This window comes from Polyangium fumosum, assembly GCF_005144585.1.
GTDB lineage: Bacteria > Myxococcota_A > Polyangia > Polyangiales > Polyangiaceae > Polyangium > Polyangium fumosum.
Map to the genome: position 1 here is coordinate 1 of NZ_SSMQ01000010.1, position 224,077 is coordinate 224,077.

Below are 224,077 nucleotides of genomic sequence, written 5' to 3' on the forward strand. Positions count from 1 at the left end.
GGCCGTGCGCCCCGCCGCCGGCGCGCGCCCCGTGCAGCCCGCCGCGCCGGCCGCGGCCCCCAAGACCCCGATCGCGCCGCCGGTGAGCGGCATCTCCCGCGAGGCGGTCTTCGACGACGGCGACGACGACGAAGCCACCGTGATGCGCGAGGCGCCGCTCGAGCTGCTCATGCAGACGACGAGCGACGGCGGCGGGGAGGCCGATCGCGCGACGCCCGTGAACCCGATCTCGGCCGAGGTCGCCGCGGCCGCCGCGGGTTCGGTTCTGCGCGACGAACCCACGCCGCCCGCGCACCACGCCATCGACGACGAGGCGACGGTGATGCGCGACCTGCCGGAGCCGCCGCCGCGGGAGTCCGCGCCCATGCCGGTGCCCATGCCGGCGCCCGAGGTGCGCGCGCCCGAGCCGACGATGGTGCTGCCGGAGGAGAGCTCGTCGACGTCGCTGCCGGCGAACCTCGCGGATCTCGCGCCGCAGCCGCACGCGCAAGCGCCGTTCGCCATGGCGCGGGAGAGCGCGCCGTCGCCCCTCGCCCTCGCGCGAGAGAGCGCCCCTTCGCCTCTCGCCGTCGTGCGGGAAAGCGCCCCTTCGCCTCTCGCCGTCGTGCGGGAAAGCGCCCCTTCGCCTCTCGCCGTCGTGCGAGAAAGTGCCCCTTCGCCCCTCGCCATGGCGCGAGAGAGCGCCCCTTCGCCGCGCTTCACGCCGCCCCCGCCGATGGCGATGCAGCCGGCGCAGCCCGCGCCGCCGAGCGCCGCGAAGGGCTTGCTCCTCGGCATGCTGTTCGCGCTCGTGCTGCTCCTCGCGGGCGTCGGCGTTTACCTGGCGTTTCTGAAGAAGTGATCAGCGCCGGCCCGGAGCGCGGGGCCTTCCCCGGCGCTCCGGCGCGCGCGTGGGCTCGCGCGGCGCACTCGGGCCACGGTCGAAATCGCGCTCGTTTCGCCGTCGCCTGTTGATCAGGAGCTGAAGCTCCGCGTCGAAGCCGCCCATGTCGAGGCGCTGCACGAACGCACGTTCGAGCCCGAGCTCCCGCGCGGCGCGCGCGCTCTGCGCGGGCAGCGGCGAGATCCACGCGATGCGGCCACCCGGGACGAGGACCTCCGCGACGTGCGCGAGGAACCGATCGAAAAACTCGTGCAGGTCGATCCCGCGCAGCACGCGCCGTCCCATCGGTGGGTTCGTCAGGACGACCGTCGGCGGCGCGCCGCGCGGCACGAACGAGAGCGCGTCCCCCCGCGCGAGCACGGCGTCCTCGATGCCGACCGCCGCGAGGTTCTGGCGGGCCGCTTCGAGCGCGGCGGCGGACATGTCCGTGCCGAGCAGCCGCTCGTACGGGCCGGCGAGCACGCGCTCGCAGAGCTCGGTGCCCGAACCGACGAACGGATCCCACACGACGTCGTCGGCGTGGACGCCCGCGATCCGCACGAGCGCGGCGGCGATCGTCGGGTGCGAGGCCGCGGGCACGTCGCGCTCGCGGTAGGTGAAACGAGGGTCCTCGACGCGCGGGCAGAGCTCGACCTCGATCGCCGGACGATCGGGCAGCTCGTGCACGAGCGCCTCCCACGTGCTCTCGGTCGGGTCGTTGACGAGCTTCGGGTTCGCCGCGGCGATCGCCTCGGCCGCGCGCCAGATGCTCGCGCGGCGCTTGCCGCCGCCGGCCCAGGCGATCCGGAAGCGGATGGGGCCGGAGGTGAAAAACTCGAGCAAACGAAGGGCCTCGGGCGACGTGAGCGAACGCGCGACGGCCTCGGCGACGTCACCCGAGGGATCGAGCGGCACGGGCGGGAGCGGGAAGCCGAAGAAGAGCATGGTCCTCGCATCGAACAGGCGCTCGGGAGGGCCGACGAGCGTGGCGAGCACGCGATCTTCGCGGCCGTCCGGCGCGAGGCGAGGCGCGAGGCGGACATCGATCTCGTCGCGCAGGATCGGCCCGAGGCCGGCGCGGCAGTGGAGCACGACGGGCACAGGCGAGGCCGCGGGCTTGTGGACCTCGAAGGTCGAGGGGACCTCGCGGCCCGCCGTCCGCTGCGCCATGAGCGAGGCCTTCGCCGTCGCGCGCGCGAGCAGCTCGTCGCCGCCCGTGTCGAGCTGCCGGAGCGCGCGGGCAGCTTCGTCGCCGCCCGTCTTGCCGAGCGCCGCGGCCATCGCGCGCCGCGCGGGAGCGTCGTTCTCCGCGGCGAGCGCGGCCGCGAGCGCGCTCTCCACCTCGGCGCCACGGAGCTTGCCGAGCGCGTTCGCGGCGAAGCGACGCGCTCGCGGATCCGCGTCGCCGAGCGCGCCGATCAGGAACGCCGACAGCTCGGGCTCGGCATGCTCGGCCGCGACCTTCCCGACGAACGCGACGAGCCGCGCGCGTGGTTTCGTCTCGGCCGTGCGCGCGCGCTCCATCGCGACCCGCGCGGCCTCCAGGCCGAGGCGCAAGAGCGATCGTTCCGCGTCGTCCGTGTGCTCGCCTTCCTCCGCGACGAGCTCGACCAGCGCGGCCGCGTCGCTCCGGCGCGGCGAGAAGCCGGGGTCGCGGATCGCCTCTTCCAGACGGAAATCCGGGGCTCTGCGCGCCGTCATGTCCTGGCCTCGCTCGCCCTGCGCGCGCCGCGCGCCGCCTCGACTCGCCGTTCGTCCACGGCGCGAGGATACGGCGCGCGGGCTCTTTCGCCACTGCTTCGAGCGCGGGATGCCTTTCCCGACCCCGACTCCGCCGCTACACTCGGCGCATCCGGTGCTCGACGTATCCACGGTCATCCCTCGCACCGCGCCTCCCCCCGAGGTGCTGCGGGCCTCGCTCGATGCGCTCGAACGAGGCGAACGTGTCGTCGTCGCCACGGTGATCGCCCGGCAAGGCTCCGCGCCTTGTACGCCCGGACAAAAGCTCGTGCTCTTCCAAACCGGCGCGGCGATCGGGACCGTCGGGGGCGGCGCCGTCGAGCGCGCGGTCCTCGTTGCGATGGCCGCGTCGTTCGACGCGCCCGCGCCTGCCCCGCGCGTCGACACCTTCCGCCTCGGGCCCTCGCTCGGCATGTGTTGCGGCGGCTCGGCCGAGATCCTGATCGAGCCCCTCTCCCCCGACCTCTCGGTGCTCGTCGTCGGCGCCGGGCACGTCGGTGTCTACCTCGCGCCGCTGCTCGCCTCGCTCGGGTTTGGCGTGACGCTCTGCGATGCGCGCGAGATCGCGGCCGACCCCGCGCGTTTGCCGCGACCATCCGCCGGCCCCGACGGCGCGGGCGCGCCTCGCTTGCGCCTCCTCCAGGCCGATCACGACGACCCCGAGGTCCGCGCCTCGCTCCCTGCGGACCTCGGCCGCTCTGCCGCGCTCGTCATGACGCACGATCACCAGCTCGATCAGGCGGCGATCGAGTGGGCCCTCGGCGTCGGCTTCGGGTTCGTCGGCGGCGTCGGCAGCCGCGCGAAGGCGGCGCGGACGCGCGCGCGGCTCGAAACCAAGGGCGTCGCGGCGGCGGACATCACGCGCGTCCGCATGCCGCTCGGCGTGGACGTGGGCGCGCGCCTCCCGGCGGAGATCGGCGTCGCGATCGCGGCCGAGCTCGTGTCGTGGCGCGCGGGCCTCTCCGGCGCGCGCCGCGGCGCGCGGGGCCATGGACACGGCGAAGCCGAGAAGGAAAAGGAAGAAGACGCATGACGAACACCGTGTCGATCGTGCTCGCGGCCGGAAAAGGCATGCGCCTCGGCGGGCCGAAGGCGCTGCTCCTCTGGCCCGGACCGCCCGGACAAAAGCCGCGGCCGCTCGCGATCGCGCACGCCGAGGCCCGCCTCTCGGCCGAGTCGTCGCGGGTCGTCGTCGTCGCGCGCAAGCCCATCGTGCAGGCGCTCATCCCGTTCGTCCGCCCCGGCCTCGACCTGCTCGTCTCCGACGCGGACGACGAGCTCGGCCCCGCGGGCTCCATCGCCACGGCCGTCCAGCGCATCGCCGCGAACGATCGTGTGCTCGTCTGCCCCGTCGACACGTTGCCCGCGCGTGGGGCGACGACCGCGGCCTTGCTCGGGGCCCTCGGCGCAGACGGCGCGCCTCCGCTCGCGACGCGCCCGCGGCATGGCGGCCGCGCGGGGCACCCCGTCGCGCTGCAAGGCCACGCGCTCGATCGGTATCGCCAGCCGAACCCGCCTCCGCTGCGGGATCACGTCCACGCGCTCGGCGCCGACCTTCGTGACGTCGACGTCGACGATGCCGACGTGCTCGTGGACATCAACACGCCGGCCGAGGCGATGCGGTACCTGCGCGCGCCGCCCACGTTCCTCGGCGACGGCACCTAGACCGGAGAGGAGCTCCTCGTGGACGAGACACCGCTTGCATCTGGATCCCGGCGCGCGTGGGCGCGCGGCACGTTGCTCGGGCTCGCGGTGGGCGACGCGCTCGGCACCACGCTCGAGTTCCAGGCGCGCGAGGCCCCCCCGTTTCCCGAGCTCGCCAGGGGCCCGCACACCGACGTCACGGGCGACGGACCGTTCCGCGTCGCCCCTGGGCAGGTCACCGACGACACGCAGATGGCCACGTGCCTCGCGCTCAGCTTGAAGGAGCACGGCCGGTATCACGCGGCCGACGTGGCAGCGCGTTACGTCGCGTGGGTGGAGCACGCCTTCGACATCGGCAACCTCACGCACGCCTCGCTCTCCATGATCGCCCGCGGCGTCTCCCTCGGCGAAGCCTCGCGCCGCGCCTGGATCCACGCCGAGCGCAAGACCGCGGGCAACGGCTCGCTCATGCGGATCGCGCCGATCGGCGTCGCGCTCGCAAGCGCCCCCGAAGCGCGCCGCATGGCCGCGCTCGCCGACAGCGCGATCACCCACTACGACCCGCGTTGCCGCATCACGTGCGCCGCGCTCTGCGCCGCGATCGCCGCAGCCGGCGCGGGACAAACCTCCGCGACGGACCTGTTCGAGGTGATCCGCGCCGAGGTCGAAGCGGCCGCCGCCACGCTCATCGACATCGTCCCCAGCGACGGCCGTGACGTCGAAGCTGCGCGCGCCGAGCTGCGCTGGGATCTCGAGATCGCCGTTCGGGACGATCCCGAGCTCTACGGCCCCGAGATTCACTTGCATCGCCAGCAAGGGTTCGTCCGCGTGGCGTTCCGGCTCGCGCTCTGGGAGCTGTTGCATGCTCCGTCCTACGAGGCCGCGCTGATCGACGTCGTCAACCGCGGCGGCGACGCGGACACGAACGGCGCGATCACGGGCGCGCTCTTCGGCGCGCGTTTCGGCGAGGATGCGATCCCGGCGGCGTGGCGCGAGCGTGTCCTCGGCGCGCTCGCGGACCACCCTCCGAGCGCGCTGCGTGACCTCTACCATCCACGCCGCCTGGTCGAGCTCGCCGACAGCGTTTGAGTTGAGATGGTGTTCCGCGGGCGTCGCGCCGGGGCGCTGCCCCGGACCCCGCGAGGGCTACGCGCCCCTCGACCCGCGCCAGGGCAAGCCCTGGACTCGTGGTCGATGAACTGCGCGATGCGCAGTTCATCGAACGGGCCAAAGCAAGACTGGCAAGGTGGGGCTCCCATAGGGGCTGAACCGAACGCTCACCTCGGACCAGGAATGTCACCCCTCGAGATCTCTGATGGTTGACGTGGGCTCCCGTCGTCCGTGCACTGGCTTGCATGCGCTGGGCCAGCGTCTTCCTCTCATGCTTGCTCGTCCTCGTTGCCGTTGCGCAGGGCTGCACCTGCGAGAATGGCGCCGCGCTCCCTCCGCCTGCCGTGATTGCATGCAAACCCCAGCATTCATCGCTCCCGGGGGCGCGAGCCGTCGGGCCGGCAAGGACGGTCGCGGCCACGCTTTCGGCTTCTTTCTCGCTCACCGACACGGGCGAGGCCGCGATTTCGATTCCGCTCACGGCGCCCCGAGGTCGCGGCGGAATCGAGCCCGCGCTCTCCATCGCCTATCACAGCGCCGCGGGCGACAGCGTGATGGGCGTCGGCTTTTCCCTCGTGGGCACGTCCGCGATCACGCGTTGCGCGAAGACGACGGCCATCGACGGCGAGATCCGCGCGGTTCGATTCGACACGAGCGACACGGCGTTTTGTCTCGACGGCAGGCGCCTGGTGAAGGTCGCAGAGAAGGGAGCGACCGTCGAGTACCGGACCCTGCCCGACGCCCACATCAGGGTGCTGGGCCATTTCAAGGGTGAGGAGCCGGCCTCGTTCGAGGCGCACTTGCCTTCGGGTCACGTCGTCGCGTACGGCGAAGATGCCGGGAGCCGGCCACGCGCGCGGGGAGGCACGACGCGCGCGTGGCTCTCGTCGTCGAAGAGGGACTTGCGCGGCAATACGATGACGTACGGCTATTGCTTCGCCGAGGCGGACGGGTACACCGCCGAGTACGCGCTGGACGAGATTCGCTATACGAGCTTCGAAGGCGCGTCGACGCTCCCCGCGACGCGGGCGATAACGCTCGTCCATGGCACGCGGGACGCGAGCGACGTGCGGATCCATCACGCGGGCGGCATGAGACTGCAACGCTCGCTGCGGCTCGACGAAATCCAGATGCGTGGGCCGGGGGATACGTTGGTTCGGCGATATGCGTTCACCTACGACGCCAGCGAGACGACGGGGCGGACGCGGCTCGTTGAAATGAAGGAATGCGGCGCGGACGACGCGTGCACCGAGACGACGAGGTTCTTGTATCCCGCGCGGGAGCGGGGCTTCGAGGAGATCAACACGGGCATCGTGGCACCGATGTCCTTGCGCGCGAGCCCCTTGCTCCTCGACGCGGACGGCGACGGGCGCACCGACCTGCTCGTGCCGGACACGAGCGCGCTGAGCACGCCCCAGCACCCGATGACGACGTGGACGATCACGAGGAACGAAGCGGGGACACTCGGCGCGCCGAAGCTCGCGTATTCGCAAGAATGGCCGCTCGTACCCGATCCGCCGGAGCCGGCGGATCCCTCCCGCATTCAGCCCGAGCTGGGCACGCCCATCGATTACGATCAAGACGGCCGCGCGGACGTGCTGCTCCATGACGTGCGTGGCTGGAACGACAACCATATCGTCCTTCGATCGAAGGGGGACGGCACCTTCGAGGAGGTCGATACCGGAATTCCGAGGCCGTTCCCGCTCGGCGCAACGCCGCACGGCCTGCGATCGAGTGGTGGATCCGTGCATCTCGGGGACGTGGACGGAGACGGCGTGCCGGACTTGATCCAATGCGAGGATCACGGTGGCCTCCCGGATCCGACCCTGTCGTCGTGGAGACTGCATCTGTGGCGCCCGGGCGGCTTCGAGCCGACGTCCTCACCGATCACGCTCCTGGATGGGGTTGGGTGCGGCGTCGAGCTCCATCTCGTCGACATCGACGCGGACGACAAAGTCGAACTCGTAACGCCAGGTTTGCGCATCTTTGGCGGCGACGAGGCCGTACAGCTCGCGACCTATACCGCATTCGCGCGGGCGAGCAACGGGACGTGGACGAGCGTCGATACGAAGCTGCCGCTCGCGCCGGTGGGCGGTCGCGTGATGTTCCTGGACGTCAACGGGGATCGGCTCCCGGATGCCGTGATGGGTGGTTTCTCGGATACGCGGCTCTACACGAGGCTGAATACGGGGCGTGGCTTCGACGCGCCGCCTGTGCATAGCCTCGCATGGGATGGGGTCTTCCCGCAGGACAGCTATTTTCGTCTGGCGACGCCGCTCGATTTCGACGGGGATGGCCGGATGGATCTCCTCCTGCCGCTCCGCGCGGGAGCAGGCCTCTTGCCGAAGTGGACCGTGCTGCGCGCGGCGAGCGGCGAATTCACGTTCGAGTCCGTCGATTCGGGGATTCCATTCGAGGCCGAGCTTGGGGACGCCGTCACGCTCGCCGATCCTCGCGGGCCTCGTATCGGTGACGTGAACGGCGACGGGGCGAGTGATGTCTTGATCTTCCTCGGGAGCGAGCTGCGCGTATTTCGCAACGAGGCCGTGGACCCCGACAGGGTCGTGGGATTCTCGGACGGTGTGAACGTGGATCCCCCGAACGTGGAGTTCGTGTACGGCCACATGATCGCGGATCCGGATCATTATGATCCGCGGGCCGATCCGGCGAATGACTGTGCGTATCCGCGGGTGTGCGCCGTCGGCGCGCGCCGCGTGGTCACGAGCTACGCCACGATCGACGGAAACGGCGGGCAGCGACATTTCGACGTGCGCTACGAGGACGGCCGGTACGATCGCCGCGGGCATGGCTTCTTGGGCTTTTCCGCGCGTGTGGTCACGGAGCGGGAGACGGGCGCGGAGACGACGGACCTCTACGACAACCACACGTATCTCGAATCCGGCGAGGTCAAGGCGTACCCTTTCGCGGGCCAGGCCCTGGGGCGGCATCTGCGCTTCCCGTCGCTCGATCCTGCAAAGGACGAGGTCTCTCGCGTGGACGTGACGCCCACCCCTGCCCTCACGGAGAATGGCAAGAGCTACTTTACATTGCCCCTCACGCGGCGAACACAGCGGCGACAGGGCGCGACGCTCCTTCGCGATACGAAGACGGAGGTCCTCGATTTCGATGCCTTCGGCAACGTGCTCGAAGTGCGTCAATCGACCCTCGGCGTGGACCTCTCCCTGCACACGACGCGCGTCGTCGAGAACGACACCCAAAGGTGGGTGCTCGGGCAGGTCCAGAGCCAGAAGGAGTGCAGCGCGGCCGCGGGGATCTCGCAATGCCGTTCGCGATCGCAAACGACGAACACGTTCGGCGAGGTCGAGGCGGCCTCCCTCTCGACCGACGACGGCGGCCTCGATGCGAGTTTGACCGTGAAGTACGAGCGGGATGCACTCGGCCATGTCACGACCGTGACGGCGGATGACGCCTTCGGACACCATCGCGTCTGGCGCACGGCCTTCGATGCGGAGGGCATCTTTCCGGAGCAAACCACGAACCCGGCCGGGCACGTCACGCGCTCGACGTACGATAGCCGCTTCGGCGTGCCGATCCGGGAGACCGATCCGAATGGGCTCGTGACCGAGTGGTCCTACGACAGCCTGGGCCGGTGGCGGCACGAAAAGAGGCCCGACGGGTCCGAGACGTGGATGGAGCTGTCGCGCGGGCCGGACGGGCATTTCGTGAAGACATCGAGGACGACCGGGGGCGCCGAGGACGAGGTAATCCTGGACAGTCTGGGTCGACCGATTCGCCATTTCTGGTACGGACCGGAACCGATCGAGGGAGAGGGAAAGCCACCTCGGTTGATGCAGATCCTCGAATACGACGATCGCACGGGGAAGGTCCGGAGGCGCTCGGTGCCGACGAGCGAGGGCACGCCCGACGCCGAGCTTCTCTTCGACGAATACGAATTCGACCTGCTGGGGCGCGAAATCGGGCACACGGCGCCCTGGGGGGCCGTCACGAAGACGACCTATGCCGGCCACTTCGTCGAGGTGCTCAATGCGCTTTCGCACCTGACCGTCACCGAGCACGACGCGCTCGGCCGTCCCGTGGTCGTCACGGACGCGGGGAACGGGAAGACGGCGTCCACGTATGGACCCTTTGGCGTCTTATCGAGCGTCGAGGATCCTGGGGGCGCCGTGACGAGGATCAAGCGCGACGCCCTGGGGCGCCCGCGGGAGATCGACGATCCGGATCGAGGCAAGACGACGCTCGTGCAGGATGGGTTCGGCGATTTGTTATCGACGACGGACGCGCTCGGGCGCGTGACGACGTTCGAGGTGGACGCGCTCGGGCGCGTGACGTCGCGCGTCGACAAGGAAGGCGGAGCGACGTCGACGACGCTTTTTACGTGGGATACGGCGGCGCACGGCATCGGGCGATTGCGGGAGGTGACGAGCCCGGACGGCGTCAAGAGGTATAGCTATGACGATCGGGGGCGAACGGAGCGCATGACGCTCTTGGTGGGCGGGGAGGCGTTCGAGGTGCGTTCGTCGTACGATGCTCTCGGCCGCGTGGCGTCGATCTCGTATCCGGGCGTCGAGCCCTTCTCGGTGACGTATACGTACGACGATCACGGCCATCGGGTGGCCGTGCGTGACACCTTCACGGGCGCTGCTTATTGGCGCCTCACCGAGGTGGACGAGGCGGGGCGAGTTCAGGAGGAGGTCTTCGGGAACGAGGTCGTGACCACGCGGAGCTATTTTCAGGACAAGCAGGCGCTCCACCACGTGCGGACGACGTCCGGCGCGACGAAGATCCAGGACCTCTCGTATGAATTCGACGCGCGGCTGAACCTCACGAGCCGCACGGACGCGTTGCAAGCGCAGAACGAGACGGAGCGATTTCGCTACGATGCGCTCGAGCGATTGACGTGCGCCTCCTTCAGCGTGTCGCCGGATCCGGCCGCGCCCTGCGACAGCTCGTACGCGTATGCGCCGAACGGGAACCTCCTCTCCCGGTCCGGCGTGGGCGCGTATGTGTATGGTGATTCCCTGCACCCGCACGCGGTGACGAGCGCGGGCGGCGCTGGGTATTCCTATGACGCGGTCGGCAACCAGGTGGCCCGTCCTGGCGCGACGGTGACGTATACGCCCTTCGATTTGCCTCGCATGATCACGATGGGCGGGGCGACGACGACGTTCGGGTATGACGGCGACGAGGCGCGGATTCGCAAGACGACGCCGGCGAAGGAGACGATCTACGTCGGGGATCTCTACGAGCGGATCGAGGACAAGGCGACGGGGGTGGTGGAGCATCGGTATTTGGTGCATTCGTCGGAGCGGGTGGTCGCGGTCGTCACGCGGGGAGGCGCGGAGGCGGGGACGCATTATCTGCATGTGGATCACCTGGGCTCGATCGAGAGCGTGACGAACGAGGAAGGGGGCCTGGTCGAGAAACGCAGTTACGATCCATTCGGGCAGCGGCGAAACGTGATCTGGGGGTTGCCGCCGCCGGCCCCGCCCACGAGCAAGGCGACGACCCGGGGTTTTACGGGGCACGAGGGGGACGACGAACTCGGCCTCGTGAACATGAAGGGGCGGATGTTCGATCCGCGGCTCGGGAGGTTCTTGACGACGGATCCCGTGATCGCGGACGTCTTCGACGGGCAGAGCCACAATCGATATAGCTACGTCGTCAACAACCCGCTTTCGCTCGTCGATCCGACGGGGTTCTCGCCGGTGGGCGGGGTCGTGCATCAGCCGGGATATCCGGATGTGCCGTTGTCGGACGATCACATTCGGCCGAGCCCGTGGTTTCTGGCGGGGCAGGAGGTGCGGCGGCTGCTCGCGCATGAAATTGATCCGCCGGGCGTCGGCGCGGGGGCGCCTGCGACGGATGTGGAGACGACGGGCAGCACGAGCGCGGCGCGCGTGGATTTGCCGACGGTGGAGATCCCGCATCCGTCGGGGCCGGGGACGGATGATCCGTTTGGCGTGTTTCCGCCGGACGTGATGCTGGATGCGAGCGCGATTCCGGTCTTGGAGCAGCTCGTTGCGGGCAGCCCGAGCGCCGGGCGAACGGCGTTCGTCGTGCAGGAGGAGGACGGTTTCGCGCGGGATCTATCGATCCTGCTCGGGCCCGAGCGGGAGGTGATTCTGCTGCGGCCGCAGATCGGGGATCCGGTGCTGCGCGACCCGAAGGAGCAGGCCGCGGGGCGGGTCTTCTTCGAGGGGACGTTGATGCTGGGCGCGGTATTGACCCCGGGGCCGGAGGATGATATCGCGCTGCTTGGAAGCAGGGCCCTGCGGCGGGGGTCGAGTGCGGCAGGGGGCCTTGCTGACCTAGCACGGTTCCGCGGCGAGTTGGGAGTCGCGCAAGGAGAAGGCACCTTTGCTCGTCTGGACGTGGGTGGGCGTAGTTTCTATGGCATCAACGCGCATGGACAGCCTGTGAGTCTGCGGGTCAACGCGATAACGCGAACACACGCGGAGGCCGATGCGTTTCAGCAGGCGGCGAATGCCGGAGTGAGCGGCGGACGCGGAACGCTGTATGTCGATCGCGCGTTGTGCCCGGCGTGCGGGCCCAATGGCGGCGTCCGCGGGCTGATGCATCAACTTGGTCTTGAAGAACTGGAAGTCATCACCCCAAGGGGAAGACAGGTGCTCCGTCCATGAGTGCGATTTCGATTCACGGCGACAGTTGGCGTGGAATACAGAATGATGAGTGGCAGATTCACATGCCGTCTTGGGATGACGTGGATAATGCCATTCGGCGTCTGGATGCCAAAAGGTACACAATCTTGACTATCCAAGGCCCAGAAGAGCAGCACCTTGCAATCGGCGGTGGCGCTGGTCGCTATGTCGTATATGCGACGTTTGACAACTATCAATTCTGGAACCTGTTGGGTGACAGTGCCGATGGCGGCATGGTGTTGTTAAATGCGGGCGGTCAGGAAGGCGATTATCCCACAGTTCAGGTCGTCGGTCTGCAGCAGGCGCGTTCGGCCGCTCGGTCGTTCTTTGTGGATCTGAAACTTGAACCAAGTCTTCAATGGGAGAAGCAATGAGAAGCGGGCGCGATACGCGCGTAGCCCTGATGCTTGAGAGCAGGGACGATGTGCGCGCGATGGCGGCCGCGTTTCTCCTGCGGCACGTTCTTGAGGGACCTTGCGCAGGGCGAGGGCTTCGGGACGTGCGATAATACTTCGGGGGCAATCGGCGTGAGGCCCGCCAAGCCCACTCAAGCTCCGGGCAATCGACAGGACGAGGACAAGGCGACGGGGGTGGTGGAGCATCGGTATTCGGTGCATTCGCCGGAGCGGGTGGTCGCAGTCGTCACGCGCGGAGGCGTGGAGGCGGGGACGCATGATCTGCATGTGGATCACCTGGGCTCGATCGAGAGCGTGACGAACGAGGAAGGGAGCCAGGTCGAGAAACGCAGTTACGATCCCTTCGGGCAGCGGCGAAACGTGATCTGGGGCTTGCCGCCGCCGGCCTCGCCCACGAGCAAGGCGACGACCCGGGGTTTTACGGGGCACGAGGGCGACGACGATCTCGGCCTCGTGAACATGAGGGGCCGGATGTTCGACCCGCGGCTCGGGAGGTTCTTGACGACGGATCCCGTGATCGCGGACGTCTTTGACGGGCAGAGCCACAATCGGTACAGCTACGTCCGAAATGCTCCGCTCTCGTTCGTGGATCCGACGGGTCACGCCGGTGCCGGGGGGAGCGTCGGCCCGACGGGCGCTCATCGTAGACGCGCAGCCCGCGACCCCGCCGCGCCCGCCCCGGCCACTTCTCCCGCGTGGCGCGCGGCGCGCATCCTTGCGCGAGCGACGCCCACCTCCTGGCGGTCCCCCCAGAAACGTTTCGCGACGCACATCCACGCCGTGGCCGAGGGTGCGGAAACGTTTCGCGCGTGGCGTCCACGTCCTGGAAGTGCGCTCGGAAACGTTGCGCGACCGAGGCCCACCTCATGGCAGCGGGCTCGGAAACGTCACGCGAGCGGCGTCCACGTCGCGGCCGCGCCTCGCGCAACGACGCTGCACCCTCGTCCCTCCCGTGCGGCGCGCTCGCGCAACGTTACGCGCTCTCCTCCACGACAAAACCATCCCCTGCGCCACGCCCCGAACCTCTTGACGATCCCATGACCATGATGTTTGCTCCCACGCATTCCCCGAGCAAAGGATCTGCCTGATGTCCGTGCTCCCGAACGCAAAGACCCCCATCGACCGCTGCGAGCACAAGAGCTTGCACACACGGACGATGCTCGCGAAGTTCCAGGACGTCCCCGCCCTGAACGGCCTCGCCGCCAAGCTGGAGACCGCGACGAAGCTGCTCCTCGCGACGCAGGACGCCTACGACGCCAAGGTCAAGGCCCTCATCGTCCTCCGCGTGGAGGTAAAATTCACGGATCTGCTCGCAGACCGCGCCATTCGCATCGCGCTCAAGCGCGCGGAAATCGAGGACGGCAAGGCCGGCGGGAAGATCGTGTCGATGCTGTTCCCGAGCGGTTCGACGCCCATCATCAAGCCCGTGGGCGGCACGCAGGTCCAGGAAATGCGCGCGCTCGAAGGTCGATATGCAGAGGTCGGGGGGATCTATCCGGCCGCCGCCGACGAGGGGCAGAAAATCGAGGCGCTGCGTGTCCGGTACGAGCAAGCCCTCGACGCACGCCGAATGGGAATGGAAGCGGCCGCGCAGGCACGTGCGGCGCGCAACCTGGCGAAAGAGGAGTTTCTCGACGTCTTCGCCGAGATCGCGAATCGAATCAAGGCCGCCTTCCCGCGGGACAAAGCGACGCAGGATCTGTTCTTCCTGAAGGACAAGGTCGCCGCAGACGACGGTGATGCGGACGACGAGGCGAGCGGGAGCGATACGGACGGCGAGCCGTAGGCCCGCGGGGCACGTTCCCTCGCGCCTCGTTCCGCGGTAGTGTCCCGCCCGCGATGACGACCGCCGCGCAAAACGCTTCGTCTGCCCGCCCTCCCTTCATCGGGACCAACGTGCCGCGCACCGATGGCGCGTCCAAGGTGACGGGTCGCGCCGCGTACGTCGACGACCTCCCCCGCGAGCCCGGTGAGCTCTTCGGCGCCACCGTCCGCAGCCCCGTCCCGCGCGCCCGCCTCCGCGGCATCACCCTCGATCCCGCGTTCGACTGGAGCGACGTCACCGTCGTGCGCGCCTCGGATCTCGCGGTGAACGAGGTCCAGTGTATCTCGGCCGAACAGCCGATCCTCGCGGCCGATCAGATCCGCCACGCCTACGAACCCATCGTCCTCCTCGCGTGCGCGGACAAACGCAAGCTCGCGCAGGCCATGCGCGCCGTGAAGCTCGACCTCGAGCCGCTCACGCCCGTCCTCGATCCCGAGCAGTCGCTCGCCAAGGCCGACGTCATCTGGGGCGAGGACAACGTCCACAAGCGCTTCTCCATCACCAAGGGCCGCGCCGACCTCCCCGACGCGTCCGCCAGCGCCGCCGCGATCGACGCTGCGATCGAGGCCTGCGAGGTCGTCGTCCGCGGCCGCTACACCACGCACCACCAGGAGCAACTCTACATCGAGCCGCAGGGCGTGATCGCTCACTGGGACGAGAAGGGCGTCCACCTCATCGGCTCCCTCCAGTGCCCTTATTACGTGCACAAAGCGCTCGTCCACGGCTTCAAGCTCGCGGCCGATCACGTGCACGTCACGCAGGCCGTCACGGGCGGCGGGTTCGGGGGCAAGGAGGAGTATCCTTCGGTGATCGCCCTGCACGCCGCGCTCCTCGCGCAGAAGAGCGGCAAGCCCGTGCGCATGATCTACGACCGCAAGGAGGACATCGAGGCGACCACCAAGCGTCACCCGGCCATCTGCGAGATCGTCTCCGGCTGCGATCGCGACGGCACGCTCCGCGCGCTCTCCATCCGCATCCTCATGGACGGCGGCGCCTACATGACGCTCACGCCCGTCGTCCTCTCGCGCGGCGCCCTCCACGCGGCCGGCGTCTACCGCTGGGACGACGTGCGCATCGACGCCATCGCGGTCGCCACGAACACCCCGCCGAACGGCGCCTTCCGCGGCTTCGGCGCGCCCCAGACCATCTGGGCGATCGAGCGGCACCTCGACCGCGTCGCCGAGGAGCTCGGCCGCGACCCGATGGACCTCAAGGCGCAGAACATGCTGCGCGAGGGCGACACCACGGCGACGGGCCAAACCCTGCGCGGCTCCGTCGGCGTCGCCGAGTGCGTGGAAAAAGCCCTCGCGGCGAGCGGATACCACGACAAACGGAAGCGCCCTCCGGCCGTCCGCGGCCGCGTCGCGCGCGGCATCGGCGCGAGCGTCTTCATGCACGGCGCGGGCTTCACCGGCTCGGGCGAGAAGTACCTCAAGGGCCGCGTCGCCGTGGATCTGCTTCCTGGCGGCCGCCTGCGCATCCGCACCGCCTCCACCGACATCGGCCAGGGCACCGAGACCGTCTTCCGCCAGATCGTGGCCGACGCCGCGGGCGTTCGCCTCGAAGACGTCGACTTCGCCGTTCCTTCGACCTCGTACGTTCCCGACTCCGGCCCCACGGTCGCGTCGCGCACCGTCATGGTCGTCGGCGGCATCGTCGAGCGCGCCGCGCGTGAGGTCGCCGCGCGTGTCCGCGCCGAGCAAGAGGCCTCCGGCGGGGGTTTGGGGGCGGAGCTCGGCTCGACCGAGCAGAGCCCCCAAGCGAAGAATGACTTCGTCACGGCCGCCGATCGTTTGCTCACCAAGGAACGCGAGGTCACGGCGCTCGTGCAGTACGAGCATCCCGGCTGGGTCACCTGGGACGACAGCACGTACAAGGGCGACGCGTACCCCGTGTACGGCTATGCGTGTGACGTGGCCGAGGTCGAGGTCGACCTCGACACGCTCGAGGTCACGGTCACGGGCTTCTGGTCCGCGACGGACGTCGGCAAGGCGATCCACCCCGTCATGTGCAAAGGCCAGATCGAGGGCGGCAGCCTCCAGGCGATCGGCTGGGCGCTGTGGGAGGACGTCGTCTGGAAGAACGGCCTCATCCAGAACCCGCGCATGACGAACTACATCATCCCGACCGCGCTCGACGCGCCGCCCATGCACGTCGACCTCGTCGAAGCTCCGTACGCGTACGGCCCCGGCGGCGGCGCGAAGGGCGTCGGCGAGCTGCCCATGGACGGCGGCGCGCCGGCGATCGCCGCGGCCGTCGCGCACGCGACGGGAATTTTCGCGCGGGACCTTCCCCTCTTGCCGGAACGCCTGCTCGAGCTTCAGACCAGCCGCAAGAGCTGAGGCGGCTTTCCCCGCGCACCGACGGAGACACCACGACCATGCGAATCCTCCACACCATGCTCCGCGTCGGCGACCTCGACCGATCGCTCGCGTTCTACACGGACGTCCTCGGCATGAAGCTCATCCGCCGGCGCGACTATCCGGAGGGCCGGTTCACGCTCGCGTTCATCGGCTACGGCGACGAGGCGGAGACGGCGGTCCTCGAGCTCACGCACAACTGGGACACGAAGAGCTACGAGATCGGCACGGGCTACGGCCACATCGCGATCCAGGTCGACGACGCGTACAAGGCCTGCGACGAGGCCAAGAAGCGCGGCGGCAAGGTCACGCGCGAGGCGGGGCCGATGAAACACGGCACCACCGTGATCGCGTTCGTCGAGGATCCGGACGGCTACAAGATCGAGTTCATCCAGCGCAAGGTGGAGGAATAACCCTTGAAGATCACGCTCACCCTCAACGGCCTATCGCGTGAGGTCGACTTGCCGCCGCTCGTGCGGCTGCTCGACGCGCTCCGCGGTCCGCTTGGTCTCCCGGGGACCAAGGAGGGCTGCGGCGAGGGCGAGTGTGGCTCGTGCACGGTGCTGCTCGACGGCGAGCCCGTGAACGCCTGCCTCGTCTCGATCGGCCAGTGCGAAGGCCGCGCCGTCACCACCGTCGAGGGCCTCTCGGACGCGACGCACCTCGGCCCGCTCGCGCGTTGCTTCGTCGATCACGGCGGCGCGCAGTGCGGCATCTGCACCCCCGGCATGCTCATCTCGGCCGAGGCGCTCCTCGCGCGCAAGGCCGACCCGAACGACGAGGAGATCCGCGAGGCCATCGCGGGCAACCTCTGCCGCTGTACGGGCTACCAGCGCATCGTCGACAGCATCCGCGAGGCCGCGCGCGAGCGTCGGGAAGCGGGAGGGGCGTCGTGAGCCTCGCGGACCTTCCCCAGCACGACATGCAGCGGGCCGCCTCGCTCGACGCGCTTTGCGGCCTCCTCTCGGAGCGGCACACGCGCGGCGAAGCCACGGTCCTGCTCGCGGGCGGCACCGACTGGGTCGTCGAGCAGGAGCTCAAGCCCCCGCGCCGCGACGCCGATCCGCTCCCCCTCGTCGTCGACGTCTCTCGCCTTTCGGAGCTCCGCGGCATCACCGCCACGCGGGGCCTCCTGCGCATCGGCGCGGCCACGACGTACCTCGAAATTCGCCGCCACCCCGTGGTCATCGAGCGCGCCCCGATGCTCGTGCACATGGCCCGCGAGCTCGGCGCGATCCAGATCCAGGCCCGCGGCACGCTCGGCGGCAACCTCGCGACGGCCTCGCCCGCGGCCGACGGCGTCGCGGCGCTCGCGGCCTACGACGCGTCGATCGTCGTGAAGAGCGTCCGCGGCGAGCGCCGGATCCCCTTCTCCGCGCTGCAAACGGGGTACAAGCAGAGCACACGCGCGCCGGACGAGGTCATCGTCGCCGTGGAGATCGCGCTCCCGCCCGAGGGATCGCCCTGGATCTGGCGCAAGGTCGGCACGCGGCGCGCGCAGGCCATCTCCAAGGTCGCGCTCGCGGGCATCGCGGTGCGCTCGGAGGATCGGGTCGTACGTCTTGGCCTCGGCATGGCCTCCGTCGCGCCGGTCACCGCGACCCTCCTCCAGACGCGCGCCCTCGTCCTCGCGAATCCCCTCTCCGCGCTCACCGCGGACGCCGTCGACGCCGCCGTCCTCGCGGACATCGCGCCGATCGACGACGTCCGCTCGACGCGCGAATACCGCATCCACGCCGCGAAGGCCGTCGTGCGAGGGTTCCTCCGCGACCTCGGCGCGCCCGTGTAAAACTTCGATTGGCCCGCCAAACGAACTCCATCTCCCATGGCTGACCCCTTCACCTTTCGCCCCATCCGACCCGAGGACGATCCTGCGATCGCCGCGCTCATCCGCGCCGTGATGCCCGAGTTTGGCGCGGACGGGCCTGGGTTTGCCATTCACGACCCCGAGGTCTCGGCCATGAGCGCGGCGTATTCCGGACCCCGCTCCGCCTATTTCGTCGTCGAAATGGACGGCCGGGTCGTGGGCGGCGCGGGGATCGGGCCGCTCGAAGGCGGCGACGCGGACACGGCGGAGCTGCGCAAGATGTACTTTTTGCGCGAGGCGCGCGGCCAGGGAATGGGCGAGCGCCTGCTCCAGCACGTCCTCGGCGTCGCGCGGGAGCGGGGCTTTACGCGTGTCTACCTGGAGACGCTCACGGGCATGGACTCCGCGATACGCCTCTACGAGCGCCTCGGCTTTCGTCGCCTCGATCGGCAGCTCGGCGGCACCGGACACCACGGCTGCAATCGTTTCTACATGCGCGATCTGGTGCCCGCGGTGACCACCTGACCCGTGGGACAACGCTGCTCCTGACTTGATTTTTGGGGGCGCGGATGGCTTTACTGCGCCCATGAACGGTCTTCGAGCGTTTTCCCTCGTCTTCTTGCTCGCCACGAGCGCCGTCGCTTGCTCTGCCCCGAAGCCCGAGCCTGAAATCGCCTCCTCGGCGACGCAGCCCGGATACGCGCAGGACTATCCGACCGTCGTGCAGCAGATCGTCAAGGACTTCGGCCGCGACGACGACGATGCGCGGACGCTCACCTCGGGTTTTTCCGAGTACCCGAAGGGCCTCAAGGCGCCTGACTGGAGCGTCGTCGGCGACATTCACCGCACGGCGAACGACGCGGGCCGGAGCCATGCATACGTCGAGCGCCACCGCGAGGTCCAGGGCGCGGCGGCGTTTTTCCTCGCCGAGCAGGACGAGATCGTCAAGAAGGTCGGCGGCTCGGCCACGTATGCGGCCAAGCAAAAGGGCTGCGAGGTGGACCTCTCGGGGGTCGTCAACAAATCGCTCACCGATTCCGTCGGCAAGCAGCTCGAGAAGCGGCTCCGCGAGCGGAACGAGGCCCACTCCATCATCGACCGGCACCGGACCGAGCTCGGCAAGGAGGACGCGGCCACGCTCGAAGAGCAAGCCGATCAGCTCAGCCGCGCGAGTTACCTCGTGCACATCGCGATGGTCGAGGAGAAGGTGCGCCTGCGCGCGCTCATCGAAGAAGCCGAGCAGGTGAAGAAGACGCTCGACGATTACATCGCCCGGGAGCGCGCCTCGCAGGGCAAGGGCAAGGAGGCGGACCAGAAGGCGAGCGAGGCGCGGATCACGCGTGCCCAGGAGAGCAAGGCGCAGATCGACGGCTCGCTGACCCAGGCCCGGGAGATGGAAAAGAAGATGGAGGAGCGCGTCGCGGCCGCGCAGAAGCGGCACGCCGATGCGCTGAACGCGCTGCTCGCCGACGTGGACAAACGGGCGAAGGACGCCGGGCAGAAAAAATAACGCAACTGCCGGGGGCCTCCGGTCGATGGAGCGAGGTGAGGACAACCCCTCGCTCCCCTGGAGGTCTCCCATGCCCTCGTTTTTCCCCTTCCCCGCTTCACGACGAACGCTCCCTTCGGCTTCCCCGGCCGACATCCCTGCGCCGCGGCCGGCGCAGGCCGATCCCACGCTCGAATCCGTGCCGCCGCCGAAGGGCGGCGACATGGACCTCGCGTGGGACGACACGCAACCCATCCGCGTGATTTCGATGGAGCGCCCCCCGTGATTTCGCTCAATCCGCGGCGAAGCAGTAAACGCGCCCATTGCCGCCCTTCGGGGCGGTGTCGCCGCAGTTGCCGTTGACGTGCACCGAGTTCCACGGCCTGTACATCTCGGCATCACTCATGTTCGGACCGAGCCCATCGCTATGGCCCACCTGGGCGGTCATGGCGGGGTCTTCGGAGGTCCAGTCCGCGCAGGTTTGCCCGAGGACGACGGTGCCGTCCCGCGCCGTGCCGGTGAGGACATCGTGCTGGTTCGGCGTGGGGGAACCGGCCCACTGGCCCGGCACCATCTCGCCCTTTTCGTCGAGGAACACGGTGTGATCGCCGTACCGCTCGTGCAGCTCGGTCAGGTTCGCCGCCACGAGCGCGCCCTTCGCGTTGTACCAGGGGCCGGCGCCGATCCTGTCCTTGGCGTGCACGGGCTGGCCGTTCGGGCCATTTTCGACGCTGAGATAAGCGCGCCACGTCTTCGCCCCGGCGCCGACCGCGGCGGCCAGATCCTGGCACCTCTTGTCCGCCCCGGCGAGCCCGCCCAGGTTGGCCGTGGTGCTCCCGGTGCTGGAGACGAAGAAGCTGAGCCCCTTCGCCTCGCTCCCACCAGCGCCGCCGCCGCCGCCGATGCCGCCAGCACCACCGCCGCCGCCGATGCCGCCTGCGCCACCGCCGCCGCCGATTCCGCCGGTGCCGCCTGTGCCGCCGCCTGTGCCGCCGCCGCCCGTGCCGCTGCCGGTGCTATTCGTGCCGGAGCTGGTGCCCGAGTCCTCGCCGCAGGCCACGACGGCGAGCGTGAGCCCAAGACCGAGGAGGACGCCGAAGCTGCGAAGGGGATACGTGCCGGATCGTTTCATGGAAGCCTCCTGAGGAAGTATCGCGTCGAGGCCGCAGAATCGCGCGCACGCGGCGGCGCGTCCAGCGTGTCACCCGCGGCTGGACGACGCCGAGGCTCCCGTGAGATGCACGCGTGCGCTGGACGCCAGCTCGCGCTGACGATCCTCATGTCGGGCCGGACAAACGTCGACGATCCACGGCATCACGTGCGGTTCGATGTGTTCCGCGAAGCTCGCCTGGCAGGGCTCGCCGAGGCACGAGCCGATCGCGGCCGCGAGCAAGGCGCCATAAAAGAGCGCCGTCTCCTCCGTCGGCCCCTCGAAGGGCGGGCGCAGCTCGCAACGCGCGCGCTTTTGCTCGGACCACGTCGCCCCCTCGATGACCACACGACCGAGCCCGGCCTGCGCGAGCACCCCGTCGAGCACGCTCGGCGCGAGCACCGCCGCGGGCTCTCCCTCGCGCGCCTGCCCGTCGGCCTCGGACGCGACGACCAGGGCCATGGCGCGCCCCACGTGCTCGCCGAGCGCGATCGCGCCGCGCGGTCCGAGCCGCTCGAGCAACGCCGGCAGCGCGTCGAGCAGCACCGGCAAGAGCCCGCCCATCGTCCCCAGGCTCTTCTGCAAATCGTGGCCGGCCTGGCTCGCGCCCACCTCGACGACCGGGCGTCGCACCACGGTCATGAAGATCCGCGCCTCCGCGCCTTCCTGCGCGAGCGGCAATGTCACCACGGGCGGCGCCTTGACGAACTGCACGGCCACATCCTGCACGCCGTGCATGAAAGAGAAGCGAAAGCGAAAGCTCTCCGAAAGGCGCGCCTCGTCCTGCACGAGCGCCCGGAAACGCCCGTAAAACGCCTCCACCCGCGTGCAAGGCGCGACCTCCTTGAACCAGTTTTTCCCGACGACCCGCTCGGGCGGCAAGCGCGAAAGGGCGGATTCGTAGCGGTTGTACAGCAGGATCGTGCCGACCTCGTCGAGGACCACGAACCCGTAGGGCAGCTCGTCGACCTCCGCCTTCGACATGCCGGCGAGACGCTCAACAGCGTCGAGTGTGCCGTCCTCCGACACCATGGCGGCCTGCACGGCCTGGTAGTAGCCACTGCTCAACGAACACCTCCGTCTCGAATTCGGAACGCCTCACCCCATCCCCCCTTGTCGAGCAATCGCATCAGGCCCCCGAGCATCTCGGGGACGTAATACCGCTGAAAACGCGCCTCGTTGAACATCGAGGCGGCCTCGAAGACGGAAAACACCCACGTGGCGACCGCTTTCGGGATCGCCGACCGCGCCCGCTCCACGCCCGCCACCGTCACCAGGCCGTCCGCCGAGATCCGGAACGCCTCCATCGCCGGATGCGACGCGGCCGTGCGGGTCCAGGCCGTTTGCATGATCGACGACGCGAGCTTCGGCCCCAGCCATTTGCGCGTGTACACCGAGCACGCATTCATCACGGCCGCGGCCAGCGCCACCTCCGTCGCATGGCCTTCCAGCATCACCAGGCGCAACGACGCGGGCGGCGTCTCGGAGAGCGCCGGGCGCGGCGGCGGCGGCGACGAACCACGCTCGTCGAGCGCGATCACGTGGAACACCGCCTGGGAAAACCCTCGAATGGCGGCGAGCGTCGCCTCGACGTCGGCGTCCGGCGGCGCTCCATCGGCGTGGGCGCGCAGCACGCGCCCTCGCTCCAGGACGATTTCGCCCCACCGCTTGACGGACCGCACCTCCACGACGCACGTCCGCCCCCGAGAGCCCAGGGAGCCGAGCAGGTCGTCGAGCCCGACCTCGTCGAGTTGGCCTCGGAGGATGAGCCGACCCCGTGCGCGCTCCGAAGGGACGCCCGCCCGATCGCCCCGACCGGCGTCCGTGGCCGCCCCCCCGAACCACGCACCTCCCCCCTCTCCGAGGGCGGCGTTGTCGAACATGAGCACTCCCTTCCCTTGTTTGTACATGGTTCGTACAACGTTAGGGGAAAGGTGTCCAGCAGGTTTTTCAGGCTCTTCAGGCAGAAGGAGCCGTATGGATCGATCCGTTCGGGGCTCGCCGACGCCGGCATGGACGTAGAAGGTTCGTCCAACGTCGATGCGAGAAGGACGGGGAGGGCTACTCCTTCGTGTGTCCCGGCGTCGGGGCGAGGGCCTTTCGGATCTCCTCCTCGCGCGCGGCCCGCGCGTGCTTCCGGGCCTCCACGATCGACTCGATGGCGAGGTTCGCCTCGATGTCGTCCGCGAGATCGTCCGCGGCGATCCGCGCGATCGCTTCGAGCCGCGACCCGAGCCGCGCCCGCAGCCGCTCCTTGATGGCGTCCTTGAGAATCTCGCGCGCCGCCTCGCGTGTCAGCGCCGCGGCCTCGCTGGAGAGGACCTTCGAGATTTCGAGGTCGAGGAACTCCGTGCCCTTGGGCCCCTCGGACCGCCGCCCCTCGGGCCGCCGCCCCTCGGGCCGCCGCCCTTCACGGTGGCCCTCGTCTTGCCGCTCGCCCTGCCCTTCCGGCCCTTCCCTACGATGATCGTGCATGTCGCCTCCGATCGTAGCGGTGACGACGAGGCGTTGGAAGGGCCCCCGGGGCAGTTCGAACGGGGCGGATCAGAGCAGGTTCAGGTGCTTCTTCGCGCGGTGCTCGGCAGTCTCGACGATTTTCTTCGCCTCTTCCGGCTCGATCTCGAGCTTCACGCAGAGATCCTGCACGAACTGCTTCTCCGACACGTGCTGCTCGCCGTCGACGTACGTGAGGAGCACGGCATGCTGGAGGAGCACGCGGCGATCATTGAACGACATGTCCCACACGGGGATGTCGTCGAGGCTCTTCTTCTCGGCCGCGTACGCGCGGATCTCGGCGGCCTGCTCCTCGCTCGCCTCGAACGCGGAGATCAGCGCCTCGACCATCTCGCGCTCCTTCTCGTCGAAGTGGCCGTCGGCCCAGGCAACGCTGACAAGCGACTTGACGATCCCCATGTCCTCTTCGCGCATGGTCGAAGCTTTTGCCGTCACCCGCGAGAGACGTCAAGCCCCTCGTCGATCCGGCGGGCGTAATGCGCTCCTCCCGGGCCCGGCGATGCGATACCTTCCCCGCCCCGATGGAGCCCCCCCTCGCCGTCCACCACGTCGCCGTCGTCGTCGCCGATCTCGACCGGGCCGAGCGTTTTTACACGGGGGTGCTCGGCCTGCCCGTCCTTCGCCGCTGGGACGACGCGGCAGGGCAGCCCCGCTCGGTATGGCTCGCGCTCGGAAGCAGCGCGTTCCTCGCCGTCGAGCGTGCAGGCTCGCCCAATGCCCCGCACCGTGAGGACACGGCCCCCGGCCTGCATTGCCTCGCGCTCGGCATTCGCCCGGACGCGCGCGAGCGATGGCGCGTCACCCTCACCGCGGCGGGTTTTCCCGTCGAGCGCGAGAGCCCGTATACCCTCTACACGCGCGACCCCGACGGGAACCTCGTCGGCCTCAGCCACTTTCCCGACCCGGCCCCCTGACCCACGACCAACGCAATGACAGACCTGTCCCACCAGCGCTACCGCTTCGTCGCCCGCCCGGAGGACGCCGGGCAGAGGCTCGATCAGGTCCTCGCCGCGAATGTCCCCGGCCTCTCGCGCCGCAAGGCCCGCGTCGCCATCGACCTCGGCGGCGTCTTCGTCGACGGCGCGCGCGTCAAGGTCGCCGGCCGCGCCATTCGGCCCGGCCAAACCATCCTCGCCCACCTCGGCGGCGCGCTCGACCGGGCGACCAAGGAGGTCGGCGCCGCCGCGCGCGCCAAAGACGAGGCCACCCTTCCGCCCTTCCGCGTGGTCTACAAGGACGACGACCTCGTGGTCGTGGACAAACCCTCGGGCCTCGTCACGGCGCCGACCCCCGAAAGCGACCGCGGAAACCTCGCGGATCTGCTCGGCCGCGCCCTCGGCGGCACCATCTACGTCGTGCACCGGCTCGACCTCGACACGAGCGGGCTCGTGGTCTTCGCGCGGACCGAAGCGGCGAACCGCGCCCTCTCCGATCGCATTCGCGCCCATGATTTCGATCGTGTCTACCTCGCGGCGCTCCTCGGCCTCGTCGCCTGGGACGAGCGCACCATCGAGGAGCCCGTCGCCGGAAAACGCGCCGTCTCCCACGCCACGGTGCTCGAACGCCTCTCGCCGCCGGGCATGCCCGGCGCGACGCTGACGCGATTCCGCCTCACGACCGGCCGCACCCACCAGATTCGCCTGCACGCCCTCCACGAGGGCCACCCCGTGCTCGGCGATCGCAAGTACGGAAAGACGAGCCCCCTGGATCCGCCGCGCCTCGCGCTCCACGCGACCCGGCTCGGCTTCGTGCACCCGCGGACGGGCGAATCCCTCGCCTGGGAGAGCCCCTGGCCCGACGACCTCGCGCCCTGGCTCGAAGCGTTGCGGAAGAGCACGCCAGCTCGTTGACGCCCCCCGCGCGCCATTCTATCACGCGGAGGATGCTCCCCCGACGCGCCCTCCCCCTCGCCCTCGCGTCCCTCACCGGCCTGCTCGCGTCGTCCTGCACGAAATACGAGCTCGCCCTCCACGAAAACGCCCCGCCGAGCGCGTTCGCTCCGCTGCCCGCGGACGCCGCGCGGATCTGCGTCCTCCGCCCGCACGGGGTCGCCTCGCTCGTGCCCGCGGTCGTGCGTGACAATGGCCGGCTCGTCGGCATGACCAAGGGCCCGTCGTATTTCTGTTATCTCGCCGAGCCGGGGTTTCACACGGTCCTCACGCGGTATGGCGACGACATCGACGCCAAGCTCGGCTCCGACGCGCTCGTCGACGCGACCCTGACCGCCGAGCCAGGGGGACATTATTTCCTGCACCACGACGTCTCGGCCATCCTCACGCTCTCCGTCAAGTGGGTCGCGCCGACGAGGGCGAACGAGATGATCGCCGAATGCGACTACGCCGAGCTCGTCGAGGTCCCCTCGAACGAGTCCCTGCCTGCGCCCGGCGAGATCGTGCGGGCGGCGCGGCCTCAATAATCGACGCGCAGCCCGAAACGCACCTGCCGCGGCGCCTGCCAGGCCACGGGTTTTCCGTACCGAGGGTTCTCGACGATGTCCTCGGGAACGTCGTCCGGCGTGCCGTCCAGGATGGCGGTCACGTTGTTCGACGTGTACGTCTGCTCGACCGCCGTCTCCGTCTGGCTGCCCGCGAGGTTGTAGACCTCGACGCTCACGCCGAGCCGGAGGTCCTTCCGGAGCAGCGCCGACACGCCGAGCCGCGCGTCGATCCGGTTCACCCACGGCGTTCGCCCGGCCGCGCCGCGCGGCAGGATGTACACCTGATCTTCCCCGTACATCGCGTGCGCGCCGATCATGCTGTACGGCATCCCCGATCGCCCCGTGTATCCGGCGCCGGCCTCCAGGACCACCCCGGCCGGCAGGACGAACTCCTTGCCCGCGTACACCTTGATCGAATGCGTGTGATCCCCGGGCAAGAGCCCCGTCCGGTTCGGGTCGAGCGCGAGCGTATCGAAATCCGTCGTCACGTTCGGATCGAGCTGCCCCGTCTCCGGCACGAAAAACCCGTTGTAATTGCCGTAGAGCGAGGAGAACGTATAACTCGCGATTCCGACGAACCCGCCCGAGAACGGCCGCATCGCCGTCAGCGAGAGCCCGTTGTACACCCGCTCCGCCACGGTCCCAAAGGCCAAGGCCCCCGCGCCTGGATTGCCGATCAACGCCCCACCCGTCGACAAACGTACATCCTCGATCGCGCGGATGAGCTTGTCGTGTACGAACACGGCGCCGAGCCGCACGCCGAGCGGCGCCTCGATCTCCGCCCCCGCCGAGACCTGGTGCGACGCAGGCGCGGAGGCCTCGGGATCGACGGCATTCGGGCCGCCTTGTTTGGCGTACAGCGTGCTCGGCTGGGACGTCCCCAGGGCCACCACGGCCGAATCCGGCCCGCATCCGCCGTACATATCCTCCGGTTCGTGGACGCTGCAGATGCCCCTCCGGTGGAAACTGGCGAGCCGGGGTTCGTCTGCGATCCCTCGCAACGAGATGTTGAGCGGCACGGCCTGGTAGCGCATCCCGTACGTCGCGAAGATCCGCGCCCGCCCCTTCTTCGTCGGATCCCATACGACCCCCGCGCGCGGCGCGATCATGAACGGCAGGGCGAGCGTCCCGGCGCCAAACACCTGCGCGTCGTACCGCAGGCTCGCTTCGACCACGAGCCCCTCCAGGATACGCCACGTATCCGCGACGAACGCGCCCGCCGTGAACGTCGTCACCTGCGTCGTCATCGTATCGAACGTGAACGGCGCATCGGGGCCGCGGAGAGAGCCGTACCGTTCATTCTGCACGAGATCCGTGGCGAAGCTCTCGCGCATGAAGACGGCGCCGGAGTACCCTTGCACCCGCGTGACCGCCCCGACCTCGAAATCGAGACCGGCGCGGATCCGGTGCTCGCCGAGCCCACGCGCCCGCAGCGACACGACCGCGCGCCCCTCCACCCGGTCCGCGGTGACCCGGGACAGGCGCCCGGGGCCCCCCATCGAATACTGGCTCGCGGCGCAGTTCACCGCGAGATCGGCGTCATTTCCATTCGGGGAGCAGAGGGGAAACGCCTCCGTCGGCAGATCCTCGAAATCGGTGATCGGGTGGGACAAGTCCGGTGGACTGCGCCTCCACAACATACGCGGCGCGTGCGCGAGCGTCCCCGGCGTCCCGATGTCGTCGACGCCCGATCCATCCGCCGCCCCCGACTCGTTCTGGTTCCGCACCCAGCCGAGCGCCACGTCGAGCCGCGCGTCGCCTCCGAACAGGCTCGTCCCGCGCAGCACGACCGCATTCGTGAGCGTCGTCTCCCGCCGGCCGAGGGCCGTGAGCTCCCCGTCGAGGTTGTCCACGCCAATCGCCTCGCTCCGCGGATCGAACGCATACGCCGCGCCGCCCCCGGCCCGTGTATAGGTCCCGAACACGGACAACGAGAGCTCCTGCGCCTTCGAAGGCCGATACGTGAGCTTGCCAATCCATTGCCCGAGGTCCCCCTGGGCGAACTGCGTGCTCTCCGTCCCGGGGAGCCGCGTCTTTTTCTGCGCGCCCGTCTCCGGATCGAGGACCGGCACGAACGAAGACCCTCCGAAATCGTCCGGCGCGAGCGACCACGACATCGCGTTCAGGCTGCGATCCAGGCGATACCGCCGCCGGGCGAGGCTCCCTCCCGCGAAAAAGAAGAGCCGATCCTTCACGATCGGCCCGCCCACGGCCCCGCCGACATCCCGCACGCCGTCGAGGCGCGGATCGGTGTGAATGACCGTGTTCTCGAAGACCCGCGACGGCCTATCCCCTTCGAGTGCGCCCGGCGCGAGGCTTCCCCACGACGACGCCTGCCATTGGTTCCCCCCGCTCTTCGTCGTGACGTCGTATACCCCGCCCATGCCCCGGCCGAACGCAGGATCCGCCCCCGCGACCGTCATGTCGGCCCGCGCGACGAACTCCATCGAGAGCGGCATCTGAAGGAGGCCAAGCACAGGATTGCCGACACGAATCCCGTCCACGAAAAACGTATTCTCCGGCGAGCTCGCCCCGACAAACGACACGCCATAGAGGTCTTCCCGCGTCCCCGGCAAGAGGAGCGCGAGGTTCTCGAACGAGCGCGCCGGCCCGCCCCGCAGCTCCGGCGCCATGAGCGGCAGGAGACGCACGCCGGCCGGATCGATGGATTCGCCAAAGCGCGTCGGGCTCCCCTCCCCAAGGCCGCTCGGCAACACCTCCTCGGCGAAGACGGCGGGCGTGGCCAGAAAAACGCTCACGAGGGAAACAAGACCGGAAACCCGGAATGGGAAAACCACGTTTCGTTCTCCAGACGTTCGTTGTGCCGAACGGATCAAAGCGGATCCAGCGGGGAGCCCACGAGCACGCAGTGGAGCGTGGCCGCATCACAACGCGTCGGGATGCGCGGGTCGATCCCGGAGCCGATCAAGTTCCCCGTGCCCGGATCCGGCGCGGGCGAGCAATCCTCGTCGTCCGGCGTGGGGGACTCGAAGTCGAGGCCGCCGCAGCCGACCGACGGCGAGAGCGCCGAGACCTCGTACGTCACCTTGCACCCCTCCGTGAGGTTCTCCATCGTGAGCTCCGCGGCGAATCGCAGGCCCGGCATGCTGTGGGTGACGTGCATCCGGACGTCCCTCCAGGTCTCGCGCAGGTGCGCGCCCGGCACCTCGAAGGGCATGCCCAGGTCGTCGAAAAAAACCTGCGGGGGAAACGTGATCTCCGCCGGCGCGAGGTCCCCCGCGCGGCAGATCCCGTCCGCGTCCGCGACCTCCATGAAGGGCCCGATCGCATACGACCGCTGCCCCCCGAGGTCGCTCCCGAAGGACATCGCTTCCTGCCGCGCGCGGCCCAGGAAATCCGATTGCACGGCGATGGTCGGCAGGCTCGGCTCCGACCCCTTGTGGCTTCCCGCGGGATACACCTCGATCCCCACTTCCTCGCCGATGCGGGCGTTGCAGGCGCCGCTCTGCGAGAGCACCCTGTACCGCGCAAAGTAAGACACGGAGGAGACGTGGCACGGCGCAGGCGGCTCTTCACAAGCCGCCGTCGTCGCGAGCAAAAGCAAGGGCGTGATCCGGCGCAGAAGGATAAACATGTGGGACAGCACCCATGCTACAGGACGTGCGATCCCCCGACAATCGAGATGTTTCGCTCAGCCTCGGGGGCCCTTCACCGGCACCCCCGCTTCCCGCAGGAAAACCACCACGGGGCGGAGCGCGTGCGCCGGACCTTTGCCGAGCCGTAGCTCTTCGCCGTTTTTCATTGTAAGGACGAGCCAACGCGGCTCGAAGCCCGGCTCGGTCGATTCCCCTTCGACCCCTGCCACCACGGGCGTCGCCGCGTGGACGAGCTCCCGCGCGTCGAGCGTCCGGGAAAAACCACGGCCCTCCTGCACGATCTCGCCGCGCTCGAGGTCGATCCGGAAACGCCCGTGCTTGCGCGCGCTCCGCCGCGCGATGCGATTGCCGATCGCGGCGGCGGTCGTCCAGAGGATCGCGACGAACAGGATGGGGAAAGGCGCCGCGCGGAGCCCGACGATGACCGAGACGAGGATCGAGGCGACGAGCGCGAACGGCGCGTAGAGCTTCACCAGCGTATCGGCAAAACCCCCGGGGCAGTCACAGACGAGCACGAGCGGGCTCTCGGCCACGATCGTGCCCTCCTCGCTCCGCAGCAATGTCTCCCGCTCCTCCAACGAGGCCCTTGTTCCTCATCCCGCCCCACATGGCAAGATCGAAGCGGGCGCGCGGCTTCAGGCGTTCAGGCCGTCGGACGCTTCCGCGAGCGCCACTCGCGCAGGAGCCGGATCCCGAGCACCGCCACCGCGAGGCCCACGGCGAACGCAATTCCGATCGGCAAAGGCTCGAGCTCCCGCCGGAACCCCTCGCTCGCTCCGCGCGCGGCCGAGCGGCTCAGCGAGGCCACGACGTCGTTCACGCAAGGCTCACCCGCCTTCGACGGACACTGCGCGAGCTCGTCCTTCGCCGCGGCAAGGGCGCCGCGCACCGCCGCCCCGGCCGCGCGCTCGGCCGCCGCCGCCATCGCGTCCGCGAGCGGCCCCTCGGCATCCGGGCCGAACCAGCCCGCGATCTCGCCGCCCATGGCCCGCGTGAGCGACCGGCCCATCTCGCCCGAGACCTCGCCGACGAGCGACTTCGCCTCGTTTTCCCGTCTGTTCATGCCTCGCACGAGCCCCATCGCCGCCTGCTCGCCAGCCCTCGCGGCCGCCTGGTTGATGGGACCGCGCTCGTCCATCACGGTGTCGACCGCCGTGCGCAAGGACTCCGTGACGAGGTGGCGCACGATCCATCGCTGCTCGGGCACGGTCGCCGTGAGCCCTCGCATCGCACCTTGCATCACGTTCGCGGAGATCGCTTCGAGGCCCGGTGGTGGGCCGGCGGCGAGCGCATTCGTCAGGAAGCGATCGAGCAAGAGCCCCATCTTGCGGGCGAGCTCGGCATCCTCGGGCGGCGTCTCCAGGGCCGAAATCGCGCCCAGCGTCGCCTCCCGGGCCGGCTTTTGGACATTCGCGGCGCACCCGAGCATCACGAGCCCGAGCACGATCGCCAGCATGATCGCCTTCATATCGATCCCCCGTGGCGGGCGCATGCGTGCACCTCCCGCGCCGGGCGCACGCTGCACGCGAATACGTCGGCGGCGAAACGTGTTTGACAGGGAGAACGGGGGCACGCGACGCCGAGCGCGTCGGTGATGTCCGCTCAGGTCATGCCGTACCAGCGCTTCGTCTCAGGCTTCATCCAGACGACGAGCAGCGGGATCGTGATGGGCAAACAGCACGTGTTCCACAGCATGTTCAGCCCGATCAGGACGATCCCCAGCGTGTAGGCCCACCGCGCCCTGCCGGCGAAGAGCACGATCGCGTGCGGGATGATGACGAGGAACGAGAGGCCCGTCATGAAGAGCCCCATCACCCATTCCCCGGTCGCGGACGATCCGGACACACCCCGCATGAGCGGCCCGAGCATCAGGTAAAGCCCCGTCCCGAACATGCCGAAGAGCATGAGCATCATCAGCACCGCATAGATACGAAAGTAATACACCCCCTCCGGCGGACGCTCCTCCTCCATCAAAAGAGGCGTCCCGGGAGGAGCGCCGGAGGGGATGAAGTACGGGCCCTGATGGCTCATGACGTCCGGCCATCATCACCCGAGTTCGCCGGGCCCGGCAAGCCCGCGCTTGAAAGCCGCCCCCGCGCCCCTGCTCTTCGCGCCGCTCGGCGTGCGGGCCGACGACGACGAGCCCGCCTCGCCGCTCCTCCCCTGCACGCTTCCTCTGTTGGCGTGATCGTCGCAAGCGTCGGCCGGCGCGGGCCTGTCGTCGTCGGACCAGGGCCCCGGGAGGAATCCATGGATCAGTCGTTCGACGTCTCCACGCAGGGCATGACCTCCACCTTGAACAAGAACGAGGGCAAGACGACGCAGCTCATCGAGCGCCAGACCTCGCGCCTGCCCTCGATCGCGTACCTCGGCCTCGCGTTCGGGTCGATGTTGATCTCGGCCAGCCTCGCGGCCTCGGCGCGCCCGCAGCGCCGCTTCGGTTACTCGAAGCGCCTCGAGCTCGCGAACTTCGTCGGGCAGTGGGTGCCGTCGCTGCTCCTGATCGGCGTCTACAACAAGCTCGTCAAGGTCGAGCACGAGATGCTCTCCGCGCGCAGCGTGGTGCGCTGACGAGCACGGCGAAATCCGTCGACGCGTGATTTCCCACGAGCCCCCGCGGAAAACGCGCCTCCCGTAGACATGCGGAGAGGGCCTCGCGTATCGTGCTCGGCTCGGGAGGTCGCTCGGCTCGCGGCTTCCGTTCGGAGGTCGCCATGGCAGAGGCCAAGCGCGTCGATTTCAATGCATTGCCGAGGGAGGTGCGGGAGCGGCTCATCAGCTGCATGCAGCACCAGTCGTCCCCGTACCCCCTTTTGTCGAGCGTGCCCTCGCAAGGCGCGGCCATCGCGGGGTGGTTCATCCTCGCGCTCCTCGGCTTCATTCTGGTGGTCGGCACGCTGCTCTACGAGTTCGGCCGGACGCTCCAGTCCATGCCGCTCATGTTCGTTTACTTCCTCGGCACGGCGATCGTCTTCCTGTCGATCCTGTTCCTGGTTCGTCGCGTCCGCCTCGGCTCGGCGCTGCCGTACAAGCCCGGGCGTTTCCTCTTCCCGATGGACTTCATCAACGCCGAGGATCGTGTCCTGCGCATCGTGCCGATGAGCACGCTCGTGGATTTCCGCGGCGTCCATCAGCACACGAACGGCATTTACAACGGCACGACGCTCACCTTCACATTCGAGGGGGGGCTCACCGAGTCGTTCACGATTCACGGCAAGGAGCGCGCGGAGGAGGTCCTCCGGCAGCTCGGCGACTCGCAGCGCCAGGTCCGCGAGGCGGCGCAGGCGCGTGACTTCGACACGCTTCTCAAGCTCGATCCGCTCTTCGAGGTGCGCGTCAAGGACACCTGGGCCGTGCAAGCGCCGCGGGACGAGGACATGCAGCAGCCTGCTGCGCAATCGATCGGCGCGCTCTTCGCGAAGGGCACGATCCTCGGCGTCTCCGCGGCCATCGCGGCCTTGCTCGCCCTGCCGACGTGGCACTTGCGCAACGTCGCGAGCGACGAGGCGATGTTCGCGACCGCGATGCGGCTCGATGACGAGTACGAGTGGGAGCACTACGTCCGCAAGGGCAAGCGCCACCTCGACGAGGCGCGCGACGAGCACCTGCCGCGCGCGGCGCTGCGTGGGGCCAAGAAGAAGGGCTCGGTCACGGCGCTGCGCGAGTTCCTCAAGAAATACCCGAAGTCGGTGGTCGAACAGGAGGCGCGCGACGAGATCCACGCGCTCTTCACGAAGACGCTCGGCGAGTTCCGCGAGCAGGCTTCGATCGACGATCCGAAGCTCCTGCCGTTCATGGAGAAGCTGCTCGCGTACCTCGAGAAAAACGACACGGCCCGCGTCGAGGCGCGCTTCGAGGCGCCTTCGACGGAGAAGCTCGACAAGGTCGACGAGCTGCTCCGGAGCAAGCTCGGCGGCGAGATCGCAGGCGGCGGCAACATCGTCGCCGTGGCCCCGCACTTCGGCGAGAAGGTGGGCGTGCAGCGCGAGGCCGAGATCGTGCGGAGCCTGCAACAGGGCTTCGAGAAGGTCTTCCCGGCGGACGTGATGGCGCTGAAGCAAGGCCCGCGCATCGGCCCCGACGGCAAGCCCCTCGCGGTGCAGCCGAAGGACGTTCGCGACCCTTACGATCGGCTGCGTGACGCCGCCAGCAGCAAGAGCATCGCCGACATGCGCGCGGCGCTCGACTCGCTCGACGCGCGCGACGCCAAGATCGGGAAGGACCCCGAGGCGAGCACCGTCGAGGCGCCGACGATCGAGGTGCGTTACGAGGTTGGCTGGGCCGGTGATTTCTTCACGGAGGACAAGGGCGACCGCAAGTTCGTCGGCATCGTGGTCGACTTCCACGTCGTCATGAAGATCCCGGGCGAGGCGGACAAACTCGAGTTCGACCTGCCCGTACAGCCGCCGGACCACTTCACGGTCGACTACACGAACCCGATGTACGGCATCGGCGGCGGGCCGAGCGAGGGCCGCGTCTACGACGTCATGGCCGCGCGCGCGTTCGACCAGCTCAGCGACAAGATGCGCCGCGTCTTCTTCAAGATCGGCAGCAAGGCCTACGGCCCGCTCGACCCCGACGACCTGCAGGACATGGCCCCGACGCCGCCCGACAGCGTGCTCGGCGGCCCCGGCGGCAAGGCGCTGCCGTCGGGCAAGAGGCCTGGAACGAAGCTGTAGAGGCTAGATCTCCTTCGCCCGTCCCACCTTCGGATCCTCCGACGCGAGCACCGCGTGCGCGAGCGGATCCGATCTCCCGAGATCCTCCAGAAGCTGCACGAGCCCCCGGCGCGAACCGTAGTAGTTCGACGCGTCGTGGTCCGCGTCCGTGATGCACCCGCGGACGAGCGACCTCGAGATCGACGGGAATCGCAGGGCTTCGAGCGCCATGGACCAGAGGCCGTCGACGAAGTTCTGGTCGGCGGGGAACTCGAGCAACCCGGCCAGCATGAGCAGGACGGCGGCGCGCTTGCCCGCGGGCGTGTGCATGGGCGGGCCGTCGAGCAGGCCCGTGTCGAAGGCGCGCCACATCGCGTCGGCCGCGCAGAGCAAGCGCTTGATCTCCTTGCCCGCGTGGCTCAGGTGGGCGTGCATCATCACGTCCGCCTGCATGCCCGCAGGTCCTTCGGTGCCGCGCACGTACCGACAAACGGCCGGCAAGGCCCCGAGCCGCTCGCCGGGCAACCCGCCGGGCACGTCGGCCGGCGGCTCGCCGCGATCGTAAAAGCCGCCCGCGTGGAAGACGTAAAAGAGCTCGCTCTGTCCGGGCAAACCCGCCCAGAGATCCGAGTATTGGGTGACGCGGTTCATGCTGCCCGCGGCCCAGCCGAGCCCGGTGGCCGCCTCGCCGCCGATCTGCGAAGGCGCGACGCCCGGATCCCGGGGCGTGAGTGAGGCGCGCAGGTCCTCGGCGAGCTCGGCGATCGTGAGGTCGAGGAAGCCGTCGTAGAGATCGGCGCGGCCATCGCGGTTGACGTCCTGGAAACGCGCGACGACGAGGGGATTGCCGGGCCCGATGAACTGCGAGAAGCCGGGGAAGCTCGCCTGCGGGTGGCGCCATTGCGCGCGCCGCATGCGGGCCTCGATCTCGGCGTGGGTCTCCTTGGCGCACATGCCGCGGAGGAGCTCGACGAAACAATCGACGCCCTCGGACGCGTTCATCTTGCCGCCGGGCCCGCCGGTGCGGAAGTAGGTGCTGTCCCAGGACGAATAGATGTCGGCGTCGGGGAACGTGCGCGCGATGGCGAAACGGGTTGTCAACCCGGCACATTGCGCGTTCATCATGATCTTGTAGCCGGCCTGGCGTGCGGTCGCCGTGGCGGCGCGCATGTCGTAGGCGCCGAGCTGGGCGTGCCGGTTGATGAAGACCCCGACGAACGCCGCGTCGGCCATTTCGAGGTTCTCGTCGTCGGGCCGCGCGGCGCGGGCATAGAGCCAGACCGGATCACCACTCGGGGTACGGAACGGCGCTTCGAGGACACGATACGTCCCGTATTTGGGCGGCGCCGGTGACCCCTCGGGCGCTGCGATTTCGCGGAAGTCATAGCGGTCGATGAAGATGTCGACCTCGCCCTCGTGGAAATCGCGGGCCGAGCACATCGCGAACCGCCACGGGCCGGGGAGCGTGTCGTAGGGCGGCGCCTCGCGCACGAGGCTCCGGACGAGGCTCCGCGCGAGCTCCCGGTCGGCCGCCGTGAGCGCCGGCGCGCGCATCGAGAGGAGCTGAATCGCGTGCGCCCGGAGCGCCGGCACGGCCGCGGGCCCGGTCTCGCTGGCGACGAGCGCGAACATCAGGGCCGCGGCCTGGTCCGCCGCGGCGCGGAACTCCGGATCCCGGAGCGCCGTGGCCACGAGGTGCGAGAGCACGGTGAGCGCGGCCGATCGAATCTGCGCCGCCGCGGTTGGATCTTTTCGGGCATCATCGGTGGTCGCCCCTGCCGCGGCGAGCGCGCTCCGGGCCTGGGTGAGCAGCCCTTCGGCCTGCGCTGCGGTGAGCCGCTCGGGGCGCAAGGGTTCGTCGGGGTGAAACGCACTCGGCGGGAAGAGGCGCTCGAACGTCGTGGTGCGGCGGGACGAGGCCCAGCGCGCGGCGCGGACGAGCGCGGGGCCCGCGTCGAGGCCATGTGGCGGCGGCCCTGGCTCGACGGCGAACGCTCCGTCGGGCAAGAGCCATAACGACGGCGCGCCTTCGCGCCCGGCCGTCAAATCGAGGGCCGCCGCGAGGGCGACGGACGTGGCATCGGGCCCGATCGGCTTGGCCTGCCCCGCCGGCACGACGGCGACATCGGCGATCCTGCGCCGCACGGGCGATCGTCCGGGGAAGACGAGCCGCGCGCTCTTCTCCCGGTGCGCCACCACCATCTGAATCGTCGCCTCCGACACGGGAGGCGCGACGCTCACGACGTAATCACGATCCCCGGCGAGAAGGACGTGCACGCCCGGCGTGCGCCGCGCGTCCTCCCAGCTCTCGGCCGTCTCTTTTCCAGCGCCGGCGAGGACGACCGGCACGTCGACATTTTCACCCGGAGTCGCACGAAAGCGGAGGAGAATGGGGTCGGGCATGGGGAGCTGCTCCGAGGGGAAGCGTCCTCCGGTATGCGGGGGTGATCAACGGAAAACGGGTCGGGACCGAACGGAAAGTGGTACGCTCGGGCTGGAAATGGGCGGTGGAGGGGTCAACCTTGCCGACGCACCATTTCGTTGATCCAGATGGGGGCGAACGGAGAGGTGCAACCCTTGGAGACCGGATAATCGCGATAGATTCCCAGTTTTTCGCCGATGGCGATGGCGCGCTTGCGATGCTTGGGGAAGTGGATGCCGATCCCTGCAAGACAGGAGTTCATCGTCCATTGTACTTCCGAAACAGCGTTCCCCATTTCGGACTCGATACGGTCCAGAAGCGCAGGCAGATCGAGCCCATCCGGACGTTTGGCGATGCGCTCCGACGTCAGGCTCCAGCCGGCGCGGGCGGCCCAGGGGTCATCCTCTTGCATCCATGCTTGGCGAAGAGACTCCTTGTCGGGATGGTTCTTGACGACATAGGAATTCAGCCAGTCCGCGACTTGCACGAAGTCGACGGATCGCACCATCCGATCCATCTCGTCGCGAGACAGGTTTTTGGGCTTGAGCAGAAGGATTGCCAGGAGCCGGGCATCGATGTTCCCGGTGTCCCAGAGAGCGATGGCCAACGGGTGGTTGGTCTTGTCCTTCGCGGCAAGCGTCCGTATGTCACCAAGACGGACGCCGAACTGATGGTCCCCTGCGCCACGTTTTTTGTTTTGCGCACGGACCGTCTCATGACCGAGAGATTTCAACTGCGCGAGGGCATCCTGGAGAGTCATTGCCATGCTCGTGGCGCTCCTTGCGTCGGGGAATGCTGGGGAACGGTTTGATAAGGTAGCCGCATAACCATTTCACTGCGCCGGCTCGACCGCCGCGGGCGCCCCTCGATCGGTGACGATTGGCACCTTCTGTAGAAACGACCAGCGACGGCCGTGCGCGTCGATCAAGTGGCACTCGACCCAGCCGGGCTGCGCGTCGTCGGCATATCGAACGTTCTGCACCTGGACGCCCATCATGGGAGCGTCACCAATCCCGCGGCGCGATGGCCTCCTCGATGTCGAATTCGTAGCCGTAGGCGCCGAGGAGGAAGCCGATGTCCTCCGCGATGGCCTCGCGCGCCATCGTCTCGATCTCGCTCTCCGCCTCGAAAAACTCCTCCTGGAGATCGTTGAACGCCTCGGTCGTGGCGTGCGTGAGCGCGTAGACCGCGTTCCCCTTGGGCGCCTCCGTCTCGATTCGCTCCGCGAGCGCCACGAGGAGCCGCTGGCCCTTCTCGACGAGGAGCTTCGGGTAGTAGCTGTCGTCGATCATCGACTTCAGGAATTTTCACTGCTTCACAGTGTCATTCTTGATGGTCATCGATCGATTGTCCTTTACCAGCGCCCATCAGCGACGTGACGAGGGGCGGCAAGAGGGCGGAGTCTTCCAAGGGCCAGGTCCCTGCTGACCACATCGAGCGCCGCTTCGAGCTGCTCCAACGTTCGCTTTTCCACGCGTTTTTCCCTCGCCCGACGTCTCCCCGTAACATGCCACCCCTCCGCCGCTGGCACAAGCTCGGCCTGGAATCGGAGACCGTTTGCCCAGGGATGCCGCCCCAGCGTCCTCCCGCCGATATCGCCACTCTTCCTGTCCCGCGCCACGCGCCCTCCCTTCGCCCACCCACCGCACCCCCTCGAAATCCTGCTACCGTCCTCCCCCCATGGAACCCCGCACCATCGGCCCCCTCCGCGTCCACGTTCGTGGCGGCGACGACCACCGCGGCGGCGGCGACGGCCCCGCCATTCTCCTCTGCCACGGCTTCGGCGCGCCCGGGGAGGACCTCGTCAGCCTCTGCCGCGTCATCGACGCCGGCCGCGGCGTCCGCTGGTTCTTCCCCGAAGCCCCCCTCGAAGTCGAGGTCGGCCCCGGCATGCGCGGACGTGCCTGGTGGGACATCGGCATGGATCGGCTGATGACGCTCCTCATGCGCGGCGACATCGACGGCGCCATGAAGCGCCTCGACGAGGTGCCCGAGGGACTCACGCCCGCCCGGGATGCGCTCGCGGAGACCGTCGAGATCCTCGGCAAGGAGTACGGCGTGCGGCGGGATCAGCTCATCGTGGGCGGGTTTTCTCAGGGCGCCATGGTCACGACCGAGCTCGTGACCCACCTCCGCGAGCCTTTCGCCGGCCTCGCCGTGCTCTCCGGGACCCGCCTCGGCGGGGAGCGCTGGCAGGCGGGGCTCGATACGATCGGAGAGCGGCTCGCGGCGTTCATCTCGCACGGACGGCGTGATCCGCTCCTGCCTTTCGGGCGCGCCGAGATCCTCCGGGACATGATGACCGCCGCAAAAGCGCGGGTGACGTGGGTGCCGCACGGCGGGGCGCACGAGATCCCCCCGGTCGTCGTGAATGGGCTCGGGACGTTCGCGCAGGCCCGGCTCGGCGGGGTGTAGCGCCCAGGCTCCCCTTTTCGGGCTCACGGGCGTACACTCGTCTCCATGCTCCGACGCTTCCACATCGCCGAGCCTTGCAGCGAACGCTGGGAGTCGATGACGGGGTCGGAAGCGCGGCGGCATTGCGGTTCGTGCGACAAACAGGTCGTCGCGCTCGCCGAGCTCACCCCCGACGAGGCCGATCGCCTGATCACCTCGGCCCGGCCGCATTCGCTCTGCGTGCGGGTGGAGCACGATGAGGAGGGCAACGTCCTCTTCCGCCATCAAGCGCCGAGCCCCCCGCCTGCCCGGCGTTTGCCCCGGCTGCGCCTCGCCGTAGGCGCCTCGCTGCTCGTCGCCGCCTGCGGCAAGAGCGAGCCCGCGCCGACCGCGACGAACGAGCCCGTGAAGCCCGAAGCCGCCGAGGCGCAAGCGCCACCCACGCCGCCCACGCCGCCCGCCTCGCCCGAGGCCGAGGCGCTGCCGAAGACGACGCCGCCCGAGCCGCCGGCCGGCCTGAACCCGCACAAGCACAAACACGACACGGCCACGGTCCCGGGCAAACCGAACACGCGGGTCACGACGGGTTGCGCGTGCGCGCTCGACGATCCGCTCTGTAGCTGCCTCTGACCTACGAGGGTTCGCGCGCGGGCGTGGCGTCCGCGGGCCAGAGCCTGCGGAAGCCGAGGCCGACGATCGTGCCGTCGCCGCGCTCGACGAGCGCGCCGAAGCGGCACTTCTCGATGAGCGTGCCCTCGTCCACGCGGCCCTCGTCGAGGTAACGGATCCGCTGGCCCTCGCTCAACTTGGCGAAGACCCGCGCGTCGGCGGCGATCGCCACGAGGTCGCGTGGAAGCTCGGCGTCGAGCGGGGCCGCCACGGCGCGACGGGTCCGGCGGACCACGTTCTCGTCGACCCACACGTCGAGCTCGTCTCCCCGGACGAACAGGACCACGCCCGTGAGCCGAACGCCGCCCGGCGTGGTGAACGTGACCGCGTCGCCGGCCCCGGGCTCGGTCGAGGCGCGCCCGCCGAGGCGCTTGCGCATGGCGTCGACCGTCGGAGGCGGCGGCTTCGGCGTGAGGACGGGGAGCCCGAATTTCCGGACCATCGAGCCAAACATAACGCGCCCCGCCCGCCGCCGCGATCCCCGTCGCGTGCATCCCACCCACCGTGGCTTGCCCTACAGTTTTCCCACGGAGCACGATTTATTTTTCGTGGTCTCACTTTTTTTTCGGACGAAAGGGTCGTTCGAGACATGGAGCTTATTGAGGGACCTCTGTCGTCCGGTCCCGTAAAACCCCATGCTCGACACGTACGTCCTTCCCGTCTCCCCCGACGAACCCACGACGGTGGCCGAGAGCCTGGCGCTGCTGGAGCACGAGCTCGACGAGGTGCCGGACGCCGTTTTTCCCGGTCTGTCAGGACAGCCACCGGAGCTCGACCCATGGGAGGTGGTCAACATCCTTGAAGGCGAAATGTATGCCGGGCGGCTCAAAGGTTTTGCCGGGTACGTCGGGGGTTTTCCCGCGGCGCTCTGCCTGGTCGGCGCCCTCGCGGCCTTCGGGCCGAACGCGTCCGCGACGGCGGGGCGGGTGTCCACGGTGGCCTGCCTGCTCGTGGCCCCCCGTTACCAGCGGCTCGGGCTCGGCCGCGTGCTGCTCGCCGAGGCCGAGAACGCGCTGAGGGCCGAAGGCGTGACGTTCGTGGACGCGTACCCGCCGAAGGCGCGGCCCGGGAAGGAGGCGGGGCCGCTCGCGACGTTCCTGCAGGCAGGGTTCGTCCAGGTGGGGGAAGCCGGAGATCGGGTCCTCGTGCGGAAGACGCTGGGGACGACGCGGGCGCGGAAGGTGGGGTGAGCCGCGGGGGTTACCGTCGCCGCGGCGGACGCCCCCGCGGCGGGCCCGCGGGCGGACGTGCAGGCTGCGCCGCGGGCGCCGCGGGCGCGGGCGACGCGGGGGACGGGTTTTTCCCGAGCAGGTTCTCCCGGACAACCTCCGCCAGGAGCACGCTCGCCGCGATCGACACGTTGAGCGACCCGACCGTCCCGGCCCCCGGGATCGCCACGAGCGCGTCGCATTGCGCCTTGGCGCGCTCGGAAAGCCCCTCGCGCTCGTGGCCCAGCACCAGGACCACCGGGCGCTTGAAGGCGAAGCCAAACACGTTCGCCGCGGCGTCGCTCTCGCCGCCCACGATCGTGATGCCCCGGGCGCGCAGACGCGCGAGGGTGTCGGGCAGGTCCGTGGTCCGGGAGAAGTCGAGCTGCTCGGCGCCGCCCTCGGCCACGCGGACGGCGTCGGGCGGCAGACCCGGGTGCGGGGCGGGCGCGCCGAGGAGCGCGGCGTCGAGGCCAAAAAACGCCGCGCTCCGCACGATCGCGCCGATGTTGTAGGGGTTGCGCACGCGCTCGAGCGCGATGGCCGCCCCGCGCGTGCGGACCAGCATGTCCGCGAGCTCGTTCGTGCCGAGCCACGCCCGCGGCCGCGTATGGAGACAGAGGCCCTCGTGGTTTTTCGTGTGCGCGATCCGCTCGAGCTCGTCGTCGCGCAGCTCGTGGCAAGGAACACGGCGCGCCGCGGCCCAGCGCATCAGGGTCTCGAGGTCGCGCCGCGCCTCGCGACCGTAGGAGACGGCGAGGACATCGTCCGGGCGGCGGGCGAAGACGGCGAGGCCGGCGCGCAGGCCGTGGACGATCTCGGGGGCCTGGGCGCCGGGGGCTCGCGGGTCGGGCTTCTGCTTCATGAACGGGGTCGAACCTTCCGGATCAGTTCGGCGTGGGCTCCTGGCACCCGAGGACGATATCGAGGTCCTTGACCACGCCGTTCTTCAAGCTATCGCACGCCGGGCCGTGGAAGACGACCTGGTTCTTGCCCGCATCGTAGGTCCACCCGTCCGTCTTCGTGTCGTCGCGGCTCACTTCGGTCGTGTTGTCGAAGAAGACGTAGATCTCGTTCGGGTTCGGCGGCACCGTGTCGAGCGTGTACGCGCAGGAGAGCGTCTTCTTGGCGATGGTCGCGAGCGCCACGTCGAGGCTCGCCTGGTCGGAGGCGTCGTAATACTGGTTCGCCCCTGCGGCCGGGACGCCGCCGGCGATCGCGAATTTGTTCATCTGCGCCGGGTCGATGCCCGCCCCGAAGCCGATCACGAACGTCGGGATGCCGCGCATCTCGAAGAGGTTCTTGATCTCCATTTCGGTCGTCGCGTCCGAGCCACACGTCTCCTTGCCGTCCGTGATCAGCACCGCATACCTGTCGCGATTGGTGTCGTCGAACGCGGGCTCGGTCGTCGATTGCGTGACGGCCGTCTGGATGTTCGTGACGCAGGGCCCGTCCGGGAAGTATTTGTCCGCCTTCGCGAGCGCCGCCGTGAGCAGCTCTTGAATGGCCGTCTCGTTGTCGGGGCCGACCGGAATGGGGATCGCGGCCTGCTGGCAGTTCGGCGTCACGAGGTCGGGGAAAAGCGTGAGGCCGAAGCGAATCTTGCCGGTGTAATCGGTCGTCATCTTGTTGATGGCGGCGACGGCGATGTCCCACTTCGTCACGTTGCCGACGAGCGCCGTCATCGAGCACGATCGATCGAGCACGAGCAGCATGTTCGGCGGGACGGTCTCGACCTTCGCCTCCTGCGCGCCGCAGTCGCCGCCGGGGACACACGTCTTCGTCGCTTCGTCACACTGCATGCCCGCCGAGCAGTCGCTGGCGACGGCGCACGTGCCGGGATCGATACACGTGCCTGCCGCGCTGCACCTCTGCGGCGCGACGCAGCCCGGATTGCAGCCGAACGAGCCTGCGCCCGCGCCCGCGGAGCCTCCCCCCGCGCCGCCCATCCCGCCCGCGCCCGACGTGGCGCCGGCCGCGCCGCCCCCGGATGACGCGCTGGATCCGGCGTCCCCACACGCCGACGCGATCACGAGGCCCATCACGCCCAGGAGGGCCGCCCAAGTCGAAGAGGAAGAACGTTGCAGCATGGATCGAGATTACTCGATCCGTCGCCCCGACGATAGATGGCAGCACGCGCGAAGCCGCGATCAAGGCGCGCGCAAGGTCACGCGCACGAATCGCGGAAAATAGAGCGACGTGTCGGCGAGGAGCGTGGGAAAATCGAGGCTGTTCGAGGCATACGTGACGACGAGATCGGCGCCTTCGAGCTCGGGATGGCCCTTTCCGGCGTAGACGATGGTGTTCTCGCGGTCGGATTCGGGGGGATGGTAGAACGTTTCGAGGTCGGAAAAGGGGCCGCGGAGGTCGTTCGCTGTGCGGAGCGCAAGATCGGAAGCGCCGAAGCCCTCGGCCTGCACCTCGATCCACAGATCGCGCGCGCGGTCGTGGTGCACCGTCAGCTCGGTTTGCCCGTCCTCGAACGCGAGGCCGAGCGATTCAGGCTTCGTGAAATCGATAACGTCGCCCGACGCGGGCAGGGGAAACCGCGTCAAGTGGATGGCGTGCCCCTCGGACTCCTGCGCGCCGAAGGCGTAGAGGTGATCGTCGTGCACGAGCACGCTCGCGGAGCCGACGATGACGCCCGCATCGTTCGAGGGCATTTCGAGCTCCTTCATCACCCACGCGGGCGGGGCGTCGTCGGGGTTCTCGACGACGAAGACGTCGGCATCGAACACCTCGAAGCCGAGGCCGCCGCTCGCCGCGCGGACGGCCATCATGAACAGATAGAGTTTGTCGCCCACCCGCTCCCCATCGCCGGGCCAGTACCAGGTATCGTCTTTTTCGGGGAAAAAGGAGGCCGGCTCGGCCTCGGGGCCCTTCCAGAAAAACTCGATCGAGGCCTCGCTCGGGTCATAGCCATTCTGGATGGCGATGCTGTTTCGAACGAGGCGTGATTCGCTGCGCACGTGCGCATCACTCGTGGCAATGAAGCTGTCGCCGAAGAGCCAGAGCACGCGGCCGCCGCCGAGGTCGACCGAATAGGCATCGTCGGCGCCGAGCCAGCGGGGCTCGGCGTGGAACAGGGCGTCGGCCTCGGGCCAGGCCGTCGCCGTCGCCTCGATCGCCGGCGCTTCCCCACAACCGACGAAAAGCGCGCCAGCGAGGAAGATTGCGCCAAGACGGTTCCACATACCACCCATCCCATCCTTTTATCAGCGTTGTATGGGCCTTGCACAGGTGGTAGCGTGGCGTACCGTGGTTCTCTTCGATCGGCCGACACCGAGCTGGGACGTGGGCGCGAACTCGGTGCGGCTGGAGCGGCCGGACCTCATCCATGTCGTCTTCCGTGGGCCGAACGAGCTGCAGGACGTCCTGGAAATCCAGCAGATCCTGTTCGCAGTCGGCGACCGCTTCGGCCCCGTCGATTTGCTCCTCGGTCTCGGCGAGCTCGAATCGCTCGGCGCAGGCGCGCGCGGGGCCTGGGCGCGCGTGAGCCGGTCTTATCCCTTTCGGAATGGCTTCGCGTATGGCGCGAGCTTCGGCATTCGCACGCTCGTGCACACCACGCACCGGGCGGGGCGCATCATCTCGCCTGCGTTTTTCCAGTGGGACCTCTCGTTCTTCCCGACCGAGGCCGCCGCCCGCGCCCATATCGAGGCGAAACGCGCCCCGGCGGAGTGCGCCCCCTCGCCTGCGTGAGGAACCCCGGCCTCAACCCGAGGCGGGCGTGAATTCCAGCGTCTCGACGACGACGCGGCCGGGGGCGCGCAGGTCCATCGCGGTGACGGGTTGTTTCTGCGAGACGAGATCGCTGATCTGGCGCCCGATGGGGTCGGACTCGAGGGCGCGATCCGAGAAGACGACGAAGATCTTCACCTTGCCCTCGCGGGGCGGGATTCGAAAGACGTTGCCCGCGATGGGCTCGCCGGCCGGGCAATCGGGCGAGAGCTTGTCTTCGAGCATCGTGAGGTGGCGGATGGGCCCGCCCTCGGCGATGGTAAAGACGAGGCAATAAGGGGGCTGCCCCGCGGCCGGCAGGAGCTCGATCAGGGCCGGGCCTTTCTGGACGAGCGTCACGCGCTGGGACGGCGGCTGCTGCGGCGCCGCCTTCTCGCAACCGGCGAGGGCGAGGAGCGAGGCCAGGGCGAGGATGGATCCCCTCATGCGCGAGGGTCTACCCCGCCCCGGCCGCGGACGCAAAGATCAGAATGTGACGACAGTCCGGATCGACTTGCCCGAGTGCATGAGATCGAACGACTCGTTGATCTTGTCGATCGGGAGCACGTACGTGATCAGGTCGTCGATGTTGATCTTCTTGTCCATGTACCAGTCGACGATCTTCGGGACATCCGTGCGCCCGCGGGCGCCGCCGAACGCGCTGCCCTTCCAGACGCGGCCCGTGACGAGCTGGAACGGGCGCGTCGCGATCTCCTGGCCCGCGGCGGCCACGCCGATGATGACGCTGACGCCCCAGCCCTTGTGGCAACATTCGAGCGCCTGGCGCATCACCGACACGCTGCCGACGCATTCGAAGGAGTAATCGGCGCCGCCGTCCGTGAGGTTCACGAGGTACGGCACGAGGTCGCCCTGCACCTCGCTCGGATTGACGAAATGGGTCATCCCGAACTTCTCGCCCATCTCCTTGCGCGCCGGGTTCAGGTCGACGCCGACGATCATGTTCGCGCCGGCCATCTTCGCGCCCTGAATGACGTTCAGGCCGATGCCGCCGAGGCCGAACACCACGACGTTGTCGCCGGGCTGGACCTTCGCCGTGTAAATGACCGCGCCCAGGCCCGTGGTCACGCCGCAGCCGATGTAACAGACCTTGTCGAACGGCGCGTCCTCGCGGATCTTCGCGACGGAGATCTCGGGCAATACGGTGTAATTCGCGAACGTGGACGTCCCCATGTAATGGTACACGGGCTCTTTGCCAATCTTGAAGCGGCTCGTGCCGTCCGGCATGACGCCTTTGCCCTGCGTCGCGCGGATGGCCTGGCAGAGGTTCGTCTTGCGCGAGAGGCAGAATTTGCACTGGCGGCATTCCGGCGTGTAGAGCGGAATGACGTGATCGCCCTTCTTGACGCTCTTCACCCCCGGGCCGACGTCGACGACGACGCCCGCGCCCTCATGCCCCAGAATCGAGGGGAAGATGCCCTCGGAGTCCTTGCCCGAGAGCGTGTAATCGTCGGTATGGCAAACACCGGTCGCCTTGATCTCGACGAGGACCTCCCCTTCCTTGGGGCCCTCCAGATCAACTTCCTCGATGCTCAGCGGCGCGTTGGGTCGGTGCGCAACCGCGGCTTTGATCTTCATGGTCTCGTCCTCCGGCCTCGAACAACGCGGGGCTTCCGGGCGCCCGCGCGCGCATCGTAGCGACGGGGACTTTCGCCGTCACACGAAAAATTGTCGCGGATAACCCCGCTCACGCGCTCGTGTCGTCCTCGAGCGAAGCACTTTCGGCCACGCCCCACGCGCGCGCGAGCTCCACGGTGCGCGCGTTCTCCGGTACCGCTTCGAGAAACCACGCACGCCAGAGCGGATCCCGAATCTTCGCGGCGCGGCCTTCGAGGCGCTCGTACGCCGAGACGATCGCCTCACGCGCCTCGGCCTCGAGCCCGAGCGAAGCGAGCGCCTCGGCGCGCACGAGGCGCACGAGCGACTCGCCCTCCTCGATGCCGCCGAGCGATTCGAGCAGGCGCATGGCCTCGTCCGCAGGGCCGAGCGCCGCGCGCGCGTCGCCGCGGAAAATCGCGATCTGCCCGAGCACGGCGAGCGCATGCGCGCGGACCGGCGGGTGCGCGGCGAGGAGGTCGATCGCGGCGCGGACCTCCGCCTCGGCCGCGGCGAGATCCCGGCCGGCGAGGCGAATCATGCCGAGGTAGAGGCGCGCATAGCCCTCGACGCGGCGGTCGCCCTGGCGCGTGGACGTCGTGAGCGCCTCGCGCGCAAACACCTGGGCCGCGGCGAGCTGGCCCTGCCGCGCCAAGGCGAGCGCGAGGTTCAGCTTGGCGTGCGCGACGAGCGCGCCGAGGCCGAGGCGCTCGGCCTGCGCGAGCGCGTCCCGCAAGGACGCCTCGGCCCGCGCATAATCGCCGAGCTCGTTCGTCGCAGAGCCGACGTTCGCCCGCTGGACGCAGGCGTTGCGCAGGTCGCCGACCTCCTCGAAGCGCACGGCGGCGGCCTCGAACTCGCGCACGCTCGTGCCCGCGTCGCCCGCGAAGAGCGCCCGGAACGCGCGGGCGCGGTGCACGGAGGCGGCGACCTCGGGGTCGACAGCGACGACGCGCCGGTCGAGGGTGTGGGGGTTTGGGGGCGTAGCTCGGCTTGTCCGAGCGGAGCCCCCAAGCTCGGGGAGCGCTTGAAACATGGCCTCGGCGTGGTCGTGGTGGCCGGCCATGAGGAGCTGGAGCGCCGCGCGCGCGACGGCGATGACGTGCGGGGCGCCGGACTCGCCCTCGGCCCCGAGCGCCGAGAGCGCCTCGAAGACATCCACGAGCGCGGCGTCGTCGCCGAGGTTGCCCGCCGCGAGCACGACCTCGCCCGCGGCGCTGTACCAGAGCGGGCTGCCGACCGGAAGCAGGCCGAGCACGTCGTGCCCAGCTTCGAGCGCAGCCCGATGCTCGCCTTTCCATTTGCGGGCCTGCGATTCAAAGAGCCGGAGCGCGCCCCGAACCTCGCCCGCCGGGGCCGCCGCGAGGCCCCGCGACACCCACGCGAGCACCGCGTCGAAATCACTCGCCTCGAAGGCCGCCTCGGCCGCGAGGCCCGCCCACGGCACGGCCCGATCGAGCGCGCCCGCGCGGCTGAAATGCTCGGCGAGGACAGCCGGCTCGGCGTCCCCCGCGCGTTCAAGCCACGCGCCGACCGCGAGGTGCAGCCGCGCGCGCTCCGCGTCGTCGAGCGAGGCATACGCGACCTCGCGGACGATCACGTGCCGGAAGGCGTGCTCGTCGCCCCACGGTGTGCGCCCCCCGCGGCGCACGACGAGCTCGGCCGCGGTGAGCTCGGCGAGGGCCTTGCGCTCGGCTTGCCACGGCTCGGCGGCCGCGCGCGGGGAGGCGCCGGGCAAGACCGAGAGCAAAGCGCCGGACCAGAAGCGCATGCCGAAGACACTCGCAGCGCGGAGGAGGCGCTGCGCGTCGGGCGAAAGGGAGGCGATGGCGCGGCCGACGAGCTCGGGCGTCGGGCCGGAAGGGATGTCCGCGCCCGCGCGCACCCTACGCGTCAGGAGCTCCAGGCGAAGCGGGCTGCCAAGGCCCCGCTGCACGATCCGCGTGACGATCGCGGGCTCCGCGGCCTCGCCGAGGCCATGCCGGACGATGGCGTGCGCCGCGTCGGAGAGCAGGGGCGCGAGCGGCAAGGTGCGCGCGCGGCCGGCCGCGAAGGACGGGGGCGCGTCCGTGACGAGCAGGAAAAACGGGCGCGACGCGAGGCTCGCCAGCGCGCCTTCGAAGAGGCCGATGCTCGCCGCATCGGCGCGGGCGAGGTCTTCGAGCACGACGAGCACGGGCCGCGCGTCGCACTCGGCGGCGAGCCAGTCCTCGAACGCGCGGCGGACGTGATCGCCCATGAGCCGCGCGTCCTGCCGCGCCGCGCGGAGCGGCACGCTCGTGTCGTCGGGGAAAGGCACGTCCGTGAGCTCGCCGAGGAACTCGACGACGCGGCCCGCCGACGCGGGCGGGAGGTGCCGCGCGAGGCGATCGAGGAGTTTGTCGCGCCGGACGGAGAGCGCATCCCCGGGGCCGAGGCCGGCGGCGTTGCGGACGAGCTCGGCGGCGAGGGCGAAGGCGGCGCCCTCGGCGAGCGGCGCGGCCTCGGCGGTGAAGACGGAGACGGGGCGGACGATGCCCTCGGCGTCGAGCAGGCCGCCGCGCAGATCGAGGGCGCGGACGACCTCGGCGACGAGGCGGGATTTGCCGACGCCCGGCTCACCCGTGACCACGAGCGCCGCGGGGGGGCTCCGCCCCGCTGCGCGTGGCTGCGCCCCGAACCCCCCGACAACCGCGCCAAACGCGCGCAACACCTCGTCGATCTCGCGCTCGCGACCGACACACGGCGAGGGCCGGCCGAGGAGCGTATGCGGGACGAGCGCAGGGTCGTCCTCGGAGCCGGCGAGCGCGAGGGAAGCGCCGGGCAAGACCACCGTGTGCGGGGCCCCGGCCGAGGCGCTCTGGCGATACCAGGCATCGAGGGGCAACGTCGACGCGCCGTCGCCGGGCCGCCGGGCCGCGTCCACGGTGGGCACCTCGTCGGGGAGCCCGACGCCCGTGACCTCGAAGAGATCCTCGATCGGCGTCGCCGCGCCGAGGCGATGGAGGGGCACGCCGCCCTGGACCCAGGCCGTCTCGGCGTCGTCGAGCATGGCGATCTCGACGGCGACGGCCGCGCCGTCGGCGGGCCGGTGCGAGGGCTCGTGCGAGAGCATGCGCGCGATGACCTCGTCGAGCGCGGCGGGGGTGTCGGGACGAACGTCGGCCGGGCGCGGCGGCTCGGGCGCGAGCATCTTGGAGAGCAGCACCATGAGGTGCTCGGCCTCGAAGACCGGCCGCCCCGCGAGGCACTCATAGAGCACACACCCGAGCGCAAACACGTCGGCGCGAGGATCGACCGTGCGCGCGCCGAGGGCCTGCTCGGGGGCCATGTAGCCCGGGGTTCCGAGCAGGATGCCCGTACGCGTCGCGGGCCGCGTGGCCTGGGGGCGCGCGATGCCGAAGTCGAGGATCTTCACCCGGCCGATGTCGCGATCCGGGAGGAAGAGGTTGCTCGGCTTGATGTCGCGGTGGACGACGCCACGCGCATGGGCCGCGCCGAGGGCCTCGGCGACACGCACGCCGAGGGTGAGGGTCTCGGCGATGGAGAGGGGGCCCCGCTTCAAGCGCTGCGCGAGGTCCTCGCCTTCGAGCCACTCCATCGCCAGGAAGAGCTCCCCGGAGGGCGCGGCGCCATGCGCGACGTACCGGACGATCCCCGGGTGATCGAGTTCGGCGAGGACGTAGCTCTCCCGCGCGAAGTGGCCGGCAAACGGAGCCCCCGCGGCGTGCAAGACCTTGAGCGCGACCCGCGCGCCCGTCGCGTGATCGAGCGCGCGATACACCTCGGCCATGCCGCCCGCGCTGGCGAGCCGCTCGATGGCAAAACGGCCGCCGAAGAGCTCGGCCGGGGTCACGAGCGCAGCCTAACGCCTGGGTGTGGGGCCCGTAAAGAACGCGGTCGGTTTTGCGCGGCTCACTCGGGCGGCGGGCCCGGCGGAGGCTCCGGCGGCGGCGGGAACGGGCCGTGGGGCCTTCGCTTGCGCTTGTCGTTGAACTCCTGGAAGCGCACGCGCTGGGAGGCGTCGAGGACCTCGATGATTCGATCGTCGGTGCTCTTGCGCAGCGATTCGAATCCGTCGCGACAAGGCTTCATCGTGCGCTCGAGCTCGCCGTCGGTCTCGCGGAAGATGGCCTCGACCTTGGTCACTTGATCGGCCGTGAGGTCGAGGTGCCGGCGCATCGACTCGACACGCAGGTGCGTGCGGACCTCGCCCGGCGGGCCGCCGAAGCGCGAGCGGAGATCCTGGAGCATGTAGGCGCGCATCGCGCCCGCGCCGGCGACGCCGCCGAGCACGAACACACCCGCGAGCACGAAGGCGGGGAGCAGGCGGGACTTCATTCGTATACCTCGACGGAGGCCACGGACTCGAGGACGGCCGAGTCGTAGCCTGTCTCGGCCGTGCGCGACAGCCAGAGACCGAGGACCGCAGCCGCCGCGGCGCCGACCAGCGCGAACCGGCCAAAGCGAACGACGCCGGACGACCACGGCGGTTCGGCCGGACGCGCGCCGCGAGCGGCGCCGATCGCGCTCATCACGGACGGGACGAAATCATCGCTCGGAGCGAGATCCGAGGTGTCCCGTGTGATTCGCGCGAGGCGATCGTCCGGCGGGACGATCGCGCGGAGCACGGCGTCGGTGAGATCGTCCGTCGGACGCAGATCGTCCGTGGCGCGGGCGAGTGCTGCGAGATGCGAAAGCGGATCTTGTTCACGCTCGACCATCGGACACCTCCCCCGCCTCGGTCTTCGTGCGTAACGCGGCCCTCGCTCGCACGAGGCGCTGTTCGAGCGCCCCCTCGCTGCATCCGAGCGCCTCGGCGGCCTCCTTCGCCGAGAGCCCCTCCACGGTCACGAGCACGAGGGCCGCTCGATCTTGTGGCTGGAGGGCCTTGAGCATCACGTCGAGCTCGTTCAAGGCGACGCGCGCCTCGGCGCGGACGAGCCCGTCGAAGCGGGGCTCGCCCGTCTCCTCGGCGGGGCGCTCGCGCCGCTTGCGAAGGAGGTCGACGCACGCGTTCGTCACGATCCGGTAGAGCCAGGTCTCGATCTTGGCGCGGCCGTCGTAACGACCTTCCGAGAGGGCACGGAAGGCGCTGGAGTAAGCGTCCTGCAGCGCGTCCTCGGCGTCGGCGAGGTTGCCGACGAGGCGCGCCGCGAGCCGGTAGAGCGGCACGCGCGTGTGGTCGACGATGGGCCGGAAGGCGGCCACGTCCCCACCCGCCACACGCGCTGCGACGAGCCTCAGATCGACGGACATGCGTGCCGGACTCTACCGCGAGGACGGCGCCTGCGTCTCGCCGTGTTCGCGCCCGCCCCGCTTGCCGCGGAAATGCGGGGGCATCTGCGGGCCTTCCTCGATGCGCTGCGCGAGCGTGCTGCGCTGCTCGGCGTCGAGCACCGGCACGATGGCCCCGAGCGCCTTCACGAGGTGATCACCACCCATCGGCGGCCGCATGTCCTTCGAGGGCAGGAGCGCCTCGGCGTCGAACTTCTCGCCGCGGAACGAATCGAACCCTGCCTTCATGCGGGCGCGCATCTCCTCGTGCTTCTTCGCCCACGCCTCCCGATCCATCCCCTCGGGCTTGTCGGCCTTCTCGGGCCGCGAGGCCTCGAGCGCCGTCTTGATCGCCGCGCGTTGCTCGTCGCGGAGCTCGAGCCCGTGCAGGAAGAAGCCCATCGGCCCGTGCTCCCCGCGCGGCCCGTGCATCGCGCCCTCGGGTCCACGCGGCCCGCGCTCGCCGTCCTCCGGTCCACGCGGCCCGCGCCTCGCGCCCTCGGGGCCGCGCGGCCCGCGCTCGCCGTCCTCGGGACCTCCGCGCCGCGCGTGCTTCATGCCTTCGGGGCCGTGCTTCATGCCGTCCGGCCCGTGCTTCGCCATCCGCTCCTCGATGTTCGCCACGAGCGCCGCGCGCTGGGCCGGCGTGAGCGTCGCGTGCAGCGTGCCGAGGGCCTTCACGACGGCCGCGCGGCGCTCGCTCGCGATCTTGTCCACGTCGCCGAGCTTCGCCTTGACGGCGGCCTCGTCGATCTTGCCGGCGCGCACGCCGTCGGCGAGCGCCTTGTGGAACGCCTTCCGGTCGGCTTCGTGCGTGTCGCCGAGGGTGGAAAGCGCGCCCTCGATCGTCTTGCGCTGCTCGGCCGTGAGGTCGTCGAGCTCGTGGAGCGCCGTGACGAGCAGCTCGCCGCCGCCGTGGTGCCGACCGAACTTCCCGCCGTGCCCCTGCGGGCCGACCTGGGCCTCCTGCGAGGCCTCCGAGGCCGAAGCGACCTCTTCGTCCGGGCTCGCCGACGCGCAACCGCCCAGGGCGAGGGCAAGGGCGAAGGTAAGGGGCGCGAAGCTCTTCAGGGTACGGGTGAACATGATGGTCTCTCCTCGGCCTCGCTCGTGTTGCATCAGCGAGGTCTCGATCCAACTGACGGGGCGAGCCGGGCGATCCCTACGCGGGGACGATCTTTTTCGCTTGGGTGGCGAGGGCGGCGTCGTGTTCCGCAACGGCGGGGTCGTGTTCCGCAACGGCGGGGTCGTGTTCCGCAACGGCGGGGTCGTGTTCCGCAACGGCGGGGTCGTGTTCCGCAACGGCGGGGTCGTGTTCCGCAACGGCGGGGTCGCTCGCGCCAAGGGCACAGCCTCTCGCGCCAAGGGCGGGGTCGCTCGCGCCAAGGGCACAACCTCTCGCGCCAAGGGCACAGCCTCTCGCGCCAAGGGCGGGGTCGCTCGCGCCAAGGGCGGGGTCGCTCGCGCCAAGGGCACAACCTCTCGCGCCAAGGGCACAACCTCTCGCGCCAAGGGCACAGCCCCTCGCGCCAAGGGCGGGGTCGCTCGCGCCAAGGGCACAGCCCCTCGCGCCAAGGGCACAACCTCTCGCGCCAAGGGCACAGCCTCTCGCGCCAAGGGCACCCTGCCTCGCCGCAAGGACAACGTGGCTCGCAACAAAGGCACCATGGCTCGCAACAAAGGCACCATGGCTCGCGCCAAGGACACGACCTCTCGCGCCAAGGGCACCCTGCCTCGCTGCGAGGGCAAGGCGGCTTTCGTTCCGGCTATAGTCGGCGCAGCGATGCCTGCGCGTGCCCTCGTACGACCCATGCGGTCCCAGATCGTCGGTCCGATCTTGGCGCATCTCCGCAGCCTCGGCGTCGATCCGTCCCCGCTCATCGAGGCGTTCGGTCTCCCGCCCGGCGCCGAGACCGCGCCCGACGTCGTCCTGCCGCTCGCGAAGCTCTACGCGTTCCTCGACGAGGCCGGGCGCCTCTCGAACGATCCGTTCCTCGGCGTGCACGTCGCCGCGCAGCTCGAGCGCGGCACCTACGACCTCCTGGAGTTCAGTTGCCTGAGCGCGCCGACCGTGCGCGAGGCCCTCGTCCGCATCGCTCGGTACACGGCGCTGCTCAACGATCTCGTCGTGGTGACCTTCGAGGAGCGAGGCGGCGTGGGGCTCCTCCAGCAGCGCATCCCCGGCGCGCCCTTGTGCCTCGGTCGCCACGCGAACGAGTGCTTCGTGGTCCTCGTCCTGCTCCGAACCCGCGCGCTCTCGGGCGCCTCTGTCGTGCCGGAGCGCGCGTGGTTCGGCCACCCCGCCCCCCGGGATACCTCGGCGCTCGCCGACACGCTGGGGACGCAACGTCTCTCGTTCGACGCGGGCGCGACGGGGCTCGCGCTGCCCGGCGCGGCGCTCGATCTCCCGCTCGTGACATCGGATCCGCGGCTGCTCTCGGTCCTCGATCGCCACGCCGAGCGCTCCCGCGTGGCGCGCGAACGGCCGCACGACTTTGTCGGGGAGGTGCGGCAACGCGTGTTCGAGAAGCTGCGCGGCGGCGCGCCCGAGCTCGAGGAGGTGGCGCGTGCGCTCTCCATGAGCCCGCGCACGCTCCAGCGCCGGTTGACGGAGGAGGGCACGACGTTCCAGGAGCTCGTCGACGGGCTGCGGCGGGAACTCGGCGGCGCGTACGTCCGCGATACGGAGATGCCACTCGCGGAGATCGCGGAAGCGCTGGGGTACCAGGAGACGGGCGCGTTCCTGCGCGCCTTCAAGCGCTGGTACGGCGTCGCGGCGAGCCAGATGCGCGGCGCGCGCGCTCGCTCTGGCGCGCCCTGATCTCATTTCTGGCGTCCGCGGGTCTCGCGTGAATCGGAGGGGCAATGGGAGGATCCCCCCGTCATCCCCCCTTTTCACGAGGAGCCTCATGCAGAACCGCGTTGCAATCTTCCTTTTCACCGTCGCGAGCCTCGCGGGCGGCGCCGGATGTGACGGCGACGCGTCCACGCCGAGCGGGAGCGCCGGCAGTGGAACAGGCGGACAGGGCGGACAAGGCGGCATGGGCCCCGGCGGCATGGGTCCCGGTGGCGCTGGCGGCGAGGGCGGCATGGGCCCCGGCGGCATGGGCCCCGGCGGCATGGGACCCGGCGGCATGGGACCCGGCGGCGCTGGCGGCGAGGGCGGCATGGGCCCCGGCGGCATGGGCCCCGGCGGCATGGGCCCCGGCGGCGCTGGCGGCGAGGGCGGCGAGGGCGGCATGGGCGGCGCCGGCGGCGCCGGGGGGATGGCCGGCTCGGGCGGAAGCGGAGGCGCGGGCGGAAGCGGAGGCGCGGGCGGAAGCGGAGGCATGGGCGGCATGGGCGGCGCCGGTGGCTCGGGTGGCGCGGGCGGCGGCAACCCGATGTGCGTGACCGCGGCCGATTGCCCCTCGCCCGGCACCCCGTGCGCCGTGGCCACCTGCGAGGCCGGCGCGTGTGGCACTTCCTTCGTGGCCGCGGGGACACCCATCCCGACACAGCAGGCCGGCGATTGCCGCGTCGAGCAATGCGACGGCGCGGGCCACACCACGAGCGCGGTCGACGCCAGCGACACGCCGAACGACGGGAACGTCTGCACGAGCGACCAGTGCGACGCGGGCGTCCCCGCGCACCCGCCCCTGCCCGTGGACACGGCCTGCAACCAGAATGGCGGACAGCGCTGCGACGGCAGCGGGGCGTGCGTCGAATGCAACACCGGCGCGCAATGCACGAGCGGCGTGTGCATGGGTCACGTCTGCCAGCCGGCGAGCTGCGGCGACGGCGTGAAGAACGGAGCGGAGACGGACGTCGATTGCGGCGGCGCGACCTGTTTGCCCTGCGCCTCGGGGAAGGCCTGCCTCATGGCGGCCGATTGCCAGACCGCCGCGTGCATCGACGGCCTTTGCCTGGCGCCCTCGGTCGTGAGCACCACGCCGGCTGACGCCGCGACGGGCGTGGCCGCGGGCGCGACGGTGGCCGTGACGTTCAGCATGCCCATGAACCCGGCGACGCTCGGCGCGCAGACGGACATCGGCCCCTGCACGGGCGCGATCCAGCTCTCGACCGACGATTTCGCCACGTGCCTGAGCTTCGCCGCCCAGGCGCCCACGATGTCCGGCGGCGGCACGGTCGCGACGCTCGTCCCGGCGCCGGCGCTCTCGTACGGCACGACGTACAAGCTGCGCGTGACCACGGCGGCCCAGGACCCGTATGGGAATGCCCTCGGCGCGGCGTTCGCGCTGGTGGCGGGCTTCTCGACCGGCGCGCCGCCGCCTTCGTGCATCGGCTCCGTCGTGGTAAGCCAGGTCTATGGTTATGGGGGCGAGTTCGGTGCGACGTACTTGAACGATTTCATCGAGCTGCACAACCGTGGCAAGACGCCGGTGACCATGCCCGAGTGGTCGCTGCTCTTCGCGTCCGGAAACGGGCTCTTCAACTCGGGGTCGTACCTGACCAACAAGACGATTCCGCCCGGCGGTTATTTCTTGATCCAGGAAGGTTCGGGCATCGGAAGTTATGGCACCTGGCTCCCGGTGCCAGCGGACATCGTGAACTACGCCTCGGTCTACGGCGGCTCCGGCAAGGTGGCGCTCATGAGCAGCTACACGCAGGTGAGCGGCGATTGCCCCCTTGACAACACGTCGCTCATCGATTTCATCGGCTATGGGTCCCCGAGTTGCTACGAGTACGAGGACGAAGACGACTATACACCCGGGCCCTACACGCCCGATCCGAAAAAATCGCTCTTCCGCGTCGACGACGGTTGCACCGACACGAACAACAACGAGGCCGACTTCGTGGTCGGCAACGTCGCCCCGCGGAGCAGCTTCGGCGCGGCCCACATCTGCGAGTGCGGCGCCGAAGACGCGACCGTCAACGAGTCGGACCTGCCCGAAGAGATCGACTACTGCAACCTGCAATTCCCGCTGTCCGTCACCGTGGCCGCCGGCCAGACGACGCCGCTCGTCTACGGCCGCGTGTACGAGGCCGACATCACGAATCTGGCCGGCGCCAATGCCACGGTGAAGGCGGAGATCGGGTACGGGCCCGCCAACGTCAACCCGACGAGCCAGAGCGGCTGGCAGTGGTTCCCGGCCTCGTTCAACCAGCAATACGGCAATGACGACGAGTACAAGGGCTCGTTCACCGCCCCGGCCGCGGGCACCTACCGCTACACGTATCGCGTGAGCCTCGACGGCGGGCGCTGGACCTACTGCGACATGGACGGCGCGGGCTCCAATCCGGGCCTCCGATTCGACCCGGCCAAGCTCCCGGTCCTCACCGTCACGCCCTGAGACGGTTGACATCTCGAACGACTTGACCCTCCCCTCGGGCCCATGAGCCCCTTCTCCCACGTCATCGGCGTCGACGACGCGCCCTTCCCGCGCGCGCACCGCGGCGACGTGCCGATCGTGGGCGTGGCGTTCGCCGGGACCCGCCTCGAAGGCGTGCTCTCCTCCAAGGTCCGGCGCGACGGCGCGAACGCCACGGACGCCCTCGTCTCGATGATCAGCCGTTCGCGGTTCGCCGCGCATACACGGCTCGTGATGATGGAAGGCATCGCGCTCGCCGGCTTCAACGTGGTCGACCTGCACGCGCTCGCCGAGCGGCTCGGCATGGCCGTGCTGGTCGTGTCGAAGCGAGCGCCGAACGTCCCGGCCGTGCGGCACGCGCTGCTCGAAAAGGTCCCGGGCGGCGCTCGCAAATGGAAGCTCATCGAGAAAGCCGGGCCCATGGAGCCGTGCGCCGACCTCTTCATCCAGCGCGCGGGGCTCCGCATGGAAGAGGCCACCGCGGTGATCCGGCGGCTCGCCGTCCACGGGCGCCTCCCCGAGCCCGTCCGGGTCGCGCACCTCGTTGCGAGCGCGCTCGCGGTCCCGGGCTCGATTGACTAGGATGCGCCGCATGACGCAACAAGACGTGTACGTGGTCCTGTCCTGCCTGGGACCCGATCGGCCGGGCCTCGTCGCGGAGGTGACGGAGTACCTCACCAAGCACGGGGGCAACGTGGAGGACAGCCGCATGGCCATCCTCGGCGCCGAGTTCGGCATCCTGCTGCTCGCCTCGGGCGCCCCCGAGACCGTGGACGCCATCGAGAAGGACCTCGGCGACCTCCAGAAGAGCACCGGCCTCACCGTGGTCGCGCGCCGGACGAAGGCACCCGAGGAGCACCGCCGCGCGCCCACGATCCCCTGCGTCGTGACGGCCGAGGCGCTCGATCACGAGGGCATCGTACGCGCCGTCGCCCGGGCGCTCGCCCACGCAGGCGTGAACATCGTGTCGCTCGAGGCCACGGCGTACGCCGCGCCCGTCACCGGATCGCAGCTCTTCCGCATGGAAGCGCGCATCGACGTGCCCCAGTCGGTCGGCGTGAGCAAGGTACGCAAGGCGATGGACGTGGTCGCCGAGGAGCAAAACTTGGAGATCGAGGTGCGCTCGCTCATCAAGTCCTAGGTGGCTGGTGTTTTTCGCAGCGGACACGCTACCTGCAGCGCGGCCGCTGCGTGAACATGCGCTAGCTGTGGTGGTCGCGGCTCGAAAAACACCAGCCACCTAGAGCGCCGCTTGCCTTGTGCCCCGTTCGGGCCTGCACCCACGCCTCCGTCCGGTCCAGGTCCAGCGGTCGGTCCGCACATTCACGCACACCGACAGCTCCGGGATCTCTGCGCTCTCGGGGCCGATGACCCGACGCTCCTTCCTTTGCTCGGTCGCGCAACCGCTTGCAACTTCGGGGGCGCCGCGCAGCTCCCAATCCACGCAAATCGCTGAACTTCGCGAGGTCGCGCGTTGGTACGCGGCCTGCTCACGGCGTCCGTGGGTCGCGTGGAAGGGGCCCAACGCAAGGAGAAGAGCGTGCTCGCCAGATCTCCGCTGGAGCTGCGGTTCAGCGACGTATTCGTCGTCCTCTCGGATTTCCTGCCGCACACCGCGGTCAACCTGAAGATCGAGGGCTTCAACCTCGGGGGATCCATCAAGATGAAGCCAGCCCTTTCGATGATCGAATCGCTGGAGCAGCAAGGGCTCCTCGGCCCCGGTCGCCGCGTCATCGAGAGTTCGTCCGGGAATCTCGGGCTCGCGCTCGCCGTGGTCTGCGCCGTCAAGGGTCATCCCTTCACGTGCGTCAGCGATCCCAATATGTCGCCCCAGACCGAGCGGCTCATCCGCAGCTACGGGGCCGACGTCGTGATCGTTCGGCAGCGTGATCCCAATGGCGGCTTCCTCGCTTCGCGCATCGCGCTCATTCGCTCCATGGTGTCGAGCAACCCGGACCTCGTCTGGGTCAACCAATACGCGAACCTCGAGAACCCCGGCGCGCACCTGCGCTCCACGGGGCCGGAGATCCTCGCCCAGTTCCCCGCGCCCGACCTCGTCTTCGTCGGCGCCGGCACCACGGGCACCCTCGGCGGCGTGTCGTGGTATCTGCGCAAGCATTCGCCGAGGACGCGCATCATCGCCGTGGACAGCGCAGGATCCGTCACCTTCGGCGGCCCGCCCGGGAAGCGGCACATCCCCGGCCTCGGGACGAGCCGCAAGCCGGAGATCGCCTTGCTGGCCGATTTCGACGCCGTCGAGCTCGTGCCGGAGCCGGATACCGTCCTGATGTGCCGTAAGCTCGCGCGGCGCGGCCTGCTGCTCGGCGGCTCGACCGGCACCGTGCTGTCCGCGGTCCTGCGCTGGCGCGACAGGATCCCCGACGGCGCTTGCGTGGTCGCGATCTCGCCGGATCTCGGCGACCATTACACCGATACGATCTACGACGACGCCTGGGTCGCCGAGCGTTATCCCGGCCTGCTCGCGCGCCTGGTCGACAGCGAGCCGTCTCGGGCCATTTTCGACAGGAGCTTCGCAGCCCCGGAGAAGTGTCATGCTGGATGACCGGTTCTCCTTCTCCGTCGTCACCGGCGCCGTGGTCGACCGGGTGCTTCGCCGCGATCTCGGGGCGACCGTCCCGTGGGTCTCGGACGCCTATCTGGCCCACGCCGCCGGCGAATGCACCAATCCGCCGAGCCAGTTCCTGCGCTTCCCCGACCGACCGGAGGCCCGGATCATCGCCCTGCCAGCGGATGTGCAGGCGGACGTGCAGACGAGCGGCATCAAATGGATCGCCAGCTATCCGGGCAACCTCGCCCGAGGGCTCCCGCGCGCGTCGGCCGTGCTGGTCCTCAACCGCCGGGACACCGGCTACCCCTTCGCGGTGATGGAGGCATCCCTCATCAGCGCCGCGCGCACCGCGGCGTCGGCCACGATCGGCGCGGAGCAGCTCGGCCCACCCGGCAGGCGCGCGGCCGCAATTGGCTTCCTCGGGTGCGGCCTGATCGCGAGGTACATCCTCGATGTCATGTTCGCGCGCGGCTGGCAGTTCGGCTTCGTGGGCGCTCACGACGTGCGCGGCGAGCAAGCCGACGCGTTCCTGCGCCACGCCGCGGTCGGCCACGCCGGGGGCACGTGGAGGGCGTCCACGCCGGAGGAGCTGATCCGGAGGAGTGATCTCGTCGTCTTCGCGACGACCTCGAGCGAGCCGTACATCACCGACCCGCGAATCTTCGCGCACCGGCCACTCGTGCTGCACATCTCGCTCCGCGACCTAGCGCCCGAGATCATCCTCGGGGCGAACAACATCGTCGACGACGTCGAGCACTGCTTGAAGGCGGGCACGTCCGTCCACCTCACCGAGCAGCGCACGGGGCAGCGCTCCTTCATCCACGGGACCATCGCCCAGGTCCTTCGTGGTGAAATCGCCCTCGACCGCGACAACCCCACCATTTACTCGCCTTTCGGCATGGGCATGCTCGACGTCGTTGTGGGCAAACACGTCTACGACGAGGCGCAGGAGGCCGGGGAGCTCATCGAAATCGCCGACTTCTTCACGGCTGGCCGCGCGGGCGAGAGGAGGCTCGTATGATTCGCCTCGAGACCCTCGCCGCCGACGTGACCGAGCTCCAGGGCCACGACTGGCCGCCGGTCGCTCCCTTCGAAAAACTCGCCGCGCAGCTCGATATGTTTCTCGGGCTCGACATGCATCAACAAAAAGACCAACTCGCTGCGCTGCGCGGCAACGCGGACGCATACGGGGCGTTCCTGCACGGATCCCTCGGGACCCTGTACGCCTACGTCCTCGGCTACCGCGACAGTCCGCTCTTCCTCGCCACCGACGACGCGGTCGAGGCGAGGCTCCACGGAGCCAAGATCGTCCTGGAGCGCGAGATGCTGGAGCATTTCCTCGCCCCGCCGCCGCCGCCCGCGCTCCCCGGTCGGGCGGCGAAGCTCGATTACCTCGAGCACCTGGCCATGAACAACCCCGGCGTCCACGATCCGTTCTTCGATTTCGTGGCCGATCGCGCGACGCGCCCGGCCCTCCGCGAGTTTCTGCGCTGCGAGGTGACGCGCAACGAGGTCGTCGACGACGAGGTGGCCTTGCTCTCCGTCGGATTGCAGGGAACGCTCAAAAAGGTGACCGCCTCCAACCTGTGGGACGAATGCGGCAATGGCAACCTCGTCAACTTCCACACCTACTGGTTGCGCCGGCTCCTCGAGCGAACCACCGACTGGAATGGGATCCTGCGCTGGCGCGCGGAGGAGGGGCCCTGGTTTTCGCGTATCTCGTCGAACAGCTTCAACATGCTCCTGACCCGCCCCGGCTATACCTACCGCGCGTATGGCTCGTTCCTGATCACGGAAGCCTGGGTCGAGCCTCACTTCGAGCGGATCCTCGCCGGGCTCGCGCGGTGCGCCCTCGATCATCCGGACATCGCCGTATATTTCAGCCGGCACGTTCGCATCGATCCGCACCACACGGCCGAGATGATCGCGGCGCTGCGCGCGCAGCGGCCAGAACTCTCCGAGCGCGCCCTGGACGAGGTGATCCTCGGCGCCCATGTTGCAATCGCCGCGGGCACCCTCATGTACCGGAGGTTACACGAGCACCTTGCCTCGGATCGCGTGGCGGCCCACGGTGAAAGCGCACCGCACGACCCGCGGACGTGACGATGGAAGCGCTCCTCTCCCTGATCCCCATCGGCGTGACGCTAGGGCTCATGCTCAAGCTCAAGCGGTCGCCGGTCGTCAGTTGCGCCGCCGGCATGGCGGCGGCGCTGGTGCTGGCCCGATCCGTCGAGAGCTTCGGCCTCACCACGACCTCCGCCGCCACGGCGGCGGCGAGCACCGCCTACCTGGGCCTCAGCGTCGCCCTGGTCATCTTGCCCGGGCTCTACCTGATGCAGGTGATCCGCGCGCAGGGGGCCGTGGACGGTCTCGCCGCCTGGATCGAAGAGCTGCCGCTGGACCCCGCGGCGAAGGTGCTCCTGCTCCTGCTCGGGGTGGTGCCGGCGATCGAGTCGCTGACCGGGTTCGGGATCTCGCTGCTCCTCGCAGTGCCCGTGCTGTTTCGCCTCGCCGAACCACGCGCGGCGCACCGGCTGTCGCTGCTGGGCATGAACATCATGCCCTGGGGGACGCTCGCGCTGGCGACGCTGGTCGGCGCCACCCTCATCGCCGAGCCGGCCGCGAAGCTCGGGATGGCCAGCGCGCTCACCAGCGCTCCGGTCTTTCCCCTGCTGGGCCTCGTCAGCCTCCACGTGCTCGGCGGCCGCACCGCCATGGCCCGGTGGAGCTGGCTCGCGCTCTTCATGGGATGCGTGCTGCCGCTCTGCCTCTTCCTCGCGGCGCGTTACGCCACGGTGGAGATCGCCGGTGTGGCCGCGGGGCTCGTGACAGCGGCGCTTTCCGTGGCGCTCCTCCGCGCCACCGGGCGGCTCGGGCCGGCGAGCGGGCGCGGCGTGATGAGGTTCTTCGCCCCCTACCTGCTGGTGCTCGCCCTCATCGTGGCCAGGAGGAGCATCCCCGCGCTCTGGCACGAGCTGTCCACGACGTTCGTCCTGCGCAACACGCGGGTCACGCTGGCGCCGCTCACGAGTCCGGGCCTCTGCCTGCTCCTCGCCGCCGTGCTCCTCCGCCTGAAGAAGCCGGCGACGGTGGATCTCCGGGCGCTGCTCCGCCGCGCCCAGAAGCCGATCGCCGCCACACTCGCGTTCCTCGCGCTGGCGCAGGTCATGCGGGAGGCGGGCATGCTCGACGCCATCGCCCGCGCCGTCGCCCAGCTCGACGGCTGGATCCTGTGGTTGCTCGTCCCTGCGGTCGGCATGCTGAGTGGCTTCGCGACGGGCTCGAACGTCGGCGGCAACGTGCTGCTCATCAACCTCGAGCACGAGGTGGGCGCGAACCACGGCCAGGGACTCCTCTTTGCCGCCATGCATAGCAGCGCCGCCGGCCACGCCGTGTTCGCGTCGCTTCCCATCATCATGCTGCTCCTGGCGGTGGCCGGCGAGCTCGAGCGGCCCAAGGAGACGGACGTGACCCCGGATGCGCTGCTCCGGTTCGCGCTCCTCGTGGCGCTCCTCCTGCTCGGAGCCCTGTCGCTGGGCTTCGCGCTCCTCAGCCACTTCGATCTCGTCGATCGCCTCGTGTAAGGCGAGGCGTCCCCCTCGGGACGGTTGCTCTCGGGGGCGGGGGTGGAGTAAGGCACGAGGCATGGAGCCGCTCTCCGGACAGGACGACTCGCCGCAGCGCGTGGAGGCCTCGGGCGCACAGGCCGGGCATCGGCCCACGGAGATCAACGCCCTGCTCGGGCGTGGCACCCGCTTCGAGGGCAAGCTCTACTTCGAGGGCCGCGTGCGCCTCGACGGCGACTTCCAGGGCGAGATCCGCGGCGACGACGTGCTCGTCATCGGCGACGGCGCCCACGTCGCGGGCGACATCCTCGTCGGCGCCTGCATCGTCACGGGGGGCGAGGTCTCCGCGAGCATCCGCGCGCGGACCGCCATCGAGCTCTACGCTCCGTCCAAGGTCACGGGCGCGCTGCACGCGCCGGCGATCTTCATCGATCGCGGCGTCCAGTTCGACGGTACTTGCAAGATGGCCCCTCTCGACGAGGCCGACACGCGCACGAGCAAAGAAGCGGCGCCGCCCCCCTCGACGCCGGCACCGCCGACGCCCGCCTCCCCGGCACCGCCGGCAGGCCGGGAGTGAACGAACTGTCACGCCTCCGCAAGCTTCACACGGCCGCGCGCGGCGCGACCACCTGAGATCCTGCGGATTTGGCGGGTGTCCCCGATCCTCGGGGGCGGACGGCATGGCTCCTGCACTTCGGGATGTCGACGACGACAAGGAATCCCCCTTGTCGTTTTCCGGAGACACCCATGACGCTTCGCCTGCGCCCCCTCGCCTTCGCGCTGCTCACGACTCTGACCACCCTCAGCGCCGCGCCGAACGTCGCGCGCGCGGGCGACGAAGAAGCCACGCGGCTCGAGGCCCGCGGCAAGGCGCAGCGGTACTCGCAGAAGACGACGGACCCGGAGAGCTCGATCGACACGGGCGGCGCGGCGATCCTGGTGCACGCGCCGATCGACGAGGTGCGGCGGATCGTCACGGATTACCGGCACTACGAGAAGGTCATCAAGCCCTTCAAGCAGAGCAAGCTCCTCTCGCGCACGAAGGGCGTGAGCGAGGTGTACCTGGAGGTGCCGATCCTGCACGGCGCCGCGACGGTCTGGGTCGTCACGAAGATCGGGCAGCCCGTCAAAGTCGGGAACGAGGAGCGCATCACGGCGCGGATGGAGCGCGGAAACGTCGACGATTTCCGCGCCACGTGGAAGCTGCGCGCAGTGGACGGGGAGCGGACCATCGTCAAGCTGGAGATCCTCGTCGACCCGAAGATGCCCGTGCCCTCGTCGGTGGTGACGCCGGAGCTCTGCACGGCCGCGGACAAGGCCGTGACGGGGGTGCGTGACCAGGCCGAGAAGAACCACTCGACCGCCTCGGCCGCGCGCGCCGAGCCCCAAAACGTGCCCGCCGAGGGCTCCTGATCAGGAAGCGCGCGCCGCGCCGATCGCGGCGGCGAGCTTCGACATGAGGCGGGGGTCGTCGACCAACCGCTGCGTCCACACTCTCCCGAGCCGCACCTGATCCGAAGCCTCGAGCCCGAGCTCGGCGAGGACCTCCGCGGTCGTCCCGCGCTCGGCGGCGACCTGGAGCCGCGCATGCTCGACGAGCCCGACGCGCAAGCCGAGCCGCTCCTGCGTGGCGTGGTAGGCCGCGTCGTACACGAGCAGAAGCTGGCGTTGGCCCTGCGCGGCTTCCTGGGCCATCGCGTCGGCCCAGTGTCGCTCGACGGAGGCCCAGGACGTGGTGGAGAGCGCGTTCAGCGCGAGGAGCGTGTCGCGGCCGTCGGGGCGATGGCGCAGCTCGGCGGCGATCGTGGCGCACCGTTCTATGGGGATCGAGGCGGGCTCGAAGGGTTTTGGCGAGCTCGACGGCGGAGCGTCGGCAGGAGCGGAAGCGGAAGCCGAAGCGGGCGCGGGAGCGGGAGCGGGAGCGGGAGCGGGCGCGGGAGCGGCGGCGGGAACGGCGGCGGGCGCGAACACACGCGCGGGCACGGCGGCGGGTGCGGCGACCTTTGCCCCCTGCACCGGTCCCGGACGCGGCGGTGAGGGCCGCGGAGGGCCCGCGCTCGGGCCCGTGGGTTTGCCGAGGCGCGGGCCGAGGGGCGCAGGCGGCTTGATCGGCGGCTTGATCGCCGGCACGGCAGGCGTCCGCGTCGAAGGCGGGGGCGCGGGCGCGTTCGGCAGCGGTTCGACCCGACGGCCGATCTCGCGCGAAGACGGTGGCGCTTCGGCCTTCGGCAGGTCGAGCGTCGTGTCCTCGGTGAGCGGCTCCGCGATGAGCTTCGGCGACGGCGGCGACATGGGCGGCGGCGGGAGCGGCGGCGCCGCGATGGGATCCTCGGGGCGACGGAACGGCAAAGCGGCCGCCGGGTTCGACAGGCCCACCTCGTCGCGATCCGTGGGCAGCGGGAGCGTGCGCGTGCGTTGCCGCTGCGAGACGTCGGGCGGCGCAGGATCCACGAACATGATCGGGGGCGCCTCCACCCGCTCCGGCAGCACCATCGTGTCGCCGCTCTTCGGGGCGATGAGGACCGCGTCGTGCCGCATCTCCAGCAGGTTCAGGCCCGCCTCGACGTCCTCCTCCAGCGACTCGCCGAGGCGCAGGAACCGATCGATCCGCTCGGCGCGGATCCGCTTCCCTTCCGGATGCGCGGCGACCACGATCTTGCCCACGTCGGCCTCGGCGCCGCTCTTCAGATCGGCCACGCCGCGGAACGTGAGGACCATCGTCTTCGCCGCGGCGTCGATGCAGAGCGTGTCGCAACGGAGGACGATCTCGGTCACGCGTCCGCCCTTCGGATCGACGCGGAAGGCGTGGGGGCGGCGCTGCGGCAGGCGCGTCTCGATCCGGCCGGGCGCGGGCAGGACGCGGTCCATGCCGATGGAGGCGGCGCTGCGGAGCAGGTCGATCCGCTGCTCGCGCGGCGCGCACTGGAAAAACGCAAAGTCGAACCCCTCGGGCGGCGGGCCCGCAGAGCGCGCCTCGCCGCCGAGCACGCCCTGCGCCCAGGCGTACGCCTCGTCGCCGAGGAGCAACCGGCGCGACGGCGCTTGCGGGGACACGGGGCCGCCGGCAAGGAGGCTCGCGCCTTCGACGGCGACGCGCGCCTCGGGGTCGGCGGCGCCTTGGACCAGGACGTCCACGCGAGGCTTGAGCGGCGAGAGATCCTCGGCGCCGCCCTCGGCGAGCGTCGTCACGGGCACCTGCGTCTCGGCGATGGACGCCTCTCCGCCGGGCACGATGGTGAACGTCGCCTTGACGATCACCGTGAGCGAATAAGCGCCCGGCGCAGCCTGCCAGATCAAGGCCCCGGCGCGAAAGGGGCAGAGCGAAAGGACCTCCACGCGGCGCGCAGTGTACGAAGAGCGCGCGAAAGGGGCGAGCGCTTCTTCGTGGGTCCCGGTCAGGGGCGCTTGCGCCGGGTCTTTTGCCGCACGCCCGCCGGCCGGCGCCGGGTCGGGCGACGCAGCCCTTGCCAGATGCGCTCGGGCAGCTCCCGCGCCGCCTCGTCGAGGTCGATCTCGGGCGCGCCGGCGAGCCAGCGCCGAGCCGTCTCCGCGACCGGGCCGATGACCAGCATCTCGATCAAGGGCTCGGGCAGCGGCGTGATGCGCCCGGCTTTCACGTGCGGCCGAAGCCAGTCCAGGATGGCGGCGAGGCGGCTCTGCTTGGAGGCGAGGATCATCGCCGCATGGGCGGGCAGGAAGCTCGCATACGCCGAAGCATGCACGAAGCGCGCGGACGCCGGCTGCGCGGCGGTATGCCGCAGATAGGCCTGCACGAGGGCCGCGACGCCGGCGCGCGCCCCGCGGACGCCTTCGAGCGAGGCGACGAGGTCGTCGAGCAGCGCGCCCATGCAACGGGCATAGAGCGCGGCGGCGAGGCCGTCGGCATTGCCGAAATGGTGATACAAGCTCCCGAGGCTTACCCCGCTCGCGGCCACGACGGCGTGCACGGTGAAGGCCTCGTGCCCGCCTTTCGCGAAGACGTCGAGCGCCGCGTCGAGCAAGCGCTTCGTCGTGTCCTCGCCGCGCTTCTGCTTCGGCGCCATCAGCCTGCCTCGTCGAGGCCGGAGAGCCTTTGCGCCTGCGCCCAGAGCCCCGCCGCGAGCGCTTCGTTCTGCGCGACGGGATGGAGAGGCGTCTCCACGTCGAGGTGATGGTACTTGCCCGTCGCGCCTTCGAGCGCCGGATCGAGCGCGAGCTTCACGACGGGCTGCGCGCCCTCCGCGGGGGATTTCCAGAGCCGCTTCACCACGCGCAGCAATCGACCGAGCATCCCCTTCCGATCGCCGAGCCCCGTGCGAATGACGCCGGGATGCAGCGCGAGGATCGTCGGCCCGCGATCTCTCCACCGCGCGGCGAACCGCGGGACGAGGAGCAGGTTGCAGAGTTTCGTCGTGGGATAGGTCCCGAGCGGATGAAAGTCTTTTCCGGTGGGTGTTTTTTCGAGATCGGGGCGCCCCTTCACGTAAAGGCCGGCGCTCACCTGCACGACGCGGCTCCGTCCCTCGACGAGCCGCGCTTCGAGCAAATGATTCAGCAGGAAGGGCGCGAGGTGATTCACGACGAAGGCCATCTCGAGGCCATCCTCGTTCAGGATCCGCTCGCTCGGCCAGAGCCCCGCGTTGTGGATCAGGACGTCGATGCGCGGACACGCCGCGAGGATCGCGTCCGCCGTCGCGCGAATGCCACGTTTCGTGGAGAGGTCCCCCGCGACGAGCGAGACCTCCCCGGGCCCCACGCCCCGCAGCTCGTCGAGCGCACGCTCCCCGCGCGCCCGGTCCCGCGCGTGCAGCACCACGCGGCACCCGCGCAGGGCAAGCTCCCGCGCCACGGCGTGCCCGATGCCCCGGTTTCCCCCCGTGACGACGACGGTCTTCATGGACGGAAAGTAGCCGAGGACTGGAACAACGTTCTAGAACATTGTTCCAGTCTCCGGCGCGCCGCTCAGAGCAGGAGCCCGAGCACGCCAGCGAGGATCAGGGCCCCGGCCCAGACCCGGTCGAGGTCGAACCACGCGCGCCGGAGCATCGCGAGCCCGACCTTGTAGTAGACGACGAGCGCCACGAGCGCCGAGACCGCCAGCATCGCCAGGGTGTGCAGCGAGATCGCGGCCAGGTAGCCGCCGGGGCTCGACAGGGAGATCCCCGCGGCGTCGTGGCAGGAGGGTCCGTGGCAAGGCGCGGGGTTGTCCTCGCCGAGCACGAAGACGGGCAGGAGCATGAGCCCCGCGCCGTGCGCCGTGGCCATGAGGAACGACCACACCACGAGGTCGCGTGCATTCACGCGCATGCCCACCCAGCGCGGGTGGCGCGGGCGCACGAGCTTGAAGATGCCGAAGGCCACGAGCACCCCGCCGGTGATCCACGGCAGGATGCCCGTCGGAAAACTCGCCTTGCCCGCCGCGAGCAGCCCCACCGCGAGCCCGACGCTCGCGGCGTGGCCGACGGCGATGGGCAGGAGCGCGCGCAGCACCGCTTTGCCGCTCTTCTCTTGCAGCCCGAGCGCCACCGCGAAGAGCCAACCCATGCCGGGGCTCAAGCCGTGATAGGCGCCGAGCAGCGCGAGCGTGATCCAGGGCCAGGCGCTCGTCACGGGTAGCAGAACGAATCCGAGGACGCGTCGCCGCCTTCGAGCCGGACCTGGTGGGCCCGGCGCGGCCCGAAGTCCACGTAGAAGTCAGGATCCAGCGCGATCCCGCCGCCTTCCTTGACGTCGACCTTGACCATCCAGCCCTTGAGCCCGTCCGGATAGAACTGCTCGTCCCAGGTCGTGTAGAGCCCGCTCGTGAAATAGATACGCTTGCCGTCGCGGCTCACCTCGACCATCTGCGGCGCGCCCGTGAGCGGCCCGCCCGAGCGCGGGTGCGGCGTGCGCCGCGCGATGCCGCCGATGTGCACCGAGCCCACGTGCTTCGGCTCGTGCGGGTTCGACACGTCATACTGGCGCAGCTCGCCCGTGCCCCAGCAGGACACGTAGAGGTACTTGTCGTCGAGCGAGAGGTTGATGTCCGTCACGAGCGGCGGCACCGCGCCAAAACCCTTGAGCAGCGGCGGCAACTGGTCCGCGGACGCAGGCTCGGCCGGGATGGTGATCACCTTCTTGATCGCCCAGCGCTCGCCTTCGCGGTACCAGAGCCAGACCGAGGCCGAGAGGTCCGCGACGCTGATGACCACGCCCATGAAGCCCCAGGCCTTCGTGGGATCGTGCGCGGGGCGCAGCTCGAGGGCCATCTGGTGCTCGTCACCGATGTCGAGCGCCTGGACGTGCTTGCGGCGCCGCAGATCCCACACGTGCAGCCGGTGGCCGTACTTCTTGCCGAGGAGCAGCTCGGGGACGACGCCGTCCTCGATCATCTTTGGCGTGCCCCACTCGCTCGAAATGAGGGTGTCGTGGCCGAGGTGCCACCAGAAATCGTAGTGCAGGTACTGCGGGCCGCGGTCGATCTCCCAGCGGCCGAGCACGTCGAAGCTCTCGCAGTCGAGCATGAAGATGCCGCCGGGTCCTTCGCCCGCGGGGTTGCCGAGCGCCGAGACGTAGATGCCGTCCGGCCCGCAGTGCAGCGTGTGCGGGCGCGAGTAGCCGGTGCGCGAGGCGATCTCGTCGGCCTCGATCGTGCGGACGAGCTTGGGCCTGCGCGGATCGATCTTCGTGTCGAAGATGTAGATACGCGATGAGCGCAGGGCCGGCAGCATCAGGTAACGGCGCTCGACGTGGGGGTGCGGCGCGTACGGGCAGAGCGCGGCGCTGCACGCATTCCAGCCGGAGTGGTGCAGCTCGTCGCCGAAGTTCGGCACCTCGGCGAGCGCGATGATCTGGCTGTAGGTGGGCGACCGCGGATCGAGGTCGACCGTGGCGAGGCCGTCGCGGAGCGGGTTCGGGCGTCCGAGCACGGCGTTCGCGTCCGGGGCGGCGACGTAGGCGAACCGCTCGCGCGGCGCGTCCATGGCCATACGCGGCGACGGATAAAACGTAGGATCGGGTCGGAAGGGCATGGCTTCTCCGGGGAGACGGCCCGAGGATAAGGCCATGTCGTACTTCCTTGAAAGACAAATGATCCGCGAATCCCTGCTTGTCATATCGCTGATTGGCGCGACGGGCTGCGGCCCGAGCGTCGCCGTCGATTCATCCGCGCACGTCACGCCGCCGATCGAGCACATTCCAGATCCGGCCGAGGAGGACACCTGCGCGCCGGGCGAGGCGGTCACGATCGCTACGATTCCCGACCCCGCGGGCCTCGCGCTGGGCGACGGAAACCTCTTTTTCACGGATGGGGGCGATCTCTACGGTTGCGACGGGGCCGTGGTTGCGGTCTCGCTCGCTGGCGGCGAGCCCGTGGCCCTCGCCAGCGAGCTCTGCGCGCCGAATCGAATCGTGTATGCGGATCGGTCGCTCTACTGGGCCAGCCATTCGGGGTACGGCCGCGTCACGCGTTTCTCGCTCGAAGACGGGACGATGGAGGACCTGCTCGTGGGGCTCGCCTCCCCGAACGCGATCGCCGTCGACGGAAAATACGTCTATGTAGGCGAGCTCGTCACGTACGAAAAACTCCAGAGCCCGGGGCAGGTGCTCCGACTCGATCTCACGACCCGCGAGACCGTCGTGCTCGGTGAATCCCCCGGCGGCGTGGCTGACATCACCTTCGACGAAAAATATGTGTACTGGACCGGATCCGTCGGATTCTTGAACGGCAAGGAAAACCACGACAGCGGCGTGTGGCGGGTCCCGAAGGAGGGCGGCGAGGCGGTCCAGCTCCTGGGCGGTTTGGCGTGGCCGTTTGGTTTGTCACGGGTAGGCACGCGCGTGGTCTTCGCCCATAGCCACGACGGGGAGATCGTCTCGATGGACGCCCATGGCGGCGAGCCGCAGGTGCTCGCCGACGGCCTCGCGTATCCGAACGACGTGGCCGTGGATGCCAAAGGCGAGGTTTTTTTTGGCTCCGGGGACGCCGTCGACGAGGGCCCCCAAGGCCTGTTCGCCGTTCCACTCGACGGTAGCGCCCCGCCGCGGCTCGTCGAGGGCGCCCTCGGATCCCCCGACCAGGTCGCCCTCGGAGCGACCTGCGTCTACTGGACTGAGAAGTACGTCGACGATGATTTCAAGGGTGTCGTCCGAAAAACCCGGCGCTGAAGCTCATCGCTCCGCCGCGCGGATCACCATCGCGCCACCCACCCCGCGCGCGGCCACCAGGGTCATCCCCTCCCCCGCCACCGGCGCGTGAAGCTCACCGCCCTGCATGCCCGTCACCACCGTCGCATCCGCCGCGAGATCGGCGGACTGTCGATGCAGCGTGGCGGGTCCGCCGCTGGGCCATTGCACCCATTCGATCCACGCCCCCCGCGCCGTCGGCCGCACGTAGGGCTGCGCGGTCTCGATGTCCACGACCGCGACGTCCGTCTCGCCGTCCTCGTGCACGCCCCCCACGATGAGCGTGTACGCGCTGAACTTTGGCTCCGGGTGCAGCGGCCCCCATTCGAGGTAGACCACACGCCCGTCCGCGCCGAGCAACGGAAAGGCCTGTTTTCCCGGCCGCGTACGGCGCGTCATCTTCCCCGTCCCGCGCTCCATCACCACCACGTCCGCCGCGTCGGTCTCATTCTCGTCGAATCGGCCATCCACGTCCTCCGCGAAATCGGCGTACGCCACGTGCGTGCCGGAGACATCGGGGAACCGCTGCTGTCCCGGCCCGCTCGCCACGACGCCGGCCGAGGTGTTTCCCGGCTCGTAAAGGAAAACGTCCGTATCCCCCGCCTCGTCCGCCGCGCGCCAGCCCGTGAACGCCACCCCGTCCCCCGCCGCGCGTGGCTCTCCCGCGTGATCAAAATCGCCCGTCACGGTCCGCGTCGCGCCCTCCACGCGCACGCGCACCACGCGTCGCCCCGCCTCCACGGCTTCCCACGCCACGACACCCCCGAATGCCGTGGGCCTGCGCGGCGCCTCCGCCGCTGCCGCGAGCGTCTCCTCCGTGCCCCGCGCGAGATCCCGCGCCCGCAGCGATCCGTCCGGATGCACGTACACGAGCAGGCAACCGGCCATCGCGTGCGGCGCATACCCGAGCGTGTACCCGCTCGCCCCCGCGCCGTCCGTCGCCGCGACCTCGATTCCTTCGACGGCAGTCGCGGCGCAACCGAGGGGCGCCGTCCCCTCCGCCTCCGCGCCGCACCCCGCGAGGAAAACCGCCCCGAGAACCCCGAGCCATCGCCGCATTTCATTCCTGCCCATCACGCCCACCACCTACGCGAGCTTTTTCCGTGACGAAGGGGCCGGCTCGCGCATCCCGAGCCGCACCATTCGTTTCTTGAGCCCCTGCCTCGACAAACCCAACCGAGAAGCCGCCTGGCTGATGTTCCCTCCCGTCTCCGCGAGGGCCCGCCGGATCGGCGCGCGCTCGTCCACCTCGGGGACCGGCGCGCCCCGGCCCCGGATCCCCCGCGGCAGGTGCGCCCGCTCGATCCGCGACGCGCCGAGCGCGCCGAGACGCTCCATCACGTTGCGCAGCTCGCGCACATTGCCGGGCCACGGATGCGCCGACAGCGCGGCGAGCGCGTCGTCGGCGAACGTCGCGCCCGGGAGGAACGCGCGGCAAAGGAGCGGCACGTCCTCGGCGCGCTCGCGCAAGGGCGGGACGCGGATCGTGATCGCGTTCAATCGATAAAAGAGGTCCTGCCGGAACGTCCCTTCGGCGACCGCCTTTTCGAGGTCGCGGTTCGTCGCGGCCACGATCCGCACGTCGAACGCGCGCTCCTCGTCGCTGCCAATCGGCCGGAACCGCCGCGCTTCGAGCGCCCGCAGGAGCGCGGCCTGCCGGAGGAGCGAGAGCTCGCCGATCTCGTCGAGCAGGAGCGTCCCGCCATTCGCTTGCACGAGCAGCCCCGTGCGCGCCCGGTCCGCGCCCGTGAAGGCGCCCCGCGCGTGCCCGAAGAGCTCCGCCTCGAAGAGCGTGTCCGGGATGCCGCCGCAGTTCATCGCGACGAAGGGCCCGCGCGCCCGCGGCCCGAGGTCGTGGAGCGCCCGCGCGAAGAGCTCCTTCCCCACGCCGGTTTCGCCCACGACGAGGACCGGCAGGTCCCCCGGCAATGCCGCTTCGAGCCTCCCGAGCGCGCGCGTGAGCGCCGGCGAATCCCCCACGATCCCTCGAATGCTGCGGCGCGGCCCGGAGATCGGGATCAGGGTCGTCGCGCCCGGGGGCTCGGCCGCGGGCGTTCCGGTCAAACCAGGATCCTTTCGCGCCGCCGGGCGCGGGGCGACCGTCTCCTCGTCCGGTTCGGCGGCCGTCGAGATCCGAAAGACGAGCGCCGCAAGAATGCCCCATCGACGCGCCTCCGCGGCCGTCACGTGGTCGAACGCGCCGGGCCGGAAGCGATGCTCGACGACGACGATCGCGCTCCCCAGGGGCCCCTCGGGCCCCGCGACGACGAGCCGCGCGCCCCGGCCTCCCGCTGTGGGAATGTCGCGCTGATACAAGGGTTCCGCGCTGCCAAGGGCCTCCCGCGCGAGGACCCCGTCGAGCCGCTGCCCGGCCTCCGCGAGGGCGAGCCCGTCCAGATCCGCGCCGTACACCACGCCGATCCGCGCCCCACAGGCGAGCGCCACGAACGCCCGCTCGGCGCCCGCGCGCGCCACGATACGCCGCGCGAGATCGAGACCAAGCTCGCCTTCGGACGCGCGCGCCGCGCCGGCCAGAAAATCCCAAAGTGCGTCCTCCCCCGCCTCGTCCGCCGCCATGCGCGGAGCATATCGAACGGGCCGCCGCGCCGCGAGCGCACGAAAAAGGGCCTCCCGCGCTTCGGACTCGCCCTCCACGAGCCTGGCCGCACGCGCGCGCCGGAGCGCGCCGATCGCGATCCGCGCCGCGCGCCGTGGCTCCGCCGGCAACGTCGCGAGCCGCGCCTCCACCTCCGCGAGGCACGCCCGCACATCGACGAGCGCGTCACGCGCCCGCGCCTCGGCCGAAAGCTCGCCGAGCGCCACGAGCGCGCCTGCGCCGTCGCCCGCGCGGGCCCGGATCCGCGCGCGCAGAATCGAGAGATCGGCCCGCACCACGGCAGGGACCGAGGCGCCGAGCGCCCACGCCTCCGCGACGAAGGGCGCCGCCGCGGCGAATTGGCCCCGACGCACCTCGAGCTCGGCCCGCGCGAAGAGGCACCAGCCGAGCCCTGCCTCCTGGCCGAGGGCTCGCGCGAGCAACGTCGCCTCGGTGAGCGCCGCCTCCGCCTCGGCGTGCTTCCCTGCGCGCCCGAGCGCCATGCCGAGGTTCATCAGACACGAGCGCATGCCCGCGCGATCCCCGAGGCGTCGCTTCTCCCCGAGCGCCCGCGAAAACGTGGAGATGGCCTGATCCGGCCGGTTCCGATACAGCGCGACGACCCCCGCATTGTGGTGAATCCGCGCGAGCTCCTCGGGATCGTCCGCGCCCCGCTCGTCGAGGATCCCCTCCGCACGGTCGAGGTGCTCGGCCGCGTCCGTGGAATGGGCGGAGAAGAGGGCCACGAGGCCGAGCGTGCCGTGGGCAAACGCCTCGGCCTGCCTGTCGTTCGTGTGCCGCGCCGCCACGAGCGCCTCCTCGGCGAGCGCGCGCGCCTCCGCCGCCTCCCCGGCGCGGGCCTTTTGCTCGGCGCGCCGCCGCAAAGAGAGGGAGCGCAAGCTCGTGTCCTGCAAGGCCGCCTCGTCGAGCCAGCGCAGCACCTCGGGATGCGCCCCCGGCAACCCCGCGTCCCGGACGAGCCGCTCCAGCCGGCACAACGAGGCCGGCGTGCGCCGCGCCGGGGTTTGCAGGAGCAGAAGGAGCGCGTCGATTTCGAGCGAAAGGAGCCCGGTCTCCCGCGCCGCCTGCGCTGCCCGCGCGAGCAGCGCCTCCCGCCGCGCCGGCAGGGCCGCCGCGGACGGCGCCTTTGCGACGGAGAGCAAGGCTGCGGCGTCGGCGTCTGGTTCGCCGAGCCAAACCTCGGCCGTGAGGTCCACGAGCTCCGGCGTGGCGAGCGCCGCCGCGAGATCGGGCCCGAGCTCGGGCGAGGCGAGCACGTACCGCACGTCCCCGGACGCACGCCGCCCGATCAAGGACGCCGACAGGAGCTCCGCGAGGAGGGATGCGCCCTCGGCCCCGAGGCGCCGCGTGATGGCATGACAAGCCCCCTCGGGCATTCCCCCGGCCGAGAGCGCGATCGCCGCGAGCACCCCCCTCGCCCCGGCCGACAACCCCGACGCCCGCCCGAGCGCCGTGTCCCGTTCGAGCGGCACGCGCCCGAGCGACGCCAAGAGCCAGCCGGGCAACCCCTGCGAAGCCGCCTGCGCTCGTTCCATCGCCGCCGGATCCGACAACCCCAGCGAATGGCATAATGCGACAAACGTTTCCCCCACGAGCGGCTCGATCGGTAGCACGTCCGCGCCCGGAGGCGCGGCGCGCGCCGTCACCACCACATCGAGCCCCGGCGCGCGGGCGCCGCGGCAACGATACACGTCGAGCGCCGCCGCGAGCTCGGGCGGACCGGATTCGAGCCCGTCGATCAAGAGAAGCGCCGCCCCGCCCTCCGCCGCGGCCGCGAGCGGCGGCGTGGGGTCCATTCCGCGGAAAAACCCGATCAGGCGTGGCAGGATCGCGCCCGCCTCGATCGGCAACACGACGAGCCGCGCGGCTCGCCCTGCGCAGAGCGTGCGCGTCAAGAGCTCCCGCGCGAGGTGGCTCTTCCCCGCCCCGCTCGGCCCCACGACGTACCGCACGGGCGCGGCCGACGGCGCGGAGAGCGCGGCGATCTCCGCCTCCCGGCCGACCGGCGTTGGGGGCGCCCCGAGCCGCTCGCCCGCGCGCATCGCCGAGGCCCCGAGGGACGACAAAACCCGGCGCGCGTCCTCGGGCCGATCGAGCGGGTGCGCCTCCACGAGCGCCTCCACGATCTCGGCGAGCGTCGGCCGGAGCCACGGGCACAAGGAAAAGAGCCGCATTTTCGTGGTTCCCGGCGGCGGAGGCGCCCCCGTCGCCGCGGCCCAGGCGAGCGCGCCGAGGCCATACAGATCCGAACGAATCGTCGGCGCCGCGCCCGCCAGCACCTCCGGCGCCGCATACCCGGGCGAGCCCGCCGCCGGCGCGCCCGGGGCGCGGGCCCGGAAAAACACCGCCGCGCCGAGATCGAGCAGGACGGGCCGCTCCCCGCGCCCCTCGGGCCGCATGCGCACGTGCGCCGGCTTGAGATCCCCATGCAAAAACCCCGCGTCGTGCAGCGCCGCGAGCGTGGCCGCGACGCCCGCGCAGAGGTCCGCCAGCCGAACATTACGATCCGCGTCGTTCGGCGCGCCCCGCACCCACGTCGCCGCGTCGAGCCCCGGGACGAAGTCCTCCACGAGGAAGGGTGCGCCCGTCCGCTCGTCGTAGCCGAGGTCGTGCGCTCGCACGATCCCGGGCAGCCGGAGCCGCGAGAGCAACGCAAATTCGCCCAGCAAGGCCGAGGGCTCGAACGCGCCGGGCCGGAACACCTTCGCCGTGAGCGCGCGGGCCAGGTCCTCCCGATCGACCACGCGCAGCACGATCCCTTGCGCGCCGCGCCCGAGCGGCTCGCCCGCCGCATAACGGGCATGCACGAGCCGTGCATCTCGGTCGCGTCGTCCCATGGCGTTCGAGTCTATCCGCTCATTCGCCGACTGCGGCGCGCGTCTCGGCCGAGGTCACCGCCGCGAGGAACGGTTCGCCCCAGGAAGGCTCGGCGAGCAGGCCGAGGGCGCGGCGCAGGCGTGGCTCGGCGAACCTTCCGAGGCCGAGGAAATGAGCCTTCGCCGCGGCCTCGGTCGCCGGATCCGCGAGGCCCTTCGCCGCGGCGACGTCGCCCTCTTCGAGGTCGGTCGTGATCACCTCGACGCGGATCATCATGACACGGGTCACGTGGTCGGGGGCCGGGTCGACCGTGAGGGGCAACGTCGCGTCGGTCCAGGTCTGTGGCGCGAGGTAAAACACCCGCAGGCCCGGGGTACGGAACCATTGCCGCTTCCAGGTGGCCACCATGGCGAGGGATTCGTCGTGGTAGAGCCCGGCGCCGTCGAGCGCGGTCGTGATGGACGCGCCGAGGTCCTCGACGAACACATCGAGCGTCTTGGCCGCGGCGAGCGCCGGGGCTTCGAGGTCCACGGTTTGGCCGGGCGAGACGCCCGCGGGGACCACCGAGAACACGCCGCCCGCCTCGCCCACGTTCACCACGAAGAGCGCCCCGAGCGCGTCGGGCAAGGTGTTCTCGACGCGGACCGTGCTCGCGGCCGCGGTCACGCGCGCGGGTGGCGTGAGGTTGCCGAGGCCACGATAAAAAAGAAAGCGCTCGGCCTCGGGCGCGCCGCTCGCCGTGGGCACGGCCGTCACGCGCACCGCATTCGCGTCGACGGCGCGCGCGTGGCTCCACGTGAACGCGTCGAGCGAGGCCTCGGGCAGCTCCACGTCGGCCCCGCGCGGCAGGATCTCCACCTCGCCCCAGTCGAGCAGCCCCTGCCCGACGATGCCGTATTTCTCCTGGCAGGTGGGCCCGCTCCAGGGAAAGCTCGGATCGAGCACCGGATCGGCGTCCACAAGGAGATTCGGCGCTGCGTTCGCCTTCGCCACCCACGGATAGAAGCTCGCCACCGCGGGGTACCATTGCGTGAGCACCCCGCTCGGGAACGCCACCTGCACGCGCGCCTGCATCGGTTTGTCCGAGTAAAAGTACGTGACGGGCGTCTCCATCTTGACGTGCACCGAGGTCGCCTCCGGCAGGGTCCCGGCGCGGATGCGGTCATAGACGAAGCTCGGCAGGTCCTCCTCCTCGTGGTGCAATCCGCGCTGGAGCGAGCCGTCCGAGCCCACGACCACGGTATCGGTGCCCCACTCGTGCACGACGAATCCATGGCCCGGATACGCCGCTGAAGGCTCGGTCGAAGGCTGGGGCGCGCCGGACGAGCTCCCCTCCGCCGGCGCGGCGCCTCCGCTGGAGACGACCTCGACCGCACAGGCGGGGACGAGGACGAGGGGGAGCAACACGACACGGGAACCAAACGATCGAAGGGTCATGGATGGCCTCCGCGCTCCCTCCGAGCAGGGCACGTGCCACACGGAAATACCTGTACTTTCGCGCGGTCGCGCGCCGGGCGGTGGGAACCGGTTCCCACCGCCGATGGCAACCGGTCGCGGCGGGTTGCCGCTCGGGGTTCCCGAGCGCGCGCCCTTGGGAATCCCCTCACCTCCGCCTTGCTCCCCTCCTCATTGCCCCGAACCGTTAGGTCAGTTACGCTGGCTTTCCATTCGGGGTTCCCACGGATCAGGGTCATGCGTGTACCGTTGGTCCCCTCGTACGGAGGGGACTTTTTGCAAGATTGTCAGGAGGAGCTCGCTCGTCGCCCGTCCAGGCAGCCTGATCACGCGGCCGAGAACCGCGCCCTCGTCGAGCTCGCCGAGGCGCTGACCGGGCCCCCGGAGGCCATTCTCCCGAAGCTCGTCGAGCTCGCCCGTTCCCTCTGTCAGGCCGACGCGGCCGGCGTGAGCCTCCTCGAGATTGAAGGCGACGAGGAGGTCTTCCGCTGGCGCGCCCTCGCGGGAGCGGACGTGGACCTCCTCGGCACGGTGATGCCCCGCTTCGAGAGCCCCTGCGGCGTCGTCGTCGCCCACAACGCCGCGCTGCTCTTTCGCGACCCCGCCCGCCACTTCACGGCCAAAGGCGTGTCCGACCTCGGCGTCGTCGAGGCGCTGACCGTCCCCTTCCACGACGGCGACAAACCCGTCGGTACGGTCTGGGTTTTCACGCGCAGCGAGACGCGCCAATTCGACCGCGAGGACGTCCGGATTCTCACGAGTTTGTCGCGGTTCGCCGGCAGCGCCGCGAAAACCCTCGCCGTCTCCGAGGAACGAAAACGGGCGAACGAGGCGCTCCGCGCGAGCGAAGCACGGCATCGGTTCCTCGCGGACCTCGCCGCCGCCACGCAGCCGCTCACGGACGCGGACGAGATCATGGCCACCACGGCCCGGCTCCTGGCCGAGCACCTCGACGCCGACCGCTGCGTGTATGCCGAGGTCGAGGACGACCGTATCTTCGTGGTCACGGGCGATTACGCGCGGCGCCTCCCTAGCATGGTGGGACGCTGGTCGGTGGCCGGCTTCGGCCTGGAGTTCGAGCGGGCCATGCAGGCGAACCAGCCGTACGTGATGGAGGACGTGAATCAGGACCCGCGGGCCGGGAGCGACCTCTCCGCGTATCGGGCGGCGAGGATCCAGGCCGGCATCGGCGTCCCGCTGCACAAGGCTGGCAAGTTCATCGCGGCGATGGCCGTCGACCAGGCGCGTCCGCGGCGCTGGACCTCCGAGGAAGTGGACCTCGTCCGGCTCGTCGTGGGGCAGTGCTGGGAGGCCCTCGAACGAGCCCAAACGGCCCGACGCCTGCGCGAGCGGGAGGAGCGCCTCGAATTCGCGGTCGAGCTCTCCGGGATCGGCTTCTGGCATTGTGATCTGCCGTTTGGCGAGCTGAGCTGGGACGAGCGCGTGAAGGAACATTTCTGGCTCCCGCCCGACGCCCGCGTGACGATCGACACGTTCTACGAGCGCATTCACCCGGACGATCGGGCGCGGACGCGGCAGGCCATCGAGACGTCGATCGACAAGGGAACGCCGTACGACATCGATTACCGGACGGTCGATCCGGACACCGGGGCGATCAAATGGATCCGCGCGCTCGGCGGGACGGCCTACGGGCCGGACGGGGCGGCGAAGCGCTTCGACGGGGTGACGGTCGACGCGACGGCCCGCAAGCACCACGAGGAGCGGCTCGCGCGGCTGCTCGAACGCGAGCGCGAGCAAGCCCGGCTCCTCGAACAGGTGGCCGACGCGGCCCTCACGATCCACGCGTCCGCTTCGCTCGAAAGCGTGCTCCGGGTCATTACCGAGGAGGCCCGGCGGATCATCGGGGTGCACCAGTCGGTCACCAGCATGACGATAGGCAACGACTGGTCGCAGGCGATCAGCGCGACGTCCCTGTCGACCAAGTACGAAGGATTTCGCAGATACGAGGCGCGGCCGACGGGCAAAGGCATCTACACGGTCGTCTGCCAGACGAACCGCCCGATGCGGCTCACGCAGGCCGAGCTCGTGTCCCACCCGGCGTGGCGGAACTTCGGCGGCGAAGAGGACAAGCACCCGCCGATGCGCGGCTGGCTGGCGGCGCCGTTCGTCGCCCGCAGCGGGAAAAACCTCGGCCTCATCCAGCTCTCCGACAAATACGAGGGGGAGTTCACGGAGCAGGACGAGGCGATCCTGGTCCAGCTCGCGCATATCGCGTCCGTGGCGATCGAGAACGCGCGGCTCTACGACGAACTGCGAGATCAGGACCGGCGCAAAGACGAATTTCTGGCGACCTTGGCCCACGAGCTCCGCAACCCGCTCGCGCCCATCCGGACGGGCCTGTCGCTCCTGCAAATGGCCCGCGACGAGGCGCAGGGGCAGCGCATCCGGGCGATGATGGAGCGGCAGGTCGGGCACATGGTGCGTATGGTGGACGATCTGCTCGACGTCTCGCGCATCACGCGCGGCAAGGTGGAGCTGCGCAAGGAGCGGGTGGAGCTCGGCGCGGTGCTGGAGAGCGCGCTGGAGACGAGCCGCCCGCTCATCGAGGCGGCCGGGCACGAGTTTTCCGTGTCGCTGCCGACCGAGCCGTTATGGCTCTCGGCGGACCCGACGCGGCTCGCGCAGGTCCTGGCGAACCTGCTCAACAACGCGGCGAAATACACGCCGGCGGGGGGCCGCATCCGGCTCGTCGCGGTGCAGGAGGACGCGCACATGGTCGTGCGGGTGGAGGACACCGGCGTGGGCATCCCGGCGGAGATGCGGACGAAGGTGTTCGACATGTTCACGCAAGTGGGCCGCTCGATCGACCGAGCGCAGGGAGGCCTGGGAATTGGTTTGACGCTGGTGCGGCGGCTCGTGGAGCTCCATGGGGGGACGGTGGAAGCCACGAGCGAAGGTCCGTCGCGAGGTTCGATTTTCACGGTCCGCCTGCCCCTCGGGGTCGCGGAGGAGACGCCCGCCAAGGGCTCGGGCGGCGACCTGCCAGGCAAAGGAGCGGCCGGCGGCCTGAAGGTGCTGGTGGTGGACGACAACGTCGACGGCGCGGAGAGCCTGGCGGAGCTCTTGCAGCTCTCGGGACACACGACCGAAGTGGCGCACACGGGCCCCTCGGCGCTGGTCGCCGCGCGCGCGTTCGAGCCGGACGTGGTTTTCTTGGATATCGGGCTTCCGGGAATGACGGGATACGAGGTGGCACAACGGCTGCGGACCGAGGAGGGCTTCGGCCGGCTGGTGCTGGTGGCGCTGACGGGCTGGGGGACGGACGAAGACCGGCGGCAAGCGCGCGAAGCGGGATTCGATTACCACCTGACGAAGCCGGTGGACCTCCAGGAGGTGCAGCGGATCGTGGAAGCGGCGGCGGCGAAGAGGAAGCGGGTGGCTTGAGCCGGGGGCGCATTCCGCAGGCCGCCGCGGCTCGTCACCGGTCGCCGCGCGCCGCGAGCTCGCGCCTGCGTTTGTCGATCCAGGCGCGCGCCTCTGCCTCCGTGCCGAAGGTGACGAGCGGAGGGGCCTTGGGTTGAAGCAGCGACGTGGCCTTGTCGACGAGCGTCACGGCCATGCGTTGCCGGAAGGTCCCATTGAAGAGCACCATGCCCTTGTTTTCGGGCCGCACCGGCGTCTTCGCCGCGCGCGTGCGCGCCTCCGGGGTGATGGCGCCGAGGCGCCCGAGATCAACGAGCCAGAACACGTGCGCGAGCCCGCTCGTGTCACAGAGGTGCGCGAATGCGTCGAAGAAGGCGGCGATGTCCTCCTCGGCGAGATCACCCGCGACACGGATGAAGACGATGCCCGCGCTCTCGCACCGATAGGTGTGCCCCCCGGTCTGGTGCCAGCCATCGGAGCCGGAATCGTTCGTCGGGAGGTCCGGGCGCATGAGCGTGGGGAAATACCACGGTCTTCCCGCGCCGGGGAAGGGAGGAATCACGCGCGTCCTTCGTCCCGGTTGACGCGGGCGTGTTTGGACGACTACCGTCCTCGGGCATGCGCCATTCGTCTTCATGGCTCCTCGTGGCATCCCTCCTCGTCACCGCGTGCGCGGCGAGCGCCGGCCCCGGCAAGACGGCGGATTCCGAGGGCGCGAACGACAAGGTCAAAGAATGCAACGCCGTCATCGAGGTGATCAATGGCGGCATGCAGAAGCTGAACACGTCCCAGGACGAGACGAAAGATGCGCGCGACACAGAGCAGCTCCGCGCGATGGCCGACGTGATGGACAGCGTCGGCCGGGATATCGAGGCCGTGCCCGTGACGCAGCCCGAGCTGGTCCGAAAGGTGGCCGATTACCGGGACATGGTACACGCCACCGCAAAGGCCGCGCGAGACCTGGCGCGTGCCATCGAAGCGAAGGACGTCCACGGGGCCAATGCGGCAACGTCCGCGCTCGGTACGGCCGTGAAGCGGGAGTCGCCGCTGGTCGACGCAATCAACACCTCCTGTCAATCCGGCACCGGAGGTTGATTCTCCGCTCCACGTCGACAGTCGCGTAGGTACGTACTACCGTTCTCCGGCATGCGTACCGTCCGGTTTTACTTCGACGTCATCAGCCCCTACGTCTGGCTCGCATGGACGCAGATCCACGAGGTCGAGGCGCGCACGGGCGCGCGTTTCGACCTCCAGCCCGTGCTGTTCGCGGGGTTGCTCCAGGCCAATGGGAACAAGGGACCCGCGGAGATCGCGTCGAAGCGCGTCCACCTGCTGCAGGACGTGGCGCGCTGGGCGATGACATTGAAGCTTCGTTGTGCCGGTCCGCCGGCGCATCCGTTCAATCCGCTGAAGGCGCAGCGCATGTGCGCGGCCCTCGACGATCCGGACGCGCGGCGCCGCCTCGCCGGCGCGTTGATCGTCGCGACCTGGGAGAACGGCCGCGACTTGATGAACGACGCCGAGCTCCGCGCCATCGCCGACGAAGCGGGCCTCGACGGCGCCGCGCTGCTCGCCGCCGCCGACGATCCCGCGGTGAAGGAGCGCCTCCGCCAGAACACCGAGCAGGCGCTCGCCGAGGGCGTCTTCGGCGTGCCGACGTTCCTCGTCGAGGACCAGATTTTCTGGGGCAATGACCGGCTCGGGTTCCTGGAGACGTACCTCGCCGGGGGACTTCGTATCGACATGGCCGACGTGGAGGAGCGACGCGCGCGGCCGCGTGCGGCGGACCGCAAGAAGATGTAGCGCTCACTTCACCAGGCCGAGGCGAAAAAGCAGGAGAAAGGCGCGCTCCCTCCACGTGAGGTCGAAGGACACGTAAAGGGAACGTACGGTCACCCGGCCGTCCCTCGGGGGGTGACTCGCGAATGCATGGGGGGCAGGCTGGTCGGTGATTCGGGTTCGAAACGTCACCTCACGAGGGTCCCAGCCGCTCGATTGAAGGGCCTGGACGAGGTCGGGCTGCTCCGTCAGCAACGTGCATCGATAGGAATCCCAGAACATGTCCTCCCAGCGGCGATCGGTCAGTTCGGCGACGCGGATTCCACGCCATTCCACGAACCAGCCCTCGTCACGCCCATCGTTCGCCGCCACGGCGCGCGCCCTCCGCCATCGGTCCGGCGGGTCTCGTGGGCTGTCTGCGTGCAGGTTCCGGTAGGGATTCATGTCCGCCGAGCGCCGGAGGCTTGTGTGTCGGAGTCTGCTCCCAGCCCCCAACGAACCGCAACCCGTTCCGCGGACAAAAGGGTCGCCTGCTTCTCCCCGTCCATGCCAGCATCGCCTCATGCGTGGCCCCCACCTGGCAGCTCTTTCCCTCGTGCTCTCCGTGGCGGGGCTCTGCTGCGGCCCGAGCCGCGCCCGTTTCGCGCCGCCCGCGGGCGCGCCCGAGCCGCCGGACGGCGAGGTCTGGTTCTGCGCGCATGCCATCACGCCGCATGACGTCTCGTGGTGCAAACGAGAGCGCGACGCGTGCGAAACGTACCGCACGAACATGATCAAGGCGAAGCGCGAGTTCCTCGAAGTGCCGGAACGAGACCCGCATTCCTCCCGCATGCGCCCTGAAACCACCCCCGTCGCCGGCCCAGGAGGCGACGACGAGATCCCCGAATCCGAGGAGCCGCCGCAGCCGGAAACCAATTCGCAGGGGCTGGAGGGCATCTGCGCGCTCAATCCCAGCTCATGCCGGATGGTATCGCCACGCCCATCGGTCCCCACCTATTCGAACTGCGCCCCTCGGCCGAACGCATTCTGCACGGCCTACTACCACGAGTACAATTCCTATCGCCGCGACAAGGAGAATGAATGGCGCCATTTCTGCGCGGAGACCCGGGAGGCGTGCGAAGCATGGCGCGAGGACTGGCACCTGCACCTGACGAAACGTCCGTGCAAGGAGGTGCGCTGAGCCACGGCCCGGCCGCCCGAGATTTTTTCCGGCCGACCGATGATTTTTCAGCGCGAGCCCAGTCTACGGGGGAACAAGGAGTCCACGATGACGACGGGTACGCGCAAAACGCACGATTTCTGCTGGATCAACCTGATGACCCCGGAGGCCGAGCGCGCGCGCGCGTTCTTCGGCGCGCTCTTCGGCTGGACGTACGGCGAGATGCCGGGCGTCCCTGGCAGTCAGCTCATCCTCGTCGGCGGGCGCACGGCCGGCGCGCTCATGGATCTTTCTGCGCCGAACATGCCCCCCGACATACCGGCGCACATCGGCGTCATGGTGAAGGTCGAGAGCGTCGACGCCGCCGTCGCGAAGGTCGCCTCGCTCGGCGGGAGCGCCGAACCTGCGTTTGATGTGCTCGACAACGGCAGGATGGCCATGTGCACGGATCCGAACGGCGCCGTCTTCTCCGTGTGGCAGCCGAAGAAGCAGGACGGCATGGACGTCGACAGCCACGCGCCCGGCGCGCCGAGCTGGTACGAGACGCTCACGAGTGATCTGGGCCGAGCGACCTCGTTTTACGCGGCGCTCTTCGGCTGGAAGCTGGAGGACCAGTGTCCGGTGCCCGGCATGACGTACACGCTCTTCAAGCTCGACAAGGTCCCCGTCGGCGGCGCGATGCAGCTCATGCCGGAGCACATGGGGGACGTCCCGCCGCACTGGGGCACGTCCTTCGCCGTCACCAACGCCGACGCGACGGCGCGCCTCGCCGTGGAGCTCGGCGGGTCGCTTTGCATTCCCGTGTCGGAACTCGCCGGGGTCGGGCGCTTCGCCTTGCTCAAGTCGCCGCAAGGCGTGTCATTCCACATCGTCGAATGGGCGTCCTTCCCCGACGTCGCAGCGAGCTGACGTCCGCGCCTTCGCGCCCCCCGCGGTCTTACTGAAACGCCTTCCCGTGGCTCTTCAGCCAATCGTCGAAGGTCCGGGCCTTGCGCCCGAGGATCTCCTCGACGGTCTGTGTGATCCTCGCCCCATGCCCGGCCTTGACCATGGCGTGGGCTTCGAGGACGGCACGAATGAACACCTCGGGCAGGCCCGCCTTCACCATTCCCTCGCGGGCTGCGGCCTCGGGCACGTCGACGAATCGGAGAGGCCTCCCGAGCACCGCGCCGATCTTCGCCACCTCCTCCGCCGCGCTGAGCGCCTCCGGCCCGGTGAGCACGTATGATTTCCCCTCGTGCCCCGGGGAGGTCAACACCTTCACGGCCACCGCCGCGATGTCGTGCGGGTCGATCGGCGCCGACTTCCCGTCGCCCGTCGGTTGAAAGACCACGCCCTGGCTCTTGATCGAGCCGACCCAATGCAGCGTATTCGACGCGAAGGCCCCCGGCTGGAGGATCGTCCAGGCGAGCCCCGAGGCCTTGATCTTCGCCTCGGCCTCGATGTGCCACTGGCCGAGCAGCGTCGCGTACGGCTCGACGACGGTGGACGACGAGAGCATCACGATGTGCTTCACGCCCGCCTTCTTCGCCGCGTCCATCGCATTCCCTGCGAGCGTCGCCAGGTCGTCCCCTGCGAAGACGACGAACACCTTGTCCACGCCCGCGAACGCCGCGTCGAGCGTCTCGGGTTTCGTGAGATCGCCCTTTACGACCTCGACCTTGCCGCCGAGCTCTCCGAGCTTGGCCGGGTCGCGCACGAGCACGCGGACCTTCTGGCCCGCCTCGATGAGCTGCGCGAGCACCGCGCCGCCCACATTCCCTGTCGCTCCGATCACGAGAATCATCTGCCGCTCCCCTTCCTGGTGCATGTCGTACCCCATTCCCTGCACGAACGAAAGGACATGGGCGGAGCCTTGGCTAGCACTCCATTCTCCCTCCCCGGGTCCCCACCTCCAACGAACCGGAATCTTTCCAGTCGCTTGTCAGGGCGTCGTGGCTCGAGACGAACCAGTACCCTCCCCCTTGTGTCAATGATAGAGGGTTTCCAAGAGGAGGCCGCGCGGGGGAGCGGAAGAAGAAGATTGTTAAAGCACCCGCTGCTGGCCTTCTATGTTCTGGCCTGCGCCGTCACATGGGCCTTCCACATCCCGCTGGCGCTGGCCGCCGTAGGCGCGGTGGGCTGGAGGCTGCCCGCCTGGGTGCACGTGCTGGGCGCGCTTGGCCCGCTCGCCGCCTCGCTGGGGATGACATGGGCCACACGCGGCCCCGCCGGGCTGCGCGATCTGGCGCGGCGGGCCACGACCTGGCAGGGCGGCTGGGGCTGGTTGGCCTTCGCGCTGCTCAGCCCCGGCGCGTGCTTTCTGGCCTCGGGCGCGGCCCTCTCGCTCTTCCGGGGCGACATGACCGCGCTGCGCGGCTTCGGTTATGCCGCCGAGCTGCCCCAGCTTGGCTGGCTGGGCACCTGGCTGTTGTGGACGCTCACCTTCGGCTTCTGCGAGGAGATGGGCTGGCGCGGCTTCATGCTGCCCCGCCTGCAGCAAGGGCGCGGGGCCTACGCGGCCACGCTGCTGCTGGGGCTGCTCTGGGCGTTCTGGCACGTGCCCTCGTTCTTCTACAACATGCCCGTCAACCCCATGGTGTGGGTCGCTTTCCTGATCAGCATCCTGGCTGGCTCGGTGGTGATGACGTGGCTCTACAACAGCACCGGCGGCAGCATCCTCATCCCCGCGCTGTGGCACGGCGCGTTCGACACGGCGGTGGCCGGGGCGGATGGGATGGTGGCCGGGGCGGTGAACGCCTGCGTGATCGCGGGCGCGATTGTGATTCTGCGGCGGTATGGGCCGGATGCGCTCTCGCCGCAGCCCAAGCAGGTCGTGAGCAGGGGGCAAGAATGACGCAGGAGAAGAGGAGCGAAGAGGCTCGCCCGTCGTCGCGGACGATCACCGCCATCGATGGCGACGCAGCTCGTTCCGATTCCTCTGCCCCAGGAATGCGACGCGCCTCCGCCAGATTTCGCCCTGGATGCCGGCAAATCACGGCATGAAAGCAGGTTTCCGGCTTCGGACGCGCGCAAATCCCGCGACGGTCTCCCGGTGCGTCCTTCGGACATGCTCGAACGATGCACAGGAGTGGTGTGCGTCACGTTTGGAAATGTCCGAACGATGCACAGGAGCCCCGGCGCGTCGTTCGGGCGTGCGCGAGGGGCGCCGGTCGCGTCGGGCGCGACGATTTTCCGATTCCGAAGGGCGTCGCGCTCGTCCTGTGCGGAGTTCGGAGGGGCGAGAGGTGCGGTTTGGGGGCTCCTGTGCGTCGTTCGCGCATGCACGAAGACGGGATCCGGTTCTCGGGGCAGAATTTGCCAGCGACAAAAGCGAGGTTTCGGCGATCAGCCCTCGTTCCCCGCGTCCCCGCTCTCGCCTCCGCCCTTCTTGGCGCTGCGCTCGCGGCGCAAGAAGAATGACTCGACGAGCTTGCGTTGCCCCGGGAATGCGGCGCGGAGCATTCCGTATGCCTTTTCGAGCGCCACGCGGACGGCGAGCCGTGCCTGGATCTCGGCGTCGCCGGCTTTGTTTTGCGCCATTTCGGCGGCGTCGAGCGCGTCGCGGATCACGAAGCTCTTCTCGAGCGCTTCCTTGAGGCCGGCCTGCGCGGCGGCCTTGCCCGGGAAATCCTCGACGTTCGCGAGCCGCTCCAGGATCCGCTCGGCGAGCTCGGGCTCCTCGCGGAGCTTCGCCTCGGTGATCTCCCCGGCGGTGCCCTCCTGGAAGACGTTCTTGTACACGGGATTGTCGCGGCTGCGCATGGCGGGGCCATTCAAGAGGGCATCACTCACGCCCATGATGCGCAGGTCGAGGATGACGTCCCGAATGCCGAACTGCGCGCGGAGCTTCGTCGCGGCCCTGCGCGCGGCTCGCTCCATCACGACAGCGCTGCCCAGCCCATCCGCGGCCGCCGTGACGATGGCGTCCGCCTCGACGATGGCCGCGCGTTGCGCCGCCGTGAGCGTCTCCGCATCGGCCCACCCCTCCGCCGCGCCGCGGAAATGGTCGGTGTTCTTTTCGTAGACCTCGCTCGATGCATTCACGTCGGGGGTTCGCATGTCGTGAATCCTCTCTGACCACGGTGAGATGCCGCGGGGTGGCAGGTTTGCGAGGGAGGGTACGGCCTGGCGGACGCTGGCGTCAAGGACGGAGGCGGAGGCGGGAGCGGGAGCGGGAGCGGGAGCGGGAGCGGGAGCGGGAGCGGGAGCGGGAGCGGGAGCGGGAGCGGGAGCGGGAGCGGGAGCGGGAGCGGGAGCGGGAGCGGGAGCGGGAGCGGAGGCGGGGGCGGGGGCGGAGGCGGGAGCGGGAGCGGGAAACAGAGGATTCCGCTCGGGGTCGGCGATCGTACCGTCGTGCTCGGCCTCTTCAAGGCCACGCCGTGCTCGCCGTGCTCGCGCTTCGCGCTCCGCGCGGCTCCGCGCGGTGCTGCGCAGCCTTGAAGAGGCCTGCGCGCGACGGTCCGGGACACGGGTCCCGGCGAAAGGGTCGTCGGGCGGAGGTTTCGTTATGCTGAGGATCTACGAAGTCGTTTTGGCCATGGCTGGGGACGCGGCAGGCGTCGCAGTGCAGATCGAACGGAGGGATGCAGATCTCGCTCGGCAGCTTCGCCGCGCCATGCATAGCGTCGCCCTCAATGTCGCCGAGGGAGCGGGAAATACGGCGGGACATAAACGGCAGCGTTATCAAACAGCCCTCGGCTCCGCCCGAGAGGTGCTGGCCTGCGTTCAGGTCGCCCAGGCCATGCGTTACATCGGTCCGGTCCATGTGAAGGTCCTCGACCGCATGGACCACGTCATCGCCACCCTCGGCCGCCTCGTCTACCACCGCGCGTCGTGAACCCACAGGGCAGGCCGTCCTTCCCCAGGACGGCCTGCCCTCATGCCCTGGATCGCCGCACCCATGGAGACGTCCGTGGTGCCATTCACGGCGGATCGTAGGCTCTCCCGCGACGAACCAATCTCGCCTTTTCCCGTTGAGTTTTCCCGTGTCCTGTGGGACAAACAGGCGACGCCAGCCGGCGCTAGACCACCGACCGGCGTCTGACCCACAACCCCGAACAACCCGGAGCCATGAGCTAATGGTCACGATACTCGTCCATCCTCCGCCGGCAAACTTTTCGGCATCGCATGCCTTGCTCGGCCGCCTTTACCTGGAACATCGCGCTTTCCTGCGCCGCCTCCTTCTTGGTCAGTCCGTCCCTCCCCGCGACGTGGAGGATGTCCTGCAAGATATTTTCGTCACGGTCTGGCGTCGCCTCTCGTGCCTGGTCACGCCGGAGCAGGCTCGCCCGTGGCTTTGGGTGATCGGGCTCAACCATGCGCGCAATTACCGAAAGCGCCTTCGCTACGAGCGTGAGGTGCTCGTTGGTTTCGCGGAGGATCTACCCGAGCAGGAGGACGGGACGTCGCCGGAGACGCTTTTGCAGGCGACGTACGGCATGTTCCGGCTGAAGCGCTTTTTGGGGAAGCTCAGCGCCCGTCTGCGGTCCGCGGTGATTCCGTACCTGGAGGGGCGCCCGATCACCGAAATCGCCGCATCGCTCGGCATCAAGGTGAAGACGGCTCACAGTCGCCTGCATCTCGCGCGTAAGCATCTGGAGACGCTCGCGCTCGCGTGATCCGCCTCCGCCCCCGCCCCCGCCTCCGCCCCCGCCCCCGCCTCCGCTCCCGCCCCCGCCTCCGCTCCCGCTCCCGCTCCCGCTCCCGCTCCCGCTCCCGCCTCCGCTCCCGCTCCCGCCTCCGCTCCCGCTCCCGCCTCCGCTCCCGCTCCCGCTCCCGCTCCCGCCTCCGCCCCCTCGCCCGCTTCCTGCCTCGACGCACCACTTCCTACCGCTCCCGCGCCCGCTTCCGGTACACTCCTCCTCCATGGTGGCCCCCTCCCCGCAGCCCGCCGTCGAGGCCGCGATTTGGCTCGCCTTCGCCCCTGGCGGCGGCCACTTCACCGCCGTCGCCGTCGGCCCCCACCACCTCCTCACGGTCGCCCGCGTCTCCGAGAGCGCCCCCCACGTCAAACTCCTCCGCGCCGGGGAACAGGTCCGCACCGCCGAAGTCGTGCAGGTCCTCCCGACCGAAGAAGGCGACCTCGCCGTCCTTCGTTGCGCTGAGGAACTCCCGCATGTCCTCCGGCTCATGCCTGCGGACGAGTTCTCCGACTTCGACCTCGACACCCCCGTCACGCTCGTCGGCTTCCGCGACAGCGTCGAGAACGCCCTCGCCAAGCGCGCCGTCGTCCTGCACTGGAGCAGCGTCTCCCTCATCGCCGGCGAGCCCGAGGAGCCTGCGCCGCGCAAGTCCCAGCCCGACACCCTCCCGCCCCTCCCTCGCCTCCTCCAGGTCGTCCACGAGAACGAGGCGGGCGGGCCCATCCTCGACAGCCGCCAGCGGCTCGTCGGCATCGCCGCGCGCCTCGACGGCGAGGGCGGTGTCGAGGGCCTCGTCACCACGATCGACCGCTTCTACGAGCGCAACCGCAAGTGGAAGATCCCGCTGGGTCCGCCGTCTCCGCGCGTCGCCAAGGCGCCGACCATGGCGCAGTCCCTCGCCCTCATGCACCTCGTCGCGGCCCAGCACGAGGAGCACGAGGGCGCGAACCCCGCGGCACTCGTCGAGCACTACCGCGCCGCCCTCCGCCTGGACGCCTCCTCCGGCGCCGCGCACCTCGGCCTCGCTTGCGCCAAGAGCGTCGCCAACGAGCTCGACGAGGACGTCTTCCACAGCATCGGCCGCGCCTGCGAGCTGCTCCCGGCCTCCGAGTGGTCGTCCGAGTGCGCCGATGCTCGCCTCGCGAACCTCCTCCGCTCCTCCAAGCACCTGCACGGCGTCGTCATGGCCCTGCGCGCCGACCTCAAGAAGGGCCGCTCGCTCGCCGAGTGGGCTGCCCTCGGCCGCGCCGTCGCCGACCTCGTCCATTCGCCCGACGCCGAGGAGAGCGGCCGCCCGCGCCCGCCCGAGAAGGCCGCCGGTCGCCTCCTCCTTTGGGCCGGGCAGCCTCGCAGCGTCATCTCCATCCCCTCGCGCGAGCAGCCCGACATCCTCCGCGCGGCCGCCTTCCTCCTCGTCGACCACGCCGAGCAGGCCCTCTTCTGGCTCGACGATCCGCAGGAGGACGAGGAGGTCGAGTCGAGCCGCATGGAGACCACCCAGCAGCTCGTCCTCGCGCTTCGCTGGATCGCCCGCTGCCGCGAGGGCACGTACGACGGCCTCCTCTCGCGCGAGGTCGCCGAGAAACACGGCGCCCTCCTCGGCAAGCTCATGCCCGGCGGCGACGTCTTTTCGTGGCACGCCCACGCCCTCGCCAAGGCGCATCACGGCGAGGTCGAGAGCGGCATGGAGGACCTCGACCGCGCCATGCGCCTCCTCTCGCCCATGGCCTTGCCGGGCCGCTGGTCGCGCGAGTTCCCCGGCTTGCTCCCCACGCCCGCGCAGCTCGCCGCTGCGTTCGGCCGCGTCGTGCTCGAACAAGGCAAGGCCGAGCGCGCCCGCAAGGTGCTCGAAAAGCTGCCCATGCCGGCCTCGGACGACGCCCACGCCGCCGAGCTCGCGAGCGTCGAGAAGAAGCTCCGTGGGCTCGCCGGCGTCGGCACCGACGTCGAGGTCTCGCCCGACCGCGCCCTCCTCAAGGCCAGCCGCGAGGATCCACGCGCCGTCCGCCTCGCCCGCGTGCTCGCGTTCTTCGCCGAGGCCGACGTCCCGCGCGAGCGCCTCGGCGACCTCAGCGACGCGCTGCCCGTCCTGCTCAAGCTCGGCTTCTTGCGCGACGAGGCCGACGTCGTCTCGTACGACGCCACGTTCCGGACGCGCGTGCGCGACCTCCTCACGCCCGATCAACGCACGGCGGCCCTGCACGAGGCGCTCGACCTCTTGCTCATGGCCTACCTCGATGCGAACGCGCGCGAGCGCACCGAGCTCTGGCCGCACATCCAGGAGACTACGAAGACCGCCATGGAGCACGAGATCGAGCTCGTCCCCGCGGCGGAGATCCTCGCCCGCGTCGGCAACCAGCGCGCGCGCGAGCTCTCGTATGCCGAGGCGCGTGATCTGCTCGAAAAGGCCCACGACCTCGGCAGCCGCGGCGCCGCGCCGGCCGATCTCTGCGCCGAGATCGACATGGATCTCGGCTGGGTCGAGGTCCTCTCCGGCACGACGCCGCGCTCCCAGGAGCGCCTCGAACGGGCATTGAACTTTTACAACGAAATGGCCATGACCTCGACGGGCGCGACCCCGCACCGGCGAATGGCGCGCATCCATTACAGCCTCGCGCGACTCGCTGTGAGCAAGAGTGATCGCGACGCGGCGTACATGAACGCGTGCCGCGCGCTGGAGGAGGCCGAGCGCGGCTTCGAGCCGGGTACGCGCAAGGCCGTGCAGATCTACACGAGCCTCGCGCACCTCTTCATCGACCTCGGTGATCACCTGCGCGCGCGCAAAGCCACGGCGCGAATCTCCCCGCGCGAGCGCGAGACCCGGACCGATCTCGCGTTCGATTCCTGATTCGTTCACGCCCGGAACGCTTGTGGCCGCGCAGCGGGTGCGTTTACCATCCGAGCCGCCATGAATTTCGAGGCGCTCGTCGAGAACATCAGTTGGGCGAGCGTCGATGGCGAGACGATGATGATGGACCGCCACGGCCGTGACGTCGCCGTCGTCGTCGCCAAAGTGGCCTACAAGGTGAGCCGCGAGGGCGCGGCGAGGCTCGCGCTCGCGCCCGTGCGGCGCGTGGACGAGGGGGACGGCGGCGGGGGCGTGCGTTTTCCCGCGGATCTCGTGGCCGACGAGAAGCCCGGCACGGACGTCGGGCTCGTGGGCCTCGCGTATCCGCCCCCGCGCACGGCCGGAATCAAGGGGCGCGTTTATGCGTGGCTCCAGGTCGGCACGCTGCGCAAGGTCGTCGTCGTGCACGGGCCGCGCGTGTACGTGAAGAACTGGCGCGGCGCCGTCGCGCCCTCGGATCCCGCGCCGTTCGTCGAGCCAGTCCCGCTTCGCTACGACAAATGCCACGGCGGACACGACCACATCAGTGGCGCGTTCGAGCCCGCGAACCCGATCGGGATGGGTTTTTCCAGCCAGCCCACCCGCCTCCTCGGCGAGCCCGCGCCGCCGCTCGAACCGGCATCCCTCGAGGAAGGCGGCGCCCCGTCGCACCCCTCGTATGGCGCCTTCGCGCCGATCCCGGCGCACTGGGAGCCGCGGCGCTCGCGCATCGGCACGCATGACGCGGCGTGGGCGAAGGGGCGCGCGCCGGTGCGGCCGCGCGATTTTGATCCGATGCACCACGCCTGGTCGGTCCCGGGCCTGCACAGCGGCACGCCGCTCCTCGGCGACGAGCCGGTCGAGGTCGGCGGCGTCTTGCCGGAGGGCGTCTGGCGCTTCCGTTTGCCCCGGTACGCCGTGCAGTTCGGCAGCCAGATCGAGGGGAAAAAGGTGGCGTACGAGACGCACCTCGACGGGTTTCTGATCGATACCGAGACCCGCGCCGTGGAGCTCACGTGGCGGGCGTCGATCGTGCTGCCGCGGAAATGGGAGTGGCTCGAACGGATCTACGTCCTCGGGGTGGGCACGCTCCCGGAGGAGGTGATCCGCGACCCGAGCCGGAGCGTAGGGGCGGGACGGGCCGCGGATCCGGCGCACGCGAGGAGGGTGTAGGCCATGAGCAAGAAAGCGTTGCGGATCGAAGTCTTCTTGAGCCTCGGCGACGCCTCCTTTCCGGCTTTGCGGCTGCGCGTCGAGGAGAGGCTGAGCGAGCTCGGCGGGGCCTGGGTCGAGGTCGCCGTGGGCTCGGATCTCGACGTGGAGGCGTTGCTCGAAGAGCCGGCCACGGTCGTGATCCTCTGGGACGGGCAGGAGAAACGCCGGTTCTCGATGCAGCTCGCGCGGGGCCGTTTCCTCGACGAGAAGGACGGCCACCTGCACTACGAGCTGGAGCTGCGGCCTTCGCTCTGGTTCCTCGGCCTCGACAAGAACACGCGCAAGTGGCGCGACCAGCCGGCCGAGCCGATCGTCTCGAAGGTCCTCGACGAGGGATCGGTCGCCCACGCGTTTCGCACGACGCGCGCCTCGGCGTCGCAGCCTTACTGCGTGCAGTATCGCGAGACGAACCTCGATTTCGTGTCGCGCATGCTGGAGTTCGAGGGCTTTTATTACAGCTTCGATCCCGACGGCACGATGATCATCGGCGATACGTCCTCGGCCTCGGAGGAGATCGAGGGCGGCGCGGAGTTCGAGCTCATCGACGCCGCGGGCGCGCTCTCGCACGGCGACTTCGGCGTGACCTCGTTCGAGCGCGGCGCGGTCGTGGGATCCGGCAAGGCCACGGTCAACGACCACAACTGGAAGACGCCGAAGCTCTCGCTCCTCGCCTCGGCCACGGGCGCGAAGGACACGCACCTCGAGGTCTACGATTACCCCGTCGGGTATCGCGAGAAGGGCACGGGCGAGACGCTGGCGAAGCTCCGGGTCGAGGCGCTCTGCGCGGAGAAGCGCTTCGTGGAGGGCACGAGCACGGTCTTTTCGTTCGCGCCGGCGCGCATCTTCTCGTTCACGCACGAGGAGGGCGCGAGCTTCAGCGGGCGCTATCTGCTCGTGTCCGTGGAGCACGAGTACCGCGAGGAGGCGGGCGTCGCGCACTACGAGAACCGCTTCCGCGCCATCCCCGCGGACGTCCCGTTCCGCCCGGCGGTGAAGACGGAGCGCCCCGAGATCGAGGGCAACCACACGGTGATGGTGCGTGGTCCCGCGGGCGAGGAGATCCACACGGACGCGTACGGACGCGCGAAGGTGCAGTTCCACTGGGATCGCGAGGCCAAGGGCACGGACGAGGACTCGCGCTGGATCCGGATGACGCAAGAGATCTCGACCTCGATCGCGCTCGCGCGTGTCGGCTGGGAGATCAGCGTCGCCTACATCGACGGCGATCCGACGCGCCCCGTGGGCCTCGCGCGGCAGATCAACGGGCAGATGGTCCCGATGTACAGCCAGCCCGCGTTCCGCAACCGGATGACGATCCGCACGGAGACGTACCCGGGCAAGGCCGGGTTCAACGAGCTGCGCCTGGAGGACTCGGCCGGCTCGATGCACATGGACTGGCACGCGCAGAAGGACTTCAAGACGCTCGTCCAGCACGACCGGACCGAGACGATCGGCAACAACCAGACGGTGCTGATCGAGAGCAACTCGACCCGCACGGTCGAGAAAAACCAGACGATCGACATCGGCGGTGATCAAACGCGGACCGTGGGCCGGCACGTCGTGCACAAGGTCAACATCGACCGGAACCACACGATCGGCGGGGAAGAGACGATCGACGTCACGCTCGGCGTCGAGACCTCCGTAATGGAGAACGACGTCGAGACGGTGGGCGGGACGCGCTTCACGCGCTCCGGCAACGACGAGACGGGCTCGATCGATCGCTCGGTCCAGAAGACGCTGACGCGGATCGTGGGCGGCTCGTCGATCTCGATGGCAGGCGGCTCGGTGGCCCATGAGGGCGGCGAGATGCTCTTCGAGTACGCCGGGGGATCGAAGATCACGATCGCCCTGGAGGAGAGCGTCAAGCAGGCGGTGGCCGAGAACCTCGACACGTTCGTGAGCGGGTTCGACCTGCGCAAGTCGAAGGGCGACATGAGCGTGTCGGCCAAGCAGACGACGGTGAACGTGCAAAGCTCGGCGTTTTTCCGGTCGGCGGAGCGCATGGAGCTGCGGAGCCGCGTGATCGAGCTCGTCTCGTCGGCCTCGATCGCGCTCCGCGCCGGGGCGCTCTCGATCGAGATGATGCCCGGGAACGTGACCATCAAAGGGCCGCTCAAGCAGGAGAGCGAGACCAAGATCACCCTGCGCGGCAACCCCGAGAAGCTCACGCCCTGAAGGAGAACGCGCGATGGAACTTGCATTCGCCGAGCTCGTCGTCACGGGGACCGAGGTGCGCCGCGTGCTCTCGCTCCGGGGGCAGGAGGCGCTCTCGACCCTGTTCCGGTACGAGGTCGAGGTCGAAGTGGAGCTGCCGCTGCCCGACGTCGACGTGGTGATCGGCGCGGAAGCGACGCTCACCCTGCGGGATCAGGCGCACAAGGAGCGCGTGGTCACGGGCGTGGTGGCCGAGGCGAGCGCCCGGGCGCTCGACAACGAGCGCGGGCGGGCGACGATCGTCCTCCGGCCGATGATGTGGCGACAATCGCTCGGCCGTGACTGCTACGCGTCGCAGGACGTCCGCGTGCAGGACGTCGTCGACGACGTGCTCGCCGACTACACCGGGAAATACCGCTGGGCGCTCACGCGCAGCTACCCGCGTTACCCCTACCGCGCGCAGTACCGCGAGGACGACTGGACCTACGTGAGCCGCCTCCTGGAGGAGGAGGGGATTTACTACTGGTTCGATCACGACGCGGGCTCGATCACCGTCTTCTCGGACAACTCCGCGGCCGCGCCGGAGATGCCGGGCGGCGCGCTCCTGCCCTGGGTGCGCGAGAGCGCGCTGCAGCCGAAGCAGGACGCGGTGACGCAGCTCGGCTCGATGAGCGCCGCGTCGACGGGCCGATTCGAGGCGAAGTCGTACGACCTCAAGCGGCCGCTCGTGCCGATCAAGGCGAAGGCCGGCGCGGGCCGGCACGAGGTGTACGACGCGCCGGGCGGCGGCACGGGGATGGAGGCGATCCTCGAAGTGCGGGTGCGCGATCAGCGCGACGCAGCCGTGGCGGCGCGGGCGGGCGTGATGGGGTTGTCGACGAGCGTGCGCCCCTTCCCCGGCGTCACGCTCGAGATCGACGGGCACCCGGTCGCCAAGATGAACGGGCGTTACCTCGTGACGCGCGTGGAGGTCGACGGGGACGAGCATCAGCCGTGCGACACGCGCTTCTGGGCGATCCGGGCCGAGGTCGTGTTCCGGCCGCAGCGGTTGACGCCGGAGGCGAAGCAGGCGGGGCTCCAGCTCGGGCAGGTGATCGGGCCCGACGGGCAGGAGGTGCATCCGGACGAGCTCGCGCGGGTGCGGACGATCCTGCACTGGGACCGGCTCGGCCCGCGCAACGAGAAGGGCGGCACGTGGATGCGCGTGGCGCAACGCGCGGCCCCTGGATCGATGCTCTTCCCGCGCATGGGCTGGAACGTCGCGACCTTCAACGAGGAGGGCGGCGTCGACGCGCCGAGCGTGATCTGGCGCATCCACGACGGCGAGCGCCTGCCCGAGTACAAGCTGCCCGGGAACATGACGCGCGTCGTGTGGAAGACGGCGACGGTGCCTGCGGACGGCACGGCGAACGAGATCTACTTCGAGGACCGGATGGCCGCCGAGGAGATGTTCATCAACGCCTCGCGCGACATGAACTACATCGTCCTCGATTCGCGCTGGGAGAGCATCCAGAACGACTCCACGCGCACGGTCGCGGCGAACCACGACCTGACGATCCACGCCTCGCAGGAGGAGCGCGTGATCGGCGATCAGCGGATCACGATCGGCGGCAACGAGACGCTGACGGTCTCGGGCCTGCGCATCAAGACGGTCTCGGCCAACGAGACGGAGACCGTGGGCGGCTCGCGGACGATCCGCGTGGGCGACGCGCACCGCACGTCCGTGAAGGGAGATCGCACGCTCTCCGTCGGCGGATCGCTCATCGAGATCACGCCGAACAACATCAACCGGACGTCACGCGACATGGTGACGGTCGTCGGCGGCAGCGTCGTGAAGGTCGCGAACGAGGACGTCTCCGAGGTCGCGCGCAAGGACTCGGTGCAGGTCATCGGCGGCTCGAAGATCGAGGTGGCGAAGAAGGACCACGCGCTCGACGTGAACACGGCGTGGACCGAGGAGGTCGGGGGCTCGATCGTCTGCGTGTCGAACGAGAAGTACCTCGACAACGCCGACACGACGGCGAGGTGGAACGTCACATCGGCCGTCGTCGGCAGCGCGCCGGTCGTGCACATCGAGGCGGTCGAGAGCATCCGCTTCACGTGTGGATCGAGCGTGCTCACGATGACCACGGACGCGATCACGATCACGACCCCGAGCCTCGATTTGTCCGGCGCGACGTTCGACGCCGACAGCGGGATGATCGAGCACAACTGAGGAGGACGCCGTGGCAACCGAGGATCCGCTTCGTTACTTCCTCTCGCTCGGGGGCACGACGTACCCCGTCAAGACCATCGCGGGCGAGGAGGCGCTCTCGCGGACGTACCGCTTCGAGATCACGCTCCAGCTCGAGCCCACCGATCCGCTGGATCCGGACGCGCTCATCTTCACGGAGGCCACGCTCACGCTCACGCGCGCCGCCGACGAGCGGCGGATCCTGGGTGTGGTGACCGAGATCAAGCGCGCCGCGACGCGCAAGGGCAACGCGGGCACGGGCAAGGTGACGCTCGTGCTCGAGCCACGCCTCGCGACCACGAGGCACCGCGTCGACATCCGGATCTTCCGCGACAAATCCGCGCCCGAGATCGTGGCCGAGGTGATCGGCGCGCACGGCGTGACGGTGGAGCCGCGGCTCGTGGGGTCGTACGTGAAGCGCCCGTACTGCGTGCAGATGCGCGAGTCGGACTTCGATTTCGCGTCGCGGCTGCTCGAAGACGAGGGGATCTTCTACGTGGTCGACGACGAGGGCCGCATGGTCCTCGGCGACTTCACGAGCGCGTACGTCGAGGGCGCGGGGACGCTCGCGTTCCACCACGACTCGGGGCTGCACGAGAACCGCGACGCGGTCTTCGAGGTCGGCTGGGCGGGCCGCGCGACGCCGGGCAAGGTCTCGCTGCGCGACTTCAACCCGGAGCGGCCGCGCCTCGACATGGACGTCTCGGCCAAGGGACCGACGGCGTGGGGGCCCGAGTGGTACGACTATCCGGGCGAGTACGAGCTGCCCGCGCAGGGCCAGGCCAAGGCGAACCTCCGGGCCGCGGCGCTCGCCTGCGCCAAGCGCCGCCTCGCGGGCCGATCGACGGCGGGGCGCATGGCGACGGGCACGATCTTCTCGCTCGTCGATGCGCCCTCGGGGGTCACGGACGGCGCGTACGTGCTCACGAAGATCGCGCACGCGTGGGATCGGACCGCGTCGTCGTTCTCGATCGCGTTCGAGGCGCTGCCCGCGGACGTGGTGTACCGCCCGCTCTGCGAGACCTACGTGCCGACCTTGCCGAACCCGCTCACGGGCTTCGTGACGGGCCCCGCGGGCGCGGACATCCACACGGACGCGTGGGGCCGCGTGAAGGTGCATTTCCCGTGGGATCGGCTCCAGCCGAAGGACGACACCTGCTCGCACTGGATCCCGGTGTTGCAGGACAACACGGGCCGCTCGTCGGCGATGCCGCGCACCGGCTGGGAGGTGCTCTGCCAGTTCCTGGAGGGCGATCCGGACCGGCCCGTCATCCTCGGGCGTGTCTTCAACGCGGCCGATCCTTTCCTCGAAGAGCTGCCGATCCGCAAGATGCGCACGTCGCTGCACTCGCTGACCTCGCCGCGCTCGACGGACAAACCCTCGGGCTACAACATGATCCGCTTCGACGATCTGGCCGGCGCGCAGGAGATCCACGTCCACGCGCAGAAGGACCAGAACATCGTCGTCGCGAACAACCAGGACGAGAAGGTCGGCAACGTCGAGCAGCGGACCGTCAAGGGCAACGAGGCGATCCGGATCGGCGCGAACGAGACGATCCACGTGACGGACGACAGCGCGTCGAAGGTCGACGGCAACCTGACCGTGAACATCGGCGGCAACCGCACCGCGACCATCTCGGCCTCGCAGACCGACACGGTCCACAAGGACCACACGATCACGATCGGCGGCTCGCACCTGCGTGACACGCACACGGACGACAACGTCGCGGTCGAGCAAAACATGACGGAGCTCATCGCCGGGCACGTCTTCGAGCAGTCCGGCCACACCAACGCGGTCACGGGCGGCACGACGTCGACGCTCGTCGTGGGCGGCTCGATCGTCGAGATCGGCAAGCTCAACAAGGCCGAGAACACGGAGAAGCTCCGCAACGAGGCCGTGGGCGGCCTCGCCTTCAGCAAGGCCGACGAGAAGCACACGTCGCGCGCCGAGGAGTCGCGCACGACGACCGTGGCGGGCAACTACGCCGTCGTGTCGCTGAAGGAGCTGCTCCTCGCGGGCCTCGAAGAGCTCCGCATCGAGTCGACGAGCACGACCCTCAACGCGCCCGAGATCACGCTCAAGGTCGGCGACACCGAGATCCACCTGAAGAACGGCAGGATCGACATGAAGGCGCCGAGCGAGATCACGATCGACACGCAGCAGGCGAACAACCTCGCGTCGACGACGTCGTCGCAGAACTGAGGAACGCGATGGCCCACACGAACTACGTCTATCGCATCCTCCACCGGCCGGCGTCGCACGCGCGCGCGCTCCTCAACGGCGTCCCGATCTACGACCGGATCGTCCCCGACAACATCGCGCCGATCGGCCCCGTCACGCACTGGCTCGTCCGCGGCGAGAACACGATCACGGTGGAGCTCTCGCCCTCGCCGCGCTCGCCCCTCGCGCCGGACCTCGGGCCGCATTTCGAGATCTCCGTGCGGCTCGCGGAGGACCTGGATCGCGCCATCTTCACCTGGGACTACCCGAAGAGCGTCGCCGCGCTGAGCTTGCCGATCGATCTGCCCCTCGTGGGCGGCGGCGTGCTGCGCATCGACGACGACCTGCCCGATCCCGTGTACCGGCGCGGCTCGCGCGAGGAGTTCCCGGTCGAGGGCACCGCCGATCAACGCGCGGCCGTGCAGGAGCTCTACGACGCGTTCGCGACACGTGACGCCGGGCGCTTCGAGTCCGCGATGGATCTCAAGGTGAGCGAGTTCGAGCGGTATTACGGGCCGCAGCCCCTCTCGCGCGCCGAGGCCATGAAGCGGATGAACGAGCCGTGGGTCATGGAGCCCTTCGACGCGCACGACCTGCGCTTCGACCGGTATGTCGACGGCCGCGTCGCCTACGTGCGCCGCGCCTCCGGCAAGCCCGCGGTGCGCGCGCAGCACCGTGACGAACCCACGCTCGGCTGGGGCGCGAACTTCTACATGACGCGGCTCGATGGGCGCTGGCGCGTTTTCTGCTGACGAACCGATCTCGAGGCGACGGAGGGACGAGCGATGGGCGCGACCGTGACGAACGAAGACCGCGGGGTCACGACGAAGACCAGCGAGCACACCGCGATGACGATCGGCCCGACGGACGTCTGCTTCGATCCGCCGAAGCAGAAGCCCGTCCCGCACATCAACCACGTGACGACGGACAAGGCCGTCGAGCACACGTCCGGCAAGACCCTCTTCCAGAACGGCAACGTCGTGCGCGTGGGCGAGGCGATCACGCCGAGTGATCCCGCGCATGGGGACTCGGGCGGCGGCGTCGTGAGCGGCACGTACCGCGAGGAGGCGCGGGCGACGAGCGGCTCGCCGGACGTCCGCGCCGAGGGCCTGCCGCCCGCGCGGACCGACGATCCGACGACGCAGAACCATTCGAACACGACGGGCAAGATCCTGCAGGACGTGCCGCCGGAGCTGCTCACGGACAACCCCGAGGAGTTCTTCAAGCGCTGCTCCTACGACACGTCGCAGATCAAGGGTGGTGACGAAGAGGCCCCGTTCGTCGGCAACATGCCGCAGATCGACATCAAGCGCGGCGACGAGATCAAGGTCGTGGCGACGCGGAAGAACGCGAAGGTGCCCGACGCGCCGCCGGACTGCGTCCAGCCGCCGCACATGAAGTGGCTGCTCAGCCGTTCGGGCGGCCTGACGGCGCTCGGCGCCGCGGTCCCGGAGAAGACCGGCGAGATGACGGGCGACGAGATCACGCTCGGCGAGGACTGGAACCCGCCGTATGGCGGCCCGATCGAGTTCTCCGGCGAGGCCACGCAGAACGAATCCACCGCGACGAGGCGCCGGCGCATCAACGACAAGAACAACTACGCGCAGCAAAACGCGGCGGCGCGTGGCTCGTCGCGCGTCGAGAACCAGGACGGGCGGCGGGCGTACCAGCAGATCCAGTACGACAAACGGCTGGAAGAAGCGGCGCTGAACAACCTGCGCACGCTGGCCGAGTTCCTCTGGGCCTGGCGCGCGTACCAGAACCCGGTCCGGGTCCTGATCACGGGCAGCGCGTGCAGCGGCGGGGTCAGCTACGAGGTGCACTGTTATCCCGAGGGGGAGTTCACCTTCGAGATGCCGCTCGAGCCCGTCATCCGGGTGGGCCGCTGGATCAACCGCAGCCTCGAGACCGTCCAGCAGTTCGCGCGGCTCGGCCGGGTCGAGACCGAGGGCAGCATCATTGCCCCCGGCGACGACTTCAAGGTCGAGCTCCAGTTCAAGTGGGAGCCGGGCGAGGACGCGGACCTCTACCAGATGGTCCGCACCGCGGAGGTCAGCGTCAGCGGCCTCCTGTTCGAGCTGAAGTTCGAGGCGAGCTGCCCGCTCACGAACTTCCTCGCCATCATCCCGTTCGTCGGCGGCATCGCCGCGAGCGCGGTCGGCTGGATCATCCAGCGCATGGGCGCCGAGGCGAGCATCGGGTTCGGCGTCGAGGTGAGCGTCTCGGCGGCGGCGTACATCTCGTTCAACTGGACGAAGGCGCGGGGCTGGAAATGGGACACGGCGGGCGTGAAGCTGCCGGTCGAGGTCAAGATCTACGCCTTCATCCGCGTCCAGGTGCGTGACTGGCTGCAGATCGAGGGCCGGATCCAGGTCCAGGCGGAATGGGCGTTGCTCCTCGAAGCGAGCGACGCCGGCCTCGCGCTCAAGTCGGACGACGGCGAGCTCAAGGCGGGGCTGACGGGCCTCATCAAGATCGACGTCTGGTTCTACAGCTACGAGCAGACCGGCGAGTGGTGGCCCGATTGCCTCAAGACCGAGTTCAAGAAGACCGACCTCGCAACCCTCATCAGCAACTGATGCCCAAGGCCGCGCCCTTTCGCCGCATCCTCGTCGCGGAGTCGCCGGTTCGTCCCCCCGGAGAGCGCCACGCCAAACCCCTGCCCTGCCACGTCGGCGTGTTGCCCTGGACCGTCGATCGGAACTGGCTTTCGGTCTTCGTCGTCGCCACGTTCCGCTTCGACACGAGCGCGGCGCACCGGCCGATCCCGCTCGAACCCGCGCCGCCGCGGCGCCTCCAGGCAGGCCCCAGCGCGCCCGGCGAGCCTGCGCGGATCGACGACTTCGTCCCCTTGCGCCTTGCGGTCGATCTGACGCTCACGGGGCACGTGGAGATCGTCCCCATGCCCTCCGGCACGCTCGGGCCGAGCGTCCGGCCGCGCCTCGCCGAGGTCGGCCTCGGGAGCCGACGCCTTCCCTTCATGGTCCACGCGGGAGAACCCGGGCGGATCCCGCTCCGGCCGCCGCACACGCAGACGCCGCACGGCCGCGTGATCGATCTCGGGCCGGAGGCCTGCCACGACGGATCGAGGCACCATTTTCAGCACCCGGAGAAGTTCGACCTGAGCGTCTACCAGGCCGGGACGCCGGAGATCTCGTACGAGGTCGAAGAGGTGACGTCGATCCACCTCGCGGGGCTCGGGCCGGATCCCGCGGCGGCGTGGGAGATCGCGCTGCCGGCGTACGCGCCGCGCGCGCTCGTGGACTACAGCTCCGCGCGCGTGCGCCGCGGCGACGTCCAGCTCTTCGTCGACGGCGTCGCGATCGACCTGGATCGATCGACGGTGGACGTGACCTGGCGTGGCCTCGTCGAGACCACGGACCAACCGCACATCGACGTGGACCGGATCGTGATCGGCTGGGCGCCTCCGAAGCGCTGGAGCGAGGACGCGGCAGGCGCGTGGGACGATGTCCTGCGGGAGCTGCCGCGCGGGCGGTTCCGCTTCGCGGCGGAGCACGAGGACGCACGGAAGGGCGAGGATCCGCCCGCCCTGAGCCAAGAGGAGCTCTTGATGGCGCGGTACGAGACGTGGGGACACCCGAACGCCGCCGAGCCGGAGATGCTGCCGCACGAGGCCGCAGAGGTCGCGGCGGAGCTCGCCGAGCAGCGATGGCCTCGCAGCGAGGTGCTCGCGAAGAACGGCATCGACGACTACACGTGGGGGATCGAGGAGCGCGCGTGGGCGCAGCGGCTCGCGAGCGTGCGCGAGGAGGCCGACGGCGGGCCGAGCGCGGCGTACGTCAAGGCCTACCAGCGCGCCTCGGAGGCGCTCGCGACGCCGCGGGAGGCCGAGATCACGCCCAAGGAGTTCGTGGCGATCGCGGCGAAGATGCGGCGCGAGGATCCGACGCAGGTGCTCGCCAAAGCTGGGCTCGGGATCGCGGCGTTTGGTCGGCTCGAACGGCGCTTCCGCGAGAAGGCCGCCGAGGACAAGGCGTTCGCCGCGGAGCTCGCGCGCCTCGTGGCCGACGAAGAGGCGCGCCGCGACGGGCCGAAGCTTAGCGAGGCCGAGACGAAGAACGAGGAGGGCCGCCGATGACCACGATGGGCCTCATCGCAGGCGTGGGGATGTCGACGCCGGTCGGGCTCGACGCGCGGCAATCGGCGCTCGTGCTGCGCGCGCGCAAGCTCTCGCCGGGGAAAACCGGGCAACGGGATCGACGCGGCAACGCCATCGGGGACGTGCGCGCGCTCCGGATCGACGATGCTTGCAAGGGGCGCGAGCGGCTCCTCGAGCTTGCGTCTCCGGCGCTCGTGGAGGCGACGCGCGGGATCGGCGCGGCGAAGGGTCCGATCCCGCTCTTCCTCTCGCTGCCGCCGCGACGCGCGGAGGAGGAAGAGCCGCTCGGGCCGGACTTCCTCGACCTCCTCGGCAAACGCGCCGGCGTACCCATCGCGCTCGCGGCCTCGGAGGCCGTGGTGCTGGGGCACGCGGGCTTCGCGGCGGCGCTCGCGCGGGGCCTTGCCGCGCTCGCGGCGCCCGGGGCGGGCGCGTGTGTGGTCGTGGGCGGCGTCGACAGCCACCACGATCCGGCGGTGCTCGCGGCGCTCGACAAGGAGCGGCGGCTACACGCGGAGGGGGCGTGGAACGGGTTCATCCCGTCGGAGGCCGCGGCGTTCGTGGTGCTCGCGCGGCAGGAGGCGGCGCCGCCGATCGCGCGGGTGATCGCGGTCGCGACGGGGATGGAGCGGGAGGACGGGACGGAGATCGGCGAGGCCGCGACGGAGGTCGCGCTCCGCGTCGCGGGGGCGATGCGCGCGCCCGTGCCGTGGGTCCTGCCGGACGTGAACGGGGAGCGGCACCGCGTGAAAGAGTGGAGCTTCGTGCGCATCCGGAACCGGTCGGCCTTCGACGAGGCCAAGACGATCGAGACGCGCCTCTACGACGAGCTCGGCGACGTGGGCGCGGCGAGCGGCGCCGTGCACGCGGCGTACGCGTGTATGGCGTTTCGCCTGGGGTTCGCCCCGGCGCCGGAGGCGCTCGTCACGCTCGCGTCCGAGGGCGGCGCGCGCGGCGCGTTTGCCGTGGGGGCGCCATGATGCTCCAGGGTGTGCCCGGCACGACGTCGACGCGGCCGCTGCTCGAAGGCGTGCGGTCCGCGCTCGAAGACAGCCTGCTCGCGATCGCCGACCGTTCGGACACGAAAGACCTCGCCGACACGCTCCGCGAAGGGATCGCGCTCCTGAGCCGCCTCGTCGAGGCCGCGCCGCGCGACGAGGACGCCCTCGAAGCCCTCGCGCGTACGTCGGCCGCGTTGAAGGCGGCGCGCGAGCGGCTCCCGATGGACGCGGCGGTGGGAAACCGCATCGAGGGCGCGGCGCGCTGGCTCGCCGACGCGAGCGAGCGCCTGCGCGGGCGGCTGCCGGCGCGCGCGCTGGGGGCGGGCGCGGAAGCCGCCACGCATCGCGAGGAGCTCGTCGCGAGCGTCGGGGTTCCGCGGGCGCACGTGGTCTTCGTGCCGCCGCCGCGGGTGCTCACGCGCGAGGAGGCGGCGTCCGTGGCAGGGGCGCGCGGGCGGGCCTTGCTCGGCGCGTCGCGCGGCGCCGCCGGAGACCTCGCGCAGATCCGGGCCCTCGCGCGGGACTGCTTCGAGGACCTCGCGAGCCTCGGCAGCCTGCGCAGGCTCTACGAGCACGAGCCCTGGGTCGACGCCGGGCCCTTCGAGCAGCGCCTGCTCGACAACCTCGACGCGCTCGTCGCGCTCGAACGGCCGCTCGATCCGGCCGCGCCCTCGCTCGGGCTCGTGGAGTCGCTCTTCGCGTACGCGATCGAGTGGGTCGTGCCCGATTTCGGCCGGACGTTCGCGCTCGCGTTCACGCTCTGCTGTCTCGATTCGGAGACGGCGATGCGCTGGGTCGTGCTGGCGCTGCGCCGCTCGCACCCGCGGACGTACCCGGCGTTCGTCGACGCGTTCGCGCTCGGCTCGAACGAGGCGATCGATCGCACGCTCGTCGAGCTCTGCCGCGAGGACGATCCCGCGATGGTCGAGGTCGCGCTCGAAGCGATGGTGCGCCGCGGCCGCGTGGACATGGCGAGCGCGGTGCTGCTCCTCATGCGGCCCTCGCCTTCGCCGGGCGTCCTCGACAAGGCGATCGACCTCGCGGCGCGCTTGCCCGCGCAGGCGGCCGCGCCGCTCCTCGCGCGCCTGCTCGACAGCGCGGACCCCGACACCACGGCGAGCGCGGCCGCGGCCCTCACCACGCTCGGCGACGCCCGCGGCCCGAAGCACCTCCGCGCGCTGCTCCAGCGTCCTCGCACGGAGGACCTCGCGACCCTGCGCGCGCGCCGCATCGCCCTCGAAGCGCTCTGCCTGCTCGGCAGCCCCTTCGATCGCAACCTGCTCGGCACCGAGGCGAGCCTCGATCGCGAGGGTTTGCCCTGGCTCGGCTGGCACGGGCACCCGGATCACGTGCCCGTGCTCATCGAGGGCATCCGCCGCGCGGCCGCGAACGGGGCGTTCGACGAGGCCGATCGGATCGGGCGGGCCCTCGAGCGGATCGGCGGCGGCTCGGCGCCACGCCCGGGCGCGCTCGCGGGCGGCGACTTCGAGGAGCGCCTGGCAGCGTGGCTACGCGCATTCGAGGAGCGGAGGCCCCTCGACAACCCCCGCATGCGGCTTGGCCAGCCGTGGACGCCGTCCGCGATCGTCACCGAGCTCTCGGCGCGCGGCACGCGCCAGGGCGAACGGCCGATCCTCGCGCGCGAGCTCGCGCTCGTGACCCGAAGGGCCGCGCACGTCGACGTCGCGGGCTGGGTCGTCGTGCAGGAGCGCGCGATCGCGGCCGCCCGCGACGCCTTGCCCCGGCAAACCTGATCCAGGGAGCTAGTTGAGGCGCAGCATGCGCCCGACGATCTTGTGCACGCCTTCGGCGCGCGAGAGGATCCGCTCGGCGTACGTCTCGACCTCGCCGATCGCGCGTAGCACCACGGCGGCCGTCTGCGCCGAGAGCGAGAGCTCTTCGCCGGCGTCGAGCGAGATGCGCTTTGCCTTGATCGTGTAGCTCTCGGCGGCGTCCACGCCCGGCGTCGGCTGCGTGCGCAGCGCGCCGATCACCAGGAGCCCGCCGCCCTCCTGCTCCTCGACGAGCACACGCTCGTGCCGCGCGCAGGCGCCTTCCACGACCGTCGGATGGACCGACGGATCGAGCTTCGCGGGCACGACCTTGGCGCCGATGCCGAGCATCACGCCGTCTTCGCGGACCTTGTGGACCTCGGCCGTGAACAACGCGGGTCGCGGGGCCGGCCCAGGCACTGGCTGGAGCCGCGGTCCCCGTTTCGCCGCCGCTGCTTCGATCCCGCGCACGTTCGTTGCACGCTTCATGGCTCCTCCAGAGACCTCGGATTCTATACGAATCGGCGGCGCATTCGGATCGCTTCCTCGCGCTTGCCGACGTCATGCGATCCCGCCGAGAGGCGGCGGCGCGACCCCCGGGGCCTTCGCGGCCTCGAACGCGGCGCAAAGCGCGAGCGCGAGATCACATCGACCCTCCCGCGCCTCCCCCGCGAGCGCCTCCGCTTGCTGCCGCTCGTGCACGCGCCACGCGACCTCGTCGATGCCGTACCGCGCGAGCACCTCGTGGAGGGCCGCCTGCGCCCCCCACAGGTCGACCTTGATACGCGCGTACCGCTCGATTGAGAGATCGCCGCGCGCGGCGCCGACGCTTCCTGCCGAAGGCACGACGCCTCCCGCCGAGGGCACGACGCTTCCCGCCGAAGGCACGACGCCTCCCCCCAAATGCATGCCGCCTCCCCCCAAATGCATGCCACCGCCCGCCGAAGGCATGCCACCGCCCGCCGAAGGCATGACGCCGCCCGCCGAAGGCATGACGCCGCCCGCCGAAGGCATGCTCCCGCCCGCCGAAGGCATGACGCCGACCGCCGAAGGCATGCTCCCGCCCGCCGAAGGCATGACGCCGACCGCCGAAGGCACGACGCCACCCGCCAAATGCATGCTCCCGCCCGCCAAATGCATGCTCCCGCCCGCCAAATGCATGCTCCCGCCCGCCAAATGCGTGCTCCCGCCTTCCGAAGGCACGACGCCTGCCCCGGAAGGCACGAGCCGCGGGGGGGCCGCAGGGGTTGGGTTGCCGAACGGCAGGGCAGCATCGGGTGGAAGCTTCGGCTTGCGCTCGGTCGCCGGCTCGGGCTCGTCCGCCGCGGGGGCCGGCGCGGCCGCGCGAAAGGGCAGCGCGGGCGACGCCGCAGGCCTCGCCGTGGGGACGAGCGTCCGCGTGCCGTCGTCGTCCGGCGCGATCATGCCAGACGCGACGAACGGCAGCGTCGCAGCGACCGCAGGCCTCATCGGGGGCACGAGCGTCTGTGTCCCGTCATCGTCCGGCTCGATCGGCGGCACCCGGGCCGGCGCGGACGCGGGCGCGGGGCTGCTCGTCGGCGCCTGGCGCAGCGGCGATCGCTGGAACGGCAGGGTCTCGAACCCCTCGGGTTTGCCCACGTTCCCGGTGGGCGTCACCTCGTCGTCGTCCCGCGCGAACGAGAGCTGCGGACGCTCCGGGCGCGGCGCGGACGGCGGCACGGCAGGGGCGCTCGACGGCGCGAACGGAACCGCGGCCGCAGGATTCCGAGGCGCGCCCAGGGCGGGCATGGTCATCGTGCGCGAGGTGGGCCCTCGCTCGGGCGTCGCCAGGGCCTTCGTGACGCTCTCTGGAGCGGCTTGCGCGACACTCGGCGCCGCGCTCGGTGGAACGCTGGGCGCGACACGCATCGCCCCGATCCCCTGCGTCGGCGTGACGACCACGACCCCTTCTTCCTGCGCGTGCCGCAGCGGCACCGCCGCGCGCCACGTCACGCTACAGACCGCTCGATCCGTATCGATGAGCAGCGTATCCGCGCGCAGCCACACTTCCTGCGGGCTGCCCCCGCTCCGCGTCACCATCGCCCGCGGCCGCACGTCCTCGACGAGCGCGATCATCCGCGGCTGCTCGGGGTTCAGGTGTTCGAGGAGGATCTGCGCTTGCGCCGGCAGCTCGGTGAGCTGCTGGTCCTTCGGCGCCGCGTTCCAGTACGACGCATCCACGCCCGCGGGCAACGGATGCTCGTGCCACCCCTCGTGGGGCCACGTGTTCCGGTGCGCGCGCAGGTGCTCCATGCGTGTCGGCCAGCGCGACGCGATCGGCCCGAAGCCGACGGGCGGGACCTCCTGCGCCGGGCTCCGCAACACGAACCCCGCCGGCTCGAAGTTCGGCGGAGGCCCCGGCGCGTTCGCGGCCATGCTCGGCGGGATCCCCACGGGGTTCCACGACCTCGGCCCGCCCGCCGCCCGCATCCAGCGCAGGGGCATCCGCGTGAACGGCACGGCGTCCGAGAGCCTGCCATCCGGCAACCAGTAGCGATCGCCGTAGGCCACGATCGCCTTGTTCAGGGACCCCACCGCGACCCGCGCGACGAGCGACGGCACGGCCTGGCCCTGGGGCGCCCAAACGTGCCCCACGACCATCACGTCCACGTGCCGCTTGAACGGCGCGAAATCGTTCGGCAAGCGGACGCTGCGTGGCGAACCGTCCTGCCAGTAGACGTCCATCACCTGCGGCGCGTCGGGCGACCCGACGAGCTCGCACGGCCCGTTTCGCAGCGCGTACGTCGCCTTGCAGACGACCGTCATCACGAAGGCGTCGCGGCGCGGCTGCCAAACGAGCTTCGCCACGGCGAGCGGAGGGGTCGCGGAGACGTGCACGGGCGTCAGTTTACCATCACGCCGCTCGCTCGATGAGGCCTCGGATCACGCGCTCGGGCGCGGCTCGCGAGGCGAACCCTCGTCGTTGACAATCGGACCCATCCGCGCCATTTCCGAGCGCCATGGCCAAGGTCCCCCTCGATCACGCGACCGTCGACGCGTGCCGCGCTGCGGCGGCCGCGATCGCCGACGACGTCCAGCGCTTCATCGACCGCCACACGACCGTCGGCATCGAGCGCACCGTCGCGCGCGCCTATGGCGTCACGGGCGCGGATCCCGAGGGCACGCCGCTCGCGAACGCGCTCGTCGACCGCATCCACAAGGCGGGGCACACGGGCCGCGGCGTCGCCTACTTCCTCGGACGCGCGCTGCTCGAAGGCGCGAGCTCCGCGCAGGAGGCCGCCGAACAAATCGCCTACGGCGGCGCCTCGCTCGACGTCGAGGGCGGCCCCACGACACACGAATGCCGCGGCGCCCTGGAGCTCGAAACGCAGAGGGCGATCGCCCGCATGGACGAGGCCCGGCGCGCGCGCGAGGTGTTCAAGGCCCGCTTCCCTGCGGCCGAGCTCCCGCTCAAATACGTCATCGTCGCCACGGGCAACATCTACGACGACGCGGTCCAGGCCAAGGCCGCGCGCTTCGCGGGCGCGGACATCGTCGCGGTCATCCGCGCGACCGCGCAATCGCTCCTCGATTACGTGCCCGAAGGCCCGACGACCGAGGGGTATGGGGGGACGTACGCCACGCAGGAGAACTTCCGCATCATCCGCAAGGCCGCGGACGAGGCGAGCGAAGAGACGGGCCAATACCTCGCCCAGACGAACTACTCCTCGGGCCTGTGCATGAGCGAGATCGCGTGGATGGCGGCGGTCGAGCGGCTCGACATGCTCCTCAACGACGCGATGTACGGCATCCTCTTCCGCGACATCAACATGGAGCGGACGTTCGTCGATCAATACTTCTCGCGCCGCATCGTGGCCCGCAGCGGGATCGTCATCAACACGGGCGAGGACAACTACCTCACGACGGCCGACGCGGTGGAGAAGGCGCACACCGTGCTCGCCTCGCAGTTCATCAACGAGGCGTTCGCGCGGCGCGCGGGGCTCTCGGACGATCAGATGGGCCTCGGCCACGCCTTCGAGATCGACCCCTGGCTCGAAGACAGCTTCCTCTTGGAGGTCGCGCAGGCGCAGCTCGTCCGGCAGATCTTCGACAAGCACCCCATCAAATGGATGCCGCCCACGAAATTCAAGACGGGCGACGTCTTTCACAGCCACGTGCACGACGCGATGTTCAACCTCGCGGGCGTGATGACGCACCAATCGATCGAGCTGCTCGGCATGTTCAGCGAGGCGATCCACACGCCCCTGCTCATGGATCGGTATCTCGCGCTGAAGAGCGCGAAATACGTCTTCGGCACGGCGAAGCACCTCGGCGACGAGATCCAGTGGAAGCCCGGCGGCATCGTGGAGCGGCGCGCCAAAGAGGTCCTGCACAAGGCGCACGAGCTTCTGGTCCAGGTGAAGGGCGACGGCATCTGGGACGCGATCGGCGGGGGCGCGTTCGGCGACGTGAAGCGCAGGCGCACGGGTGGCAAGGGCCACGCCGGCGTGGCGGCGCGTGACCCCGAGTATTTGAACCCGATCCTCGACGAGCTCGAAGGAGGCCGCTGACCATGGCGAAATGGCTACGCGCGTACGGGGACCGTGAAGGCGACGGGATGGTGCAGATGACCTTCACGCTCGCGATCCTGCCGGGGGATCGCGCGCGGGAAGCCGCAAAGCGCTTCGCCGAGGCCCACGGCCTCAAGGACCCGCTCGTCACCACGATGGAGCAATGCTCCCAGCAGCACACCTATTTCGTGGCGTACGGGCATTCGGCGCACCAGATCGACGTCGACACCATCGACGTCGCCGAGCTGGCCGCGAAGCCGCTCTCCCGCGAGCAGATCGAGGCCATGGGCAAGGAGCTCGGCCGCAAGATCGTCGTGGTCGGCGCCTGCACCGGCTCGGACGCGCATACCGTCGGGATCGACGCGATCCTCAATTACAAGGGGTTCGCCGGGGAGAAGGGCCTCGAAAGCTACAAGTGCTTCGACGCGCACAACCTCGGCGCGCAGGTCGAGAACGTCGAGCTGGCCGAGCGCGCCAAGGCGCTCGGGGCCGACGCGATCCTCGTCTCGCAGGTCATCACGCAGCGCAACTGCCATAAAGAGAACGCGGCGGCGCTCATCGATCTCCTGAACAAGCAGGGCGTCCGCGACAAGTTCCTGCTGCTGCTCGGCGGCCCGCGCATCGACAACAAGCTCGCGCTGGAGCTCGGGTATGAAGGCGGGTTCGGGCCGGGGACGAAGCCCTCGATGGTGGCCGCGTTCGTGGCGGAAGAGGTCCTCCGCCGCGCCCGCGGCAAACAGGTGGATCCGAGGCGCTAGCGCAAGGCCGCCGCGTGGTGCTCCACGTGGTCGCGCATGAACGACGCAATGAAATAATAGCTGTGGTCGTACCCCGGCTGCATCCGGAGCGTCAGCGGATGCCCCGCGGCCTCGCACGCCGCGCGAAAGAGCTCCGGCTGCAATTCCCGCGTGAGGAATTGATCCGCGTCGCCCTGGTCGATCAGGATCGGCAGCCGCTCCTTCGCCTCGCGCACGAGCGCTGTCGCGTCCCACGCGTTCCACGCCTCCCGGTCCGCGCCGAGGTACGCGGAAAACGCCTTTTCGCCCCAGGGCACCTGGCTCGGCGCCACGATCGGCGAAAACGCCGACACCGATCGATATCGACCCGGATGCTTCAGCGCGAGCACCAGCGCGCCGTGCCCGCCCATCGAATGCCCGAAGATCCCGCGCCGGTCCGAAAGCGCCGGCAAGTGCGCCTCCACGAGCCCCGGCAGCTCCTCGGCCACGTATTCGTGCATCCGATAATGCTTCGCCCAAGGCGCCTCTGTCGCGTCCACGTAAAACCCGGCGCCTTGCCCGAGGTCGTAGGCCGGATCGTCCGCCACGCCCTCGCCGCGCGGGCTCGTGTCCGGCGCGACCACGATGATCCCGTGCCGCGCCGCGTGCTCCTGCACGCCCGCCTTCGTCACGAAGTTCTGCTCCGTGCACGTGAGCCCGGAGAGCCAATAGAGCACGGGGCAACGCCCGGACTCGGCCTGCGGGGGCAGGTAGACGCCCACGTTCATGCTGCAGCCGAGCGCGCGCGATTCGTGCCGCAGCACCTTCTGGTGGCCGCCGAAAGAGCGGTTCGTCGAGACCTGGGTGAAGGGGTTCATGATGGCGACGGCGAGCCTACCCGAGACAGCCCCCGTCGCGCAATGCACGGAACGGGGCCGAAGGAAATCGATTACCCCGTCCGCTCGACCGACACGAGCCACGCCTCCGCGTATCCCTTGCCGCCGAGCATGTGCTCGTACCGCGCGGGCCGGATCTCCCGCACCTTCCAGCCCGACGCGAACGCCCTCCGAAGGTCCTCCGGCGAAAGCCGCCGCGGCCCCTCCGCGCCCGGCTCCCGATCGCTCCATACGAGCGCGTGATACATGCTGCCCGGACGAACCACGTGCGCCAGGCTCGCCACGTAGTGCGCCCGCATTCCGCTCCCGAACACGTGGAGCAGCCCCGAATCCAGCACCGTATCGAACGTCCGCCCGAGCATCTCGAGCTCCAGCGCATTGCCCCGCACGAAGTGCACCGACACGCCGCTCCACTGCGCGCGCGTCCGGGCCTTCGCGAGCGCATTCTCCACCATGTCGAGCCCCGTCACCGCGTGCCCCCGCGCCGCGAGGAAAATCGCGTTGTCGCCGGGCCCGCAGCCCACGTCGAGCACGTCGCCGCGGAACCCTCCGGCCTCCGCCAGCGCCACGAGGTCCGCCTGGGGCCGGCCGATATCCCAGGGCGCGTGCACGCCCTCCTCGTAGGCATGGTGAAACGCCGAAGGCTCCGGTGGAGCCGTCCTGTCCCGCGTGCCTTCGCTTTCGCTCGCCATCACCCCTCCTCCACGTCCATGTCTCGGGTGGATCCCTCTCCATGCGGCGGCGCCTCCAGGACGGCAAGGTTTTGCGCGCGCGGATTCGTGCGCGCGCCCTGCCCTCCGCCTTCCGCGCCGCGCGCCTCGCGGAAGGCTCGACGAGCGCGAGCACGAGCGGTAGGTAAGAAGGCTCCCGCGTCGCCTTCCAAGCGCCATGCGTCTCTCCCAAGCGCCCCTTTCCCTCTTCGCCTTCGCCCTCGCGGGCGTGCTCGGGGCCTGCCCGCGCGCCGCGGCGGCCGCGCCCCCGGGGGACCCGGCCGCGCAAAAACAAGCCTGCGCAGACGCCTCCGAGCAAGGCCAGGAGCTGCGCGACCAGGGCAAGCTCCTCGCCGCGCGCGAACGCTTCCTCACTTGCGCCGCGGAGGCCTGTCCCGCCATCGTCCGCAAGGACTGCGCCGACTGGCTCACGGATCTCGACGAACGCACCCCCTCGATCGTCCTCGATGCGCGTGGCCCCGTGGGCCAGGATCTCACCGACGTCCGCGTCCTCGAAGGCGAACACGTGCTCGCCTCGTCCCTCGACGGCAAAGCGATTCCCCTCGATCCGGGCGAGCACCGCCTCCGTTACGAGTGGCCCGGCGCCCCCGCAGTCGAGGAGCGTGTCGTCCTCCGCGAAGGCGAACACCGCCGGCGCCTCTCCGTCCGATTCGTCGGCGCCGCGCCCCTCGCGCCGAAGACACCCGCGCCTGCCGCGCCTCTGCCGCGCCCCCTTCCCCTCGCGCCCCTCGTCCTCGGCGGCGTGGCCCTCGCGGGCGGCGCCGCGTTCGCCGGCCTCGCCGTGAGCGCGAAGAGCGATTACGACCACCTCGACGCCACGTGCGCCCCGCGCTGCACCGCCGACCTCGTCGACCCCGTCCGCACCAAGCTCCTCCTCGCGAACGTCTCCCTCGGCGTGTCCTTCGTCTCCCTCGGCGTCGCCACGTTCTTGTGGTTCACCCGCCCCAAGGCTCCGCCCGGAAAAACCCCGACGACCGCCTTCGCCATCACGCCCCTGCCCGGCGGCGCCGCGGCCTTCGTCGGCGGCCCCCTCCCGTTCGAGGGATCGCCCCGCTCCAGCGTGATCCCACCGATCACCCCCCCATGAACGATCCGATCACCCCCGCGCGCCTGCCCCTTCTTTCCCGGCCGTTTTGCTGATCCTGCGCCCCGGCATGCCCGTTGCCATGGGGACGGGGCATGAAGCACTGGAACCGTCGACGCTTCCTCTCGGGCATGGGCGCGGCCCTCGTCGCCGCCCCCGTCCTCGGCCTCCTCGAGCGTGACATTCGCGCCGAAAACGCGACGCCAGCCCGCCGCCTCGTCGTGTTCTTTTCGCCCAACGGCACCATTCACAAGCACTGGCGCCCGAGCGGCAGCGGGTCGAACTTCTCCTTTCCCGCTGGCAGCATCCTCGAGCCCCTCGCCGCGCACAAGAGCCGCATCATCGTGTGCGACGGCCTCGATTTCCACGGCGTCGACAACCACGAAGCCGGCATGGCCGCCATGCTCACCGGCGGCGGCACCCTCGGCACGGAGACCGCGGGCAAGAGCCTCGATCAATACATCGCCCACCGCATTGGCCAGAACGATCGATTCCCCTCCCTGGAGCTCGGCGTGCAGACGAGCGCCTGGGGCGGCGGCATCCAGACCCGCATGTCGTATGCCGGCCCCGGGCAATTCGTCCCGCCGGACGACAGCCCCAAGAGCGTCTATACCCGCATGTTCGGCGACGCCCTCGGCGGCCCGGGCGAGCTCGACGCGGCCCTCGCCCGCAAGAAGAGCATCCTCGATCTGCTCCGCGGCGAGCTCGGCACCTTGCGCGGCAAGGTCGGCGCCCACGAGCGCGAAAAACTCGACGAGCACCTCGCCTCGCTGAAGAAGATCGAATCTGGCCTCCAAGGCCCGCTCTGCGCCCCGCCCGCGGCCCCGCCCGCGGTCGGCACGTACAGCAATGACGCGTTCCCCACGATCGGCAAATCCCAGATGGATCTGCTCGTCCTCGCGCTCGCGTGCGACATGACGCGCGTCGCCTCCGTGCAATGGAACCACACCGTCGGCCCCGTCGTCATGAGCTGGCTCGGCGTCGCCGAGGGCCACCACGGCCTCTCCCACAGTGACGACGGCAATTCGAAGGGCGTCGCCGAGTTCGTCGCCACCGAGCGGTGGTATGCCGAGCAGTTCGCCTACCTCCTCGAACGCCTCGCCACCACGGCCGATCCGCAGGGCGGCATGCTCCTCGATTCCACCGTCGTCCTCTGGTGCAAGGAGCTCGGCGACAGCCGCCTCCACGATTGCAAGTCCGTGCCCTTCGTCCTCGCGGGCGGCGGCGGCCTCTCGACGGGCCGGTATCTGAACTTCGGCGGCGCGCCGCACAACCGCCTCCTCGTCTCCGTCTGCCAAGCCCTCGGCCTCGACAATGAGACCTTCGGCGACCCGCAAAAAGGCTCGGGTCCCCTGCCGGAGCTCTTCGCGTGAAAACCCCTGGAACCAACGTGGGAGCCATGGCCATGCTGCGTACTGTCCTTCGCTCGAATTCGATCCGGATCACGGGCGCCCTCGCGCTTACGGCCGCCTTCGCGGGCTGCCTCGGCGGGGAAGACGAAAAGGAGGGGAACGGCCCCGGCGTCGTCGGTTGTCCGGACGACCTCGCGTTCTTCCAGAACAACGTCTACGAGCCCCTGCTCGAAAAGAAATGCTTCGTCTGCCACAGCGCGACGGGCATGGCCGGCAAGAGCCGCCTCGTCCTCACGCCGCGGAGCGACCCGGACGCCCTCGAAAAGAACCTCAAGGTGGCCCGCGCGCTCGCCGTCGAGCAGGAAGGCGGCCTCTCCGTGCTCCTCTCGCGCCCCTCGGGCCAGCACCCGAATGGCCACCCCGGCGGCACCCTCTTCGAGCAGGGCACGCCCGATTACGCGACCCTCTCGCTCTTCGTCACGCGCACGACCCGCGGCGAAGGCTGCGCCGCGCCCTCCGCCGCTTGCACCACCGTGCAGCCGGGGCCCCGCGTCCTGCGCCGCCTCACCCGCCACGAGTACGACGCCACGATCTCGGAGCTCTTTGGCATCGAGTCGCAATGGGGCGCCTCCTTCGTCCCTGACATCGTCATCGGCGGCTTCGACAACAACGAGGACGCGCTCCGCGTGAGCCCGCTCTTCGCCGACCAGGTCCGCCGCGCCGCCGAGGAGATCGCCACGCTCGCCCTGACGAACCCTTCGAGCATCCTGCCCTGCGACCCCGTCGCCGCGGGCCCCGAGGCGTGCGCGAAGACGTTCGTCGACACGTTCGGCAAGCGCGCCTTCCGCCGCCCGCTCAGCGCCGAAGACGCCAAGCGCTACGTCACGCTCTACCAGACGATCGCGGACAAAGAAGGCTTCAACGAGGGCATCGAGGCCGTGATCACGGCCATGCTCCAGTCGCCGCATTTCCTCTATCGCACCGAGATCGGCGACAATTCGATCGCCAGCGAGGGCGGGCGGGTTCGGTTGACGCCCCACGAGATCGCCACCGAGCTCTCCTACATGCTCTGGGGCACGATGCCCGACGACGAGCTCTTCGCCGCGGCCGACGCGAATGCGCTCGGCACGCCGGAGCAGATCGAGGCCCAGGCCAAGCGCCTGCTCCAGGATCCGAGGAGCGACGAGATCCTCGAGCGGTTCGCCATTGCCTGGCTCGAGCTCGATCGGCTCGACGCCGCGCCCAAGGACTCCGCCACCTACCCCGAATGGAACGCCGAGATCCGCGCCGCCATGATCGAGGAGACGCGCCAGTTCGTGCGCCACGTGATCCGCAATGGGGAAGGCACGATCGCGGAGCTGCTCGATGCGCCTTACACCTTCGTGAGCCCCAAGCTCGCGACGTTTTACGGTTTGCCCGCGCCCGCTGGCGCGGCCGACGAGAACGATTTCGGCATGATCGAGCTCGGCGACACCGGCCGCGCCGGCATCCTCACGCACGGCAGCGTGCTCGCCACGCATGGAAAACCGGCCGGCTCCTCCCCCGTGCATCGCGGCAAGCTCATCCGCGAGCGCCTGTTTTGCCAGCCCTTGCCGCCGCCGCCGCCCGGCGTCGTCGCCGAGCCGCCGCCCGTCGATACCACGAAGAGCACCCGCGAGCGTTACGCGGCGCACACCACCGTCGAGCTCTGCAAGAGCTGCCACGACCTCGTCGACCCCATCGGCTTCGCCTTCGAGCATTTCGACGGCATCGGCCGGTATCGCGCCGACGAGAATGGCCTGCCGATCGACGCCTCCGGCGAGATCCTCTCGGCCCCGGCCACCACGGGCAGCTTCGTGGGCGTCCCCGAGCTCGCCTCCGTCCTCGCGGACAGCGCCGACGCGCAGGGTTGTTATGCGCGCTCGTGGCTCCGGTATGCGTATGGCCAGCTCGACGAGGGCCGGCTCGCTTGCCTTTCGAGCCAGGTCGCGGACGAGTTCCAGAAAGGAAACCTCCGCGTCCTCGACCTGCTCGTCGCGCTCACCCGCACCTCACATTTCACCGAGCGTGTCGCCGATCCCCCGGAGCCCGGCGGCCCCAGCAATCCCTCGGGTACGGGCGGCGGCGGCGCGGGCGGCGATCCGACCGGGTCCGGCGGCGCGGGCGCCTCGGGCGGCGGGGATCCCGGCCCCACGCTCCCGTACGTCGTGGATACGACCGTCGACAGCGATTGGGGCAGCGGGTATCAGCTCACGATCCAGGTCACGAACATCGGGAAAGAATCCCTGACCTGGTCCATCCCGATGCAGGTCGAGGGCACGATCGCCAATATCTGGAATGCGAGCTACACGGTGGCAAACGGCACCACCCATTTCGTCGGCGCCGAGCACAACGCCACCCTCGCGCCCGGCCAGGCCACGAGCTTCGGCTTCGTCGCGAATCGCTGAGCGCAGAGAACCCGACTTTCGATCCGGACGGGCGGGCCCTACGGTTCGCGGAGACCATGGTCGCCGCGCCGCCCGCCCTCGCCGCCCCCGCCCTCGACCTCCCCACGACCTGGTACGGCCCCGCCGTCGCGCGCTTCGAGGCGGAGTTCCCGGGCAATCCCTACGATCCCGACGAAAACGACGTTCGTGTCGTCTTCGTCGGATCAAGCGGCGAGCGGATCGAGCGGATCGCCTATCCCGACGGGACCTCTGCTTACGAGGCCGTCCTCGTCGCGAAGGCGCCCGGGCCGTACCGACCCCTCCTCTATCGAAATGGCGTCCTCCAGCCCGCCCGCGCCCGGAGCGACGTCGTACGTCTCGACGAACGTTTGCCGCGCGGCTTCCTCCGGGTCGATCAGCGGAACCCGAACCGCTTCGTGTGGGACGACGGCACGCCGTATTATCCGCTCGGCATGAACCTCGGCTGGCAAATGCCCGAGCTGCCGCCCATGACCACGCAGATCGCGCGCATGGGCGCAGCCGGGATCCAGTGGACGCGCATCTGGGCGAGCTCCTGGGATGGGAAAAACCCGTTCTGGCCCGTGAACGACCCCGCTGCGCCGCGGGATCGGCTCTGGCCGCCAGCGCTCACGAAATGGGATGCCCTCTTCCAGGCCTGCGAGAAGGCCGGCATCTCGATGCAGATGGTCCTCTTCAACCACGGGTCCTTCAGCACCTTCGTCAATCCGAACTGGCCCGATCACCCCTGGAACGTGGCCCGCGGCGGATTTCTCGCGGACGCGGCCGACGTCTTTTCGGACCCCGAGGCGCGGCGGCGCATGAAAATGTGGCTCCGCCACGCCGTCGCCCGTTATTCGCATTCCCCGGCCCTCTTCGCCTGGGAGCTCTGGAACGAGGTCGAGTGGACCGACGCCTCCTTCGCCGGGCGCTTCTCCGACATCACGGCCTGGCACGAGGAAATGGCGCGTTACCTTCGATCCCTCGATCCTTACGGCCACCCGGTGACCACGAGCGCGCTCCTCGCCCCCGCGTCGACGTGGCGCTCCATGGACTTCCTCCAGCCCCACCTGTACACGGATGCCATTGCTCTCTTCGCCCGCCTCGGCTGGCTCCCGACCCGCGCGCCGGCCTTTTTCGGCGAGGTCGGCCCCTCGCGCCCCGCGCGGGTGAACCTGCGAGCCTTCGTCCGCGACGCCCTTTATGCCGGCATGCTCCGCAATCAGGCCGGCACGCCCATGTTCTGGTACTGGGACCTCGTCGAAAAACACGACCTTTATGGAGAATTCCGGACCGCGGCGAAGGTGCTCGACGTGAGTCGTCTCCCGTCTCATGCGCGCGCCGAGGCGCGACCCATCCTCGTGATCCCGCCTTCGCCTGCCCTCGCGCTCGGGGAATGTGATTGGTTGACGGTCCGGATCACCGCCCCGTCCCCCCGCACGGTCCGTATCCTCGGCGCGCGGCTCGACCAGGGCGACTACCATCGCACGACCATCGACCTCGACACCGGTCAATCGTCCGAGGATAGGGTGCGTGTCGGACCAGCGGGCCTGGAGGTCGCCCTCCCGGCGGCCGACGTCGTCATGGTCCTGGACAAACACTCCGGTGGCTGCCGCGACGACGTTCGACGTCACCGTGAAACGCACGCGCTGAGCTCGGCCATGGTAAAGCTTGGTCTCGGAGGAGACACGTGACCGAGATCCCGCTCTACCAGATCGATGCCTTCACGCGCCGCCCCTTCGCCGGCAACCCCGCCGCCGTATGTCCCCTGCCCGCGTGGCTCCCGGACGCGACGCTCCAGGCGATCGCCGCGGAGAACAACCTCTCGGAGACCGCGTTTTTCGTGCGCCAGGGTGACCGCCACGAGCTGCGCTGGTTCACGCCCTCGGTCGAGGTCGATCTCTGCGGCCACGCCACGCTCGCCGCCGGATACGTCGTCCTCGAGCTCCTCGCGCCGGACCTCCCTTTCGTCTCGTTCCACACGCGGAGCGGCGAGCTCGTCGTGCGGCGCGCCGAGGGCTTGCTCTCGATCGACCTGCCCGCGCGCCCGCCCGCGCCCACGCACATCACGGACGCGCTCGCCGAGGCGCTCGGCAAGCGACCGACCGCGGCCTTTGCCGCGCGCGATCTCGTGGCCGTGTACGACAGCGCCGAGGACGTCCGCGCGCTCCGGCCCGACATGGCGAAGATCGCGGCGCTCGATACGTTCGCGGTGGGCGTCACCGCGCGAGGGACGGGAATCGACGCGGACGTCGATTTCGTGTCCCGCTTCTTCGCGCCGGCGAAGGGCGTCCCCGAGGATCCCGTGACGGGATCCCTGCATTGCACGCTCGTGCCCCTCTGGGCCTCCGAGCTCGGCCGGACGCGGCTCCAGGCGCGGCAGGTGAGCGCGCGGACGGGCGAGCTCGACTGCACACTCGCGGGGGATCGCGTCCTGCTGGCGGGCGGCGCGGTGCTCGTGATCGAAGGCCGGATGCGCTTCTGAACCGGCTTCCCTGACGCCGCGCGGAAAGGTATCTTGCCGGCGGCCCATGATTCCCGTCCTGCGGTGCACCGACCTCGAGCTCACCGATCTCGCCGACGACAAACCCGCGCTCGTCGACCCCGAGACCGGCGAGCCCGCGGGCCTCTCCCTCGTGCAGTGGCTCGGCTCCGGCGGAATGTCCGCCGTATTCCTCGCCGAGCGTGACGAGGAAACGGCGGCGCCCGGCCTCTCGGCGCTCGCGCCCTCCCGGGTCGCGGTGAAGCTCGTCAAGCCCGGGACCGAGCAGGGCCTCGCGCAGATGGGCATGACGAGCCGGGATCTCGCGCAACGCGAGATCGAGGCGCTCGAACGGGTGAAGAACCTCGTCCCGCCCAGCGAATTCGTCATCGGATATTACGGGCACGGCAGCGCCGAGGTCGCGCTCGAAGACGAGCCGCCCCTCATCCTGCCCTGGATCGCGCTCGAATACGTCGAAGCATCCAGCGAGGGCGTGACGCTCACCGATCGCGTCAGCAAAGCGCGGGAGACGGGCGTGGATCCGGTCCGCGCCCACAGGCTCGCGCGCGGCATGATCGAGGGCGTCCGTGTCCTCCACGGCCTCGGCGTCCTCCACCGCGACCTCAAGCCCGACAATGTATTCGTCGCCGGCCCGCTGGACGATGAAACGCCGAAGATCGCCGATTGTGGCATCGCGCGTGTCGACGGGCTCGCGCTCGCGACCGTGCAGGGGATCACGCTCGGGTATGGGGGCCCCGAGCAGGCGCTCTCGTCGGTCGCGCCCTCGCGGCGCAATCCGCTCGTCGGGCCCTGGACGGACGTGCACGCGCTCGCCTCCACGATCTGGTTCCTGCTGACGGGCGAGGAATGGTGCCGCTCGATGCCCGCCTGGTACATGGGCGAGCGGCGCAGCCTGCGCACGGCGAAGAAGCTGCACCGCGGCTTTTTGGCGGCGGAGGAGCTGCTCGGCGCCATCGACCTCGCGCTCCGGCAAGGCGCCTCGCCGGTGCTGCCCGAGGGGACGTGGGACCTCGACGGCGCCACGTTTTACGAGACACACGCGCGCAAATTGCTCGGCGGCTCCATGTTCGAGGGTTCGCCGCCGCGCTTCCCCTCGGTCGACGCGTTCGCCGAGGCGCTGCTCCCGCCCCTGGAAGCGGCCGCGGCGCGGTGGATCGAAATCGCGGCGCGCGAGCACCAGCCGATGACCTCGTTCCGCAAGACGCGCATCTTGCCGTCCGAGGAGGAGGTCTTCGCCGCGATGGACGCGCTCGCGCCGCCGCGCACCACGAGCGAAAAACCCCTCCTTTTGGAGCCGGGCGGCGTCGTCTTCCTCCCGGGCCCCTGGGGATTCGCGCGCTCGGGCAGCGAGCTGCATGGTTTGTCCAAGAAGGAGCCGCGCACGTTCTCGGTCGACGTCCCACGGCCTTATAGAGCGCAGATCGCCGCCTCGCGGTGGCTCGTGCGTGGCCCGGGCGGGGGCATTGCGCTCGTGGGCCCGGCCCACGTCCTCTTGCAGCGGGGCGAGTCGTTCGTGCAGGGCACGCTGCCGCGGCGCGCGGACGAGGGGCCCGTCGGTGAAATCGTGGCGACGCTCGGCGACGGCCGTGCCTTCGGGGTGGTGACGGCCGACGCGGGCGAAGGCGGACCGGAGCTCTGGCTCTCGAACGACGGCGTACGCTGGGCCGATCCGCTCCTCTTGCCGCTCGGCGGCGAGGTCTCCGCGATTGCATCGGGCCCGCTCGGCTTTTTCGTCGCGGGCAGCTTGCGCGGCAAGAAGGCGCGCGCCTTGTGGATTGGATACGACCAGGAGGTCCGCTCCTCCGCCGCGAGCTTGAACGACAAACCTGCCTTGCTCCTTTGCGTGGCGGGCGCCGAGGGCGAAGCGTGGGCCGCGGGCGTGGGCGTCGTGATGCGCTTCGATCGCGGAGGATCCGCGGTCGAGGCCTCCGAAGCGGAGGGCCTTCCCGTGGCAATGGGCCTCGACGACGAGGGCGTGCCTTGGCTCGTCACCGAGCGGGAGGTCTTCCGAAGGCACGGCGGCGGCGTTTCGCCCGTGTGGAAGCGATATCATACGCAGCGGAAGGGCGCGCCGCGGCTCGTGGCGATTGGTTTTCCGCCGGGCGGGGTGCGCGTCGTGGACGCGGTCGGGGGCGGGGCCGTCTTGCGGACGTGAGCGGACGCAGGGGGCGAGCGGCGTAAGGCTCTCGACGCCGACGCGCTGGATCCGGTTCGACGCCGGGACCGAGCACCTGGCGTCAGCACCACATTCTGCGGATCACGCGCGCGTCCCCGCTGTTCGTAACTACAAACAACGATATTTCCGAGGTGTGCCAGCAGGTGTATCCTAGGGGAACGTTCATCTTCATACGGGGGCCATGAGCACGTACACGCCAGATCATCCTACGCTCGGTTACGTGGAGCTGGAGCGCCGCAATGCTGCGCTGGCCGCCGAGAACCAGGCCCTCCGCGCCCAGGTGGAGGACGCGCGCCGGCTCCTCGAGGACCAAGCGCTCGTCGAGCAGGAGCGGCACCTCAATGAGGAGCGGTTCCAGCAGATGTTCGATTGTTCACCGATCGGACTCGCCATCGTCAGCCTCGAAGGCGGCTTCGTCCGCGTGAACCGCGCGCTCGCCGGGATGCTCGGCTACACGCCCGATGAGCTCCTCCAGCTCCGCTTCCAGGACATCACGCACGCGGACGACCTCGAGATCGACCTCGAGCTCCTCGGGAAAACGCTCCGCGGCGAGATCCCGCGGTATCAGCTCAAAAAGCGGTTCATCCACCGGAGCGGGGCGATCGTCGACGTCCTCCTCCACGTCGCCCTCGTGCGCGACGCGAACGGCGCGCCGGTCCATTTCATGTCGCAGCTCCTCGACATGACCGAGCAGAAGCGGGCCTACGAGGCGCTGCGGACCAGCGAGGAGCGCCTGCGCCAGCTCTCCACGCCCCTCGTCCCCATTCGCGAGGACGTCGTGGCCATGCCGCTCATCGGCGCCATCGATCCGGCCCGCGCCGACCGGGTGCTCGAAGTGCTCCTCACGGGCATCAGCGGCGGGCGCGTGCGCGTGGCCATCCTCGACGTCACCGGCGTGGTCGACCTCGACGAACAGGTCGCGGGCGCGCTCGTCCGGACCGCGCACGCCGTACGCCTGCTCGGCGCGCAGATGGTGCTGAGCGGCATTCGCGCCGAGGTGGCGCGCACCCTCGTGGAAATCGGCGCCGACCTCTCGGGCATCGTGACGTGCGCGAATCTGCAGGCGGCGATCACGTATGCGCTGCGGCTCTCGCGCAGCGGCGCCGCCCAGGAAGCGGGCGTGACCAGCCATGGCAATGCGCAGCGAGGGTAGAGGGTAGGAGGAACGCCGCGCCCTACAGGAGGGGCCCGCGAAAGAGAAGCATGCTCGCCAGAGGCCGGTACCCCATCGACGCGTTGAGGTGCCGGATCGGAGCATTCTCGACGATGTTCTCCGTCACCAGGCGTCGAAAGCCGGCCCGCTTCGCGCCGGCCACCTGCGCCCGTTTGAGTGCGCTCGCGATGCCGCGGCCGCGCCACGCCCGCCGCACCCCCGTGAGGCTGTGGAATGCGACGCCGCCGCGGCCGCGCTGAAGCACCGCATACCCGACGACCTCGGCGCCCTGCATCGCGATGAACGTGAGGTCATGGGTATGGATGGGCCGGTCCATGTCCGTGGCGCGCCAGTCTTCGAACGATCCCACGTCGTCCGCCGCCTCCCCGGGGATATCCGGAATGGCCTCGCGCGCGACCTGGTACATGCCGCGCAAAAGATCGGGCCGCTCGGCGCGGGTCACGACCGTGATGCCGTCCGGCGGCTTCACCTCGGGCATGGGCGCCGCATCGAGGTCCAGCTCGAGCTCGAGTTGACGCCCCACCTCCTCGTACCCGCGCCGTTCGAGGCAACCACGAGCGTCCCCCGCACGCTCGTGCGCTTCGATTTCGAGCGTCTGCAACCCGAGCCCCCGCGCGTGCTCCGAAAGCGCGCCGTGCATCGCCGCGGCCACGCCCCGGCGCCGATGCTCGGGCCGCACCCATAGCCCCGCCACGCCACACGCATTCGCGCCATGGCCCCCGGCAGGTCGGACGAAGGCGGCGCCCACGGCCTGCCCGTCGATCCGATAGACCCCATCCAAGCGACCCGGATGAAGGCCGCGCAGATGGCGCGCATCCTCGAAGGAGGGGATCCCCCAGACATCCGCGGCATTCACCACGTCGACCCAATCGCGGAGGGCTTCGTCCCCCGCGACGATTTCAAGGGGCGGCCTGGGGACGGTTCGTGCCCCGGCACGGGCCGCCCGTCAAGGGCAGCCCGTGCCGGGGCCGATGCGCTGGGGGGGAGGAAATCGTTTCAGTTCCCGACGGGCAGGAGGAGCAGCACGCCGTCGTCGTTCCCGGGGCCCATGCCCACGGACTTCGCCCCGACGATCGCTGCGTGCTTCTGGTCGGGCGAGAGCGCCACGCCCCAGAACATATCGGCCGCCCCGCCGAGATCGTATTGCTTGTAGCCCTTCGGCGCGAAGGTCGTGTCGACCTCCCCGTTCTCGGTCAACACGCCGACCATCGCGTCGATGTTGTCGGCCGCCGGCCTCCCGCCGCCCACGAGCAGCGAGCGCTTGTCGCCGAGCCCGACAATCGCACGGCCGTTGTCGGTGTTGCCGGCCAGGTCGATACGGACGTGCCCATTCTGGCCGTACGTCGTATCGAGCTTGCCGTCGCCCGTGATGCGGAGCGACAGCCAGTCGACGTTTTCATTGCCGCCATTCGAACCGTAACCCACGGTCACGAAGTTCGACCCTTGCGGGATGATGTCGTAGGCCTCGGCGACCGACGCGAGCACGACCTGGTTGAACACGCCGTCCGTGCCGAACGTCGGGTCGAACTTACCCGCGCTGTCGATCTTGTAGATCACGGGGCTCACGATGTTGTCCCCGTCTCGGTTGTACCCGGAAATCACGGCGCTCCCGTCGGCGAGGATGCGGCCCGACTTCGGGGACGCATTCTGCTGGGCGATGTCGAGCAGCACGACGCCGTTCGTCCCGAAGCCATTGTCGATCGCCCCGTTGGCGCTCAGGCGCACCGCGGCGAAATCCGTGTCCGTGCGGCCGGGCGCCTTCTGCGCGCCGACGACGAGCAGCCGATCGTCCGCGTAGACGTTCAGGCCCCACTGCGTATCCGCGACGTAGGTATTGCCCACGAGCTCGCCCTCGCTCAGGTCGAGCACGGTCACCCCGTTCGTGCCGAAGGTCGTATCGAGCGTCCCGTCGGCGTTGAACCGCGTCACGGCGAGATCGCGATCCCGCGCGTCCGCCGCGCCTTCGTGCTCGATCGTGCCGGCGACGACGATCTTGCCCGTCGATTGCACCACGATCCCGCGCGTCACCTCGCCGTTCGTCCCCACCGCCACGTTGTGCGTCGCGATGCCATTGGTGCCGAACGTCGTATCGATCTCGCCGGTCGGCTTGAACTTCACGACGATCGTCGCGAAATCCGCGGTCGCGTCCGTCGATGGCGCCGCGTGGCCGGTCGCGTAGAAGTTGCCTTGCGCGTCGAACGTCACGCCGTACAGCCGATCGTGCCCCGCCTCCGAAACGGGCACGGGCACGAGCTTCTCCTCCTCGCCCCCGCCCGCGCCGCCGGCGCCGCCCATTCCACCGGCCCCGCCCATTCCGCCGGCGCCGCCCATTCCACCGGCCCCGCCGTTCCCACCGACGCCGCCGACGCCGCCGTCGCCGCCCGTGCCGCCCGTGCCGCCCATGCCGCCCATGCCGCCCGTCGCGCCCGTGCCGCCCTGGCCTCCCCCGCCCGTGCCGCCCGTGTCGTCCCCGCAGCCGGCGGCGAGCGCGCCGAGCAGCACGCAGGCCGAGAGGGGCACGAGGTACGTGGTTCGCGCCCATGCGCGGCGGATGGCTCCCGTATTCGCGTTCATTTTATGCTTCTCCTTACGTTATTTTTCAGTCGCGTCCGATGTGGCGCCCTGCCACTAAGCGCGTTCACTTGAAATAGAAAATGAAAAACATTTTCAACAGCGAGGGGTGGGTAATGCACGCCCTGCATCATGTCAACCGGAAACCGCACCCCGATCGCTGCTCGATCCGCGGGAAGCAAGCTGTTCTACACGGGCCGCGCGTTTCTTTGTGCTCAAATTAACAAATCCTGCCACGCCCCCGAGGACCCTTGGTGCCCCAACGAACCAATCGTCTTCGACGCCACCTCGGTTTCCATCCGGGGGTCATCTTTCAGCACGAGCGAAGTTGAAAGTAGTTTTCAACATCGACAAGCGTGCTACCATCCGCCCCCCTGCTCGGGACCAAGCTTCGGATAGGGAAGAGGATGTCCATGCAGAATCATTCGCAGGTGAGCCCTCCGCCTCCCAGGAGGTGGCTGCAAGGCGGGAGCGTCGCGCGCGCGCTCCTCGGTGGTCTTTTCGCCCTCGGCCTCGTCGCGGGCTGCGAGCGAATCGCCTTCTACTCGACGGGCCGCCCCCCGCCCGATTCGAATGAAGGCTCCACGACCGCCTCGTCCTCGAGCGGCGGCAGCAGCGGCGATCCGACCGGCGGGATGGGGACCGTCACCCGCGCGACGCTGATCGACGCCATTGCCACGTGCAACCTCGAGCTCCTCGACACCTTCCAGAAGGCCGCCCAGGAGCTCTCCACCGCGGCGGCCAAAGCCAAGACCGACCCCCAGGCCCGCGCCGAGGCGCAGGCCGCCTGGAGCAAAGCCATCGACCTCTGGCAACGCGCCGAGCCCTTCCAGTTCGGCCCCGGCGGCCCCACGAACACGCCCGGCGGCCAGGGCCTGCGCGACACCCTTTACTCCTGGCCGCTCGTCAGCCGCTGCCTCGTCGAGCAAAACATCGTCTCGAAGGCGTACGAAGCCGCTGATTTCGGCACCACCGCGCTCATCAACATGCGTGGCCTCGCCGCGGCCGAATACCTCCTCTTCTACACGGGCACGGACAACGCCTGCAACCCCGCGTCCGCCATCAACACCTCGGGCTCGTGGGCCGCGCTCAGCGCGGACGAGCTCGCCTCGCGCAAGGCCGCGTATGCCTCCTCCGTCTCCTCGGGCATCGCCGCGATGGCCGGCAAGCTCCTCGGCGCGTGGCGCCCGGGCGAGGGGGATTTCGACACGCAATTCAGGAACGCAGGCAAAAGCGGCTCGGCGTACACGACAGAACAAATGGCCCTCAATGCGGTGAGCGACGCGATGTTCCACGTCGAGATTCAGGTGAAGGACCAGAAGCTCGCGCGCCCGCTCGGCATCCTCGATTGCGCCAACGCGACCTGCCCGGAGGCCGTGGAATCACGCTTCGCCGGCCGCTCCAGGGTGCACGTGCGGAACAACCTCGTCGGTTTCCGCATGCTCATGAGCGGATGCAAGGACGGCGAAGGCGTGGGCTTCGACGACGTCCTCACCGCGCTCGGCGCGACCGCGCTCGCCGAGAAGATGAGCGCCGACGTGAACGGCGCCATCGCCGCGGCCGACGCCGTCCCGAGCGACGACCTCGCCCAGGCCCTCGCGCAGAACCCCGAGAGCGTCAAGCAGCTCCACGACGCCGTGAAGCGAATCACGGACAGCCTCAAGACCGAGTTTGTCACGGTCCTGGATCTCGAGCTCCCGCAGACCGTGGAAGGGGACAATGACTGAACGAGCCGACGCGGCCCCCTCGGGCCGCCTCGCGCGGCTCGCGTCGCTCCTCCTCCGCCCGGAGGACGCGGCGGCGCTCGCCGCGTTCCGCTTCTGCTTCGGCGTCCTCGGCTGCGTGAGCGCGCTCCGCTTCCTCGCGTATGGCTGGGTGGACGAATTTTTCGTCAAGCCCCGGTTCTTCCTCTCGTACTGGGGCTTCGACTGGCTCGCGCCGCTCTCCGCCCGCGGAATGCACGCGCTCTTCGTGGCGCTCGCCGTCGTGAGCGCGTGCGTCGCGGTCGGCTTCCTCTATCGCGCCGCGATCGTCCTCTTCCTCGTCGGCTTCACGTACGTCCAGCTCCTCGACGTCACGAATTACCTCAACCATTACTACCTCGTCAGCCTGCTCGCGCTCCTCCTCTCCTTCATGCCCCTCCACCGCGCGTATTCGGTGGACGCGTGGCTCTTCCCCAAGCTCCGCAGCGCGACCTTGCCCGCGTGGTGCACGTACCTCCTCCGCTTCCAGGTCGGCGCCGTCTACTTCTTCGCGGGCCTCGCGAAGGTCAACAGCGATTGGCTCCTCCACGCCCAGCCGCTCAACATCTGGCTCTCGTCGCGCACCTACCTGCCCGTCGTCGGCCCCCTCCTCGGCGAACGCTGGGTCGCCTTCGCCATGAGCTGGGCCGGCTGCCTCTTCGACCTCACGGTCGTGGCCTTTTTGCTCATGCCGCGGACCCGCGTCGCGGCCTATGCCGTCGTCCTCCTCTTTCATACGGCGACGAAGCTCCTCTTCCCGATCGGCATGTTCCCGGTGATCATGGTCGTCGCCGCGCTCGTGTTCTTCTCGCCGAGCTGGCCACGCAACCTCGTCGCCTTCTTCCGGCGCCGCGCCCCCGCGCCCGCCCCCGCCCTGCCCGCGCCCGCGCCCCTCCCCCGCTTCTTCGGCGCGCGTCTCGCCCTCGTCGCGTGTTATTGCGCCTTCCACCTCCTCTGGCCCCTCCGGACGCACCTCTATGGAGGAAACGTCCTCTGGCACGAGCAAGGCATTCGTTTTTCCTGGCGCGTCATGCTCCGCGAGAAAAACGGGAGCGTCACGTACCTCGTGACGGACCCGCGGACCGGCCGCACCCAGGAGGTCCCCCCGCGCAAGTTCCTGAATGGCCGCCAGGAGCGTGATTTCTCCACGCAACCGGACCTCATCCTGCGGCTCGCGCACCAGATCGCGCGTGATTTCGAGGCCCGCGAAGGCGTACGCCCGATCGTCCGGGCACACACGCCCGTCTCGCTCAATGGCCGTCCGGCGGAGCTGCTCCTCGATCCGACGGTCGACCTCGCAACCATCTCCGACGGGCTCGCCAGGGCCACCTGGATCCGGCCCGTCCCGCAAGCACCTCCCATTCACCTCGAGTCCCTGGCATGGCATCGCCCCTGATTCGACGCTCGACGCTCCCCACGCTCCTTTTGCTCTCGCTCTCGCCCGCGGCGCTCGCCCAGACCGGAGGCGACCCGCCCCCGCCGCCCGCCGCCGCGCCGCCGCCCGCGGCGACCGAGGACGCGAACGCGAAGAGCGAAGAGCCCCCTCCCCCCATTGAAATCTCGGTCGTCGGCACGCGCCTCCAGCAGACGAGCGGCTCGGCGCACGTGGTGACGACGAAGCAACTCCAGCGCTTCAAGTACGACGATCCCCACAAGATCCTGCTCGGCGTCCCCGGCGTCTACGTCCGCGAGGAAGACGGCTTTGGCCTGCGCCCGAACATCGGCATTCGTGGCGCCGTCTCCGACCGCAGCAAGAAGATCACGCTCATGGAGGACGGCGTCCTCCTCGGACCCGCGCCCTACTCCGCGCCCGCCGCGTATTATTTCCCGCTCATCGGCCGCATGGATTCCGTGCGCGTGGTCAAGGGCCCCTCGGCGATCAGTTATGGCCCGCATACCGTCGGCGGCGCCATCGACATGACCACGGCGGCCATTCCTTCCGAGCGCCGCGGCATGCTCGACGTCTCGTTCGGCCAGTACATGCTCCGCAAGGTCCACCTACGACAAGGCCTCGCCGACGACAAATACGGCGTCCTCCTCGAAGCCGTGCACCTCGCGAACGACGGATTCAAAGAGCTCGACGGCGGCGGCGACACCGGGTTTGCCCGCACCGACGTCATGATGAAGGGCCGCTACACCTTCGATCCCGTCGGCTCCGTCGTGAACGAGCTCGAGCTCAAGATCGGCTACCAGAACGAAGGCTCGAACGAGACCTACCTCGGCCTCAGCGACGAGGACTTCCGCGCGACGCCCTATCGCCGGTATGGAGCGAGCCGCCTCGACCGCATGGACTGGAACCGCACCCAATTCCAGCTCACGCACCGCGCGCGCTTCAGCCCGAACCTCGAGCTCACGACGACCCTCTATCGCCACGACCTGCAAAGGGCCTGGCGCAAGGTGAACGGGTTCCGCGGCACCTCGGTCGCGAATGTCCTCGCGAACCCGGACGACCCGCGCAATGCCCTCTATTACGGCGTGCTCACGGGCACCGTTTCCCCGAGCACGGACGCCGAGACGCTCATGATCGGCCCGAACGACCGGTCGTTCGTCTCGCAAGGCCTCCAGTCCACGGTCTCCTGGCGCCCGAAGACCGGCCCCATCTCCCACCGGATCGAGTATGGCGTCCGGCTCCATTACGACTCCATCCGCCGCCTGCATACCCAGGACGGCTTCCTGATCGAAGGCGGCACGCCGATCCCCGAAGGGCGCCCCACGGAGACGACCGCCGACAACAACGCGTACACCCACGCCATCTCGATGTACGCGACCGACGCCGCCACCTGGGGCCCGCTCACGCTCACGGCCGGCGCCCGCCTCGAATCGATCCGCAGCGTCCTCGAGAATCACCTCACGGGCGAGCAAAACCTCACCATCCAGCAGGTCGTCGTCCCGGGCGCGGGCCTCTTCCTCGCCTTGCCGCGCGACTTTGGCCTCCTCGCCGGCGTCCATCAGGGCTTCTCCCCCGTCCCGCCGGGGCAAAACGACATCGTGCGCCCCGAGAAGAGCTGGAACTACGAGGCCGGCGTCCGCTGGTCGCCGAAACGCGTCCGCGCCGAGATCATCGGCTTCTACAGCGATTACAAGAACCTCACGAACCTGTGCTCGTTCTCCACGGGCTGCGTCCAGGAAAACCTCGACCAGCAAACCGACGGCGGACGCGCGCGCGTCCTTGGCTTCGAGGCCTATGCCGAGAGCGAGATCAAGATCCGAGACAACCTCGCGCTCCCCGGGCGCTTGAGCTGGACGTACACGGACGCGCAATTCACGAACAGCTTCCCCTCGGCCGATCCGATCTTCGGCGACGTCGAGGCGGGCGACGAATTGCCCTACGTCCCGCGCCACCAGCTCGCGGCGTCGGTCGGCGTCGAGACGCCGCGCTGGGGCGTGAATGTGGGCTGCACGTACACCAGCCGCATGCGCGAGGTCGCCTCCCAGGGCGACCCCGCGCCCGGGACGGCGACGGACGATTCTTTCCTCCTCGACGCCTCCGTGAACGTCCGCCCCCTCAAATGGCTGACGATTTACGCGCTCGGGCGGAACCTGCTCGACAACGCCTACATCGCCTCTCGCCGTCCTTATGGCGCGCGCCCGGGCGCGCCGCGATGGCTCCAGGCCGGCGCGCGCGTCGACTTCTGACCGTCCCCGCCGACATCTTGGCCCGCGTCCGCGCCCCCTGCTAGGAGCCGTACGCCCCTTCATGTCGAGCCTCCCTTCGCCCCTCCCGCCCGCGCGCCGCGGCACGTATTTCGTCGGCGACAACCTCGACGTCCTGCGCGACCGCATTCCCTCTGCCTCGGTCGATCTGGTCTACCTGGATCCTCCGTTTCAAAGCGGCAGGACCTACCACCTCTACACGGGCGTCACGGCGGACGAACCCGGCGCGGTCGCCTTCGACGACACCTGGGCCTGGGGCGAGACCGCCGCGCGCGCGCTCGCGGCCCTCGTCGCCCGGGACGAGCCCGTCGGACGCGCGCTCGCGGGCCTCCACGGCTTCCTCGGGGATTGCGACACGATGGCCTACCTCGCCATGATGGCGCCCCGCCTCGTCGAGATCCGCCGCGTCCTCCGCCCCACGGGCAGCGTCTTCTTGCATTGCGACCCCACCGCCAGCCATTACCTCAAGATCCTGATGGACGCGGTCTTCGGCCCCGCGTGCTTCCGCAACGAGATCGTCTGGCGCTACCGCCGCTGGCCCACCCGCGCGCGCCGCTTCCAGCGCATGCACGACGTCCTCTTCTTCTACACGCGCGAGCCCTCGAACGAGCACACGTTCCACACGCTCTACGGATACGAAGAGCTCGCGGAGTCCACGAAAAAGACGTTTGGCACGAAAAAGCAACGCGCCGACTTCTCCGCGGGGCACCGCAAGCCGGGCACCTCGGACGAGGAGACGAAAGGCCCGCCGCTCTCGGACGTCTGGGAGGTCGGCGTCATCGCGGCGAAAGGCAAGGAGCGGCTCGGGTATCCGACGCAAAAGCCCGAGGCGCTGCTCGAACGTGTCCTCCTCGCCGCGAGCAACGAGGGCGACGTCGTCCTCGATCCCTTCTGCGGCTCGGGCACCACGCTCAGCGTCGCCACGCGCCTCGGGCGCCGCTTCCTCGGCATCGACCGGAGCCCCGAATCGAAGCGTGTCGTCGAGGAGCGCCTCGGGCGCGCGTTCGGCGAGGCGATCGATTGGGAGATCGTCGATTGCACGGAGAGCCGGCCGAAACCCCTCGCGCGCGCGGACGCGGCCCGAACGACCGGCGCGCGCGACGACCGGAGCCGCGTGGCCTGAGGGACGCCCCCGCGCTTCAGCGCAGGATCCCCTCCACCTTCGATAACGAAAACATCCCCTGGGCCACGGTCTGCCCGCGGACCTCGACATCGGCCTCGAAATGCTGCACGTCCGTGCCCTCGCGGATGAGCCGGACCTCGTAGGTCAGCACGTCGCCCGGGAACATGTTGCGCAGGAAGCGGAGCTGGCTCGCGCCGAGCGCGCCCGTGCGCGCGGGCCCTGCCATCGTGATCGCGGCCAGGATGTCCTCGCCGAGGCCCGGCATGAAGCCGGGTTCCAGGCGGTATCCGAGGTCCGTGTTGCGCAGCGCCGACACGAGCTCGACCGGGTTGCGGCCGATTGCTTCGAGATCCCGCTGCACCGCCACGAAGATTTGCAGGATGTTCGCCGCTTGCACGATGCCCTCGAGCGCGAGCGCCCGCGGCAGCATGGGCGGCGTCGGCAGCTCCGCCGAGAAAAACGGCTCGTTCACGCTCACCGCGCGCGACGCGTGCAGCGTGGGGCGCGGCGTACGCGAATACCCCTCGATCCGATCCACGAGCAAGAGCGGCGGCCGCTGTGGCAGGAGAAGCAACACGACAGCCGCGCCAAGGGAAAGTGCGTCCGTTTTCGTCTGGCTCATGCGCAGCGCGACTATCGCACAGCTCCTCGCCGGGCGGTAGCTGAGAGAGCGCCCGCTACTCGGGCGCCCCCGCTTCGATCCACGCGTGCACCGCCGAGGCGGAGTCTCCCCAGGAGACAGGATGGCCCCCGCCCATCGGGACGGTGTAATAGGGGCTGGCCCCGGGATCACCTGGCGTGACGCGGGCTCTCGCGTTGCGATAGACGCTCATCGCTCCGCCCGGCATTCGCTCGTGGCAGCCGTCGCAGCGTTCCTTGGCGAGGGGACCGATCCCTTCCTTGAACCTCGCCGGCGCCAATGGCGCAGACGCGGCATCCGCGCACGCCGGAAGACCCAAGCCGACGAAGAAAGCGAACCAGAGGAGCTTGCTCACCCTCGTAGGCGCGGAGAGCGCGACGTTCTTGCGCGATGTCGGGCGAATACCCACCACGGTGACCTCCTGTGCGAGCGGCGCTCGACGGGATGCGCCGCAAATGGGGTTTCATGCAGCCCACGGGCCGCGCAGCCATGATCCTGGTCGCTCGCTTCACATTCCTGCCCGAAAACACGTCGTACCGAGCGTGGTCTCATGGTTGCAAAAGGCGAGCTCGTGCTGAAGCTCCCGTCCTGGTTCCCCGTGCTCGTTGCCACCACCCTTGCGGTGACGCCCGCGCTCACGTGGGCGTGTTCCGCGGGCGCGGACGCGCTCACCTGGCACGGATTCGCGCGATTCACGGGGTTTGCCGCTGCTGGCCTGTTCGCGGTCTCGATGCTGCTCATGCTGCGCCTGACCTGGCTCGATCGGGCGTTCCGAGGCCTCGGTCACGTCTACCAGGCCCATCACGCGCTCGGAGTGGCAGGGTTCCTGCTGCTCCTCGTCCACCCGCTCACGCTTGCGCTCGGCACCTTTCTGGTGGAGCCGGCTGCGGCGCTTCGTCTCCTCTGGCCCAATCCGTCGTCCAAGGCCGTGTTTTCGGGCTGGCTCGCGTTGCTCCTGTTCCTCGTTTTTTTCGTCGTGACCGTCGCGCAACGCATACCGTTTCATCGCTGGCGTCGATTGCACCGAGCTCTGGGGCTGGCGTACGGCGCCATGGTATGGCACCTGGTTGCGACCTACCACGGCTCGGTGGCTGGCGGACTCGCGCTCGGGCTCGCTGCCCTGGGGGTTCTCGGCTTCGCGCATCGCCTCCTCGCGGAAGACCCGCCGTCGCGAGGCCTCCGCTACCGGATCACCAGCGTGCGGCGCCGCGGACCGAAGGTCGTGGATCTCGTGCTCGAGCCCCTCGACAAGAAACTCCGCTTCGAGGCGGGACAGTTCGTGTATCTGGCCATGCGCGACTCTCCCGATTATCAGGCGTGCGGCGAGTCCCACCCTTACACCCTGACCGGTCATCCCGACGATCCACGCCTCCACGTCTCGGTCAAAGCGCTGGGCTTCTGTACGCGGCACATCCAGGAGGCCACGGTCGACACGGAGGCCGCCGTCCAGGGGCCTTTCGGAGGGTTATTTCCCCCGCAAACCATGAATCGACCGCAAGTCTGGATCGGCGGCGGGATCGGCGTGACGCCGTTTCTGGGCCGCGCGTCGATCATCGCCGCGGACGGGCCCTCGATCGACATCGTCTACTGCGCCGCGAATGAAGGCACGGCGCTCTACCTGGAGGATCTCCGTACGCTCACCCGGGACCGCCCAAACATGTGTGTTCACACGATTTACGAGGACACGACCGGGCTGCCGACGGTCCCCGCTATCGAATCACGCGTGGGCTCGCTCGAAGGGAAAGAGCTCATGCTCGCCGGTCCGCCCGCCATGGTGGACGCCCTCCGACGAGCTCTGCGCGCGCGCGGCATACCCGCGGCACACATTCATACCGAGGAGGGCATGGCGCGATGAACACCCGGCGTGTCGTCCTCGTCGCCGCGCTCGCCTTCATGCTCGCTTGGAGCACGCTCGTGAGCCTGGCGGCGCAGAAGTCCCGGCATCCCGTCGCCCCCCGAGAGGCGCGGCTCCTGAGCCGCGCCGAGGTTGCGCACCACGACCGCCCCGAGGATTGCTGGCTCGTGATCCGCGGCAAGGCGTACGACGTCACCAAGTATCTCTCCGCGCATCCCGCGCCGCCACGAACGATCACCGACCACTGCGGCAAGGAGAGCACCTCGGCCTTCGAGACCAAGGAACGCGGGCGGGCCCATTCCCCGCAGGCCTGGCAGCTCCTCGAGACCTACTTCGTCGGCGAGGTGAGGGATTGAGCGAGGCGCCGAGCAGATGCTACGCCGCGGCGTCGACGAGGTCCATGAGGTTCTTTCCCGAGATCCTGTCCTCGCTTGAATTTGGCCCGCCCGGTCGCGACGTGAAATCCTTCGTGGCCTGGAGGTCCTATGCGATCATCGACGTGTTCTACGTTTGCCTCTTTTTTTGCCCTCACCCTCGTATTGAACTGCGGGGCGTATGGCGATCCGAGTGACGCCGCGTGGGAATCCGAGGACGTGGAGCAAGCGGATCCCAGCGCAGCCGATTCGGACGAAGAGGCCGTGGGGACTGCCGAGCAGGCCAGCACGACCTCGCGCTCCGACGTCGCCGCGACGTTGACGGTCAGCAGTGGACACTGGGGGAGCTGGCGGCAGATGATGTACTGCAATCCAGGCACGTGGGCCGTCGGCTACAACATCCGTTCCGAGGGGTCGCAGGGCGGCGGGAAGGACGACGACACGGCCCTCAACTCGGTTCGACTGCATTGCGTCTCGAAAAACGGGACCTCCACCGACTCCGTCATCTCGCACGACGGGATCTGGGGCGAGTGGAAGACGCCCGACTCTTGCACGAACACGAGCACGTCGAACCGAACGAATTTCATGAAGATGGCGAGGCTCCGGGGCGAGGGCCCGAAGGGCTCGGCCTGGGGCCCCTTCAAATACGAGGACGACACCGGCGCCACGGACGCCGAATTCCACTGCACGAACGGCGAGCAACTGAGCGTGCCCGGCGCGAACGCGTGGGGCTCGTGGAGCGACTTCACGGAGTGTCCGGCCGGGACCGCGATCTGTGGGCTATCCATCCGCTTCGAGGATTCACAAGGCGGCGGCTCCGGCGACGACACGGCGATGAGCGGCCTCAAGATCGCGTGTTGTGTCTTCGATGGCCCCGTCTGCGGCGACAACGTCTGTCAGGCGGGAGAGAACATGCAAAACTGCCTCAAGGACTGTGACTCCTGCGGGAATGGCTATTGTGGGCCCAAGGAGACCCAAGCGAGCTGTATGGCCGACTGCGACATCTGCGGAAATGGCACCTGCGGCCAGAAGGAGTCCGCCTCCTCGTGCCCGGCGGACTGCGATGCTTGCGGCAATGGTCTTTGTGGTCCCTACGAGGACATCTGCACGTGTCCCGAGGACTGCGGCACATGGCTCGGGTTCCAGAAGCCGATTTGCCTGTACGAGTGATGGGTGTGATGGTCCGCCGGCCTCGTGCATCGAGGAGGAGGGCGCGGCGAACGTCGCCCCCCTGACGCCTTCCCTTCCTGCGGGAGAGGACAGCCTTCGGACGGCCTCGAGGATCAGGTCGTCGCGCTCTTTCTTGGTGCGCTTGTGGATCGGCTCGTCCGGATCGAGATGTCGCAGCGCGGGCGCACGTCCTCTCCTCCGCGTACGCAACCCTCGGAAGCCCCCCGGAAACAACGAAACGCTCGTTCCCGAACGTGGGAACGCGCCCCCTCCCGTGGCGGGGCACGTTCCCAAAGATGGGAACGTCCCCGGAAGCGGATCCCGGCGCCTTGCACGGCGTGGGAAAAGGCTCGGGTGCGGCCGCGATCGGCGTTGCGAGAAAGGGGAAGCTTCCCGGAGGCGAGGCGGAGGGGGTTCCGACAAAGGGGAACGACTCGAGAGACGGCTCCGCGCGCGTTCCGCGAAGGAGGAATCGACCTCGGCGCGGAGGTGGGGGACGTTCCAACCAAGGGGAATCGGGCGGGCCACGGATTCGGGCGCGTTGCGAGAGCGTGGAGGCGGTTTCGAGGACGAGCCCCGGACGAATCCGACGAAGGGACAGGAACGACGACGACCTTCCGGGGGTGATGCAGGACGTTGGCCGAGGGTGCGCACCGACCGACGGACGATGTCGAACCTTCGGAGGGAAGCCCGGCACGTGAAGGACGTTGGTCCTGGACGAACCAAGCGTTTGCCCGCGAACATCCAGAGTTCGTCCGCGGAGATGGTTCGTCTTGACCGACCGACGATCCGGGGTGTACGTTGTGCCGCATGAAGCACCGACACCTCGCAAGCACGGTCCTCCTCGTGGTTTCCATGTCCTCTTCGGCGCGGGCGGAGGAGCCCTCTCCGGAGCCTCCCAAGCCCGAGTTCATCCACATCCCGCCCTCGTCGTACGCGTCAGCTCGAGCGCACGAATTGTTCTACCCGGCGGTGATGCGGCTCCTCCGCGAAGCCCAGGCCCTCGAAAAGGAAGGGAAGGCGCAGGCGGCGCTCGACAAGTATCAGGACGCCTACGATCGCCAGCGCCTCTCCGACGTGCAAACCGAGCTCGCGTTTGCCCAGGCTCGCATGGGTCTCTACCTGCCGGCCGCTCGGAACCTGGCCGAGGTCCTGGCCCTTGGATACGCGAAGGACAGGACCGTACATACGGACGAAGAGATCCATGCCGTCCACAAGGCCGTAAAGGCTCGGCTCGGGACGATCCTCCCGCGCGTCAACATCCCCGGCGTTCGCCTCACCGTGGATGGCGAGCAGGTCACGGATTGGCCCTTTGCCGAGGAGTTTTACGTGGAGCCCGGAAAGCACACCATCAAGGCGATCGCCGACGGGTATTATTTCAACGAGACGACCGTCGAGCTCAAGGCGGGAGAGCAGAAGGTCCTCAATATCGCGATGCAGCAGCGGATCCAAAGTCATTATGTCGCGTTTCCGGCGGCGCCGATCAACATCCGCATCCATGCGAACCTCTCGAGCGGCTCGAAGGATGCTCAACCCACGTGGCCTCGGAACCTCATGATTGCCAGCGGCGTCGGGATGGGCTTGGGGGTCGTGGGGCTCGTCACCGGGTTGATCATGAACGTAAACGCACCGGACGACGGAACCGTGACAACAGGGAAGGGGCTCGCGTACGCGGGTGGTGGCCTGGTAGGGCTTTCCCTAACAGGCTTGATCATCGGGCTTGCCAGCCGTCCCGATCCCGCTCCGCCGAACGTCATCATCACACCGCAGATCGCCAAGGATGGGGGCGGCGTGCAGTTCACCGGCGCGATCCCGTGATGGTTCCGCGGTCAAGGGGAAGGCCCTGGGTCCTGGACGAACCAGGCGTTTGCCCACGACCATCCATGGTTCGTCCGAGGAGAGGGGTTCGTCTTGACCGACCGAGGATCCAGGGTGTAGGTTGGGCCGCATGAAGTACCTACGGCTCGCAAGCACGGTCCTCCTCGTGGTTTCCGTCTCGTCCTCGGCGCTGGCGGACGAGCCCTCCCTGGAGCCTCTCAAGCCCGAGCCCCTCGAAATCCCGGACTCGTCGTACGCGACAAATCGAGCGCAAGACTTGTTCTTCCCGTCGGCGCTGCGGCTCCTCCACGAAGCCCAGGGCCTCGATATCGCGATGCAGCAGCGGGTCCAAAATCACTACGTCGCGTTCCCGGCGACGCCCATGAAAACTTCGGTCCACGCATATATCTCGAGACCGCCGACGAACGACCCGCCCACGTGGCCCAAGAACCTCATGATGGCCAGCAGCGTCGGGGTGGGCTTGGGGATCATTGGGCTCGGGATGGGTCTCGCCTTCGCGAACAACGCGGAGTCGAAGTCGAGCGCAACGACATGGACGTGGGTCGCCGTTGCGGGTGGTATCCTCGGCTCCCTGTCCTTGGGTGGAGTCCTGATCGGATTTGCCTGTCGTCCCCAGCCGCCTCCGCTGACTATCATCATCACGCCGCAGCTCGCGAAGGACGCGGGCGGCGTGCAGCTCATCGGCACGCTCCCCTGACGGCTCCGCCGTCGAGCCTCGCTTCGTCGCAGCGGCTATTCCGGGCCGACGTGGGCACGTCGCGCGCTACCCTACGCGTGTGTGTACGGCATGTTCCCTTGACTGGCACGCGTCAAACGTGTGAATCTCCGCACGGGCGTAAGAGGTCGACCCATGACGGAAGGTGCCAAGAAGCCGCGTCCCTCGGTTCCTCTCCTTGCAGCGGCCGTTCTGTTGGTTCCTGTGTTCGGTGCTGGCATTTTCGCTGGCAGGTCGATTCCGGAACAAAGCCCATTGGGTGCCGCGGAGAAGCCCGCGGGACCGCCTGCGGATCGCACGACACAGGCAGAGCTTTCGGCGTGTCAGGAAAAACTGGCGGCACGTTCGAAAACCCGAGCGACCCCCTCGGACGCCGCGGCTCCTCCCGAGGACGGGAACCGAGATGCGGGCGAGAGGCCAGCCACCGTCGAGGCGCTGGAAGGGGAGCTCTCGCAATGCAAGAGGCGCGAACTCTTGACCAGCGCGGAGGTCTGCGTCGCCGCGGCCCGTCAATTCCACGCGCTCCTGGCCTTGCCCAAGGATGGCTTGATGTGCGGGCCCAAATCGCGGGCCGCGGATCTCGTCGAGGAGAACTTCGAGCGCTGCGCCGTGTTTGCAGACGTTCCACCCGGTTCTGGCGCGGACGAGCTCACGAAGGAGCCATCGAGCCTCGTCGCGGAGGCGATCCGGATCCATCGGACGCTCACGGAGGACGAGCTGCTCCGTCGATTGAAAGAGTTCGTCTTCACGTGCACCGAGACGCCCCCGCAGTACCCGCCGGGGGTGAATGGGTCCAAACCGCGCAAGCGCGAGGAGGTGCCCCTATGAGCGAGCACCCCGAACGTGCTGGCCTCGTCCTTCGGCTCCTCGTCGCGCTGACCGTGGTCGGCCTCGTGTTCGGCGGTGGCGTGCTGGTCGGCTGGGCGACCCGGGAGCGAAGGCCAGCGGCCCGATCGAAGAGCGTGGAGCCTGTCTCCGCGAAGGAGGTAAAGAAAGAGATCGCGGCGTGTCGAAAGGAATTGCGACAGCTCGCGAAGGAGCAGATCGCCCCGCCCGTCGTCGTGACGCAAGACGCCGCGCCGGAGGAGGTGGCCAAGGTCGAGGCTCTCCGGCGAGAGGTCCAGGCATGCAGGGTGCGAGAGACGTTGCAGAATGCCTACGTATGCGAGACCATCGATGGCCATATCAACATGTATTCTACCTTGGCACACGGCATGTCGTGCGCAGCCCCTCCATGGCTCGCGGCATACATGCTGAGCAGCGTCGAGAAGTGCGCCGAGTTTCATGAATTTCCCGCCCATCTGGACGAGGACGGGTTGACGCAAAGTGAAAAGGAGCGTGTTTGGATGTCAAAATTCAGCTACGAAAGTCGGACAAAAGAAAATGTGACCGGATGGATGGATGGAATACGCCGCGATTGCCGTCGAGTCTGGGCGATCCCCTGAAGGAGCGGACGTGATCACAACGTCGTCTCCCAGGCCGTTTGGGCAGGCGGGGCGACCTCCGGGGAGGAACGAGCCAGGTCGATGCGGGAGCGCGTTTGCGCGCCGTGCGCGCGGTCGCTCCTGCCTTCGTCGACCTTGTCGAGCGCGAGGGTCAAGGCGCCCCAGAGCCTCCATCGAAAGGCCTGACCCTCCGAGAGCTCGATGGGGGAGCGAGCCTCGAAGCCAATGGCCATCCTGGAACCCCATAGCGCGAGATCGCTGCATCGGAACGCGAGCGAGGGCACGACGTTGACGAAGGCATTGCTGCCGCCGATCGTGACCCCCAAATTCGCTTGCGCGTGCTTCGTGTAAAGAGCGTAGACGCGTACACCGCCCAGATACGCGATCGACAGGGGAACGTCCGGGAGTTGCGGCAGGATGGTCGCGGACGCCGCCCCCGTGAACTGGATCAACGGCAGCGGTGTCTCCCAGAGATTGAGATGGCCGGCCATGGCAGGCGCGCCGATAACGAAACCGCTCACGGGCTCGCTCGCCCTCTGCGAGCCCTGGCCCTGGGTCGCCACCTGCAGGAGCCAGCCGCCGCGCCGGTTATCGAAGAGAGGCACACCCACGCTGATGCTCGCTTCGCCGATCCCGGGGGGGAGCACGGGCACGCCGCCGGCGCAAAGTGAATATCGCATCTGCCTGTACGAAAAGCGTGTCGTGGCGACAACCGGAACCCCCGCCACCCGTTCTCTCACCTGGACCTGCCCGCCACCCCAGAACCCATGGAAGGGCACCGGGGCCGCGCAGCGGCCTTCCTCGGCAAAGGCCTCCGACGCGAAAACGGACGCGGAGCGTGATCTCGCAGAACTCCGACCCCTCGAACGGTTCTGCGTCCTCGCGTGACCAGCCTCTGGTGGAGCACCATCCGTCCGTGCGACACTGCACGCGAGCTCGACCGCGTCCATGGCCCGCCTTATCCAGCACATCGTCGAACCGCCGCGCGCTTGTTCGTACATCCCGCCGGAGCGCGCCTCGCTCGAACATCACATCCTGCTCGACGTCGACCCCGAGGAGCTCGACACCCTGCTCGAACGCGGCGTCCGCCGCTTCGGCCCTGATTACTTCCGCCCCGTGTGCCCTTCCTGCGCGGCGTGCGTGCCGACGCGGATCCTCGCGGACGAGTTCAAGCCGAGCCGCAGCCAGCGCCGCGCGCGCAATCGCGGCGCTGCGTTTCGTGTCGTCGTCGGGCCGCCGCGCGTCGACGCGGAGCGGCTCGCCCTCTATCACACGTGGCACGGCGACCGGGAGCTTGCGCGCGAATGGACGCCGGGCAAGCTCTCCTCGCGTGATTATTTCTATCAATTCGCGTTCCCGCACCCGTCCGCGCGGGAGGTCGCGTATTACGACGACGAGGCCGACGGGCGCCTCGTGGCGATCGGGATCTGCGACGAGACCCCGCAGGCCTGGAGCGCGGTGTATTGTTTTTACGACCCCGCCTACGCGTGGCGCTCGCCCGGTGTGGGCAACGTGCTCACGATCGTGGAGATCGCCCGCGCCCAGGGCAAACCGTACGTCTATCTCGGGTATCGCGTCGCGGGTTGCCCGTCCTTGCGTTACAAGGCGTCGTTCCACCCGCAGGAGATCCTGCCCCGCTTGCCCGAGGAGGGCGAGCCGCCGCGCTGGATACGGGCGGACGAGGAATGAATCCGGCGCCTCAGGGATAGGGGCTCGCGGCGGGATCGGGCCGCGGCGGGAACGTCTTGCGCGTCAGGGGATCGGCGACCGTGAGCGTGACGAGCAGCACGATGAACAGGAACGTCAGAATGACGATGAGCCGGTTCGCGAAGCGCTGCTCGACGAGGTGCATGAAGATGAAGAGCACGACGAGCGTCTTCACGACCGAAATCGCGAGCGCGATGACGAGCTCGGCTTCCCCGAGGCCCAGGCGCGACGTCCCGAAGGACAGGAACGTGAGCACGAGCAGGGCGAGCCACGAGACGACGAGCTTGGGTGTGGTGACGTGCGCGCTGATCATGTCGCCTCAATCCGTGAGGTAGAAGAGGGGCCAGAGGAAAATCCAGACGACGTCGACGAGGTGCCAGTAAAGGCCGACGTTCTCGACGGCGACGTTGCGATGGGCGCCGTATCTCCCCTTCAAGCAGAGCACGGCCACCACGGCGAGCATGATCATGCCGGCGATCACGTGCAGGCCGTGCAGGGCCGTCATGAACCAGTAGAGCGTGTATCCGAGGACCACGCCGGCCGGCGGTTTGTCGATGAACGTGTACATCCCGCTCGGGAGCGCGTTCTCGTGAATGTGGTGGGCGTACTCGATGCCCTTCACCACGAGGAAGACGGCGCCGAACAGGGTCGACACGACGAAGAGGCCCGCGGTGAGGCGGGCCTTGTTCTCGCGAATGAAATGGACGCCCAGGGCGACGGTGAAGCTCGACGTGATGAGCACGACCGTGTTCGTCGTCCCGAGCGCCACGCTGTTGTGGTGGAGCGCCTGGACGAACTCGTCCGGGTACATCCCGCGGTAGTACGCGTAGACGGCGAAGAGGGCCCCGAAGAGCAGCGTCTCGCTGCCGAGGAACATCCACATCGCGAGCCGCGCGGCGTGGTCCTGCTTTTCGAGGGACTCGAATTGCTCAACGAGCCTTTGCGCGCTCACGGGCCACCTCCTCGGAGAGCGTGTAGTCGTAGGCCGAACGCTCGATCTCGGGCGTCTCCTCGAAGTTGTGCTTCGACGGCGGGGACGCGGTGATCCACTCGAAGCTGCGCGATCCCCACGGGTTCGGCCCGGCGCGCTTGCCCCATTTCAGCGCGATGAGCAGGTTGCCGAGCGCGAGGAGCAGCCCCGCCCCGAGCAGCCAGGCGCCGCCCGTCGAGAGCACGTTGAGCCACTGGTATCGCTCGGGATACGTGAAATACCGCCGCGGCATGCCCCCGTTGCCGAGGAGGAACTGCGGCAGGAACGTGAACACGAACCCGATGAACACGGCGACCGAGGTCAAGAGGCCGACACGCTCGTCGTAGAGCCTGCCGAACATCTTGGGGAACCAGTAGTGGGCGGCCGCGAGGAACGACGTGAGCGTCCCGCCGACCATGATGAAGTGGAAGTGGGCGACGACGAAATACGTATCGTGCCAGTGCACGTCGAGCGATTGCGTCGCCACGGCCACGCCCGTCATCCCGCCGAACACGAACAGGAAGAGGAACCACAGGAAATACAGCATCGGCGTGGCGAAGCTGATCGAGCCGCCGCGCAGCGTCGCGACCCAGGTGAAGACCTTGATCGCGGAGAAGATCGCGACGAACATCGAGAGCGCGCCGAAGACGCCCGCGTCGAACTCGCTGAGCCCGGCCACGAACATATGGTGGCCCCAGGTGAAGAAGCCGATGAACGCGATGCCGAGCGAGGAGTACGCGATGGCGCGGTAGCTCGCGGGCTGGTTGTGCGAGAACGAGCAGACGACCTCGCTGATCACCCCGAACGAGGGGAGGATCATGATGTACACGGCCGGGTGCGAATAGAACCAGAAGAGGTGCTGGAAGAGCACCGGGTCGCCGCCGTACCGAGGATTGAAGAGGCTCAGGCCGAACGCATGATCGAGCGCGAGCAGGACGAGCGACATGCCGAGCACGGGCGTCGCGAACAGGATGATGATGCTCGTCGCGTACGAGGCCCACACGAAGAGCGGCATGCGGTGCCAGCTCAGGCCCTTCGCGCGCATCGTGTGCGTCGTGACGATGAAATTGACCGACGTCATGATCGACGAAATGCCGTTCACGAAGATGCCGATCCCCATCCAGGTGACGGCCGTCGGCGACGTCGTGCTGTAAGGCACGTAAAACGTCCAGCCCGTGTCCGCGCCGCCCGCGAGCATGGCCCCGAGGAGGATGATCGCGCTGAGGACGTAGACGTAAAAACTCGCGAGGTTGATCCGCGGGAACGCGAGGTCCTTGGCCCCGAGCATGATCGGCAGGACGAAGTTGCCGAAGACCGTCGGAATGGCCGGGATCATGAACAACCAGACCATGGTGATTCCATGGAGCGTGAACATCTGGTTGTAGGTGCTCGCGTCGATGAACGTCTGCTCGGGCGTGAGCAGCTCCGTGCGGAGCACGAGGGCGAAGGTGCCGCCGAGCCCGAGGAAGAGGATCACGCCCACGTAAAACATCAGCGCGATGCGTTTGTGGTCCTTCGTGAGGAGCCACGAGCGCAGGCCGCTATCGGCGCGCAGATAATCGGGATGATCCGCGCCGACGCCGAGCGGATCCGGCTTCGAATCGGCGTCGATGGTCGCTTGGCTCATTGCCCCTCCTCCCGCAACTCCGGAACGGTGACCGTGCCCCAGGGCTCCGACGCGCCGGGCTTCGGGCGCACGTCACGCAGGCTCTTCACGAGCTCGATGATGGCGCTCGTCTCGGCCGGGCGAATCTGGCCGAGGTAACTCGGCATGATGCGCTGGTATCCCGCGTGGATACGCGCGAGCGGATCCATCATCGATTCAGTGATGTACGCCTCGTCGACCTTCACGTTGCCCCCCGCTTCGAGCGGAACCATGGTGCCGTAGAGGCCCGCAAAGGTCGGGCCGAGGTGCGGCGTGCCGTCGAGGGTATGGCAGCGCAAACAGCCGTGCTCGGCCGCGGCGCGTTCGCCCTGACGCACCATGCTCACGGGCTCCGGCGGCGCGTACTCGGTGACGGACGACGGGCGCAGGTCGACCGGGCCCGCGACGGCCGGCCCCGGCGATTGGCCTTGCAGCCAGCGCTCGTATTCATCGGGCGAGAGCGCGATGACCTCGCCGCGCATGGTCGAGTGGCTGACGCCGCAATACTCCGTGCAGAAGATGTCGTGCCGGCCCGGCTCCTTCGCCTCGAACCAGAGCGTCGTGAGGCGGCCCGGGAGCACGTCCTGCTTCAGCCGGAAATCCGGGACGAAGAAGCTGTGAATGACGTCGCGCGAGGTGAGGACGAGCTTCACGGGGCGCCCGGCGGGGACGTAAAGCGTCGAGATGGAGCTCGCGCCTTCGGGGTACGCGAATTTCCACATCCATTGCTTGCCCGTGACGTAGATCTCGAGCGCGTTCTCCGGCGGGATACGGATGGCCATGAATTGCCGGAATCCGATCACCCACCAGGCGATGAACATGCCGAAGAGGCCGACCACGACCACGACTTCGAGCCAGATCGCCGGCGTCGTCCCGGGCATGCGCCGCGCGGGCTCTTTCTGGACGGCCGTGCGGCGGTAGCGGACCAGGAAATACCCACCGATGAGGGTCACGAGCAAGGCGCCCCCCATCGTCATGATGATGACGAAATAATGGAGTGTGTCGATCTCCTCGGCGATGGTGGACGCCTGCCGCGGCAAAAACAGGAGCGTACGGAGTAGCTCGTTCATCGGGGCTCACCCCCTCGTCCCCGGCGCCGATCTCGGCGCCACAACATGCCCAGGGTCGTTCCGACCGTGCAGAGAATCAGGAGCGATCCAATCCGGAGAAACCCGGTGATGTACGGGCCATAGCGTCGGGTCGCCGGGTCGTAGCGATAACAGGTGACGAGCACACGATCGACGATCGTGCCGACCTTGCCCGCGGCGGCCTCGACGAGGGCGAGACGGAGATCCCGCGAAGAAGGCTCGAGCCCGTAGAGGTACCGCGAGATGCGCCCGTCCGGCGCGAGCACGGTGACGACCGCCGGGTGCGCATATTGATCCGTCGAGGCGTCGTAGCCATACCGGAAGCCCACGGCGTCCGCCACGGCGCGCGTCGCCTCGGCCGTCCCCACGAGGAACCTGAGATTCGAGGGCTTCGCGCCGAGTTTTTCGGCGAGCGCGTCCCTGCGCTTCGCGGCGTCGGTCGGGGTGTCCTCCGGATCGATGCTGACCGTGACGAGCCGATAGTCTTCGCCGGGCGTATATCCCGCCTCCGCGAGGCCCTTCGAGACGCCCGTGAGCAGGAGCGGGCAGAGCATCGGGCAGCGGTAATACGCGAGCACGAGGACCACGGGGACGTCGCCCGCGAGGAGTTCGCCCGTCTTCACGTCTTCGCCGCGCTCGTCGCGCAGGACGATATCACGCGGGACAAAGGCGCCGAGGCGCTCGTCGACGTCCGCCTGTTGCGCGGCCACGGGGAGCGCGCGTGTCTCCTCCGCGGCGTCCGCCGGCGCGCCCGCGAGCATCATGGAGAGGGCCATGGCCCAACCGAATCGTCTCACCGAATGCTCCCCCCGAGCGTCGCCCCCCGAGGGCGCGGCGCTCCTTCAATGCCGTCAGCGACCCACGCCGCTCACGACGAGGTCCATGGCCACGTCCACCGGGACCCGCACCTTCCTGTGATCCTCGCCCAGCCATTCGAATTGCTGGAGCGATTGACGTTGCTTGCGTTCGAGGACCTGCCCCTGCCCGAGGTTCGAGAAGAGCTCCTCGTGCACGTTCGAGCGCTCCTCGATCGGCCCGAGCTTCATCTCGGGATAGACGCCGGAGGGCCGGAGCGCGGCCTCACGGGACCGTTGAATGCCGTAGGAGATCCCCGAGAGCACGAAGGCAAACGCGATGGAACCGAGGACGGCATACAGGATCAGGCGCGGCGGGAGGACGTCCTCCTCCTGCTTCACGAATCCGTGGCGCTTGGGATCTGCGGAATGGCTCATGTCAAACGCTCCCGTACCGGAAGGCGGTTTCGAGCGAGGGATCGTTCTTCGGGACGATCGGGCGGCCACGCAGGCGGAACGTGCCGAACGCGAGCGCGGCCCCGCCGACGCAGACGAGCGCGGCCACGTCGAGCCAATGCACGACGGGGCCCTCGGTGCGCACGGACGGCATGACGAGCCATTCCATGTCGACCCAGTGCATGACGAGGATCCAGATCGCGATCGGCACGAGCGTGCCCGGCTGCTGCTTGATCCGGTAGGGCAAGAGCGCGAAGAACGGGACGACGAAGCGGCCCGCCGCGACGAGGATGCTCAGGGAGGCGAATTCGCCCTTCATGCGGGGCGCATAAAACGCCGCCTCGTGAGGCTTGTTCGCGATCCAGATCAAGAAGAACTGAAAATACGCGATGTACGCCCAGAAGATCGTGAACGCGAGCAGGAGCCGGCCGAGCGCATAATAATGGGAGCTGCCGACCCGGGTGAGCATGCCCCCGCGCTGCAGGCCGTAGGTCGCGAGCACGAGCAGCGCGATCGCGCCGAGGAATCCGCCGGCGAACCAGTACACCCCGAACATCGTCGAATACCAGGTGGGCGTCAGGGACATGAGCCAGTCGAAGCCCGCGAACGTGAACGCGAGCGCGACCGGAGGCAGCCCGAGCGCCGAGAACGCGCGAAACCGCGGTTTGTCCGTGGTCTCCGGGGCCCAGTCGCCGCGCAAGGACCAGCGACGGAGGAAATACGAGGTCCCCAGCCATACGCCGAAGTACAGGAACGCGCGCACGAAAAACGACGGCGTGTTCAGGTACGGGAGCTTGTGCTCGACGAGCCGCTGGGCCTCGTGATCGACGATCGCCGACGGCGACGTCCAGGGATAGATCGTGGAGACGCCGACGGCGATGGGGATGAACCCGATCACCGCGAGCGGCAGGACGCCCGTGACGCCCTCGACGACACGGCGGAGGGCGACGGGCCATTTCGCGTCCATCGCGTGGACGATCATCAGGAAAATGAGCCCGCCGACGAGGAGCGAGACGAGCCACGTATAGGCCGAGAGGTACGCGTAGAAGGCGTCCCGCCCGTGCGCGGCGCCTCCCACGACGAGCGCGATGGCGCCGGCGAGGAAAGCGAGGACGCCTCCCACGATGAGCCGACCTCCTCCGGTGAATATGCTGGGTTCGGGGTTCATCGAAGCTCCTTTTGCATCCGCACGCGGACGGGCTCGGGCAGCGCGTCGACGGCGACGCCATTCGTACGAAGCTGGAGCGCGCGCACGTAGGCGACGATGGCCCAGCGCGCCTCGACGCTGAAGTCCTGGCCATAGGAGGGCATGAGCCCATAGCCCTGGGCAATGGCCTGGTAGATGCGCCCCGCGGGGTACTCGAGGACCGGCGCCGCGACGAGGCTCGGCGGCTTGCGCAGCTCCATGTTGTGCGCGACGACGCTCACGCCGTCGCCGCCCACGCCGTGGCAGGGCGCGCAGAAGACTTCGAAACGCTTCCGGCCCTCGTCCATCCTCGGCCGCGAGAGCGGCACCGGAATGGCCTCGACGAATTTCCCGGAGGCCGTTCCGTGCAGAATCTCGGAGGGGCCGAGCCGCCGGTCGTTCGGGACGGTGCCCGGGGGCGGCTCGCGCATGACGCGGCGATCCTCGAAGAACGAGGTCTCCTCATAATACTCGTAATGCGCCTGGTTCACCATGCGCTCGAAATCACGCTCGGTGCCCGAGCTGTTGCAGCTCGCGAGGAGAGGGCCCGCGGCGAGGACGAACAAGGGCGGGGGGATGACCATGAGCTTCACGACTCCGCTCCCCCCTTTCCATTGAGCCGCTCGTCGAGCTCGGCGTCGGTCGCCGGATGCGTTCCGAGCAGCTCGATGCGGGTCGCGCCGAGCTCCGTGAGCCTGCGCGCGGTCGCCTCGCGGTCGAAGGCGGGGTCGCGGTCGGAGATGGCCAGGAAAAACTTGTCGATGCTGGCGCGGTCGAAGCCGGGCACCTCGAAGATCGGCTGCCAGAGGGCCGGCAAGCCCGACCAGAGGGCGAGGATGACGCAGGCCGCGAGCGCCGAGAAGAGCACGGCCATCTCGAAGGTGGCGGGGACGAAGGCGGGCGGCGCATGCGCGGGCCTCCCGCCGGAGTTCAGGGGGTAATTGACGGCGTTCGTCCACCATTGCACGAGGTAGGCCACGGCAGCCGCCGCGATGGCGAACGGGAATACCACGAACCCGATGCGCGAGCGCCCGCGCCCGATGGCCCGCTCGAGGTCGAGGAGCGGATAGGGCGTGTACCCTTCGAGCCTGCGGTAGCCCGATTTGCGGAGCTCGTGGGCCGCCCGGATGATCGCCTCGGGCGTGTCGAACGCGCCCACGATCCCGCCCTGTCGCGTCTTCCGCATTTTAATGTCCCTCCTCGTGCGAGAGCTCGTGCTTGAGCTCCTTCACCTCGGCGAGCGGAACGAACGGGACGAAGCGCAAGAAGAGCAGGAAGAGCAGCAGGAAGAACCCCATGGTGCCGAGGAAGATGGCCCAGTCGACGTACGTCGGGACGAACACGTCCCAGGCCGAGGGCAGGTAATCGCGCTGCAGGCCCATGACGATGATCACGAAGCGCTCGGCCCACATGCCGACGTTGACGAGGAGCGAGACGGCCCAGAGCACGCCGAGGTTCGTCCGCGCCTTCTTGGACCAGAAGATCTGGGGGACCACCGCATTGCAGATGATCATCATCCAGAAGATCCAGGCCCAGGGCCCGAACGGGCGCGCCTCGAAGAACTGGTAGATCTCGTACTCGTCGCCGCTGTACCACGCGATGAAGAATTCGAGGATGTACGAATACGTGACGACCCAGCACGTCACGAGGACCATCTTGGCGAGGTTGTCGAGGTGCCTCTTCGTGATGACGTTCTCCAGCCGGAACAGGCTGCGCACCGGGATCACCAGGGTGAGCACCATGGCGAACCCCGAGAAGATGGCGCCAGCGACGAAGAACGGCGGGAAGATGGTGGAGTGCCAGCCGGGCACGAGCGTGATCGCGAAGTCCGAGCTCACGATCGAGTGCACGGAGAGCACGAGCGGCGTGGAGATGCCCGCGAGCAGGCCATACACGACGCGGTAATGGCGATAGGAGCTCGACGCGCCGGTGAACCCGAGCGCGAAGATGCCGTAGAGGAAACGCTTCGCCCGCGTGGGCGCGCGATCCCGCGCGGCCGCGAGGTCCGGAATGAGGCCCGTGTACCAGAAGACGAGCGAGACCGTGAAATACGTCGAGATGGCCGCCGCGTCCCAGGGGAGCGCGCTCTTGAATTGCGGCCAGACGGCCATCGTGGAGGGATACGGGAAAATCCAGTAGGCAAACCACGGCCGCCCGAGGTGGAGGACCGGGAACATCGCGGCCTGGAGCACGGCGAAGAGCGTCATCGCCTCGGCGAAGCGGTTGATGCTCGTGCGCCATTTCTGCTCGAAGAGCAGGAGCACGGCCGAAATGAAGGTACCGGCGTGGCCGATACCGACCCACCAGACGAAGTTGATGATACCGAACCCCCAGCCGACCGGGATGTTGTTCCCCCACATCCCAATGCCGTACATCACGGTGAGTGTGATCCCGGTGAAGAGGGACAACGTGCCGAGGATGGCGACGAGGAAGCCGATTTTCCCGAGCCTTCTCCACGGCCGCCACGCGGTCGAGAGGAGCTGGTCGGAGAGCTCGGCGTCCGTGGGGCGCCCGATGAAGACCGGCTCCGTGGCCATATCAACCCACCTCCGGGTTCGGGTTCTTGATCATGGCGAGGTATCGAATGCGAGGAATCGTGCCGAGCTCGTGCAAGACGCTGAAGCTGCGCGGCTCGTCGCGCCAGCGGACCATGTCGGTCTCCTTGTGCACGAGCGAGCCGAACCGGATGGCGCGCGTCGGGCACGCGGCTTCACAAGCCGTCGTGACCTCGCCCGGGCGAATGGCGCGGCGCTCGATGCTCGCGTCGATCTCGGCGCGCCGGATGCGCTGCACGCAGAACGTGCACTTCTCCATCACGCCGCGCTCGCGGACCGTGACGTCGGGGTTTTTCTGGAGCGTACGGATGTCGGCGTTGTAGCCGGGCTTCTCCTCGATCCAGTCGAACCAGTTGAACCGCCGCACCTTGTAGGGGCAGTTGTTCGAGCAGAACCGCGTGCCGATGCAGCGGTTGTAGACCATCTCGTTGAGGCCGTCGGGGCTGTGGACGGTGGCGTTCACCGGACAGACGTACTCGCAGGGCGCCTTTTCGCAGTGCTGGCACAACATCGGCTGGTGCAGGACCTCCGGCGCGTCGACTTCGCCCGTGTGATAGGTGTCGATCCGGAGCCAATGCATTTCGCGGCTGCGGAGGACGCCCTCCCTGCCCACGACGGGGATGTTGTTTTCGGCCTGGCAAGCGACGACGCACGCGCTGCAGCCCGTGCAGATCGACATGTCGATGCTCATGGCCCACTGCTCGCCCTTGAAATCGACCGGGGGCAAGATCGAGAGGACGGGGCCCTTCTGCCCGCGGGTGAACCCGGGGTTGTCGCGGTAGGCTTCGAGCGTCGTGGACAGGGCGATCGGCCGGTCGTGAAGCTCCCAGTGTTTTTGCGTCTGCGCGAGGACGTGTTTCTCGCCCGTGGGCCGGAGGGACGCGCCGTCGAGGAACGAGCGGCCTTGGCGGCGGAGGGGCTGGACGTTTTGCCCGACCCCCTCGGCGACGGGCAACCCCGCGCCGCGGCCATACCCGAGGCGCAAGGAAATGGCCCGATCGGCGTGGCCCGCCATGACGAACACCGGCAAGACGACGGTCGTGGCTGGCGGCGGGCTCGTCGTGATCACCTGCATCGTCGGATCGAACCCGGGCAAGGTGATTTCGACGAGGTCATCATTCGCGACGCCGAGCTCGCTCGCCGTGCGGACGCTCATGAGCGCGGCGTTGTCCCAGGTGATCTTCGTCGTGGGATCGGGCAATTCCTGGAGCCAAGGGTTGTTCGCGAAGCGGCCGTCGTGCACTTTCGGATCGGTGTAAAACCCGAGCTCGTACCGACCGGGCGCGAGCGCGGGCACGGCAGCGAGGGTCGCGAGGGCGGCGACGATTCCGGGCGGCGTGATTTCGGCCTGGACCCGCGGGGCCTCGGAGCCGGGCAACGAGCCACGGCGCAAGGTCGCCTCCCACTGCGCCTCGAAATCGGCCTCGCCGAGCATGGTCCGCCATTGGTCGCGCACGAGGGCGTGCGCGCTCGGGTACGTGTCCCCGAGCATGGCCGCGAGGATCTCGGACGCCGCGCGCCCGCCAAAAAGCGGGCGGATGAGCGGCTGCACGACGGAGGTGGTGCCGTCCCCCGCGCGGCCGTCGCCCCACGCTTCGAGGTAATGTGCCTCCGGGACGAACCAGGTCGTCCGCGCGCCGGTCTCGTCCCTATGAAGGCCGAGGGAAAAGCTCTGCCGGACATGGCCGAGCGCAGCGGCGAAATCGAGGTCCCCCGGCGCGGTGTACACGGGGTTGCTCCCCAGGATGACGAGCGTGTCGACGGCGCCGGCGCGCATGTCGGCGACGAGCGCGGTGAGGTCCTGCCCGGCCGTGCCGGGATTCCAGAGAATGGGCTCGGTCATCGAGACCGTGGAGCCGGAGGCGCCGAGGACGGCATTCACGAGCGCGCCCAGGGCATGGACGGGCGCGGGTTGCCGCTCGCCGACGACGACGAGGCCGCCGGGGCCCGCGCGGACGAGGTCCCTCGCAATCGCGCCGACGAGGGCGCGCTCCTCACGGCCGAGGAAGGGGCGGAGCGCCGTGACGATCTCGGGCGAAACCGCCTTGGGAGGCTTGCCGCCGAGGAGGATCTCGGCCGCGAGGGCGGCGGCGAACGTGCCAATCTCGCTCGATCTCCGGCGGAGCTTGTGATCCGCGACGGTGCCCGTGCAGCTCGGCAGGCTCTCGACGACGTAGAGCCGGTTCATCGAGGGCTCGGGCCACCCCGGGCGGCGGCGCTCGGCGAAATGGCGCGAATGCCGCAAATGCATGCCCTGCCCGTCGAGAAAATCCGAATCGAGCGAGACGATGACCGAGGCGTTCCGGAGGTCGAGCTGCGGGACGAGCGGGCGGCCAAAAGCGAGCGTGGACCCTTGCGCCGCAGCGCCCGTGTCGATCGCCGAATGCACGGTGATACGCGCAGCCGGATAGGCCGAGAGGAGGCGGCCGAGCAGGCTCCCGAGGAGTGGCGACGCCGTGGGCTCGATCAGAATGCGGAGCCCGGCCCCCCGATCGGCGCGTGGACGTGCGAGCTCCGTCGCGAGCGCATCCCACGATTGCAGCGCGCCGAGGCGGGTGATGGCCCGCGCGCGGTGGGGATCGTAAAGGCCGAGGATGGACGCCTGCTCGAGGACGCCCGCCGCGCCGAGGCTGGCCGGATGCTCGGGGTTGCCCTCGATCTTGAGGGGCCGCCCTTCGCGGCTCGCGACGAGCAGGCCCGTCGCGAGTCCGTCGAGGGTCATGCTCGTCGCGTAATACCTGGACAGACCCGGCGTGACCTCGGGCGGACGGATCGTGTACGGCAGGATCTTCTCGACGGGATCCTTGACGCACCCCGTGACGCCCGCGAGCGCCATGCTGGCGCCGAGGAGCTTCAGGAAGCTCCTGCGCGAGGGTTCGTCCGGGCGCTCGTCCGCCCCTTCAGGAAACTCCCTTTGCCTGTCCTCCGGAGGCGCCCCTTCGGCGACGAGCTCGGCGAGGCTGCGCCAGTAATCGCGGCCCGTCTTGCCTGCGAGGATCTTCTCCCAGAGCGCGCGTACGTCGTTGCCCAAAGGTGCTCTCCTATCGATGGCAGGCCGAACAGTTGGTGACGCTTCGAACGCCGTATTCGCGGACCAGGTAGGGCCCGAGGGTGCTTTGATCCGCGGCCCTCCAGGTCATGTCGGTGACGCGATCGAGCGGCCGGACGTGCTTCTCCGGCTGCCTGTGGCAATCGAGGCACCACTTCATGCTCAGATCGGCGACCTGGAAGACGCGGCCCATCTCGTCGACGCGCCCGTGGCAACTGACGCACCCGACGCCCTTGTTGATGTGGATCGCGTGGTTGAAGTAGACGAAATCGGGGACGTCGTGGACGCGATTCCACGGGATGGGCAAACCCGAGAAGTAGCTCCGCCGGACGGGCTCGAGCATGGGGCTTTTGTTCCAGACCTGGTTGTGGCAACCCATGCAGAGGTCGGTCGAGGGGATGCCGGCCGTGGAGGATACGGTCGCCTCCCTGTGACAGAAGAGGCAATCGATCCCGTCGTCCTGCACGTGGTGCCGGTGATCGAACTCGACCGGCTGGTCGACCTGATCGAACTGCCTTCGCCAGTTCGGCGTGCGCACCCAGATCATGGGCGTGACGAGGAGCGCGCCGGCGCCGCCCACGAGGCCGATGAGCGCGATCCGGAAGGCCGTATTGGTCCAGGGACGAAAGAGAGCCGCCATCCTCGTGCCTTCTCGGACGTCCGCACGGCGAGCGCGCCGCGGGCGCATCCAGCAGCATTCGATGGGAATCGAGGGGGCGACGTTGCTGCCTTCCGGGGCAGCCGAGCGGCCGCTATGGGGAGCGAGCAGGCAGGCGGGCGAGCGGGGAGGAGCGAAAGCGAGCGGCGGGACGAACGGACGGACGCGGGGACCCCCCCGATCGCCGTCTCAGCCGACGAGGGAGGGCCAGTCGGTGTGCACGGCGCCGAGCTCGGGTTTGTCGATGCGCTCGTAGGTATGGGCGCCGAAATAATCGCGCTGGGCCTGGGTCAGGTTCTGCGGGAGGCGCGACGAGCGGTAGCTGTCGTAATAGGCGAGGCTCGACGAGAACGCGAGGCAAGGAATGCCGAGGCCCTGCGCGAACGCGACGGCCTTGCGGAAGCCCGGCTGCGACTTTGCCATGGCCTCGCGGAACCGATCGTCGAGGAGCAGGTTCGGCAGATCGGCGCGCTTCGCGTACGCCTCGCGAATGCCGTCGAGGAACTGGGCGCGGATGATGCAGCCGCCCTTCCAGATGCGCGCGATCTCGCCGAGCGGCAGGTCCCAGTGGAAGGTGTCCGAGGCGGCGCGGAGGAGGGCCATTCCCTGCGCGTAGGAGCAGATCTTCGCGGCATACAAAGCGTCGTGCACGGCCGCGACGATCTCGTTTTCGTCGCCCTGGAACGCGCCGGTCCGGGGGCCTTCGAGGATCCTCGCGGCCTCGATGCGCTCGTTGTTCCGGCCCGAGAGGAGGCGCGCCATGATGGCGGCGTCGATCGTGGGAATGGCGACGCCGAGGTCGAGCGCGACCTTGGAGGTCCAGAGGCCCGTGCCCTTCTGGCCCGCCTTGTCGAGGATGAGGTCGACGAGCGGCGCGCCCGTCTCGGGGTCCTTGGCGCGGAAGATCTTCGCCGTGATCTCGATGAGGAACGAGGAGAGGACGCCCTCGTTCCAGCGGGCGAAGACCTCGGCGAGGCGATCGGCGGAGAAGCCGAGGCCGCGGTGGAGGATGTCATAGGCCTCGGCGATGAGCTGCATGTCGCCGTATTCGATGCCGTTGTGGACCATCTTGACGAAATGGCCCGACCCGCCGGGGCCCATGTACGTGACGCAGGGGCCGTCGTCGACCTTCGCCGCAATGGCCTCCCAGATCGGCCGGATCTCCTCGTAAGCCGCGCGCTCGCCGCCGGGCATGAGCGAGGGGCCCCATAAGGCGCCCTCTTCGCCGCCGGAGACACCGGAGCCGAGGAAACGAATGCCCGACGCGCCGAGCTCGCGCTGGCGGCGCTCGGTGTCCTCGTACCACGAATTGCCGCCGTCGATGATGATGTCGCCGGGTTCGAGGTGCGGACGGATTTGCTCGACGGTCCAATCGACGGGCGAGCCCGCCTTCACGAGGAGGATGATCTTGCGCGGACGTTCGAGGGCACGCGCGAGTTCGGCCGGGTTGTGTGCCCCGACGAAACGGAGACCCTTCGCGCGCGTCGCGAGCAGGTGGTCCACCTTGTGGGGTTCGCGGTTGTAGACGGCGATGGGAAAACCATGCCGCTCGATGTTGAGGGCGAGGTTCTCTCCCATCACCCCGAGGCCAATGAGGCCGATTTTCGCTTGCGCCGCTTCCATGTCCGCCTCCGATTCCGGGTTCCCTCCCGGGCGGCGCTACTCTAGCAGGTCGCCCGGGAGGTGTCTTCGGTGGAGGACGGCTCCACGCCGAGGGCGAGGGGCGTCTACATGCCGTCGCAGATCGGCGCGGGCGTGGTGCAGGTGCTCGTCGCCATGTCGCAGTCGTTGCCCTCGCACTCCTCGGGGCCCGTGCAGGACGCGCCGTCGGCCTTCTTGGCCGTGCAAACGTTCGTCATGCTGTCACAATACGAGTCCTTGCACCCGCCGAAGCCGCTGCACGCCTCGCCGATGGCCTTCGGCTCCTCGCACATGCTCGACGCGAAATTGCAGTAACCGGTAAGGCAGTCCTCGTCGAACTCGCACGCCGCCCCGGCCGCGCCACGCGGCTGGCATTTGCCGAGCTCCGTATCGGTATCGCCGATGCACACGGAGTCGTCGCTCGCGCACTCGTCATCGCCACTGCAATCGCCGCCGTCGGCCACCTTGCCGAGAAAGACGCTCTGGCATTCGGCGTCTGCCTCGAAAGGATCGCCGTTGATCGCAGAGCAGGATTCATCGAGCTTGGCGAGACAGCTCGCCGCGAGATATTGGTCGTATTCCAGGCGGCCCGCCCCGACGGCCTTCTTCAGGCGCGGGAGCACGAGCATGTCATAGAAGCCCTTGAAGAACTGCGCGCACTCGGCCTCGTTCTGGGGCTTGGGGGTGATCCCCTCGAGCGCCTTGTCCTGTTCAGCCGTCGTGCAACAGGAGTAGACCTGCCCGCAGTACAGGTCAGCGGTCGCGGTGCCGAGGTCGTCGATGGGGATGACGACGTCGCCGCCGCCGCCGCCGCCGTTGCCGCCGTTGCCGCCGCCCCCACCATTGCCGCCGCCGGTCGTATTGTTCGAGTCGTCGCCGCAGCCGATGAGGGAGCCCGCGCCCGCAAGGCAGAGCGCAATCAAGGAAGTCACGAAATGTTTCATGGGTCGTCTCCTGCCCGGGGCCGAGTCCGGAGGGCCGGTCCCACGGGCGACGAGGGGCTAGCACGCAGGAGGCGTGATGGAAAGCCGAAGCAAGAACGAAGGCGTGCTACGCTGCGACGGTGAACTTCCTGCTGCACAGGCACCTCGCGGAGGCGCACACGGGCTCACGCGCGGCCGGCGCGGGCGCAATACTGCCGGACCTCTGGCGAATGGCAGACAGGCGTGTGCGGCCACGCCACGCCGTCGAGGCCGAGGAGCCGCTCGGTGGTCGGCTCGCGGAGGTGCTCGTGGGGATCCGGCACCACGTGGCGGCCGACCATTGGTTTCACGAGAACCGGGTCTTCGTCGAAGGAGAGAAGCTCGTCGCGACGCGCATGCGGGAGGCGGCCCTCGGCGCGAAACGAATGGGGCTGCTCGCGCACGTCATCTGGGAGATGTGCCTGGACGGCGCGCTCCTCCGGCGCGCGGGATTCGAGGCGACACGCGCGGCCCTGGCAGAAGGGTTTTCAGCGATCGAGGGCGATCTCGGTCCCGCGGCGACGATGCACCATTTCAGCGCGCTCGAGCGAACCGCGGAGGAGCGCGCCACGTTCGACGCGCGCATGAAGCGGCTCTGCGCGGAGGTCGAGCGGGGGCCGTGGATCGAGGGATATCAATACGGCGAGGGGATCGCGGTCCGCGTCTCCGGGGTGCGGGCGCGGATCGGGCTCCCGCCGCTCGACGCAGCCGATCACGCGCGGCTCGGGCAGGCGCTCGACGGCGTGGCGCGCGAGGCCGACGCGATTCTGGAGGAGATCCTGCGCGCGCCTTCGCTCCTCGACCCTTGACGTCATAAGCGCTCAGCGGCGCTTGCGCCGCGCGCCCGACTTCCGGAAGGGGAAACGGAAGCGCGGCTTTCGATCGATGGCCTCCCCCTCGCGCAGCCACGCGAACGGGTCGGCGAAGCCGGCCATCCAGGGCAAATGCTTGTAGGCGAGGAAGACGAGCTCGCCGCAATGAATCCCGCCGTCGAGGCGATCCTGCCAGGCGCCGAGAAGACGCGGGTCGAGGTCGGGGTTCGTGGAGAAAAACGTCCCCTCTTCGATGCGCGCGGGAAAACGGAAGCACACGCCGCCGGAGACGCAGACGGGGTGGAAGAGGGCCGCGGCGACCCGCGAGATGGCCGCGGCGCGCTCGTCCTCGGGGAGCGCGAGGACGTCGAGGCTCGGCCGCGCGAGGATGACGAGCGCGAACGAGCGGCCCTCGACGATCGAGAGGCGAAGGCCGTCGACCTCGTATTCATGGCGCAGGAAATCGGGCGCGGCCTTCGTGGCGTGGTGGACCTTGCGCCGGACGGGGCAGGCGGCGTCGTAGGGGCTTTTTCCCTGGGCAAACAGGGTGCGGGCCCAATGCCTCGATTCGGCGAGCGCTTGGCCGGGCAGGTCGTCGCGGCCGTCGAGATCGTCGAAGCCCTCGGATTGCGCGGTTTTGATGTCGTCGAGCCATTTCATGCAACTCGCCTCGCGAAACGACGGAGAAAGGAGCGGATGCGGTGGCGCCCGGGCACGGCCTCGGGCGGCGCCTCGCCGCCCCGGTAACGCCGCACGATCTTCTCGACCCGAAAGCCCTCGTCCGGGAGGAACTCGACCCATACGAGGCCCCAGAAGACCTTGAGGATGTCGTGCTTGGAGGAGAGGACGCCGACGCCGCCGCAATAATAGCGGGTCATGCCGCCGTGCGAGAATTCGAGGCACGCCTCGTACCGGTTGAGGCCGGGGCTCACGCTGCCGTCGGGCTTTCGGGTATGCGAGGGCGGGTAGGTCTTTCCCTCCACGACGGGGCCGTCCACGAGCGCCGCGGAGAGGCGCTTGCCGTCGACGACCCTCGTCTTCGACAAACCCGCGCGGGGGTTTCGTTCCCAGTCGTCGACGAGGGGCTTTTCGCCGCCGCCCTGATCCGGATCGGCCCATACGACGAGCATGCGCGCCTCGCCCGGCGCGCCGATCTGCGCGAGCATGCCGCGGACGAGGCGCACGATGGCCTGGCATTCACCGGAGGCGGCGACGTACTCGACCATCGGCCAGGCGCCGCCGACGTCGTTGAAAAAACGCGGGTGGTCGTAGACCGCGGGCACGTCGGGGTTCGGGAGGAGCGCGTAATACGGGAATCGGCGCAGGAAGCTCTCGACGATCGCATGCGGATCCAGGCTGTTCGCCCGCTTCGCCCATTCCACGGCCTTCGCCACCCTCCGCGGCGTCGCCCCATCCTCCTTGTAGGGCGCCAAGGGCTCGGATCGCGGCGGCCCCAGCGTGATCAGCAGGGGCAGGGAGGTGACGGCAGGCACGACGGACGTGGATTCGGACGCGGACCAGCGCACGTCGAACGAGAGATCGTCGAGCTTGCGCGGCAGCGGAAGGTCGGAGACGAGGGTGACCGAGGACGTGCCGGGAGAGACTGGAATGGTTTGTCGAAACAGGATCCCTCCCGGCCCCTCGCCCTTCAGGGGGACGGGGCCGGGCGTCGCCGCGGTGGTTTCGAGGGTGAGCGCGAGGTGGACCTTTTCGCCGAGCGTATGGCTCACCGGGACACGCGATGCGGCTGTCCACGCGGGCTCGGGGCAGGCCCGATCGGACCAGCGCCAGCCGCTCGGCTCGTCGCAGCCGCGAAGCGTGCCGTGATCGGAATCGACGCGAATCGATTCAATGCGAATGGTGCTTTCCGGCCTCGGCGCGGACGTATCCTCTCCGCGCGGCGGCGCGCCGCTCGGCTCCCCCACGATGGCCTCCCGGGGCGCGAGGCCGAGCCGGAGGAGCCATGATCCTCCGGGCCGCTACGCCGCCCCCACGGGAAACCTCCGGTCGAGCCCCCCCGATCGTCAACTGCCGGGAGGTCGAGCCGAGCCGCGAACGAATGCGGAGATATCGAAATCAGCGGAGGGCCGCGTGCCGCTTCCGCTCTGCTTCGAGGTAGGCGCGGCCTTCCTCCGCGGTATCGAAGAACGCGAGCGGCACGCCGTGCCGCAGGATGGCGTTCGTCGCGCGGTTCAGCATCGTCCCGAGGATGCGTATGGAGAAGGAGGCCCCGATGACGGCGATGCCGCGGACCGCCTTGGCGCCCTTGGCCTCGCGGACGGCCCATACGCGCGCTTCGCGGGTGACCGCGAGCGAGTGCGCGCTGTCGAAGAGGCAATAGACGGCGGGCTCGTCCTGGCTCATCTCGTCGATGCGGTCGTAGAACGCCTTCATGTCGTCGAGGGTGACCTCGCCGGTCCAGCGCACGATGAGGATCGCCCCTTCGCGTTTGGACACATGCGCCCCCATCCTCACGAAGTCGGCATCGATGTTCGCCACGTTGGAACGAGGTTACACGCTGGCGCGTGGTCATGGAAGGAGGGGCGAACCCATGACCAACAATGTCCTACCGCCTGCAATTCGCGCGTGACGAGTTCGTCCAATGGGTGCAAGATGGACGTGTTCGATGGGTTCGGCGCGGCGCGGAGATGTCGCCGGCGCGCCCGATCTCGCGATCACGTCTTTCGGATCGAGGGCGGACGGACGCCCTCGTGAAACCTTGAGATCCCGGCACAGGAGGGCCGGTCGGGGATCCTTTTTCGGATCGACCCGAGAACCACATCATCATGCCGCGACGAACCGTTCCCGAGCCGTTTGCACTGAAGGTGGGCACCCGTATCCGCGAGCTGCGCAAGGAGCGCGGTCTTTCGCTCGGAAAGCTCGCCGACGCCTGTTATCTGTCGAAGGGCCACCTCTCGAGCGTCGAGCACGGGCTCGCTGCGATCACGATCCAGACGATCGAGCGGCTCGCCTTCGGCTTCGGCGTGCCCCCGCTCTACCTGCTCACGTTCGCCGCGGACGACGAGCGCGCGAAGACGGCGGAGTTGCTCCGCGAGATGTCGAACGCCGAGGTGCGCAAGATCCGCCGCCGGATCCAGGAAGAGACCGGCGTCCGCGTCAAGCGGAGCTAGGACGAGATTCGTCCGACCGCGCCCCGCGCGCCGCGTCATGGCGCGCCGGGCGCGGTCGGACGAAGTACGTCCGATCGAGGACCATTTTTCGGTTCTCCGTGCGTCCGAGGACGTGCATAGTAGCTGGCCCGTGTGATCCGGCCGATTCTCGCGGGCGGACCATTTCGACGAACGTTGCGACTTGCCGGCGTGTTTCGCCGGTCGGGCCGCCCTTTGTGGCCCGAGAAAGACGAGGACCATGCCCCGACGATCCGTTCCCGATCCGTTTGCGATGCAGGTGGGCGCCCGTATCCGTGAGCTGCGCCTCGAGCGAAACCTGTCCCTCGCCGCCCTCGCCGACGCGAGCGCGCTGTCGAAAGGCCACCTCTCGAGCGTCGAGCACGGGCTCGCCGCCATCACGATCCAGACGATCGAGCGCCTGGCGATCGGCTTCGACGTGCCGCCGCTCTACATCCTGACGTTCCCGGCCGAGGACGAGCGCGCCCACGTGGCCGAGCTTTTGCGGCAGCTCTCGAACGCCGACGTCAAAAAGATCCGCCGGCAGCTCCAGGTGGATCTCGGCATCAAGAAGGCGCGCTAGCGCTTCTTGCAGATGACGATCCCGTGTACGCTCGGTGGCGTGCACGGGACACGCTTTTCACTTCACGCTTTGCTTTGGACCGCTTCCTTCGGGCTCCTCGCCTGCGGCTCCGGGGATCCGGCGAATCCGGACCCGGGGCCCGAGAAGCCCCCGCCGCCCTCCCAATGCAACGGCCGCGCAGAGCTCTGCGACCGGCCCTTCGACACGATCGCGTTCCCCGCGACGCACAATGCCATGTCCTCGTTCGAGCTCGGCTGGGCCGCGCCGAACCAGAACTTCGGCATGAAACGCCAGCTCGAAGACGGCATCCGCGCGATGCTGATCGATACCCATCGCTGGAACGACGACCTCTACCTCTGCCACTCGATCTGCGAGCTCGGTCATACACTGCTCGTGGACGCGCTCGTCGAGATGCGCGTGTTCCTCGACGCACACCCGCACGAGGTGGTGACGCTCATCATCCAGGATGGAATCACGCCCGAGGAGACGGAGGGCGTGTTCAAAAAGAGCGGGCTCGCAGGTCGCACGTATGCGCACGAGGCCGGCACCCCGTGGCCGACGTTGCGAGAGCTCTTGCTCGACGGCAAGCAGCTCGTCGTGGGCGCCGAGGGCGAGCGTCCGCCGCCCGCGTGGTATCACCACTTCTGGGACATCGCCTGGGATACGCCGTATTCGTTCGAGAGCGTGGATGATTTCAACTGCGCGCCGAACCGGGGGACCCAAGGGAACGACCTGTTCCTCCTGAACCACTGGATCGGCCCGATCCCGACGCCCGAACGGGGCGCGACGGCGAACGCGTACGAGGTGCTGTCGGCGCGGGCGCAACAATGCCAGACGGAGGGCGGGCAGATCCCGAACTTCGTCGCGGTCGATTTTTACGATCTCGGCGCGCTTTTCCAGGTGGTGGACGAGCTGAACCGGTTTTAACTCCGGTACGCCGCAGCGTGCCGATCGCAAAGCCAGAGGGAATGGCCCTCGGGGGTGAGCACTTTTTGTAGGCCGCCCCAGGCGTGCTGCGGATCGAGCGTGTCGAGCAGGCTGCGGAGGACGCGGAGGGACGCCACTTCGAGCTGTTCGAGGCTCTCGGCGCCGGCGACCTCCACGAACGAGAGTTGCCCGGGCGTGTCGGGCGCGAGGTCCGTGTCAATCCTGTGCACGAGCTCCTCCATGCGCCGGATGTCGGTCTGGAAAAGCGCCTCCGCCGGGGAGACGTACTTCAGCACGGAGACGAGGCGCTTCAGGTGGTGCGTGAGCGCGCCGAGCCGCATGGGGCGAAGGGTGGTGCGGTACCGGCCCGCGTCCGCGGTGAGGTGAAAGGCGCCTGGCGCCTGGCAGACGAGGTGGAGCTCGACGGTTTGTCGGAGGAACAGCTCGCCCCAGTCCGTGGCGCCCTCGGGCCGGATCACAAAGACCGCAGGGCAATGGGTCTCGGCGAGGCGCTGCGCGGCCTGCAAGGAGCGGAGAAACTCGCGCTGCACAAGCTCCGTGAGGGCGAGGACGTGCACGCGGTGGTCCTCGTGCTTTCGCTCGTCCCGCGCGCGGAGCGCATCGAGCTCGTGGAAAACGTCGTCCCGCGTCGAGGGGCTCAGGCCAAAGAGCATGCGGCGCACGTCGACGTCGGCGGCGGCCTCGGGGCATTCGATGGAGACGAGAGGCGGGTCGCGTTCGAGGCGCTTCTGGAGCTGTTCGTACTTGAATTCGTGGGAGCAAGGCGCGCCGTCATGCCCAGGGCAAGGGACGAGGCGCGTGATGCGCATGCCGGGGAAACGCGCGAGGGTGAGCTCGAGGCCGTCCTTCAGCAGGGTGAAGAAGTTCTGCGGCGCGGGCCCGCGGACCTCCAACGTGACGACGCCGCCGTGCGGAAAGGCTTGCACGAGGCCGAGGTGGCGCTGGTCGGGGCCGTCGGCGAAGAGGGCGCCCTGGCGGTAATGCGTGTCGGTCGTGAATCGGTGGGTGCGGGCGATGAACCAGGTGGGAATGCCGGCGGGCATGGTGCCATCGAGGACGAAGCGCATCGCGATGCGAGGCGCGCCGAGGCGCTCGCCGAAGCGCGGCGCGAGGCTTTGCGGTTCGTCGTGGGAGAGGCGCTCGACGACGATGCTGACGTCGCGGTTGTCGAGGGTGCGGTAGGAGAGGTCGAATTGCTCCATCAAGCGGAGGAGGTGATCACGGAGGTAAGGCTCGATGTCGGACCAGACCTCGCGCATCTGCTCGCGCGTGAAGATGCCGCGGCGCTCGATGACGCCCTCGCAGGCGAGGACACGGCTGATGGAGGCCGTGACCCAGTGCGGGTCGAGCAGGACGATGTCGTCGAGCTCGGGGTTGTCCTGGAAATAGAGGATGTCGCCGAGCTCGTGGAGCCAGCGGGCGAGGATCGCGGCGCTCTCGCCAAGGGCGCCCTTCTGCGCCATGGTCTGCCAGAGCTTTTTCGGCGTGATGTGGTTTCCGCCGAGGGCGCGGACGGCGTTCGCCGCGTCGAGCCAGGCGCGCGGCCAGCGCTCGCCCATGAGCGGGAGCTTGGCGGCGACCTCGCGGATCTTTTGCCGCAGCTCGTCGATGCCCACGCGTGTTTTGTTGCTGACCGTGATTTGCTCTACGATTTGCGGGTATTTCTGACGAAGCTCTTTGAGCGGGAGATCGGCCGAGCGCTCGTCGACCTGCGTGGCGACGAGGAGGACCGGGGATTCGGGGGCGCGGGCGCGGATGGTGTCGAGCCAGTAGTAGAGCCGGCCCTGCTCGTAGCCGAGGCGTGCATTCCAGACGAGGACGAAGAGGGAGCGGTTCGTCAGGAAGAACTGGTGCGTCGCGTGGTAGATCTGCTGGCCACCGAAGTCCCAGGCGTTGAGCTGCATGGTGATGCCGGGCTCGGTCGCGTGGGGCATCACGAGAGGGCGGACGTCGATGCCGTGGGTCGTGGATTCTTCGGGGTTGAACGATTCGTCGCGGAGGGCGCGGAGGAGGGAGGTCTTTCCGACGCCGCCTTCGCCGACGACGAGGAGCTTGGAGACCCATTGGCGCGCGCCGGCGCGGTATTGCTCGCGGAGGTAGGTGAGGAGGGCTTCGTTGCCCTGGGCGACGAGCTCGGGCGGGAGGTGCGGGAGCGGGGCGCCGTCGACGAGCAATTTTTCGAGCTTGGGGAGCGTGGCCAGCTCGACGGGCAAGGTCTCCAGCGGGACGCCCTGGAGCGACAACGTCTGGAGGCTCGGCAGCCGCGTGATTCGTTCATCGAGGTGCCGAAGGGCGTTGTCGTCGAGGCGCAAGCCCGTCAGGTTCGTGAGCTCGAAGATCCAAGGCGGAATTTCCTCGAGCCCACAACTGGCGACGTCCAGGGATTCGAGGCGCTTCAGGACGGCGAGATTGGGCAGGGCTTCGCGGCGCGCGAGCCCCGCGCAAAGGAGGGTCCGGAGCCTCGCCAGCCGGAGGACGCAGGCCATGTCCCCCGTACCATTGTGGCTGATCGCGAGCGTCTCGAGCTCCGTGAGCTCCGCGAGCTCCATCGGCAGGGCGCGGATCCGGTTCCGTGAAAGGATCAACGTGCGCAAGCTCCGGAGCGCGCTGATCGTGCGGGGGAGCTGTCCGATTTTGTTGTTCTGGAGCGCGAGCCCCCGCAACGTCGTGAGCCCGAGGACCTGCGTCGGGAAATCGGTAAGGCGATTGCCCGAGAGATCGAGCGTCTTCAAACGGGAGAGCCGCGTGAGATCCAGCGGCACCGCGGCGAGCTTCAAATTCGAAAGATCGAGCGACTCGTGCCCCTGCTCCTCCGCGATCCGAATCCGCCGCCGCGCCTCCTCGAACCCCTCGCTCGCCATCTTCCCCCTCCCCCGACGTCCCTACCCCCTCGGCTCCCCTACCCCTGCTCGGGCGCCGGCGTGTCCTGCTTGTGGAGCACCAGCGCGACACCGAGCAGCAGCGCGGCCCCGGCCGCCGCGCCGAGGAACGGAGAGATGGGCGCCACGCGGTTGTACATGAAGCCCCACGTGGCAGGCCAAATCGTCCGCGCCCAGCTCCCAGTCGATTGCGCATAACCGAGCACCGTGCCCCGCTGGTCCTCGCGCGCATACTTCGACGCCAGCGATGAAATGGATGGGTTGTTGATCGCCACCCCCACCCCGATGAGGACGTTCGCGAGGACCATCATCCACGGCTGCGTCGAGAACGCCGCGCAGAGCATCCCCACGAGCATGAGCGCCGCCGCGGTCTCGACGAGCCCGAGCTCGCTGAAGCGGGCCGAGAGGCGCTTGATCAAAAACCCCTGAATCACGACCCCGGACACGCCGAAGATCGCGAACATGTAGCCGACCTGCTCCGCCGTCCATCCAAAACGATCATGCGAGAGGAGCGGGAACGCGACGTTCAGGACCGTCATCGCCATGAACGTCAAGAAATACATCTGGAGCACCGTCGCGACCCGTTTGTCGGCGACGATCTCCGAGAACGACGGCTCCCTCCGGCGCTCGTCCCGCGTGGGGCCACGATACGCGTCGTGCCCCGCGCGCTCGGGCTCGCGCACGGGCCGCGTCTCCGGCATGAGCGCCGCGGCGAGGACGAGATCGGCGAGGGCCATCACGGCCGCCGCAATCGGCGGCGCCCAGAGCGCAATCTTGGCCGTCACGCCGCCGATGACCGGCCCCATGATCATCCCGAGCCCGATCCCCGCCCCGAGCCGCCCCATGGCCGGCGCCCGCTCGTGTTTCTCCGTCACGTCCGCGATGGCCGCCTGACACGCGGCCAGGTTGCCCGCCGTCGCGCCCGCGAGCAGGCGCGACACGAACAAGCACCAGAGCACCTGGAAGTTCACCGCCGCCGCGAAGAGCACCATGCTCGCCGCATTGCCGGCCAGGCTCAGCACGATGACCGATCGACGCCCCATCCGGTCGGACAAACGCCCGAGCACGGGCGTCGCCAGCGCCTGCGCGAACGAATAACTGCTGATCAACAATCCGGTGATGATGCCCGCCCATTCCTCGGACACCATCGGCTTCACATAAAACGGCAGCAGCGGAATCGTGATCCCGAACCCGACGAGGTCGAGGAACACGGTCAGGACGACGACGAACAGAACGCGGTCGCGCACCTTCTCGCGCGAGGCCGCTTCAGCGGTGGACATGGCTGTCTCGAGCATCGGGAGGGACGTGGGGGGGCGTCCGATCCATGCCAGAAAGCCGCGCTCGTGTCACGCGAAAATGTCTAATGCCAGCGGACGAGGCACGACCACGACGTCCCCCGGGGCGCCGCGCTGCGCCATGAAATCGACACCTGGGAAGCCTGCGGCCGCCCGCACGCGGAGACCCCAGAAAACGAGCCGCGATCAATCGCAGTGGCCGCCACCATCCGCGTTGAGCAGGCCGGATCGCAGGAACACCTCGACGCGGCCTCGCTCGCCCATCCCGAGCAGACGCGCCCCGCGCGGAGAGACGATCACGGGAATTCGCCGCTCGAACGGCCCCTGCTCCCATTCCTTTTGCCAGCTCTCCAGGGTCTTTTTATCGGCCTCCCCCACGATGAGCTCGGGCAAACCTGCGACCCGACGCAGCTCGTCGAGCACGCACGAATCGGAGATGTCCCGCGCATGAACCCACAAGGCGCGGTAGAGGAGCGTCTTCAGGCCTTCCGCGCGGCCCGGATCGTGCCGGCGCGCGGCCGCGACGAGGAGCGTCGCCCGCTCGGTGTTGGGCCGCGCCGGCGGGATGCTGATGCTGACGGCGGGCTCGCGTTGCCGCACCGAGAGGACCTCGCGCTGGAGCTCCTCGCGCTCGGGGGTCGTGTTCTTCGCGGGGATGGGCAGGTGCGGCATGTGGCGGACGCCGCGCCATTCGACCTTGCGCTCCGCGCCGAGCTCGAGGAGCCGCTCGTTCTGCGCGTGGCAAAAGGGGCAATTGAGGTCGCCGTAAAAGAGATAAGGCCCGCCCGACGCGGCGCCCTGGGCCGGCTCACTCATGAATGATCACCGTGGTCCCCTCGCCGAAATCCTCCCCCGCGTTCACCGCATGCCAGCTCTCCGGGACGGGCGGGTCGGTCCAGAGGAACACGCGATGCGCGTCCACGGGGGAGAGATTGACGCAGCCGTGGCTGCGCGGCGTGCCGAAGACGTCGTGCCAGTACGCGGTGTGCAATGCGTATCCGCTCTCGAAATACTGGATGTACGGGACGTCGCGGAGCTGGAACGTGCCCTCGCCGCGGCGCCGCGTGACGCCATATTCGCCGTCGCCCCTCGTCGGGATCTTCTCCGCGCCCGCCGCCGCGGGGGCCGGCTTGGCCTTCGCCGCGCCAGGCTTCGGGGCGGCCGGCTTGGCGGCGGGTTTGCCGCCCTTCGGCGCCTTGGGATCGGGCTTTCCGCCCGGCTTTGCGTTCTTGTCACCGGCCTTCGGCGCCGCGGGCTTGCCGCCGCCGCCGTCGGGCGAATGCGAGGCGGCGACGGTCGTGATTTTCGCGCCGCCCACGCTCGATCCCTCGTTCGAGTCCATCGTGGCCGTGATGTGCTTGTTGCGAATCTTGAAGACGCCACGCACGGTGGCCGTGGTCTTCTTGGGATCGTCGAGGCCGGCCTTGCCCGTGGAGACGAGCGTCGCGTAAATGGGGCGCTTGCCCTCCCACATCACGAAGGTCTGGTTCGTGATGGAGATCTCGATCCATTTCTTGCCCTTCTCGGCGTCCTCCGGGAACGAGGCGGGCGGGACGGCGAGGCCGACGTCGAGCTGGCTGAGCCAGCGTTTGTCCTTCGTGCGGTAGTACTTGACGCCCTCGACGGTCTTCATCGTGCCGGCGAGCGCGTGGATGCTGCGCCATTCGACGTCGTCGGCGGGCGTGGCCTTGCCCTTGGAGATGCGGTACGTCTTGGCGCCCTGCGTGCGGACGAACGCGAGCGGGAGGGAGAATTCGTCCGTGAGCTCGATCCCGTGCCACGGCGAGCCGAGGTCGGGCTTGATCTTGGTATTCGGCGCGAGGCGTAGATCCGTGGTGATCGCGAAGCGGCGATTGAGGTGGTCCTCGCCCGTGGGGAAGGAGCCGATGAGCGAGAGGCCCGTATGGCGGCGCGCGCGGTCGGCGAAGACTGCGAAATCCGGGACCTTGAAATCGCTGATGTTGGGGACGAGGCGTTTGCCGCCTTCGAGCCAGAAAGGAATGGGATCCGCGTCGGTCTCCCCGCCGAGGAGCTGGCCGAGCGCGAGCTCCTGCGAGTTCTTCCCGAGGCCCATCTCGCCGAGATGCTTGCCAGGGACGGGCACGCCGCGGTCGTCGATCGGCACGTCGGGCGCGCCGAGGACGACCTGGTTCACCGTGGCCTCGTTCTGCTTGTACCAGTCGAGGTGCTCCTGGAGCTTGAACTCGGAGTCGTACTGCTGCTTGGCCGTGGGGACCTTGACGTAGAGCGGGAGGACGGCCCGCACGAATGCATAACGATACGGCAGCGCCGCCTTGAGGTCCGGGCGCTTGGCCGCCGCCTTCAGGATGGGGCTCTCGAGGTCCGTCGTGGCGTCGTCCCCGGCGCACACGAAGCCCTTGGGATAAATCTCGTACCAGCCGCCCGGACAACCGGCCTTTCCGACGGGCTCGTCCGAGCGGGCGACCTTGGCGCCGACGCGCAGGTAGCCGAGCTTCTTCGAGGTGTCGCGTGGCTCGGCGTAGACGGTCGTGACGAACGCCGTGATGCCGAGGAGCGGTTTGCCTGGAGGCGGCGGCGGATCGGGGTGGGAGTTCTCGCCCTGCACCGCGGGAGGCGGGGCGGCCGCGTCGTCGGGGACGCCGCCGTCGGCCTGCGCGGCCGCGCCGGGGCGCTTGCAGCCGAGGGCCGCGAGGGCCACGAGGCCGGCGAGGGTGAAGGCCACGAACCGCGCGCGATCCGAGCCCACGGAGCGCAGGGATGCGGAGGGGCGAGCGCGCGGGAGCATGGGGGATGGATGCCAAAAGATGCGGCCGGATGCAAAGGGAAGGTGCGGGGAGGACGGAGAACGCTCGGCCCGAGGTGGGACGCGACGTACTTCCGTAGGCCGCCGCGCCGTGCGAGGCTGCGCGCATGATCCAGGTGAGCGTGCCGTGCCCATGTGGTGCCGACATCGCGTTTCGGGACGCGGCATGCCCCGCCTGCAAGACGCCCGTGTCGCGGGCGCTGCGCGACGAACTCGAAGCGCGGCTGGAGCACGCGCACACGGAGTACGGCGAGGCGAAGCAGAGCGTGCGCCGGGCGGCGACGGCGATGATCGTCCTCGGAGCGCTCCACGTCGTGGTCGCGCTGATCATCTATTACGTGCTCGTGGCCGACCCCGTGTTGGCGCCGGTCGATTTGCTGGCGGACGCGGCCCCGCTGCTGCCCAACGGGGTCCTCGGCCTGCTGCTCATCGCCTGCGCGGCATGGTCCCGGCGATCGCCGAACGCGGCGTTCGTGGTGGCGCTCGCGCTCTGGCTCGTCACGCAGACCCTCGTCTACCTGGCGCTGCCGGCCCTGTTTTTCCTGGCGTTCCTGTCCGCCACGGGGATCACATGGCTCTTCGCGAAGGTGATCGTGGTGGTCATGCTCGTGCGCGGGCTCCTCGCGGCGCGGCGCGTGGACGCGATTCGAGCGGACGTGGCGCGCGGCGCGGCGGCGTGAAGGGGGGCTACACGAGCAGACCCGAAAGCGGCCCATTGCAATAGAGCGGATTGCCGAACGTCGAGACCGGCACGCCCATCGCGTGGGAGATCGCGATCAACAGATCGTTGTGATACGCGCCGGCATACTTGAGGTATCGCCCGGTCCTGATCGCGCCGCCCGCGCCGCCGACGACGACGAGCGGGACGTCGCGGCGCGCGTGGGTGTTTCCCTGCGCGATGTCGCTGCACCAGAGGATGACGGTGTTGTCGAGGACCGTTCCATCCCCCTCGGGGACACTGTCGAGCTTCTGGCAGAGGTACGCGAGCTGCTGGGCGTGCCAGTGGCCGATGTCGATCAGCGCCTGCTGCCGTTTCGTGTCGGAGTCGCTCGAGTGCGAGAGCGTGTGGTGGGGTTCGTCCAGACCGAGCCACGTGAAGACCTTGCCCGTCTGCACCGTGGTCCACTGGATGCTCGCGACCCGCGTGAGGTCGCAGATGAGCGACATCGCGAGCAGGTCGAGCTGGGTCTTGGCGATCTCCGGGTAGTTGTCGTTCTCGAGCGGCTCGACGGGCGCGCCGAGGACGGGCGGGTTGCACGAGCCGCCGATCACGCCAGGCGCGTCGAGGCGCTTTTCGATCTCGCGGACCGCTTCGAGGTGCGCGTCCACCTTCATCCGATCACTCGCGCCGAGGCGCGTGGACAGGCGGTTGTAGTCGCCGCTCACGGCGTCGAGCACGGTCTTCCTCTGCGCCCGCAGGCGCGCGAGGGCCTCGGGGTCCGTGCCGAGGTCCGAGAAGATACGCGTGTACGCCTGGTACGGGTCGTCCTCGGGCGGGACGGGTTGTCCGGGGCCGCGGTAGGAGATGCGGGCCGAGACGTTGGCGTACTGGACCTGCACGCCGAACTCGAGCGAGGGAAAACGCGTGGTCTGGCCGAGCTGGTCCGCGAGGAACTGGTCGAGCGAGATGCCGCCGGCCCAGCCGACCATCTTGCCGGGGTTGCACGCATACGGGAAAAGCGAGCCCTCTTGAAGCTCGGTGCCCGTGAGCGCGTGGCCGATGCCCTGCTGGTGCGGGTCGCCGGGGCCGTGGTAGGCGGACTCGTAGTCGACGCCTTCGAGGACGAGCGTCTTCTTCTTGAAGGGCTCGAGCGGGGCGAGGATGGGGCCAAAGGAGAAGTCGGTCTCGGTGCCCGTGGGGACCCAGGCAGGTTTGACCGTACCGAGGCCCGTAAAAAAAACGACAAAACGCTTCGGGAACGCGGTGGCGCGGGCCGCGTCGGCCATGGCCCCGAGGAACGGCAGGCCAACGGCCACGCCGCCGAGGCCGCGAAGGAGCGTGCGACGGCTCAGGTTCCTCTGTTTCATGGTGCCTGCGTCACGACGGCCCGGCGGTACCGGAACGCGTCGGTTTGGGTGAGGGAGACGAGCAGCTCCTTGACGTTGAAGCCGCTCGCCGCGAAGGTCTGCTGGATCTCGCTCATCGAGCAACGATCGTCCTCGCCTTCGACGCGGCCGTAGGCGAAGCGGAACCACTGCGTGGCGACACACTGGCGCGCCTCCTCGCTCTGCGCGAGGCGCTGCCCGAGCTCGACGACGCCCTCGAAGGGGCCGTCGATGCCGCGGGTGTCGACGAGCTCGCCGGTGTCGTCGACGGGCAAACCCTGGTCGGTGTCGCGGTAGAGGCCGATGCCGTCGTAGTGCTCGAAGCCGAAGCCGACGGGATCCATCTTCACGTGGCAGCCCGCGCACGCCGGGTTCTCCGAGTGCTCGGCGAAGCGCTCGCGCGTCGTGGCGTCGGGCCGGATGTCGGGCGCGTTGAAGGCGGCGTTGTTCGGCGGCGGGGGGAGGATCTGGCAGAGGAGGCGCTCGCGGACGAACTTGCCGCGGTGCACGGGCGAGGTCTGGTTCGGCTTGCCCGTCGCGGCGAGGACACTCGCGTGCGTGAGGATGCCGGAGGTCCTCGTGGGATCCAGCTCGACCCGCTCGAAGCTCTGCGTCGCGGGGCCACCTTCGACGCCGTAGAACGAGGCGAGCTCCGCGTTCAGCATCGAGTAGTTCGCGGTGAAGACGCTCCCGATGTCGCCCTCGCCCTCGAAGATGACGTCTTCGAGGAAGGCGAGCGTCTCGGCCCGCCAGAGCGGGCGGATGCCCTCGTAGAACCTGGGGTACGTGGAGCTGTCTTTTTTGATGTTGTCGAGGTGGGAGAGGCCGAGCCACTGGGCGTTGAAGTTCGCCACGGCCTCACGCGCCCGCGGATCCGCGAGCATGCGGCGCGCCTCGCTCGCGACCTCCTCCTTCGTGCCGAGACGCCCCTCGTCCGCGGCGGCGAAGAGGGCCTCGTCCGGCATGGAGCCCCAGAGCATGTACGAGAGGCGCGAGGCGATCTCGTGGGGCGAGAGGGGCACGACGTCGGCCTCGACGGGGTCGGGCATGCCGAACTCGACGCGGTAGAGGAAGTGCGGGGACTGGAGCATCACCTGGAGGACGAGCTCGATCCCCTTGGAAAAACCCTCCTTGCCGCGGCCCCACGAGAAGACGTTCTGGAGGCGCGCGACCTCGTCGTCCGTGAGGGGCCGGCGATACGCGCGGCGGCCGAAGGACTGGATGAACGTGGTGGCGCACGCCTGCTCGCCGGCCGTCGCGGGATCACAGGGGAGCAGGGCGCCGAGATCTTTCGCGGCGCGGGCGGCGATGTGCTCGGCCGCGACCATGTACTGCTCGGCGAGGATCTGCGTGACGCCGAGGGCCGTGGCCTGGTTGTCGAAGCCCATCGCCTCTTCTTCGGGCACGAAGTTCGAGGCGGGCTGGGAGTCGTCCCCGAGCAGGTCACGGACGGTGTTGTTGTACTCGAAGCGCGTCATGCGCCGGATGGGCGATTTGCCGGGGATCGTGCCGATGCACTGGAAGGCAGGGGCCTCCCCGATCCCTTCACCCGGCGGGTCGCCGATGTGACCCGAGCATGCCGCGAGGGACGCCGCCGCACCAAGGGCGAGGGCGCCACCGAGAAGCCAGGGCAAGCGCACAGCGTGAGTCATGAGGAAGGATCCGCGGGGGCTTGGCCGCGGTCCTCCGAGCGTAAAAGAACGGGGGCCGGCCGTCGACCTTTTCCTGATGCCGTACGCGTGCTTCGGCTCGACGCCGAGGGAGAGATCGCTACCCTGCGGGCCGTGCCCTCCAGGGGAAATCGCCGCGCGGCCGGGATGCTCGTCGCCCTCGCGGCCGCCACCGCTTCCGCGCCTGCGTCCGCTTCCGCGCCTGCGTCCGCTTCCGCGCCTGCGTCCGCTTCCGCGCCCGCTTCCGCTTCCGCGTCCGCCTCCGCGCCCGCTTCCGCCTCGCCGGTCGGGGGTCACTTGCACTTCGGCGTGGAGGTCGCGGCGCGCTGGTTCGTGTACTCGGACCCGCTGAAGATCGCCACGAACCTCCGGCCCTACGACACCGTCGGCGTGCCGATGCTCTCCCTCGGCGGCGAGCTCCAGCCCTTGCGGTGGACCGGCGTGCCGGTGCTCGCGGACGTCGGGATCACCGGGGCGTACACGTTCGCGCCGTCCCTCACGTCCTCCGTGACCGAGGGGCGCGACATCCAGACGAGCTGGGATCGTGGTGACGTGGGGCTCCGGGTGCCTATCCGGCTCGGGCGCGGGGCGCGCGCGCCGGTGGTCGCGCCGCGCGTGGGGTATGGCTGGCTCGATTTCTCGTTCCAGGAGACAGGGCCGCTCGCGGCGGAGATCCCGACGGCGGGCTACAGGCTCGTCCGCGTGGGCCTCGACGGGCGGATCCGGCTCGCGGGGCCGATCGCGCTCGTGGCGGCGTTCGAATACCTGGAGCCCCTCTCGGGCGGCGCGGTCTACGAGCGGTTCCGCGACGCGACGATCGGCGGAATCGACGTGGACCTCGGCGTCGCCTTCGCGTTCGCGAAGGGGGCCGAGCTCTCGCTCTCGTTCGGGTACACGCGGTTCTTCTCGACGTTCGTGCCCGTCCCGGGCGACGCGTACGTGGCCGGCGGGGCGCTCGATCAATTCGGCGGAGTGAAGCTTGGGATCGACTATGCCCCGTAACCCACGTGCCCTCCGGCGCGCGCTCGCCGCTGCGCTCTTTCCGCTCGCGCTCACGCTGCTCGCCGCGGGGTGCCCCGGGCGGCTCGAAAACCCCGACCGTTTCCTCGACGGCGGCGGCTTCACCTGCCCGGACGTCGTGACGGAGCTCTTTCCGAAGAGCTGCGGCGGGTCGATTTGCCACGAGGGCGCCGAGCCGGCGGCGGGGCTCGATTTGATTGCGCCGGGCGTGGTGTCGCGGCTCGTCGACAAGATGGGGCGTGATTGCCCGGGGATCCTGGTGGACCCGGTGGACCCGGAGTCGAGCCTGCTCTACGAGAAGTTATTGCCGCTGCCGAGCTGCGGGTCGCCGATGCCGATCGGAAAGCCGACGCTGACGCCGGACGAGCTCGCGTGCGTGCGGGATTGGATTTCGGCGCAGACGCCGACGGGCGGCGGGGACGAGCCGTAAGGAATCGACGGGGCGTCACGCGGCCGTGACAGCGGGCGTCACGCGGAAATGACACCCGTCACGGCGCCGTGTCACGGAGCGGGAGCGCGCGCCGCCGCGCCGCGGAAGGGGCGCATGGGCCCCCACACACCGCAGGCATCGCCTTTGCGATGGGGCTTCGTCCCCCCCCGACGCGGCGGAGGGTCGCAAGCGACCTCCGCCTTCGCCTTCGCGCGAAAGAAAGAGTGATGATGCCATGAGGAAAAAGACCTTTGCCGTGCCCGCGTTCGCCCTCCTCACCTGCCTGCTCTCGGGTTGTATCGTCGATTCGACAACGCTGGTCGAGGACGGCATCGAGAGGCCGGGCGCGGCGCGCGCGAGCGCCCCCGTGGACACGGCGATCACGACGCTCGAGCTGTCCGGCGGGAGCGTGGTTTTCGTCGACGAGGGCGACGGCGTCGCGTTCTGGGAGATCGGGAACGTCGATCTCTCGTCCCTGCTCGACGAGCAAAAGGCCTCCGCGCTCGAGGTCTTCCTCGCGCTCGCGCCGGAAGGCACGCCCGTCCCGGCGCGGCTCGTGGAGCACCACGCGGAGGTCGTCGCCCGGACCGGCACGGTGCCCGCGGCGCCGCGCAAGCTCGCGCCGAGGGTCGTGATGCCCGGGGTCCATTCTCTCACGAACGACCCCCTCCATAGCGCGGGTCCTGACTGCTGGGGCTGGGGAGGATCCGGGACCTACAGCGCCGAGACGGGCTTGTCTGGCTTCAGCCTGTCGTCGTTCCAGACCGGCTTCCGAAATACCTATTCGCAGATCACCGGGAATGTCGCGCAGGTTTCGAATGGCGCGACCCTCGTGAGCTCGCCCGCGGCCGGTGGGAGCTCGCCTGCCGTATCGACCTCGATGGGCCACGAGCGCGCGATGGCGTTCTGCGCGTCGCAGGCCCTCCCCAACACGGGGAGCTGCGACGACAACGGCATCCAGGCGTGGATCGAGGTGCAGTACACGAACGACGCCGGCACGCTCGTGTCCGCTGGCAGCGTGACCCTCTCTGCTTTCGGCGAGGGGGCTCGCTTCCGCTCCAACTACACGAACAGCAGCGGCGTCGCGCGCCGGTATACCGCGACGGTCACGTTTTCCGCGACGGACGACGAAACCCTGCAAGGCGTCGACCCGACCTGGTGCCAGGATCAGGTCGCGGTGGTCTGGCGGTCGAAACACACGGGGGGCTCCATCAGCAACCCGTGAAGCGGGCGCGGCGTTCGCCATGGATTCCGCGAGCCGGCCGATGCGGAGGGCCCGGATGGGGGCTCCCGAGGCTCGGCGCAGACGCCGACGGGCGGCGGGGACGAACCGTAAGGAATCGACGGGACGTCACGCGACCGTGACAGCGGGCGTCACGCGGGAATGACACCCGTCGCGGCGCCGTGTCATCGAGAGGGAGCGCGCGCCGCAGAGCCGCGGAGAAAGGCCGGGCCGCCTGGCATTGCCTTTGCAATGGGGCTTCGTCACCCCAACGCGACGGAGGGTCGTAAGCGACATCCGCCCGCGAAAAAGAGTGAGGAAGCCATGATGAAAAAGACATTTGCTGTGCCCGCATTCGCCCTCCTCGCCTGCCTGCTCCCGGGCTGCGTCGTCGATTCGACGACGGAGGTCGAGGACGGCATCGAGATGCCGGGCGCGTCGCCCGCGAGCGCCCCCGTGGACACGACGATTGCGACGCTCGAGATGTCCGGCGGGAGAGTGGTGTTCGTCGACGAGGGCGACGGCGTCGGGTTCTGGGAGATCGGGAACGTCGATATCTCGTCCCTGCTCAACGAGCAAAATGCCTCCGCGCTCGAGGTCTTCCTCGCGCTCGCGCCGGAAGGGACGCCCGTTCCGACGCGGCTCGTGGAGCACCACGCGGAGGTCGTCGCCCGGACCGGCACGGTGCCTGCGGTGCCGCGCAAGCTCGCGCCGATGTTCGTGATGCCCGAGGTCCAGTATTTCACGAACGAATCCTTGGGCAACCATGGCTCGGGGGTCAACTGCTGGGGCTGGGCAGGAGCGGGCACCTACAACGCGTCCACGGGCTACGGCAGCTTCAATCTCTCGACGTTCCAGAGCGGCTTCCTCGCCAACACGCAGATCACCGGAGCCGCGATCTCGATCTCGAACGGCTCCGGCACCCTGTACTCGGTCACGGGCGGGGGGGGCAACGGCGGGAACTTCGAGACCGCGTGGAGTCACGAGCGCGAAATCGCAATCTGCGCGTCGAAGGCCGTCCGGTGGGGCCAGCCGGGGAGCTGCAACGGCAATGGCGTTCTGGTCAACGTCACCTTGGAGCGCACGAACGCATCTGGGACGTACGTGGCGGAGAGCACGATCGACCTCAACGCATTCGGCGAGGGCGCTCGCTTCCGCTCGAACGCCACGAACACCGGGGGCGGCGCGCGCAAATACAAGATCTCCGCCGTGTTCAATGCCGACAACGACACCAGCCCCACCGCCGACGCAGAGTGCCAGGATCAGGCCGCGGTGGTCTGGCGGTCCAAGCACACGGGGGGCGACATCGGCGGCGGCGGCTGAAGCGAGAGCAGAGGGCGCCCTGACGGGGGCTCCCGAGGCTCGGCGAAGCGTCGAAGAGCGGTCGGCGTGGGCCGGGGGGGCTTCGGCGAGGCGGCAAAGAGGGATCGGACCGGTCCGGAGGTCTTTGGCGAGACGTCAACGGCTGGGCCACGCGGCCCGGAGAGTCTTTGGCGAGGCGTCAACGGCGGCTCCGACCGGTCCGGGGGGGCCTTGGCGAGGCGCCAAGCGCGAGGAGGACCGCTCCGGGGACGCCTCGGCGCGGCGCCAAAGGCGGGGACGACCGCTCGGGGGACGCCTCGGCGCGGCGCCGAAGGCGGGGAGGACCGCTCGGGGGGCTCTTTGGCGAGGCGCCGAAGGCGGGGAGGACGGCTCGGGGGGCTCTTTGGCGAGGCGCCGAAGGCGGGGACGACCGCTCGGGGGGCTCTTTGGCGAGGCGCCGAAGGCAGGAGACGGAGCTGGCCATCCTGTCGGCGGCGGCGCACGGCAACGGCCCGAACGGGCTCGACGTGGCGTTGACGGCGCTCGGCGCGCTCGGGCGGTTCGACCGGGAACACGCTGCGGTGTACTTTCAGATCGTTTACAATGCGTTGCGCGAGCCCATGCGGAGGGCCCTGGAGGCGCTGATCATGCAACGGCAGAGCGAAGGAAAGGCCACGTTCCCCCCGTTCGCACAGCAGATCTTCGACCGCGGCATGCTCGAGGGCGAGCTCAGAGGCATGCTCGCGGGCAAACGCGACGCCCTGCTTCGCCTGCTCGCGCGGGCCGGGCTCTCGCTCGCAGAGGACGATCGCGCGCGCATCGAGGCCTGCATGGACACCGAGACCCTCGATCGGTGGGTCGAGAACGTCCTCGGAGCGAAGACCACGCGCGACGTGTTCGCGTGACGTAGCCAACCGGCAACCACGCCTCGCGCAGGCCTGGTACCAAGGGTCTCCACACCCCACCCCGATCAGAGGTATACCGCCGGGGACGTATGCCTCAGTTCTCCCTCGCGGAGCGCCTGCGTGGCCTGGAGCGGCTCTGCCTGCCGGTCTGGGTCTTCGACGTGGAGCGGGCCCGCATGGCCTGGGGGAACGCCGCCGCGCTGACGATCTGGCGCTCGCCGAGCCTCGACGAGTTCCTCTCGCGGGACTACTCGGACGCCTCCACGGCGACACGCACGCGCAACGAGGGCTTCCTCCGCCGGCTCCGCGAGGGACACGACGCGCACATCGAGCACGCCTTCACGTTCTATCCACGCGGCGAACCCTTGCACCTGCGGTGCTTCATCTCCTGCATCGAGCTCGACGACGGGCGCTTCGCCCAGCTCATCGAAGGCCACGTGCGGACCGAGGCGCAAGACCCGAGGATCCTGCGGTGCGACGAGGCCCTGCGGCACGTCTCCGCGATGGTCGCGCTCCTCTCCCCCGAAGGCGCCGTGCTCGTGAGGAACCCGGCCGCCGAGAACGCCTTCGGCGGGTCGAGCACGCCCTCGGCCTGGTTCGAGGACGCAGGCGCAGAGGCGCGGATCCTGAAGGTCGCCGAGACCCAGGAGGTGCTCGACGAGGAGCTCGTCGCGCTCACGAGCGAGGGGCCGCGCTGGCACGCCGTGGAGGCGCGCCGGACGAGTGATCCGGTCACCGGGAAGCACGCGATCGTCGTGCACCAGGTGGACGTGACGGAGCGGCGGGAACGCGAGGCGCTGATCGAGGCGCAGCAGCGCGAGATCCTGGAGCTCTCGGCGCCGCTGCTCGACGTGGCCGAAGGGGTGGTCGCCGTGCCGATCATCGCGGCCTTGACCGAGGCGCGCTGCGCAGAGCTCGAACGGCGGCTGCTGCCCGGCCTGGTGGAGCGCGGCGCGCGGGTGGTCGTGTTCGATCTGACGGGCGCGACGGCGTCGGAGGGCGAGGGGCTCTCGCAGCTCGTGCGCCTGATCAACGCCGTGCGGCTGCTCGGCGCGCGGCCGATGGTGACGGGCGTGCGCTCGACGCTGGCGAGGGAGCTCGTGCAGAGCGGCGCGGACCTCGCCGGCGCGGCGGTGATGCGGTCGCTGCGGGACGCGCTCGCGAGCCCGCGCGCGGCGCGGCGGTGATGCGGCTGCTCCGGCGCTGACGCCCCCGAGGCGCTCGTGTTCACGGCGCGCCTCGGCGACGCGGCTCTGTCCGGGTCGATGGCGGCACGTTTTGAGCGCCCGCTTTTGAAGAATCGGGAGGCCATGCCATACTGACGCTGCATTTTGCGTCAGGCGGGTGGGGCCGGACGGGGCGAAATCGGCCAAGACAGCGCGTCGACGCAGGGGGGCGAGCGCGCCATGAGTTTGCCGATCGCAATCGGGGACGTGATCGCCGAGAAGTACCGCGTCGATCGCCTCCTCGGCTCCGGCGGGATGGGCGTGGTCGTGGCGGCCACGCACCTCACGCTGCGCACACGCCGCGCGATCAAGGTGATGCGGCCCCACGGGGTCGGCTCGCCGCTCGGCGTCGAGCGCTTCCTGCGCGAGGCGCGGGCCCTCTCCGAGCTCCGCAGCGCGCACGTGGCGCGGGTCTACGACGTCGGTCGCCTGCCGAACGACGCGCCCTTCATGGTCATGGAGTACCTCGAAGGACAAACGCTCCTCGCGCGGCTCGCGCAGCGCGGCCCGCTGCCCGCGGAGGAGGCGGCAGCGTACGTGCTGCACGCGTGCGAGGCGCTCGCCGAGGCCCACGCGCTCGGCATGGTGCATCGCGACCTCAAGCCCGACAACCTCTTCCTGACCCAGGCCCACGACGGCTCGCCTTGCGTCAAGGTGCTCGATTTCGGCGTGTCGAAGCTCCTCCACGACGAAGGCGAAGGCAGGGCGCGCACGAGCACCGGCGCGATCGTGGGCTCGCCTCTCTACATGTCGCCCGAGCAGATCAACGGCGCGCATGACATCGACGGGCGCAGCGACATCTGGGCGATGGGGATCATCCTCTTCCAGCTCGTCACGGGGGAATGCCCGTTCGCCGGGAACAACGTGCTGGAGATCCTCGCGCAGATCGCAACCAAGAAGCCGCCTCCGCCCTCCACGCTGCGCGAGGAGCTAAAAGCCCCCTTCGACGCGGTGATCCTGCGTTGCCTGGAGAAGGACCGCGCGCTGCGCTACCCGGACGTGGTGGCCCTTTCGCGTGATCTCGCGCCGCTCGCGCGCTCCGAGCCGGACCCGCCGGCGGCGCTCGTCGCGCGCATCGAGCGCGTGTACGCGATGGCGACGAAGACGGCCTCGATGTCGACCGCCGCGGAGCCACACGCCGACACGACCGACACGCCCGAGCGCCCGGAGCTGGAGGCTCGAACGCCGGAGCCCGCGCACGCCGTCGATATCACCTGCACGCCGACGCCATGGACACGCGCGGGGATGCCCATGACGTCTCCGATCGAAGGAACGATGCTCGCCTCGGTGGCCGGCGGGTCGACGGGGACACACGTCGCCAAGCCACGGCGCGCCCTGGTGCGGCATTTCGCGGCGGCAGCGATCGTTCTCGCGCTGAGCGCGTCGCTCGGAAAGCTGCTTTCCCTGATCCACCCCCAGATGCATGCGCCCGCGTCGCAGGTCCCCGCCGCTTCGTCCGACCTGCCGCCTCCCCTCGCCACGACCCATCCGCGGACGGCGTCGACGGCTCCGAAGCAGCCCTCGAAAAACGCCTCGAAGATCCCACCGCCGGCCGGGTCCGTCGGGGCCGTGCCGATTTCGTCGGGGTCGACCCATGTGTCGCCCCCCGCTCGGATGGGTTCGCCCCAGCAAGGTCCCGTTCGGCGTCCCTCCTTCCGGTGAGTCCCTCCAGACCCCAGGTAGCCCGGGGGGAATCATGACCAAAGCTGCGATGAAGGATCCCAAGGAGCTCAAGCAGAAGCCTCCGTTCCCAGCGCAGGAGCAGGAGCACCCCGGCGCCGAGTCGGGCATGCAGCCTCGGGCGGACCACGGCGAGTCGTCGTACCGAGGGCTCGGCCGGCTGAAGGACCGCGTCGCGCTGATCACGGGCGCCGACAGCGGCATCGGGCGCGCCGTCGCGCTCGCCTACGCGCGCGAGGGCGCGGACGTGGGCATCGCGTACCTGAACGAGCACGAGGACGCGAACGAGACGAGGCGCCTCGTGGAGGAGGCCGGTCGGAAGGCCGCGCTCTTCCCCGGCGATCTCTCGTCCGACGCCGCGTGCAAGAAGCTCGTGGAGGACGCGGCGAAGGCGTTCGGCCGCATCGACATCCTCGTGAACAACGCGGCCGAGCAAGGCAAGGCCGTCGAGTCGTTCGAGGAGCTCGACGCCGAGCGCGTGGAGCGCGCGTTCCGGGTGAACATCCTCTCGATGTTCCACATCGTCCGGCACGCGCTGCCGCACATGAAGCCGGGGAGCGTCATCATCAACACGTCGTCGATCCAGGCCTACCAGCCGCGGCCGGAGATCCTCGATTACGCGGCCACGAAGGGCGCGATCGTCACGTTCAGCAAGGGCCTCGCGAAGGCGCTGATCGGGCGCGGGATCCGGGTGAACACGGTGGCGCCGGGGCCGGTGTGGACGCCGCTCGTGGTGCAGTCGTTCCCGGCGAACAAGAACGCAGAGTTCGGGCAAAACAGCCCCATGGAGCGGCCCGCGCAGCCGGCGGAGCTCGCGCCGGCGTACGTGTTCCTCGCGTCGGACGAGTCGAGCTACGTGACCGGCGAGGTGCTCGGGGTCACGGGCGGCAAGCCCCTCGGCTGACCGGATCCGGGGGCCGGCCTTTGGCCCAGCGGCCCCCCTTCCGCTACCCTGCCGGGCGATGTCCTGGCCCACCCGCTCGCTCTGGATCGCAGCCCTCGCCGTGGCGTATGCCGCGGTCGCGGGGCTCTGGGCGACAGGCGGGGACGGGAGCGCGTGGGTCGCCCTGCTCCTGCCGCTCGCGTGTGGGGTGGGCTGGAGGCTGACCGCGGAGGACAGGCGCGGCGACGATACGCTCGACCCCGGCGCGCGCTCGGCCGCGCGGCTGACGATCGCCGGCGCCTCGCTCTTCGCCGCCTCGCGATGCGGGGCGAACACCCCGGGCTTCGTGGCGGGGGAGAACCTCGGCGTCGCGCTCTCGGCGATGGGCTCGCTCTGGGCCATCGCGCGGATCAAGCCGCTCGGCGGGCTCGCCGAGCCGAGCCCGTCGGCGCGCAGGCTCGACGCCGCCGCGTTCGCCGCGCTCTTCTGGGTGGTCGCGGCAGCGCTGCCGGGCGCGGCCGCGATGTTTCCCGAGCGCACCGAGGGGCTCGATCCGCTGCTCATCGACTACGCGACCGTGGCCGCGTCGATCGGCTCGCTCAGCGTGCAGCTCTTCGCGGCGGCGCGGCTCGCGGCCAGCCGGCGCGCGGAGATCGGCGTGGCGGAGCGGGCGCAGGCGGCGCTCTGGCTCGGCTCGATCGCGCTCGCCGTGGGGATCCTCGCGGCGGCGGCGCGGGTGCTCCCGCCCGAGCGGGTCTTGCCGATCGCGGTGGTGCTCGCGTCGCTCGGCGCGGCGTTCGCGGCGGCGAGCCGGGAGCCCGAGACGGTGCTCTCGGCCCTCCGGCTGACGCTCGCGACGACGGGGCTCGTCGCGCCCATCGCGCTCGGCGCGGTCTACACGGCGCACGTGCGGCCGGCCGTCGCGGGCCCGGTGGCGTTCGGGGCGGCGGGGGCGGCGGCGCTCGCGGCGCTCGTGGCGCAGCGGCTCGCGCATCGGGCGGGGCCCGGGAGCGGGCGGCTCTTGCCGGCGCTTCAGGCCGCCGCGCGCGCGGCGATGACGCCCGATCCGGAGGAGGCGCTGCGGTCGGCGCTCTTCGAGCTGCGCGGCGCGCTCGGGCAAGGCGGCGAGCCGCCTTCGCTCTACCGGTTCTTCCCGGCCGAGCAGGTGAGCGTCGATCGCGCCGGCTTCATGCACACGAAAAAGGCCGAGATGCCGCCGCGGCTCGTCGCGCTCGCGGACGCGGAGCCCGAGCGGATCCTGCGAATCGAGGTCATGCACGCGGTCTCGGTGCGGAAGCCGGAGGTGCGGCCGCTCATCGCGTGGCTGGAGGACAACCACCTCTCGGCGGTGAGCGTGGTGCGCGACGCGGACGGCCCGATCGGGGCGCTGACGGTGCCGGCGGGGGCGCGCGTCGCGCCGTCGACGCTCTCGGACGTGCGGGCGCTGCGGCAGCTCTCGGATCGGCTGGCCGCGGTGCTCGGCGTGTCGTCGATGCTGTCGCGCTCGCGCGAGCGTGAGCTCGTGGCGCGGGACGACCTCGACAAGATCGGGGCGGAGCGGGCGCGGCTCGCCACGGAGCTCGGGCGTATCGAGGGGCAGTTCGAGGCGGTCGCGAGGAGCTTCGAGCAGCGGGCGCGGGTCGCGCTCTACAGCCCGGCGGCGCAGGCGGCGGTGCAACGGCTGGAGCAGCTCGCAGCGATGGACGTGCCGGTCACGCTGCTCTCGTCGCCCGGGATCGACGCGGTGGCATGGGCGGCGCTCGTGCACCTCGCGTCGGCGCGGAAGAAGGGCGTGATGGTGATCGTGGACGGGACGACCCCGTCCGAGCACGACCCGGCGAAGTGGCAGGATCGGGTGGCCTCGCCGCTCGCGCGGGCGGCGGGCGGGACGCTCGTGCTGCTCGACGCGCACGTGCTGCCGGAGCTCGTGCAGATGCGGATCGCCTCGGGGTTGCCTGCGGACGTGGGGCTCGTGGTGGCGCTGCCGGGCACGGTGGACTCGCTGGCGGCGGGCGGGAAGCTCGCGGAGCCGCTGGCGGATCGGCTCGGCGATCGCGCGGTGGCGCTGCCGGCGCTCGCGTCGCGCGGGGAGGATCTGTCGCTGCTCGTGCTGGAGGCGCTGACGCGGATCGGGAAACGGCTGCGGCAGGCGCCGCTGGGGATCGATCCGCGCGCATTGGCGGCGCTGGTCGATTACGAGTTCCCGGGGAATGACGCGGAGCTCGAAGGAATCCTGTTCCGAGCGGCGCTCGCGGCCCCGGCGGACGCGCGGGCGGTGACCTTGCGGGAGCTGGAGACGGCGGGGTTCATGGTGCCGCCGGGGAGCGAGCGGCGGGCGCGCGGGACAGGGCCGCTGCCGCAGCCGCGGAAGAAGCGGTCGTCGAAGACGTAGGGGGTATCAGCGAAATGGATTGCGCTTTCGGATGCGCAGGAGGTCGCGGCGGTTGTGCCGGAGCAACGGGTGCCCCCAGGTCTCGCCTGTCCCCTCCACGCACTCCCGGGCCAGGACCTTGCCGATCTTCTCGTAGCTCATCCCCAGCGCGCTCTTGAGCTTTTCCGGATGAACATAGGACCCGAGGACGAAGACCCGGTCACGGAAGGAATCCAGCACCTCCGAGGTGACATCTGCCCGCCGATCCGCTTGGTTGTCGAAATCCACGAGCAAGACCATCAAGCGCTCGGGGTACTTCTGCATTTGGCGATTGTGCTCCCGCTTGAAGCTGTCCCGAACGTTGCCCCATCCATTCGCAACTCGCAGGACCTGGATGTTCGGGACCGAAAGCTCGAAGCCGGTGGCGATCTGCCGGTTGGCGTCGTCCTCGGGGAGGATCAGCCAGTGGGGCTTGTGCTTGTTGACGCTCATGCCTCGACGTCACCCTGCAGGAGCGCCTCGATGAGATCACCTTCCACGCCGATACCTTCGAGCGACTTGATGCGCGTCGGCTCCAGGTGGCTTCGCCGGGACAAGACGAGCGTGTTTTCATCCGAGAAGCGGCGGATGGTCTCCGGGTTGTGGGAGGTCATCAGCACCTGCCCACCGGACTCGAAGGAGCGCCGAAGCGCGATGACGAAGTGCCCCACCTCGTCGATCGCGAGGTGGCTGTCCGGCTCGTCCCAGAAGCAAAAGATAGGGCCGTATGCCTCGTTCGCGGCCAGGACGAGCGCGCAGAGGAAGAAGCACTTCTCGCCGTCCGACAGCGCCCCGAACGGCAAAGACAGGCTCCGCTGCCCCTCGCGAAACTGGACCTTCAAGCTCCGCGTTTCCCCCCCGACGAGCGGGTTTTGAATGTCCCAGAAATCGGCCCACAACGCCCTGAGATAGCCATCGATGGTCGTGTAGACGCGGGGGGAATGGTTCATGAGCCCGGCCAACCACGCGCCCACGTTGCGCGCGTCGCGCTCCGGCCAGAGCGTCTCGCCGGAAGACTCCTCCGTGATCAGGCTCGGGATCGGCGCCAGGATCACGGAGCGCGCGAGCCAGCGCTTGAAGAGGAAGAGCGGGTCGGTCTCCGATTGCTCCTGGATGATGGGCAAGGCGATCAGGTGCCAGTCGACCAGGAAGGCCGCTGGAGCCGTGCGCGAAGATTTGTTCAGGGTGACCTGGGCGTGCTCTCGGGAATAGATGGGCTGCCCGGCCAGAAGGAGCTCTTCGGTCTGCACCCGGATTTCCTTGAACCCAGGCGGTAGCTCCAGGGTCAGGCGGTACTGGTAGAGTCGACCAGACAGCTCGACGTCCACCTCGAAGCGCATGGGCTCATCCGTCCTGCCATGAGAGAAATCCCCGACCTTGACGAGCTGCCCGATGCGGTTGGTACCCCGGGCCAAGTCTGCCAGCAGAGCAAGAACGTGGCGGATCGTCGATTTGCCTGTTCCATTCTTCCCGATGAGGAGCGCCGACGGTTTGTCACCGATGGGCAACTCGAAGTTCTGCAAACATCGAAAGTTGTGGATGTAAAGGCGCTTGAACATGGGGCCCTGCTGGCAGCGTTCTACCATGATGCAGAGCCGCGGAGACGAGAGAAAGGGGCTCGCGGGCGAGGACAAACGGCTGCCCTGGGGGGCGGAAGCAGACGCGGAGGCGGAAGCAGACGCGGGGGGCGGCGGCGTTCGGACATCCTGCGCGGGGCGCCCCCCTCCCCGCCCTTGACAACCGATAAGCATCGGCTTATACGTCAAGCATGGAGAGCGCGGTCGCTGCCGAGAACAAGGTCTTCCAGGCGCTGGCGGACCCCAGCCGCCGGGCGATCTTCGAGTCGCTCACCCGCGGCGAAGCGGCCGTGAAGGACCTGACCGCGCGCTTCGACATCTCGCAGCCGGCGGTTTCGCAGCACCTCGCCGCCCTGAAAGACGCCGGCCTGGTGAACGGCCGGCGCGAGGGGCGCTGCGTCTACTACCGGGTGGAGCCGCGCGGCATGAAGCCGCTCATCGACTGGATCGCGCACTACCGCGCCTTCTGGACGGAGCACGTCGATCGCCTCGAACGACTGCTGGAGAAAATGGACGAATGACCGTCACCGACAAGACCGCACCCGCGCAGACCGAATCCCTTTCCTTCGAATTCGATTTGCAGCATTCGCCCCAGAAAGTGTGGCGCGCGCTCACCGACCCCGTGCTGCTCGCGGAGTGGCTCCTGCCCGTCGTCGATCAAAAGCTCGACCTCGCATCGGGATCGGCCTTCAAGTTCAAGACGGAGCCGTTCCCCGGCTGGGACGGCACCGTGCATTGCCGGTTCGTCGAGATCGAAGCGCAACGGAAGCTCAGCTATGCGTGGGTCGTCGGCGACATGGAGCTCGACACCGTCGTGACCTTCACGCTCACCCCCACGGCGTCGGGCACGCGCCTGTCCCTCGTGCAATCGGGCTTCAAGCCGAGCCAGAAGCAGAACTTCGGCGGCGCGCGTTACGGCTGGAAGATGATGGGCGGCAAGCTCGTCGACCTGCTCGCGAGGATCGCATGAACCAGGGGATTCGACAAACCCATCGCTGGATATCCATTGCCTTCACGGTGACCGTCATCGCCAATTTCGTCGCCCGGGGCTTGGGACAGGGGCAAGAGCCTCCCGCCTGGATCACTTTCTCGCCGCTGCTCCCGCTCGCCGTGCTCCTGTTCACCGGCCTGTACTTGTTCGTGCTGCCGTATGTCGCCAAGCGGCGCAGCGAGCTACGCACGTCCTGAACCCGCCGGCCGCATCGCCTCACGACCCACCTCGACCCTCGATGGCAAAGATCGCGAACATGACCTCGACCCCCCAGCATCCCGCAGACAGCCACGACCTGATCCGCGTCCAGGGCGCCCGCGAAAACAACCTGAAGGACGTCAGCGTCGAGATCCCCAAGCGGCGGCTGACGGTCTTCACCGGCGTCTCCGGATCGGGCAAGTCGTCGCTCGTGTTCGGCACCATCGCGGCGGAGTCGCAGCGGATGATCAATGAGACCTACAGCGCGTTCGTGCAGGGTTTCATGCCGACGCTCTCCCGGCCCGAGGTCGACGTGCTCGACGGGCTGACGACCGCGATCATCGTCGACCAGGAGCGGATGGGCGCCGATCCCCGCTCCACGGTCGGCACGGCGACCGACGTCCATGCGATGCTGCGTATCCTCTTCAGTCGCCTCGGCAAGCCGTTCATCGGCCCGCCCAACGCATACTCCTTCAACGTCCCCTCGGTCCACGCGGTCGGCTCGTTCCAGAAGGGGGGCGACAAGGCCGAGAAGGTCGTCTTCAACCGCGCCGGCGGCATGTGCCCGCGCTGCGAGGGCCGCGGCTCGGTCAACGACATCGACCTGGCGCAGCTCTACGACGACAAGAAGTCGCTCAACGAGGGAGCACTCACGATCCCCGGCTACAGCATGGATGGCTGGTACGGCCGAATCTTCCGCGGCTGCGGCTTCTTCGACCCGGACAAGCCGATCCGCAAGTTCACCAAAAAAGAGCTGCACGACCTGCTCCACAAGGAGCCGACCAAGATCAAGGTCGACGGCATCAACCTCACGTACATGGGGCTGATCCCGAACATCCAGAAGTCGTACCTCTCGAAGGACATCGACGCGCTGCAGCCGCACATCCGCGCCTTCGTGGAGCGCGTGGCGACGTTCAGCACCTGCCCCGATTGCGGCGGCACCCGCCTCAGCGAGGCCGCCCGGTCCTCCAAGATCAAGGGCAAGAACATCGCCGACGCCTGCGCGATGCAGATCAGCGACCTGGCCGAATGGGTGCGCGGCCTGGACCAGCCGTCCGTCGCGCCGCTCCTCGGGGCGCTCCGCCACACGCTCGACTCGTTCGTGGAGATCGGGCTCGGCTACCTCAGCCTCGACCGGCCCTCCGGCACGCTCTCGGGGGGCGAGGCGCAACGCACGAAGATGATCCGCCACCTCGGCTCGTCGCTCACCGACGTGACCTATGTCTTCGACGAGCCGACGATCGGGCTGCACCCGCATGACATCCAGCGGATGAACGAGCTCCTGCTCCGGCTGCGCGACAAGGGCAACACCGTGCTCGTCGTCGAGCACAAGCCGGAGACGATCGTGATCGCCGACCACGTCGTCGACCTCGGCCCCGGCGCCGGCACCGCGGGCGGCGAGGTCGTCTTCCAGGGCACCCTCGATGGGCTGCGGGCGAGCGGCACGCTCACCGGGCGTCACCTGAGCGACCGGGCTTCCCTCAAGCCTTCGGTGCGCAAGCCGTCGGGCGTGCTGAAGGTGCGCGGCGCGAGCAGGCACAACCTGAAGAACGTCGACGTCGACATCCCGCTCGGCGTGCTCGTGGTGGTGACCGGCGTGGCGGGGTCGGGCAAGAGCACCCTGATCCACGGCTGGGTGTCGGGTCGAGACGGGGTCGTGTCGATCGACCAGAGCGCGATCCATGGCTCGCGGCGGAGCAACCCGGCGACGTACACCGATCTGCTGGAGCCGATCCGCAAGGCGTTCGCGAAGGCCAACGGCGTCAAGCCCGCCCTCTTCAGCGCGAACTCCGAGGGCGCCTGCCCGACCTGCAATGGCGCCGGGGTGATCTACACCGACCTCGGGATGATGGCCGGCGTCAGCACGGTCTGCGAGGATTGCGAGGGCCGGCGGTTCCAGGCGTCGGTGCTGGAGTACAAACTCGGCGGTCGCCACATCGCCGAGGTGCTCGATCTCTCGGTCTCCGAGGCGGTCGACTTCTTCGGCGCCGGCGAGGCGCGCACGCCGGCCGCGCACGCGATCCTGAAGCGCATGGCCGACGTGGGGCTCGGTTACCTGCGGCTCGGCCAGCCGCTCCCGACGCTCTCGGGGGGCGAGCGGCAGCGGCTCAAGCTCGCGACGCACATGGGCGAAGATGGCGGCGTCTACGTGCTCGACGAGCCGACCACGGGGCTACATTTGGCCGACCTCCAGCAGCTCCTCGGGCTCCTGGATCGGCTGGTCGACGCGGGCAAGTCGGTCATCGTGATCGAGCACCACCAGGCGGTGATGGCGCACGCCGATTGGATCATCGACCTCGGGCCGGGCGCGGGCCACGACGGCGGCCGGATCGTATTCGAAGGCCCCCCGGCCGACCTGGTCGCGAAAAAGTCGACGCTGACCGGCGAGCACCTGGCGGCCTTCGTCGGGAGCCGTTCGAAGGCCACACGCTCCCGCTGAGCGAGTCCGCGGCGCATCGGGCGCACGACCTGCCCTCCTTCCTCCAAAACCTCCCCATCACCGCTCCCGGCCGCCCGTGCCCTCGAGGTCCCGCCGCTTTCACGGAAGCGGGAGCGGCGAGCGGAATCTGGTTGTGTACATGTAAGGATATCGAATCCGTGAACCCACGGCCTGGTCGCGCGGCGTGGAACTCTCTACCTGCGGCGGAATGTCCAACGGGACGACGGACGATGCCCATCCGATTGTTCCCCAGAAGCGGACCCCGGTATCCTATGCTGCTCCGGGCGCGAGGCGCCCCATCGAGGAAAGCGTCCTCTTCGTCCTCCGGAGGCACATGGCTCAGAAGGTTGAAATAACCGATTCGCGGCTTTGGTTCTGGCCAAGCCCCGTCGAGTCGCCCAACAATCCCGTCACGGATTGCGTCACGCTCTCGCACGGCGCGACGTATGGATACTTCAGCGACGGCTACTTTGCCGTTCCCAACAATACCACCATCCACTTCTATGTGGCCCCCGGCATCCCCTTCAACAATGGTCCCGGCGCCATCACCGATGTCGTCACGAGAAACAGGCACATGCGGTCGGACGGGTCGAGAAACCCGGCCTTGGCTGCGCTGGACGTCGGGCCGGGGAGACACTGCCCGAATTACGAACTGTCGAAGGTCCTGAACGATGCAGCCCACGGCGCGCCGGATGACTACGAGGGTCTCGCGGGCATCATCGACAGCGCCCAGGCGGGCGTGAATGCCGCAGGAGGCTACAACAGACCGGACCGGCGACCTGGAATTGGTGCCGGCGACATCCGGTGGTGCCCGCACGTGGTCACCGTGCGAAAGCGGTGGTACGCGAAGACGATCGACCTCCGAACGTTGATCGAGGTCACGCAGAGACACAAGCCTCACATCACCGACTTCTACGTCGTCGCATGCCGGGTGCACCGCACCGCCGGCCAATACGGATGGGACAAGGCCAGCGCTTGGTTCGCGCCGAAGCCGTATTGATTCGTCACGAGCTCCGACCGACGATTCGGGGCGCTCGCGACGATAATTCCACAGGCTGCTAGAGGTCCGGATAAGCCGACCAGAGGCCCGCGCGTTCCGGCGTGCGCACCGCGTAGACGATGCCGGGCTCGGGCCAGTAGATCTCGTCGAATTCGCTGACGCCCGTATCGACGTCGATCTGCTGTCCGTTGGCTGTGACCCAGGCCCCGAGGGTGCCTGCCCCGAGCGCGTCGTCCCAGCCGTGGACGTAGCCGAGGGCGGGCGCCTGGTAGGAAAACCGCGGGGTCGCGCGGTGCACGCGCGGGACCCGGAGAGCTTCGGCCAGCGTCTTCTTGTCGAACACGACGAGCGTCCCGACCTCCGCCTGCTCGTCCGCGACCATGGCGAGGTGGGTGCCGTTCTGGACCCAGGCCCCCCCGATGCCCTCGAGGAGCGGAGAAAAACCGCCCTCCAGCGTCCATGTTCCCAGCGTGCCGCTCGTGCCGTCGTGATCGAGCTCGACCAGAGAGCCCTCCTCCTGGAACGGCCAAACATACCCGTCGGGCTTCGGATTCGTCCCGACGAGCACGGGCTCACCGTCCCCCGGGACGGCCCAAAGCTCGCGCTTCTTCCCAGGCTCCTCGCGCTGGAAGAAGATCCACGACTTCGAGGCGCGGCGGACGAAACGCGCGGACGTGACCCCGGCTGCGACGAGGCGTGTGTCCCCCGTCGTCAGGTCCCGGACCGCGAGCACGCCGGCCGCGCAGTCGTCCCGGTAGGCGAGCTTGAGCGAGTCCGTGTAGAAGTACTCGGGTTTGCACGGCGCGGCCGCCGTGGGGATGGCCATGGGCGCGGGATCCCCTAGCTTCAGCACCCAGAGCCCCAACGCATCCACATAAGCCGCCTCTCCGGTAGAGTCGACCACGACCTCGGTGACGCCCTCGCCCGCGGTTTGCAAGGTGTTCCCCTCACGATCACGCAGGACCAGGCGCCCGCCCTCGATCAGCCAGAAGGTCTCCGCCGCGTATTTCCAGAAGCTCGCGCCCTTGGAGATCGTGCGCATCGAGCCGGCCCAGGGATCGATCCACACGACCTCACCCGACGTCGTCCGCGCGGCGTAGGCCTCGACCCGGCTCTCGGCGCTGCTGTAGATCGACCACGGCCACGCTTCGACCGAGGGCACGCGCAGGTGCTCCACGCAGGACGCGTCGAAGATGCGCAGGTCCCCGCTCTTGGCCCCGGGCTCTCCCTCGAGCGCCACGATGCGTGCCGGGCGAGCGTCGACGCGTGGCTCGCCGCCGTTGAACGAGGCTTGCGGCGGGATCGTGGTGTACCCGAAGGCCTTGCCCATCGCGCAAGAGCGCTTTTCGCCCTCGGCGAGCGAGACCAGGACGAGCTCCTCCTCCCCCGGCGCGCGCTCGTGTTGCGCCAGGACGAACGCCCCGTCGGGCTCCGTTCCTCCGACGCGCAGCCCGCGATAAAGGCCGTCCGCGTGCGTCGCTTCGCTGCGCTCGAACTCGACCGAACAACCGCCGCTGCACGCGGGCAGCAGCGACAGGGCAAACGCGCCGAGGACGGCGAGCCCGCCCCGCCTCCACGTTCCACCCGACCCGACCATTCGCGTCCTACGGACGTACGTCATGCAACACCTCCACGGAGGCCCTGAGGTGCCGTGGGGGGGCTAGTCATTCGCTTGTGTACTCGACGGGACCGTGCTCTTGTCGCCCGCGATGCAACGTTCCTTGATTCGTTCCCTCGACCTGCCGCGTGACGCGGACGCCCGCGCGCTCGCCGAGAGCCTCGTCAACCATTTCGCCATCGCTTCCATCAGCGGCTGCGGCGGGGAGCACGAGGTCCAGTTCGTCAACCCCCCCGAGCTCGTCGCCGTCATCGGCCCCTCCCACGCGCGCTTCTCCGTCCAGGATGTCGAAGGAGCGGACGGCACGAGGATCCGCCACGAGGAGCAGCGCGCAGAGCTCGCACCCGAGCCATGGAGGACCGTCGAGTCATGATCCCCGTCTTGCGACGACGAAACGACGTGGCGATGGCGCCGACGCTCCGGCTCGTTTCGCGCCTGGCACCACCTCCGAGCTTGGCGGGGGCGCGCTTCCTGCCAAAACGTGTCGTCTTTCATCCGCGTGGGCGGTACGTCGCCGCGACGTGCGACGGCACCCTGCGTGTATGGGATCTCGACGAAGGCCGCATCGCGTGGGAGCGCGAGGAGGTGGTCGATTGCGCGGTCGTTCCGGAGAGCGGAGAGCTTCTCGTGGTCGGCTGGTTCGACGCATCGCTCGTCTCGTTCGAGCGAGGGGAGTTGATTCGAACGATCCTCGACGAGGACGAGGAAGAGGAAGAGGACGTGGGTGAGCTCACGGCCGGCGTCGTGACGTCCGACGGAGCCGAGATTATTCTGTGGGACGCGGCACGCGGGCCCATGCGCTACGCGACGAGCTCGGGTGCCGAGCTCGGGGCCGCGGAGGCCGATACGACCGGCGACGACGATCGGCTCGACGACGACGATCGGCTCGACGACGACGATCGGCTCGACGACGACGAGCCCCCGCTCGCGCTCGCGCGATCGAGCGAGGATCTCGTCTTCACGATACATCGTTCAGGGATCGCCGTCGTCGCAGACGTCGTGCTCTCGCACCACGCGTTTTCGTACGGCGACGCAAAACCCGCTGCGCTCGTGGTCTCGCCTCGTGATCGGCTCGTCACGTGGCTCGACGACGGATCGTGCCTGACCTGGAGAATCGAGCCAGCCCCGCGCGACTTCAGCGCGGGCCACCCCGAATGGAAGTACGACCACGCGGTCGTGGACGAGGCTGCCCCGGGCCGCGTCATCGTCTCCGGTTATGGCCTTCCGGCCCATGTGTGGGAAGCCGCGCGTGGCTCGGTCGTGGGCGCCGTGTACATGCCGGCGGACGAGGAAGGGCAGGCCGCGCGTCCGCTGCACGGCGCGGTTCTTCACGCGTGGCCCTCCTCGATGGCCCTCGTCGACCTCGAATCCGTGTCTCTGATCGCGCGCGCCTCGGGGCACGTCGTTGGCAGCGTGCACGCGCATGGCTTCGACGGCGGCGCGTTCCTTCGCGCCATCGCGCGCGGCGGTGCCCGCCTGCTTCACGCGGCGCCGTCGAGCCACCGCGCGTTCGTTCACGATCCGACGAGCGCTTCCCAGCACGCCTTGGCCGAGCTGTCCGCCGAGGGCACCGGCGGGATCACGGCGCTCGTTTTCGCCGACGAAGCCGGGTCGCTCGTGCTCCTGGGCTGCGCAGACGGTAGCCTCCGCCGTCATCGAATTCCCGACGCCGCAGGCCGCGACGGGCGGCCACTCCCCGTCGCTGGGGTGACGATTGCATCGGTCGGAGCCGTGCGCAGCCTCGCGTGCATCGAGCACCAGGGAGTTCGGCTCGCGCTCGTGGGCGATACCACGGGCAAGGTCCGATACGTCGACGTCGAGCGCGCGGTCGTCGTGAGGACACTCGACGCAGGCGCGGATCCCGTCGTCGAGATCGTCACCTCGCTGGATGGATCGAGGTTCTGCACGCGGACAGGGGGCGGCCGCATTCGCATGTGGGACGTCGGCGGGACCTGCACGGGCGAGTGCGTCGAGCCAACCGCACGCGCCCTCGTGCTGGGAACCGAGGTTGTAGGGATGATCGACGCGCTCGGGCAGTTGGTCGTGCTCGAGCCATCCCCGGCTCAAAAGACGTAATTCATCCCGACGTTGAAGCCGCCGTCGACGTTCAGGAGCGAGGAGCTGGTGGAGCCGTCTCCCACCGTCCCGACGAAGACGATGGCCTCGGGCCTCGCGAACAAGTTGAACTTCGGGCTCGCATAAAACGCGAGCCCGAAGCCGAGCCGCGCCGTGCCGCCCACCGTCGTCAGCGCCGGCGTGCCTTTCGGCGCGTCCTTGATGGGCTGCTTGCCGTAGAAGCCGCCGCCCGCGATGCCGGGATTCAGGAACAACCCTCTTCCAATGTTGATGAGGTAATTCCCCCCGAGCGTGAACACCCCGCCCTGCCGCGCGACGTCGTTCTCGCCCTTGTAGAAGTAACTGACGTTCAGCTCCAGGTTGAGGTTCTTGAGGATGAAATAGCGGAACGTGAGCCCGGTGATGTTCGTGGTCCGGATCGCGGAGGTGCTGCCCTCCTTGCTGTAATTGAGCACGAGGAGGCTCTCGGCCCCGATCTCCTTGATGCCCTTCCCGATCGCGCGGATGCCGTTCGTGTCGGGCGCGTCGGGAACGAGGATGTCGGCGCGCGCGGGCGCAGGTGCGGCCACGAGGACCGTGCCAAGAGAGACCATTGCAGCGACAATCGGCCAAGTACGCATGATACCTCGACGGGATGACAGGGATTCGACGCGGCGACGAGATGGGGCCGCGCGCCCCTGAATTCCCGGGCGTCTTACACCATTTCGAGCCGCCCGGAGCGGCGCGACCCGGGCTCGGGTATCGAATTAAAAAGAATTAAGCGGCTGCTCGGCGTCGAGGGATTCGAGGACGACCGCCGTGGGGTCGAGCAAAAAGCCGTCATCGCGGCTCTGGAGCAGGGCCCCGAGGCCGAGCTTTCGGAGCTTGGTGAGCGTGACGTAGACGCGGTTCGCCGCCGCTTTGGGCGGGATGCGCTCCCCGGGCCAGCCGGCCTCGAAGAGCTCCGCCATCGAGAGGGCGCGCCCCGGCGCGTCGATACGCGCGCGCACGAGGAGCGAAAGTACGAGGCGCGCCGCCTTCGCTTTCAAAAAAGGCACCGGGCGGCCCTCCTGAAGGCGAAACCAGCGGGCCTCCGGGCCCACGATGAGCCGCGCGATCACCGGCAGGAGCGGAGCCGCGGGCTCTCCCGCCGACGCCACGGGCAGGGCGATCGCGCGATCGAGCAGGCGCATGGCGAGGCGAACGTCCGCCGAGCCGCGCGCCGGCGCGAGGGTGCCGTCGGGCGCCGGCGCCTGCGCCATGGCCATGGGCGCGGCAGCGGCGAGGCGATATCGCTCCGCGGCCGTCCCCTCCCCTGCCGCCGCGGCAATACGCGCGCGCCTGGCATTCGCGTGGGCCGCGTGCAGCTCCACCGCGATCCTCGTCGTGAGCACGCGTCCGCCGACGAGCCTGGCCGCGGCGGCTTCGAAGTGCCCCGCCGCGGCGTCCTCGTGGCCGAGCCCGGTCTCGACGGCGCCGAGCGCGGCCAGGAAGACGACCGAATAATGCCGCTCTCCGGTGCCCTGGAGCCGCGCGAGGGCTTCCCCGTACGCGGAGCGCGCGTCGTCGAGCAGGCCCTCCTCGAACGCGACGTCGCCCAGGTAGCCGTGGAGCACGCCCTCCGACCATCGATCGCCGACGGCGCGGTGGATCGCGAGCGCCGCCCCGAGCTTTTCGCGCGCCTCGCCAAACCGGCCCCGCGCCTGCTGCACGCGCCCGAGGATGCCGAGCACGTACCCCTCGGTGCGCCGGTCTTCCTGGAGCAGGGCGAGCACCTGGCCGGCGGCGAGCTCGGCCTCGTCGAGCCGGCCGAGGCTCAGGCGCGCGAGGGCGACCTGCGCGAGGGCCAGGGAGTGTCCCCGCGGATCCCCGGCGGCCTGGAAACCGGCGGCGGCCTGCTCCACGTACCCCAGGGCCTCCGTGGCGCGTCCCCGCCAGTTGAGCGCGCCGCCGTAGGTGAGCATCCAGTCGGCGTGCAGCGACGCTTCGCCGAGATCGAGGGCGATCGCGCGCGCGCGATCGAAGCAGGACCGCGCGTCGTCCGGGCGCTCTGCCTGATCGAACATCACCCCGAGCTTGGTGAGGGCGAGGCCTTCGTCGACGCGCGAGCCCGCCACACACGCTTCGTCGAGCGCCCGCTGAAAGCCGAGGAAGCTGTCGATCACCCGTCCCCGGAGCAGATCTGCGAGCGCGCGTGTGTAAAGGGCCCGCGTGCGCAGGCCCGGCGGGGCAGGCGCGGCGTCGAGCGCGGCGTCGAGCATCGCCACGTACGGCTCCAGGCGGCCCTTGGCGCACAGGAGGAGCACGGGTTCGAGCAGCAGGAGCCCGCGGAGGGCGGCCTCCGCGTCCTCGGACGTGAGCGGCCGCCGGGCGAGCGCGCGCGTGCACACGGCGATCAAGTTGCTCGCCTCCAGCGAGGCGCGGCGAACGTCGATCACCCGCGGCAAGGCGGCCTCCCGCGGGCCCGCCATGCCAAGGAAATACGCCGCGTGGCGCCGGACGGCGGCGTCCTTGCCGCCGAGCTCGTCGAGCCGCTCCTCGGCGTACGCGTGGAGGCTCTCCAGCATGCCGTAGCGGCGCTCGCCCGCGGCGCCCGGCGGATGCAGGTCGAACGCCCGGATCAACGATTTGTCGTGCAACGATTGGAGCACGTCGAGGATCGGCGGCGCACCGTCTTCGCGTCCGGCGCCGAGATCGAGCACTGCCTCCGCCGCGTCGAGGGAGAAGCCGCCGACGAACACCGAGCCTTGCGCGAGCGCGTCCTTCTCCCACGGCGCGAGGAGCTCCCACGACGAGTCGATCGCGCCGCGCAACGTCGCCTTGCGCGCGGGCGCGCCGCGGGCGCCCGTCACGAGCAGCTCGAAGCGGCGCGCGAGCCGGTCGAGGATCTGCCCCGGCGCGAGGACGCCCATCCGCGCCGCGCAGAGCTCGATCGCCAGCGGGATCCCGTCGACGCGCCGGACGATCGCGGCGACGCTCTCGGCCTCGGCCTCGGTCAGCTCGAAGTCGAAGCGCACGGCCCGCGCCCGCGCCACGAAAAGCTCGACGGCGTCCGACGAGGCGATCGCGCGCAGCGATCGCTCCTCCGCGGGCGGCACGCCGAGCGGTTCGAGCCCGAGGGACACCTCGCCGTCGAGCCGGAGCCGCTCGCGCGAGGTCACGACGAACTGCGCGCGCGGGGCAAACGAGAGCCAGGGGCCCAGCATCCGCGGGGCGACGTCGACGAGCTGCTCCAGGTTGTCGAGGAGGACCACGCTCCGCGGCGGCCCCGCGAGGGCGCGGCCGAGCTGCGCCACCACCTCGTCGGCGGTGCCCGCCGCGGCCAGGGGCACGTCGAGCGCGCGGGCGAGGACCGCGCACGCGTCGTCGATCCCCTTGGCCTCGCTGAGGTCGCAGAACAAGAGGCGCGTCCCGTCGCGCGCGGACGTGGCCAGCGCCGACGCGGCCCACTCCAGCGCGAGGCGTGTCTTGCCGATGCCGGCAGCGCCGGTGATCGTCACGAGCCGAGCGCCCGCGTCGATGCGCTCCCCGAGCGCGCGGAGCTCCCGCGCGCGCCCGACGAAGGCGCCGCGCGCCGACGTACCGGGCAGCAGGATCGTCACGGGCGGAGACGTTACCACCCCGCGGAAGCCTGCGTTAAAAATCGTTAAGTGGCCACGCGGGCCCGATCGTTCAAAAGCTCGAGAGCCCCAGCGAGACCTGATGGATGAACTTCACGTCCGGCGAGGGCAACACGCGCAGCTCGTATCCGAACGTCATGACATGCACATGCACGCCCAGGCCCACGGACAAGGCGCCCGCATGTGCCCAGGACTCCTTCGTGTTCTTGCCCATTCGGAAGGAGCAAGGGTCCGTCTGGCTCATGCACGTCGGATTGTCGAGGACCAGATTGTAGGTTTTCTCCTCCGTGTACTCCCAGTTCCAGCCGGCGCCGATCGAAGGGACGAGCGAGACCGACGCGGGCGAAGAAACCAGGGGAATGCGGTATCCGATGCGCATATCCGCCGCGATGCGCGCCACGTCCGTCCGCGCGATGGGCAGGCGGGGGTCGTCCGTGGTAGGGACCAGCGCGAAGACGCCGACGCGCGGCAAAAATTCCCACTGGTCGGCGAAGAGCATCGGCATGCCCAAATTCGCGCCGACGAATCCCTTGCCCCGCTCGAATTGAGCCGCGAACGCGGTCGCGAACCCGAAGACGATGTTCGTCGTGACAGGGGGCGGCTTCTTTCCCACGCTCGCGCGCGCTTCTCGTATTTTTCCGGCCGGCACCGCGTGACCCATCGGAGACTCCCACTCCGCGCGTCCCGAGGGAGGAGGGATGAGGAGGCCGGCCACGTGACCCTGACAGTCGAGGAGCGGGCCGCCGGTGTAATTCAGCCCGACCTGCGCGTCGATCGACAGAAGCTCGTCGTCGCGATCGGCGACGACACCCCGGTGGTGGGCCGGGAAGCGATCTTCACGCGTGCCGAAGTCGAGAGGAACGCCGATCGCGACGACCTCGCTGCCAATCACGGGCGCCGACGTCGCAAGCTCGAGCGCCTTTCCAGGGATGGGCGCTTCGAGCTCGAGGATGGCGATACGTTCGAATGCGTCGGTGAATACGACCTTCGCGCCCACCGAGAGGCCGTCGCGGGTATGGACGCGCAGCCGAAACGGCCGATCCACGACGTGGAAATGGGTGACGACGTGCGTGTCGTCGAGCAAGAAGCCTGCGCCCCAGCTTGTATGCGTGGTGATCCGGACCGTCCCGCGCCGCGCAGCGTCCGCGACGCGCTCGAGCCCCGCCTTGCCGCACGTGCCGCTCTCCGCGGGACGCGCGGGCTCCGCAGGCGGGACGATGACCGCCGCGGGCGGCGTCGTCGCGACGAGCAGCGCGGGCGCGGCGGGCAGGGAGGCAGGCTCGGTCACGACATCCTCGCCCTGGGTCTGCGCGCGGGCGACGACGGGGACCGCGATTAAAACCGCGGCCAGGGCGGCGGCGAAGGCCCTCGCGGGGCGCGTCGCGGGAAAGGTATCGTGCGTGCATTCTCGGGCGGGGTTCCACATGGCGATCGTCTCCGGCAAGGACGACCCCGGGGGCGGTTCCGGGGCGTGCCGGAGATGCTAGGGACCGACGAGGAGAGCGCACATGAACAATATTTAAAACGTCACGGGCGCCGGGCGGGCGTCACGCTGGTTTTGAATCTATCGGCGGGGACGGCCGAGCAGGCGCCTGCCCAGGTCGAGCAGGTGCTGGCGCAGGGTGTCGTCGTCGATGGCTGCGAACTCGGGAGCGCCGCCGGCCATCGCGAGCCCCGCGGACATGACGTGCACCGCGATTGCGTCGGCGAGGCTCGGGTCGGCCCCGGCGAAGACCGTCTTCATCTTCGTGTTGAGGTTCTCGTCCCTCGGCGCCTGCAACGTCTGGTTGACGAGGCGCCGGAGCCCGGGGTCGCTGTTGAACAGGCGGATCAACGTGCGCTCCCGGACGATGAGGTCGACGAACCCCGAGAGCGCGTGATCGATCTGCGCGCCCCGGCTCCGCTTCGTGCGCGCCGCGTCGAGGATCTGCTCCATCTCCTGCAGAGCGGGCAAGGCCACGGCCTCGATGATCTCGTCCTTGGACTTGAAGTGGTAGTAGAGGGCGGCCTTCGTGACGCCGAGCGCGTCGGCGATCATCTGCATCGACGTGCCCTCCAGCCCGTGTTTGCTGAACAGCTTCAGCGCAGCGTCGAGCAGTCGTGATCGGGTGTCGTGGGCAGCGGTGCCGGCAGTCATGGCCCTCCTCGCGGGGACCGAGACAGTACCCCGCTCCTCGCCGCGCGGCATGCTTTCCGATCGGTCAGCTCCCAACTAACCGATCGGCTTGCGTCGAACTTACCGATCGGTTAGCTTGGGACCCCGAACCGAGGAGGAACCATGACCGCCGATGCCATTCCGTCGCTCGACATTGTCAGGACCTGCCCTTACGCGCCGCCTGCGCAGCACCGCAGCTTTCGCCAGGAGGCCCCCATCGCCAAGGTCAAGCTGCCCACGGGCGCGACGGCCTGGGCGATCACGCGGCATGAGGACATTCGGACGCTCCTGTCCGACCCCCGGTTCAGCGCCAGCCGGAAAAACCCCGGCTTCCCCCATTTGTCCCCCCTCGTGATGCCCGCCCTGAATGGCAAGCCGCTGCTGATCGAGATGGACGGGCAAGAACACGCGGCCGCGCGCCGGGCCGTCGTCGGTGAATTCACGGTCAAGCGGGCCGCCGCGCTCACCGCGCGCATCCAGCAAATCGTGGACGAGCACATCGACGCGATGCTGGCCGGGCCTCGCCCGGTCGACCTCGTGCAGGCGCTCTCCCTGCCGGTGCCCTCCCTCGTGATCTGCGAGCTGCTCGGCGTTCCTTACGCCGATCACGGGTTCTTCCAGGCGCGCTCCGCATTGCTCGTGAGTCGGGAAGCGCCGCTCGAAGCGAAGGGGCTCGCCTTCTTCGAGCTCCTGTCCTATCTGGACAAACTCGTGACCGACAAGGAGCAGAATCCGACCGACGACTTGCTGGGCCGCCAGGTCCTCAAGTTGCGCGAGGAGGGCACGTACGATCACGAGTCGATGCTCAACCTATCCTTCATCCTCTTGATCGCCGGGCACGAGACCACCGCGAACATGATCTCGCTGAGCACGCTGGCCCTGCTGAAGAACCCCGAGAAGCTCGCGGCCCTTCGCCAGAACCCCGAAAAGACCCTGGCGGCGGTCGAGGAGCTCCTGCGTTATTTCACCATTGCGGAGCTCGGCGTCGGGCGGGTCGCCACCGAGGACGTGGAGCTCGGGGGTGTGCTCATCCGCGCCGGGGAAGGTGTCGTCGTGCTGGCCAATATCGGCAACCGCGATCCGGAGGTCTTCCGGGACGCTGACGAGCTCGACCTCGAGCGTGGCGCCCGGAATCACGTCGCCTTCGGCTTCGGCGCGCACCAATGCCTCGGCCAGAACCTGGCCCGGATCGAGCTGCAAATCGTCCTCGACACGCTGTTCCGGCGGATCCCCGAGCTGCGGCTCGCCGTGCCCGAGGAAAAGCTGCCGTTCAAGAGCGACGCCTTGGTGTACGGCTTGCACGAGTTCCCGGTGACCTGGTAATCGGAGATCGCAGGCGTCGACGCGACGAAGAGCGCGCGACCCACCGCGCGCTCACCGCGCAGGAGGCGATCCGATGTCCCAAGCATTCCACCCCGACCTCGCGCGCGCCGCGCGCTTCCTCCCGCGCGTGAACCTCTCCCCGCGGCTGCTCTCCGTGATGCGTTTCCTCATGCGCGTCGCGCCGTCGCCGCGTGCCCCGCGCGACGTCGTGGTGCACGACGTGCAGGTGCCCGGCCCTGCCGGCGCCCCGCAGGTGCGTGTGCGGATCTACCGCCCCGCGACGCTCGCGCGCCCCGCGCCGGCGCTCTTGTGGATCCACGGCGGCGGGTACATCCTCGGCGCGCCGGAGCAAGACGATCACCTCTGCGCGTCGAACGCGCGCGATCTCGGCATCGTCATCGTGTCCGTCGACTATCGGCTCGCGCCCGAGCACCCGTTCCCGGCCCCGCTCGAGGACTGTTATGCCGCGCTCCGCTGGCTTTTTGCAGAGGCCGCCGAGCTCGGCGTCGCGCCCGACCGCATCGCGATCGGCGGCGCGAGCGCCGGAGGCGGGTTGACGGCCGCGCTCGCCCAGCTCGCGCACGACCGCAAAGAGGTGAAGCCCGTCTTCCAGCTCTTGATCTATCCGATGCTGGACGACCGGACCACGACCCGCACGGACATCGACGGCGAACACCACCGCCTCTGGACCCAGGAAAGCAACGTGGTCGGCTGGACGTCGTACCTCGGCCACGCGCCGGGCAGGCCGGTCGTCCCGGCGCATGCGGCCGCCGCGCGACGCGAAGACCTGTCGGGCCTGCCGCCGGCGTGGATGGGCGTGGGCACGTGTGACCTCTTCCACGACGAGGACATCGCCTATGCGCGGCGCCTTTCCGCGTGCGGCGTGCCGTGCGAGGAGGTCATCGTCCCCGGCGCCTTCCACGGCTTCGACCTGACCTTCCGCGACGCGCCGGTGTCGCGCGACTTCCGCGCGGGGTACATCGCCGCGCTCCGGCGCGCGCTTTTCCCCGAATCTGCGAGCCCGGCTCGAACGTCGGCCGCGCGCTGACGCGCAATACCTCCTATTACGCAATCCTGCGGGATGGGGCAGACGTGTGCCAGGGAGAACCCCGCGCAAGACCTGCTTCATCCTTGAGCGAATGGGGCAGGTTGTGTAGCCTCCGGCTCACCGGAGACCGCTGGAAGGAGACCGCGTTGGAGCTTGCATGGCCTGGTTCGAGGATCTGAGCCCGTACGTAGATCCCGAGGGGGACGCGGAGGGCGACGCGGGTGGGCGGGCGGCGCCAGTCCTCAACATCGGCTGGCTCGGTCTCGGGCACGCGTTCCCGGAAGGACCCGTGCCCGCCGCATTCCTCGTGCGGCTCGCGGTCCTCGTGACGCGCGCCAGAATCGTGCTCTCGCGCCGGAGCCATACCTGCTCGTTCGGTCATAAAAAGCCGATCATCGGGAGCGGGGAGATCCGCGTGGTCGGGGACGACGGGTCGAGGTTTGCCGCGCCGGTGATGATTCATCACTACGTCACCGACCATGGCTACCGGCCGCCGGACGCGTTCATCGCCGCGGTCCTGCGAAATACGGGCCTCTCCTGGGAACGGGCGTACGAGGAGGACCTCTGCGCGAGTTGTGGCCTCGCCTTGCAGATCCGGAAGAAACACAAAGTCTACCGCGAGGACGAGGCTGGCATCGAATCGGTCGTCGAGGGCTTCTGCGGCGGCTGCGGTGTTTCCTATCAACGCCGGGCGCCGCTGCCGGGCGGAGCGGCGATCCAGCGCGCCCTGGAGCAGCTCGGGTCCCCGGACCCCGACACGCGTATCGAGGCCGCGACCGATCTGTCCTATCTCCGGAGCCAGGAGTCCATTCCGCCGCTCGTCGCGCTCTTGCGCGACGTGCACGTGGGGGTGCGGCGCGCGGCCACCATGGCGCTCGCCAGGCTGAAAGCCGAGGAGGCCATTCCCCCGCTCCTCGAAAACCTCGAGCGCCCTAATGAAATCTCGCGCGACGGGACGATAAGGCCGCTCGCCGGCCTGGGCGCGGACGCCGTCCTCCGCGCCCTCGTGGTTCCTCTCCGAAACCCGGATACACACGTCCGCAGCGCCGCCATCGAAGTGTTGACGCGCATCGGGGGCGAGGCGACCGAACCTTTGCTGATGCAGCGCCTCGACGACCCGGACGCCTCGATCCGGCGGCAGGCGCTCCGGGCGCTGGCGAGCCGCGTCGATCGCCAGGAGCGCCGGTTCCTCACCCAGGAATGCGACGGCACGGATCCCTTCCTCGATCCGCGCGCCCCGCTCGACGAGGCATGGCTGCAACAAACCGCGTCCCGAATGCATGTCCCCGAGGACGAGGCGCGGGCGCGCATCGAGGCACTGGCCGCGCGATTTGGAATTCCGCTGCGCTGGCAGAATCGCGGCTGAACGCAATCCCCCTCCGCCCCGCATCTCACCCCGCGCCGCCCGCGAGCCGCTCGTAGAGCGCGTGATACCTCCCATTCCCCAGGGCCCTCCGCACCGCCGCCTTCGCCCCGCCGAGCGCGCGGGCCCGGAGGAGCCACCCCGGCGACGCGCTCGCGAGCGCCTCGAATTCGCCCGCTGACGTGCCTTGACGAACCGCGATCCGGCAAAGCACCACGCCCTCGGGCAAACGCCCCGCCCGGTGCGCCCCGGCGCGCGAGGTATGGAACACGCGGTAGCCTTCCAAGATCCCCGCCTCCACGTCGCATGGCCGGAATCGGCCGCCGGGAAACGAGACCTGCTCCACCACGCCCCCCACGTGATCCTCGATCGTCGCCTTGGAATCACGCAGCTCCGCGCGCGCCGCCTCTTCGGGCAGATCGTCGAGGAATCGATGCGTCCGCCCGTGGGAGCCGATCAACATGCCTCGCTCGGCCATCTCGCGCACCTCGCGCCATCCGCAAAAACCGGGGCGATGGCCGATGAAATCGGACGTCACGAACACCGCCGCGCGGAGGTCGCGCCGGAGGAGGCGCGGCAAAACGTGCCGATAGGTGCTCGCGTGCCCGTCGTCGAACGTCAACACGATACGCTCTTCCTTATCGAGCTTCCTCGGCAGCACCGCGGGATCGGCCACCGGCAGGCCCCGCCGGGCCAGGATGTCGAGCTGCGCCTCGAAGGCGGACACGGAGACGGCATAGGTCCGATCCGCTGCGTCGATCGCGAAAAACTCCCGCTCGCCTTCGTAGAGCGCGTGATACATCAGGACGACGAGTCGGCTCATGTCTTCTCCCATCGCGCCTCGACGCGGCCGTCGAGGTAGTTGCGCAGGGCAAGCACCGAGGCCCGGTTCAGTTCGACGAACACCTCCGCGAAGCTCACGAGCCGGATCCGCCGCAGCTTCGGGAGGGCCGCGCCCACGAACGACAGCGTATAAAACGCGCCCTGCAGCGTCGCCGCCGTCCGATAGAAATGGCCGCTCGCCAGCAAGGACGACACGTACATCACGCCGAGCGCGTAGGGCACGAGCAGACGGAACCATTTGTGCGAGACGAACTGGACCCACAGCGGGTTCCGCCACGGCAAGAACAGCCACCGGTGCCGCGCGAACGACTGGAAATTGCCCGTGAGCGTCCGGATCTTTCGCCTTCGCTCCCCGGCCATGGTTTCCTGCAGCTCGTCGTACATCACCGCCCGCGGCTCGAACACGACGCGGCGACCGCGGCGCGCGAGGTGCATCGGTTGCTCGAAATCGTCGAGCAGCGTGCCCGTCTGGAGCGGCGTGTAGTCCTCGCGCCGCATGGCATACAGCGCACCCGTGACGCCGACCGTCGAGGCGAAGCGGCTCTCCGCTTTGCGGATCCATTTCTCGTATCGCCAGTAAAGCCCGATGTGCGCCGCGGTCCGCGTCCTTGGATCGACGTGCAAAAGCTCCCCGCTCACCGCCCCGATACCAGTTTGCAGCAAGCGTGCCACGAGGTGGCGCACGGCGCGCCGCTCGATCTGCTGGCGAACGTCCGCGAACACGACGACCGGCGTCTCCACGTGGGCCATCGCTACATTCAGCGCGTACGCCTTGCCCCGCCGCTCCGAATACCGGAGGAGCGTCACGTCGGGCGCGCGCAGGAGGACGGCGTCCGTCGCGTCCGTCGAACCATCCGAGACGAAAAGAAAACGCAGACGATCGGGCGGATAATCGAGCGCGCGCAGGTTCTCGATCTTGTCCGCGACCCGCGCCGCCTCGTTATGGACCGTGATCACCACGGTCACGGCGGGCCATTCGGCCACGACGGCCGGATCGACGGGCTCCTCGCGCCGAAGTCGGGAGAGGATCCATATCCCGACCGGGTATCCGACGTAGGTATACGCTACGAACACAAACGAAAGCCAAAACCAAAGCTCCATGGCCCCCGCTCCACGTGCCGTGATCCCGGCGCCTGGTCGCCCCGCGTGACCATGGCCGGTGCTCGCGTCTCTCTGTAGCGTCGCGCGGCCGGGGATGCACCTCGCCGCGAGACCGAATCAACGAATCCGCTCGATGGGCGTGATCGTGAGGGTGCCCCGCGGGAATCCTGATCCACAAAGGCGAGACGCCGCGCCTCTCGCCCGCGACGAAGACCTCCATCCCCGGCGGATCCGTCCGGCCCTCGAAGGGCACCTCTCCGACGTCGACGATCGGCTTCGGCCCGGGCGCCCTTTCGAGCGGCGCAGGCATGACGTGTTGCTCCAGAAACAAGCGCGCGTCTTCGAGAGCCAGCGCGCCAGGGGCCGGGGGCGAGGTCGCGTCGGGAGCGTCGTTCATCGGTCCTGAGCGCCGAGTCTACCCGAGCTGCCTTGGCAACGCACCGACATCGCTGTAACGTCGACACGCGCGCAAACGATGGCTTTCTGGATCCGACAAGACCAATTCGAGGTTCTGGAGCGCGACGTCGGCATCGCGGAGCTCCAGCGGGACGTGATCCGCAGGCTCGGCGCGCGATCGCCCGGCTGCTTCGCCATCGTGCCGGAGCGCGCGATCGCCGCGGTGGCGCGGCTCGGCGCGGAGCGCGCGGCGCGTCACGGCCTCACCCGCCTGGGGCCGGTGCGGCTCTTCGTGGAGATGATGATCCTTTTCGGCTGCGCCTTCGACGACGACCCGCTCCTCCCCTGGGCCGGGGCCGTGCTCGCGGAGACGCACCCGACGCAGGCCATGAAGGCCGAGCGCTTGCACGAGGCGATGATGGAGTACCTCCGCGCCGTGCCCGGCCTCGACCAGGAGCGCATCCTCGCCGCGATGCGAAGGTTCGAGCCGAGGGCCACGCGCGCGCTCTCCCTGGACGTCGCGCCCGAGGCGCTCCGCGCGGTGATCTTGCAGGAGACACGCGCGCTTTTCCCCGAGCGGTTCCTCGTCCTCGGGCCCGAGGGCGAGGCCAGGGCGGCAGACCAGTGGGCGCGCCTCGCAGAGGCCCACGGGACGAGCGGCGGCCCGGCCGTCGTTTACGCGCTCCTCGCGAGCCTGCTCGGGCACGGATTCGCGAACGATCCGCTCTTCGCCTGGGCGGGCACGAAGCTCCGCGCGGGCGACATGCAGGCGATCGTGAGCGAGGCAGGCCTTTATTGTGAGCGGGTCCTCCGCTTCATGCGCAAGGAGTGATCGCGATGGGATTCCTGGGCGGAGGCACACCGGAGAACGTCACGTCGGGCGGTGATGCGAACTCGAAGCAGGTCTCGTCGCCGGACGAGGGCAGCGCGGTCAAGCCGTGCCCCTGTGATCCGAACAAGACGATGAGCCCGCAGATGAAGGCCGACATCGACGCGGTCAACCAGAAGCTCGACACGGCCATCGAGAACAACCAGAAGAACTACGACGCGAAGGTCGCCCATTACGCCAAGAAGAACTGGCCACACGACAACAACATCGCGACCATCAAGGCGCGCGGCGAAGAGCTCAAGCAACGCAAGAAGGATCTGAACGACAAGATCAACGAGTGCGCCTGCTACGGCGACGGGCTCATGAACCTCGCGAACGTCGTGTACAACGAGGCGGGCTCGCATAGCATGAACGCGAAGACGGCCGTCGCCTACGCGTACATGAACCGCACGAAGGGCAATCCGCGCGCGCCGGTTTCAGCCTCCGAGATCTCGCATTACAAGTCGATCGGCACGCGCGCCCAGGGCGTGAACGACAGCAACGCGGGGCTCTTCGCGAAGAACATGACGGAGTCGATCGAGGCCGCCTGCCGCAGGCTACGCGACAAGGATCCGACGAAAAACGATCCGACGAACGGCTCGACGCACTGGGTCAGCCCCGACGCGCTGCCCAAATCCGCCAACGGCTGCGGGAGGGGCTTCTTCGCGAAAGACGGGCGCTGCTTCCCCACCTGGACGGACGCAGATTATGAGCCCAACGTCCGCGAGACGTTGGCCGAAGGCGTACCCCGCGGCGAGTTCATCTTCTACAACGGCGTCCGGTACTGACGATCAAACGAAGAGACGATCGAGCCACACCGCGAGCTTGTCCTCGTCCGCCGGCTGGCTGCGATACCCGACGTATCCATCGGGTCGCACCATGTAAATGCACTCGGACCGCGCGCCGAACCGCCGATGCAATTCGCCGTCCGGATCGAGCAAGACGGGCACGTCCGCGGGCAAGGCCGCGGGGACCTCGGATCCGGGGACGATCACATACGCCCGCACGCGCTCGCCGAGCCGCGCACGCGCCGCGTCCACGATACGACCCAGCCGCTCGTAGCCCTCGTTCGTCGCGGCCGCGCCGTCGAAGCAAAGCAGCGTGTGGTGCGCGCCGCAGATCAGGTTGTGCAACGTATCGCTGCCGACCGGCATGTCCGGCACGCGCGCCCCGGGCGCGGGGCCGTCACCAAAATGGATCCAGTCCGACAAGCCCGGGCGTTCGTCCGCGCCGGTGAGGCGGATGCTCCACAAGGACGATTGATCCTGCGCCACGGCCGGGCTCTTTGGATAAGCGACCTCGATCTGCGACACCGTCCGCCCCGCGCGCTCCTTCACGAAGCCGAGGCTCGTGACGAAGCTCATGAGGTGGTTGCGAATCCCGATCGTGAGCGGGCTCTTCATGGTAAGCGCCGTCTGCAGCCCGCGCGTGCTCACGTCCGTGAAGCGCAACGTCTCCTCGGCCACGGGCCGCCGCTCGGCCTCGTACGAGTCGAGGAGCGCGTCCTTGCCCACGCCGCGCGCGACGAGCGCGAGCTTCCAGGCGAGGTTGTACGCATCCTGGATCCCCATGTTCATCCCCTGCCCGCCCGCCGGGCTGTGAATATGCGCCGCGTCGCCGGCCAAAAACACACGACCGACGCGGTAATGCGGGGCGAGACGGCAATGAATGTGGAAATCGATCATCCACGCCGGATCCCCGAGGGACGCGCCGGCCGGGCCGCGCTCCTTCAAGAGCGCCTGGAACGTCTCCAGCGCGACGGGGCGCTTGTCGTCGGAATCGACGAACGTGAGCATGCGATACCGCCCCTCGCCCGGCAGCGGGAAAAACCCGAGCATGCCGTTCGGGCCGAGGAAGATCGCGATCTCGTCGTCGTGCACGGCGACCGGAAGATCGACGCGGACGTCGGCTTGCAGGAGGCGCACGTCGTACGTCGAGCCCTCGAACGGCAGCTCGAGCGCCTTGCGGACCGTGCTGTGCGAGCCGTCGCAGCCGAGCAGATAGGGCACGCGCAGCTCCTCGACCCAGCCGTCCTCGGCGGCGAGCGCGACCGTCACGCCGCCCTCGTCCTGCGAAAAACTTTGAAGCTTGACCTTGCGCTCGACCTTCACGCCGTGCGCGCGTTCGAGGTGCTCGGCGAGGACGATCTCGGTCTCGCGCTGCGAGAGGCTCAGCAAAAAGGGGTAAGGCGAGTCGATTCCGCCAATCTCGACCCGCGCGATACGCTCGAGCGTGGGCGAAAGGATGCGCGCCCCCGCGACCTGCCGGCCGCGCGCGAGGATGGGGTCGATCACGCCCATGTCGTGGAAACATTCGAGGGTGCGCGCGTGGAGGATCTGCGCTTTCGACCAGATCGAAGGGCCTTCGCCCTGGTCGATGATCCGGCACGAGAGGCCGTGCCGCACGAGCTCCGAAGCCATCACGAGCCCCACCGGGCCCGCCCCCACCACGAGCGCATCCAAAGCCATCGCTGCTCCTCCCTGCGCCGCGCCCAGCGCCGCGGCCCTTCGGCATCATACTAGGAAATCTACATGTTCGAGGGGTAGGATTCGCACGATGCCGGAACGCAAGGACTTCGGAGATGCCCTCGTCAAGGCCGCGCTCGCGCCGATCCAGGCCGCGAACGCGCGCTTCGGCGAGGGGGCGATCGGCGACGGAATCGCCGCGCTCTCGAAGGACGAGCTGCTCGCCGGCCTGCGGCAGGGCATCCAGAAGGCCGCGGCGGTCTTCAAGTTCCGGACGGTCGACGTGGAAGCGCTGCTGCCGTGGGACGCGCTCTTGCCCGCGCTCGATCGGCTGGAGGCCGCGCAGATCGCCGCGCTGCGCGTCGTGCAGCAGCACGCGGCCGCGACGGGCAGCCCGCTCTCCGGCCCTGTGCGGGGCTCGGCCCCGGACACGCGAAAGCACACGGGCGCCTCGGCGCTCTTCAAGGTCGCGAAGCGGTTCGCGGCCGATACGCGCATCTGCAGCCCGCTCGAAGGGCTCGCGACGGAGGTCTCGGGGTGGGAGACGCTCGTCTCGCAGTGCGGCGATCGGCTCGAATCGAGCCCGCTGCACGCGCGATATGCGCGCCGGAAGATCCTCGTGCGCGTGGCGCTCGTGGTCGTCGTGCTGGGCGTGTTCTCGGTCGGCGGGCGATCGGTCTACAAGAAAAAGCTCATCGACGACGCGCGGGCCCGCGTCGACGTCGCGCTCCGCGCCGAGGACCCTTGCGCGACCGAGCGGCTCGCGCCCGGCGACATTGCGCTCGCGACGCCGGAGCAGGTGACGGCCGAGAAGTCGCGCCTCGAAGCTTGTGTGTCCGGGCGGGCGCGCGCCAAGTACGTGGCGGCTTGCGAGACGCTCGCGAAGAACTTCGACGCGGGCAAGCTCTCGCCGGACGACCTCGCGATCGCCAAGCAGGCGGCTCCGCGCCTCGAACGCGCGCAGAAGCGCGAGCTCGGCGTCGACGATCTGCTCGCGACGCCGAAGGACATGCCTTGCCAGGACAGCCCGTCGAAGGATCGGTTCTTCGGGGCGTACGCGACGGCGGCGGCGGCGTCGTCGAAGGTGTGGGCCGAGGCGACGCGCGTCTCCGACGACCTGCGCGACGCGCTGCGCGGCAAGGATCATGCGACGAAGCCGTACCGGGACGAGCTCACGCGGCGCGCCGAGCCGGCGGCGGCGAAGGCGATCGTGACCGGCAAACCCGAGGACATGGAGCTCGGCCAGAAGCTCTGCGACTTCGCCGCGTCGTTCGGGATCGAGCGCGGGAAAAAATGCACGGGGCTCGCGGCGGTGCTGGCGAAGAAGCGGTGAGAAAGGGGCGTCCGTGAGCGGCGAACGATTTTACATGGCCCACCCGGGCGCCTTGTTGATCCCGGCCGAGCACCTCGACGAGGAGGGGATCGCGGGCCTCGCGGGGGAGGAGCGAGCGCTGCTCCAAGGCCGCCTCGGTGTTTCCGAGGAGCACATCGCCCTCTTCAACCGGGGATATCGGCTCTATCGCGCGCGCGCGGCCTCGCTCCACGCGCGCGCGCCCGGCTCGTGGCTGCCGCCGCGCAAGGCAAACCTCCTGCTCGCCACCGATCCGGCGCGCGTGCGCCCCTACGCCGAGCCCTTCCTCGGCACGACGTGGTTTCTCTACGCCTCGGACCTCGATCCCACGCGCTCGCACGAGGAGTACGTCTGTTATCAGCTCTTCCACGTCGAGCGCCTCGCCTTCCTGAAGGCGCTGCGCGCGGCGGTCTGCTTCAACCTGAGTTATTTCCTCGATCGCACCGAGGACGAGCTGCACGATTTCTCCCGCGCCGCCTCCCGCGCCACGCGGCCCGATGCCCCGGCCTTCGTGGCGCTCGCCCGCGCATTGCCCTGGATCCGGACCCTCTACCACCTGCCGCTCCGGGAGCCGCCGCCCGGACGCAGCGAGGGGCTCGGTCACGTCGACGGCGCGGATCTTTTGATCCCCAAGGAAGTACGCCCCGACCTGCTCGCCCTCTTCGGCGCGTTCGACGCGGCCGCGCGCGAGATGCAGGCGTCGTTCCTCGCCGCGCAAGCCGCGGAGAGCGCCGAAGGCCCCACGCCCGTCGACATCGTGTGTCGTTTCCTCGCGGAGGAGCGGCCGGACGTCGTGCTCGTCGATCCTTCGGGCAAGGTCGTGTATCGGCCGGAAGACGCGGACCAGCTCGACGACGCCCGCGCGGCGCTCGCGCCCCTCGTCTCGACGCGGGTCGCCGAGAGCCTGCGGGAGGACCTCCGCGTCGTCAGCGAAAAGAGCCGCGCCGTGCTCGCTTCCCTGCGGGATCCCGACGTCCTGCGACGGACGAGCACGGAGGTGGATCTCGAAGGCGGCGTGTACATCCGGGCGGATCTGCGCCGCATCGTCTACGAGTTACGCCAGCCCGGCTTTGATCCGCTGCGCGAGGAGGCGCCGCCTTACCACCGGCAGCTCCTCGCCGCGCGGGTCGTCCACGAATGGGGCCACCTCGTGCACGAGGCGGGGCGCGTCCGCGTGCCCGAGGCGCGAAAACGCGAATACGAGGCGGCCCTCGGGTGCGTCGAAGCAGACTGGGAGACACTCGTCGCCCACATGCCCGCGCGCCTCGCCGAGGACGTGACACATGAGCTCGAAGAGCTCCGCGCCGATCCCGCCTCCCCCGGGCCCGCGCTCGCCCGGGGCACGCTCACGCGGATCGCCGATTACGCGTCGAACGTGTTTTTCCGGAGCTACCTGCGGAGCGAGGAGCTCCAATCGTACATCCGGACGAACGTGCGCCACCACCTGAACGAGGACCTCGGGCCCCTCGCGCAGCTCGCGCGGCACGCCCTGGAGCTCCAGTACCTCGGGCTCGCGTCGAGCGGCGATCCGCTCCCGTACTTCCTGGAGACGAGCTACTTCGACGCGTATTTCGTGCGAACCCAGGTCTACGCCGAAGGGGAGATCCGAGGCCTCCTCCATTCGATGCAGCGGCTCTGCCAATGCTACGAGCTCGACCCCGAAGCGTTCGTCGGTATGCCTTGAGCCGGATCGCCGGCCGCTCGCAAAGATGCGAATCACGTTCGCTCAAATGTGACGAGCGCCCCCTCGACGCCGCGCCGTGATTTGAGTACGGCTCGCGCATGCGCGCGACCTCCCTCTCCTCGCTCGGAATCTTGTACCTCCTCGGCGCGACGGCGTGTGGGGAGCGAAGTGGCGCCCCCGAACCGCGCCCCCGCGACGTGGAGACGCGCCCGAGCCCCGCGACGGCCCCGATGCCGAGCGCGCTCCGTGCCGCGGCGATCGCGGCGAGGCAGGCCGAGGCGGGGGAGGCCTATCGTTTCGCCCGGGTGGAGCCGGGGCGGCCGCTCCGCGCGGACAACCCCGCGCAAGGGTTCGTCGCGGCCATGGATGCCTCGGCCGTCCGGATCGAGAGCGCCGCGGGCGCGGGCGAGGCGTTCCAGGTCTCCATGGCGTTCGCGGGCCTCGGCTGCAAAGGCGACCTCCGCGCGCCGGACCCCGCCGAGCCCGTGGCCTCGGGCAACCGCACGGAGTACCAGCGCGGCGACGTGACGGAGTGGTACATGAACGGCCCGCTCGGCATCGAGCAGGGCTTCGACGTCACGAAAGACCCGGGCTGCCAGAGCGGGTTCGACCTCGAAATGGCCGTGTCGGATGGCCTCGTGCCCGCGCTCGCGCCGAAGGGGGACGTGATCGATCTCGTCGATGCGCAGGGCAGCACCCGGCTCCGGTATGGCGAGCTGTTCGTCGCCGACGCGACGGGCAAACCCGTGCCGTCCTCGCTCGGCGTGCAGGGCGGGCGCATCACGATCCACGTCGACGACGCGGGCGCCGTCTATCCGCTCCACGTCGATCCGCTCGTGGTCATTCCGCGCTTCCGGTTCACCGCCTCCGACGCGCAATCGACGGACTATTTCGGCGGCGGCGTGGCGATCGACGGCGACACCGCCCTCATCGGCGCGGACGGGGACAGCTACGCGGGCGGCGCGGACGCCGGATCGGCGTACGTCTTCGTCCGCAATGGCCTCACGTGGACCCAGCAGGCCAAGCTCCTCGTGCCCGGCGCGGGCGAAAACGATTTCGTCGGCTGGTCCGTCGCGCTCGACGGCAACACGGCGCTCCTCGGGGCCCCGGGCGACGACACCGCGGCCGGCATGGATGCGGGCGCGGCCTACGTCTTCGTGCGCAATGGCACGACGTGGTCGCTCCAATCGCAGCTCCTCGCGTCCGACGCGGCGATGGGCGACGGCTTTGGCCTGTCGGTCGCGCTCGACGGCGACACGGCCGTCGTCGGGGCCGATCGCGACGACACCGCGGCCGGCGTGGATGCGGGCTCGGCCTATGTCTTCGTGCGCAGTGGCACGACGTGGACCCAGCAGACCCAGTTCCTGCCGAACACCGGGATGGCGGGGGGCGCGTTTGGCCGGTCGGTCGCGGTCGAGGCCAACACGGCCCTCGTCGGCTCGCCGCACGGGACCTCGGCGGGCCGGGTCTTCGTCTTTGTCCGGAGCGGGTCTGTCTGGACGCAACAGGCCTCGATCGGCCCCGCGGACGGCGCGGCGGACGACCGGTTCGGCAGCGCGGTCGCCTTGAGCGGCGACGCGGCGCTCATCGGCTGCCCCTATGACAACGCGGCGTTCGGGCTCGACGTCGGAGCGGCCTACGTGTTCACGCGGAGCATGAATACGTGGACCCAGCAAGCCAAGCTGCTCGCGAGCAACGCCGCGGAGAACATGACCTTCGGCACCGCCGTCGCGATCCAGGGCGATAGGGCCGTCGTCGGCGCCCATCGCGCCGAGGCCCTGGGCAACCTCTCGATCGGGGCGGCCTACGTGTTCACGCGGAGCGGCAGTGCCTGGTCCGAGCTCGCGCTCCTCAAGTGGAGCGATACGGGCCTCGGTGATTCCTTCGGCAACAGCGTCGCGATCAACGGCAACGACATCCTCGTCGGCGCGTACGGTGATTCGTACGTCGCGGCGAGCGCCGGCGCGGCGTACGCGTTCCAGTTCTTCGATCAGCTCGCGAACGGCGCGGCCTGCACGGTCGCGCAGGAGTGCGTGAGCGGCTTTTGCGTGGACGGCGTGTGCTGCAACAGTGCCTGCGGCGGCGGCGTCGCGACCGATTGCCAGGCGTGCAGCGTGGCCCAGGGCGCGGTCATGAACGGCACGTGTGGCCCATCCGTGAACGGCACCGTGTGCCGCGCGGCGAACGGCGGCTGTGACGTCGCCGAGACGTGCAATGGCTCCGCGACGAGCTGCCCGTCGAACAAATACGCGCCCGCCGGCACGACCTGCCGCGCGGCCGCGGGCGCATGCGACGTGCCGGAGATGTGCAGCGGAAGCAGCGCCGCTTGCCCCACGGATGCGATCGCGCCGGCGGGGACGTCGTGTCGGCCGCCCGAGGGCGCTTGCGACGAGGCCGAGGTCTGCACGGGGAGTGGTGTGGCTTGCCCGGCCGATACCTTCAAGGCGGCCGGCACCACCTGCCGCGCGGCCGCGGGCATCTGCGACCTCGGCGAGCTTTGTCCGGGGGATGGCGCGGCGTGCCCGGCGGACGCGCTCAAGGAAGCCGGCACGACCTGCCGCGCCTCGGCCGGCGCCTGCGACGTCGCCGAGAGTTGCAACGGGAGCAGCGTCACCTGCCCTGCGAATGCCTTCTCCCCGGCCGGCACGACCTGCCGCGCGGCGGCGGGCGCCTGCGACATCGCCGAGGTTTGCTCCGGCAACACGTCCATCTGCCCCGGCGATTCGCTCGTCCCAGCCGGCACCACCTGCCGCGCCGCGGCCGGCGCCTGCGACGTCGCGGAGGTTTGCCTCGGCAATACGCCGGCCTGCCCCGGCGACACGCTCGTCGCGGCCGGCACGACCTGCCGCGCGGCGGCGGGCGCGTGTGATCTCGCCGAATCGTGCACGGGCGCGGACGCCGCGTGCCCGACCGACCTCCGCGCGGGCACACGCGTGACGTGTCGTCCCGCGGCCGGACCTTGTGACGTCGCGGAGATGTGTGACGGCGCGGGCGTCAACTGCCCGTTCGACGGTGTGGCGAACGTCATGACGATCTGCCGCACGGCGGCCGGGCCGTGTGACATTCCGGAGAAATGCGACGGGGTCGGCAAGGGCTGCACGGCGGATTTGATCGCGGACACGACGGTCACGTGCAGGCCGGCGGCGGGCGCGTGTGACGCGGCGGAGAAATGCACCGGCGTGGATACCACGTGCCCGCTCGATAGGACGGCTGCCGACGGGACGGCGTGTGCCAACGGGGTTTGCCTCGACGGCGAATGCACGGGGGCGGGCGGCAGCGGAGGCGCGGGCGGCAGCGGAGGCGCGGGCGGAAGCGGAGGCGAAGGCGGTAGCGGAGGCGCAGGCGGTAGCGGAGGCGCAGGCGGCAGCGGAGGCGCGGGCGGCAGCGGAGGCGCAGGCGGTAGCGGAGGCGCAGGCGGCAGCGGAGGCGCAGGCGGAAACGGCGGCGCGGGCGGCGGCGGCGGCCATGGCGGCGCGGGCGGCACCGGCGGTAGTGGCGGCGCAGCAGGCACCGGCGGCGCCGATCCCATCGACCCCGCGGACGACGCATCCTGTGGCTGCCGCGTGGTCGGCGCATCTCCCGCGGGTCGGCAAACAACGCCTCTCGCCTTGCTTTCCCTCCTCCTCGCCGCGGCGGCGCGTCCCTTCCAGCGGCGCCGTTCCCGGTCTTAACGAATCTTCTCCCGCAGATCCGGCCTCGTCCGCGGATCCTTGAACGTCACGTTGCTCGTCGAATACGCGGTCGCCACCCCGCCCAAGATGGCCGATACGGGCAAGAGCAACACGACCCCGGTAAAACCCACCGCCGAGAACGCGGTCTGCGTGCCTTTCTCCTCGGCGAAGGGGGTGCCGATCGCCCCGGCGACCAGGAGGGCGCCGCCCGCGATCATCGTGCCGAGAAAGACACGAAACAGCGTGTCGTGCGTCGATTGAGGGGTCGTCTTCACGTCGAGCCAAACCACGGGATCCTGCGGCGAGTACAGGTAGAAGCTCCGCGTGGAGCGGGCGCCGAGCGCCTCGACGTGGAACCGCGCGTCTTGGCGCACCGGGATCACGCGCTCGCAGGGCACGGCGCACACGGGGACATCGCTCTCCTTGCGCTCCTCGACGAGCTTCGCCGCGGGGTGATCCGCGTCGAGCCGAACGTGCACCCGTTGCTCCGGCACGGCGGCCACGCTCTCGGGCTTCGGCTCGCTCGGCGGGCGGCGCGGCGGCGCGCAGGCGGTCATGGCGAGGAGGAGCATGGCGCTCGCACAAACCGTCTTTCCGCGGGGGCCTTTCGACATGACGCGCCTCAAAACCGGACGGTCACGATCCCGCGGGCCTGTTCGCGGCGGGGATCGGGCAGGACCTCGACCTTCGTTTGCGACACGACGAGGAGCGGAATGCCGACCGCCATGGCGACGCCGCCGCCGATCGCCGCGCCAAGGCACCCATATTTCAGCCGATCCTCCACCCCGTCCCCGCTCCCGAGCGCGTCGCCGACGGCCGCGAGGATAAAAATGATGCCCGACATGAGCGCCGCGGCCCCGCCGGCCGTGGCGAGCGAGATCCCGCTGTAGAACGCCCCGCGGTTGCCCGTGTCGACGCGCAAGAGGACCCGCGGGCCCGCTTGTCCGATCGTGAAAGGCTGCGCGCCCAAGAAAACGCCCTCGATGGAGAATCGGTCCTGCGGATCGAAGGTGATCCCCCGGTCGCAGGGCGCGGCGCAGACGACGTCTCCGAAACGGCCGACGTTTCGCCGGAGCGAGAGGGGCGCGTCGGCCTCGATGTGCACGAAGGCCTCGGCCGTGGGCTTGGGGCGCGGGTCGGGCGCGTCTTGCCCGAACACGACCGGGGTCCCGAGGAGGAGAGCGAAACCGAGGAGGAGGGAGGGCAAACGCATGGAGGCCCGGAGGCACCATCGTAGAGCGGGGCGGTTCGGCGTTCTAGAAAATCGCGCAGCGTTCGGCGCTCCAGGGCGTCGGCGCGGGGCACATGCGCAGGCCGATGTCGAAGGGGCAGCACTCCGATCACGGGCTCGCCGACTCCGATGTCGAACAGGGTGGACTCCGATCACGGGCTCGCCGGCTCCGATGTCGAACAGGGTGGACTCCGATCACGGGCTTCCCGACTCCGATGTCGAACAGGGTGGACTCCGATCACGGGCTCGCCGGCTCCGATGTCGAACAGGGTGGACTCCGATCACGGGCTCGCCGACTCCGATATCAAAGGGGCAGCACTCCGATCACGGGCTCGCCGACGCCGATGTCGAAGGGGCAGCACTCCGATCACGGGCTCGCCGACTCCGATATCGAAGGGGCAGCACTCCGATCACGGGCTCGCCGGCTCCGATGTCGAAGGGGCAGCACTCCGATCACGGGCTCGCCGACTCCGATGTCGAAGGGGCAGCACTCCGATCACGGGCTCGCCGACTCCGTCGAGCTGCGGATGCAAGCTCGGCTCAACATGACGCGCTCGATGGCCAGCCTGGCGACCGGGGGGAGGTGAAGGCTCGCGAATGCTTCGGAGCGGCGTCCACGCGCGGTGGCGTGGACGAGCTTTTCCTGCTGGTCCGGGGTGATAACGCCGCGCAGGCGTTCCAGCTCGGCGACGAGGGCGGCATCGTAGGCATGGAGCAGGGTGGGATCACCGTCGCGGAGGGCGGCGCGGAGGGTGGTTTGCCAGTGCTGGCGGAGCGCGCGGAAGGTGGCGCCGTCGAGCTGATGGGCGTCGAGGATGCTGGCGGCATCCGTAGGTACGAGCGCCAGGGCTGCATCGAGGCGGGCAACGCGTTCGAGGGGGAAGAGGTCGAGCGGGAGCGGGGCGGGCGCGGAAGCGGAAGCGGCAGCGGCAGCGGAGGCGGAAGCGGCAGCGGGGACGGCAGCGGCAGCGGGAGCGGGAGCGGCGATCGGACCGACGAGCGGCGGTGGCGGGATGGACGAGGGCTCGCGCGGCGCGGCCGGCTCCAGCATCGGCGGCGGCAGCAGCTCCGTCGGGATGAGGAAGACGCCCTCCGGGATCGGCACGGGAGGCACGAGCTTCGGGGGCGGGAGAAGCATCGTGGGCGCGGCGTTCCAGGATTCGGGCCCGGGGATCCACGTGAGCCACGGCGACGCGTCGGGCTCGGGTTCCGGCGGGTAGAGGGTCGGGGTGTCGGCGGCGGAGGTGGGGATGAGGGTGTCGGGCATGGCGCTGGATCCGGTGCGGTCAGGGTTTCGGCTCGAAGAGGGCTTTGCGTGCAGGGGTCCAGAAGTCGGGTTCGTCGAGGAGCGTGAGCGTGGTGCCCGTACGTTCCAGGAGCGGTGGGCCCTTGTACCACCACGTCAGCTTTGCATCGCCCGCGTACTTTTGCCTCAACATGAAATGCATGATTCCGAGCATGCGATCGATGGCTCCGTCATACTCGAACACGTTTGCATCAATATAGATGCTCAAGTACTCGCCATCCGGGTCCTCGGTCATGTACCCCTTCGCCTCGTTCTCTCTGCATCTCTTGATTTGGAACCGAACGAGTTCATCCTCTGCCGTCTCCATCGACTTCGGGTGGATATTGAGATGAAATTGTGCCACAAGCGCGCCGCGGACGGTCAAGGGATGGGTGCGCATATCACGAAGTCGGACGTCCAACGAGAACCCCCCGCTGACCTTCCTGCGTTCGTACGGGGGCGTGATCAGGTCGATGGATAACGGCTCCCCACTCGACCAGAACTCATCCTCCACGAGGAGGATCCGGTTCTTGGTCTTCACGAGGTACGCACGGTCCGGATCTGTATCGAAGCTGAAGTGCGCATCCGCATCGAATTCATGCAGCAGCCAGTCCACGATCTGCATCATGAGCGGATGCCCGTCGGGCTCGTCCTCCCTACCGTAATAATGCCGAAATCCCACACGCACACCCCGTCGTTTCAAAGTCGGCGAACTATCTGGCCATTCATGAGGCGTGACCGTGACCGTCAGGCCGGGGCCGTTCATTCCGATCCAGTCGTCGCAGGTCTCCAGCGGGAATCGGGCGAGCAGTTGAGTACGTACCTCACCGACGGTGAGTTGATTGTTGGGCCCGAAGAGAATCAGGTCGTAGCAAGTAGCCATGATACACCTTCACGGGAAGACATGAATGACATCGTCACCCTTGATGACGACGAGCTCCTTCATCCCTTCAATTGGTTTACTTGTCAGCATTTGCTTGATATCTGACACTCCGAATCCTGAGTCGTTGAGGTTGACCACGAATCTATCCGCTTGCTCATCCTCCACCTTTGCCAGCAAACTTCCCCGAATTGTTTCCATGTTCTTGGTCGATGGAGCGTAGTTATCGAAGTACTTTCCCTCGATCCTGTAGTCGGGTTTCTTCGTCTTATTTTTTGACGTTACCTTCCCTGGCGGGCATTGTTCCACGTCGTATCCTTTCGCTGCCATGGTGTCGGCGGTCTCCTTTTCACGCATCAGAGATCTAACTTCGGTTTCTTGCATGTTTTTCCTGATGGTGCGGGCACTCCCCCTCGGCTTCCCCCCGACCTTCCCCGTCGGCACCGTATGCCCCGGGCTCACCACCTTCTTCGGCGCAAACCCCCCATCCCCCGGGCTCTTTGGCTTCGGCGGGTCGACACCTCCCGCCCCGCCCGCCCTCCTCTTTTTGATCGCCTCCTTGATCCGCTGTCGCGTCCTCCTCAGCGAGTCGGCGATCTTCGCCCGCTTCCCGACGAGCTTTACCATCTTCTGGTGGAGCGCCGCCAGCCTCGCCGCCGCCCGTGTCCCCTTGAACGGTTTTGCGATCGCATCCCCGACGAACGGCACCGCCGCCGACACCACGCTGAGCCCGGCGCCCGCCCAATCTCCATCCAAGAGCGCCATCCCCGCGCCGGCCAGGTCCGCCACCGGCGTCGGGTCCAGGAGCCCGGCCGCGTCCACGCCGAGCTTCACGCCTTCCCACGTGATTTCCTGCTCCAATGCGGCGATCTCCGCCTCCGCCGCCGCTTGCTCTTCGAGCGCCGCTTTCACCTCCGGGTCCTTCAGGACCTCGGGGTCATCATCCGAAATCTCCGCATTCCCGTAAAGCTCGTTCGACGGAACGAACGACCCCTCGTCCTCCGCCATGCCGAGATACAGCCGTCCATCCTCGTCCACCGAGAGCCCGTCCGGATCGACCTCCCCCACGTCCGCCGGCAGCTCGCCCGTCGTCGTCTTGTACCCGTAGTTGTTCGTCTCCGGATCGAAGAGCCCCGCGTTCGCCACGTACGTCCGCCGCCCGTCCACATGCGTCGTGATATCGACACGTTGCGACTCCACGCGGCCCGTCTTCGGATCGACCACCGTCCGCTGCTGCGTCACGGTCTCCGCGCCCGTGATCGGGTTTCGCGTCACCTCCTCCGTTTCGGTGACGGTCTGCCCCGTCGCTTGATCCACGACGGTCTTCTCCGTCTTGGAAATGGACACGCTCGGCGCCGCGGCCACCTGGTTCACGATGACCAGGCGCCCGTAGGTATTCGGCTCGCCATCGGGCCCCGCGCAATTCATCGCGAAGAGATCGCCCTCGCGGACGATCCACTCCCCGCCGGCCTTGTAGGTCGTCGAATGCTCGACCGGCCGGCAATACCCGCGGTTCACGCCGGACACGACTCCGCCACCCGTCCCCGCCTCATTGCCTTCCACGTGGGGGATCCGGCTCTTCATCGTGAACGCCGGATAGCCATTGATGCGGTGCTTCGGGTCCGTGTTCTCCGCGAGCTCCAAGCGCGCGAGGATCCTGTACGGGACCGGCACCATGCCGCCCCCCGGCGCCGGCGTCAGGCACACGTCCGGCGCGATGCAATGGACGACCGCCTCGGGGCAAGCGCGCGCGAGCTCGCGGCTCATCATGGCCTCCTCTGCATGGCGAGGTCGACACGGGCCACTCCGTCTTTGTAAAGGGGCGGGCTCGCGCGCCAGACGAGGACAGCGCGCATGCGCTCGACGTCGATGGAAAGCGTATCGAGGCGGAGCGGACTGCCATACCGGAAGCCGACGCGATCCACCAGGGCCGTCGCCACGAGCAAGTTCGGCAAGCGGAACGTGAGCCGTGGATACTCCGGGTGCAGGTTTTCGAGGATCACCTCCTCGTCGCCGCGCAGGTATCGATATCCCTCGCCCTCGTGCGCGAGCGCGTCACCGAGCGGCGCCTGCCGCACCGGTACGATTGGCGAGAGCGACCAGCCGAGGAGCGGCGTATACACGCGGGCGCGCGGACCAGTGACGGTATGGTGTTTCGTGGACGCTCCCATGGACCATCCGACGCGAAAGGAGGGCACCGGCACACCCCCCGGGGCGTACGCGGTCGCCTGGCAGAGGATATCGGTCCCGATCTTGAAAGGGACGGCCTCGTCGATCCCGATCACCTCCTGCGCGGACGCAAGCGCGAGCGGCGCGCCGGGCACGATATCGAAGACTCCCTTGGCGATGACGACCTGGAAAAGTTCGTCTTCGAGGTCAACGCTGGAAAACGTCGAAAGAGCGAGCGGCGTCTTGTTGCACGTCTTCATGGCACGCCCCTCCCTCACGAATTGAGGTCGACGGGATCACCGGACACCTTGACGGACGCGCCCGCGACCTCGACGGGGCCCGAGGCAGAGACGCCCACGGTCGTGCCACGAATGGCGATCTCCGTTCCGGCAATGGACACCACGCCGGACGAGGAAATGTTGATCTCGGTGCCGCTCAGCGTGATCTTGCCCGAGTTCTCGACGAGGATCGTGGCCGCGCCGCAGACGATCGTGGTCCGATCCCCGACGAGGAGCGTCTTCGTGGAGCCGATCTTCTCCGATTGCGCGCCGGACACGCTGACCTCGCTCGACCCG

Annotated in this window: 190 protein-coding genes and 2 pseudogenes; 104 read left to right on the plus strand and 88 right to left on the minus strand. The window is 69.3% G+C overall.

What is annotated here, in order from left to right; genetic code table 11:
- Positions 1–841, plus strand: a pseudogene (locus tag E8A74_RS52150) (hypothetical protein); the annotation flags it as partial.
- Here E8A74_RS52150 and E8A74_RS11685 read toward each other — a convergent pair.
- Positions 842–2,563, minus strand: coding sequence for a TRM11 family SAM-dependent methyltransferase (locus E8A74_RS11685; RefSeq protein WP_170229056.1), 1,722 nt, complete (start codon positions 2,561–2,563; stop codon positions 842–844).
- Between the two features lie 109 nt (positions 2,564–2,672).
- Here E8A74_RS11685 and E8A74_RS11690 point away from each other — a divergent pair, with 109 nt between their 5' ends.
- The 14 genes from E8A74_RS11690 to E8A74_RS11755 all read left to right on the plus strand — a co-directional run bounded on the left by E8A74_RS11690 (position 2,673) and on the right by E8A74_RS11755 (position 20,180).
- Positions 2,673–3,635 (plus strand): XdhC family protein, encoded by a 963-nt coding sequence (locus E8A74_RS11690; protein WP_232379511.1) that lies wholly within the window; start codon positions 2,673–2,675, stop codon positions 3,633–3,635.
- On the plus strand, positions 3,632–4,267 hold the full coding sequence (locus E8A74_RS11695; protein WP_136929054.1) for a nucleotidyltransferase family protein: 636 nt from the start codon (positions 3,632–3,634) through the stop codon (positions 4,265–4,267). Before E8A74_RS11690 ends, E8A74_RS11695 begins: the two co-directional genes overlap by 4 nt.
- Positions 4,268–4,285: 18 nt before the next feature.
- Positions 4,286–5,335: an ADP-ribosylglycohydrolase family protein gene (locus E8A74_RS11700; protein ID WP_136929055.1), complete on the plus strand. Its 1,050-nt coding sequence runs from the start codon at positions 4,286–4,288 to the stop codon at positions 5,333–5,335.
- A gap of 266 nt (positions 5,336–5,601) precedes the next feature.
- Positions 5,602–11,979, plus strand: coding sequence for an FG-GAP-like repeat-containing protein (locus E8A74_RS53865; RefSeq protein WP_136929056.1), 6,378 nt, complete (start codon positions 5,602–5,604; stop codon positions 11,977–11,979).
- Positions 11,976–12,371: an Imm1 family immunity protein gene (locus E8A74_RS11710; protein ID WP_136929057.1), complete on the plus strand. Its 396-nt coding sequence runs from the start codon at positions 11,976–11,978 to the stop codon at positions 12,369–12,371. The genes E8A74_RS53865 and E8A74_RS11710 overlap by 4 nt, the downstream gene beginning before the upstream one ends.
- 48 nt (positions 12,372–12,419) lie before the next feature.
- Positions 12,420–13,454, plus strand: coding sequence for an RHS repeat domain-containing protein (locus E8A74_RS55980; protein WP_136929058.1), 1,035 nt, complete (start codon positions 12,420–12,422; stop codon positions 13,452–13,454).
- Between the two features lie 46 nt (positions 13,455–13,500).
- On the plus strand, positions 13,501–14,199 hold the full coding sequence (locus E8A74_RS11720; protein WP_136929059.1) for a hypothetical protein: 699 nt from the start codon (positions 13,501–13,503) through the stop codon (positions 14,197–14,199).
- 110 nt (positions 14,200–14,309) lie between these two features.
- Positions 14,310–16,580, plus strand: coding sequence for a xanthine dehydrogenase family protein molybdopterin-binding subunit (locus E8A74_RS11725; RefSeq protein WP_232379512.1), 2,271 nt, complete (start codon positions 14,310–14,312; stop codon positions 16,578–16,580).
- Positions 16,581–16,618: 38 nt separating this feature from the next.
- Positions 16,619–17,011 (plus strand): lactoylglutathione lyase, encoded by a 393-nt coding sequence (gene gloA, locus E8A74_RS11730; protein ID WP_136929061.1) that lies wholly within the window; start codon positions 16,619–16,621, stop codon positions 17,009–17,011.
- 3 nt (positions 17,012–17,014) lie between these two features.
- Complete coding sequence (locus tag E8A74_RS11735; RefSeq protein ID WP_136929062.1) at positions 17,015–17,494, plus strand: (2Fe-2S)-binding protein; 480 nt, start codon at positions 17,015–17,017, stop codon at positions 17,492–17,494.
- A complete protein-coding gene (locus E8A74_RS11740) occupies positions 17,491–18,387 on the plus strand; it encodes an FAD binding domain-containing protein (protein WP_136929063.1) in 897 nt (298 codons plus the stop codon). Before E8A74_RS11735 ends, E8A74_RS11740 begins: the two co-directional genes overlap by 4 nt.
- Positions 18,388–18,423: 36 nt before the next feature.
- Positions 18,424–18,930: a GNAT family N-acetyltransferase gene (locus E8A74_RS11745; protein ID WP_136929064.1), complete on the plus strand. Its 507-nt coding sequence runs from the start codon at positions 18,424–18,426 to the stop codon at positions 18,928–18,930.
- Positions 18,931–18,991: 61 nt separating this feature from the next.
- A complete protein-coding gene (locus E8A74_RS11750) occupies positions 18,992–19,915 on the plus strand; it encodes a hypothetical protein (RefSeq protein WP_136929065.1) in 924 nt (307 codons plus the stop codon).
- Between the two features lie 70 nt (positions 19,916–19,985).
- Complete coding sequence (locus tag E8A74_RS11755) at positions 19,986–20,180, plus strand: hypothetical protein (RefSeq protein ID WP_136929066.1); 195 nt, start codon at positions 19,986–19,988, stop codon at positions 20,178–20,180.
- Between the two features lie 6 nt (positions 20,181–20,186).
- On the opposite strand, the gene E8A74_RS52175 is transcribed toward E8A74_RS11755, so the two are convergent.
- From E8A74_RS52175 to E8A74_RS11785, 5 genes are all read right to left on the minus strand, one after another.
- Positions 20,187–21,026 carry a hypothetical protein gene (locus tag E8A74_RS52175; protein ID WP_170229055.1) on the minus strand — a complete coding sequence of 280 codons (840 nt, stop codon included), beginning with the start codon at positions 21,024–21,026 and terminating at the stop codon, positions 20,187–20,189.
- A gap of 69 nt (positions 21,027–21,095) precedes the next feature.
- A complete protein-coding gene (locus E8A74_RS11770; protein WP_136929069.1) occupies positions 21,096–22,112 on the minus strand; it encodes a PAS domain-containing protein in 1,017 nt (338 codons plus the stop codon).
- Positions 22,109–22,927, minus strand: coding sequence for a DUF4388 domain-containing protein (locus E8A74_RS11775; RefSeq protein WP_170229058.1), 819 nt, complete (start codon positions 22,925–22,927; stop codon positions 22,109–22,111). Before E8A74_RS11775 ends, E8A74_RS11770 begins: the two co-directional genes overlap by 4 nt.
- 178 nt (positions 22,928–23,105) lie before the next feature.
- Positions 23,106–23,519: a hypothetical protein gene (locus E8A74_RS11780; protein ID WP_136929071.1), complete on the minus strand. Its 414-nt coding sequence runs from the start codon at positions 23,517–23,519 to the stop codon at positions 23,106–23,108.
- 69 nt (positions 23,520–23,588) lie between these two features.
- Positions 23,589–23,972, minus strand: a complete 384-nt coding sequence (locus tag E8A74_RS11785) for a tellurite resistance TerB family protein (protein ID WP_136929072.1) — start codon at positions 23,970–23,972, stop codon at positions 23,589–23,591.
- Positions 23,973–24,079: 107 nt separating this feature from the next.
- Between E8A74_RS11785 and E8A74_RS11790 the strand changes: the two genes are divergently transcribed.
- The 3 genes from E8A74_RS11790 to E8A74_RS11800 are packed head-to-tail and all read left to right on the plus strand — an operon-like array spanning position 24,080 to position 25,974.
- The gene (locus E8A74_RS11790; RefSeq protein ID WP_211365341.1) at positions 24,080–24,472 is read left to right on the plus strand and encodes a VOC family protein; all 393 of its coding nucleotides are present in this window, start codon (positions 24,080–24,082) and stop codon (positions 24,470–24,472) included.
- 15 nt (positions 24,473–24,487) lie between these two features.
- On the plus strand, positions 24,488–25,408 hold the full coding sequence (locus E8A74_RS11795; RefSeq protein ID WP_136929074.1) for an RluA family pseudouridine synthase: 921 nt from the start codon (positions 24,488–24,490) through the stop codon (positions 25,406–25,408).
- Positions 25,409–25,440: 32 nt separating this feature from the next.
- The gene (locus E8A74_RS11800; RefSeq protein WP_136929075.1) at positions 25,441–25,974 is read left to right on the plus strand and encodes a hypothetical protein; all 534 of its coding nucleotides are present in this window, start codon (positions 25,441–25,443) and stop codon (positions 25,972–25,974) included.
- On the opposite strand, the gene E8A74_RS11805 is transcribed toward E8A74_RS11800, so the two are convergent.
- The 5 genes from E8A74_RS11805 to E8A74_RS11825 all read right to left on the minus strand — a co-directional run bounded on the left by E8A74_RS11805 (position 25,968) and on the right by E8A74_RS11825 (position 31,643).
- Positions 25,968–28,754, minus strand: a complete 2,787-nt coding sequence (locus E8A74_RS11805) for a TonB-dependent receptor domain-containing protein (protein ID WP_136929076.1) — start codon at positions 28,752–28,754, stop codon at positions 25,968–25,970. The two genes, E8A74_RS11800 and E8A74_RS11805, sit on opposite strands and share 7 nt — an antisense overlap.
- A gap of 74 nt (positions 28,755–28,828) precedes the next feature.
- Positions 28,829–29,590 (minus strand): hypothetical protein, encoded by a 762-nt coding sequence (locus E8A74_RS11810; RefSeq protein WP_136929077.1) that lies wholly within the window; start codon positions 29,588–29,590, stop codon positions 28,829–28,831.
- Between the two features lie 57 nt (positions 29,591–29,647).
- Complete coding sequence (locus E8A74_RS11815; protein ID WP_232379513.1) at positions 29,648–30,172, minus strand: hypothetical protein; 525 nt, start codon at positions 30,170–30,172, stop codon at positions 29,648–29,650.
- An 83-nt stretch (positions 30,173–30,255) separates the two neighbouring features.
- Complete coding sequence (locus tag E8A74_RS11820) at positions 30,256–31,104, minus strand: hypothetical protein (RefSeq protein WP_136929079.1); 849 nt, start codon at positions 31,102–31,104, stop codon at positions 30,256–30,258.
- Between the two features lie 110 nt (positions 31,105–31,214).
- Positions 31,215–31,643 (minus strand): hypothetical protein, encoded by a 429-nt coding sequence (locus E8A74_RS11825; RefSeq protein ID WP_136929080.1) that lies wholly within the window; start codon positions 31,641–31,643, stop codon positions 31,215–31,217.
- Positions 31,644–31,862: 219 nt separating this feature from the next.
- Between E8A74_RS11825 and E8A74_RS11830 the strand changes: the two genes are divergently transcribed.
- Positions 31,863–32,183 (plus strand): hypothetical protein, encoded by a 321-nt coding sequence (locus tag E8A74_RS11830; protein ID WP_232379514.1) that lies wholly within the window; start codon positions 31,863–31,865, stop codon positions 32,181–32,183.
- A gap of 143 nt (positions 32,184–32,326) precedes the next feature.
- Positions 32,327–34,291, plus strand: a complete 1,965-nt coding sequence (locus E8A74_RS11835) for a hypothetical protein (RefSeq protein ID WP_136929081.1) — start codon at positions 32,327–32,329, stop codon at positions 34,289–34,291.
- 3 nt (positions 34,292–34,294) lie between these two features.
- Here E8A74_RS11835 and E8A74_RS11840 read toward each other — a convergent pair whose 3' ends face one another.
- The 4 genes from E8A74_RS11840 to E8A74_RS11850 form a co-directional block, all read right to left on the minus strand.
- Positions 34,295–36,673 (minus strand): hypothetical protein, encoded by a 2,379-nt coding sequence (locus E8A74_RS11840; protein WP_136929082.1) that lies wholly within the window; start codon positions 36,671–36,673, stop codon positions 34,295–34,297.
- A 113-nt stretch (positions 36,674–36,786) separates the two neighbouring features.
- Positions 36,787–37,452 carry a DNA alkylation repair protein gene (locus E8A74_RS11845; protein ID WP_136929237.1) on the minus strand — a complete coding sequence of 222 codons (666 nt, stop codon included), beginning with the start codon at positions 37,450–37,452 and terminating at the stop codon, positions 36,787–36,789.
- Between the two features lie 72 nt (positions 37,453–37,524).
- On the minus strand, positions 37,525–37,689 hold the full coding sequence (locus tag E8A74_RS52180) for a hypothetical protein (RefSeq protein ID WP_170229059.1): 165 nt from the start codon (positions 37,687–37,689) through the stop codon (positions 37,525–37,527).
- Positions 37,690–37,696: 7 nt separating this feature from the next.
- Positions 37,697–37,993: a DUF5713 family protein gene (locus tag E8A74_RS11850; RefSeq protein ID WP_338089482.1), complete on the minus strand. Its 297-nt coding sequence runs from the start codon at positions 37,991–37,993 to the stop codon at positions 37,697–37,699.
- 379 nt (positions 37,994–38,372) lie between these two features.
- Between E8A74_RS11850 and E8A74_RS11855 the strand changes: the two genes are divergently transcribed.
- On the plus strand, positions 38,373–39,107 hold the full coding sequence (locus tag E8A74_RS11855; protein ID WP_136929084.1) for an alpha/beta hydrolase: 735 nt from the start codon (positions 38,373–38,375) through the stop codon (positions 39,105–39,107).
- 45 nt (positions 39,108–39,152) lie between these two features.
- Complete coding sequence (locus tag E8A74_RS53870) at positions 39,153–39,716, plus strand: hypothetical protein (protein ID WP_211365342.1); 564 nt, start codon at positions 39,153–39,155, stop codon at positions 39,714–39,716.
- 1 nt (position 39,717) lies between these two features.
- Here the strand turns inward: E8A74_RS53870 and E8A74_RS11865 are convergent, their stop codons facing one another.
- Positions 39,718–40,197 (minus strand): hypothetical protein, encoded by a 480-nt coding sequence (locus E8A74_RS11865; protein WP_136929085.1) that lies wholly within the window; start codon positions 40,195–40,197, stop codon positions 39,718–39,720.
- A gap of 193 nt (positions 40,198–40,390) precedes the next feature.
- Here E8A74_RS11865 and E8A74_RS11870 point away from each other — a divergent pair, with 193 nt between their 5' ends.
- On the plus strand, positions 40,391–40,945 hold the full coding sequence (locus tag E8A74_RS11870; protein ID WP_136929086.1) for a GNAT family N-acetyltransferase: 555 nt from the start codon (positions 40,391–40,393) through the stop codon (positions 40,943–40,945).
- Positions 40,946–40,955: 10 nt separating this feature from the next.
- Here E8A74_RS11870 and E8A74_RS11875 read toward each other — a convergent pair whose 3' ends face one another.
- The 3 genes from E8A74_RS11875 to E8A74_RS11890 are packed head-to-tail and all read right to left on the minus strand — an operon-like array spanning position 40,956 to position 44,157.
- Positions 40,956–41,828, minus strand: a complete 873-nt coding sequence (locus tag E8A74_RS11875) for a TrmH family RNA methyltransferase (protein ID WP_136929087.1) — start codon at positions 41,826–41,828, stop codon at positions 40,956–40,958.
- A 22-nt stretch (positions 41,829–41,850) separates the two neighbouring features.
- Entirely contained in the window at positions 41,851–43,053 is a 1,203-nt protein-coding gene (locus E8A74_RS11880) for a vWA domain-containing protein (protein ID WP_170229061.1), read from the minus strand.
- A 60-nt stretch (positions 43,054–43,113) separates the two neighbouring features.
- Positions 43,114–44,157, minus strand: coding sequence for a hypothetical protein (locus E8A74_RS11890; RefSeq protein WP_136929090.1), 1,044 nt, complete (start codon positions 44,155–44,157; stop codon positions 43,114–43,116).
- Between the two features lie 64 nt (positions 44,158–44,221).
- Between E8A74_RS11890 and E8A74_RS11895 the strand changes: the two genes are divergently transcribed.
- Positions 44,222–44,665: a hypothetical protein gene (locus tag E8A74_RS11895; protein WP_136929091.1), complete on the plus strand. Its 444-nt coding sequence runs from the start codon at positions 44,222–44,224 to the stop codon at positions 44,663–44,665.
- A 12-nt stretch (positions 44,666–44,677) separates the two neighbouring features.
- On the opposite strand, the gene E8A74_RS11900 is transcribed toward E8A74_RS11895, so the two are convergent.
- From E8A74_RS11900 to E8A74_RS11930, 7 genes are all read right to left on the minus strand, one after another.
- Positions 44,678–45,130 carry a hypothetical protein gene (locus tag E8A74_RS11900; RefSeq protein WP_136929092.1) on the minus strand — a complete coding sequence of 151 codons (453 nt, stop codon included), beginning with the start codon at positions 45,128–45,130 and terminating at the stop codon, positions 44,678–44,680.
- Positions 45,131–45,169: 39 nt separating this feature from the next.
- Entirely contained in the window at positions 45,170–46,279 is a 1,110-nt protein-coding gene (locus tag E8A74_RS11905) for an S-(hydroxymethyl)glutathione dehydrogenase/class III alcohol dehydrogenase (RefSeq protein ID WP_136929093.1), read from the minus strand.
- Between the two features lie 109 nt (positions 46,280–46,388).
- Positions 46,389–50,132, minus strand: a complete 3,744-nt coding sequence (locus E8A74_RS11910; RefSeq protein WP_136929094.1) for a serine/threonine-protein kinase — start codon at positions 50,130–50,132, stop codon at positions 46,389–46,391.
- A gap of 59 nt (positions 50,133–50,191) precedes the next feature.
- Positions 50,192–50,617 (minus strand): hypothetical protein, encoded by a 426-nt coding sequence (locus tag E8A74_RS11915; protein WP_136929095.1) that lies wholly within the window; start codon positions 50,615–50,617, stop codon positions 50,192–50,194.
- Positions 50,614–51,000, minus strand: a complete 387-nt coding sequence (locus E8A74_RS11920; RefSeq protein ID WP_136929096.1) for a hypothetical protein — start codon at positions 50,998–51,000, stop codon at positions 50,614–50,616. Before E8A74_RS11920 ends, E8A74_RS11915 begins: the two co-directional genes overlap by 4 nt.
- Positions 50,987–51,535 (minus strand): RNA polymerase sigma factor, encoded by a 549-nt coding sequence (locus tag E8A74_RS11925; RefSeq protein WP_136929097.1) that lies wholly within the window; start codon positions 51,533–51,535, stop codon positions 50,987–50,989. Before E8A74_RS11925 ends, E8A74_RS11920 begins: the two co-directional genes overlap by 14 nt.
- A 12-nt stretch (positions 51,536–51,547) precedes the next feature.
- Positions 51,548–52,639 carry a Spy/CpxP family protein refolding chaperone gene (locus tag E8A74_RS11930; RefSeq protein WP_170229062.1) on the minus strand — a complete coding sequence of 364 codons (1,092 nt, stop codon included), beginning with the start codon at positions 52,637–52,639 and terminating at the stop codon, positions 51,548–51,550.
- A 724-nt stretch (positions 52,640–53,363) separates the two neighbouring features.
- Here E8A74_RS11930 and E8A74_RS11945 point away from each other — a divergent pair.
- The 10 genes from E8A74_RS11945 to E8A74_RS11990 all read left to right on the plus strand — a co-directional run bounded on the left by E8A74_RS11945 (position 53,364) and on the right by E8A74_RS11990 (position 64,413).
- On the plus strand, positions 53,364–54,374 hold the full coding sequence (locus tag E8A74_RS11945; protein ID WP_170229063.1) for an AraC family transcriptional regulator: 1,011 nt from the start codon (positions 53,364–53,366) through the stop codon (positions 54,372–54,374).
- A gap of 88 nt (positions 54,375–54,462) precedes the next feature.
- Entirely contained in the window at positions 54,463–56,847 is a 2,385-nt protein-coding gene (locus tag E8A74_RS11950; protein ID WP_136929101.1) for an Ig-like domain-containing protein, read from the plus strand.
- Positions 56,848–56,889: 42 nt separating this feature from the next.
- Positions 56,890–57,447 carry an endonuclease dU gene (locus E8A74_RS11955; RefSeq protein ID WP_136929102.1) on the plus strand — a complete coding sequence of 186 codons (558 nt, stop codon included), beginning with the start codon at positions 56,890–56,892 and terminating at the stop codon, positions 57,445–57,447.
- A 10-nt stretch (positions 57,448–57,457) separates the two neighbouring features.
- Positions 57,458–58,006, plus strand: a complete 549-nt coding sequence (locus tag E8A74_RS11960; protein WP_232379516.1) for a glycine cleavage system transcriptional repressor — start codon at positions 57,458–57,460, stop codon at positions 58,004–58,006.
- Between the two features lie 399 nt (positions 58,007–58,405).
- Complete coding sequence (gene sbnA, locus E8A74_RS11965) at positions 58,406–59,428, plus strand: 2,3-diaminopropionate biosynthesis protein SbnA (protein ID WP_136929104.1); 1,023 nt, start codon at positions 58,406–58,408, stop codon at positions 59,426–59,428.
- Positions 59,418–60,455: a 2,3-diaminopropionate biosynthesis protein SbnB gene (sbnB, locus tag E8A74_RS11970; RefSeq protein WP_136929105.1), complete on the plus strand. Its 1,038-nt coding sequence runs from the start codon at positions 59,418–59,420 to the stop codon at positions 60,453–60,455. Before sbnA ends, sbnB begins: the two co-directional genes overlap by 11 nt.
- Positions 60,452–61,537 carry an iron-containing redox enzyme family protein gene (locus E8A74_RS11975; RefSeq protein ID WP_136929106.1) on the plus strand — a complete coding sequence of 362 codons (1,086 nt, stop codon included), beginning with the start codon at positions 60,452–60,454 and terminating at the stop codon, positions 61,535–61,537. Before sbnB ends, E8A74_RS11975 begins: the two co-directional genes overlap by 4 nt.
- Before the next feature lie 2 nt (positions 61,538–61,539).
- A complete protein-coding gene (locus tag E8A74_RS11980; RefSeq protein WP_136929107.1) occupies positions 61,540–63,018 on the plus strand; it encodes an L-lactate permease in 1,479 nt (492 codons plus the stop codon).
- Between the two features lie 61 nt (positions 63,019–63,079).
- Entirely contained in the window at positions 63,080–63,577 is a 498-nt protein-coding gene (locus E8A74_RS11985; RefSeq protein ID WP_136929108.1) for a bactofilin family protein, read from the plus strand.
- A 170-nt stretch (positions 63,578–63,747) separates the two neighbouring features.
- Positions 63,748–64,413 (plus strand): type II toxin-antitoxin system RatA family toxin, encoded by a 666-nt coding sequence (locus tag E8A74_RS11990; RefSeq protein WP_170229064.1) that lies wholly within the window; start codon positions 63,748–63,750, stop codon positions 64,411–64,413.
- On the opposite strand, the gene E8A74_RS11995 is transcribed toward E8A74_RS11990, so the two are convergent.
- The 5 genes from E8A74_RS11995 to E8A74_RS12015 form a co-directional block, all read right to left on the minus strand.
- Entirely contained in the window at positions 64,414–66,336 is a 1,923-nt protein-coding gene (locus E8A74_RS11995) for a DUF2169 domain-containing protein (protein ID WP_170229065.1), read from the minus strand.
- A gap of 59 nt (positions 66,337–66,395) precedes the next feature.
- The gene (locus tag E8A74_RS12000; RefSeq protein WP_136929111.1) at positions 66,396–67,043 is read right to left on the minus strand and encodes a TetR/AcrR family transcriptional regulator; all 648 of its coding nucleotides are present in this window, start codon (positions 67,041–67,043) and stop codon (positions 66,396–66,398) included.
- Complete coding sequence (locus tag E8A74_RS12005; protein WP_136929112.1) at positions 67,043–67,876, minus strand: SDR family NAD(P)-dependent oxidoreductase; 834 nt, start codon at positions 67,874–67,876, stop codon at positions 67,043–67,045. The genes E8A74_RS12000 and E8A74_RS12005 overlap by 1 nt, the downstream gene beginning before the upstream one ends.
- Before the next feature lie 65 nt (positions 67,877–67,941).
- Positions 67,942–68,589, minus strand: a complete 648-nt coding sequence (locus E8A74_RS12010) for a hypothetical protein (RefSeq protein WP_170229066.1) — start codon at positions 68,587–68,589, stop codon at positions 67,942–67,944.
- Positions 68,586–69,989 carry a selenium-binding family protein gene (locus E8A74_RS12015; protein ID WP_136929113.1) on the minus strand — a complete coding sequence of 468 codons (1,404 nt, stop codon included), beginning with the start codon at positions 69,987–69,989 and terminating at the stop codon, positions 68,586–68,588. Before E8A74_RS12015 ends, E8A74_RS12010 begins: the two co-directional genes overlap by 4 nt.
- A 34-nt stretch (positions 69,990–70,023) precedes the next feature.
- On the opposite strand from E8A74_RS12015, the gene E8A74_RS12020 reads away from it, so the two are divergent.
- Positions 70,024–71,124 carry an NHL repeat-containing protein gene (locus E8A74_RS12020; protein WP_136929114.1) on the plus strand — a complete coding sequence of 367 codons (1,101 nt, stop codon included), beginning with the start codon at positions 70,024–70,026 and terminating at the stop codon, positions 71,122–71,124.
- A 3-nt stretch (positions 71,125–71,127) separates the two neighbouring features.
- Here the strand turns inward: E8A74_RS12020 and E8A74_RS12025 are convergent, their stop codons facing one another.
- The 3 genes from E8A74_RS12025 to E8A74_RS12035 are packed head-to-tail and all read right to left on the minus strand — an operon-like array spanning position 71,128 to position 78,013.
- Entirely contained in the window at positions 71,128–72,216 is a 1,089-nt protein-coding gene (locus E8A74_RS12025; protein ID WP_136929115.1) for a TolB family protein, read from the minus strand.
- A gap of 12 nt (positions 72,217–72,228) precedes the next feature.
- Entirely contained in the window at positions 72,229–76,596 is a 4,368-nt protein-coding gene (locus E8A74_RS12030; RefSeq protein ID WP_136929116.1) for a sigma 54-interacting transcriptional regulator, read from the minus strand.
- Between the two features lie 19 nt (positions 76,597–76,615).
- Entirely contained in the window at positions 76,616–78,013 is a 1,398-nt protein-coding gene (locus E8A74_RS12035) for a hypothetical protein (RefSeq protein ID WP_136929117.1), read from the minus strand.
- Positions 78,014–78,268: 255 nt separating this feature from the next.
- On the opposite strand from E8A74_RS12035, the gene E8A74_RS12040 reads away from it, so the two are divergent.
- The gene (locus E8A74_RS12040) at positions 78,269–81,436 is read left to right on the plus strand and encodes a hybrid sensor histidine kinase/response regulator (RefSeq protein WP_136929118.1); all 3,168 of its coding nucleotides are present in this window, start codon (positions 78,269–78,271) and stop codon (positions 81,434–81,436) included.
- 34 nt (positions 81,437–81,470) lie between these two features.
- Here E8A74_RS12040 and E8A74_RS12045 read toward each other — a convergent pair whose 3' ends face one another.
- Positions 81,471–81,977: a SpoIIAA family protein gene (locus tag E8A74_RS12045; protein ID WP_136929119.1), complete on the minus strand. Its 507-nt coding sequence runs from the start codon at positions 81,975–81,977 to the stop codon at positions 81,471–81,473.
- A gap of 56 nt (positions 81,978–82,033) precedes the next feature.
- Between E8A74_RS12045 and E8A74_RS12050 the strand changes: the two genes are divergently transcribed.
- A complete protein-coding gene (locus E8A74_RS12050; protein ID WP_136929120.1) occupies positions 82,034–82,510 on the plus strand; it encodes a hypothetical protein in 477 nt (158 codons plus the stop codon).
- Positions 82,511–82,561: 51 nt separating this feature from the next.
- Positions 82,562–83,218, plus strand: coding sequence for a 2-hydroxychromene-2-carboxylate isomerase (locus E8A74_RS12055; RefSeq protein ID WP_136929121.1), 657 nt, complete (start codon positions 82,562–82,564; stop codon positions 83,216–83,218).
- Between the two features lie 3 nt (positions 83,219–83,221).
- Here the strand turns inward: E8A74_RS12055 and E8A74_RS12060 are convergent, their stop codons facing one another.
- Entirely contained in the window at positions 83,222–83,566 is a 345-nt protein-coding gene (locus tag E8A74_RS12060; RefSeq protein ID WP_136929122.1) for a hypothetical protein, read from the minus strand.
- 190 nt (positions 83,567–83,756) lie between these two features.
- On the opposite strand from E8A74_RS12060, the gene E8A74_RS12065 reads away from it, so the two are divergent.
- Positions 83,757–84,374 carry a hypothetical protein gene (locus E8A74_RS12065; protein WP_136929123.1) on the plus strand — a complete coding sequence of 206 codons (618 nt, stop codon included), beginning with the start codon at positions 83,757–83,759 and terminating at the stop codon, positions 84,372–84,374.
- A gap of 87 nt (positions 84,375–84,461) precedes the next feature.
- A complete protein-coding gene (locus E8A74_RS12070) occupies positions 84,462–85,262 on the plus strand; it encodes a VOC family protein (protein WP_136929124.1) in 801 nt (266 codons plus the stop codon).
- Between the two features lie 28 nt (positions 85,263–85,290).
- Here E8A74_RS12070 and E8A74_RS12075 read toward each other — a convergent pair whose 3' ends face one another.
- On the minus strand, positions 85,291–86,163 hold the full coding sequence (locus E8A74_RS12075; protein WP_170229067.1) for an SDR family oxidoreductase: 873 nt from the start codon (positions 86,161–86,163) through the stop codon (positions 85,291–85,293).
- A 213-nt stretch (positions 86,164–86,376) separates the two neighbouring features.
- Here E8A74_RS12075 and E8A74_RS12080 point away from each other — a divergent pair, with 213 nt between their 5' ends.
- A complete protein-coding gene (locus tag E8A74_RS12080) occupies positions 86,377–87,189 on the plus strand; it encodes a CPBP family intramembrane glutamic endopeptidase (protein ID WP_170229068.1) in 813 nt (270 codons plus the stop codon).
- Positions 87,190–87,680: 491 nt separating this feature from the next.
- Here E8A74_RS12080 and E8A74_RS12085 read toward each other — a convergent pair whose 3' ends face one another.
- A complete protein-coding gene (locus E8A74_RS12085) occupies positions 87,681–88,394 on the minus strand; it encodes a hypothetical protein (RefSeq protein WP_136929127.1) in 714 nt (237 codons plus the stop codon).
- Between the two features lie 448 nt (positions 88,395–88,842).
- On the opposite strand from E8A74_RS12085, the gene E8A74_RS12090 reads away from it, so the two are divergent.
- From E8A74_RS12090 to E8A74_RS12150, 12 genes are all read left to right on the plus strand, one after another.
- Positions 88,843–89,172, plus strand: coding sequence for a four helix bundle protein (locus E8A74_RS12090; protein WP_136929128.1), 330 nt, complete (start codon positions 88,843–88,845; stop codon positions 89,170–89,172).
- A 241-nt stretch (positions 89,173–89,413) separates the two neighbouring features.
- Positions 89,414–89,953: an RNA polymerase sigma factor gene (locus E8A74_RS12095; RefSeq protein WP_136929129.1), complete on the plus strand. Its 540-nt coding sequence runs from the start codon at positions 89,414–89,416 to the stop codon at positions 89,951–89,953.
- Positions 89,954–90,200: 247 nt separating this feature from the next.
- Complete coding sequence (locus E8A74_RS12105; RefSeq protein WP_136929130.1) at positions 90,201–92,825, plus strand: serine protease family protein; 2,625 nt, start codon at positions 90,201–90,203, stop codon at positions 92,823–92,825.
- A 60-nt stretch (positions 92,826–92,885) separates the two neighbouring features.
- Entirely contained in the window at positions 92,886–93,977 is a 1,092-nt protein-coding gene (locus tag E8A74_RS12110) for a DUF2169 domain-containing protein (RefSeq protein WP_136929131.1), read from the plus strand.
- 3 nt (positions 93,978–93,980) lie between these two features.
- Entirely contained in the window at positions 93,981–96,194 is a 2,214-nt protein-coding gene (locus E8A74_RS12115) for a type VI secretion system Vgr family protein (RefSeq protein ID WP_136929132.1), read from the plus strand.
- 13 nt (positions 96,195–96,207) lie between these two features.
- Positions 96,208–98,388 carry a type VI secretion system Vgr family protein gene (locus E8A74_RS12120; RefSeq protein ID WP_136929133.1) on the plus strand — a complete coding sequence of 727 codons (2,181 nt, stop codon included), beginning with the start codon at positions 96,208–96,210 and terminating at the stop codon, positions 98,386–98,388.
- 10 nt (positions 98,389–98,398) lie between these two features.
- The gene (locus tag E8A74_RS12125; protein ID WP_136929134.1) at positions 98,399–100,609 is read left to right on the plus strand and encodes a type VI secretion system Vgr family protein; all 2,211 of its coding nucleotides are present in this window, start codon (positions 98,399–98,401) and stop codon (positions 100,607–100,609) included.
- Between the two features lie 8 nt (positions 100,610–100,617).
- A complete protein-coding gene (locus tag E8A74_RS12130; protein WP_136929135.1) occupies positions 100,618–101,379 on the plus strand; it encodes a hypothetical protein in 762 nt (253 codons plus the stop codon).
- A gap of 45 nt (positions 101,380–101,424) precedes the next feature.
- Positions 101,425–103,206: a PAAR-like domain-containing protein gene (locus E8A74_RS12135; RefSeq protein WP_170229070.1), complete on the plus strand. Its 1,782-nt coding sequence runs from the start codon at positions 101,425–101,427 to the stop codon at positions 103,204–103,206.
- The gene (locus E8A74_RS12140) at positions 103,206–104,726 is read left to right on the plus strand and encodes a hypothetical protein (RefSeq protein ID WP_136929137.1); all 1,521 of its coding nucleotides are present in this window, start codon (positions 103,206–103,208) and stop codon (positions 104,724–104,726) included. Before E8A74_RS12135 ends, E8A74_RS12140 begins: the two co-directional genes overlap by 1 nt.
- A complete protein-coding gene (locus E8A74_RS12145; protein ID WP_136929138.1) occupies positions 104,723–105,727 on the plus strand; it encodes a hypothetical protein in 1,005 nt (334 codons plus the stop codon). The genes E8A74_RS12140 and E8A74_RS12145 overlap by 4 nt, the downstream gene beginning before the upstream one ends.
- Positions 105,724–107,502 carry a hypothetical protein gene (locus tag E8A74_RS12150; RefSeq protein WP_136929139.1) on the plus strand — a complete coding sequence of 593 codons (1,779 nt, stop codon included), beginning with the start codon at positions 105,724–105,726 and terminating at the stop codon, positions 107,500–107,502. Before E8A74_RS12145 ends, E8A74_RS12150 begins: the two co-directional genes overlap by 4 nt.
- Before the next feature lie 9 nt (positions 107,503–107,511).
- Here the strand turns inward: E8A74_RS12150 and E8A74_RS12155 are convergent, their stop codons facing one another.
- Together E8A74_RS12155 and E8A74_RS12160 are read right to left on the minus strand one after the other, a co-directional pair.
- On the minus strand, positions 107,512–108,009 hold the full coding sequence (locus tag E8A74_RS12155; protein ID WP_136929140.1) for a hypothetical protein: 498 nt from the start codon (positions 108,007–108,009) through the stop codon (positions 107,512–107,514).
- A 72-nt stretch (positions 108,010–108,081) separates the two neighbouring features.
- Positions 108,082–110,379 (minus strand): DUF2169 family type VI secretion system accessory protein, encoded by a 2,298-nt coding sequence (locus tag E8A74_RS12160; RefSeq protein ID WP_136929141.1) that lies wholly within the window; start codon positions 110,377–110,379, stop codon positions 108,082–108,084.
- A 122-nt stretch (positions 110,380–110,501) separates the two neighbouring features.
- Here E8A74_RS12160 and kamD point away from each other — a divergent pair, with 122 nt between their 5' ends.
- A complete protein-coding gene (gene kamD, locus E8A74_RS12165) occupies positions 110,502–112,052 on the plus strand; it encodes a lysine 5,6-aminomutase subunit alpha (protein WP_136929142.1) in 1,551 nt (516 codons plus the stop codon).
- A 2-nt stretch (positions 112,053–112,054) separates the two neighbouring features.
- Complete coding sequence (kamE, locus tag E8A74_RS12170; protein WP_136929143.1) at positions 112,055–112,810, plus strand: lysine 5,6-aminomutase subunit beta; 756 nt, start codon at positions 112,055–112,057, stop codon at positions 112,808–112,810.
- On the opposite strand, the gene fghA is transcribed toward kamE, so the two are convergent.
- Together fghA and E8A74_RS12180 are read right to left on the minus strand one after the other, a co-directional pair.
- Positions 112,807–113,646, minus strand: a complete 840-nt coding sequence (gene fghA / locus E8A74_RS12175) for an S-formylglutathione hydrolase (protein WP_136929144.1) — start codon at positions 113,644–113,646, stop codon at positions 112,807–112,809. The two genes, kamE and fghA, sit on opposite strands and share 4 nt — an antisense overlap.
- Positions 113,647–113,717: 71 nt before the next feature.
- Positions 113,718–114,356, minus strand: coding sequence for a class I SAM-dependent methyltransferase (locus tag E8A74_RS12180; RefSeq protein ID WP_136929145.1), 639 nt, complete (start codon positions 114,354–114,356; stop codon positions 113,718–113,720).
- A 41-nt stretch (positions 114,357–114,397) separates the two neighbouring features.
- On the opposite strand from E8A74_RS12180, the gene E8A74_RS55480 reads away from it, so the two are divergent.
- The 8 genes from E8A74_RS55480 to E8A74_RS53875 all read left to right on the plus strand — a co-directional run bounded on the left by E8A74_RS55480 (position 114,398) and on the right by E8A74_RS53875 (position 125,086).
- Positions 114,398–114,523, plus strand: coding sequence for a hypothetical protein (locus tag E8A74_RS55480; RefSeq protein WP_269749870.1), 126 nt, complete (start codon positions 114,398–114,400; stop codon positions 114,521–114,523).
- Positions 114,524–114,552: 29 nt separating this feature from the next.
- Entirely contained in the window at positions 114,553–115,482 is a 930-nt protein-coding gene (locus E8A74_RS12185; protein ID WP_136929146.1) for a hypothetical protein, read from the plus strand.
- Between the two features lie 92 nt (positions 115,483–115,574).
- Positions 115,575–116,852: a DUF1552 domain-containing protein gene (locus E8A74_RS12190; RefSeq protein ID WP_136929147.1), complete on the plus strand. Its 1,278-nt coding sequence runs from the start codon at positions 115,575–115,577 to the stop codon at positions 116,850–116,852.
- 32 nt (positions 116,853–116,884) lie between these two features.
- Entirely contained in the window at positions 116,885–119,257 is a 2,373-nt protein-coding gene (locus tag E8A74_RS12195) for a DUF1592 domain-containing protein (protein ID WP_170229071.1), read from the plus strand.
- A gap of 56 nt (positions 119,258–119,313) precedes the next feature.
- Positions 119,314–120,948, plus strand: coding sequence for a glycoside hydrolase 5 family protein (locus tag E8A74_RS12200; RefSeq protein ID WP_136929149.1), 1,635 nt, complete (start codon positions 119,314–119,316; stop codon positions 120,946–120,948).
- Positions 120,945–121,739, plus strand: coding sequence for a PhzF family phenazine biosynthesis protein (locus E8A74_RS12205; RefSeq protein WP_136929150.1), 795 nt, complete (start codon positions 120,945–120,947; stop codon positions 121,737–121,739). The genes E8A74_RS12200 and E8A74_RS12205 overlap by 4 nt, the downstream gene beginning before the upstream one ends.
- Before the next feature lie 46 nt (positions 121,740–121,785).
- Complete coding sequence (locus tag E8A74_RS12210; RefSeq protein WP_136929151.1) at positions 121,786–123,912, plus strand: serine/threonine-protein kinase; 2,127 nt, start codon at positions 121,786–121,788, stop codon at positions 123,910–123,912.
- Between the two features lie 202 nt (positions 123,913–124,114).
- Positions 124,115–125,086 carry a PAS domain S-box protein gene (locus E8A74_RS53875; RefSeq protein WP_136929152.1) on the plus strand — a complete coding sequence of 324 codons (972 nt, stop codon included), beginning with the start codon at positions 124,115–124,117 and terminating at the stop codon, positions 125,084–125,086.
- Positions 125,087–125,108: 22 nt separating this feature from the next.
- On the opposite strand, the gene E8A74_RS53880 is transcribed toward E8A74_RS53875, so the two are convergent.
- Both E8A74_RS53880 and E8A74_RS12225 read right to left on the minus strand, forming a co-directional pair.
- Entirely contained in the window at positions 125,109–125,963 is an 855-nt protein-coding gene (locus E8A74_RS53880; RefSeq protein ID WP_136929153.1) for a GNAT family N-acetyltransferase, read from the minus strand.
- Positions 125,964–126,103: 140 nt separating this feature from the next.
- Entirely contained in the window at positions 126,104–127,681 is a 1,578-nt protein-coding gene (locus E8A74_RS12225) for an NHL repeat-containing protein (protein WP_136929154.1), read from the minus strand.
- A gap of 410 nt (positions 127,682–128,091) precedes the next feature.
- Between E8A74_RS12225 and E8A74_RS12230 the strand changes: the two genes are divergently transcribed.
- The 4 genes from E8A74_RS12230 (at position 128,092) to E8A74_RS12245 (ending at position 134,197) form a co-directional block, all read left to right on the plus strand.
- Positions 128,092–129,405, plus strand: coding sequence for an imelysin family protein (locus tag E8A74_RS12230; RefSeq protein WP_170229072.1), 1,314 nt, complete (start codon positions 128,092–128,094; stop codon positions 129,403–129,405).
- The gene (locus E8A74_RS12235) at positions 129,398–130,816 is read left to right on the plus strand and encodes an HTTM domain-containing protein (protein WP_136929156.1); all 1,419 of its coding nucleotides are present in this window, start codon (positions 129,398–129,400) and stop codon (positions 130,814–130,816) included. Before E8A74_RS12230 ends, E8A74_RS12235 begins: the two co-directional genes overlap by 8 nt.
- Entirely contained in the window at positions 130,801–133,056 is a 2,256-nt protein-coding gene (locus E8A74_RS12240; protein WP_136929157.1) for a TonB-dependent receptor family protein, read from the plus strand. The genes E8A74_RS12235 and E8A74_RS12240 overlap by 16 nt, the downstream gene beginning before the upstream one ends.
- 61 nt (positions 133,057–133,117) lie before the next feature.
- Positions 133,118–134,197, plus strand: a complete 1,080-nt coding sequence (locus tag E8A74_RS12245; RefSeq protein WP_170229073.1) for a DNA-methyltransferase — start codon at positions 133,118–133,120, stop codon at positions 134,195–134,197.
- Between the two features lie 16 nt (positions 134,198–134,213).
- Here the strand turns inward: E8A74_RS12245 and E8A74_RS12250 are convergent, their stop codons facing one another.
- Complete coding sequence (locus E8A74_RS12250) at positions 134,214–134,819, minus strand: hotdog family protein (RefSeq protein WP_136929159.1); 606 nt, start codon at positions 134,817–134,819, stop codon at positions 134,214–134,216.
- A 55-nt stretch (positions 134,820–134,874) separates the two neighbouring features.
- Positions 134,875–135,249 (minus strand): hypothetical protein, encoded by a 375-nt coding sequence (locus tag E8A74_RS12255; protein WP_136929160.1) that lies wholly within the window; start codon positions 135,247–135,249, stop codon positions 134,875–134,877.
- 138 nt (positions 135,250–135,387) lie between these two features.
- Here E8A74_RS12255 and E8A74_RS12260 point away from each other — a divergent pair, with 138 nt between their 5' ends.
- The 7 genes from E8A74_RS12260 to E8A74_RS12290 all read left to right on the plus strand — a co-directional run bounded on the left by E8A74_RS12260 (position 135,388) and on the right by E8A74_RS12290 (position 142,235).
- Positions 135,388–136,692 carry a ferric reductase-like transmembrane domain-containing protein gene (locus E8A74_RS12260; RefSeq protein ID WP_136929161.1) on the plus strand — a complete coding sequence of 435 codons (1,305 nt, stop codon included), beginning with the start codon at positions 135,388–135,390 and terminating at the stop codon, positions 136,690–136,692.
- Positions 136,689–137,048 (plus strand): cytochrome b5 domain-containing protein, encoded by a 360-nt coding sequence (locus E8A74_RS12265; protein WP_136929162.1) that lies wholly within the window; start codon positions 136,689–136,691, stop codon positions 137,046–137,048. Before E8A74_RS12260 ends, E8A74_RS12265 begins: the two co-directional genes overlap by 4 nt.
- A gap of 129 nt (positions 137,049–137,177) precedes the next feature.
- Entirely contained in the window at positions 137,178–138,236 is a 1,059-nt protein-coding gene (locus tag E8A74_RS12270; RefSeq protein ID WP_136929163.1) for a hypothetical protein, read from the plus strand.
- A gap of 810 nt (positions 138,237–139,046) precedes the next feature.
- A complete protein-coding gene (locus tag E8A74_RS12275; protein ID WP_136929164.1) occupies positions 139,047–140,054 on the plus strand; it encodes a hypothetical protein in 1,008 nt (335 codons plus the stop codon).
- 130 nt (positions 140,055–140,184) lie between these two features.
- Positions 140,185–140,772, plus strand: a complete 588-nt coding sequence (locus E8A74_RS12280) for a hypothetical protein (protein ID WP_136929165.1) — start codon at positions 140,185–140,187, stop codon at positions 140,770–140,772.
- 492 nt (positions 140,773–141,264) lie between these two features.
- Positions 141,265–141,618, plus strand: a complete 354-nt coding sequence (locus tag E8A74_RS12285; protein ID WP_136929166.1) for a hypothetical protein — start codon at positions 141,265–141,267, stop codon at positions 141,616–141,618.
- A 53-nt stretch (positions 141,619–141,671) separates the two neighbouring features.
- The gene (locus E8A74_RS12290; protein ID WP_136929167.1) at positions 141,672–142,235 is read left to right on the plus strand and encodes a hypothetical protein; all 564 of its coding nucleotides are present in this window, start codon (positions 141,672–141,674) and stop codon (positions 142,233–142,235) included.
- A 14-nt stretch (positions 142,236–142,249) separates the two neighbouring features.
- Here E8A74_RS12290 and E8A74_RS12295 read toward each other — a convergent pair whose 3' ends face one another.
- Entirely contained in the window at positions 142,250–142,915 is a 666-nt protein-coding gene (locus E8A74_RS12295; protein ID WP_136929168.1) for a hypothetical protein, read from the minus strand.
- A 268-nt stretch (positions 142,916–143,183) separates the two neighbouring features.
- Here E8A74_RS12295 and E8A74_RS12300 point away from each other — a divergent pair, with 268 nt between their 5' ends.
- Entirely contained in the window at positions 143,184–143,924 is a 741-nt protein-coding gene (locus E8A74_RS12300) for an arginyltransferase (RefSeq protein WP_136929169.1), read from the plus strand.
- A 10-nt stretch (positions 143,925–143,934) separates the two neighbouring features.
- Here the strand turns inward: E8A74_RS12300 and E8A74_RS12305 are convergent, their stop codons facing one another.
- The 14 genes from E8A74_RS12305 to E8A74_RS12370 form a co-directional block, all read right to left on the minus strand.
- A complete protein-coding gene (locus E8A74_RS12305; RefSeq protein ID WP_136929170.1) occupies positions 143,935–144,255 on the minus strand; it encodes a cytochrome C oxidase subunit IV family protein in 321 nt (106 codons plus the stop codon).
- Positions 144,256–144,261: 6 nt separating this feature from the next.
- Complete coding sequence (locus E8A74_RS12310) at positions 144,262–144,894, minus strand: cytochrome c oxidase subunit 3 family protein (protein WP_232379517.1); 633 nt, start codon at positions 144,892–144,894, stop codon at positions 144,262–144,264.
- Positions 144,872–146,539, minus strand: coding sequence for a cytochrome c oxidase subunit I (locus E8A74_RS12315; RefSeq protein ID WP_136929171.1), 1,668 nt, complete (start codon positions 146,537–146,539; stop codon positions 144,872–144,874). The genes E8A74_RS12310 and E8A74_RS12315 overlap by 23 nt, the downstream gene beginning before the upstream one ends.
- Positions 146,536–147,627 (minus strand): cytochrome c oxidase subunit II, encoded by a 1,092-nt coding sequence (coxB, locus tag E8A74_RS12320; RefSeq protein ID WP_136929172.1) that lies wholly within the window; start codon positions 147,625–147,627, stop codon positions 146,536–146,538. Before coxB ends, E8A74_RS12315 begins: the two co-directional genes overlap by 4 nt.
- A complete protein-coding gene (locus E8A74_RS12325) occupies positions 147,624–148,421 on the minus strand; it encodes an SCO family protein (RefSeq protein WP_136929173.1) in 798 nt (265 codons plus the stop codon). Before E8A74_RS12325 ends, coxB begins: the two co-directional genes overlap by 4 nt.
- A gap of 75 nt (positions 148,422–148,496) precedes the next feature.
- A complete protein-coding gene (locus E8A74_RS12330) occupies positions 148,497–148,877 on the minus strand; it encodes a hypothetical protein (RefSeq protein WP_136929174.1) in 381 nt (126 codons plus the stop codon).
- A 1-nt stretch (position 148,878) separates the two neighbouring features.
- Positions 148,879–150,063, minus strand: a complete 1,185-nt coding sequence (locus E8A74_RS12335; RefSeq protein ID WP_136929175.1) for a hypothetical protein — start codon at positions 150,061–150,063, stop codon at positions 148,879–148,881.
- Positions 150,060–150,665 (minus strand): c-type cytochrome, encoded by a 606-nt coding sequence (locus E8A74_RS12340; RefSeq protein ID WP_232379519.1) that lies wholly within the window; start codon positions 150,663–150,665, stop codon positions 150,060–150,062. Before E8A74_RS12340 ends, E8A74_RS12335 begins: the two co-directional genes overlap by 4 nt.
- 5 nt (positions 150,666–150,670) lie before the next feature.
- Positions 150,671–151,267, minus strand: a complete 597-nt coding sequence (locus E8A74_RS12345; RefSeq protein WP_136929177.1) for a DUF3341 domain-containing protein — start codon at positions 151,265–151,267, stop codon at positions 150,671–150,673.
- 1 nt (position 151,268) lies between these two features.
- The gene (nrfD, locus tag E8A74_RS12350; protein ID WP_136929178.1) at positions 151,269–152,618 is read right to left on the minus strand and encodes an NrfD/PsrC family molybdoenzyme membrane anchor subunit; all 1,350 of its coding nucleotides are present in this window, start codon (positions 152,616–152,618) and stop codon (positions 151,269–151,271) included.
- Between the two features lies 1 nt (position 152,619).
- Entirely contained in the window at positions 152,620–155,667 is a 3,048-nt protein-coding gene (locus E8A74_RS12355; protein WP_136929179.1) for a TAT-variant-translocated molybdopterin oxidoreductase, read from the minus strand.
- A gap of 10 nt (positions 155,668–155,677) precedes the next feature.
- The gene (locus tag E8A74_RS12360) at positions 155,678–156,325 is read right to left on the minus strand and encodes a cytochrome c3 family protein (RefSeq protein ID WP_136929180.1); all 648 of its coding nucleotides are present in this window, start codon (positions 156,323–156,325) and stop codon (positions 155,678–155,680) included.
- A gap of 207 nt (positions 156,326–156,532) precedes the next feature.
- Complete coding sequence (gndA, locus tag E8A74_RS12365) at positions 156,533–157,966, minus strand: NADP-dependent phosphogluconate dehydrogenase (RefSeq protein WP_136929181.1); 1,434 nt, start codon at positions 157,964–157,966, stop codon at positions 156,533–156,535.
- 104 nt (positions 157,967–158,070) lie between these two features.
- Positions 158,071–158,928: a hypothetical protein gene (locus tag E8A74_RS12370; protein WP_136929182.1), complete on the minus strand. Its 858-nt coding sequence runs from the start codon at positions 158,926–158,928 to the stop codon at positions 158,071–158,073.
- Positions 158,929–159,047: 119 nt separating this feature from the next.
- Between E8A74_RS12370 and E8A74_RS12375 the strand changes: the two genes are divergently transcribed.
- On the plus strand, positions 159,048–159,755 hold the full coding sequence (locus E8A74_RS12375) for a hypothetical protein (RefSeq protein WP_136929183.1): 708 nt from the start codon (positions 159,048–159,050) through the stop codon (positions 159,753–159,755).
- Positions 159,756–159,767: 12 nt separating this feature from the next.
- On the opposite strand, the gene E8A74_RS12380 is transcribed toward E8A74_RS12375, so the two are convergent.
- From E8A74_RS12380 to E8A74_RS12390, 3 genes are all read right to left on the minus strand, one after another.
- Positions 159,768–160,418 carry an MFS transporter gene (locus E8A74_RS12380; RefSeq protein WP_136929184.1) on the minus strand — a complete coding sequence of 217 codons (651 nt, stop codon included), beginning with the start codon at positions 160,416–160,418 and terminating at the stop codon, positions 159,768–159,770.
- Entirely contained in the window at positions 160,415–161,683 is a 1,269-nt protein-coding gene (locus E8A74_RS12385) for a hypothetical protein (protein ID WP_211365343.1), read from the minus strand. Before E8A74_RS12385 ends, E8A74_RS12380 begins: the two co-directional genes overlap by 4 nt.
- 151 nt (positions 161,684–161,834) lie before the next feature.
- Positions 161,835–162,215, minus strand: a complete 381-nt coding sequence (locus E8A74_RS12390; protein ID WP_170229074.1) for a SpoIIAA family protein — start codon at positions 162,213–162,215, stop codon at positions 161,835–161,837.
- A 329-nt stretch (positions 162,216–162,544) separates the two neighbouring features.
- On the opposite strand from E8A74_RS12390, the gene E8A74_RS12395 reads away from it, so the two are divergent.
- From E8A74_RS12395 to E8A74_RS12405, 3 genes are all read left to right on the plus strand, one after another.
- Complete coding sequence (locus E8A74_RS12395; protein WP_136929186.1) at positions 162,545–162,889, plus strand: helix-turn-helix domain-containing protein; 345 nt, start codon at positions 162,545–162,547, stop codon at positions 162,887–162,889.
- Positions 162,890–163,127: 238 nt separating this feature from the next.
- Positions 163,128–163,469, plus strand: coding sequence for a helix-turn-helix domain-containing protein (locus tag E8A74_RS12400; RefSeq protein WP_136929187.1), 342 nt, complete (start codon positions 163,128–163,130; stop codon positions 163,467–163,469).
- 12 nt (positions 163,470–163,481) lie between these two features.
- Complete coding sequence (locus E8A74_RS12405) at positions 163,482–164,396, plus strand: phosphoinositide-specific phospholipase C-related protein (RefSeq protein WP_136929188.1); 915 nt, start codon at positions 163,482–163,484, stop codon at positions 164,394–164,396.
- Here E8A74_RS12405 and E8A74_RS12410 read toward each other — a convergent pair.
- The 4 genes from E8A74_RS12410 to E8A74_RS12425 form a co-directional block, all read right to left on the minus strand.
- Positions 164,393–167,278 carry a COR domain-containing protein gene (locus E8A74_RS12410; RefSeq protein WP_136929189.1) on the minus strand — a complete coding sequence of 962 codons (2,886 nt, stop codon included), beginning with the start codon at positions 167,276–167,278 and terminating at the stop codon, positions 164,393–164,395. The genes E8A74_RS12405 and E8A74_RS12410 overlap by 4 nt on opposite strands.
- Positions 167,279–167,316: 38 nt before the next feature.
- Complete coding sequence (locus E8A74_RS12415) at positions 167,317–168,576, minus strand: MFS transporter (protein ID WP_170229075.1); 1,260 nt, start codon at positions 168,574–168,576, stop codon at positions 167,317–167,319.
- Between the two features lie 201 nt (positions 168,577–168,777).
- Positions 168,778–169,407, minus strand: coding sequence for a DsbA family oxidoreductase (locus tag E8A74_RS12420; protein WP_136929191.1), 630 nt, complete (start codon positions 169,405–169,407; stop codon positions 168,778–168,780).
- Entirely contained in the window at positions 169,400–171,358 is a 1,959-nt protein-coding gene (locus E8A74_RS12425) for a L,D-transpeptidase (protein WP_136929192.1), read from the minus strand. The genes E8A74_RS12420 and E8A74_RS12425 overlap by 8 nt, the downstream gene beginning before the upstream one ends.
- 125 nt (positions 171,359–171,483) lie before the next feature.
- Between E8A74_RS12425 and E8A74_RS12430 the strand changes: the two genes are divergently transcribed.
- A complete protein-coding gene (locus E8A74_RS12430; protein WP_136929193.1) occupies positions 171,484–172,056 on the plus strand; it encodes a hypothetical protein in 573 nt (190 codons plus the stop codon).
- Between the two features lie 7 nt (positions 172,057–172,063).
- On the opposite strand, the gene E8A74_RS12435 is transcribed toward E8A74_RS12430, so the two are convergent.
- Positions 172,064–173,404 (minus strand): DUF1552 domain-containing protein, encoded by a 1,341-nt coding sequence (locus E8A74_RS12435; protein ID WP_136929194.1) that lies wholly within the window; start codon positions 173,402–173,404, stop codon positions 172,064–172,066.
- On the minus strand, positions 173,401–175,074 hold the full coding sequence (locus tag E8A74_RS12440) for a DUF1592 domain-containing protein (protein WP_136929195.1): 1,674 nt from the start codon (positions 175,072–175,074) through the stop codon (positions 173,401–173,403). The genes E8A74_RS12435 and E8A74_RS12440 overlap by 4 nt, the downstream gene beginning before the upstream one ends.
- A 132-nt stretch (positions 175,075–175,206) precedes the next feature.
- Here E8A74_RS12440 and E8A74_RS12445 point away from each other — a divergent pair, with 132 nt between their 5' ends.
- The 9 genes from E8A74_RS12445 (at position 175,207) to E8A74_RS12485 (ending at position 186,152) form a co-directional block, all read left to right on the plus strand.
- Positions 175,207–176,094, plus strand: coding sequence for a hypothetical protein (locus tag E8A74_RS12445; RefSeq protein ID WP_136929196.1), 888 nt, complete (start codon positions 175,207–175,209; stop codon positions 176,092–176,094).
- The gene (locus E8A74_RS12450) at positions 176,084–176,542 is read left to right on the plus strand and encodes a hypothetical protein (RefSeq protein ID WP_136929197.1); all 459 of its coding nucleotides are present in this window, start codon (positions 176,084–176,086) and stop codon (positions 176,540–176,542) included. The genes E8A74_RS12445 and E8A74_RS12450 overlap by 11 nt, the downstream gene beginning before the upstream one ends.
- A gap of 235 nt (positions 176,543–176,777) precedes the next feature.
- The gene (locus E8A74_RS12455) at positions 176,778–177,767 is read left to right on the plus strand and encodes a hypothetical protein (RefSeq protein ID WP_136929198.1); all 990 of its coding nucleotides are present in this window, start codon (positions 176,778–176,780) and stop codon (positions 177,765–177,767) included.
- 321 nt (positions 177,768–178,088) lie between these two features.
- Complete coding sequence (locus E8A74_RS12460) at positions 178,089–179,087, plus strand: hypothetical protein (protein ID WP_136929199.1); 999 nt, start codon at positions 178,089–178,091, stop codon at positions 179,085–179,087.
- A 425-nt stretch (positions 179,088–179,512) separates the two neighbouring features.
- Positions 179,513–179,971, plus strand: a complete 459-nt coding sequence (locus tag E8A74_RS12465; protein ID WP_211365344.1) for a hypothetical protein — start codon at positions 179,513–179,515, stop codon at positions 179,969–179,971.
- A gap of 89 nt (positions 179,972–180,060) precedes the next feature.
- Positions 180,061–181,158 carry an STAS domain-containing protein gene (locus tag E8A74_RS12470; protein WP_136929200.1) on the plus strand — a complete coding sequence of 366 codons (1,098 nt, stop codon included), beginning with the start codon at positions 180,061–180,063 and terminating at the stop codon, positions 181,156–181,158.
- A 219-nt stretch (positions 181,159–181,377) separates the two neighbouring features.
- Entirely contained in the window at positions 181,378–182,859 is a 1,482-nt protein-coding gene (locus E8A74_RS12475; RefSeq protein WP_136929201.1) for a serine/threonine-protein kinase, read from the plus strand.
- A 34-nt stretch (positions 182,860–182,893) separates the two neighbouring features.
- A complete protein-coding gene (locus E8A74_RS12480; RefSeq protein WP_136929202.1) occupies positions 182,894–183,781 on the plus strand; it encodes a glucose 1-dehydrogenase in 888 nt (295 codons plus the stop codon).
- Positions 183,782–183,839: 58 nt separating this feature from the next.
- Entirely contained in the window at positions 183,840–186,152 is a 2,313-nt protein-coding gene (locus tag E8A74_RS12485) for an AAA-type ATPase lid domain-containing protein (protein WP_136929203.1), read from the plus strand.
- Between the two features lie 6 nt (positions 186,153–186,158).
- Here the strand turns inward: E8A74_RS12485 and E8A74_RS12490 are convergent, their stop codons facing one another.
- Together E8A74_RS12490 and E8A74_RS12495 are read right to left on the minus strand one after the other, a co-directional pair.
- Positions 186,159–186,623 (minus strand): hypothetical protein, encoded by a 465-nt coding sequence (locus E8A74_RS12490; RefSeq protein ID WP_136929204.1) that lies wholly within the window; start codon positions 186,621–186,623, stop codon positions 186,159–186,161.
- Positions 186,620–187,729 carry an AAA family ATPase gene (locus E8A74_RS12495; RefSeq protein ID WP_136929205.1) on the minus strand — a complete coding sequence of 370 codons (1,110 nt, stop codon included), beginning with the start codon at positions 187,727–187,729 and terminating at the stop codon, positions 186,620–186,622. Before E8A74_RS12495 ends, E8A74_RS12490 begins: the two co-directional genes overlap by 4 nt.
- Positions 187,730–187,938: 209 nt before the next feature.
- On the opposite strand from E8A74_RS12495, the gene E8A74_RS12500 reads away from it, so the two are divergent.
- From E8A74_RS12500 to E8A74_RS12520, 5 genes are all read left to right on the plus strand, one after another.
- Positions 187,939–188,268, plus strand: a complete 330-nt coding sequence (locus E8A74_RS12500) for an ArsR/SmtB family transcription factor (RefSeq protein ID WP_136929206.1) — start codon at positions 187,939–187,941, stop codon at positions 188,266–188,268.
- Positions 188,265–188,717 (plus strand): SRPBCC family protein, encoded by a 453-nt coding sequence (locus E8A74_RS12505; protein ID WP_136929207.1) that lies wholly within the window; start codon positions 188,265–188,267, stop codon positions 188,715–188,717. The genes E8A74_RS12500 and E8A74_RS12505 overlap by 4 nt, the downstream gene beginning before the upstream one ends.
- Positions 188,714–188,935 carry a hypothetical protein gene (locus E8A74_RS12510; protein ID WP_136929208.1) on the plus strand — a complete coding sequence of 74 codons (222 nt, stop codon included), beginning with the start codon at positions 188,714–188,716 and terminating at the stop codon, positions 188,933–188,935. Before E8A74_RS12505 ends, E8A74_RS12510 begins: the two co-directional genes overlap by 4 nt.
- Positions 188,936–188,994: 59 nt before the next feature.
- Positions 188,995–191,376 carry an ATP-binding cassette domain-containing protein gene (locus E8A74_RS12515; protein ID WP_136929209.1) on the plus strand — a complete coding sequence of 794 codons (2,382 nt, stop codon included), beginning with the start codon at positions 188,995–188,997 and terminating at the stop codon, positions 191,374–191,376.
- Between the two features lie 334 nt (positions 191,377–191,710).
- Positions 191,711–192,376: a putative adhesin gene (locus E8A74_RS12520; protein WP_136929210.1), complete on the plus strand. Its 666-nt coding sequence runs from the start codon at positions 191,711–191,713 to the stop codon at positions 192,374–192,376.
- Between the two features lie 58 nt (positions 192,377–192,434).
- Here the strand turns inward: E8A74_RS12520 and E8A74_RS12525 are convergent, their stop codons facing one another.
- Positions 192,435–193,997: a hypothetical protein gene (locus E8A74_RS12525; protein ID WP_136929211.1), complete on the minus strand. Its 1,563-nt coding sequence runs from the start codon at positions 193,995–193,997 to the stop codon at positions 192,435–192,437.
- Between the two features lie 100 nt (positions 193,998–194,097).
- On the opposite strand from E8A74_RS12525, the gene E8A74_RS12530 reads away from it, so the two are divergent.
- Together E8A74_RS12530 and E8A74_RS52195 are read left to right on the plus strand one after the other, a co-directional pair.
- Positions 194,098–194,367, plus strand: a complete 270-nt coding sequence (locus E8A74_RS12530) for a hypothetical protein (protein WP_170229076.1) — start codon at positions 194,098–194,100, stop codon at positions 194,365–194,367.
- Between the two features lie 8 nt (positions 194,368–194,375).
- The gene (locus E8A74_RS52195; protein ID WP_170229077.1) at positions 194,376–196,070 is read left to right on the plus strand and encodes a hypothetical protein; all 1,695 of its coding nucleotides are present in this window, start codon (positions 194,376–194,378) and stop codon (positions 196,068–196,070) included.
- Here E8A74_RS52195 and E8A74_RS12545 read toward each other — a convergent pair.
- From E8A74_RS12545 to E8A74_RS12560, 4 genes are all read right to left on the minus strand, one after another.
- On the minus strand, positions 196,058–196,690 hold the full coding sequence (locus E8A74_RS12545; RefSeq protein WP_136929214.1) for a hypothetical protein: 633 nt from the start codon (positions 196,688–196,690) through the stop codon (positions 196,058–196,060). The genes E8A74_RS52195 and E8A74_RS12545 overlap by 13 nt on opposite strands.
- Before the next feature lie 126 nt (positions 196,691–196,816).
- A complete protein-coding gene (locus E8A74_RS12550) occupies positions 196,817–199,651 on the minus strand; it encodes an ATP-binding protein (protein WP_136929215.1) in 2,835 nt (944 codons plus the stop codon).
- Between the two features lie 70 nt (positions 199,652–199,721).
- Entirely contained in the window at positions 199,722–201,095 is a 1,374-nt protein-coding gene (locus E8A74_RS12555; RefSeq protein ID WP_136929216.1) for a S1 family peptidase, read from the minus strand.
- 138 nt (positions 201,096–201,233) lie between these two features.
- The gene (locus E8A74_RS12560) at positions 201,234–201,806 is read right to left on the minus strand and encodes a TetR/AcrR family transcriptional regulator (RefSeq protein ID WP_136929217.1); all 573 of its coding nucleotides are present in this window, start codon (positions 201,804–201,806) and stop codon (positions 201,234–201,236) included.
- A 141-nt stretch (positions 201,807–201,947) separates the two neighbouring features.
- Here E8A74_RS12560 and E8A74_RS12565 point away from each other — a divergent pair, with 141 nt between their 5' ends.
- The 3 genes from E8A74_RS12565 to E8A74_RS12575 all read left to right on the plus strand — a co-directional run bounded on the left by E8A74_RS12565 (position 201,948) and on the right by E8A74_RS12575 (position 205,561).
- Positions 201,948–203,147, plus strand: a complete 1,200-nt coding sequence (locus E8A74_RS12565; protein ID WP_136929218.1) for a cytochrome P450 — start codon at positions 201,948–201,950, stop codon at positions 203,145–203,147.
- A 73-nt stretch (positions 203,148–203,220) separates the two neighbouring features.
- Positions 203,221–204,195 carry an alpha/beta hydrolase gene (locus tag E8A74_RS12570; protein ID WP_136929219.1) on the plus strand — a complete coding sequence of 325 codons (975 nt, stop codon included), beginning with the start codon at positions 203,221–203,223 and terminating at the stop codon, positions 204,193–204,195.
- 157 nt (positions 204,196–204,352) lie between these two features.
- Positions 204,353–205,561: a HEAT repeat domain-containing protein gene (locus tag E8A74_RS12575; RefSeq protein ID WP_136929220.1), complete on the plus strand. Its 1,209-nt coding sequence runs from the start codon at positions 204,353–204,355 to the stop codon at positions 205,559–205,561.
- 25 nt (positions 205,562–205,586) lie between these two features.
- On the opposite strand, the gene E8A74_RS12580 is transcribed toward E8A74_RS12575, so the two are convergent.
- Positions 205,587–206,381, minus strand: coding sequence for a polysaccharide deacetylase family protein (locus E8A74_RS12580; RefSeq protein WP_170229078.1), 795 nt, complete (start codon positions 206,379–206,381; stop codon positions 205,587–205,589).
- Positions 206,378–207,502 (minus strand): glycosyltransferase family 2 protein, encoded by a 1,125-nt coding sequence (locus E8A74_RS12585; RefSeq protein ID WP_136929222.1) that lies wholly within the window; start codon positions 207,500–207,502, stop codon positions 206,378–206,380. Before E8A74_RS12585 ends, E8A74_RS12580 begins: the two co-directional genes overlap by 4 nt.
- Positions 207,503–207,977: 475 nt before the next feature.
- Between E8A74_RS12585 and E8A74_RS12590 the strand changes: the two genes are divergently transcribed.
- The gene (locus E8A74_RS12590) at positions 207,978–208,730 is read left to right on the plus strand and encodes a hypothetical protein (protein WP_136929223.1); all 753 of its coding nucleotides are present in this window, start codon (positions 207,978–207,980) and stop codon (positions 208,728–208,730) included.
- Between the two features lie 5 nt (positions 208,731–208,735).
- Entirely contained in the window at positions 208,736–209,554 is an 819-nt protein-coding gene (locus E8A74_RS12595; RefSeq protein ID WP_136929224.1) for a hypothetical protein, read from the plus strand.
- A 3-nt stretch (positions 209,555–209,557) separates the two neighbouring features.
- Here E8A74_RS12595 and E8A74_RS12600 read toward each other — a convergent pair whose 3' ends face one another.
- Positions 209,558–211,234, minus strand: a complete 1,677-nt coding sequence (locus tag E8A74_RS12600; protein WP_136929225.1) for an FAD-dependent monooxygenase — start codon at positions 211,232–211,234, stop codon at positions 209,558–209,560.
- 88 nt (positions 211,235–211,322) lie between these two features.
- On the opposite strand from E8A74_RS12600, the gene E8A74_RS12605 reads away from it, so the two are divergent.
- From E8A74_RS12605 to E8A74_RS12615, 3 genes are all read left to right on the plus strand, one after another.
- Positions 211,323–212,564, plus strand: a complete 1,242-nt coding sequence (locus E8A74_RS12605; protein ID WP_136929226.1) for a hypothetical protein — start codon at positions 211,323–211,325, stop codon at positions 212,562–212,564.
- A gap of 13 nt (positions 212,565–212,577) precedes the next feature.
- Positions 212,578–214,266 carry a hypothetical protein gene (locus tag E8A74_RS12610; protein WP_136929227.1) on the plus strand — a complete coding sequence of 563 codons (1,689 nt, stop codon included), beginning with the start codon at positions 212,578–212,580 and terminating at the stop codon, positions 214,264–214,266.
- Between the two features lie 98 nt (positions 214,267–214,364).
- Complete coding sequence (locus E8A74_RS12615) at positions 214,365–217,937, plus strand: hypothetical protein (protein WP_136929228.1); 3,573 nt, start codon at positions 214,365–214,367, stop codon at positions 217,935–217,937.
- On the opposite strand, the gene E8A74_RS12620 is transcribed toward E8A74_RS12615, so the two are convergent.
- The 8 genes and pseudogenes from E8A74_RS12620 to E8A74_RS12650 all read right to left on the minus strand — a co-directional run.
- Complete coding sequence (locus E8A74_RS12620; RefSeq protein ID WP_136929229.1) at positions 217,934–218,551, minus strand: hypothetical protein; 618 nt, start codon at positions 218,549–218,551, stop codon at positions 217,934–217,936. The two genes, E8A74_RS12615 and E8A74_RS12620, sit on opposite strands and share 4 nt — an antisense overlap.
- A gap of 8 nt (positions 218,552–218,559) precedes the next feature.
- Positions 218,560–219,150, minus strand: coding sequence for a hypothetical protein (locus E8A74_RS12625; protein ID WP_136929230.1), 591 nt, complete (start codon positions 219,148–219,150; stop codon positions 218,560–218,562).
- A gap of 514 nt (positions 219,151–219,664) precedes the next feature.
- Complete coding sequence (locus E8A74_RS52200; protein WP_170229079.1) at positions 219,665–220,435, minus strand: hypothetical protein; 771 nt, start codon at positions 220,433–220,435, stop codon at positions 219,665–219,667.
- A gap of 19 nt (positions 220,436–220,454) precedes the next feature.
- Positions 220,455–221,336 carry a hypothetical protein gene (locus E8A74_RS12635; RefSeq protein WP_136929232.1) on the minus strand — a complete coding sequence of 294 codons (882 nt, stop codon included), beginning with the start codon at positions 221,334–221,336 and terminating at the stop codon, positions 220,455–220,457.
- Between the two features lie 9 nt (positions 221,337–221,345).
- Positions 221,346–222,707, minus strand: coding sequence for a CdiA C-terminal domain-containing protein (locus E8A74_RS12640; protein WP_232379518.1), 1,362 nt, complete (start codon positions 222,705–222,707; stop codon positions 221,346–221,348).
- A gap of 60 nt (positions 222,708–222,767) precedes the next feature.
- A pseudogene (locus tag E8A74_RS55985) lies at positions 222,768–223,103 on the minus strand (PAAR-like domain-containing protein); the annotation flags it as partial.
- Positions 223,100–223,762, minus strand: a complete 663-nt coding sequence (locus E8A74_RS12645) for a DUF2169 domain-containing protein (protein WP_136929234.1) — start codon at positions 223,760–223,762, stop codon at positions 223,100–223,102. The pseudogene E8A74_RS55985 and the gene E8A74_RS12645, both read right to left, overlap by 4 nt.
- Positions 223,763–223,776: 14 nt before the next feature.
- A partial coding sequence (locus tag E8A74_RS12650) for a hypothetical protein (RefSeq protein WP_211365345.1) occupies positions 223,777–224,077 on the minus strand: 301 nt, incomplete at its 5' end.

Coding starts and splice junctions, on each gene's coding strand:
- E8A74_RS11685 (WP_170229056.1), bottom strand. CDS start 2,563: ATGACGGCGCGCAGAGCCCCGGATTTCCGTCTGGAAGAGGCGATCCGC.
- E8A74_RS11690 (WP_232379511.1), top strand. CDS start 2,673: ATGCCTTTCCCGACCCCGACTCCGCCGCTACACTCGGCGCATCCGGTG.
- E8A74_RS11695 (WP_136929054.1), top strand. CDS start 3,632: ATGACGAACACCGTGTCGATCGTGCTCGCGGCCGGAAAAGGCATGCGC.
- E8A74_RS53865 (WP_136929056.1), top strand. CDS start 5,602: ATGCGCTGGGCCAGCGTCTTCCTCTCATGCTTGCTCGTCCTCGTTGCC.
- E8A74_RS11710 (WP_136929057.1), top strand. CDS start 11,976: ATGAGTGCGATTTCGATTCACGGCGACAGTTGGCGTGGAATACAGAAT.
- E8A74_RS55980 (WP_136929058.1), top strand. CDS start 12,420: ATGTGCGCGCGATGGCGGCCGCGTTTCTCCTGCGGCACGTTCTTGAGG.
- E8A74_RS11720 (WP_136929059.1), top strand. CDS start 13,501: ATGTCCGTGCTCCCGAACGCAAAGACCCCCATCGACCGCTGCGAGCAC.
- gloA (WP_136929061.1), top strand. CDS start 16,619: ATGCGAATCCTCCACACCATGCTCCGCGTCGGCGACCTCGACCGATCG.
- E8A74_RS11745 (WP_136929064.1), top strand. CDS start 18,424: ATGGCTGACCCCTTCACCTTTCGCCCCATCCGACCCGAGGACGATCCT.
- E8A74_RS11750 (WP_136929065.1), top strand. CDS start 18,992: ATGAACGGTCTTCGAGCGTTTTCCCTCGTCTTCTTGCTCGCCACGAGC.
- E8A74_RS11755 (WP_136929066.1), top strand. CDS start 19,986: ATGCCCTCGTTTTTCCCCTTCCCCGCTTCACGACGAACGCTCCCTTCG.
- E8A74_RS52175 (WP_170229055.1), bottom strand. CDS start 21,026: ATGAAACGATCCGGCACGTATCCCCTTCGCAGCTTCGGCGTCCTCCTC.
- E8A74_RS11775 (WP_170229058.1), bottom strand. CDS start 22,927: ATGTTCGACAACGCCGCCCTCGGAGAGGGGGGAGGTGCGTGGTTCGGG.
- E8A74_RS11780 (WP_136929071.1), bottom strand. CDS start 23,519: ATGCACGATCATCGTAGGGAAGGGCCGGAAGGGCAGGGCGAGCGGCAA.
- E8A74_RS11785 (WP_136929072.1), bottom strand. CDS start 23,972: ATGCGCGAAGAGGACATGGGGATCGTCAAGTCGCTTGTCAGCGTTGCC.
- E8A74_RS11790 (WP_211365341.1), top strand. CDS start 24,080: ATGGAGCCCCCCCTCGCCGTCCACCACGTCGCCGTCGTCGTCGCCGAT.
- E8A74_RS11795 (WP_136929074.1), top strand. CDS start 24,488: ATGACAGACCTGTCCCACCAGCGCTACCGCTTCGTCGCCCGCCCGGAG.
- E8A74_RS11800 (WP_136929075.1), top strand. CDS start 25,441: ATGCTCCCCCGACGCGCCCTCCCCCTCGCCCTCGCGTCCCTCACCGGC.
- E8A74_RS11810 (WP_136929077.1), bottom strand. CDS start 29,590: ATGTTTATCCTTCTGCGCCGGATCACGCCCTTGCTTTTGCTCGCGACG.
- E8A74_RS11820 (WP_136929079.1), bottom strand. CDS start 31,104: ATGCGCCCGCCACGGGGGATCGATATGAAGGCGATCATGCTGGCGATC.
- E8A74_RS11825 (WP_136929080.1), bottom strand. CDS start 31,643: ATGAGCCATCAGGGCCCGTACTTCATCCCCTCCGGCGCTCCTCCCGGG.
- E8A74_RS11830 (WP_232379514.1), top strand. CDS start 31,863: ATGGATCAGTCGTTCGACGTCTCCACGCAGGGCATGACCTCCACCTTG.
- E8A74_RS11835 (WP_136929081.1), top strand. CDS start 32,327: ATGGCAGAGGCCAAGCGCGTCGATTTCAATGCATTGCCGAGGGAGGTG.
- E8A74_RS11840 (WP_136929082.1), bottom strand. CDS start 36,673: ATGCCCGACCCCATTCTCCTCCGCTTTCGTGCGACTCCGGGTGAAAAT.
- E8A74_RS11845 (WP_136929237.1), bottom strand. CDS start 37,452: ATGACTCTCCAGGATGCCCTCGCGCAGTTGAAATCTCTCGGTCATGAG.
- E8A74_RS52180 (WP_170229059.1), bottom strand. CDS start 37,689: ATGATGGGCGTCCAGGTGCAGAACGTTCGATATGCCGACGACGCGCAG.
- E8A74_RS11855 (WP_136929084.1), top strand. CDS start 38,373: ATGGAACCCCGCACCATCGGCCCCCTCCGCGTCCACGTTCGTGGCGGC.
- E8A74_RS53870 (WP_211365342.1), top strand. CDS start 39,153: ATGCTCCGACGCTTCCACATCGCCGAGCCTTGCAGCGAACGCTGGGAG.
- E8A74_RS11865 (WP_136929085.1), bottom strand. CDS start 40,197: ATGGTCCGGAAATTCGGGCTCCCCGTCCTCACGCCGAAGCCGCCGCCT.
- E8A74_RS11870 (WP_136929086.1), top strand. CDS start 40,391: ATGCTCGACACGTACGTCCTTCCCGTCTCCCCCGACGAACCCACGACG.
- E8A74_RS11875 (WP_136929087.1), bottom strand. CDS start 41,828: ATGAAGCAGAAGCCCGACCCGCGAGCCCCCGGCGCCCAGGCCCCCGAG.
- E8A74_RS11880 (WP_170229061.1), bottom strand. CDS start 43,053: ATGCTGCAACGTTCTTCCTCTTCGACTTGGGCGGCCCTCCTGGGCGTG.
- E8A74_RS11890 (WP_136929090.1), bottom strand. CDS start 44,157: ATGTGGAACCGTCTTGGCGCAATCTTCCTCGCTGGCGCGCTTTTCGTC.
- E8A74_RS11900 (WP_136929092.1), bottom strand. CDS start 45,130: ATGAGGGGATCCATCCTCGCCCTGGCCTCGCTCCTCGCCCTCGCCGGT.
- E8A74_RS11905 (WP_136929093.1), bottom strand. CDS start 46,279: ATGAAGATCAAAGCCGCGGTTGCGCACCGACCCAACGCGCCGCTGAGC.
- E8A74_RS11915 (WP_136929095.1), bottom strand. CDS start 50,617: ATGAAGTCCCGCCTGCTCCCCGCCTTCGTGCTCGCGGGTGTGTTCGTG.
- E8A74_RS11920 (WP_136929096.1), bottom strand. CDS start 51,000: ATGGTCGAGCGTGAACAAGATCCGCTTTCGCATCTCGCAGCACTCGCC.
- E8A74_RS11925 (WP_136929097.1), bottom strand. CDS start 51,535: ATGTCCGTCGATCTGAGGCTCGTCGCAGCGCGTGTGGCGGGTGGGGAC.
- E8A74_RS11930 (WP_170229062.1), bottom strand. CDS start 52,639: ATGTTCACCCGTACCCTGAAGAGCTTCGCGCCCCTTACCTTCGCCCTT.
- E8A74_RS11945 (WP_170229063.1), top strand. CDS start 53,364: ATGCGGTCCCAGATCGTCGGTCCGATCTTGGCGCATCTCCGCAGCCTC.
- E8A74_RS11950 (WP_136929101.1), top strand. CDS start 54,463: ATGCAGAACCGCGTTGCAATCTTCCTTTTCACCGTCGCGAGCCTCGCG.
- E8A74_RS11955 (WP_136929102.1), top strand. CDS start 56,890: ATGAGCCCCTTCTCCCACGTCATCGGCGTCGACGACGCGCCCTTCCCG.
- E8A74_RS11960 (WP_232379516.1), top strand. CDS start 57,458: ATGACGCAACAAGACGTGTACGTGGTCCTGTCCTGCCTGGGACCCGAT.
- sbnB (WP_136929105.1), top strand. CDS start 59,418: ATGCTGGATGACCGGTTCTCCTTCTCCGTCGTCACCGGCGCCGTGGTC.
- E8A74_RS11975 (WP_136929106.1), top strand. CDS start 60,452: ATGATTCGCCTCGAGACCCTCGCCGCCGACGTGACCGAGCTCCAGGGC.
- E8A74_RS11980 (WP_136929107.1), top strand. CDS start 61,540: ATGGAAGCGCTCCTCTCCCTGATCCCCATCGGCGTGACGCTAGGGCTC.
- E8A74_RS11985 (WP_136929108.1), top strand. CDS start 63,080: ATGGAGCCGCTCTCCGGACAGGACGACTCGCCGCAGCGCGTGGAGGCC.
- E8A74_RS11990 (WP_170229064.1), top strand. CDS start 63,748: ATGACGCTTCGCCTGCGCCCCCTCGCCTTCGCGCTGCTCACGACTCTG.
- E8A74_RS12000 (WP_136929111.1), bottom strand. CDS start 67,043: ATGGCGCCGAAGCAGAAGCGCGGCGAGGACACGACGAAGCGCTTGCTC.
- E8A74_RS12005 (WP_136929112.1), bottom strand. CDS start 67,876: ATGAAGACCGTCGTCGTCACGGGGGGAAACCGGGGCATCGGGCACGCC.
- E8A74_RS12015 (WP_136929113.1), bottom strand. CDS start 69,989: ATGCCCTTCCGACCCGATCCTACGTTTTATCCGTCGCCGCGTATGGCC.
- E8A74_RS12020 (WP_136929114.1), top strand. CDS start 70,024: ATGTCGTACTTCCTTGAAAGACAAATGATCCGCGAATCCCTGCTTGTC.
- E8A74_RS12025 (WP_136929115.1), bottom strand. CDS start 72,216: ATGGGCAGGAATGAAATGCGGCGATGGCTCGGGGTTCTCGGGGCGGTT.
- E8A74_RS12030 (WP_136929116.1), bottom strand. CDS start 76,596: ATGGGACGACGCGACCGAGATGCACGGCTCGTGCATGCCCGTTATGCG.
- E8A74_RS12035 (WP_136929117.1), bottom strand. CDS start 78,013: ATGACCCTTCGATCGTTTGGTTCCCGTGTCGTGTTGCTCCCCCTCGTC.
- E8A74_RS12040 (WP_136929118.1), top strand. CDS start 78,269: ATGCGTGTACCGTTGGTCCCCTCGTACGGAGGGGACTTTTTGCAAGAT.
- E8A74_RS12050 (WP_136929120.1), top strand. CDS start 82,034: ATGCGCCATTCGTCTTCATGGCTCCTCGTGGCATCCCTCCTCGTCACC.
- E8A74_RS12055 (WP_136929121.1), top strand. CDS start 82,562: ATGCGTACCGTCCGGTTTTACTTCGACGTCATCAGCCCCTACGTCTGG.
- E8A74_RS12065 (WP_136929123.1), top strand. CDS start 83,757: ATGCGTGGCCCCCACCTGGCAGCTCTTTCCCTCGTGCTCTCCGTGGCG.
- E8A74_RS12070 (WP_136929124.1), top strand. CDS start 84,462: ATGACGACGGGTACGCGCAAAACGCACGATTTCTGCTGGATCAACCTG.
- E8A74_RS12075 (WP_170229067.1), bottom strand. CDS start 86,163: ATGCACCAGGAAGGGGAGCGGCAGATGATTCTCGTGATCGGAGCGACA.
- E8A74_RS12085 (WP_136929127.1), bottom strand. CDS start 88,394: ATGCGAACCCCCGACGTGAATGCATCGAGCGAGGTCTACGAAAAGAAC.
- E8A74_RS12090 (WP_136929128.1), top strand. CDS start 88,843: ATGCTGAGGATCTACGAAGTCGTTTTGGCCATGGCTGGGGACGCGGCA.
- E8A74_RS12095 (WP_136929129.1), top strand. CDS start 89,414: ATGGTCACGATACTCGTCCATCCTCCGCCGGCAAACTTTTCGGCATCG.
- E8A74_RS12105 (WP_136929130.1), top strand. CDS start 90,201: ATGGTGGCCCCCTCCCCGCAGCCCGCCGTCGAGGCCGCGATTTGGCTC.
- E8A74_RS12110 (WP_136929131.1), top strand. CDS start 92,886: ATGAATTTCGAGGCGCTCGTCGAGAACATCAGTTGGGCGAGCGTCGAT.
- E8A74_RS12115 (WP_136929132.1), top strand. CDS start 93,981: ATGAGCAAGAAAGCGTTGCGGATCGAAGTCTTCTTGAGCCTCGGCGAC.
- E8A74_RS12120 (WP_136929133.1), top strand. CDS start 96,208: ATGGAACTTGCATTCGCCGAGCTCGTCGTCACGGGGACCGAGGTGCGC.
- E8A74_RS12130 (WP_136929135.1), top strand. CDS start 100,618: ATGGCCCACACGAACTACGTCTATCGCATCCTCCACCGGCCGGCGTCG.
- E8A74_RS12140 (WP_136929137.1), top strand. CDS start 103,206: ATGCCCAAGGCCGCGCCCTTTCGCCGCATCCTCGTCGCGGAGTCGCCG.
- E8A74_RS12145 (WP_136929138.1), top strand. CDS start 104,723: ATGACCACGATGGGCCTCATCGCAGGCGTGGGGATGTCGACGCCGGTC.
- E8A74_RS12150 (WP_136929139.1), top strand. CDS start 105,724: ATGATGCTCCAGGGTGTGCCCGGCACGACGTCGACGCGGCCGCTGCTC.
- E8A74_RS12155 (WP_136929140.1), bottom strand. CDS start 108,009: ATGAAGCGTGCAACGAACGTGCGCGGGATCGAAGCAGCGGCGGCGAAA.
- kamD (WP_136929142.1), top strand. CDS start 110,502: ATGGCCAAGGTCCCCCTCGATCACGCGACCGTCGACGCGTGCCGCGCT.
- kamE (WP_136929143.1), top strand. CDS start 112,055: ATGGCGAAATGGCTACGCGCGTACGGGGACCGTGAAGGCGACGGGATG.
- fghA (WP_136929144.1), bottom strand. CDS start 113,646: ATGAACCCCTTCACCCAGGTCTCGACGAACCGCTCTTTCGGCGGCCAC.
- E8A74_RS12180 (WP_136929145.1), bottom strand. CDS start 114,356: ATGGCGAGCGAAAGCGAAGGCACGCGGGACAGGACGGCTCCACCGGAG.
- E8A74_RS55480 (WP_269749870.1), top strand. CDS start 114,398: ATGCGGCGGCGCCTCCAGGACGGCAAGGTTTTGCGCGCGCGGATTCGT.
- E8A74_RS12185 (WP_136929146.1), top strand. CDS start 114,553: ATGCGTCTCTCCCAAGCGCCCCTTTCCCTCTTCGCCTTCGCCCTCGCG.
- E8A74_RS12190 (WP_136929147.1), top strand. CDS start 115,575: ATGAAGCACTGGAACCGTCGACGCTTCCTCTCGGGCATGGGCGCGGCC.
- E8A74_RS12195 (WP_170229071.1), top strand. CDS start 116,885: ATGCTGCGTACTGTCCTTCGCTCGAATTCGATCCGGATCACGGGCGCC.
- E8A74_RS12200 (WP_136929149.1), top strand. CDS start 119,314: ATGGTCGCCGCGCCGCCCGCCCTCGCCGCCCCCGCCCTCGACCTCCCC.
- E8A74_RS12210 (WP_136929151.1), top strand. CDS start 121,786: ATGATTCCCGTCCTGCGGTGCACCGACCTCGAGCTCACCGATCTCGCC.
- E8A74_RS53875 (WP_136929152.1), top strand. CDS start 124,115: ATGAGCACGTACACGCCAGATCATCCTACGCTCGGTTACGTGGAGCTG.
- E8A74_RS12225 (WP_136929154.1), bottom strand. CDS start 127,681: ATGAACGCGAATACGGGAGCCATCCGCCGCGCATGGGCGCGAACCACG.
- E8A74_RS12230 (WP_170229072.1), top strand. CDS start 128,092: ATGCAGAATCATTCGCAGGTGAGCCCTCCGCCTCCCAGGAGGTGGCTG.
- E8A74_RS12235 (WP_136929156.1), top strand. CDS start 129,398: ATGACTGAACGAGCCGACGCGGCCCCCTCGGGCCGCCTCGCGCGGCTC.
- E8A74_RS12240 (WP_136929157.1), top strand. CDS start 130,801: ATGGCATCGCCCCTGATTCGACGCTCGACGCTCCCCACGCTCCTTTTG.
- E8A74_RS12245 (WP_170229073.1), top strand. CDS start 133,118: ATGTCGAGCCTCCCTTCGCCCCTCCCGCCCGCGCGCCGCGGCACGTAT.
- E8A74_RS12250 (WP_136929159.1), bottom strand. CDS start 134,819: ATGAGCCAGACGAAAACGGACGCACTTTCCCTTGGCGCGGCTGTCGTG.
- E8A74_RS12260 (WP_136929161.1), top strand. CDS start 135,388: ATGGTTGCAAAAGGCGAGCTCGTGCTGAAGCTCCCGTCCTGGTTCCCC.
- E8A74_RS12265 (WP_136929162.1), top strand. CDS start 136,689: ATGAACACCCGGCGTGTCGTCCTCGTCGCCGCGCTCGCCTTCATGCTC.
- E8A74_RS12270 (WP_136929163.1), top strand. CDS start 137,178: ATGCGATCATCGACGTGTTCTACGTTTGCCTCTTTTTTTGCCCTCACC.
- E8A74_RS12275 (WP_136929164.1), top strand. CDS start 139,047: ATGAAGCACCGACACCTCGCAAGCACGGTCCTCCTCGTGGTTTCCATG.
- E8A74_RS12280 (WP_136929165.1), top strand. CDS start 140,185: ATGAAGTACCTACGGCTCGCAAGCACGGTCCTCCTCGTGGTTTCCGTC.
- E8A74_RS12295 (WP_136929168.1), bottom strand. CDS start 142,915: ATGCGATATTCACTTTGCGCCGGCGGCGTGCCCGTGCTCCCCCCCGGG.
- E8A74_RS12300 (WP_136929169.1), top strand. CDS start 143,184: ATGGCCCGCCTTATCCAGCACATCGTCGAACCGCCGCGCGCTTGTTCG.
- E8A74_RS12305 (WP_136929170.1), bottom strand. CDS start 144,255: ATGATCAGCGCGCACGTCACCACACCCAAGCTCGTCGTCTCGTGGCTC.
- E8A74_RS12315 (WP_136929171.1), bottom strand. CDS start 146,539: ATGAGCCAAGCGACCATCGACGCCGATTCGAAGCCGGATCCGCTCGGC.
- coxB (WP_136929172.1), bottom strand. CDS start 147,627: ATGAACGAGCTACTCCGTACGCTCCTGTTTTTGCCGCGGCAGGCGTCC.
- E8A74_RS12325 (WP_136929173.1), bottom strand. CDS start 148,421: ATGGCCCTCTCCATGATGCTCGCGGGCGCGCCGGCGGACGCCGCGGAG.
- E8A74_RS12330 (WP_136929174.1), bottom strand. CDS start 148,877: ATGAGCCATTCCGCAGATCCCAAGCGCCACGGATTCGTGAAGCAGGAG.
- E8A74_RS12335 (WP_136929175.1), bottom strand. CDS start 150,063: ATGAACCCCGAACCCAGCATATTCACCGGAGGAGGTCGGCTCATCGTG.
- E8A74_RS12340 (WP_232379519.1), bottom strand. CDS start 150,665: ATGGTCATCCCCCCGCCCTTGTTCGTCCTCGCCGCGGGCCCTCTCCTC.
- E8A74_RS12345 (WP_136929177.1), bottom strand. CDS start 151,267: ATGCGGAAGACGCGACAGGGCGGGATCGTGGGCGCGTTCGACACGCCC.
- nrfD (WP_136929178.1), bottom strand. CDS start 152,618: ATGGCCACGGAGCCGGTCTTCATCGGGCGCCCCACGGACGCCGAGCTC.
- E8A74_RS12360 (WP_136929180.1), bottom strand. CDS start 156,325: ATGGCGGCTCTCTTTCGTCCCTGGACCAATACGGCCTTCCGGATCGCG.
- gndA (WP_136929181.1), bottom strand. CDS start 157,966: ATGGAAGCGGCGCAAGCGAAAATCGGCCTCATTGGCCTCGGGGTGATG.
- E8A74_RS12370 (WP_136929182.1), bottom strand. CDS start 158,928: ATGAAACATTTCGTGACTTCCTTGATTGCGCTCTGCCTTGCGGGCGCG.
- E8A74_RS12380 (WP_136929184.1), bottom strand. CDS start 160,418: ATGAAATGGCTCGACGACATCAAAACCGCGCAATCCGAGGGCTTCGAC.
- E8A74_RS12395 (WP_136929186.1), top strand. CDS start 162,545: ATGCCGCGACGAACCGTTCCCGAGCCGTTTGCACTGAAGGTGGGCACC.
- E8A74_RS12400 (WP_136929187.1), top strand. CDS start 163,128: ATGCCCCGACGATCCGTTCCCGATCCGTTTGCGATGCAGGTGGGCGCC.
- E8A74_RS12405 (WP_136929188.1), top strand. CDS start 163,482: ATGACGATCCCGTGTACGCTCGGTGGCGTGCACGGGACACGCTTTTCA.
- E8A74_RS12410 (WP_136929189.1), bottom strand. CDS start 167,278: ATGGCGAGCGAGGGGTTCGAGGAGGCGCGGCGGCGGATTCGGATCGCG.
- E8A74_RS12415 (WP_170229075.1), bottom strand. CDS start 168,576: ATGTCCACCGCTGAAGCGGCCTCGCGCGAGAAGGTGCGCGACCGCGTT.
- E8A74_RS12420 (WP_136929191.1), bottom strand. CDS start 169,407: ATGAGTGAGCCGGCCCAGGGCGCCGCGTCGGGCGGGCCTTATCTCTTT.
- E8A74_RS12425 (WP_136929192.1), bottom strand. CDS start 171,358: ATGCTCCCGCGCGCTCGCCCCTCCGCATCCCTGCGCTCCGTGGGCTCG.
- E8A74_RS12430 (WP_136929193.1), top strand. CDS start 171,484: ATGATCCAGGTGAGCGTGCCGTGCCCATGTGGTGCCGACATCGCGTTT.
- E8A74_RS12435 (WP_136929194.1), bottom strand. CDS start 173,404: ATGAAACAGAGGAACCTGAGCCGTCGCACGCTCCTTCGCGGCCTCGGC.
- E8A74_RS12440 (WP_136929195.1), bottom strand. CDS start 175,074: ATGACTCACGCTGTGCGCTTGCCCTGGCTTCTCGGTGGCGCCCTCGCC.
- E8A74_RS12450 (WP_136929197.1), top strand. CDS start 176,084: ATGCCCCGTAACCCACGTGCCCTCCGGCGCGCGCTCGCCGCTGCGCTC.
- E8A74_RS12455 (WP_136929198.1), top strand. CDS start 176,778: ATGAGGAAAAAGACCTTTGCCGTGCCCGCGTTCGCCCTCCTCACCTGC.
- E8A74_RS12460 (WP_136929199.1), top strand. CDS start 178,089: ATGATGAAAAAGACATTTGCTGTGCCCGCATTCGCCCTCCTCGCCTGC.
- E8A74_RS12470 (WP_136929200.1), top strand. CDS start 180,061: ATGCCTCAGTTCTCCCTCGCGGAGCGCCTGCGTGGCCTGGAGCGGCTC.
- E8A74_RS12475 (WP_136929201.1), top strand. CDS start 181,378: ATGAGTTTGCCGATCGCAATCGGGGACGTGATCGCCGAGAAGTACCGC.
- E8A74_RS12480 (WP_136929202.1), top strand. CDS start 182,894: ATGACCAAAGCTGCGATGAAGGATCCCAAGGAGCTCAAGCAGAAGCCT.
- E8A74_RS12485 (WP_136929203.1), top strand. CDS start 183,840: ATGTCCTGGCCCACCCGCTCGCTCTGGATCGCAGCCCTCGCCGTGGCG.
- E8A74_RS12490 (WP_136929204.1), bottom strand. CDS start 186,623: ATGAGCGTCAACAAGCACAAGCCCCACTGGCTGATCCTCCCCGAGGAC.
- E8A74_RS12495 (WP_136929205.1), bottom strand. CDS start 187,729: ATGTTCAAGCGCCTTTACATCCACAACTTTCGATGTTTGCAGAACTTC.
- E8A74_RS12500 (WP_136929206.1), top strand. CDS start 187,939: ATGGAGAGCGCGGTCGCTGCCGAGAACAAGGTCTTCCAGGCGCTGGCG.
- E8A74_RS12505 (WP_136929207.1), top strand. CDS start 188,265: ATGACCGTCACCGACAAGACCGCACCCGCGCAGACCGAATCCCTTTCC.
- E8A74_RS12510 (WP_136929208.1), top strand. CDS start 188,714: ATGAACCAGGGGATTCGACAAACCCATCGCTGGATATCCATTGCCTTC.
- E8A74_RS12515 (WP_136929209.1), top strand. CDS start 188,995: ATGACCTCGACCCCCCAGCATCCCGCAGACAGCCACGACCTGATCCGC.
- E8A74_RS12520 (WP_136929210.1), top strand. CDS start 191,711: ATGGCTCAGAAGGTTGAAATAACCGATTCGCGGCTTTGGTTCTGGCCA.
- E8A74_RS12525 (WP_136929211.1), bottom strand. CDS start 193,997: ATGACGTACGTCCGTAGGACGCGAATGGTCGGGTCGGGTGGAACGTGG.
- E8A74_RS12545 (WP_136929214.1), bottom strand. CDS start 196,690: ATGCGTACTTGGCCGATTGTCGCTGCAATGGTCTCTCTTGGCACGGTC.
- E8A74_RS12555 (WP_136929216.1), bottom strand. CDS start 201,095: ATGTGGAACCCCGCCCGAGAATGCACGCACGATACCTTTCCCGCGACG.
- E8A74_RS12560 (WP_136929217.1), bottom strand. CDS start 201,806: ATGACTGCCGGCACCGCTGCCCACGACACCCGATCACGACTGCTCGAC.
- E8A74_RS12565 (WP_136929218.1), top strand. CDS start 201,948: ATGACCGCCGATGCCATTCCGTCGCTCGACATTGTCAGGACCTGCCCT.
- E8A74_RS12570 (WP_136929219.1), top strand. CDS start 203,221: ATGTCCCAAGCATTCCACCCCGACCTCGCGCGCGCCGCGCGCTTCCTC.
- E8A74_RS12575 (WP_136929220.1), top strand. CDS start 204,353: ATGGCCTGGTTCGAGGATCTGAGCCCGTACGTAGATCCCGAGGGGGAC.
- E8A74_RS12580 (WP_170229078.1), bottom strand. CDS start 206,381: ATGAGCCGACTCGTCGTCCTGATGTATCACGCGCTCTACGAAGGCGAG.
- E8A74_RS12585 (WP_136929222.1), bottom strand. CDS start 207,502: ATGGAGCTTTGGTTTTGGCTTTCGTTTGTGTTCGTAGCGTATACCTAC.
- E8A74_RS12590 (WP_136929223.1), top strand. CDS start 207,978: ATGGCTTTCTGGATCCGACAAGACCAATTCGAGGTTCTGGAGCGCGAC.
- E8A74_RS12595 (WP_136929224.1), top strand. CDS start 208,736: ATGGGATTCCTGGGCGGAGGCACACCGGAGAACGTCACGTCGGGCGGT.
- E8A74_RS12600 (WP_136929225.1), bottom strand. CDS start 211,234: ATGGCTTTGGATGCGCTCGTGGTGGGGGCGGGCCCGGTGGGGCTCGTG.
- E8A74_RS12605 (WP_136929226.1), top strand. CDS start 211,323: ATGCCGGAACGCAAGGACTTCGGAGATGCCCTCGTCAAGGCCGCGCTC.
- E8A74_RS12615 (WP_136929228.1), top strand. CDS start 214,365: ATGCGCGCGACCTCCCTCTCCTCGCTCGGAATCTTGTACCTCCTCGGC.
- E8A74_RS12620 (WP_136929229.1), bottom strand. CDS start 218,551: ATGTCGAAAGGCCCCCGCGGAAAGACGGTTTGTGCGAGCGCCATGCTC.
- E8A74_RS12625 (WP_136929230.1), bottom strand. CDS start 219,150: ATGCGTTTGCCCTCCCTCCTCCTCGGTTTCGCTCTCCTCCTCGGGACC.
- E8A74_RS52200 (WP_170229079.1), bottom strand. CDS start 220,435: ATGCCCGACACCCTCATCCCCACCTCCGCCGCCGACACCCCGACCCTC.
- E8A74_RS12635 (WP_136929232.1), bottom strand. CDS start 221,336: ATGGCTACTTGCTACGACCTGATTCTCTTCGGGCCCAACAATCAACTC.
- E8A74_RS12645 (WP_136929234.1), bottom strand. CDS start 223,762: ATGAAGACGTGCAACAAGACGCCGCTCGCTCTTTCGACGTTTTCCAGC.